At 57.4% G+C, this 230686-nt stretch carries 212 protein-coding genes, 2 tRNA genes, 1 pseudogene and 1 riboswitch (1 of these 216 cut by a window edge); of the genes and pseudogenes, 74 read left to right on the top strand and 141 right to left on the bottom strand.

Annotated elements, in window-relative coordinates; genetic code table 11:
- Window positions 1-234: 234 nt before the first annotated feature.
- From FHJ80_RS14345 to FHJ80_RS14370, 6 genes are all read right to left on the bottom strand, one after another.
- Window positions 235-1227, bottom strand: coding sequence for an adenosine deaminase (locus tag FHJ80_RS14345; RefSeq protein ID WP_139528014.1), 993 nt, complete (start codon window positions 1225-1227; stop codon window positions 235-237).
- Window positions 1220-2959, bottom strand: coding sequence for a thiol reductant ABC exporter subunit CydC (cydC, locus tag FHJ80_RS14350; protein WP_139528015.1), 1740 nt, complete (start codon window positions 2957-2959; stop codon window positions 1220-1222). The genes FHJ80_RS14345 and cydC overlap by 8 nt, the downstream gene beginning before the upstream one ends.
- The gene (cydD, locus tag FHJ80_RS14355) at window positions 2956-4641 is read right to left on the bottom strand and encodes a thiol reductant ABC exporter subunit CydD (protein WP_139528016.1); all 1686 of its coding nucleotides are present in this window, start codon (window positions 4639-4641) and stop codon (window positions 2956-2958) included. The genes cydC and cydD overlap by 4 nt, the downstream gene beginning before the upstream one ends.
- 4 nt (window positions 4642-4645) lie before the next feature.
- On the bottom strand, window positions 4646-5647 hold the full coding sequence (gene cydB, locus FHJ80_RS14360; protein WP_139528017.1) for a cytochrome d ubiquinol oxidase subunit II: 1002 nt from the start codon (window positions 5645-5647) through the stop codon (window positions 4646-4648).
- 2 nt (window positions 5648-5649) lie between these two features.
- Window positions 5650-7065 carry a cytochrome ubiquinol oxidase subunit I gene (locus FHJ80_RS14365; protein ID WP_139528018.1) on the bottom strand — a complete coding sequence of 472 codons (1416 nt, stop codon included), beginning with the start codon at window positions 7063-7065 and terminating at the stop codon, window positions 5650-5652.
- A 211-nt stretch (window positions 7066-7276) separates the two neighbouring features.
- Window positions 7277-8251 (bottom strand): calcium/sodium antiporter, encoded by a 975-nt coding sequence (locus tag FHJ80_RS14370; RefSeq protein ID WP_139528019.1) that lies wholly within the window; start codon window positions 8249-8251, stop codon window positions 7277-7279.
- Between the two features lie 167 nt (window positions 8252-8418).
- On the opposite strand from FHJ80_RS14370, the gene FHJ80_RS14375 reads away from it, so the two are divergent.
- From FHJ80_RS14375 to FHJ80_RS14410, 8 genes are all read left to right on the top strand, one after another.
- Window positions 8419-9780, top strand: a complete 1362-nt coding sequence (locus tag FHJ80_RS14375; protein ID WP_139528020.1) for a paraquat-inducible protein A — start codon at window positions 8419-8421, stop codon at window positions 9778-9780.
- The gene (gene pqiB / locus FHJ80_RS14380; protein ID WP_139528021.1) at window positions 9773-11455 is read left to right on the top strand and encodes an intermembrane transport protein PqiB; all 1683 of its coding nucleotides are present in this window, start codon (window positions 9773-9775) and stop codon (window positions 11453-11455) included. Before FHJ80_RS14375 ends, pqiB begins: the two co-directional genes overlap by 8 nt.
- A 15-nt stretch (window positions 11456-11470) precedes the next feature.
- Complete coding sequence (locus tag FHJ80_RS14385; RefSeq protein WP_255303966.1) at window positions 11471-12058, top strand: membrane integrity-associated transporter subunit PqiC; 588 nt, start codon at window positions 11471-11473, stop codon at window positions 12056-12058.
- A gap of 268 nt (window positions 12059-12326) precedes the next feature.
- The gene (locus tag FHJ80_RS14390; RefSeq protein ID WP_139528023.1) at window positions 12327-13580 is read left to right on the top strand and encodes a DEAD/DEAH box helicase; all 1254 of its coding nucleotides are present in this window, start codon (window positions 12327-12329) and stop codon (window positions 13578-13580) included.
- A gap of 76 nt (window positions 13581-13656) precedes the next feature.
- Complete coding sequence (locus FHJ80_RS14395; protein WP_139528024.1) at window positions 13657-14157, top strand: hypothetical protein; 501 nt, start codon at window positions 13657-13659, stop codon at window positions 14155-14157.
- A gap of 9 nt (window positions 14158-14166) precedes the next feature.
- Complete coding sequence (locus FHJ80_RS14400) at window positions 14167-15369, top strand: MFS transporter (protein WP_139528025.1); 1203 nt, start codon at window positions 14167-14169, stop codon at window positions 15367-15369.
- A 25-nt stretch (window positions 15370-15394) separates the two neighbouring features.
- Complete coding sequence (locus tag FHJ80_RS14405; protein WP_139528026.1) at window positions 15395-16465, top strand: asparaginase; 1071 nt, start codon at window positions 15395-15397, stop codon at window positions 16463-16465.
- 98 nt (window positions 16466-16563) lie between these two features.
- Window positions 16564-16803, top strand: coding sequence for a DUF2789 domain-containing protein (locus FHJ80_RS14410; RefSeq protein ID WP_139528027.1), 240 nt, complete (start codon window positions 16564-16566; stop codon window positions 16801-16803).
- A gap of 10 nt (window positions 16804-16813) precedes the next feature.
- Here the strand turns inward: FHJ80_RS14410 and FHJ80_RS14415 are convergent, their stop codons facing one another.
- On the bottom strand, window positions 16814-17485 hold the full coding sequence (locus FHJ80_RS14415; protein ID WP_139528028.1) for a TVP38/TMEM64 family protein: 672 nt from the start codon (window positions 17483-17485) through the stop codon (window positions 16814-16816).
- Window positions 17478-17894, bottom strand: coding sequence for an SRPBCC family protein (locus FHJ80_RS14420; RefSeq protein WP_139528029.1), 417 nt, complete (start codon window positions 17892-17894; stop codon window positions 17478-17480). Before FHJ80_RS14420 ends, FHJ80_RS14415 begins: the two co-directional genes overlap by 8 nt.
- A 191-nt stretch (window positions 17895-18085) precedes the next feature.
- Between FHJ80_RS14420 and queC the strand changes: the two genes are divergently transcribed.
- From queC to FHJ80_RS14440, 4 genes are read left to right on the top strand one after another with little or no spacing between them, the layout of a single operon-like run.
- Window positions 18086-18796: a 7-cyano-7-deazaguanine synthase QueC gene (queC, locus tag FHJ80_RS14425; protein ID WP_139528030.1), complete on the top strand. Its 711-nt coding sequence runs from the start codon at window positions 18086-18088 to the stop codon at window positions 18794-18796.
- Window positions 18796-19458: a 7-carboxy-7-deazaguanine synthase gene (gene queE / locus FHJ80_RS14430; RefSeq protein ID WP_139528031.1), complete on the top strand. Its 663-nt coding sequence runs from the start codon at window positions 18796-18798 to the stop codon at window positions 19456-19458. Before queC ends, queE begins: the two co-directional genes overlap by 1 nt.
- Window positions 19458-20291: a 6-carboxytetrahydropterin synthase gene (locus FHJ80_RS14435; RefSeq protein ID WP_139528032.1), complete on the top strand. Its 834-nt coding sequence runs from the start codon at window positions 19458-19460 to the stop codon at window positions 20289-20291. The genes queE and FHJ80_RS14435 overlap by 1 nt, the downstream gene beginning before the upstream one ends.
- Window positions 20288-20569, top strand: a complete 282-nt coding sequence (locus tag FHJ80_RS14440; RefSeq protein ID WP_139528033.1) for a YkgJ family cysteine cluster protein — start codon at window positions 20288-20290, stop codon at window positions 20567-20569. Before FHJ80_RS14435 ends, FHJ80_RS14440 begins: the two co-directional genes overlap by 4 nt.
- Window positions 20570-20574: 5 nt before the next feature.
- Here the strand turns inward: FHJ80_RS14440 and FHJ80_RS14445 are convergent, their stop codons facing one another.
- Together FHJ80_RS14445 and FHJ80_RS14450 are read right to left on the bottom strand one after the other, a co-directional pair.
- A complete protein-coding gene (locus FHJ80_RS14445; protein ID WP_139528034.1) occupies window positions 20575-24480 on the bottom strand; it encodes an AAA family ATPase in 3906 nt (1301 codons plus the stop codon).
- Between the two features lie 29 nt (window positions 24481-24509).
- Window positions 24510-25166 (bottom strand): tRNA-(ms[2]io[6]A)-hydroxylase, encoded by a 657-nt coding sequence (locus FHJ80_RS14450; RefSeq protein ID WP_139528035.1) that lies wholly within the window; start codon window positions 25164-25166, stop codon window positions 24510-24512.
- Window positions 25167-25682: 516 nt separating this feature from the next.
- On the opposite strand from FHJ80_RS14450, the gene acnB reads away from it, so the two are divergent.
- The 3 genes and pseudogenes from acnB (at window position 25683) to FHJ80_RS14465 (ending at window position 30868) form a co-directional block, all read left to right on the top strand.
- Window positions 25683-28286, top strand: coding sequence for a bifunctional aconitate hydratase 2/2-methylisocitrate dehydratase (gene acnB / locus FHJ80_RS14455; RefSeq protein ID WP_139528036.1), 2604 nt, complete (start codon window positions 25683-25685; stop codon window positions 28284-28286).
- A gap of 137 nt (window positions 28287-28423) precedes the next feature.
- Window positions 28424-28919, top strand: a pseudogene (gene rraA, locus FHJ80_RS14460) (ribonuclease E activity regulator RraA).
- 62 nt (window positions 28920-28981) lie between these two features.
- Window positions 28982-30868: a glycerophosphodiester phosphodiesterase family protein gene (locus tag FHJ80_RS14465; protein WP_255303973.1), complete on the top strand. Its 1887-nt coding sequence runs from the start codon at window positions 28982-28984 to the stop codon at window positions 30866-30868.
- Between the two features lie 7 nt (window positions 30869-30875).
- Here FHJ80_RS14465 and ggt read toward each other — a convergent pair whose 3' ends face one another.
- Together ggt and ppsA are read right to left on the bottom strand one after the other, a co-directional pair.
- The gene (ggt, locus tag FHJ80_RS14470; protein ID WP_139528038.1) at window positions 30876-32663 is read right to left on the bottom strand and encodes a gamma-glutamyltransferase; all 1788 of its coding nucleotides are present in this window, start codon (window positions 32661-32663) and stop codon (window positions 30876-30878) included.
- A gap of 152 nt (window positions 32664-32815) precedes the next feature.
- Entirely contained in the window at window positions 32816-35200 is a 2385-nt protein-coding gene (ppsA, locus tag FHJ80_RS14475; protein ID WP_139528039.1) for a phosphoenolpyruvate synthase, read from the bottom strand.
- Between the two features lie 233 nt (window positions 35201-35433).
- Here ppsA and FHJ80_RS14480 point away from each other — a divergent pair, with 233 nt between their 5' ends.
- Entirely contained in the window at window positions 35434-36267 is an 834-nt protein-coding gene (locus tag FHJ80_RS14480) for a pyruvate, water dikinase regulatory protein (RefSeq protein ID WP_139528040.1), read from the top strand.
- Between the two features lie 12 nt (window positions 36268-36279).
- Here the strand turns inward: FHJ80_RS14480 and FHJ80_RS14485 are convergent, their stop codons facing one another.
- The 4 genes from FHJ80_RS14485 to FHJ80_RS14500 all read right to left on the bottom strand — a co-directional run bounded on the left by FHJ80_RS14485 (window position 36280) and on the right by FHJ80_RS14500 (window position 39167).
- Entirely contained in the window at window positions 36280-36858 is a 579-nt protein-coding gene (locus tag FHJ80_RS14485; RefSeq protein WP_139528041.1) for a hypoxanthine-guanine phosphoribosyltransferase, read from the bottom strand.
- Window positions 36859-36901: 43 nt separating this feature from the next.
- The gene (gene nagZ, locus FHJ80_RS14490; protein WP_139528042.1) at window positions 36902-37912 is read right to left on the bottom strand and encodes a beta-N-acetylhexosaminidase; all 1011 of its coding nucleotides are present in this window, start codon (window positions 37910-37912) and stop codon (window positions 36902-36904) included.
- A gap of 84 nt (window positions 37913-37996) precedes the next feature.
- Window positions 37997-38512, bottom strand: a complete 516-nt coding sequence (locus tag FHJ80_RS14495) for a L,D-transpeptidase (protein WP_139528043.1) — start codon at window positions 38510-38512, stop codon at window positions 37997-37999.
- The gene (locus FHJ80_RS14500; RefSeq protein ID WP_139528044.1) at window positions 38490-39167 is read right to left on the bottom strand and encodes a TetR/AcrR family transcriptional regulator; all 678 of its coding nucleotides are present in this window, start codon (window positions 39165-39167) and stop codon (window positions 38490-38492) included. Before FHJ80_RS14500 ends, FHJ80_RS14495 begins: the two co-directional genes overlap by 23 nt.
- A 250-nt stretch (window positions 39168-39417) precedes the next feature.
- On the opposite strand from FHJ80_RS14500, the gene lexA reads away from it, so the two are divergent.
- Entirely contained in the window at window positions 39418-40092 is a 675-nt protein-coding gene (lexA, locus tag FHJ80_RS14505) for a transcriptional repressor LexA (protein ID WP_139528045.1), read from the top strand.
- 37 nt (window positions 40093-40129) lie between these two features.
- Here the strand turns inward: lexA and FHJ80_RS14510 are convergent, their stop codons facing one another.
- Window positions 40130-40801, bottom strand: coding sequence for an energy-coupling factor ABC transporter permease (locus FHJ80_RS14510; RefSeq protein ID WP_139528046.1), 672 nt, complete (start codon window positions 40799-40801; stop codon window positions 40130-40132).
- Window positions 40802-40816: 15 nt separating this feature from the next.
- The gene (gene purU / locus FHJ80_RS14515) at window positions 40817-41671 is read right to left on the bottom strand and encodes a formyltetrahydrofolate deformylase (protein ID WP_139528047.1); all 855 of its coding nucleotides are present in this window, start codon (window positions 41669-41671) and stop codon (window positions 40817-40819) included.
- Window positions 41672-41944: 273 nt separating this feature from the next.
- Here purU and FHJ80_RS14520 point away from each other — a divergent pair, with 273 nt between their 5' ends.
- On the top strand, window positions 41945-43546 hold the full coding sequence (locus FHJ80_RS14520) for a ribonuclease J (protein WP_139528216.1): 1602 nt from the start codon (window positions 41945-41947) through the stop codon (window positions 43544-43546).
- A 3-nt stretch (window positions 43547-43549) separates the two neighbouring features.
- On the opposite strand, the gene moaE is transcribed toward FHJ80_RS14520, so the two are convergent.
- From moaE to FHJ80_RS14570, 10 genes are all read right to left on the bottom strand, one after another.
- Entirely contained in the window at window positions 43550-44026 is a 477-nt protein-coding gene (gene moaE / locus FHJ80_RS14525; RefSeq protein ID WP_255303967.1) for a molybdopterin synthase catalytic subunit MoaE, read from the bottom strand.
- Window positions 44027-44029: 3 nt separating this feature from the next.
- On the bottom strand, window positions 44030-44824 hold the full coding sequence (moaC, locus tag FHJ80_RS14530) for a cyclic pyranopterin monophosphate synthase MoaC (protein ID WP_139528048.1): 795 nt from the start codon (window positions 44822-44824) through the stop codon (window positions 44030-44032).
- 17 nt (window positions 44825-44841) lie between these two features.
- Window positions 44842-45390, bottom strand: a complete 549-nt coding sequence (gene mobB, locus FHJ80_RS14535; protein WP_139528049.1) for a molybdopterin-guanine dinucleotide biosynthesis protein B — start codon at window positions 45388-45390, stop codon at window positions 44842-44844.
- 22 nt (window positions 45391-45412) lie between these two features.
- Window positions 45413-46642, bottom strand: coding sequence for a uracil-xanthine permease family protein (locus tag FHJ80_RS14540; RefSeq protein ID WP_176558252.1), 1230 nt, complete (start codon window positions 46640-46642; stop codon window positions 45413-45415).
- 137 nt (window positions 46643-46779) lie between these two features.
- Window positions 46780-47409, bottom strand: a complete 630-nt coding sequence (gene upp, locus FHJ80_RS14545; protein ID WP_044628300.1) for a uracil phosphoribosyltransferase — start codon at window positions 47407-47409, stop codon at window positions 46780-46782.
- Window positions 47410-47509: 100 nt separating this feature from the next.
- A complete protein-coding gene (gene ung, locus FHJ80_RS14550) occupies window positions 47510-48193 on the bottom strand; it encodes a uracil-DNA glycosylase (RefSeq protein WP_139528051.1) in 684 nt (227 codons plus the stop codon).
- 1 nt (window position 48194) lies between these two features.
- The gene (gene gpt, locus FHJ80_RS14555; RefSeq protein WP_139528052.1) at window positions 48195-48674 is read right to left on the bottom strand and encodes a xanthine phosphoribosyltransferase; all 480 of its coding nucleotides are present in this window, start codon (window positions 48672-48674) and stop codon (window positions 48195-48197) included.
- 6 nt (window positions 48675-48680) lie between these two features.
- Window positions 48681-49226: an adenine phosphoribosyltransferase gene (locus FHJ80_RS14560; protein ID WP_139528053.1), complete on the bottom strand. Its 546-nt coding sequence runs from the start codon at window positions 49224-49226 to the stop codon at window positions 48681-48683.
- A 34-nt stretch (window positions 49227-49260) separates the two neighbouring features.
- Window positions 49261-50559 (bottom strand): NCS2 family permease, encoded by a 1299-nt coding sequence (locus tag FHJ80_RS14565; RefSeq protein WP_139528054.1) that lies wholly within the window; start codon window positions 50557-50559, stop codon window positions 49261-49263.
- 204 nt (window positions 50560-50763) lie between these two features.
- On the bottom strand, window positions 50764-51393 hold the full coding sequence (locus FHJ80_RS14570; RefSeq protein ID WP_139528055.1) for a riboflavin synthase subunit alpha: 630 nt from the start codon (window positions 51391-51393) through the stop codon (window positions 50764-50766).
- A 460-nt stretch (window positions 51394-51853) separates the two neighbouring features.
- Here FHJ80_RS14570 and FHJ80_RS14575 point away from each other — a divergent pair, with 460 nt between their 5' ends.
- From FHJ80_RS14575 to FHJ80_RS14590, 4 genes are all read left to right on the top strand, one after another.
- Entirely contained in the window at window positions 51854-52897 is a 1044-nt protein-coding gene (locus tag FHJ80_RS14575; protein WP_139528056.1) for a methionine ABC transporter ATP-binding protein, read from the top strand.
- The gene (locus FHJ80_RS14580; RefSeq protein ID WP_139528057.1) at window positions 52878-53531 is read left to right on the top strand and encodes a methionine ABC transporter permease; all 654 of its coding nucleotides are present in this window, start codon (window positions 52878-52880) and stop codon (window positions 53529-53531) included. Before FHJ80_RS14575 ends, FHJ80_RS14580 begins: the two co-directional genes overlap by 20 nt.
- A gap of 113 nt (window positions 53532-53644) precedes the next feature.
- Window positions 53645-54439 carry a MetQ/NlpA family ABC transporter substrate-binding protein gene (locus tag FHJ80_RS14585; protein WP_139528058.1) on the top strand — a complete coding sequence of 265 codons (795 nt, stop codon included), beginning with the start codon at window positions 53645-53647 and terminating at the stop codon, window positions 54437-54439.
- A gap of 74 nt (window positions 54440-54513) precedes the next feature.
- Entirely contained in the window at window positions 54514-54984 is a 471-nt protein-coding gene (locus tag FHJ80_RS14590) for a GAF domain-containing protein (RefSeq protein WP_139528059.1), read from the top strand.
- A 75-nt stretch (window positions 54985-55059) separates the two neighbouring features.
- Here the strand turns inward: FHJ80_RS14590 and FHJ80_RS14595 are convergent.
- Together FHJ80_RS14595 and FHJ80_RS14600 are read right to left on the bottom strand one after the other, a co-directional pair.
- Window positions 55060-55136: transfer RNA gene (locus FHJ80_RS14595), tRNA-Val, on the bottom strand.
- Between the two features lie 24 nt (window positions 55137-55160).
- A tRNA-Val gene (locus tag FHJ80_RS14600) sits at window positions 55161-55237 on the bottom strand.
- A 179-nt stretch (window positions 55238-55416) separates the two neighbouring features.
- On the opposite strand from FHJ80_RS14600, the gene FHJ80_RS14605 reads away from it, so the two are divergent.
- Window positions 55417-56487: an endonuclease/exonuclease/phosphatase family protein gene (locus tag FHJ80_RS14605; RefSeq protein ID WP_139528060.1), complete on the top strand. Its 1071-nt coding sequence runs from the start codon at window positions 55417-55419 to the stop codon at window positions 56485-56487.
- 28 nt (window positions 56488-56515) lie between these two features.
- Here the strand turns inward: FHJ80_RS14605 and FHJ80_RS14610 are convergent, their stop codons facing one another.
- A complete protein-coding gene (locus FHJ80_RS14610; RefSeq protein WP_139528061.1) occupies window positions 56516-57892 on the bottom strand; it encodes a lyase family protein in 1377 nt (458 codons plus the stop codon).
- A 324-nt stretch (window positions 57893-58216) separates the two neighbouring features.
- Between FHJ80_RS14610 and FHJ80_RS14615 the strand changes: the two genes are divergently transcribed.
- Window positions 58217-58591 carry a phasin family protein gene (locus FHJ80_RS14615; protein ID WP_139528218.1) on the top strand — a complete coding sequence of 125 codons (375 nt, stop codon included), beginning with the start codon at window positions 58217-58219 and terminating at the stop codon, window positions 58589-58591.
- Window positions 58592-58656: 65 nt separating this feature from the next.
- Here FHJ80_RS14615 and hda read toward each other — a convergent pair whose 3' ends face one another.
- Both hda and FHJ80_RS14625 read right to left on the bottom strand, forming a co-directional pair.
- The gene (gene hda / locus FHJ80_RS14620; protein ID WP_139528062.1) at window positions 58657-59361 is read right to left on the bottom strand and encodes a DnaA regulatory inactivator Hda; all 705 of its coding nucleotides are present in this window, start codon (window positions 59359-59361) and stop codon (window positions 58657-58659) included.
- A complete protein-coding gene (locus FHJ80_RS14625; RefSeq protein WP_139528063.1) occupies window positions 59358-60470 on the bottom strand; it encodes an AI-2E family transporter in 1113 nt (370 codons plus the stop codon). Before FHJ80_RS14625 ends, hda begins: the two co-directional genes overlap by 4 nt.
- 199 nt (window positions 60471-60669) lie before the next feature.
- On the opposite strand from FHJ80_RS14625, the gene purM reads away from it, so the two are divergent.
- The gene (purM, locus tag FHJ80_RS14630) at window positions 60670-61749 is read left to right on the top strand and encodes a phosphoribosylformylglycinamidine cyclo-ligase (RefSeq protein WP_139528064.1); all 1080 of its coding nucleotides are present in this window, start codon (window positions 60670-60672) and stop codon (window positions 61747-61749) included.
- On the top strand, window positions 61746-62489 hold the full coding sequence (purN, locus tag FHJ80_RS14635; RefSeq protein WP_139528065.1) for a phosphoribosylglycinamide formyltransferase: 744 nt from the start codon (window positions 61746-61748) through the stop codon (window positions 62487-62489). The genes purM and purN overlap by 4 nt, the downstream gene beginning before the upstream one ends.
- Window positions 62490-62567: 78 nt before the next feature.
- Here purN and dcd read toward each other — a convergent pair whose 3' ends face one another.
- The 4 genes from dcd to cobA all read right to left on the bottom strand — a co-directional run bounded on the left by dcd (window position 62568) and on the right by cobA (window position 66195).
- A complete protein-coding gene (dcd, locus tag FHJ80_RS14640; RefSeq protein WP_139528066.1) occupies window positions 62568-63134 on the bottom strand; it encodes a dCTP deaminase in 567 nt (188 codons plus the stop codon).
- A gap of 11 nt (window positions 63135-63145) precedes the next feature.
- The gene (apbC, locus tag FHJ80_RS14645; protein ID WP_139528067.1) at window positions 63146-63946 is read right to left on the bottom strand and encodes an iron-sulfur cluster carrier protein ApbC; all 801 of its coding nucleotides are present in this window, start codon (window positions 63944-63946) and stop codon (window positions 63146-63148) included.
- A gap of 145 nt (window positions 63947-64091) precedes the next feature.
- Complete coding sequence (locus FHJ80_RS14650; protein WP_176558253.1) at window positions 64092-65228, bottom strand: kinesin; 1137 nt, start codon at window positions 65226-65228, stop codon at window positions 64092-64094.
- Between the two features lie 148 nt (window positions 65229-65376).
- The gene (gene cobA / locus FHJ80_RS14655; protein ID WP_239286152.1) at window positions 65377-66195 is read right to left on the bottom strand and encodes a uroporphyrinogen-III C-methyltransferase; all 819 of its coding nucleotides are present in this window, start codon (window positions 66193-66195) and stop codon (window positions 65377-65379) included.
- 283 nt (window positions 66196-66478) lie between these two features.
- Between cobA and FHJ80_RS14660 the strand changes: the two genes are divergently transcribed.
- The 4 genes from FHJ80_RS14660 (at window position 66479) to FHJ80_RS14675 (ending at window position 70672) form a co-directional block, all read left to right on the top strand.
- A complete protein-coding gene (locus FHJ80_RS14660; protein WP_139528069.1) occupies window positions 66479-67390 on the top strand; it encodes a GGDEF domain-containing protein in 912 nt (303 codons plus the stop codon).
- 28 nt (window positions 67391-67418) lie between these two features.
- Window positions 67419-67757, top strand: coding sequence for a 4a-hydroxytetrahydrobiopterin dehydratase (locus FHJ80_RS14665; RefSeq protein ID WP_139528070.1), 339 nt, complete (start codon window positions 67419-67421; stop codon window positions 67755-67757).
- Window positions 67758-68948, top strand: a complete 1191-nt coding sequence (locus FHJ80_RS14670; protein ID WP_139528071.1) for an amino acid aminotransferase — start codon at window positions 67758-67760, stop codon at window positions 68946-68948.
- A 239-nt stretch (window positions 68949-69187) separates the two neighbouring features.
- On the top strand, window positions 69188-70672 hold the full coding sequence (locus FHJ80_RS14675; protein ID WP_139528072.1) for an NCS2 family permease: 1485 nt from the start codon (window positions 69188-69190) through the stop codon (window positions 70670-70672).
- 1 nt (window position 70673) lies between these two features.
- Here the strand turns inward: FHJ80_RS14675 and FHJ80_RS14680 are convergent, their stop codons facing one another.
- The 3 genes from FHJ80_RS14680 to FHJ80_RS14690 form a co-directional block, all read right to left on the bottom strand.
- Window positions 70674-72008 (bottom strand): MATE family efflux transporter, encoded by a 1335-nt coding sequence (locus FHJ80_RS14680; RefSeq protein WP_139528073.1) that lies wholly within the window; start codon window positions 72006-72008, stop codon window positions 70674-70676.
- A gap of 102 nt (window positions 72009-72110) precedes the next feature.
- Complete coding sequence (locus tag FHJ80_RS14685) at window positions 72111-72695, bottom strand: YceI family protein (RefSeq protein ID WP_139528074.1); 585 nt, start codon at window positions 72693-72695, stop codon at window positions 72111-72113.
- A gap of 84 nt (window positions 72696-72779) precedes the next feature.
- Window positions 72780-73337, bottom strand: a complete 558-nt coding sequence (locus FHJ80_RS14690) for a cytochrome b (protein WP_139528075.1) — start codon at window positions 73335-73337, stop codon at window positions 72780-72782.
- A 331-nt stretch (window positions 73338-73668) separates the two neighbouring features.
- Between FHJ80_RS14690 and FHJ80_RS14695 the strand changes: the two genes are divergently transcribed.
- Window positions 73669-73947, top strand: coding sequence for a hypothetical protein (locus tag FHJ80_RS14695; RefSeq protein ID WP_139528076.1), 279 nt, complete (start codon window positions 73669-73671; stop codon window positions 73945-73947).
- A 79-nt stretch (window positions 73948-74026) separates the two neighbouring features.
- Here the strand turns inward: FHJ80_RS14695 and FHJ80_RS14700 are convergent, their stop codons facing one another.
- From FHJ80_RS14700 to leuC, 15 genes are all read right to left on the bottom strand, one after another.
- On the bottom strand, window positions 74027-75226 hold the full coding sequence (locus tag FHJ80_RS14700) for an O-succinylhomoserine sulfhydrylase (RefSeq protein ID WP_139528077.1): 1200 nt from the start codon (window positions 75224-75226) through the stop codon (window positions 74027-74029).
- A 106-nt stretch (window positions 75227-75332) separates the two neighbouring features.
- Window positions 75333-76853: an amidophosphoribosyltransferase gene (gene purF, locus FHJ80_RS14705; protein WP_139528078.1), complete on the bottom strand. Its 1521-nt coding sequence runs from the start codon at window positions 76851-76853 to the stop codon at window positions 75333-75335.
- Window positions 76854-76963: 110 nt separating this feature from the next.
- Window positions 76964-77554 carry a CvpA family protein gene (locus FHJ80_RS14710; RefSeq protein WP_139528079.1) on the bottom strand — a complete coding sequence of 197 codons (591 nt, stop codon included), beginning with the start codon at window positions 77552-77554 and terminating at the stop codon, window positions 76964-76966.
- A gap of 2 nt (window positions 77555-77556) precedes the next feature.
- The gene (locus FHJ80_RS14715; RefSeq protein WP_139528080.1) at window positions 77557-78252 is read right to left on the bottom strand and encodes an SPOR domain-containing protein; all 696 of its coding nucleotides are present in this window, start codon (window positions 78250-78252) and stop codon (window positions 77557-77559) included.
- Between the two features lie 17 nt (window positions 78253-78269).
- On the bottom strand, window positions 78270-79562 hold the full coding sequence (gene folC / locus FHJ80_RS14720) for a bifunctional tetrahydrofolate synthase/dihydrofolate synthase (protein ID WP_139528081.1): 1293 nt from the start codon (window positions 79560-79562) through the stop codon (window positions 78270-78272).
- The gene (gene accD / locus FHJ80_RS14725; protein WP_139528082.1) at window positions 79555-80565 is read right to left on the bottom strand and encodes an acetyl-CoA carboxylase, carboxyltransferase subunit beta; all 1011 of its coding nucleotides are present in this window, start codon (window positions 80563-80565) and stop codon (window positions 79555-79557) included. Before accD ends, folC begins: the two co-directional genes overlap by 8 nt.
- A 91-nt stretch (window positions 80566-80656) precedes the next feature.
- Window positions 80657-81460, bottom strand: a complete 804-nt coding sequence (trpA, locus tag FHJ80_RS14730) for a tryptophan synthase subunit alpha (protein ID WP_139528083.1) — start codon at window positions 81458-81460, stop codon at window positions 80657-80659.
- Between the two features lie 8 nt (window positions 81461-81468).
- Window positions 81469-82707 (bottom strand): tryptophan synthase subunit beta, encoded by a 1239-nt coding sequence (gene trpB, locus FHJ80_RS14735; protein WP_139528084.1) that lies wholly within the window; start codon window positions 82705-82707, stop codon window positions 81469-81471.
- A gap of 99 nt (window positions 82708-82806) precedes the next feature.
- The gene (locus FHJ80_RS14740; protein ID WP_139528085.1) at window positions 82807-83442 is read right to left on the bottom strand and encodes a phosphoribosylanthranilate isomerase; all 636 of its coding nucleotides are present in this window, start codon (window positions 83440-83442) and stop codon (window positions 82807-82809) included.
- Window positions 83439-84377, bottom strand: coding sequence for a tRNA pseudouridine(38-40) synthase TruA (gene truA / locus FHJ80_RS14745; protein WP_139528086.1), 939 nt, complete (start codon window positions 84375-84377; stop codon window positions 83439-83441). Before truA ends, FHJ80_RS14740 begins: the two co-directional genes overlap by 4 nt.
- Before the next feature lie 30 nt (window positions 84378-84407).
- Entirely contained in the window at window positions 84408-86444 is a 2037-nt protein-coding gene (locus FHJ80_RS14750; RefSeq protein WP_139528087.1) for a FimV family protein, read from the bottom strand.
- A 254-nt stretch (window positions 86445-86698) separates the two neighbouring features.
- Complete coding sequence (asd, locus tag FHJ80_RS14755) at window positions 86699-87811, bottom strand: aspartate-semialdehyde dehydrogenase (protein ID WP_139528088.1); 1113 nt, start codon at window positions 87809-87811, stop codon at window positions 86699-86701.
- Window positions 87812-87953: 142 nt separating this feature from the next.
- Window positions 87954-89030, bottom strand: a complete 1077-nt coding sequence (gene leuB / locus FHJ80_RS14760) for a 3-isopropylmalate dehydrogenase (RefSeq protein ID WP_139528089.1) — start codon at window positions 89028-89030, stop codon at window positions 87954-87956.
- Window positions 89031-89182: 152 nt separating this feature from the next.
- Complete coding sequence (gene leuD / locus FHJ80_RS14765) at window positions 89183-89830, bottom strand: 3-isopropylmalate dehydratase small subunit (RefSeq protein WP_139528090.1); 648 nt, start codon at window positions 89828-89830, stop codon at window positions 89183-89185.
- A gap of 3 nt (window positions 89831-89833) precedes the next feature.
- Window positions 89834-91285, bottom strand: a complete 1452-nt coding sequence (gene leuC / locus FHJ80_RS14770) for a 3-isopropylmalate dehydratase large subunit (protein ID WP_139528091.1) — start codon at window positions 91283-91285, stop codon at window positions 89834-89836.
- Between the two features lie 155 nt (window positions 91286-91440).
- On the opposite strand from leuC, the gene FHJ80_RS14775 reads away from it, so the two are divergent.
- Window positions 91441-92343, top strand: a complete 903-nt coding sequence (locus FHJ80_RS14775; protein WP_139528092.1) for a LysR family transcriptional regulator — start codon at window positions 91441-91443, stop codon at window positions 92341-92343.
- On the opposite strand, the gene FHJ80_RS14780 is transcribed toward FHJ80_RS14775, so the two are convergent.
- The 8 genes from FHJ80_RS14780 to FHJ80_RS17560 form a co-directional block, all read right to left on the bottom strand.
- Window positions 92340-93029 (bottom strand): NAD(P)H-binding protein, encoded by a 690-nt coding sequence (locus FHJ80_RS14780; RefSeq protein WP_139528093.1) that lies wholly within the window; start codon window positions 93027-93029, stop codon window positions 92340-92342. The two genes, FHJ80_RS14775 and FHJ80_RS14780, sit on opposite strands and share 4 nt — an antisense overlap.
- 148 nt (window positions 93030-93177) lie before the next feature.
- Window positions 93178-93450, bottom strand: coding sequence for a hypothetical protein (locus FHJ80_RS14785; RefSeq protein ID WP_139528094.1), 273 nt, complete (start codon window positions 93448-93450; stop codon window positions 93178-93180).
- A 76-nt stretch (window positions 93451-93526) separates the two neighbouring features.
- Window positions 93527-93937: a thiol-disulfide oxidoreductase DCC family protein gene (locus tag FHJ80_RS14790; protein ID WP_139528095.1), complete on the bottom strand. Its 411-nt coding sequence runs from the start codon at window positions 93935-93937 to the stop codon at window positions 93527-93529.
- A gap of 31 nt (window positions 93938-93968) precedes the next feature.
- A complete protein-coding gene (locus FHJ80_RS14795; protein WP_139528096.1) occupies window positions 93969-94385 on the bottom strand; it encodes a GFA family protein in 417 nt (138 codons plus the stop codon).
- A 200-nt stretch (window positions 94386-94585) separates the two neighbouring features.
- On the bottom strand, window positions 94586-96379 hold the full coding sequence (locus FHJ80_RS14800; RefSeq protein WP_139528097.1) for an AAA family ATPase: 1794 nt from the start codon (window positions 96377-96379) through the stop codon (window positions 94586-94588).
- The gene (locus FHJ80_RS14805; RefSeq protein ID WP_139528098.1) at window positions 96376-96855 is read right to left on the bottom strand and encodes a hypothetical protein; all 480 of its coding nucleotides are present in this window, start codon (window positions 96853-96855) and stop codon (window positions 96376-96378) included. Before FHJ80_RS14805 ends, FHJ80_RS14800 begins: the two co-directional genes overlap by 4 nt.
- Window positions 96855-98033 carry a dsDNA nuclease domain-containing protein gene (locus FHJ80_RS14810; RefSeq protein WP_176558254.1) on the bottom strand — a complete coding sequence of 393 codons (1179 nt, stop codon included), beginning with the start codon at window positions 98031-98033 and terminating at the stop codon, window positions 96855-96857. The genes FHJ80_RS14805 and FHJ80_RS14810 overlap by 1 nt, the downstream gene beginning before the upstream one ends.
- A 201-nt stretch (window positions 98034-98234) precedes the next feature.
- Complete coding sequence (locus tag FHJ80_RS17560; RefSeq protein ID WP_139528100.1) at window positions 98235-98630, bottom strand: GFA family protein; 396 nt, start codon at window positions 98628-98630, stop codon at window positions 98235-98237.
- Between the two features lie 204 nt (window positions 98631-98834).
- Here FHJ80_RS17560 and FHJ80_RS17565 point away from each other — a divergent pair, with 204 nt between their 5' ends.
- Together FHJ80_RS17565 and FHJ80_RS14825 are read left to right on the top strand one after the other, a co-directional pair.
- On the top strand, window positions 98835-98981 hold the full coding sequence (locus tag FHJ80_RS17565; protein ID WP_369692959.1) for an SWIM zinc finger family protein: 147 nt from the start codon (window positions 98835-98837) through the stop codon (window positions 98979-98981).
- 215 nt (window positions 98982-99196) lie between these two features.
- On the top strand, window positions 99197-100510 hold the full coding sequence (locus FHJ80_RS14825; RefSeq protein ID WP_139528101.1) for a hypothetical protein: 1314 nt from the start codon (window positions 99197-99199) through the stop codon (window positions 100508-100510).
- A 3-nt stretch (window positions 100511-100513) separates the two neighbouring features.
- Here FHJ80_RS14825 and FHJ80_RS14830 read toward each other — a convergent pair whose 3' ends face one another.
- Entirely contained in the window at window positions 100514-101032 is a 519-nt protein-coding gene (locus FHJ80_RS14830) for a zinc ribbon-containing protein (RefSeq protein ID WP_139528102.1), read from the bottom strand.
- Window positions 101033-101195: 163 nt separating this feature from the next.
- Between FHJ80_RS14830 and leuS the strand changes: the two genes are divergently transcribed.
- The 5 genes from leuS to FHJ80_RS14855 all read left to right on the top strand — a co-directional run bounded on the left by leuS (window position 101196) and on the right by FHJ80_RS14855 (window position 106782).
- Window positions 101196-103781, top strand: a complete 2586-nt coding sequence (leuS, locus tag FHJ80_RS14835) for a leucine--tRNA ligase (RefSeq protein WP_139528103.1) — start codon at window positions 101196-101198, stop codon at window positions 103779-103781.
- Window positions 103778-104272 carry a hypothetical protein gene (locus FHJ80_RS14840; RefSeq protein WP_139528104.1) on the top strand — a complete coding sequence of 165 codons (495 nt, stop codon included), beginning with the start codon at window positions 103778-103780 and terminating at the stop codon, window positions 104270-104272. Before leuS ends, FHJ80_RS14840 begins: the two co-directional genes overlap by 4 nt.
- Window positions 104269-105336, top strand: coding sequence for a DNA polymerase III subunit delta (gene holA, locus FHJ80_RS14845; RefSeq protein WP_139528105.1), 1068 nt, complete (start codon window positions 104269-104271; stop codon window positions 105334-105336). Before FHJ80_RS14840 ends, holA begins: the two co-directional genes overlap by 4 nt.
- A gap of 98 nt (window positions 105337-105434) precedes the next feature.
- A complete protein-coding gene (locus FHJ80_RS14850; protein WP_139528106.1) occupies window positions 105435-105833 on the top strand; it encodes a PA2779 family protein in 399 nt (132 codons plus the stop codon).
- A gap of 13 nt (window positions 105834-105846) precedes the next feature.
- Window positions 105847-106782, top strand: a complete 936-nt coding sequence (locus FHJ80_RS14855) for a PA2778 family cysteine peptidase (protein WP_255303970.1) — start codon at window positions 105847-105849, stop codon at window positions 106780-106782.
- A gap of 66 nt (window positions 106783-106848) precedes the next feature.
- Here FHJ80_RS14855 and sthA read toward each other — a convergent pair whose 3' ends face one another.
- From sthA to FHJ80_RS14900, 9 genes are all read right to left on the bottom strand, one after another.
- The gene (sthA, locus tag FHJ80_RS14860) at window positions 106849-108240 is read right to left on the bottom strand and encodes a Si-specific NAD(P)(+) transhydrogenase (protein WP_139528108.1); all 1392 of its coding nucleotides are present in this window, start codon (window positions 108238-108240) and stop codon (window positions 106849-106851) included.
- Between the two features lie 117 nt (window positions 108241-108357).
- Window positions 108358-108612 carry a (Na+)-NQR maturation NqrM gene (gene nqrM, locus FHJ80_RS14865; protein WP_139528109.1) on the bottom strand — a complete coding sequence of 85 codons (255 nt, stop codon included), beginning with the start codon at window positions 108610-108612 and terminating at the stop codon, window positions 108358-108360.
- A gap of 211 nt (window positions 108613-108823) precedes the next feature.
- Window positions 108824-110056, bottom strand: coding sequence for an NADH:ubiquinone reductase (Na(+)-transporting) subunit F (gene nqrF / locus FHJ80_RS14870; protein ID WP_139528110.1), 1233 nt, complete (start codon window positions 110054-110056; stop codon window positions 108824-108826).
- A 68-nt stretch (window positions 110057-110124) separates the two neighbouring features.
- On the bottom strand, window positions 110125-110742 hold the full coding sequence (gene nqrE / locus FHJ80_RS14875; protein ID WP_044628064.1) for an NADH:ubiquinone reductase (Na(+)-transporting) subunit E: 618 nt from the start codon (window positions 110740-110742) through the stop codon (window positions 110125-110127).
- Between the two features lies 1 nt (window position 110743).
- Window positions 110744-111412, bottom strand: coding sequence for an NADH:ubiquinone reductase (Na(+)-transporting) subunit D (locus FHJ80_RS14880; protein ID WP_139528111.1), 669 nt, complete (start codon window positions 111410-111412; stop codon window positions 110744-110746).
- Between the two features lie 2 nt (window positions 111413-111414).
- Window positions 111415-112236, bottom strand: coding sequence for a Na(+)-translocating NADH-quinone reductase subunit C (locus FHJ80_RS14885; protein ID WP_139528112.1), 822 nt, complete (start codon window positions 112234-112236; stop codon window positions 111415-111417).
- Window positions 112236-113462, bottom strand: coding sequence for an NADH:ubiquinone reductase (Na(+)-transporting) subunit B (locus FHJ80_RS14890; RefSeq protein WP_139528113.1), 1227 nt, complete (start codon window positions 113460-113462; stop codon window positions 112236-112238). Before FHJ80_RS14890 ends, FHJ80_RS14885 begins: the two co-directional genes overlap by 1 nt.
- The gene (locus tag FHJ80_RS14895) at window positions 113462-114811 is read right to left on the bottom strand and encodes a Na(+)-translocating NADH-quinone reductase subunit A (RefSeq protein WP_139528114.1); all 1350 of its coding nucleotides are present in this window, start codon (window positions 114809-114811) and stop codon (window positions 113462-113464) included. The genes FHJ80_RS14890 and FHJ80_RS14895 overlap by 1 nt, the downstream gene beginning before the upstream one ends.
- A 317-nt stretch (window positions 114812-115128) precedes the next feature.
- Window positions 115129-116583, bottom strand: a complete 1455-nt coding sequence (locus tag FHJ80_RS14900; RefSeq protein WP_139528115.1) for a glyceraldehyde-3-phosphate dehydrogenase — start codon at window positions 116581-116583, stop codon at window positions 115129-115131.
- A gap of 242 nt (window positions 116584-116825) precedes the next feature.
- Between FHJ80_RS14900 and mfd the strand changes: the two genes are divergently transcribed.
- Together mfd and FHJ80_RS14910 are read left to right on the top strand one after the other, a co-directional pair.
- On the top strand, window positions 116826-120275 hold the full coding sequence (gene mfd, locus FHJ80_RS14905) for a transcription-repair coupling factor (protein WP_176558255.1): 3450 nt from the start codon (window positions 116826-116828) through the stop codon (window positions 120273-120275).
- A 98-nt stretch (window positions 120276-120373) separates the two neighbouring features.
- On the top strand, window positions 120374-121507 hold the full coding sequence (locus FHJ80_RS14910) for a L,D-transpeptidase family protein (RefSeq protein ID WP_139528117.1): 1134 nt from the start codon (window positions 120374-120376) through the stop codon (window positions 121505-121507).
- Window positions 121508-121606: 99 nt separating this feature from the next.
- Here FHJ80_RS14910 and FHJ80_RS14915 read toward each other — a convergent pair whose 3' ends face one another.
- The 6 genes from FHJ80_RS14915 to FHJ80_RS14940 form a co-directional block, all read right to left on the bottom strand.
- On the bottom strand, window positions 121607-121870 hold the full coding sequence (locus FHJ80_RS14915) for an Lpp/OprI family alanine-zipper lipoprotein (RefSeq protein ID WP_016914087.1): 264 nt from the start codon (window positions 121868-121870) through the stop codon (window positions 121607-121609).
- Window positions 121871-122094: 224 nt separating this feature from the next.
- Complete coding sequence (locus FHJ80_RS14920) at window positions 122095-122727, bottom strand: murein L,D-transpeptidase family protein (protein WP_139528118.1); 633 nt, start codon at window positions 122725-122727, stop codon at window positions 122095-122097.
- A gap of 185 nt (window positions 122728-122912) precedes the next feature.
- Window positions 122913-123377 (bottom strand): 2-hydroxyacyl-CoA dehydratase, encoded by a 465-nt coding sequence (locus FHJ80_RS14925; protein WP_139528119.1) that lies wholly within the window; start codon window positions 123375-123377, stop codon window positions 122913-122915.
- 119 nt (window positions 123378-123496) lie between these two features.
- Window positions 123497-123958: a DUF6586 family protein gene (locus FHJ80_RS14930; protein ID WP_139528120.1), complete on the bottom strand. Its 462-nt coding sequence runs from the start codon at window positions 123956-123958 to the stop codon at window positions 123497-123499.
- Window positions 123955-126582 carry a type I DNA topoisomerase gene (topA, locus tag FHJ80_RS14935; RefSeq protein ID WP_139528121.1) on the bottom strand — a complete coding sequence of 876 codons (2628 nt, stop codon included), beginning with the start codon at window positions 126580-126582 and terminating at the stop codon, window positions 123955-123957. The genes FHJ80_RS14930 and topA overlap by 4 nt, the downstream gene beginning before the upstream one ends.
- A 322-nt stretch (window positions 126583-126904) precedes the next feature.
- On the bottom strand, window positions 126905-129289 hold the full coding sequence (locus tag FHJ80_RS14940; protein WP_139528122.1) for a DUF3141 domain-containing protein: 2385 nt from the start codon (window positions 129287-129289) through the stop codon (window positions 126905-126907).
- 278 nt (window positions 129290-129567) lie between these two features.
- Between FHJ80_RS14940 and FHJ80_RS14945 the strand changes: the two genes are divergently transcribed.
- Window positions 129568-130566 (top strand): LysR family transcriptional regulator, encoded by a 999-nt coding sequence (locus tag FHJ80_RS14945; RefSeq protein WP_139528123.1) that lies wholly within the window; start codon window positions 129568-129570, stop codon window positions 130564-130566.
- A 180-nt stretch (window positions 130567-130746) separates the two neighbouring features.
- Window positions 130747-131799 (top strand): lipoyl synthase, encoded by a 1053-nt coding sequence (lipA, locus tag FHJ80_RS14950; RefSeq protein WP_139528124.1) that lies wholly within the window; start codon window positions 130747-130749, stop codon window positions 131797-131799.
- Between the two features lie 45 nt (window positions 131800-131844).
- On the opposite strand, the gene lipB is transcribed toward lipA, so the two are convergent.
- The 11 genes from lipB to FHJ80_RS15005 form a co-directional block, all read right to left on the bottom strand.
- On the bottom strand, window positions 131845-132513 hold the full coding sequence (gene lipB, locus FHJ80_RS14955; RefSeq protein ID WP_139528125.1) for a lipoyl(octanoyl) transferase LipB: 669 nt from the start codon (window positions 132511-132513) through the stop codon (window positions 131845-131847).
- 2 nt (window positions 132514-132515) lie between these two features.
- Window positions 132516-132827 (bottom strand): YbeD family protein, encoded by a 312-nt coding sequence (locus FHJ80_RS14960; protein ID WP_139528126.1) that lies wholly within the window; start codon window positions 132825-132827, stop codon window positions 132516-132518.
- A gap of 106 nt (window positions 132828-132933) precedes the next feature.
- A complete protein-coding gene (locus tag FHJ80_RS14965) occupies window positions 132934-134133 on the bottom strand; it encodes a D-alanyl-D-alanine carboxypeptidase family protein (RefSeq protein WP_139528127.1) in 1200 nt (399 codons plus the stop codon).
- Between the two features lie 69 nt (window positions 134134-134202).
- Complete coding sequence (locus FHJ80_RS14970) at window positions 134203-135168, bottom strand: septal ring lytic transglycosylase RlpA family protein (protein WP_139528128.1); 966 nt, start codon at window positions 135166-135168, stop codon at window positions 134203-134205.
- Window positions 135161-136186: a lytic murein transglycosylase B gene (gene mltB / locus FHJ80_RS14975; protein ID WP_139528129.1), complete on the bottom strand. Its 1026-nt coding sequence runs from the start codon at window positions 136184-136186 to the stop codon at window positions 135161-135163. Before mltB ends, FHJ80_RS14970 begins: the two co-directional genes overlap by 8 nt.
- A gap of 44 nt (window positions 136187-136230) precedes the next feature.
- Window positions 136231-137391 carry a rod shape-determining protein RodA gene (gene rodA, locus FHJ80_RS14980; RefSeq protein WP_139528130.1) on the bottom strand — a complete coding sequence of 387 codons (1161 nt, stop codon included), beginning with the start codon at window positions 137389-137391 and terminating at the stop codon, window positions 136231-136233.
- 2 nt (window positions 137392-137393) lie between these two features.
- Window positions 137394-139301, bottom strand: a complete 1908-nt coding sequence (gene mrdA / locus FHJ80_RS14985; RefSeq protein WP_139528131.1) for a penicillin-binding protein 2 — start codon at window positions 139299-139301, stop codon at window positions 137394-137396.
- Between the two features lie 86 nt (window positions 139302-139387).
- The gene (rlmH, locus tag FHJ80_RS14990; protein WP_139528132.1) at window positions 139388-139855 is read right to left on the bottom strand and encodes a 23S rRNA (pseudouridine(1915)-N(3))-methyltransferase RlmH; all 468 of its coding nucleotides are present in this window, start codon (window positions 139853-139855) and stop codon (window positions 139388-139390) included.
- A complete protein-coding gene (rsfS, locus tag FHJ80_RS14995; protein ID WP_139528220.1) occupies window positions 139852-140238 on the bottom strand; it encodes a ribosome silencing factor in 387 nt (128 codons plus the stop codon). Before rsfS ends, rlmH begins: the two co-directional genes overlap by 4 nt.
- Window positions 140239-140378: 140 nt before the next feature.
- A complete protein-coding gene (nadD, locus tag FHJ80_RS15000; RefSeq protein WP_139528133.1) occupies window positions 140379-141053 on the bottom strand; it encodes a nicotinate-nucleotide adenylyltransferase in 675 nt (224 codons plus the stop codon).
- The gene (locus FHJ80_RS15005) at window positions 141050-142357 is read right to left on the bottom strand and encodes a glutamate-5-semialdehyde dehydrogenase (RefSeq protein ID WP_139528134.1); all 1308 of its coding nucleotides are present in this window, start codon (window positions 142355-142357) and stop codon (window positions 141050-141052) included. The genes nadD and FHJ80_RS15005 overlap by 4 nt, the downstream gene beginning before the upstream one ends.
- 245 nt (window positions 142358-142602) lie before the next feature.
- On the opposite strand from FHJ80_RS15005, the gene FHJ80_RS15010 reads away from it, so the two are divergent.
- The 3 genes from FHJ80_RS15010 to FHJ80_RS15020 are packed head-to-tail and all read left to right on the top strand — an operon-like array spanning window position 142603 to window position 145704.
- Window positions 142603-143355 carry a hypothetical protein gene (locus FHJ80_RS15010; protein ID WP_369692958.1) on the top strand — a complete coding sequence of 251 codons (753 nt, stop codon included), beginning with the start codon at window positions 142603-142605 and terminating at the stop codon, window positions 143353-143355.
- On the top strand, window positions 143352-144278 hold the full coding sequence (locus FHJ80_RS15015; protein WP_139528136.1) for a diguanylate cyclase domain-containing protein: 927 nt from the start codon (window positions 143352-143354) through the stop codon (window positions 144276-144278). Before FHJ80_RS15010 ends, FHJ80_RS15015 begins: the two co-directional genes overlap by 4 nt.
- A gap of 28 nt (window positions 144279-144306) precedes the next feature.
- Window positions 144307-145704 carry a bifunctional DedA family/phosphatase PAP2 family protein gene (locus tag FHJ80_RS15020; RefSeq protein ID WP_139528137.1) on the top strand — a complete coding sequence of 466 codons (1398 nt, stop codon included), beginning with the start codon at window positions 144307-144309 and terminating at the stop codon, window positions 145702-145704.
- A gap of 10 nt (window positions 145705-145714) precedes the next feature.
- On the opposite strand, the gene FHJ80_RS15025 is transcribed toward FHJ80_RS15020, so the two are convergent.
- Genes FHJ80_RS15025 through mpl form a run of 3 tightly spaced genes read right to left on the bottom strand, consistent with a single transcriptional unit; the run spans window position 145715 to window position 148385 of the window.
- Window positions 145715-146338 carry a LysE family translocator gene (locus FHJ80_RS15025; protein ID WP_174788519.1) on the bottom strand — a complete coding sequence of 208 codons (624 nt, stop codon included), beginning with the start codon at window positions 146336-146338 and terminating at the stop codon, window positions 145715-145717.
- Window positions 146335-147003, bottom strand: a complete 669-nt coding sequence (locus FHJ80_RS15030) for a flavin prenyltransferase UbiX (RefSeq protein ID WP_139528138.1) — start codon at window positions 147001-147003, stop codon at window positions 146335-146337. The genes FHJ80_RS15025 and FHJ80_RS15030 overlap by 4 nt, the downstream gene beginning before the upstream one ends.
- Window positions 147000-148385: a UDP-N-acetylmuramate:L-alanyl-gamma-D-glutamyl-meso-diaminopimelate ligase gene (gene mpl, locus FHJ80_RS15035; RefSeq protein WP_139528139.1), complete on the bottom strand. Its 1386-nt coding sequence runs from the start codon at window positions 148383-148385 to the stop codon at window positions 147000-147002. The genes FHJ80_RS15030 and mpl overlap by 4 nt, the downstream gene beginning before the upstream one ends.
- A 239-nt stretch (window positions 148386-148624) precedes the next feature.
- Between mpl and FHJ80_RS15040 the strand changes: the two genes are divergently transcribed.
- Window positions 148625-149017, top strand: coding sequence for a glutaredoxin (locus FHJ80_RS15040; protein WP_139528140.1), 393 nt, complete (start codon window positions 148625-148627; stop codon window positions 149015-149017).
- Window positions 149018-149023: 6 nt separating this feature from the next.
- On the opposite strand, the gene FHJ80_RS15045 is transcribed toward FHJ80_RS15040, so the two are convergent.
- Window positions 149024-149536 carry a hypothetical protein gene (locus FHJ80_RS15045; protein WP_255303972.1) on the bottom strand — a complete coding sequence of 171 codons (513 nt, stop codon included), beginning with the start codon at window positions 149534-149536 and terminating at the stop codon, window positions 149024-149026.
- 276 nt (window positions 149537-149812) lie between these two features.
- Here FHJ80_RS15045 and FHJ80_RS15050 point away from each other — a divergent pair, with 276 nt between their 5' ends.
- From FHJ80_RS15050 to pepQ, 7 genes are all read left to right on the top strand, one after another.
- Window positions 149813-151384 carry an ABC transporter substrate-binding protein gene (locus tag FHJ80_RS15050; protein WP_139528141.1) on the top strand — a complete coding sequence of 524 codons (1572 nt, stop codon included), beginning with the start codon at window positions 149813-149815 and terminating at the stop codon, window positions 151382-151384.
- Window positions 151385-151518: 134 nt separating this feature from the next.
- Complete coding sequence (locus FHJ80_RS15055) at window positions 151519-152568, top strand: ABC transporter permease (protein ID WP_139528142.1); 1050 nt, start codon at window positions 151519-151521, stop codon at window positions 152566-152568.
- Window positions 152565-153509, top strand: a complete 945-nt coding sequence (locus FHJ80_RS15060; RefSeq protein ID WP_139528143.1) for an ABC transporter permease — start codon at window positions 152565-152567, stop codon at window positions 153507-153509. Before FHJ80_RS15055 ends, FHJ80_RS15060 begins: the two co-directional genes overlap by 4 nt.
- A gap of 7 nt (window positions 153510-153516) precedes the next feature.
- Window positions 153517-154533 carry an ABC transporter ATP-binding protein gene (locus tag FHJ80_RS15065; protein ID WP_139528144.1) on the top strand — a complete coding sequence of 339 codons (1017 nt, stop codon included), beginning with the start codon at window positions 153517-153519 and terminating at the stop codon, window positions 154531-154533.
- Window positions 154530-155591 (top strand): ABC transporter ATP-binding protein, encoded by a 1062-nt coding sequence (locus FHJ80_RS15070; RefSeq protein ID WP_139528145.1) that lies wholly within the window; start codon window positions 154530-154532, stop codon window positions 155589-155591. Before FHJ80_RS15065 ends, FHJ80_RS15070 begins: the two co-directional genes overlap by 4 nt.
- A gap of 49 nt (window positions 155592-155640) precedes the next feature.
- The gene (locus FHJ80_RS15075; protein ID WP_139528146.1) at window positions 155641-156552 is read left to right on the top strand and encodes a LysR family transcriptional regulator; all 912 of its coding nucleotides are present in this window, start codon (window positions 155641-155643) and stop codon (window positions 156550-156552) included.
- 12 nt (window positions 156553-156564) lie between these two features.
- The gene (pepQ, locus tag FHJ80_RS15080) at window positions 156565-157863 is read left to right on the top strand and encodes a Xaa-Pro dipeptidase (protein ID WP_139528147.1); all 1299 of its coding nucleotides are present in this window, start codon (window positions 156565-156567) and stop codon (window positions 157861-157863) included.
- 69 nt (window positions 157864-157932) lie between these two features.
- On the opposite strand, the gene FHJ80_RS15085 is transcribed toward pepQ, so the two are convergent.
- From FHJ80_RS15085 to FHJ80_RS15105, 5 genes are all read right to left on the bottom strand, one after another.
- Complete coding sequence (locus FHJ80_RS15085; RefSeq protein ID WP_174788518.1) at window positions 157933-158541, bottom strand: OmpW family protein; 609 nt, start codon at window positions 158539-158541, stop codon at window positions 157933-157935.
- A 496-nt stretch (window positions 158542-159037) separates the two neighbouring features.
- Window positions 159038-160702 (bottom strand): diguanylate cyclase, encoded by a 1665-nt coding sequence (locus tag FHJ80_RS15090; RefSeq protein ID WP_139528149.1) that lies wholly within the window; start codon window positions 160700-160702, stop codon window positions 159038-159040.
- Window positions 160689-161081 carry a response regulator gene (locus FHJ80_RS15095; protein WP_139528150.1) on the bottom strand — a complete coding sequence of 131 codons (393 nt, stop codon included), beginning with the start codon at window positions 161079-161081 and terminating at the stop codon, window positions 160689-160691. Before FHJ80_RS15095 ends, FHJ80_RS15090 begins: the two co-directional genes overlap by 14 nt.
- The gene (locus tag FHJ80_RS15100) at window positions 161078-164260 is read right to left on the bottom strand and encodes a response regulator (protein WP_176558256.1); all 3183 of its coding nucleotides are present in this window, start codon (window positions 164258-164260) and stop codon (window positions 161078-161080) included. The genes FHJ80_RS15095 and FHJ80_RS15100 overlap by 4 nt, the downstream gene beginning before the upstream one ends.
- Window positions 164247-165980, bottom strand: coding sequence for a GAF domain-containing protein (locus FHJ80_RS15105; protein WP_218013986.1), 1734 nt, complete (start codon window positions 165978-165980; stop codon window positions 164247-164249). Before FHJ80_RS15105 ends, FHJ80_RS15100 begins: the two co-directional genes overlap by 14 nt.
- Before the next feature lie 177 nt (window positions 165981-166157).
- Between FHJ80_RS15105 and FHJ80_RS15110 the strand changes: the two genes are divergently transcribed.
- Window positions 166158-166922, top strand: a complete 765-nt coding sequence (locus FHJ80_RS15110; RefSeq protein ID WP_139528152.1) for an SDR family oxidoreductase — start codon at window positions 166158-166160, stop codon at window positions 166920-166922.
- Between the two features lie 74 nt (window positions 166923-166996).
- Here the strand turns inward: FHJ80_RS15110 and FHJ80_RS15115 are convergent, their stop codons facing one another.
- The gene (locus tag FHJ80_RS15115; RefSeq protein WP_275437549.1) at window positions 166997-168073 is read right to left on the bottom strand and encodes a 2,3-butanediol dehydrogenase; all 1077 of its coding nucleotides are present in this window, start codon (window positions 168071-168073) and stop codon (window positions 166997-166999) included.
- A 31-nt stretch (window positions 168074-168104) separates the two neighbouring features.
- A complete protein-coding gene (locus FHJ80_RS15120; protein ID WP_139528153.1) occupies window positions 168105-169919 on the bottom strand; it encodes an NAD(P)/FAD-dependent oxidoreductase in 1815 nt (604 codons plus the stop codon).
- 287 nt (window positions 169920-170206) lie between these two features.
- On the opposite strand from FHJ80_RS15120, the gene FHJ80_RS15125 reads away from it, so the two are divergent.
- From FHJ80_RS15125 to FHJ80_RS15135, 3 genes are all read left to right on the top strand, one after another.
- On the top strand, window positions 170207-172180 hold the full coding sequence (locus FHJ80_RS15125) for a sigma-54-dependent Fis family transcriptional regulator (RefSeq protein ID WP_139528154.1): 1974 nt from the start codon (window positions 170207-170209) through the stop codon (window positions 172178-172180).
- Window positions 172181-172270: 90 nt separating this feature from the next.
- Entirely contained in the window at window positions 172271-173125 is an 855-nt protein-coding gene (locus FHJ80_RS15130) for a MoxR family ATPase (protein WP_139528155.1), read from the top strand.
- A gap of 3 nt (window positions 173126-173128) precedes the next feature.
- Complete coding sequence (locus FHJ80_RS15135; RefSeq protein ID WP_139528156.1) at window positions 173129-174307, top strand: VWA domain-containing protein; 1179 nt, start codon at window positions 173129-173131, stop codon at window positions 174305-174307.
- Between the two features lie 89 nt (window positions 174308-174396).
- Here FHJ80_RS15135 and FHJ80_RS15140 read toward each other — a convergent pair whose 3' ends face one another.
- Window positions 174397-174924, bottom strand: coding sequence for a cytochrome b (locus tag FHJ80_RS15140; protein ID WP_139528157.1), 528 nt, complete (start codon window positions 174922-174924; stop codon window positions 174397-174399).
- A gap of 113 nt (window positions 174925-175037) precedes the next feature.
- The gene (locus FHJ80_RS15145; RefSeq protein ID WP_139528158.1) at window positions 175038-175598 is read right to left on the bottom strand and encodes a hypothetical protein; all 561 of its coding nucleotides are present in this window, start codon (window positions 175596-175598) and stop codon (window positions 175038-175040) included.
- 182 nt (window positions 175599-175780) lie between these two features.
- Here FHJ80_RS15145 and FHJ80_RS15150 point away from each other — a divergent pair, with 182 nt between their 5' ends.
- Window positions 175781-176167 (top strand): RidA family protein, encoded by a 387-nt coding sequence (locus FHJ80_RS15150; protein ID WP_139528159.1) that lies wholly within the window; start codon window positions 175781-175783, stop codon window positions 176165-176167.
- Window positions 176168-176250: 83 nt separating this feature from the next.
- Here FHJ80_RS15150 and FHJ80_RS15155 read toward each other — a convergent pair whose 3' ends face one another.
- The 3 genes from FHJ80_RS15155 to FHJ80_RS15165 form a co-directional block, all read right to left on the bottom strand.
- Window positions 176251-178194: a tripartite tricarboxylate transporter permease gene (locus FHJ80_RS15155; protein WP_139528160.1), complete on the bottom strand. Its 1944-nt coding sequence runs from the start codon at window positions 178192-178194 to the stop codon at window positions 176251-176253.
- Between the two features lie 77 nt (window positions 178195-178271).
- A complete protein-coding gene (locus FHJ80_RS15160) occupies window positions 178272-179378 on the bottom strand; it encodes a tripartite tricarboxylate transporter substrate binding protein (protein ID WP_239297233.1) in 1107 nt (368 codons plus the stop codon).
- 52 nt (window positions 179379-179430) lie between these two features.
- Window positions 179431-180555: a 4-oxalomesaconate tautomerase gene (locus FHJ80_RS15165; RefSeq protein WP_139528161.1), complete on the bottom strand. Its 1125-nt coding sequence runs from the start codon at window positions 180553-180555 to the stop codon at window positions 179431-179433.
- 148 nt (window positions 180556-180703) lie between these two features.
- Between FHJ80_RS15165 and FHJ80_RS15170 the strand changes: the two genes are divergently transcribed.
- Complete coding sequence (locus FHJ80_RS15170) at window positions 180704-181609, top strand: LysR family transcriptional regulator (RefSeq protein WP_139528162.1); 906 nt, start codon at window positions 180704-180706, stop codon at window positions 181607-181609.
- Here the strand turns inward: FHJ80_RS15170 and FHJ80_RS15175 are convergent.
- The 4 genes from FHJ80_RS15175 to FHJ80_RS15190 form a co-directional block, all read right to left on the bottom strand.
- Window positions 181606-183078 (bottom strand): cobyric acid synthase, encoded by a 1473-nt coding sequence (locus tag FHJ80_RS15175; protein ID WP_139528163.1) that lies wholly within the window; start codon window positions 183076-183078, stop codon window positions 181606-181608. The genes FHJ80_RS15170 and FHJ80_RS15175 overlap by 4 nt on opposite strands.
- Before the next feature lie 10 nt (window positions 183079-183088).
- Window positions 183089-185278, bottom strand: a complete 2190-nt coding sequence (locus tag FHJ80_RS15180) for a S8 family serine peptidase (protein WP_139528164.1) — start codon at window positions 185276-185278, stop codon at window positions 183089-183091.
- 133 nt (window positions 185279-185411) lie between these two features.
- Entirely contained in the window at window positions 185412-186365 is a 954-nt protein-coding gene (locus tag FHJ80_RS15185) for an alpha/beta hydrolase (protein WP_139528165.1), read from the bottom strand.
- A 14-nt stretch (window positions 186366-186379) separates the two neighbouring features.
- Complete coding sequence (locus tag FHJ80_RS15190; RefSeq protein WP_139528166.1) at window positions 186380-187750, bottom strand: cytochrome P450; 1371 nt, start codon at window positions 187748-187750, stop codon at window positions 186380-186382.
- 216 nt (window positions 187751-187966) lie between these two features.
- Between FHJ80_RS15190 and FHJ80_RS15195 the strand changes: the two genes are divergently transcribed.
- The gene (locus FHJ80_RS15195) at window positions 187967-188887 is read left to right on the top strand and encodes a glutaminase (RefSeq protein WP_139528167.1); all 921 of its coding nucleotides are present in this window, start codon (window positions 187967-187969) and stop codon (window positions 188885-188887) included.
- A 21-nt stretch (window positions 188888-188908) separates the two neighbouring features.
- Here the strand turns inward: FHJ80_RS15195 and FHJ80_RS15200 are convergent, their stop codons facing one another.
- On the bottom strand, window positions 188909-189763 hold the full coding sequence (locus FHJ80_RS15200; RefSeq protein WP_139528168.1) for a bifunctional transcriptional activator/DNA repair enzyme AdaA: 855 nt from the start codon (window positions 189761-189763) through the stop codon (window positions 188909-188911).
- Window positions 189764-189929: 166 nt separating this feature from the next.
- On the opposite strand from FHJ80_RS15200, the gene FHJ80_RS15205 reads away from it, so the two are divergent.
- Window positions 189930-190523: a LysE family translocator gene (locus FHJ80_RS15205; RefSeq protein ID WP_139528169.1), complete on the top strand. Its 594-nt coding sequence runs from the start codon at window positions 189930-189932 to the stop codon at window positions 190521-190523.
- Here FHJ80_RS15205 and FHJ80_RS15210 read toward each other — a convergent pair.
- Both FHJ80_RS15210 and FHJ80_RS15215 read right to left on the bottom strand, forming a co-directional pair.
- Entirely contained in the window at window positions 190509-191339 is an 831-nt protein-coding gene (locus FHJ80_RS15210; protein ID WP_218013987.1) for an AraC family transcriptional regulator, read from the bottom strand. The genes FHJ80_RS15205 and FHJ80_RS15210 overlap by 15 nt on opposite strands.
- Before the next feature lie 45 nt (window positions 191340-191384).
- Window positions 191385-191843 (bottom strand): hypothetical protein, encoded by a 459-nt coding sequence (locus FHJ80_RS15215; RefSeq protein WP_139528170.1) that lies wholly within the window; start codon window positions 191841-191843, stop codon window positions 191385-191387.
- 201 nt (window positions 191844-192044) lie between these two features.
- On the opposite strand from FHJ80_RS15215, the gene FHJ80_RS15220 reads away from it, so the two are divergent.
- Together FHJ80_RS15220 and FHJ80_RS15225 are read left to right on the top strand one after the other, a co-directional pair.
- Window positions 192045-192854, top strand: coding sequence for a DUF1206 domain-containing protein (locus tag FHJ80_RS15220; RefSeq protein WP_139528171.1), 810 nt, complete (start codon window positions 192045-192047; stop codon window positions 192852-192854).
- A gap of 11 nt (window positions 192855-192865) precedes the next feature.
- Window positions 192866-193468 (top strand): YqaA family protein, encoded by a 603-nt coding sequence (locus FHJ80_RS15225; RefSeq protein ID WP_139528172.1) that lies wholly within the window; start codon window positions 192866-192868, stop codon window positions 193466-193468.
- Window positions 193469-193520: 52 nt separating this feature from the next.
- On the opposite strand, the gene FHJ80_RS15230 is transcribed toward FHJ80_RS15225, so the two are convergent.
- Window positions 193521-193931 (bottom strand): DUF4019 domain-containing protein, encoded by a 411-nt coding sequence (locus FHJ80_RS15230; protein ID WP_139528173.1) that lies wholly within the window; start codon window positions 193929-193931, stop codon window positions 193521-193523.
- Window positions 193932-194151: 220 nt separating this feature from the next.
- Here FHJ80_RS15230 and FHJ80_RS15235 point away from each other — a divergent pair, with 220 nt between their 5' ends.
- Window positions 194152-194907, top strand: a complete 756-nt coding sequence (locus FHJ80_RS15235; protein ID WP_139528174.1) for a class I SAM-dependent methyltransferase — start codon at window positions 194152-194154, stop codon at window positions 194905-194907.
- Here the strand turns inward: FHJ80_RS15235 and FHJ80_RS15240 are convergent.
- Together FHJ80_RS15240 and FHJ80_RS15245 are read right to left on the bottom strand one after the other, a co-directional pair.
- Window positions 194904-195374 (bottom strand): DUF1456 family protein, encoded by a 471-nt coding sequence (locus tag FHJ80_RS15240; RefSeq protein WP_139528175.1) that lies wholly within the window; start codon window positions 195372-195374, stop codon window positions 194904-194906. The genes FHJ80_RS15235 and FHJ80_RS15240 overlap by 4 nt on opposite strands.
- A gap of 9 nt (window positions 195375-195383) precedes the next feature.
- Window positions 195384-195806, bottom strand: a complete 423-nt coding sequence (locus tag FHJ80_RS15245) for a tetratricopeptide repeat protein (RefSeq protein ID WP_139528176.1) — start codon at window positions 195804-195806, stop codon at window positions 195384-195386.
- Between the two features lie 213 nt (window positions 195807-196019).
- On the opposite strand from FHJ80_RS15245, the gene FHJ80_RS15250 reads away from it, so the two are divergent.
- On the top strand, window positions 196020-197219 hold the full coding sequence (locus tag FHJ80_RS15250; protein WP_139528177.1) for a DEAD/DEAH box helicase: 1200 nt from the start codon (window positions 196020-196022) through the stop codon (window positions 197217-197219).
- A 49-nt stretch (window positions 197220-197268) separates the two neighbouring features.
- Here the strand turns inward: FHJ80_RS15250 and rho are convergent, their stop codons facing one another.
- The 21 genes from rho to cobT all read right to left on the bottom strand — a co-directional run bounded on the left by rho (window position 197269) and on the right by cobT (window position 216809).
- Window positions 197269-198225: a transcription termination factor Rho gene (gene rho / locus FHJ80_RS15255; protein WP_139528178.1), complete on the bottom strand. Its 957-nt coding sequence runs from the start codon at window positions 198223-198225 to the stop codon at window positions 197269-197271.
- 235 nt (window positions 198226-198460) lie between these two features.
- Window positions 198461-198724, bottom strand: a complete 264-nt coding sequence (locus FHJ80_RS15260; RefSeq protein WP_139528179.1) for a Txe/YoeB family addiction module toxin — start codon at window positions 198722-198724, stop codon at window positions 198461-198463.
- Entirely contained in the window at window positions 198721-198963 is a 243-nt protein-coding gene (locus tag FHJ80_RS15265; RefSeq protein ID WP_139528180.1) for a type II toxin-antitoxin system Phd/YefM family antitoxin, read from the bottom strand. The genes FHJ80_RS15260 and FHJ80_RS15265 overlap by 4 nt, the downstream gene beginning before the upstream one ends.
- A 165-nt stretch (window positions 198964-199128) precedes the next feature.
- Window positions 199129-199920 (bottom strand): hypothetical protein, encoded by a 792-nt coding sequence (locus tag FHJ80_RS15270; RefSeq protein WP_139528181.1) that lies wholly within the window; start codon window positions 199918-199920, stop codon window positions 199129-199131.
- Between the two features lie 79 nt (window positions 199921-199999).
- The gene (locus FHJ80_RS15275; RefSeq protein WP_139528182.1) at window positions 200000-201676 is read right to left on the bottom strand and encodes a DUF262 domain-containing protein; all 1677 of its coding nucleotides are present in this window, start codon (window positions 201674-201676) and stop codon (window positions 200000-200002) included.
- Between the two features lie 115 nt (window positions 201677-201791).
- On the bottom strand, window positions 201792-202577 hold the full coding sequence (locus FHJ80_RS15280; RefSeq protein WP_139528183.1) for a hypothetical protein: 786 nt from the start codon (window positions 202575-202577) through the stop codon (window positions 201792-201794).
- Window positions 202574-203359: a nucleotidyltransferase gene (locus FHJ80_RS15285; protein WP_139528184.1), complete on the bottom strand. Its 786-nt coding sequence runs from the start codon at window positions 203357-203359 to the stop codon at window positions 202574-202576. The genes FHJ80_RS15280 and FHJ80_RS15285 overlap by 4 nt, the downstream gene beginning before the upstream one ends.
- A gap of 572 nt (window positions 203360-203931) precedes the next feature.
- Complete coding sequence (gene cobO, locus FHJ80_RS15290; protein ID WP_139528185.1) at window positions 203932-204543, bottom strand: cob(I)yrinic acid a,c-diamide adenosyltransferase; 612 nt, start codon at window positions 204541-204543, stop codon at window positions 203932-203934.
- A 33-nt stretch (window positions 204544-204576) separates the two neighbouring features.
- Complete coding sequence (locus FHJ80_RS15295) at window positions 204577-205017, bottom strand: YtoQ family protein (protein ID WP_139528186.1); 441 nt, start codon at window positions 205015-205017, stop codon at window positions 204577-204579.
- A 112-nt stretch (window positions 205018-205129) separates the two neighbouring features.
- A complete protein-coding gene (locus FHJ80_RS15300; protein WP_139528187.1) occupies window positions 205130-206440 on the bottom strand; it encodes a cobyrinate a,c-diamide synthase in 1311 nt (436 codons plus the stop codon).
- A gap of 14 nt (window positions 206441-206454) precedes the next feature.
- Window positions 206455-207243, bottom strand: coding sequence for an ABC transporter ATP-binding protein (locus FHJ80_RS15305; RefSeq protein WP_139528188.1), 789 nt, complete (start codon window positions 207241-207243; stop codon window positions 206455-206457).
- The gene (locus FHJ80_RS15310) at window positions 207243-208214 is read right to left on the bottom strand and encodes an iron ABC transporter permease (RefSeq protein ID WP_139528189.1); all 972 of its coding nucleotides are present in this window, start codon (window positions 208212-208214) and stop codon (window positions 207243-207245) included. The genes FHJ80_RS15305 and FHJ80_RS15310 overlap by 1 nt, the downstream gene beginning before the upstream one ends.
- On the bottom strand, window positions 208214-209122 hold the full coding sequence (locus FHJ80_RS15315; RefSeq protein ID WP_139528227.1) for a cobalamin-binding protein: 909 nt from the start codon (window positions 209120-209122) through the stop codon (window positions 208214-208216). The genes FHJ80_RS15310 and FHJ80_RS15315 overlap by 1 nt, the downstream gene beginning before the upstream one ends.
- A gap of 4 nt (window positions 209123-209126) precedes the next feature.
- Entirely contained in the window at window positions 209127-210935 is a 1809-nt protein-coding gene (locus FHJ80_RS15320; RefSeq protein ID WP_139528190.1) for a TonB-dependent receptor domain-containing protein, read from the bottom strand.
- 142 nt (window positions 210936-211077) lie between these two features.
- A riboswitch (cobalamin riboswitch) is annotated at window positions 211078-211327 on the bottom strand.
- Window positions 211328-211347: 20 nt separating this feature from the next.
- Window positions 211348-211791: a bifunctional adenosylcobinamide kinase/adenosylcobinamide-phosphate guanylyltransferase gene (locus FHJ80_RS15325; RefSeq protein WP_139528191.1), complete on the bottom strand. Its 444-nt coding sequence runs from the start codon at window positions 211789-211791 to the stop codon at window positions 211348-211350.
- A complete protein-coding gene (locus tag FHJ80_RS15330) occupies window positions 211743-212396 on the bottom strand; it encodes a histidine phosphatase family protein (RefSeq protein WP_139528192.1) in 654 nt (217 codons plus the stop codon). The genes FHJ80_RS15325 and FHJ80_RS15330 overlap by 49 nt, the downstream gene beginning before the upstream one ends.
- The gene (gene cobS, locus FHJ80_RS15335) at window positions 212333-213109 is read right to left on the bottom strand and encodes an adenosylcobinamide-GDP ribazoletransferase (RefSeq protein ID WP_139528193.1); all 777 of its coding nucleotides are present in this window, start codon (window positions 213107-213109) and stop codon (window positions 212333-212335) included. Before cobS ends, FHJ80_RS15330 begins: the two co-directional genes overlap by 64 nt.
- Complete coding sequence (locus FHJ80_RS15340) at window positions 213106-213669, bottom strand: bifunctional adenosylcobinamide kinase/adenosylcobinamide-phosphate guanylyltransferase (RefSeq protein ID WP_139528194.1); 564 nt, start codon at window positions 213667-213669, stop codon at window positions 213106-213108. The genes cobS and FHJ80_RS15340 overlap by 4 nt, the downstream gene beginning before the upstream one ends.
- Window positions 213653-214744 carry a threonine-phosphate decarboxylase CobD gene (gene cobD, locus FHJ80_RS15345; protein ID WP_139528195.1) on the bottom strand — a complete coding sequence of 364 codons (1092 nt, stop codon included), beginning with the start codon at window positions 214742-214744 and terminating at the stop codon, window positions 213653-213655. Before cobD ends, FHJ80_RS15340 begins: the two co-directional genes overlap by 17 nt.
- Window positions 214741-215736 carry an adenosylcobinamide-phosphate synthase CbiB gene (gene cbiB, locus FHJ80_RS15350; RefSeq protein ID WP_139528196.1) on the bottom strand — a complete coding sequence of 332 codons (996 nt, stop codon included), beginning with the start codon at window positions 215734-215736 and terminating at the stop codon, window positions 214741-214743. Before cbiB ends, cobD begins: the two co-directional genes overlap by 4 nt.
- Window positions 215733-216809, bottom strand: coding sequence for a nicotinate-nucleotide--dimethylbenzimidazole phosphoribosyltransferase (gene cobT / locus FHJ80_RS15355; protein WP_139528197.1), 1077 nt, complete (start codon window positions 216807-216809; stop codon window positions 215733-215735). The genes cbiB and cobT overlap by 4 nt, the downstream gene beginning before the upstream one ends.
- A 276-nt stretch (window positions 216810-217085) precedes the next feature.
- On the opposite strand from cobT, the gene edd reads away from it, so the two are divergent.
- From edd to FHJ80_RS15375, 4 genes are read left to right on the top strand one after another with little or no spacing between them, the layout of a single operon-like run.
- The gene (gene edd / locus FHJ80_RS15360; protein ID WP_139528198.1) at window positions 217086-218975 is read left to right on the top strand and encodes a phosphogluconate dehydratase; all 1890 of its coding nucleotides are present in this window, start codon (window positions 217086-217088) and stop codon (window positions 218973-218975) included.
- Window positions 218975-219940, top strand: coding sequence for a glucokinase (glk, locus tag FHJ80_RS15365; RefSeq protein WP_139528199.1), 966 nt, complete (start codon window positions 218975-218977; stop codon window positions 219938-219940). Before edd ends, glk begins: the two co-directional genes overlap by 1 nt.
- Window positions 219941-219955: 15 nt before the next feature.
- Window positions 219956-220825, top strand: a complete 870-nt coding sequence (locus FHJ80_RS15370; protein ID WP_139528200.1) for an aldo/keto reductase family oxidoreductase — start codon at window positions 219956-219958, stop codon at window positions 220823-220825.
- Between the two features lie 53 nt (window positions 220826-220878).
- Window positions 220879-221844, top strand: coding sequence for a carbohydrate kinase (locus FHJ80_RS15375; protein WP_139528201.1), 966 nt, complete (start codon window positions 220879-220881; stop codon window positions 221842-221844).
- Window positions 221845-221865: 21 nt separating this feature from the next.
- On the opposite strand, the gene FHJ80_RS15380 is transcribed toward FHJ80_RS15375, so the two are convergent.
- The 4 genes from FHJ80_RS15380 to zwf all read right to left on the bottom strand — a co-directional run bounded on the left by FHJ80_RS15380 (window position 221866) and on the right by zwf (window position 226423).
- Window positions 221866-223347 (bottom strand): glycoside hydrolase family 32 protein, encoded by a 1482-nt coding sequence (locus FHJ80_RS15380; RefSeq protein WP_139528202.1) that lies wholly within the window; start codon window positions 223345-223347, stop codon window positions 221866-221868.
- Between the two features lie 210 nt (window positions 223348-223557).
- A complete protein-coding gene (locus FHJ80_RS15385) occupies window positions 223558-224220 on the bottom strand; it encodes a bifunctional 4-hydroxy-2-oxoglutarate aldolase/2-dehydro-3-deoxy-phosphogluconate aldolase (protein WP_139528203.1) in 663 nt (220 codons plus the stop codon).
- 42 nt (window positions 224221-224262) lie between these two features.
- Window positions 224263-224928, bottom strand: coding sequence for a 6-phosphogluconolactonase (gene pgl, locus FHJ80_RS15390; protein ID WP_139528204.1), 666 nt, complete (start codon window positions 224926-224928; stop codon window positions 224263-224265).
- Between the two features lies 1 nt (window position 224929).
- Window positions 224930-226423: a glucose-6-phosphate dehydrogenase gene (zwf, locus tag FHJ80_RS15395; RefSeq protein WP_139528205.1), complete on the bottom strand. Its 1494-nt coding sequence runs from the start codon at window positions 226421-226423 to the stop codon at window positions 224930-224932.
- Window positions 226424-226747: 324 nt separating this feature from the next.
- On the opposite strand from zwf, the gene malE reads away from it, so the two are divergent.
- The 4 genes from malE to FHJ80_RS15415 all read left to right on the top strand — a co-directional run.
- On the top strand, window positions 226748-227935 hold the full coding sequence (gene malE, locus FHJ80_RS15400) for a maltose/maltodextrin ABC transporter substrate-binding protein MalE (protein WP_139528206.1): 1188 nt from the start codon (window positions 226748-226750) through the stop codon (window positions 227933-227935).
- A 63-nt stretch (window positions 227936-227998) separates the two neighbouring features.
- Window positions 227999-229558, top strand: a complete 1560-nt coding sequence (gene malF, locus FHJ80_RS15405; protein ID WP_139528207.1) for a maltose ABC transporter permease MalF — start codon at window positions 227999-228001, stop codon at window positions 229556-229558.
- A 10-nt stretch (window positions 229559-229568) separates the two neighbouring features.
- Window positions 229569-230459, top strand: coding sequence for a maltose ABC transporter permease MalG (malG, locus tag FHJ80_RS15410; RefSeq protein WP_139528208.1), 891 nt, complete (start codon window positions 229569-229571; stop codon window positions 230457-230459).
- A 182-nt stretch (window positions 230460-230641) separates the two neighbouring features.
- A protein-coding gene (locus FHJ80_RS15415; protein WP_139528209.1) for a TrkH family potassium uptake protein crosses the window boundary here: on the top strand, window positions 230642-230686 show its 5' portion. It continues 1443 nt past the right edge of the window; 45 of the gene's 1488 nt are visible here — the first part of the coding sequence; its start codon is at window positions 230642-230644; the stop codon falls past the right edge of the window.

Genomic DNA, 230686 nt, shown 5'->3' on the forward strand with positions numbered 1-230686 from the left:
GAAGCGAACCAAACTTGGCTCAAGGGTCAAACGAATTCATTCATTAGGCCGAAGCCTGTTTGACGAGTCGCTTGCCTTGATAATGGGTGATTTGTCACCCTCATCGGCAAGCGCCCACATGAATTACCTGATCAAATTGTTAAAGAGCTTTTCGAAGGGCGTTGCCGTTCGATGTGGGGCGTATTTTACGCATTTAACTCCGCGCGTCAACACCTTTTTTTGCCAAACACCTCATCAAGCAGCGGCTAAACGTTTGAGAAGTTCGTCGCGTCGCTGCTCGCTGACAAATGCCTCCTCGATAGCGTAACGATTGAGCATTCGAAAGGTATCTTCATCCCAGCCAAACGCATCGGCACACGCCAAATGGTTCTCCAGCAATCCACCGCCGAAATAGGCAGGGTCGTCGGAGCTAATGGTGACTTTGAGCCCCTCGGCCAACAGTTGGGGCAAAGCGTGGTCACTTAGCCGCTCGACAACTTTCAAGCTGACGTTTGACAGCGGACACACGGTCAGGACCGTTTGCTGATCACGCAAACGCTTGACCACGTCATCGCTTTCCAGACAGCGCACGCCGTGATCGATACGTTGCACTTCTAGGATATCGAGCGCTTGAGCAATGTATTCGGCAGGTCCCTCTTCTCCGGCGTGGGCAACACGGACCAGACCAAGTTCCTTGGCGCGAGCGAACAGCGCTTGAAACTTGACCGGAGGATGATCGCGCTCGGCGCTATCGAGTCCGATAGCATCCAGGAACTTCCAATAGGGAGAGGCCTGTTCAAGCACATGCAACGCTTCATCGGCGGGACGATCACGAAGAAAAGCCATGATCATGCCGATCGTCAAATCCAACGATGCTTCGGCCTCCTCTTTCGCCCGTAGAAGACCGGCCATGACGACTTCGAGCGGTACGCCGCGCTGTAGATGCGCCTGGGGGTCGAAGTGGATGTCGATATGCATCACCCCTTCGCTACGGGCACGCTTAAAATAGTCCATGGCAAGATCGTAAAAGTCTTGCTCATTGCGCAGTACGTTCATGCCTTGGTAATAAAGATCTAAAAACCCTTGAAGGTCTTTGAAATCGTAGGCCGCTTTCGTTTCGTCCACGGACGCATAGGGCAACTCGATCCCGTTACGGGCCGCCAGTGCGAACATGAGCTCAGGCTCCAAGGTGCCTTCAATATGCAAGTGGAGCTCGACTTTGGGAAGTTGACGTAAAAACTCATTCATACGGCGCGCCTGCTTGCGGTTGGGAGAAAGAAGTAGTATCGGTACATAAGCGCCCACCATCAAGGTGCCACCAAGCATCGATCCCAGCCAAAAGCGCCGCGTCCTCGGTTTGATGAACGAAGAAAATCACGGTTCGCCGTGCGAGCCAGCGATCTAGCGCCGCGGCCAAGTGCTTTGCCGTATCGGCGTCTACGCTAGCAAACGGTTCATCCAACAACACAACAGATGGATCGCGCAGCATCAATCTCGCGAAAGCAACCCTTCTTGCCTGACCTCCAGACAATTGCTGGCCTTTTTCGCCCACGTTCGTCGAGAGCCGCTTAGGCTGCTGTGCTACCCAGTCTTCCAAGCCCACCATGTTGAGTACCCGCCACAACTCGTCATCGGTAGCGCTCGGCTTGGCGATCCGTAAATTCGACTCAAGCGTTCCATCGAATAGATCCGTTTGCTGAGTGAGAAAGGCGAAATACTCGGCTCGACTCTCTGTGGAGAGACGATGTGGCGGCACTCCAGCGACACGAATCTCGCCCTGGGTCGGTGCCATACGTCCCATCAACACACTGGCCAACGTCGATTTACCAGATCCCGACACACCAGTAATCACGACTCGGGTATGTGGCAAGAGCGTCGCCTGTACATCGACCAGTGCTGGATACATCGTGTTGGGATAAGCGTAATGAACGGAAACAAGCTGGATGGCATGTTCATCGGCACGATAGGGAAGCCCTTGCATGTCGATTGCAGGCGCTAGGGGTTTGAGAGCATTCAAACGCTGCACGGCTGCGTAACTCGCGCCCAGTTTCAAGAACGCCGCGGGGAGCAACGCGAACACTTCGTTCATTCCCAGCACAGCAATCACGGCCATGACGAGCACCGGACCCACGACCTGCTCTGCCGAAAACGCCAAACTTCCCAGCCATAGCGTGGCGATGAGCATCAGCCCGGTCACCGCAGAAACGAAGGCGTTGCCCAAGGCCAATTTCAAAGCCAAACGACGCTGGTTCTCGGTGGATACTGCTTCGAGATTCTGGATTTTCTGGCGATGCCACCCGCTTGTTTGATAGCTACGCAGCTCCGCAGATGCCTGCACCTGATCCAATACCAATCGACGTAGCTCCTCTTGATCACTGACGTGCTGGTAGCTATTACCGAAGCCGATCCAACCAAAACCGACCGTCACCACTAGCCAAAGCAGCGTGAATACCAAAGCCATCACCACAGCAACCCAAGGTAGCCATATGGCGATGAACCCGGAGACCACGAGTACGGTCAGCAGCGCCGCTACCGGAGGGATCAGACAACGTAAGTAGAGGTTATTGAGTTGATCGATATCTGCCGTTAGACGGCTGAGCCATTCACTTGCACGTTGCCGTTTGAGAGTCGCATCATCCAGGCCTGTCAAATCACCGAACACTCGGTAGCGTAGATCGGCCAACAGGGTAAGCACGGTGCTATGGTTGTATAAACGCTCAACGTACCGCGCCAAAGTCCTCAGCAGGGCAAAAAAGCGGATGCCTCCACCGGGTACGTATACGTCCAACGTCGACGGAAGACCCGCCGCGAGCGCGATCCCCGCCAAGGCGCAGGACACGATGAACCATCCGGACAGTCCTAGTAGTGACAAACCCGCAAGCAAGGTCACCCAAACCAATAAGGCTCCCAACCAGAACTGTTGACGGCGGCGAAGCAGTAACTTAAGCCAAGGCGCAACGTCACGAAAAAGGGCCATCATTGCTTTACCTCCACCAACTGGCCTGAGCGGCATACAAAGTGGCGATTGGCTACCGTCATGACGGCCGGGTGATGCGTCGCCATGACTAGCGTACGCCCCTCACCTGCCCATTCGAGCAGCGCCTGGATGACCACGCTTTCCGTTTCTGCGTCTAAACTTGCCGTCGGTTCATCGAGCAAAATAAGCCGAGCCTGACTAAGATACACGCGCGCCAGCGCAAGCCGCTGCGCCTGTCCACCAGAAAGGCCAACACCACGTTCACCCACGGTCGTTTCCAATCCATGGGGCAAACTTGCCAATAGCTTGCCAAGCCCGGCTCGCTGCAAAGCTTTCACGAGCGCAGCGTCATCCGCCTTTGGAGAAGCAATGCGCAGATTATCAGCTAAAGAGCCCTGCAGTATGCACGGCGCTTGATCCAGCCAAGCAATAGGAATAGAAAGGTCGATGCGGCACACTCCACGAGTAGGCCTCATGAACCCCGCCATGAGTGCCAGCAGTGACGACTTACCGCTACCAGACTCACCGGTAAGCACGGCCACATCGCCCTGCCTTAGCGACATACTCACATCGCTGAGCACCGGCGTACGTTCAGCGTAGCGAATATCGACGCCATCAAGCTCGAGGAGCACGCCAGACGCCGAGGGCGGCAACGGAGAGGAAGCTACTTGGTTGGGTTCGTTGAGAATGGCCACGACGCTCTCAGCGGCGCCAAGGGCAGCAGCACGATCATGATAATGTTGCGACAACGTTCTAAGCGGCTGAAAAAATTCCGGCGCAAGGAGCAACACTGCCAACCCGCTAAACAGCGTCAACTGGGGCGAAGGACCGTAATCGATGTATCCTAGCAAGCCAAAACCAACATACATGGCCACGACAGCAATCGCGACGGAAGCAAAAAACTCCAAGACCGCCGACGATAAGAACGCTAAACGCAGCGTCCGCATACTCAGTCGACGATAGTGATCGGTGGCGTACCACACATCTTGCTGAGCCTCTTTGGTGTGACCAAACAGCTGCAGGGTGGTCATTCCGCGCACTCGGTCGATAAAGTTTGCGGAAAGACGAGAGACGGCCATGAACTGATCACGATTCAATCGCTCAGCCCCCATCCCTACCAATGCCATGAACAGCGGTATTAGTGGGGCGGATAAAAGCAGAAAAAAGGCAACCAGGTAGTCGAGCCAAACGACAATGCTCAGTATCAGCATCGGCAACGCCACGACGATTCTCAGCTGCGGATAAAAGCGAGCGAAGTAACCATCCAGCGCCTCGATGTGCTCCACCGACTGAGTGGCCAATGCCCCACTCTGCTGACGCGTCAACCATGTTGGCCCAAGCGCCGAGATTTTGTCGAGCAGGGTTTGCCTGGCATATTGGCGAATGCGAAGGCTTGCTTTAGCGCTACACGTCTCTTGCAGGGCCTGAAAAAGCGAACGCAGCAAGACAACCACCACGAGGCCAACGAACGGTAGCACGAGTGACCAGGGGGAACGCCCTGCAATGACCAACTGGTCGATCAGCCAAGCAAGCCCCACCACCAGCAGGACGGTTTGCATACCCGCCAGCACGCCCCAAACCGCCGCCCACATCAGCTGTTTCTGCTCGCGTTTGGCAAGCAAGTTAAGCCAATGGCGCGGCGTCATGGCCTCCACCGTATTCACTTCGGGAGGATGGTCTGCCATAGCGTTAGTGGTATCCCTCCCCTACACGCACCTTGCCGCGGAACACCCAGTAGGTCCAAGCGGTATAGGCCAGGATGATCGGGATAACGAACAGCACGCCAATCAGCAGGAACAATTGTGATTCGGGCGCTGACGCGGCGTCCCAAAGTGTGTAATTGGGCGGCACGATAACCGGCCATTTACTGACGATCAGCCCTAAGTAGGTAAAGACATAGATGCCTATCGTTGCTACGAACGGTATCCCTTCATCGCGACGCTTGACGGAGCGATACACCATGAAGGCCGAAAAAAGCGCCAACGCCGGGAAAATCCAGATCAGTTGCAGATGGCCGAACCAACGTTCCCATACCACCGGATTAACGAACGGCGTCCAAATACTGATAATGGCGAACACCCCGAGCACCAGCGCCAGCAACATGGGCGTGATCTTGTAGGCCCAGTCTTGGATATGACCTTCCGATTTGAGGATCAACCAGGTCGCACCAAGCAGAGCGTAGCCCGCCATCAAGCCTAGTCCCGTGAGCACTGAGAACGGCGTCAACCAGTCGAAAGCACCGCCCACGAAAGCAAAGTTTTCGACACGGAAGCCTTGAATGTACGCCCCGACCACGGCCCCTTGGGCAAACGCCGCCACACCGGAACCCCAGCTGAATGCACGGTTCCACCAGCGCCGATTACGACGCGACTTGAAGCGAAATTCAAACGCGACGCCGCGGAAAATCAGCCCGGCCAGCATCAAAAAGACCCCTATGTAAAGCGCTGGCAAAAAGACCGAATACACCAATGGGAAAGCACCGAGCAGGCCCGCGCCCCCCAAAACTAGCCAGGTCTCGTTGCCATCCCATACAGGGGCTACCGAGTTCATCATGACATCGCGGGAATCTTCATCTGGGGCGAAGGGAAACAGTATCCCCAAGCCCAGATCGAAACCATCCATTAATACGTACATCATGATGCCGAAGCCGATGATGCCCGCCCAAATTAGCGTTAAATCAAACATTTCCATGTTCAGCTCCTGACCGGATCGACGTCATCGTCAAAAGGGGTGTGTGCCGCAGAGAATGGGCGCATAGGCCGCTTGAAGTTCTCACTCGTCGTTTCCTGCTCGTCGTGAGGCAGCATGCCATTGCGTACCACGCGAGTGAGGTAGTAAATACCGGCGTAGAACACGACGGCATAGACTGCCACGTAGCCAATCAGAGTGAATAGCGCCATTGGCCCGGTCAGCGACGGCGTCAAGCCCTCGGCATGGGTCATCATGCCGTAAACCAGCCAAGGAGCGCGTCCGGATTCGGTGACGATCCAACCTGCCAACACCGCCGCGAAAGGCATGGGGATCATACAGACCAGCGCCTTTAAATAGCCCGAGTGTTCGTACACTCTGCCCTTGCGACGCATCAGCAGACCAATGAAGGCGGTTGCAATCATCAGCAGACCGATGCCGACCATGACACGGAAAGCCCAAAATACGATGATAACGGGTGGCTGCTCCTCAGGAGCAGCTTCGCTGATCCCAGGAATTACCCCATCGGGAGAGTGGGTCAAGATAATGCTAGCGAGGTTCGGAATGCCGATCTCAAGATGGTTGGTTTGCGCTTCCTGGTCCGGAATGGCAAACAGCAGCAGCGGTACGTTGCTAGACGTTTCCCAATGCCCTTCCATCGCCGCCACTTTAGTCGGCTGATGCTCGAGTGTGTTCAAACCATGAAAGTCCCCGACCACCGCTTGTGCAGGTGTGAGAAAAAGGAGTAGCCACAAGCACATGGAGAGCGCGCGGCGATTGGCCTCTGGATCGCGCCCACGAAGCAGGAACCAAGCGCTGACGCCCGCCACGACGAAACCACCCGTCAAGAAAGACGCCATGGCCATATGGGCAAAGCGATACGGGAAAGAGGGATTGAAGATAGCCTCGAACCAAGAGAGTACGTGGAAGCGGTTGTCGATCAGTTCCACACCGGCAGGCGTGTGCATCCAGCTATTGGCTGACAAAATCCAGAAGGAAGAAATGAACGTACCCACTGCCACCATAATGGCAGCAAACAGGTGCACCCCTTGCGGGACTTTTCCACGGCCAAACAAGAGCACACCGAGGAATGCCGCTTCCAAGAAGAACGCGGTGACGACTTCATAGCTCAGCACGGGCCCCAAGAAGTTGGAGGCGGCCTGGGAAAAGTTGCTCCAATTGGTGCCGAACTGGAAAGACATCACGATACCCGAGACGACGCCCATGCCAAAGACAACGGCAAATACCTTGGTCCAAAACAGCGAAAGGCGGTCCCACGCAGGATTGCCGGTCTTAAAGTACAGCCCATGGAGCAGCGCAATATAGGACGCTAGCCCAATGGTAAAGACTGGAAAGATCGCATGAAACGATACAACGAAGGCGAACTGTATTCGCGATAGTACTAGGGGGTCGAGTTCCATCACACTCTCCTAAGACCTGAGTTGGTATCCCGTCAATGGGTGTCACAAGCTTAGTTGAGCCTTAATGGCACTGCATTTTAGTTATAAGCACTAAGCTTATTCTTTACATGCGTTGTAGTTTACCGGTTCGACCATCGCTATACAGCGTTAGTTTGCCTGAAAAGCTGTGTCGCATTGACGCACACTCTCCAGGCAACACCACTTTGCCGTACTAGGCCATCACCACGATGCTGACCATATAGCCGGTGTAGGCAATAAACATGGTAAAGAGTGCACCACCCTCGATACGGTTGATACGCCGCGGACGCCCACGCCAAGAGAACGCAAACAGCACCATGACGAGCGTCATGAGCGTCATTACGCTCCAATCCCGCATCAGCACTTCACGCCCCGCCTCGATCGGCGCAATGACGCCCGCCAAGCCCACCACGGCCATGCTATTGAAGAGGTTCGAGCCGACAACGTTACCCAGCACCATGTCATGTTCATTGCGGCGCAAGGCGCTGATAGAGGACGCTAATTCAGGTAACGACGTGCCCACCGCCACCACCGTCAAACCGATGATCAAATCACTCACACCAAAACCCACGGCAATTTCAACGGCGCCCCATACCAGCAATCGAGAGCTGGCAATCAATAACACCAATCCAATCAGCGTCCACATGATGGACTTACCGCGAGACATCGGCTTGCTATCCAGGCTTTCGGTCACTTCTGCCATCAACGGATCGTCTTGCTGACCGCGAGCGTTGAAGATGCTCGCCGTAATGAACACGCCAAGCCCGATGAGCAACAGCGCCGCTTCAAGCCGCGATATCCATCCGTCCCATAGCATGTATCCCGTCACTAGCATCACCAAGACGAGTAGCGGCATCTCTTTACGAATTACCCCCGAATGGACGGCGAGAGGCGCCATCAGTGCGACAAAACCCAGCACCAACCCCATGTTGGCAATGTTAGAACCGTAAGCGTTACCCACCGCCAAACCAGGATTGCCTTGCATTGCCGCCAGTACCGAGACCATCATCTCCGGGGCGGATGTACCAAACCCAATCACCAGCATGCCGATCAAGAGCGGCGAAAGCCCTAACCAGCGCGACGTCGCCGCGGCACCGTCGATAAACTTCTCTGCACTCCATATCAGCAGGACCAAGCCCACTACCACAGCAAGAAAGGCGAGTAACATTTCAGTTCCTTAATGTCATAATGTTAGGCACTATCGCGGCTGCATCCTTGTCTAACGAGCCTGTTTGGTCAAGTGCCGTTTGCAAGCGTCGGTTCCGTTCCCTAAATTGACTGGCACCACGCTCCATCGTATTGGTTCTTACCGTCTCATGCACAGAGAGTTTGCTGTTGCCCCATTACTCTTTCATCAAACGGCCTTCTCTGCCGGTTAACTCTCCCGAGGTCGACTGTTTTCCACCTGAGACCCGCACTCAGCGGCGGCGCCTGCGCGCCTGCCATGAGTGTGACTGGGTTTCGGCCCTTCCGCCGCTCAAATCAGGTGAAAAAGCAACCTGCCCGCGCTGTTCACACGTACTGGTAAAGCGCCATCGCTATCCGGCTCAGCGCAGCATGGCGCTCGCACTGGCCTCACTAATAGCACTGTTGGTAGCGATCTCGTTTCCCTTCGTGAGCTTTAGCGTTAGCGGCGTCGGCAATCGCATCGAACTATCACAAACGGCGACGACGCTGATCGCGTTTCATCAGCCCATCGTTGCCATCGCCGTCATGATGACCATACTCGTGCTACCCGCCGTTTATTTAGTGGGTGTGGTATGGCTACAGTTTGGACTCTTGCGAGCGCGACCCATGCCGTTCAGCCGTGATATCGCCCGCTCGCTGGCCCATTTGACCCCATGGATGATGGCGGATGTCTTCATCATTGGCGCCCTGGTCAGCTTGATCAAAATAGCGGGTATGGCGCAAATCGAACTAGGCATCTCCTTTTGGGCGTTTTGCCTCTTCGGTATTTTGCTATTGATGACGGTGCAATCCATCGACGGCGACTGGATGTGGTTCTCGCTCGAAGGCGAGCCCCTTGCCCCTGAGGGCACATTGACCGGTACGACCGCTGCCAACCAAGGTGTCACTGGGTGCCCCACCTGCGGATTGGTCAATCGCATCGAACATGACCGACAGCGATGTTTGCGCTGCCATGAGAAACTGCATACTCGGCTGCCACACAGCCTGCAGCGTACATGGGCGCTGCTGTTTGCCGCCACCGTCATGTACCTTCCGGCCAACCTCTATCCCATCATGACCACCACGAGCTTGGGCAACGCTACGCCCTCCACCATCATTGGGGGAGTCGTTCAGCTCATCCAAATGGGATCATGGCCAGTAGCCGCCGTCATATTCGTAGCCAGTGTCATCGTGCCGGTCGGCAAACTGGTCGCTCTGGCCTGGCTTTGCTTGATGCTCAAACGCAGCAATGAACTCAATGCCCAGAGCCGCACCCGGCTCTATCGTTTGACCGAGTTCATTGGACGCTGGTCCATGGTCGACGTATTCGTGGTGGCCATTTTGGTTGCTCTCATCCGCGCGGGGTCGTTAATGTCGATTACGCCTGGACCAGCCGCCCTGGCGTTTGGCGCGGTGGTCGTGCTCACCATGCTCGCGGCTATGACCTTCGACCCCCGCTTGATATGGGATACTCAACCTTCACGCTCTCTTCGCCGTAAAACGGCCACCAAGGAACCTGTTGATGGCTAACGATTCCATGCCTCAGAACACACCCAACCCAGATCAAGGCGAGTTGCACAAAGCCAAGGCGTCGCCCCAAACACGCTTGTCCCCGATTTGGATCGTGCCGCTGGTTGCCGTGATCATCGGGCTATGGCTGGTTTACGACAACTACTCCAGTCGCGGCACCCTGGTCACGTTGACGATGGAAAGCGCGGAAGGAATCGAGGCGGGCAGTACGCTCATTCGCAGTCGCAACGTCGAGATTGGTCGGGTCCAGAGCGTACGTTTGTCCGATGACCTCTCCCATGCCGTCATGGTGGCACGCATTCAACCCGGGGCGGAAGCTATGCTAAGAGAAGATAGCCGCTTTTGGGTCGTCAAACCGCGTATTGGCCGCGAGGGCATCAGTGGGCTGGGTACCGTTCTTTCAGGTGCCTACATCCAGCTAGAACCGGGTCAGTCAGAAGAGCCACAGCGAGAATTCGAGGTTAGCGATGTACCTCCCGTGGCTCCCGCCGGCCAAGCTGGGTTGCAAATCAACTTGGTGAGCCAACTAGGCAACTCGCTGCGCATCGGCGACCCGGTCTCTTATCAGGGCTACACGGTAGGCCGCGTCGAAGACACGCGCTTTGAACCTGAAACGCGCACCATGCACCATCAAGTTTTCATCGAAGAGCCCTACGCCCAGCTCGTCACCGACAGCACGCGCTTCTGGACGGCCAGCGGGATCGACTTCCGCCTGGATGCCGATGGTGTGAGAGTCAATGTCGAATCCCTCGAAGCGCTATTGGGCGGTGGGGTGACCTTTGGCGTACCGGAAGACCTTCCCATGGGCAAACCTGTGGAGGCCAACACACGCTTTAATCTCTACGCGGACGAAGATACTGCCCGGGAAGGCACGTTCAACCGATACTTGGAGTATGTTTTGCTGGTTGACGACACGGTAAGAGGCTTGTCTCGGGGAGCACCGGTGGAGTTTCGTGGAGTGAGAATCGGCACCGTCGCCGCGGTCCCTTGGAACTTCACGGCGCCACAGCCTGATTCCCGGGCGCGATTCGCCATTCCGGTACTCATTCGCATCGAACCCCAACGCTTGGGTATCGAAAACACCGACATCGACCTAGAGGAGTGGGATGAACGCTTCAAGCGGATGTTTGGGCTAGGTCTGCGCGCCTCGCTTAAGAATGGCAGCCTGCTCACAGGGGCGCTGTTCGTCGACCTTAACTTTCAGCGCGACCTTGCCGATGAGTACGTCGCCGAGCGATTTGCCGAGCGAACCGTGTTCCCCACTGTGGCTGGCGGTTTTGCACAGATTCAGGCACAGGTCACCAGCCTGCTCGAAAAGCTCAACGCGCTGGAAGTCGAACCTCTTCTTGCGGGGCTAGAGCGTAATCTTCAAGCCTCGGAAAGCGTGCTAAACGAGGTTCGCGAGGTCAGTACATCGATCCATCAGTTATTGAACGACCCGGATACTCAGGCGATTGGCGGCAACTTGAACGGCACGTTGGAAGAACTGCGCCGCACACTGGAAGGCGTTTCGCCCTCCTCGCCAGCGTACCAAGAACTGACCGGCGCCATCGAGCGCCTAGATAGACTAATGCGCGATCTACAGCCGCTCACCCGGACGCTGAACGAGAACCCAAGGGCGCTGCTGTTCGATAACTTGGACACCCAGGACCCGATTCCTCGCGCTCCTCGCTAATTAAGGATGACCGTTATGTTACGTCGCTTATCTCTATTTTGGCTGGCGGCTTTTACGAGCCTACTCTTGTCCGCCTGTGCCAGCAGCGTATCTCCACCCACGCGCTATATGTTACCTACAAGCCCGGCGGTCAACGCACCGAGCCGTGCCGAAACAACGCTTCAAGTCAGCCCCCTCCGCCTAGCCCACTATTTGGATGTGGACGGCATCGTAATGCAGCTCGATGACATCACTTTGAATGAAGCGCGCGAGCATCAGTGGGCGGAGAGCATTGGCCGGCAATTAGAACGCGCGTTACGCGCCGAATTAGCCGACCAGCTTCCTAGCGTGCAGGTAGTGCGGGCGGAAGGCAGTCGTCCCAGTGCGCTGACGCTCTCATTGGAAGTGGATCAGTTCCAGGGCCGCTATGATGGCGTTGCAGTGACCAGCGGCCAATGGCAACTGCGCGATAGCGATGGCGAGATGCTCGCCCTAAAAAGCTTCACTGCTGAAACGGTCCTCGATCAGGACGGTTACCCAGCCCTGGTGCGCTCGTTGGGCGAGAGCTGGCAGGTAGTGGCCGAGCAAATCGCCGACCAGTTGAGTCAAGGCGGCTACTTATAACCCCAGGCGTGTTCGCTACGGGTAGCGCGTCGACGTGAGACTTTCGTGTTACACTCACGACCACGACGACGTCACTGTCAGCGCCACCCTGTCTCCCTCTTGTGAAACCCAGAGGTGTCACAAGACGTTTTAACGCCCGTCGCGGCACAGCGTGCTATCTGTCAAACTTCGCTGCCGCGACGGTGTACCATCCTCGCTTTTTTGAACATGACGCTTAGCAGCGCCGCCCATTAGGTGGTGCCGCCTGCTATGCGACTGCGGAGAACGCATGAGCTTTTCTGATCTTGGTCTGCACGACGATTTATTACGCGCGGTGAACGCGCAGGGCTATACACAGCCGACGCCGATTCAACAAAAGGCCATTCCCGTCGTTCTCGAAGGACGCGATCTCCTTGCCAGCGCACAAACCGGCACGGGTAAAACGGCAGGCTTCACACTGCCGATGCTACAGCGCTTGGCAAACGGCAAGCGTCCCGGGAAGCGCCAAGTGCGCGCGCTCGTCCTAACGCCGACCCGCGAGCTGGCGGCACAGGTGGGCGAAAGCGTAGCGGCCTATGGACAACACCTTTCGCTGCGCTCCCACATCATTTTTGGCGGCGTCGGTCAACAGCCCCAAGTCGATGCTTTAAGGCATGGTCTCGACGTGCTGGTCGCTACCCCTGGCCGCCTGCTCGACCTGCACCAGCAAGGGCACGTCGACCTGTCCGCCATTGAAATTCTGGTACTGGATGAGGCGGACCGCATGCTGGACATGGGCTTCATTCACGATATCAAGCGCCTACTGCGCCTGGTCCCCAAGCAACGCCAAAATCTCCTGTTTTCTGCCACATTCTCCAACGAAATCCAAACGTTGGCGCAGCAGCTACTCGATAATCCCGCTCTCATCGAGGTGGCGCCACGCAACACCACGGCAGAAAAAGTCGAGCAAGCGATCTACCGAGTGGATCGCGATAAAAAGCGCGACTTGTTGGCGCACTTGATCCAGCGTCACAACTGGTTTCAGGTACTAGTATTCACTCGCACCAAGCACGGCGCTAACCGGCTAGCCGAGCAACTCTCCAAGCAGGATATCCCTGCCATGGCGATCCACGGCAACAAAAGTCAGGGTGCACGCACGCGTGCGCTCGGTGCGTTCAAGAGCGGCGATTTACAGGTGCTCGTCGCCACTGATATTGCCGCCCGTGGCCTAGACATCAATGAACTTCCCCATGTGGTGAACTTCGATCTGCCCAATGTCGCGGAAGATTACGTTCACCGCATCGGTCGCACAGGGCGTGCGGGCAGCAATGGTGAAGCTGTCTCGTTGGTGTGCATCGACGAGCATGGTCTGCTCAAAAACATCGAGCGACTGATCAATCAAACGTTGCCGAAACACATCGAACCGGGCTTCGAGCCTGACCCCAACGCCAAGCCAGAACCCATCGAAAATGGTCGCCGGAGTCAGCGTCCACCTCGTCGGCGCAAGCAAGATGGGCCATCTACCAATACGGGTGGAGAGCGACGTCGCCGTAGCCGCCGCTAGCCCGCACGCCCGGAATGTGCGAAGGTATCGCCTCGCCTATTCGGGCGTTTTTGCTGAATTAATTCATGGAGTGACTATGGCGTCTTCACAACTCATGGCCGATTATCGCCAATGGCTGGTCTTTCAGCGTCAGGAGCAACTCAGCCGCGAACACCAGGGAATCGCGCAACGCTTGGAGGACGCCCGCGCCTCAGCGAATCAGGTCGTGCAAGCCTACCGCAGCATGGCTGAAAAAGCTGCTGCCGAAGGCGCCTGCTATCGCACGCTTTTCCTACGCGAGCGTGACAACGCGTCACTCCCCTGCGAAGGTTGGCTGTTCGTACGCCGCGTATTGAGTGAAGGGAACAGCACACGTGTTCGTGCCACTCTACTGGAAACCTTCACGCTGGAAGATGGTATCGTGGCACCAGGAGAGAAGCCCGCCAATAAGCTGACGCTCGAAATCTACGATAAACTGGAAATCGACAAAGGCATGCGAACGCAAGTACGCGTCGACTGCCTGGATAACCCGGAAGATTTTCACTTCATCACCCTGCTCGATGCGGTACGCGGCGACCTGCGCCCTCACTTGAAATAAGCCTGCGCCATGGTTTCACGCCACGCTTGCCGCTTCATTGTGTTGATGTTCTTGGTAGGGCTCAATTTGCGCCCTGCCATGTCATCGGTGGCACCGTTACTCAATCGTTTGCAAGAGAACGCAGGGCTCTCAGCCCCAGCAGCGGGCCTCCTGACCACCCTTCCCGTGCTGTTTCTTGGTTTGACGGCACCGCTTGCGCCTATCATCGGTCGTCGACTGGGGAGCGAACGTGCGCTAAGCAGTGCCCTACTTCTGCTGGCCAGCGGTTTATTGATCCGCGTACTACCACTGCCTGGGATGTTGTACGTGGGTACTGCCATGGCAGGAAGCGCTATTGGGCTTGCGGGGACGCTGTTACCCGCGCTGGTCAAACGCGAACTTCCCCAAAATGCGGACCTATTGACCGGACTCTACACTATGGCACTCTGCATGGGAGGCGCGCTAGGTGCCGGGCTCAGCGTCCCGCTGATGCAGTGGCTAGGCGGTTGGCAGGCCAGTTTGGTCAGTTGGGCGCTTTTAGCGCTCGCCACCCTTATCGTTTGGGTTCGCTATGCACCCACGCCTTACTCCTCGAAGGCCATTGGCTCCCCCTCCAGCCTTCCGCTCGTCACGTTACTTAGCAAGCCGCTTACCTGGCAGGTCATGCTGTTCATGGGCATCCAGTCCTCCATGGCCTATATCGTGTTCGGCTGGCTGCCAACACTGCTCATCGAGCGGGGTTACACAGAAGCTACTGCCGGGTGGACGATGGCCGTTTCCATCCTGTGTCAGCTGGCCTCGGCACTGAGCGCCCCATGGATTGCGCGCCTCCATCACGACCAACGCCCTGCCCTCCTGCTGGTATTGATCTGCACGGCGATGGGTCTCGCCTGCTTACTGGCAGCGCCTTTGACCTGGCGCTGGCCAGGCGCCGTATTGCTAGGACTTGGGCAAGGCGGAAGCTTTAGCCTTGCATTAAGCCTACTGGTGTTACGAACTGCCAACGAGCGCTTAGCAGGGCAGCTATCCGGCTTGGTACAGGGCGGCGGATACACATTGGCCGCCTTGGGGCCCTTTGGGGTAGGCTTGATGCTCCAAGCCGGTGCTACCACTGAACATATCGCCTGGCTACTCGTTGGCCTGATTGGCATTTGCGGCATTTTCGCGCTGTTTGCAGGCCGACAGCGGCAACTCGACGACCATAGCGGCCATCTTCAGGTCTATCACCGATAACGTTTAGCTCTCACAGGATACCGCGATGAGCCAAGCTCCTCTTCTAGCCGATACGCCCCACCGCCAAGAGCGGGTATTGGTCATTTACACCGGTGGCACGATTGGCATGCAGCCCCAGGCCAACGGCTTGTCGCCAGCGGGAAATTTTTCCGAGCGCTTAGACAAGGCACTGAGTCAACGGTCACTGCAGGATCAATCCCTGCTTCCCGCCTACGACGTGATGAGCTACTCGCCTTTGATCGACTCTAGCGCCGCAACGCCATTGACGTGGCAGCAGCTTGCCAACGATATCGCCGAACGCTTCGATCAATACCGTGGATTCGTGGTCATCCACGGCACCGACACGCTCAGCTGGACCGCCGCGAGCCTGGCCTATCAGCTCCAAGGCCTGGACCGGCCCGTCGTTTTAACAGGCGCGATGGCACCACTCGAAACCCCCAACGGCGATGGGTTAGGCAATGTGTATGGCGCTTTACGGTTCTCAGCCCATCCTCAATTGCAGGAAGTCGCGGTCTATTTCGCCGATCGTTTACTCAGAGGGGTTCGCGCCATCAAACAACACAGTGAAGCCTCCGATGCCTTCACTTCACCAAGTTACCCACCGCTAGGGGAGCGCGTAGGTGACGATTTCATCCTCTTCCCAAGCCGTGGCTTGGTTTACCAACAGCGCGGCGCACCGCGATTCGAACGATTGGATTATCAACCCGTGGCTCGGGGCGAAGTGGTCCGGATTACTCTTTGGCCAGGAATGGCTGCTTGGCAACTCGACGCATGGCTTGGCCACCCTAACGTCAAAGGGGCGCTGCTACAGCTCTGGGGAGCAGGTAATTTGCCTGATGACCCCGACCTTCTTGCTGTGATCGCCAAAGCCAGCGGCGAAGGCAAGTTGATCGCCGCCATCAGCCAATGCCCCCAGGGTCGCGTAAAGATGGGCGCTTATGCTGCAGGTAATGGCCTCGTGGATGCGGGCGTATTGTCTGGAGACGACATGACACCCGAAGCCGTCTATACCAAGCTGGTCCATCTAATTGCTCAACCGCTTTCACCAGAAGACCGGCGCGAGCGCTTCATGATGCCGCTCGTAGGCGAGCGTTAACGGCAAGACTCCGACTCATACTGGCGTAGCCGCTAATAAACGCTATGGTTAACTTATCTGTTTAACGTTTATTACCCCAATAGGATAGGAAGCGACTTATGGATCAGCCGGTGCATCACTTTAGTGAACTCTTCGAGCAGTTAGGCCTACGCTCGGATGCGGAATCCATCGAGCGCTTCATTCAGCGCCACTCACCTCTACCCAAAGAGATGCCGTTGGCGGATGCACCCTGCTGGAACGAGGGACAAGCCGACTTTCTTAGGGAAGCCGTAGAGGAAGACGCCGATTGGGCCGAGGTGGTCGACCACCTAGATGCGTCTATGCACAAGACCCACTAAGTTCTGGAACTCATGAAGACATTTGACGCGCCGCCTCCAGGCGGCGCCGATACCACGCCCCTAAAAGTAATAGGAGTGTCAATGCCAGCAGTGGCAGCATGACATCCCATTGCAGGGCATCCTCTTCTTCGATGGCTTCCAGCGCGCCATAGATGGCGCTGCTATACACTGCCCATTTGACCGATAACCCAAGACATGCGGCTAGCAGATAGCGACCAAGCGAAATTTTGCCCAACCCTGCTGCGAAATTGATAACCGAGTGGGGAAAACCCGGTAACACTCGTATGGCGCACTGCGTTAGAAGATCACTTCGTGCTTTGAGGTGCTCCATCACCTTTAGCGTCAAGCCTCTAGGCTGCCAGCGCTCACCCAGTCGGGCAGCCAATGCGTATGCCCCCCAGGCCCCCACCACGCTACTGACCGTTAACATCAGTGTGGCTACTAGAGGCGTATAAAACGGAGCAATCAGCCATAGGCCTATGCTACCGGGCAGACCTACGGCAAGTGTCAGCGCCATGGCCACCATCACAGATGCGATCACCGCGGGGTGATGAGACATCGTGGCGGCCCAGCGCCTCAGCGCGGACAAATCAGGGGAGTACCACAGCCAGAGATAAGCCAACATGGCAGCGGCCGCAAAGCTTACTACCCAGCGCCAAGAATGAAGCGACAATTTAGCCATTCAGCCGTGCTTCGACCCGATCGAGAATTTGTCGGCTGACCTTGCCCACCAACGGCTTTGCTGCTTTGTTGACGGCTTTTTCCATTAGGCGATTGCGAATCTCATAATGTAGCGTCAACGCCACCTCCGTGCCCTCGGGTACGGCCCGCAGCTGATACCGGCCTTGATTTTTGACACCCTCCAACGACTCCCAAGCCAGCACATGGGGCGGCTGAATGTCGGTGACGACAACATCGAACGACCAATCCATCCCTACTGCCCGCACGTGCCAGCGATAGCGGTTTTCGCCTAAGCTATCGATGGAGCGAATGAGGTCCGAGTAATCGGCAAAATCTTCGACACGGCGTAGCAGATCAAACACCCGCTCGGGGGGAGCCTTGACGATTTCGCTATGTTCTATCGTGGCCATAAGTGTCTTCCTAACGGCTTGGCCAATTAGCTTAACATGGCAAACCACTCACACACACCGACTGAGACGCACTAGCCCACTGGCTAGATGGTTCGCTATTGCGTAAACTGCCGCCTTTCCGGACCGGACCCCGGAACACTGCCTTGCACCGAGGCAAAGACACATAAATTCTCCGACGATGAGCATTTCGTATGTCCTCTACCGCTTCACCTGGCGCCAAGGCGTCAGCCACCGTCGTGATTTACTCCGGCGGCATGGACTCTTTCACTGTTTTACATCGCGCCATTCGGGAAGGACTCACTGTCCACGCGCTCTCTTTCGACTATGGCCAGCGCCACCGCCGGGAGCTCGACACCGCCCGCCAGGTGTGCGAATCCCTGGGCATTGCTCACCAAGTCGTCGATATTCGCGCCATCCATGGGCTGATCGATAACTCAGCGCTGACCAATAGCGCTATCGACATGCCCACCGGCAATTACGACGCAAACAACCTCAGCGCCACGGTAGTGCCTAATCGCAACATGATTTTGCTCTCCCTGGCCATTGCCAAGGCGGTCAACATTGGCGCGGGGCGGGTGGATTACGGCGCTCATGGGGGCGACCACGTACTCTACCCAGACTGTCGTCCCGAGTTTGTCGATGCCATGAATCACGTTGCAGGTATCGCCAACTTCGAACCCGTGTTACTTCATGCGCCTTATCTAAACGTTCGTAAAGAGGATATTCTGCGCGAAGGGTTAGCCATGGGGCTGGACTATCGCCAGACGTGGACCTGCTACGAAGGCCGCGAACTCGCCTGCGGCCAGTGCGGTAGTTGCCGTGAGCGGTTGGCCGCCTTTGCGGCCAACAATTGCGTCGATCCTCTTGCTTACGCTATCGACACGTCGCAGGGTGGCCGCTGATGTACCACGTCAAAGAGGCTTTCTACACCCTGCAGGGCGAAGGCGCCCAAGCGGGTCGCGCCAGCGTGTTTTGCCGCTTCACCGGCTGCAACCTCTGGTCAGGTAGAGAAGCGGATAGACCTAACGCCAAATGCACCTTTTGCGATACCGATTTCATCGGCACCGATGGGGTCAACGGCGGCCGATTCGAGACCGCAATGGCGCTAGCACTTCATATAAAAGCACTGTGGCCTCGAGAAGTGAGTCAAGCAGTGCCTTACGTGGTGTTCACTGGCGGCGAACCGTTGCTACAACTCGATAGCGCCCTGATCGCCACGTTACATAGCGAAGGCTTCGAAGTGGCCGTTGAGACCAACGGCACGATGCCTGCCCCTGCAGGCATCGACTGGCTCTGTGTGAGTCCCAAGGGCCGCAATCCATTAGCGATCACTCAGGGGGACGAGCTGAAGCTGGTCTACCCTCAGGCGGATGCGCTGCCCGAGCAGTTTACTCACCTCGCTTTCAAGCACTTCTTTTTACAGCCCATGGACCTCAGTGCTGTCGCCCATGCGCAGATAGCTACCGACAGGGCGGACATCGTGAAAGCTACCACTGCCTACTGCATGGCCAACCCCCAGTGGCGTCTGTCACTGCAAACGCACAAAATCGCAGGATTCGAGTAATGGCGCTATTCGTTAATCAACTAACCCACGTCGATGTTTCCCTTTGGTGCTCTGTGAGCGGGCTGGTTGGCTGTAGCTGGCAGGTAGATGCCCAGCTTGAGGGAGAGCTAGGCGAGGATGGCATGCTGTTCGACTTCGGCGAAGTCAAACCATGGATCAAGCGCACCCTGGATAGCGGATTGGATCACACCTTACTGGTTCCCACCCAAGCACCTGGGGTCGAGATCAGCGAGTGCGATGAAGGCGTTTGCCTCCGTACCACCCACCCCTACCCCATGGAAGTTCGTGGACCGGCAGAGGCGTTTACGCTGCTGCCTTGGGAATCGATCTCCCTAGCACGCGTCACCCGTTATCTCAGCGATCAACTCACCGAGCAGCGACCAGCCAACGTGGAACGTGTAATGCTGACGCTTAGTAATGAGCGTGTAGATGGCGCAGCCTATGGCTACAGTCATGGACTTAAGCGCCATTTGGGGAATTGCCAGCGCATCGCCCACGGCCACCGCTCTCGCTTACATATTTTCCAAGAGCAGCAGAGACAGCCGTCGCTGGAACGGCAGTGGGGCGCTTGGCTAGACAACCGGTATTTGCTGGAAGAAGCGGACATGACAGAGCATAGCGAAACGCAACTGACTTGCCGCTATGAGGCTGCTCAAGGCCGTTTCTCGATCACCTTGCCAACCGAGCGGTGTTGCGTGCTACCCAAACCCACCACCGTCGAAAACATCGCTCAATGGCTGGCCAATCAGATTGCCGAAAAGACGGGAATAGTGACCGAAGTTCATGCGTTCGAGGGCATAAACAAAGGTGCGACGGCACTGGCGACACCATGAGCGAGCTCATTGCCAGTGACAGCACCGTTGGTTGTCGTCCAGGCTGCGGTGCATGCTGCATCGCGCCGTCTATAACCTCCCCCATTCCGGGGATGCCCCATGGAAAACCGGCGGGCGTACGCTGCGTTCACCTAGACGACCACCATCTATGCATGCTGTTTGGCAGTCCGCAGCGACCGGACGTATGCGGTCAATTCGATTATGACCCTATGGTATGTGGCGAACACCGTAATGAGGCGCTCGCCACGCTATCATGGCTGGAGCAGAGCACGCGCTAAATGGCCTACGTCTCCTTTTCGACGCTTAGCGTGTGAGGCAAACGTCGATCCAACAAGCTTACCCAGCGCACCAGCACCGGCGCATCACTATGACTTACCTCCCCCAACAGGCGCCGGAACGCTTCTTTTGCCGCCTGGTCATGGGGAGCAATACGCGTCAACCAGAGCTCCAGGGCCGCTAGTTCCTGATGGCGATTGCCATGTTCTCGCGCCTGGTTGATTGCCATATCGGCCAAGGCTCTCACTTCACTGGCGGGATGACCCAGCAAATCACGCACCCTAGCCAGCTGTGTCGCCAGCTCGGGCAAAAATAGTGTGGTGCGCTCTCGGGCAATCACCAAGCACTGATCCAGGTACTCTTCGGCGGCCTTCAACTCACCAAGCTCGATACAGGCGTCCGAATACCATAAAACAGGACGTTGGAACCGGTCACGCCCGTTCAGCTCGGCCATCTGATCCAGACTGTCTCTCAGTTGCACCAACCCGGCATGATCTCCCGCCATGGCCTTCTGCCAGCCCAGCATGCCCTGAGCAGAAATCTGCCACAGCTGTAGATCAGGCGTTCCCGTCATCGCCGCCGCACGCTCAGCGTGACGGGCAGCGAGATGTACATGGCCCAGCTGGCGATACAAAGCGGCGGCGAACAACAGCGCCATGGCCAGTGTCCCTGGATGGCCGATTTTCTCGGCCAACCGAATGGCCGACGACACGTGTCGTTCGGCGCGCTGATAGTCACCGCGCAAACAGAGCGCCCACCCCTGAAAGCAGGCCGCCGTTACCTGCGGGTGATCCGAAAACGGCAGCCACTCGATCATCATGGGCGCATTGAGTGGATCGATTTCATCCAAGTGATCATGAGCCTGCTGAATGCGCCCTGCCCAATATTCACAGTGTGCCCGGGCGTAGTCGGCCAGACGCCGATAGCGGGGGTCCTCCAGGCGTTCGGCGATATCTGCTAGCGTCGAGGCGAGGGCAAACGCATCTGCATGGGCATAGCGCTGGCTGCGGCCCACCCATAGCCCCCACTTCACCAAGAAAATTTGCTCGAGATCCTCCGGGTCGTCCGGCGTATCGCCACCCGATTGACGCAGTAACTCCCGCGCGCGCACGAAACTCTCATGAGCCGTGGGCGAGCCGTGGCCCTCTAGCGCAAAGGCTGCTTGGCCACGAACGGTCAGCAGACTCACCTCGCGCTCCACCTCATGCTCGACATGGCGCAAGCTCGCCAAACCAAAGTCCGCCATCCGCAGCGCCGTTCGGTTGGCGCTTACTTTTAGCGCTTCACGGGCAGACAGCTCGAAATAGCGCGCACCCCGGGCATAGTGACCGCTACGCCGTAGGTGAGTCGCGAAATCTCCAGGATGGCGGCTGATCCATACTGGGAAACGCTCTTCGATCAAGGTAACGACCTGCTGGTGTAACTTGACCCGCACGTCGCGAGGACAGGAGAGGTACGCCGCCTCCTGCAGCAACTGATGGCTAAACTGGTATTCGTGCTCAGCGCTCTCTTTATCAACCGGCTCGATGACCTCCAGTTGACGCATGTGCTCCACCGCTTGCGAGAGCCGCGCCTTCTCCCATCCGCTGCATTCAGCCAAGAAATCCAAGCGAAAACGCTTGCCCAGAACGGCGGCAATATGAGCAATCTCTCGATCGCCTTCCAACTGGTCGATACGACTCGCCAACAGCCCCAGTAAACCCTTGGGCAACTCGTCGAACTGAACGCTGCGACCTTCGCGTCGATCCATATCGAGCCGTCGGCAAATCTCCTGCATATAGAGCGGGACGCCGTCACAGCGCTCAATGATCTGGTTGCGCAAACGGGGACTCAAATGCATACGGTAGCGACGCGACAACTGCGAGAGCAGCCGCGAGGATTGCAGTGCATCAAGCTTTCCGAGGCTGATCTGTTGATCCCAATGCAGCTTGACCGGCAGCGCCTCTCGACCGTGATGGCTAGCCACCAGCATGAAGGCCGTATTGATCGGCAGGCGGGCCTGTAAACCAGCAAGGACCTTGAAGGAGGGCTCGTCTAGCCACTGCAAGTCATCGACCATCAAGACGAGCGTCTGGGCACTAGCGCGCTGATCGATCAGACGATGCAGCAGCTTCACGACCAGCTCGACCGCTTCACCATTTTGTGTGAGCTGGGTAATTTCCTGAACGTCTCTCACCCCTAGCGCTTCTTCGAGCAATTGTTGACGCGCAGCGTCCAGCGGCGCGTCGCCTAGCGCTGCTTGCAACTGGTGCAACCCTGCTAACGTCGGCGTAGTATCCAGGTGCCACGCCAGCAGCGTTCGCGCCACCCCATAGGGCTCTAGTACGGACAAGCGCGTGGTAGGCTGCCAACAGATTGCAGCGTCGCGGCTTAGCTCTAGCTGACGAAACCCCACCATCAACGCCGATTTCCCCATTCCAGAGGCACCGCGTACGAGAACGCTTTGGCGTAAACCAATACCTGCGCGCGCCAGAGCATCGCGCAGGGTTCGCAGCGACGTCTCGCGGCCGACCAAGCTTGGCGGTAGCGCGTCGCGGCCACCCTCGTTCTGGCCCAACACCAGTGCGCGTAAGCGAACGCGTCCATCACTGGCCACCAGCCGCGAGACCAAACGCGGCTGTAGGTCTAGTGCCGGCGGCATGTGCTGACTGGCTTCTTGGGAAATCACCAGCTCACTGCCTTCGGCGGCACTCATCAACTCGAGCGATACCTGAGTGACCTGGCCCAGGGGATCGGCTAGCTGACGCTCGGGCAAATAGACTACCCGTCCACTATTGAGACCTGCCGCTAGCTCGAAGGTGGGGGCCTCGCCGTCACCACTCCAGTGGCGTTCGGTTTCTTGACTGAGCGCCTGCTGGCAATGCTCGTAAAGCGCCACTAGCTCGGCAAGCTGGTGCGCCGGACCATGAGTACCAAAGCACGCCAACCCCAATCCCCCTGTGGCTCCTGGCAACCAAAAACCACCCAAGTGATGGCACTGCTGTTCTAGCCAGCGCATCAGTTCCAGTTGAAGCGCCAGGCAGTTACGGGTGGCAGCGCGATCTTGCCAGTCCCCTTTCAAACGTAAACGAATCGCCATGACCGACAATTGGCGAAGTTCGATCTCATCTTCACGCAGCGGCTTGCTATCGGCGGCCAACGCACGAGAGAAAGCTCCCTGGGGAGACATCGCTCGTGGGTCATGGTGGCCGTCGGACCAATAGCTCGCCAATTGCAAAAAACTAGGCTCAGGTTGCTGGCCCGACAGCGCCAGCAACTGTAAGTAGCTATTGTATTGCTCATGAGCAGCCGCCATTTGATTCTGCTCCGCCAACTGGCGCACTAACCGCTCATGGAAAGGTCCATAGCCCGAAAAGCGGCTTACCAAGCCCTCCAGCATATCGTTAGGCGTCTCGTCATGGCTCTCCAACACCTGTTCGGCGAAGCGTATGACACGCTGGCGCCATTCGTTACGCACCTGCACCAGCCAGCGCTGAAACTCGCTACAGTTGGACAACTGCAGCTCCTCGATGAGGTCACCCTGGTAGCAGGCCATTACCTCTTCGAGCGTATCAAGATCCTTTGGGCCTTCCAGCAATTGCTGCAAATCGTGTAGATCGACTTGCCAATGGGCAGGTAGATGAAAAGCGATCGTCTGACGAGAAACGTTCAGCACTTGGTCAGCGCTTTCCCCCATCGACTGCCGCAGGCAGTGCAGCGCATGGCGTAAGTTGGTACGGCCAGACGATAATCCCTGATCTGGCCAGAGCAGCTCTGCCAGCGCTGCCCGATTGACCGGCTGGCGATGCAACAGCAGGTACACCAGCAGAGCTTTCACTTTGTCGTAACTAAAATGAGTGAGTACGTCCTCTCCCTGCGTCAAGGAGAAGTGACCAAACAAGGTCAGCTGATCTGTCTGTTGAGCATCGCGCATGGAATACTTCCTGCCTGGCTAGCGGCGGCTTAGGCGGGCACACCGCTATGAAAACGAAACGCCGTATCCGGAGCAGTGATCAACTCCGCTTCACGTGCGATAAAGAAGGCAATACGATCATCGATCGGCTCTGCAGTCTGTTGACGAGCCAACAGCAGATAATCTTCGAAATGGCGTCCTTCGGATTTCACAAGCGTGCGGTAAAACTTTGCCAGCTCTTCGTCGAGATAAGGGATGAGACGTGCGAACCGCTCACAGCTACGCGCTTCGATCAGGGCACCGATAATCAATACATCGATCAAGCGCTCTGGATCATGACTGCGCACATGCTGTCGCAGCCCTTCGGCATAGCGCGACGCAGTGAGGTGGTGGTACGTCACTCCGCGCTTCTCCATGAGACCGACTACCTGCTCGAAGTGGAGCAGCTCTTCACGGGCCAACTGAGACATTTTACTGAGCAAAAGCGGTTGATCGACGTAGCGATACAGTAGGCTCATGGCCGTAGAAGCCGCTTTCTTTTCGCACTGCGCATGATCGATCAGCAGTATGTCCGGATTGGTAAGCGCCCACTGAAGCCAGCTATCCGGTGTGGGGCAGGCCAGAAACGCATGCAGGCTTTCTGGCAGCAAATCTTCCGCCTGCATGGCGTGGTCTGCTGTTTTAAGTTCGACTAATTGTATAGACATATTACCGCTACCGAGCGTTTATCACACTATTGTACAACATATAAACGCCGTTGGCGTTTGTTCCCTAAAAACCGAAGGCCACTTATTACTATGGCGCTCCAATTTCCATATAGCATATCGCTAATATATAAGCTTGGTTTATTTGATGCTCCACACACCCCATAAACCTAGTGGTGACGCGCTAACCCTCGTCTATGGCCATGGTAACGCGGCATAACAATAATCACACCCGCGCTTACCGTAAAACAGCCCGATTGGTAAAAAACTTTCAGCTAGGGAGCACAGTAACGAAAAAAACGGCTTAGAAGGAGCCAAAAAACAGCACCTCAACATAAAGTACAAGCAAGCACTTAGCTTGGCTTCTTAACATTGTCGACAGTTTCCCGTAGAATCGCGCTCATCCACCAGGCGCTGTTTGTCAAGCGTCTGTCACGTGTCCGAACGCCTCACCCACCGTGCTAGCAGTCGTTCGGCACCACTGAGTCATCACTACCAAGAAGATGAGAGGGCCCCAACGTGCTTGAAGCTTACCGCCAACATGTCGAGGAACGCGCCGCAGAGGGCGTCCCCCCCAAGCCCCTGACCGCCGAGCAAGTCGCGGCCTTGATCGAATTACTCAAAGCGCCCCCGGCCGGTGAAGAGGAATTCATTCTCGACTTAATCACCAATCGCGTTCCTCCCGGTGTCGACGAAGCCGCCTACGTCAAAGCTGGCTTCTTGACGGCCATTGCCAAAGGGGAAGCGACCTCTCCGCTGATCGATAAAATTCACGCGGTCAAACTGCTCGGCACCATGCAAGGCGGCTACAACATCGTTTCGATGGTAGAGCTACTTGATAATGAAGAGCTAGCCCGTGAAGCAGGTGAACAGCTGAAGCACACCCTGCTGATGTTCGATGCCTTCCACGATGTGGAAGAGCGTGCCAAGAAAGGCAACGTCGTTGCCAAAGACGTGATTCAATCCTGGGCCGATGCCGAATGGTTCCTCTCCAAGCCCGCGCTGGAAGAGAAAATCACCCTGACCGTCTTCAAGGTGCCCGGTGAAACCAACACCGATGACCTCTCCCCCGCCCCGGATGCATGGTCACGCCCCGATATTCCGCTGCATGCCAACGCCATGCTCAAAAACGAGCGCGAAGGCATCGAGCCTGAAGTACCGGGCTCCACGGGCCCGCTCAAGCAGATCGAAGACGTCAAAGCCAAAGGTTTCCCAGTGGCCTATGTCGGCGACGTCGTCGGCACCGGCTCTTCGCGTAAGTCTGCTACCAACTCCGTGCTGTGGTTCTTCGGTGACGACATTCCTTATGTCCCGAACAAGCGCGCCGGTGGTTTCTGCTTCGGTGGCAAAATTGCGCCTATCTTCTTCAACACCATGGAAGACTCCGGTGCGCTGCCCGTAGAAATGGACGTTTCCAAACTAGAAATGGGCGACGTCATCGACGTTTACCCCTATGAAGGCAAGGTGTGCAAACACGGTACCGATGACGTGCTGACCACCTTCGAGCTGAAAACTCAGCTCATTCTCGACGAAGTTCGCGCAGGTGGCCGTATTCCACTGATCATCGGCCGGGGCCTGACCGGTAAAGCGCGCGAGTCGCTAGGCTTGGCGCCTTCAGACGTTTTCCGTCTGCCCGATCAGCCGGCCGATACTGGCAAAGGCTTTACGCTAGCGCAGAAGATGGTGGGTAAGGCTTGCGGCATGGACGGCGTTCGTCCCGGCATGTACTGCGAACCGAAGATGACCACCGTAGGCTCCCAGGACACCACGGGCCCAATGACCCGCGACGAGCTGAAAGATCTTGCTTGTCTTGGTTTCCAAGCCGATCTGGTCATGCAATCGTTCTGCCACACGGCGGCTTATCCGAAACCGGTTGACGTAGACACTCACCACACCCTGCCGGACTTCATCATGAACCGAGGCGGCGTTTCGCTGCGCCCAGGTGACGGCATTATCCACAGCTGGCTAAACCGCATGCTGCTGCCGGATACCGTGGGCACCGGCGGTGACTCGCACACCCGCTTCCCGCTGGGCATTTCCTTCCCCGCCGGTTCGGGCTTGGTCGCGTTTGCGGCGGCCACGGGCGTGATGCCGCTGGATATGCCGGAATCCGTTTTAGTGCGTTTCAAAGGCAAGCGCCAGCCGGGCGTCACGCTGCGCGACTTGGTTCACGCCATTCCGTTGTACGCCATCAAACAAGGCCTACTGACCGTCGAGAAATCCGGTAAGAAAAACGCCTTCTCGGGCCGCGTACTGGAAATCGAAGGCCTGGAAGACCTCACCGTCGAGCAGGCATTCGAACTCTCCGATGCCTCCGCCGAGCGCAGCGCCGCTGGCTGTACCATCACGCTGTCTGAAGAGAGCGTGACGGAGTACCTGAAATCCAACATCACGCTGCTCAAGTGGATGATTGCTAATGGCTACGGCGACGAGCGCACCATTAGCCGTCGTATCGAAGGCATGGAAGCGTGGCTGGCCAACCCGAGCCTAATGCGCGCCGACAAAGACGCCGAGTACGCCGAAGTCATCGAAATCGATCTCTCTGACATCAAAGAGCCGGTTTTATGTGCACCGAACGACCCGGATGACGCGCGTCTTCTGTCCGACGTGGCTGGTGAGAAAATCGACGAGGTGTTCATCGGTTCGTGCATGACCAATATCGGTCATTTCCGCGCGGCCGGTAAGCTACTCGAAAAACAGCCTGCGGGCAGCCTGAAAACCCGTCTTTGGCTCGCACCGCCGACCAAAATGGATCAGCATCAGCTGACCGAAGAGGGTTACTACGGCATCTATGGCCGTGCAGGCGCTCGCATGGAAATGCCGGGATGCTCTCTGTGTATGGGTAACCAGGCACGCGTTGCCGCGAAAAGCACCGTCGTGTCCACGTCTACACGTAACTTCCCGAACCGTCTAGGCGATGGTGCCAATGTCTACCTCGCCTCAGCAGAGCTGGCAGCGGTTGCCGCTGTAGAAGGTCGTCTGCCCACCGTTGATGAGTATCAGCGTTACATGGGCGAGTTTGACGCCCTGGCAGGCGAGATCTATCGTTACATGAACTTCCACGAAATCGAGGAGTATCAAAAGATTGCCTCGAACGTGATACCGGTCGCCCAAGAGGCCTGATAGCCCGTGGCACCGACCCATCGCCGATGCTCGCAACATCGCAGCCAGGCTAATCCCTCGCTGAGTCGATGACAGAACGCCCCTTCCTTCGATGGTAGGGGCGTTTTTTTATGGCACATTCAATCAAGGAGTTACCCATGACAACGACAAGCGCAGTGATCACCCCCGATCTATGCGATGCCTATCCCGAGGTAGAGGTACTAGAGCCTCTCTTCGCTAACTTTGGCGGTGTCGACAATTTTTATGGCCCCATTCGCACCCGTGAAATGCTTCGAAGATAATTCGCTGGTCAAACAAGCCGTGGCGGAACCAGGCGAAGGGGCCGTCCTGGTGGTCGATGCGGGTGGATCGCATCGCTGTGCCATGTTAGGCGATATGTTGGCAGAGAAAGCCGCACAAAACGGCTGGGCGGGAGTCGTCATGTACGGCTGTGTACGAGATGTCGATATTCTTGCAACACTGCCTTTAGGTATCCAAGCCCTCGGCAGTCATCCCCGCAAAAGTGACAAGCGCGGTGAGGGCCAGCGTGACCTTGCCGTGACCTTTGCAGGCGTTACGCTTAGGGTTGGTCAGTGGCTTTATGCTGACAACAACGGCATCATCATCGCCGAACAGCCGCTCAAACTCTCTTAGCATACTTGCCAGGGGTGGCAGAGAGTGCCACCCTGAAGCTTTACTTTGACACTTTCGTGACCATGCAGCCGCTCACTCTATTAGGCCACGCCCTTCTTCGTACCCTGCGAGACCACCTTCGACCACTGATTGCTTATCACCTACTGTTTACCTTACTGGCATCCGCTCTGCTGCTGCCTACGGTTGCCTGGCTGTCGCAGCGTTTTCTAGCACAGCTAAACCGCACGGTGGTGACCACAGACGCCCTACTCGCGCTGCTGTTCAGCCCCCTGGGGTTACTGGTCATGCTCGTCGGCTTCGGCCTGACGTTTTTACTTATCTACTGGCAGCAAGCGGGTATGTTACATGTCGCTGTCAGGCCGAAAGACCATCACTACCGACTGGCCCTGGAGGCACTGTGGTTAGGCACGCGACGTCTGCCGGCGCTAGCCGTGCTGGTCGTTTTACAAGTCGGAAGTCATCTCCTACTTCTGGCCCCCTTCATGGTAGCGCTCACATGGCTCTACGATCTTTGGCTAAGCGGCCTCGACCCTTATTACCTGCAGCGCATTCGCCCCCCCGTACTGTGGTATTTTCTGGCCTGTGCGCTACCCCTCGTTCTGCTATGGATGCTGCTAGCCGCTTGGCTTTACCTGCGCTGGCTACTGGCGCTGCCGCTCGTGGCATTAGAAGCCTACTCGCCTCTCCAGGCGCTAAAACACAGCGTGCATTTGACCCGCGGCTGGCATCGCTCGATTGGCGCAGCCGTCCTCATCCTGCTGGCCATCATCATTAGCTTGCCGATCCTCACTACTTGGCTATTCGACAGCGTGGTCACCCCGCTACTGTGGTGGCTGCCGGAACACAATGCCCTGTTGATACCGGCCATGCTGGTCTACTTGACCGGCTATGTGCTCATCACTCTGGCCATGACGTTTTTGGGGATTACCACCAATGCCTTGCTGTCGGCGTGTCTGTATATGCAACTCGCCCATCACAAAACACGTCCGGCACCGCCATCATCCAATGCACATACGGGTCGCATGGCCTGGGCGCTGGAGCTCTGTGTGCTGCTGCTCGCTGGCCTGCAGGCGTGGTGGATTCTCAACAGCTTTGACATTCGCGACAACGTCACCATCATCGCCCATCGGGGTAGCTCCATGGTAGCACCGGAAAACACCCTGGCCGCCGTATCACAAGCACTAGAAGATGGCGCCGACGCCGTTGAACTCGATGTACGTTTGAGCGCCGACCAGCAGGTCATGCTCTATCACGATCGAACGCTCGCCCGCCTCACTGGCGACCCAAGGGAATTCGGCGATCTGACTCGTCGTGAACTGAGCGAATTCGATGTCGGCAGTTGGTTTGGCGATGCTTTTCAAAACGAGCGCATCTCGGGGCTGGATGACGCTCTTGGCATCGTGCGCGGACGGGCGTCACTAATGATCGACATGAAAGCGTTACCGGGCCAAGAGCAGATGCTTGCTCAAGCCGTCATCGATGCTCTCCAAGAAGAGAGCGATCTGCGCTATCGCTGTTGGGCCACGCAGCAAAGCGCCCTGAGCGGCATGACCGCTTGTGGCTTTCCCAACGCGCTAATGGAGATGCGCATCGCGACCATGTCGCCTGATCTGGTGCGTTACATCAAAGCAAGGGCTCCCGAACTAAGGGTTACGCTGCTGGCGCAACTGATATTGCCAGGCACCCTGGATCGCCGCCAATTTGACGCCCTGGGCTTGCGCCATAATCGTATAACGGGTCAAGAGGTCAGCTTGGCGGCAAGCTTTGGGTATGAGATCCATGCTTGGACGGTCAATGATCGAGCGAGAATGTCGACACTCATCGATTTGGGTGTCGATGCGATCATTACCGACTACCCTGATCGGCTTCGTGAGCTAATAGAAGACCGCCGATCGCTGAGCGACGGCGGCCTCATGCTGGTCAAACTTCGCAACTGGCTACGCCAGTGAATCGGGTTCACTCGCCCATGACAACGCCTTCACGGCGAGGATCGGCTCCGCCAAATAGAGTGCCATCCTCCAAGCGCCGAATCGCTTGCAGGCCGCTTGTCAGCTCACGTTCGCTGACGGTGTGACCACGTTCGCGCAACGCTTCGATGGTCGAATCTGGAAAACGCCCCTCCTCTAGATAGACATCACCACCCAGCGTGATGGCATGAGGTAGATTGAGCGCTTCTTGAGCGTTCAGCCCCCAATCACGCATGGCCGCCAGGGTGCGCGCGGTATAATGAATGATGGCCGCGCCACCGGGAGACCCCAGGCTCGCCACTAACTCGCCGCTTTCTTGATCGAAAACCAGCGTAGGACTCATGCTTGAGCGAGGACGTTTACCTGGCTCGACACGGTTGGCCACCGGCTGACCATCGATTTCTGGGGTAAAAGAGAAATCCGTCAGCTCATTGTTGAGCAAGTAGCCGCCCGGCAAATCGGTGCCGCCGTCCGCTAACAGCCGCGATCCAAAGGCCTGCTCGATGGTGGTCGTCATTGCAATCGCATTGCCGTCGGCATCGACGATACTGATATGACTCGTACCGTACTCAGGCTGTTCCGGCTGGCTGGCAAAGCTGACGGCCAGTTCCCCTGGGTTGCCCGGCTCGGCGCTCTCACCCATGCTTTCGTCGCCAATCAATTGGCTGCGCTTGTCCAGATAATCGGGTGCCAACATCAGTGACCAGTCACCGCCCGGCGCGTCGACGAAATCAGGATCGGCGATGTAACGTCCACGGTCAGCAAAGGCGAGTCGAGAAGCTTCCAAGAACTGATGCAACCAACCACTGCTGGTCACGCCATCCTCCAACGGCGCTTCAAGCAGCGGCTGCTGATCCATCATGCCCAGAATCTGCATGACGGTAAGATGACCAGATGAGGGCGGAGGAAAACCACATACTTCCCACTGCTGCCAGGGCGTACACAGCGGCTCACGCGCTAACGACTGATAACCGCTGATATCCTCCAGCGTCATGGTACCGGGCCGCACCGGGTGTGACTGCACTTGCTCTACCAAATCCTCCGCGACCGCCCCCTCATAGAATGCGGCGCTTCCCTCATCCGCGATACGGCGCAAAATGGCCGCCAACGCAGGATTTTTCAGGGAGGTGCCGACTTCAAGCGGTTCGCCCTCGGCGGTGTAATAAAATGCCCGAGCACGCTCGTTCTGTCGCAAGGCCTCGTCGTTGGCAAGACTGGTATGCAGTCGCTGACTGACGGCAAACCCCTCTTCTGCCAACGTGATGGCGGGTGTAAAAAGCTCTCGCCAAGGGAGCTGACCATGCTCAGCGTGGGCCTGCTCCAGCATGCGGACGGTACCCGGCACTCCCACGGAGAGACCACTGGCAACGGCGCCCATGAAGGGTAACGGCTCACCATTTTCCATGAACAGTTCGCCTGTCACCGTGGCAGGGGCCGTTTCACGCCCGTCATAAGCTTGCACGTCCGCCCCGTCAAAGTGCATTAGAAACGCCCCGCCGCCGATACCGCTGGACTGCGGCTCGACCAGCGTCAGTACCATTTGCACGGCGACTGCCGCATCAATGGCATTTCCTCCCGCCTTGAGCACTTGGTAGCCTGCATCGGTGGCCAACGGGTTGGCAGCGGCCACGGCAAAGGTCTCGGCTGCCCAGCCAGGTTTCTCTTCGAAACCCGATCCAACTTCTGGGGTAATAGAAGGGGTTTCGTAGCTAAACCCCCAACTCACCATGGGCACCAGCAGTAAACCAGTGAGTGAGAGAGCCCTTGTTGGACGCATCGCTTTTCTCCTTGAACCTTAGCGCAGACGTTAGCCACCCAGACGAAAGCGCCCGGTTGACATTCAAACAACAGCTTAGCCTATAAAACGAGGACGCCCGGCACAATGGCCGGGCGTAAAATAGCAAGCAGGCTAATTTCAAGGTCGCAAGCTTAGGCGATGGTTTCCCCCGCTAGCATGAACCACGTTTCGAGCACGGCGTCAGGGTTGAGCGACACCGAATCGATCCCCTGCTCCATCAACCACTTGGCAAGATCTGGGTGGTCAGACGGCCCTTGGCCACAGATACCCACGTACTTACCTTTCTCCTTACAAGCTTTGATCGCCATGGCGAGCAGCTTTTTCACTGCAGGGTTACGCTCGTCGAACAAGTGCGCCACGATGCCTGAATCCCGATCCAAGCCCAGCGTTAACTGGGTAAGGTCATTCGAGCCAATGGAGAAGCCATCGAAATACTCGAGGAACTCGTCCGCCAATAGCGCGTTGGCGGGCAATTCACACATCATGATGACCTTCAAACCATCAGGGTGCTCATCACCGCCACGCTGCAAACCGTTAGCCGCTAGCAGATCGACCACTTCACGCGCTTCATCCGTGGTACGGACGAACGGCACCATGATTTCGACGTTGTTCAGCCCCATGTCGTCACGCACACGTTTCAGCGCGCGACATTCGAGCTCGAAACAAGGACGAAATGCCTCGGAGATATAGCGAGAAGCCCCACGGAAACCCAGCATGGGGTTCTCTTCACCAGGCTCGTAGAGCTTACCGCCTATCAGGTTTTCATACTCGTTGGACTTAAAATCCGACAACCGAACGATCACGCGCTGCGGATGAAAAGCGGCAGCTAGCGTGGAAATTCCCTCCACCAGCTTATCGACGTAGAAGCTCACCGGATCGGCATAGCCAGCAGTACGTAGATCGATGACCTGCTGAAGATCCGCAGGCAGCGTATCGTACTCGAGCAGCGCTTTCGGATGCACGCCAATCATGCGGTTGATGATGAACTCCAGACGCGCCAAGCCGACACCGGCATGAGGCAGACTGGCAAAGCCAAACGCACGATCCGGATTACCCACGTTCATCATGATTTTGAACGGGATTTCCGGCATCGAATCGACGCTGGACACATTACAATCAAAAGCCAATAGCCCTTCATAAACGTGGCCAGTATCACCCTCCGCACAGGAAACCGTCACGTCGATGCCTTCCTGCAGCTGCGTGGTAGCGTCGCCACAGCCCACCACGGCCGGAATGCCCAGCTCACGCGCGATGATCGCCGCGTGGCAGGTACGGCCGCCGCGGTTGGTCACGATGGCCGATGCGCGCTTCATGATCGGCTCCCAATCAGGGTCCGTCATGTCGGTCACTAGAATGTCGCCTTCCTGAATTTTGTCCATTTCGTCAGGGCTAAGAACGATCTTGACCGCCCCTCGCCCGATACGCTGACCGATGGCACGACCAGTAATCAGGGTGCGGCCTTTCTCACGCAGTTGAAAGCGCTCGAGCTTGCCACCCTCTTGCTGAGACACCACGGTTTCAGGACGTGCTTGCACGATGTAGAGCTTGCCGTCGTCACCGTCCAGTGCCCACTCGATATCCATGGGGCGTTGGTAGTGCTGCTCGATGATCACGGCCTGGCGCGCCAGATCCATGACCTGCTCATCATCAATACAAAAGCGACCGCGGTCTTTAAAGGGCACATCGACAGTTTCGACGGACTTACCGGCACTGGCATCTTGGCCGTAAACCATCTTGATCAACTTGGACCCTAACGTACGGCGCAACACCGCCGGACGGCCGGCAGCCAGGGTGGGCTTGTGAACATAGAACTCGTCAGGATTGACGGCTCCCTGCACCACGGTTTCGCCCAGCCCCCATGAGGCCGTGACGAACACGGCATCACGGTAGCCCGACTCCGTATCGAGCGTGAACATCACCCCGGAAGCACCCGTTTCGGAACGCACCATCTTTTGGACGCCCGCTGACAGGGCCACGTTTTCGTGGGCATAGCCACGGTGCACGCGGTAAGAGATTGCGCGATCATTGAAGAGCGAGGCAAACACTTCATGCACGGCGTGCTTGATGTTGGCAAAACCCTCGATGTTCAAGAAGGTTTCCTGCTGCCCTGCAAAGGAGGCATCGGGCAGATCTTCAGCCGTGGCAGAGCTGCGCACGGCCACTTTTAGGTTGGGATGCTGCGCCTGGAGTTGCTCATAGGCATCACGCAGGGATTTTTCGAAAGCGGGGGGCAGCGGTGTCTCGATGATCCATTGGCGGATCGTTTTACCAGCTTCAGCCAACGCTTTGACGTCGTCGACGTCTAGGCGAGCGAGCGTGTCATTGATGCGGTCGTTCAAGCCTTCATGGGACAGAAACTCACGATATGCGTGGGCCGTGGTCGCAAAACCGCCGGGCACCGTGACGCCAACACCCGACAAGTTGGAAATCATTTCGCCTAGCGAGGCATTTTTACCACCCACGCGTTCGACGTCTGCCATACCTAGCTGATCGAACCACAGAATGTACTCTTCCACGCAACCCCCTCGCTCTCAGACTCTGTTGCAACCCATCAGGGCGACACTGTTAGACGCTGACACCCTAGCATTGCGGGGCCCTATTCGCCATTGGTCTAACAGCGAAGGGAGTGGAGGATTTTTACAACAACGATCGAATATGGCTGTTTTATGTAGTGGCAAGAAGCATTGTGCTGATGGAAGAGGCAGCCCACAATAGACGCTTAACGCATCTCTAGCTGGCGGAACAGTTTATGAAACGAACGGCCTTTTTCATTTCCGATGGTACAGGCATTACCGCAGAGAGTTTGGGTCGCAGCTTGCTGGCCCAGTTCAGCGATGTCGAGATCAACATGCTGACTAAACCTTATATCGATACCGTGGAAAAAGCCCAAGCGCTGGCGGAGGTCATCGAGTCCACCGCTATCCGCGATGGTCATCGGCCAATCATCATCGATACCATCGTGGATCAAAACATCCGTAACGTCATTCGCCAGGCGTCGGGCTTCAAGGTCGATATTTTTTCGACGTTCCTGGAGCCGCTGGAGCAGGAGTTGGAAACCCACTCATCGTATAGCGTCGGGCGCACTCACTCCATTGGCAGCGACGACGTCTATATGGACCGTATCCACTCGGTACACTTTGCGCTCGATAACGATGATGGCGCACGCACCCATCAATACGACAAAGCCGACATCATTTTGGTCGGGGTGTCTCGCTGCGGCAAAACCCCGACGTCGCTATACCTAGCGCTTCAGTTCGGCATTCGCGCCGCCAACTATCCGCTGACCGAGGACGACCTCGACGAAGACGGTCACCTCAAGCTCCCCAAAGCCTTAGCTCCTCATCGACACAAACTGTTTGGTTTGACCATCGATGCCCGTCGGCTATCGGCCATTCGTAACGAGCGACGGCCCAACAGCCGCTACAGCTCAATGGATCAGTGTTTGCAGGAAGTAGAGCAGGCAGAATCGCTGTATCGAACCATGCACATTCCGTTCATCGATACGACGCGGTTTTCCGTGGAGGAGATTTCAACGCGAATGATTGCGGAGACCGGCCTAGCAAGGCGTTTCTCTCCTCGCTAGGCGCGGATGTGATTACATGCCCTTAGGCGCAAAAATCCCAGGGGCATTACGCCAATAGCCTTTGTAATCCATACCAAAACCGAAAACGTAGCGGTCGGCCACCTCCAAACTGCAGTAGTCGGCTTTCAGTCCCGGCACTGCTTTACGGTCATGCTGTTTATCGACTAATACCGCGGTCGTGACACTGGCGGCCTGTGCCTCTTTGCAGTATTCGAGAATAGCGGCCAGTGTCGCGCCTTCATCGAGAATATCATCGACGATGACGACGTGACGCCCCGCCATCGGCACCTCCGGAGAAACGCGCCAAAAAAGCTCACCGCCGCGCAACTCGTTGCGATAACGAGTGGCGTGTAGATAGTCCACTTCCAATGGAAAGCCTAGACGTGTCAACAAGTGGCCCGTGGTAATGAGACCACCGTTCATGACACAGTAAAACACCGGCAGCTTGTCGCCCAAGTCACGCGTGATCTCTTCGGCCATGCGATCCAACGCTCGCTCTACCTGCTCCTGTGATATCAGGCAATCCGCGTTATCCATCAACTCACGCATGGAATCCAACGATTCAAGCGCTTCTTTATCCAACTTGGACATGCTCCATCTCCATAAAGACGTCTTAACAGATAACGGTATAAAATTAATTCGCCAATGCTTCTAGCTTGGCATGAGTGCGCCGCCAGCGCCCAAGGGCAGCCAGGGCATCGATATCAGGTCTCGCACGGCCATAACGCAGTTTGGCAGGGCGTTTGTTCGATACCCCTTCACAGGCGTGGACGACCTCAAGAGCAGCGGCACGATCGTTACATATCAGCAGCATGTCGCAGCCAGCCGTCAAAGCTGCCTTGGCGCGCTCCGTGGGTCCACCGGCTTCATGCGCCCCGGTCATGCTCAAATCATCCGAGAAAATACACCCTTTGAAACCCAGCGATTCGCGTAGCATGCCCAGCCACGTCGGCGAAAACCCAGCGGGACGTTTATCGAACGCCGAATAAATGACATGGGCTGGCATGACGCCGTTTAAAACGCCCGCAAGTTCACGAAACGGCACAAGATCGCGCGCTTTCAATTCGGCTAGCGGCCGGTCATCGACGGGTAGCGCCACGTGGGAGTCTGCCGCCACGCCCCCATGCCCGGGAAAGTGTTTACCCACAGCGGCCATGCCAGCCTCGTGCAAGCCCTCGATAAACGCATGGCCAAGTTTGGCTACGTGAATAGGGTCACTGCTAAAGCTGCGCTCACCAATCACGCTGGACACGCCACTCTCAACGTCCAATACGGGGGCGAAGCTGATATCCAATCCGCAGGCGGCCATCTCCATGCCCAACAGCCAGCCGGTATCTTTGGCAAGACTCACACCCGCGACCGGGTCGCTGGCGAACAGCTCACCCAGACGCGCCATAGCGGGTAGCCGGGTAACGCCCTGCTTGATTCGCTGGACACGCCCCCCCTCTTGGTCGATCCCCAGTAGCAAATCGCCTCTCACACGACGAATACTGTCGCACAGCTTGCGAACCTGATACGCGTCTTCGACGTTACGAGCAAACAAAATCACACCGCCTACGGCAGGATCTTTTAGCAGGCGCTTGTCAGCGTTGGTTAACTGTGGCCCCTCAAGGTCGAGCATGACCGGGCCAATGGGTTGCGTCATGATGGTGAGTCCAACAAAAAGGGCGCCATTCTAGACTAACCGCTTGGCGTGTCAAAATTCTGGCGCGACGTCCTGTGGGTGGGCTTAATGCAGCCAAACCGGCGTACCGGGCTGGGCGTGATCGAATAGGAAATGTAAATCGTGATTGCGCACGCGTATACAACCGTGTGAGGCTGGCGTGCCCATGGGCTGATCCTCTGGGGTGCCATGCAAGTATATGTAGCGCCGCTGGGAATCGACGTTTCCCCCGCGATTCACGCCGCGCTCCAAACCGCATAGCCAAAGTATCCGCGTCAGGATCCAGTCACGCTTGGGGAAGCTGGCCGCGAGAGTTGGCGAATAGACTTCGCCCGTCCAACGGCGCCCCTGAAATACCGCGTTATCGGGGCAGCCTTGGCCAATCGATGCGCGAACGTAGTGCCAGCCAAGCGGCGTTTGACCGCTGCCCTCTTCCTGCCCAACGCCTGCCAGCCCCGTCGAAATCGTACACTCATGCTGAATATCGTTACCTTGCCACCAGCAGAGTCTCTGACGCTGGGTATCGATCTCTATCCAACCACCGTGTGTAGGCGGCAGCTCAGCTAGCTTGGGCGTTTCCATGGTGACCCTCTTCAACCGCGGCGGGCAACGGCGCATTCATGGCGGCGACCACGACGGGCCGCAGGCGTCGTACCAGATCTCGCACCGTGACCTGTTCTTGGTAATCCTTGGCGGCGATATCACGCAGCGCATCCAAGCCTGACAGCGTGAATATCACCGTTCCCAACATAAAGTGTAGCCGCCAGAAACGCTCAGCGTCCGGCAGGTCTGGGGTCGCTTGGCGCACCAGCTCGGTGAAGCGCGTAAACACGTCGCCATATTGCTGCTGAATATAACGCCTTAAATGCCCCTGAGCCTGGCTATACGCCAGACCCAGGAGCCTCATGAACACTTTCAGGCTATTGCGTTCTGCCGGGACGGCCAACACCGTGGTCGCCATGGTCTCAAGCAGCACTTCCAAAGGAATCGGTTGACCTTGATGGCGCGTCTCGAGTTCATCCAGTGCCGTATGAAAACGTGCCGAAAACGGATCGAGATAGCGAGCGAACACCGCTTGAATCAGTGCTTTTTTGGAACCAAAGTGGTAGTTGACGGCCGCCAAATTGACGCGTGCCTTGCTGGTGATATTGCGCAGCGACGTCTCGGCAAAGCCTCGCTCTGCAAATAGCACCTCTGCCGTGTCCAATATACGCGTTACCGTATCTGATTGGGCCATCTCGCCCTCCAAAAAACAGGTGTTTTAAACAACGCTGCATACTATGACATATGTTTGACAGGCTCAATCACTTATCCAGTTCGCCAACGGTCCATGGGCGGCGCCTTCTTTACCTAGCTTTCAAAGAGCTCGCTATGTACTGGCGTTTGTCATGGACCATGTACTGGACAGAGCAACATACTGTATACTTAAACACATACTGATTAAGCCGACATGTAGCTACTGTCTTTTCACTGTTTTGGAGTTTGGTATGTCTCGTCCACTCACAGCACGTCAGCAGCACGTATTTGATTTCATCGTCAAAACCATGGGTGACCTGGGGTACCCGCCAACGCGCGCTGAAATCGCCAAGGCGCTGGGGTTCCGCTCTCCAAATGCTGCCGAGGAGCATTTGCGTGCGCTCGAGCGTAAAGGCGCCATACGCATCATTCGAAATACGTCGCGGGGAATTCGGCTACCGAACCAGGAGGTGCTGGAACCTAGCGAAGTGCCAGCAACGACAACGGCCGCCTCCGAGCCTGTACCCAATGGGCTACCCGTGATTGGCGAAGTTGCCGCCGGTAGTCCAATCTTGGCTGCCGAACACATAGACCGCTACTGCCCGCTTCCAGCCGAGTATTTTACGCCCAAAGCCGATTACCTATTACGTGTACGCGGCCTCTCCATGAAAGATGTCGGCATTTTGGAAGGCGATCTTCTGGCCGTTCATCGCACTGATCGCGTACGCGATGGCCAGATCGTCGTAGCACGGTTAGAAGACGAAGTGACGGTCAAGCGTTTTAAACGCCAGGGCCATCAAGTCACGTTGATCGCCGAGAATGCCGACTTCCCACCGATCGAGATCGATCTGCGCACCCAACAACTGGATATCGAGGGTGTCGGCGTCGGCGTTATTCGGGGCGGAAACGGACAAGCGCTCGGCTGAGCTGAGGCCGTGGTCAGACCCGGCACACGAAGTGTATTTACTGTGAGTCGATGTAACGGTGGTCATTGAAGGTGGCCACCCAACTTGGGTGGTAGACTAGCAAGATGCTGAGCAGCATCCCGGTGATGAAGGCTTCCGACGGCATCAGCAGCGGTAAAAAGCGGGCATACTCTTGAGCGAGATATACGGCCTCAGGATCCGTGCCCGCCAATATGATGAGCGCCACCGCGACAAGCCCGCCACCTAACGTCGACAGCGCTGCGCCGAAAAATCCGCAGGCGAATAAGAACACCATCAAATTATCCGGCAGGCGGCGATCCACCAGACGCCACACGATGCCTGTCACCATAGCAGGCACGATGCCAGTCACCAGTACGTTCGCCCCAAGAAGGTTCCACTCGTTACGTCCAATCGCTACCATGGCAGCGTTGATCATTACGTTGCTCAGCAGCGCTAACGGCATTTTAAAGACCAGCGTCATTAACACCGTAAATACTAGGTGAAGCGTCAACCAATCCACTGCTTGAGCGCGAAGCTGCCAAAACAGCATGACGACAAGCGTCGCGGCCAACCATCGATGTTGGAGCGCGTTATCTTCGAGCAACGGTTGCCAAGGGCGCAGCCAAATGCACCAGCCCACCATGCCCAATGACAACAACCACGTCATCACCAGCGCCCATGGTGCCAATACGCTCTGTGCAAACGACATAGCGCCCCCGGTAGATTAACTAAAGACGACCGTTTTATTGCCGTGAATGAGCACACGATCTTCCAAGTGCCAGCGTAAACCACGCGCCAACACCGCTTTTTCAACGTCGCGACCGAAGCGAACGAGATCGGTCGGCGTGTGGCAATGGCTGACCCGATGTATGTCCTGCTCGATGATCGGGCCCGCGTCCAGCTCTTCGGTGACGTAATGGCAGGTCGCACCGATCAGCTTCACACCGCGCTCATAAGCTTGATGATACGGCTTGGCACCCGCGAACGACGGCAGGAAACTGTGGTGGATATTGATGACTCGGCCCGCATAGCGTTCGCAAAGGGAAGGCGGCAGTATTTGCATGTAGCGCGCCAGCACCACACAGTCGGCGCGGGCCGCATCTATCTGCTCTTGCACTTGATCGAATGCCCGCTGCTTGTTGGTAGGATCGACCGGTACGTGATGATAGGGAATACCGTACCACTCCGTGAGTGAACGCATATCGTCATGGTTAGAAATGACGCCCACGATATCGCAATCCAGCTCGCCTGCTTGCCAGCGATACAGCAAGTCGACCAAGCAGTGAGACTCTCTAGACACCATGAGCACCACACGGCGACGCTTTTGCGTATCTACCAACGACCACTGCATATCGAATTCGGCGGCGACGGGCTCGAACGCCGTGCGCAACGCTTCCGCCGACATACCCAGTGAGTCCGCCAGAATTTCATAGCGCATGAAAAAGCGACCAGTCTCTAAATCAGAGTGCTGGCTTGCTTCGGTAATGGAACCACCCTGCTGAGCAATAAAGCTTGAGACACGCGCCACAATGCCCACCTGATCGGGGCAGGAAACAACTAAACGGTAATAATGAGACATCACAGACACTCTTAACGTATTTAACGGCACGCTCGCCAAGCACCTGCCTAACGGCAGATAAACGCTTTAGCCGCATTAGTGTAACGTAAGCAAGATAAGGAAGCACCGCGGTCTGGTGCCGCGATGATTGTTACCCGCCCCCCGCATCCCGTATAGTTAAGACATTACTTTCTAGGCTTTTCATAACTGATGCATCCATCACGCGTTCAACTTCGTCCCCGTCGCCGCCCGCCCCTGCGCCTGCTACCGCTTGGTGGCTGTGGCGAAATTGGAATGAACCTCACGCTGTATGGGTATGACGATCAGTGGATCGCCGTTGATTGCGGCATGATGATTCGCCAAGACCTGCCGAATTCTCCGCTTCAAGTCCCCAACACGGAAACCCTGGAAGCGCTCAAGATCACCCCCAAAGCCCTGTTCATTACCCACGGCCATGAAGACCACATCGGCGCCGTGGCGTGGCTTTGGCCCAAATGGGGCTGCCCGATTTTTGCCACCCCACTCGCAGCGGGACTCTTGCGCTACAAGTTTGCCGAACATCAGCTCAGTAGCGCAGCGATCCAGACCATCGAACCGGGGGAGGCAGTAGAGAGTAGCCCCTTCACCCTTCGCTATCTCAGCGTTACCCACTCCATCCCCGAGAGCTGCGCCATCATGATGCAAGCGGGGGATTACCGCATTCTCCACACGGGTGATTGGAAACTGGACCCAACCCCGCTCATTGGCTCACCGGTCAATGCGGCTCAATTCAGAGCACTGGCACCGGTCGATTTGCTGGTAGGGGATTCAACCAACGCGCCCATGCCGGGACAGTCCGCCAGCGAAGGGGACGTTGCCAAGGCGTTGGCGAACACGCTGAGCGCTTGCACAGGCAGGGTGGTCGTGTCTTGCTTTGCCAGCAACCTAGCGCGGGTATTGGCCATTGGTTTGGCAGCCCAGGCGAGTGGACGCCGGGTTAGCCTGATGGGCCGCTCGATGGAGCGGATGGTGAGTGTGGCCAGAGGCCTGGGCTATTTGGACGACTTCCCGCCCCTGGTGCCCGCCCATGACCTGGGCTACCTCCCCCCTGAAGAGGTCGTGATCATTGCCACCGGTAGCCAGGGCGAGCCTCGCGCCGCCTTGCAACGATTGGCCCAGCGTCGCCACCCCTTTGTCGATTTAGAACCGGGCGATAGCGTGATTTTTTCTGCCAAAGCCATTCCAGGCAATGAGCGCCCCATCGAGCAGCTTAAAAAGCGTTTGTTGCAACTCGATGTCACGCTGTTCGATGAAACGAACCATCCCGAGCTTCACGCTACCGGACACCCTGCCCAGGAAGAGCTTAGAAAGCTCTATCAGTGGGTCAGACCCAAAATGCTGCTACCGGTGCATGGCGAGGCTCGCCATCAAGCGGCGCATCAAGCGCTTGCCGAAGAGCTGGGCATTCAAGCACCGCTGACGCCTGTGAATGGCGACATGCTAGTACTCGACCAGCAAGGGTTACGCTGCGAGACGCGCTATCCTCAGCCTCCCTGCATCGTCAATCAAAATAGCGTAGTCGCTCATCCTGGCTTGGATACGGGCCACTCCTCGGCACGTCGCGGCAGCCTTTTTTTGGCTTTGCCGGTAGCGGCCACCGAGACGGGCTGGTGCCGCATTGGACGCTTGATGCTGGATGCTAGCGGGGCCAGCCCCATGGATGAAGACAGCTTTAGCGAGTGGCTGGACGAGCAGCTCGATGAGATCACCGCAGATACGCTAGCCGATTTACGCCATGCGCTACAGCCTCGGTTGGTACACTGGTTGGCGAATCACTTGCAGCATATGCCCGAGGTGCACCTGCAGATCATGGCCGCCGAGATGCCAACCATCGAGGAATTGAACGACGAGCCTTGAGCACTACCACCGAGCAGCGTCTTGCTGATCGGTGTCGCGCTCTTTCACCCAGTATGCTCCCTGTCTAGAGTGCTCTTTTTTCCAGAAAGGTGCCTGGGTCTTCAAGTAGTCCATGATGAAATCGCAGGCCTCGAAGGCATCTCGGCGGTGTGCACTGGCAACCAGCACCCTGACAATGGGGTCCCCCGGCAACAAATCTCCCACGCGATGAATGACCCTCACCGCTTGCAATGACCACCGCTGACACGCTTGCTCTGCAATACGTGCCAAGGTGCGCTCGGTCATGCCTGGGTAGTGTTCCAGGGTCAAACCGATGACGTCGGGCGTTTCGTTGAAATCTCGCACCAGCCCCGTAAAGGTGACGATCGCGCCAATGTCGGTACGCTGGCGCAACGCGCTTTCATAACCGTAGGCCATGGAGAACGGAGCAGACTGCACGACTACCCCTATGTCGGGTGCTTTCTGTTCGTTAACGGACACGGCTCAGCCTCCGGTCACCGGGGGGAAAAAGGCCACTTCGTCTTCATCGGTAATGCGTGCGCTGTCGTTGGCCATCACCTGGTTAATCGCGCACAGCGTTCGACGGTCTGCCAGCACTGAGAAGCGCGCATCTTGAGCTTTGAGCGCGGCTTTTAGCCCAGCCACATCACGGCTTGGCAATTTGTCCAACCCAATGGCCAAATCACTCTCCCCAACGCGCTCGCGCAGCTCGGCCAAAAACTTGACCCGCACACAGGGTGAGACACAGCGCTCGCCGAGGCTCACCTCGCCCGCAGCACCTTCACCAGTGACGATGGGAGCCGTCATGTCGCGGCGGTAATCGCCGCGCTGTCCGCCCTGCTTGCTATCCAGCTGTACCGCTTCGATACGCATTGCCTTGTCGACCGCTTTACACATATCGTAAAGCGTCAGGCAGGCGACCGATACGGCAGTCAGCGCCTCCATCTCGACCCCGGTACGGCCATTCAAACGGCACATGGCCGACACATTCACACACCCTTGATCATGGTCAATGTCGAACTCTACCGCGACTTTAGAAAGTGCCAGCGAGTGGCACAGAGGAATGAGCTCGTGGGTGCGTTTAGCCGCTTGGATCCCTGCAATACGCGCCGTGGCCAGCACATCGCCTTTGGGCAACGCGCCGTCGCTCAGCAACTTCAAGGTAGCAGGCTGCATGACGATACGCCCCGAGGCGACGGCCTCTCGACGTGTCTCTTGCTTATCGCCGACGTCGACCATATTGGCTTCGCCGTGCGCGTTCAGGTGGGTTAACTGCATGGTGTCACCTTTTATCATCAAGCCAAGTTGCGCCGCTGCTGGTCGGCCCAGTCACTGACCCAGCGGGCGATCGCGTCACAGCGATTCAAATCCAAACGCGTGACCGAAGACGCAAGCTTCACAGGAGGCTCGCCGGTCAACGCTGCGGCCTGCACCCAAGGGTCGGAAAGAATCGCCGGGTCTCCAATTCCCTCTCGATAGAGCGCCAACTTAGGTATCGGCCAAGCTTTGAAGCCTTCCACAATTACCAAATCAGGCGAATGGGGAGCCATTAATGCCAGCAAATGGGCCAAGTCGGGCTCCTCTTGCCCCGGCGTCTCTTGCATCAGCGCATAGCGATGGCGCGACGCAATCAACATGGGCGCTGCCCCCGAGCTGCGTAACCTGTAGCTGTCCTTACCCGGCTGGTCCACGTCGAAATGATGGTGCGCATGTTTGATAACCGCCACCGACACTCCCATGCCGCGCAGAAGCGGCAACAATTGCTCTAACAGCGTGGTTTTACCGGTACCACTCCAGGCAGCCACCCCCAGAACCGGAAACGGGCAGCGTAGCGCCTCACTCATAACGCATCCTGTCTGTCACGACTCACTCACCCTCTTTTTCTGCTGGTAGCAACCAGTTTAACGCAATGCCGACCAGAGCGGCCAAACTTACGCCCTGTAGCGTGAACTGCCCGCCACCAAATTGCATACCGCCGATGCCAAACACCAAGATCAGCGACACCACCACCAAGTTACGCGCCGCCGTCAACGACTGCCCTGCGCGCACGAGAGTATTCATACCGACCACGGCAATCGAGCCAAACAGAAGCGTCATGATGCCCCCCATGACTGGCCCAGGGATGGTTTGCAGTAGCGCACCAAGCTTGCCGACAAAGGCCAAAACGATAGCGATGACCGCCGCCACCACCATGTACATCGGATTGAAGGCCTTGGTCAGCGTCACGGCACCGGTGACTTCTGAGTAAGTCGTGTTGGGCGGCCCACCAAACAGCGCAGCGACGGTGGTGGCCAAACCATCGCCCAGTAGCGTGCGATGCAAGCCAGGCTTTTCCAGATAGTTGGTACGCGTGACCGAACCAATCGCCACCATGTCACCAATATGCTCGACGGCAGGCGCAATCGCGACCGGAATCATGAACAGGATGGCCGCCCAATGGAAACTAGGCGCCGTAAAGTTGGGTAACGACAGCCAAGCCGCATCGCGCACCGGCGTAAAGTCAACCACTCCCATGATGAGCGCCAGCGCGTAGCCCGTTGCAATACCGCCCATGATGGGCACCAAACGCAACAGGCCGCGGCCAAATACTGCGAGCACCAGGGTCACCAACAGACTTGCCATGGAAAGAAATATCGCTTGGCCGTAGCCAATGGAGTCGCTGGTCTCGCCGGTTGCCATGCTGACGGCGACCGGGGCGAGCGCCAAACCAATCACCATGATGACGGGACCGACCACCACGGCGGGCAACAGCCGGTGCAGCCAAGCCGTCCCTTTCAGCCGTACCGCCTGAGAAATCACCACGTACACCAACCCGGCCGCCATCAACCCACCCAGCGTCGCCGACACGCCGAAGCTGGCGACAGAGCCCTGAATGGGCGCGATGAAGGCAAACGAGGAGGCCAGAAATACCGGCACGCTCTGCTTGGTGACGCCATGAAAGACCAGCGTACCGAGTCCGGCTGTAAACAGCGCCACGCTGGGATCTAACCCAGTCAATAGCGGAACCAGTACCAATGCACCAAAGGCCACGAACAGCATCTGCGCGCCGGTCAGTAACATTTTTGGCCAAGACTCTTGTCTCGCACTCGTTATCATCACACCACTCCTGGGGTCTGTTATTAGGTTTTGTACGAAATGGCGGCTAGCGCAGATAGTGTTCGTACATAGCCAAGTCACGGAGGCAAAAAAATGCCCCTAACGCAAAGCGTAAGGGGCGTTTCGAGACGGAGCGCTCAGCGCGTTCCGAAAATTTTGTCGCCGGCGTCTCCCAAGCCGGGGACGATGTAGCCATTCTCATCGAGTCGGTCATCCACCGAGGCAGTGTAAATTTCTACATCGGGATACGCATCTTGCACCCGTTTAATCCCTTCAGGGGCAGCCACCAATACGATGACTTTCATGTGTTCACAGCCACGCTCACGCAGCATGTCCAACGTAGCCACCATCGAACCACCGGTTGCCAGCATCGGGTCGATCACAATCGCCATACGCTCTTCGATGTCGTTGGCGAATTTTGCAAAATACGGCACCGGCTGCAGCGTCTCTTCATCGCGATACAGGCCAACGACACTGACCCGCGCGCTAGGAATAAGGTCTGTCACGCCTTCCAACATACCTAAGCCTGCCCGCAGAATCGGAACGATGGTCACCTTTTTGCCTTTCAAGCGACGTGTCGCTATAGGCTCACCGTTCCAGCCTTGAATCTCATGATCTTCGAGCTCCAGACCCTTGGTCGCTTCGTAGGTCAGGAGTTTAGCCACTTCACCTGCCAGTTCACGAAAGCTTTTAGTGCTCAAATCAGCTTCGCGCATTAGTCCCAGCTTATGTTGAACAAGCGGATGGTTAATGGCGTAGACACTCATGGGACTTCCTCACTGCAGGGGATTCAAGATGGCAGCCTGCTGAGCCACCATCGACATGCTTACAAATTGCGCGACATTCTACCCGCAACTGACCATGAGGTTAAGGGGTTTCCGGTAATTGCCAATCAATGGGCGAGCGCCCCTGCGCCTCCAAGAACTGGTTAGCTTTGGAAAAATGACGATTGCCAAAAAAGCCACGGTGCGCCGACAGCGGGGAAGGATGCGGTGATTCCAGCACCAAATGGCGAGAGGTATCGATCAGCGCCTTTTTCTGCCGCGCGTGACTCCCCCAAAGAAGAAATACGCTGGGCTCGGCATGACGACTGACGGTCTCAATAGCTTGATCGGTGAAGGGCTCCCACCCTTTACCACGATGCGACGCGGCATTGCCCTGCTCGACCGTCAGCGCCGTGTTCAATAGCAATACCCCCTGCTTGGCCCACGCCTCCAAAAAACCGTGCTGCACCGGCGTAAAGCCAACGTCACTCGCCAACTCCTTGTAGATGTTGACAAGCGATGGGGGCACCGGGACACCCGGCTGCACCGAAAAGCAAAGCCCGTGCGCTTGATTAGGCCCGTGGTAAGGGTCTTGACCCAAAATCACCACCTTTACCGACGCGAGAGGCGTTAATTCAAAGGCACGAAACCAATTCGACGAATGCGGATAGATAACTTTCTTGGCCGCCTTTTCGTCGGCCAAAAACGCCTTCAAAGCGGACATATATTCCGCCTGAAACTCCTGCCCTAGCCAATGGCTCCAATCATCGGGTAACGGGTTAGCCATATCACTTCTTCATTTGATCGGCGAGTGGCTCGACGTAGGCAATGCCCATATCCCAAGGGAATTGGATCCAGCACTGTTGAGCCACTTCTGTCAGATATTGATCCACCAAAGGGCGTCCCTCTGGTTTGGCGTAAATCGTGACAAAATGTGCTTTAGGCAACATTTCACGCACGGCACGGGCCGTTTTACCGGTATCGACGAGATCGTCGACCAACAGCCAGCCATCGCCATCATGGTCGACCCCTTTCATGATATCCAACCCGCCCTGCTCCATGTGATCGTAGCTCTTGATGCACACGGTATCGATCAGGCGAATGTTCAGCTCGCGGGCAATCAGCGCCGCCGGAATCAAGCCGCCACGGGTAATCGCTACGATGCCTTTGAAGTCTCGCTCGATGAGCAGATGGCAGAGCTGGCGCACGTCGCGATGAATTTGGTCCCAAGAGACGGTGAAGTGTTGATGATAGCGTTCGCTGCTCATGGGACGTTACTCGTCTTCGTTGAAGGAACAGACCGCGAAGACGCTGTAGCCCGCATCGCGAATCTTCTGAGAACCACCCAATTCGGGTAGATCGATAATCGTTGCCGTCTCCACGACGTGGCCACCGCAGCGCTGAATCAAGTTAGCCGCTGCCAGCATCGTTCCCCCCGTCGCGATCAGATCATCCATGAGCAAAATCCGATCCCCTTCCTGAAACGCATCGGCATGAAGCTCGACTTCCGAATGGCCATACTCCAGCGTGTAGGTTTCACTAATGGTTTTGAACGGCAGTTTGCCCTTCTTACGCACGGGAACGAAGCTGCAGCCCAGCTCGTACGCCAGCGGTGCACCAATAATGAAGCCACGGGCGTCGATGGCCGCGATGGCATCCAGATTCATTTCCTGGTAGCGGTGCACGAAACTGTCGATCAGCTTACGAAAAGCAGCGCTGTTTTGCAGCAAGGGGGTAATATCACGAAAATTCACCCCCTGCTCTGGCCAGTCAGGAACCGTGCGAATAACGGACTTAATGTAATCGCCGTAGATGCTCATCGCGTCTCTCATTGATTAGTCAAAGATTGGGCAGTTAGCCCATGAATAGAAACTTTGCTGCAAATAGCAGCGCTAACACCACCACCGCCGGGTTGAGATCCGCGAAGCGGCCCGACAGCGTTTTGATCGCCACGTAGCTGATGAAACCCAGGGCAATACCTTCGGCAATGGAGAAGGTCAGCGGCATGGCAATCGCCGCGATCAGGACCGGGGCCGCGTCGGTGGGATCTTCCCAATTCGCATGCGCCAAGCTTCCCGCCATCAGCACAGCGACATAAAGAAGCGCACCGGCTGTCGCATAGGCGGGAATAGAGCCAGCCAGCGGCGCGAAAAACAGGCTGATCAAAAACAGTAGGCCGACCACGACCGCCGTCAACCCAGTACGCCCACCGGAGACGATGCCCGCCGTGGATTCGATGTAGCTGGTGGTGGTGGAGGTACCCAGCGCGGCACCGGCCATCGACGCAGTACTATCGGCCATCATGGCACGCCCGATACGTGGCAGCTTACCGTTTTCATCCAGTAGCTTGCCACGGTGAGCAACCCCCACCAGCGTGCCGGACGTATCGAACAAATCGACGAATAGGAACGCAAAAATGACGCTGAGCATGGCGACATCCAGCGCTCCCATCAGGTCCATGGCCATGAACGTCGGCGCAATGGAAGGCGGCATGGACATGATGCCACCATACTGGTTATGCCCCAGCACCATGGCCAGCACGGTCACCCCGATGATCCCGATCATGACCGCGCCCGTGACGCGCAAATAGGCCAAGGCAGTAATCACGAAAAAGCCCAGCAAGGCATACAGCGGCGCTGGCTCTGACAAGTCGCCGAGCGACACGAACGTAGCCGGATTAGCGACCACGATACCCGCATTCTTGAGGGCAATCATCGCAAGGAACAGACCGATACCGGCGGCAATCCCCAGGCGCAACGAGAGCGGAATGGAGTTGATGATCCACTCGCGAATTTTGAAAATACTCAGCAGGAAGAACGTCAAACCCGAGAAGAAGACGGCCCCTAGCGCCGCTTCCCAGGTATACCCCATGCCCAGCACCACACCGTAGGTGAAGAAGGCGTTCAACCCCATGCCCGGCGCTTGAGCAATGGGGTAGTTAGCCCACAGGCCCATCACGAAACAGCCGATGGCCGCCGCTAGACAGGTTGCTACAAAGACAGCGCCGTAATCCATCCCCGCTTCCGACAGAATGCTCGGGTTGACGAAAATGATGTAGGCCATGGTTAAGAACGTCGTGACCCCTGCGATCACTTCCGTCTTGAGGTTGGTCTTCTGCTCTGTGAGCTTGAAGTAGTTGTCCAGAAGTTTCATGTAGTTTTTATCCTTCGCGCTTACGCCGAATGCGTCCCTTGGTGCGAGAAAAGCCGCACATACTACCGAAAGGCACCGCGTGATGCGAGTGCCGTACATGCAGCCGTTGATCGAGGGCACGTTCCCTCACTTACTGTTTAGCAAACTTTAGGCCATCAGCTAACCGATCGGTCAACAAAAGCCCAAAGCAATACCCTCAAATTGCTAAAAGGACCGGCTCGCCAATACCCGCTCCACCGTTTCCACGATGACCTGTGTTTGCGGATCGATCTCGATATTGACCCAATCGCCCATCGAGCGGCTGCCCAATACCGTACGGGATAGTGTCTCGGGGATGAGATTAACACTGAACTCGACCCCCGCCCCATCCGCCGATGGCCGCACGGCACCCACGGTGAGGCTGATGCCGTCAACGCCAATGTAGCCTTTCTCAAAAACGAATTTAGCGGCCTTTTCCGGTAGTGCGAACCAGATACGGCGATTATTGGGCGCCTCTTCGATGGCGACGATCTGCGCCATACAAATGATGTGTCCGGACATGGAGTGACCGCCAATCTCATCACCGAAGCGGGCCGCACGCTCTATGTTGACGCATTGCCCCGGGGTAATTGCACCAAGATTGGTCAGTCGCAGCGTTTCTCGCATCAGGTCGAAACTGACACGCTCGCCCTCGATGGCCGTCACCGTCAGGCACACACCGTTATGCGCGACGGACGCGCCAATTTCCAAACCGCTCCTAAGCTCTTCTGGCAAGGCAACCACATGGGTGCGGAACTCCTCTAGCTCGCGCACTTCGACAATCTCAGCAGTACCTTGAACGATACCCGTGAACATGATCCCTTCCTTTCTTTACAGGTGAGCAGGGTGGCATAGGCCATAAAAACTTGCGCAAGCTTACTACTAATGACCCAACCTTGTGCAGCCAGGCAGCACCCACGCTTGATCGATCATGTTTTTTTTGCTGCTAACACCCCGCCATACCTTTACTCAACAGCAATAAAAACCCAAAAAACAACCAAAAAAAGAAAATAGATCTGTTTAAAAACTTAAAAACATGAAATAGAACGCTTTCCGTTGACAACGCCCCCATCGCTCTTTAGACTTTCGCCGCAAATGTAATGACGCCGATTTGTACCCAGATTGCGGGCGTCCACCTGGCCTTTGGCGGGGTGAAGTGCAGCTAAAAGGGTGTGTCCAGCGTTGATGGCCACCCGCAAGGGTGGCCTTTTTTTGTTCCCCGCCCTACGCTTGCCCCCTCGCACTCCGTCTTCGGCCTACCATTAAGGCAGACGCTATGATTGAACTTAGCAACGTTAGTAAAACTTATGGCAGCGGCGATAGTGCCGTGCATGCCCTTCAAAACGTCGATTTAACGATCCCCAAAGGCACGATTCACGGTGTCATTGGCCTTTCCGGCGCTGGCAAATCCACCCTCATCCGCTGCGTCAATCTGCTCGAGCGCCCCACGAGCGGCAGCGTGGTCGTGGATGGGCAAGAGATGACCGGGCTGAGCCGTAGCGAACTCAATCATGCTCGTCATCGTATCGGCATGATTTTTCAACACTTCAACCTACTCACCACACGCACCGTTTTTGATAATGTCGCCCTCCCCTTGGAACTGATGGGTGAAAAGCGCAGCGCGATCAAAAACCGCGTTCTTCCACTGCTCGAGATGGTCGGCCTTGCCGATAAAGCGAAGCAGTACCCCGCCCAGCTCTCCGGCGGCCAGAAACAGCGTGTTGCCATTGCCCGCGCCCTTGCCAGCAAACCGCATGTGCTGCTGTGCGATGAAGCGACCTCGGCGCTGGACCCACAGACCACTAGCTCGATTCTCGAGCTGCTGCGCGACATCAATCACCAACTGGGCATCACCATCCTGCTCATTACCCACGAAATGGAAGTGGTGAAATCGATCTGCCACCGGGTCAGCCTGATCTCTGATGGCAAGCTGGTAGAGGACGCGGAAGTGGGCGACTTCTTTACCGCGCCCGCAACGCAGCTTGGTCGCGACTTTTTGAACGACTTCTTACAACTCAGCCCCCCGAAAGAGCTACTGGAGCGCCTGGAAGAGCGCCCTAATGAACACACGCACCCGGTGGTGCGGCTAACGTTCTCGGGTGACGCCGTTTCCACACCGCTCATTTCTCGTCTGGCGCGGGAGTGCAGCGTGGACGTCAGCATCCTGCAGGCCAAAGTCGAGTCCATACAAGACCGCACGCTGGGCCTAATGATTGCCGAGCTACTGGGCAGCCATGAGCAAACCCAGCAAGCCATGTCCTATTTAGAAGCGCATCAACTACAGGTGGAGGTACTTGGTCATGTCCAGCGCAATGTTTGATCTCATTTTACAGGCCACGCTGGATACCCTTTACATGGTGGCCGTATCGGGTGTGATTGCCACCCTATTGGGCCTGCCGTTGGGCGTCATGCTTTACGTGACCCGCCCGCGGCAAATCATGGCGATGCCTATTCTCAACCAGGTACTGGGCATCATCACCAACATCGGGCGTTCGATTCCGTTCATCATTTTGATGGTCGCCATCATTCCCTTCACTCGCATGTTGGTGGGCACTTCCATCGGCATCAATGCCGCGTCGGTACCGCTGACGATTGCCGCTATTCCCTTCGTGGCCCGCCTTATCGAGGGCGCGCTGAATGAGATCTCTCCGGGACTGATCGAGTCTGCGCAATCCATGGGGGCGACACCTTGGCAAATCATTACCAAGGTACTGATCCCTGAAGCGCGCGGCGGCATCATCACGGGCCTCACCATCACACTGGTCACCTTAGTGAGTTACTCGGCCATGGCGGGCGCCGTGGGCGGCGGCGGACTGGGCGACCTAGGCATTCGCTACGGCTACAACCGCTTCAACCCCACGATCATGCTGATCACCGTGATGATCCTAGTCGTACTGGTACAAGGGTTTCAAAGCCTGGGCGACTACTTGGTGCGCAAAAGCGACCGTAAATAGTCATAGCCAGCCTCTTTCATTGGCATAGCTAAATATAACAAAAACGCATTAGACTTGCGTTTCTTATTCCCGCATCATTGCAACACGATGCACAACGACACTGGAGTAATGCCATGCAAAAAGTCATTATCGGCAGCCTGACCGCACTGGCTCTGGCCATCAACGTGGCCAATGCGGAAACCCGTACCATCAAAATGGGCACCGTCGCCGGCCCCGAAACCGAAGTCATGGAAGTGGCCGCGCGCATTGCCAAAGAAGAGTACGACCTGAACGTCGAAATCATCGAGTTCACCGACTACGTCACACCGAACGCGGCGCTGGCCGATGGCAGCCTGGATGCCAACGCCTACCAGCACGAGCCCTACATGCAGGCGATGGTCAATGACCGTGGCTACGATTTTGCCATTGCTGGTTACACCTTCGTGTACCCCATCGGCGCGTATTCTGAAAAGTACGACAGCATCGATGAGCTGCCGGACGGTGCCCAAATCGCGCTACCCAACGACCCTTCCAACGAAGGGCGTGCGCTCATTTTGATGCATAACGAAGGTTTGATCACGCTCAACGATCCGACCTTCCTGGAAGCCACGCCGATCGATATCGCAGAAAATCCGCGCGGCTTCCGCTTCCGTGAAATCGAAGCAGCGCAGTTGCCCCGTGTCCTGCCGGATGTCGACATGGCTTTCATCAACAACACCTTCGCCCAGCCGGCTGGCCTGAGCCTGGACGATGCGCTGATCAAGGAAGGCCCTGAGTCTCCCTACGTCAACCTGATTGCGGTTCGCGGTGGCGATGAAGATCGCGAAGAAATTCGCCAGTTGGTCGACGCCTATCAGCGTGAGGAAGTGATCGAGAAAGCCGACGAGCTGTTCAAAGGTGCGGCGGTACCAGGCTGGACTGACGAGTAACTCTCACCCGTTCATGATTCATTATCAGGCCAGCCGAAAGGCTGGCCTGATGCGTTTTTCATCAAGGAAATGGTATGTCGACCACCGATTACACCCTACTCAACCGTCAGCTAGAAGCTTTGTTAGACACTCGCGACTGGCTGACCAACAGCGCCCAAACCTGCGCTTTCATTCAGCAAGCGCTAGAGACGCTAAACTGGGTTGGCTTTTATCTGCAGCGCGAACCGCAACTGCTGTGCCTCGGGCCGTTTCAGGGCAAACCCGCCTGCCACCCCATTCCATTTAGCAAAGGTGTTTGTGGAGCAGCGGCCCGTGAACAGGCAACGCAACGTGTCGATGACGTACACGCGGTGGCCGACCACATCGCCTGCGACGCCGATTCACGTTCCGAGCTGGTCGTTCCTATCGTGAGCGATGGTGTCGTATGGGGTGTACTGGATATCGACAGCCCGCAGCACGCGCGCTTTAGCCAAGAAGATCAGGCGGGCATCGAGGCGCTGGTGGCGACTTTCGTACGGCAAACAGACCTTCCTCGCTTCGTATGATGCAAGACGCCAAACGATAAAACAGGCGCACACAAAAAAGCCCCGCTCGATGAGCAGGGCTTTTTTGTGACTGTCTGGTAGGACCAGGCGGATTTGAACCGCCGACCTCCACGATGTCAACGTGGCGCTCTAACCAACTGAGCTATGGTCCTAGAAAAAAAGTGCACGGATAGATTTGGTAGGACCAGGCGGATTTGAACCGCCGACCTCCACGATGTCAACGTGGCGCTCTAACCAACTGAGCTATGGTCCTGCTGTGCAACGGATGCGTATTCTACGGCTTCATGGCTGAATTGCAAGTCATTTTTGCGCCTTTGCCTACTTTAGTGCCTTACCCTACCCGCTCCCGCAAATTACATCGACACTTATCAAACCTACCGGCTAAGCTGCACATAGATTAATCATGATCGCTTACGGATAAGGAGATAGGTTTTGTTAGGGCCTTTGCTAGGATGCATCGCCGGTTTACTACTATTATCCACCCTCATCGCGCGAATAAGGCTACGTTGGTGGTGGGTGCGAAGTTTCGAGTTTCCACGACTACAAATCGCGGTGCTCGCTGGGCTCTGCGCCGCCGTTGGCGCACTCCTCTTGCCCCCCAGCCGATGGCAGACTGCCACGATAGGGTTGTCGCTACTCACCTGCATGCTCCAACTGCGCTACATCTTTCCCTGGACACGACTTTGGCCCGTACAGGTTCAATCGACCCGCAAGGCGCCGGATGAGCAGAAAATCACGTTACTGATCGCTAACGTGCTCACACCAAACCGTCAAGCGGATAAGCTGATCAGCATGATAGAGCAGCACCAGCCCGATATGGTGTTGACGCTGGAATCCGACCAGTGGTGGCAGCGTCAGTTGGATACTGCTCTCTCAAAAGCCTGGCCAAACAGCGTAAAAATTCCCCTCGACAACCTTTACGGCATGCACTTGTACTCTCGACTGACGCTCAGCGAGACGGAAGTAAAATGGTTGATTCAGGATGACATCCCCTCTATCCATACCTATGTCACCCTAGCGAGCGGCGATCAGATCCGTTTCTATGCGCTGCATCCACGCCCTCCCGCCCCCAGCGAGAGTGAAAAATCGCTTTGGCGAGACGCCGAGCTACTCTTGGTAGGCAAGGAAATTCACCAGAACCCATCGCCTACGCTCGTTGCGGGCGATCTCAACGACGTCGCTTGGTCACGCACGACACGTCGGTTTTGCCGGATCAGTGGCATGCTCGACCCGCGCCGCGGGCGAGGAATGTTTAGCACGTTTCATGCAAACTATCCGTTTCTGCGCTGGCCACTAGATCACGTATTCGTCAGTGAGCACTTCACGCTAGACAGTATGCAGCGCTTGGACGCCTTCGGATCCGACCACTTCCCGATCCTCGCGACGCTCTGTTATCGCCCCTCACGGCAAGATGAGCATGACAATCCAGAAGCGAGTCAAGAGGAGCGCCAAGAAGCCAGCGAGACCATTCAAAAGGGCAAAACGGAACGCCAAAAGACGTAGCCGCCTTGCCCTGCGTCAAGGCGCTTCGCTACTCTGGCACCCCGCCCTTCGTCAGTACCGTAGGATCGAGCAGCCGCTCCAACGTAGCTCGATCCAACTCCGTCTCTTCTTCCGCCACATCGATGATGGGCCTCCCCGCTTGGTAAGCCTTTTTGGCAATCGCAGCGGCCGCGTTGTAGCCAATCACACTGTTGAGCGCGGTGACGAGGATGGGGTTACGCGCCAGCGGGCCTTGGAGATTGTCTTCACGGACTGTGAAGGTGGCGATGGCGCGCTCACCCAGCAAGGTGGCGGTACTGCTCATCAATGTAATCGAGGTCAACAGGTTCGAGGCCACGAGTGGCAACATGACGTTGAGCTGAAAATTGCCGCTTTGTCCGGCCACCGTAATAGCAGCATCCAATCCAATCACTTGAGCGGCCGCTTGCGCCGCCGACTCAGGGATGACGGGATTGACCTTGCCGGGCATGATCGAACTTCCCGGCTGCAATGCTTCCAATTCGATTTCACCCAGCCCCGCTAGCGGCCCAGAGTTCATCCAGCGCAGATCGTTGGCGATCTTCATTACGACGCATGCCAACCCCTTCAACTGACCGGAAAGCTCTACCGCGGCATCTTGCGATGCCAAGCTGGCAAAGAAACTATCGTTAGGTACAAATGAGAGACCTGTTTGCTGGCTTAGGTCTTTGGCCATCAAGTCAGCAAATCCCTCCGGCGCATTGATCCCCGTGCCCACAGCGGTGCCACCCTGGGCAAGGCGGCATAGTCGCGTCATGGCACTATCGAACCGCTCGATGGCTTGACCCACTTGGCTAGACCACGCGCCTAGCTCTTGATCCATGCGAAGCGGCATGGCGTCCATCAAGTGGGTACGGCCGGTTTTGACGATATGACTCAACTCATTGGCACGGCGGTCGATCGTTGCCTTGAGTTCGGTTAACGCAGGGCGCAGTGACTCGTTCACCGCGATAGCCGCTGACAGGTGGATCGCCGTGGGAATGACATCGTTACTGGATTGCCCCATATTGACGTGATCGTTAGGTGTGACGTCAACGCCCTCTCGGCTGGCCAGCGTCGCTAACACCTCGTTCACATTCATATTGGTCGACGTACCCGACCCCGTTTGGAAAACGTCGATAGGAAAATGCTCATCATGCTGGCCATCGATCACCGCTTGTGCGGCTTTTTCGATCGCCTGGGCACGCTCGGCATCCAATAACCCTAACTGATGATTACTGCGCGCCGCTGCCAGCTTAATACGAGCAACCGCATGAACGAAGGCCTCCGGCATCGGCGTGCCCGACACGGGAAAATTATTGATAGCACGCTGCGTTTGTGCCCCATAAAGCGCCGTGGCTGGAACCTTCAACTCGCCCATACTATCCCGCTCGATACGTGTTTCCATGTTGCACTCCTTGTGAGTCATCGGCGACACGGACTATCCACACCGCCATGTGATAACGATTCTCTGTAGCTTTTAGACTAGTGTTCGAGCCCCTCTTGGTAAACCCACTGTTCGTTCAACCGTTTGCCCATATCAGCGCGGCACGCGCGGTCAAAAATTCATTGCGCCTCTGATGTTGCACTGCACAAAAACACTTGCTATGCTGCAATGCAAGATAACCCATCAGTGACGGTGCGCGATCTAACCCGCCGACGCTGATCAATGAATCGTCCTGGGCTCAGCTTAGCAGCCCCAGACGCTCGTAATGGCATAGGAGAGTTAATGATGCGTACGTTCAATACCAACGAAATGACCCAGCAGTTCGACAACCTGTTCATGGCACCGGCACGTGCCTACATGAATCTGAGCATCGACTACTCTGAAAAGCTGATAAACGCTCAGCTAGACGCTAACAAAGCGTATGTCGACACCGGCGTCGCGCAGATGCGTCAGCTGCTGAGTGTCAAAGATGTCGACGGCCTGCGTAGCTACATGGAAGGTCAGCAGAAAGTGGCTAAAGAACTGGCCGAGCGTGTCAAAGGCGATACCGACAAGGTCGTATCATTACAGCAGGATTTCTTGCAGAAGAGTCAGAAATTGACAGAAGAGAATGTGAAGCAGGCACAAGCGGCCGCGACTAAAATGAGCAAGACCGCCTAACGCATTCAGCGTTGATCATTTGATCAGTCTCGTCACGCCCCTGCCAGCCCACTGGCAGGGGCGTTTTACCAATCGAGCGCCGACTTTACGAAAGGGATCGTTAATTTCCGCTTTGCTGATAATGATGCCTGATCCAAGGTGTCCAAAGCTCGACAGAGCTCGCCCAACTCCCTCGGCCCACGGTGCATGATGTAGCGCCCTACGTCATCGGGCAACTGCATGCCACGGACCTGGGCACGTAGCTTTAGCGCCGCCAAACGGTCATTATCGTCCAACGGGTGAAGATGGAAGGTGACTCCCCAAGCCAGTCGAGACGCCAAATCCGGCAGCACTACCTCCAAATGGCGCGGCGGCTTGTTGGCCGCGATCAACAGCGCTTTGCCCGCGTCCCGCAAACGATTGAACGCGTGAAATAACGCCTCTTCCCAGCGTTTGCGCCCAATGACGTATTCCAAATCATCGATGGCTACCAGATCGAGCCGCTCGATATCCTCCAACATGAGCGGTGGAAAATGGCCTAGGTCCGCAAGTGGCAAATAGAGGGCACGCTTGTCTTGGTCGGAAGCCGCATGGCAGGCGGCTTGCAGTAAGTGACTACGGCCGCTGCCTGGGGCACCCCACACATAGAGAAACGGCTCTGAGCCAGGCGTTAGCTGATGAGCAAGGTGGTCGACCAACGACGCATTGGCGCGAGAAGCATAATAGTTATCGAACGTCGCATCGTCGCGCAGCCCCACCCCAAGCGGCAGCTGTGCCGGTAATCGGCTCATGATGACTCCCTATTGTCGTCGCCCTGCAGCGCTTCATGCTGTTTGTGCTGTTCTGGAGCGTCTAGCTGTGCGTCATAGAGTGCACTGTTTTTATAGCGATCTTTCACCTCGCGCAGCAGCACCATGATCACCGCCGCTGCGGGTAGCGCCAATAGCACGCCCGTGAGTCCGAACAAATGCCCGCCCGCGAGCACCGCAAAAATGACCGCCACCGGGTGCAAACCAATCTTATCGCCTAATAGCTTTGGTTGCAGCACGACGCTTTCGGCGACTTGACCCAAACCAAAGACAACGATGACGCCGAGCACCGCCCACCAGGTATCGAACTGAAACAGCGCCACTACCAACGCGATCGCTAGACCGACGATGAAGCCCAAAAAGGGAACGATGCTAACGAGCCCAGAAAGCGCGCCAATCAGCAACCCGAAATTCAGCCCTAACAGCGTCAATCCAGCAGCGTAAATAATGCCCAAGCACAGCATGACGAGCAGCTGGCCGCGCAAAAACGAAGCCAACACCTCATCGCAGCGGCGCGCTAAACGAAACGTATCGTCTGCCCACTGCCTAGGCACCAAATTTCCCAGGTTGTCGAGCATTCGGTCCCAATCCAGCAGCAGGTAAAACGTCACCACCGGAATGAGCGCGACATACGTCACCCAAGAGACGAACGCCATGCCCGAACGACCGATATGGCCCAATGCTTGAGCCACGTAACTACCCGCATCCCGCCAGTTGTCGATGAGAGTCTCGCGCACATTGCTAAGCTCGGTGGCAAGATCGTACCCTGTCCACTCCTGAACTTGAGGCGCCAGCACGCCCTCTACCCAACTGAGTACGCCCGGCAACGCTTCCCCTAACTGCTTGATCTGCTGAACGACGAGTGGAATGAGGACCAGCAGGCTCACCGCCAGTACGAGCATCAGCACCAAAAAAACGCTGCTCACTGCCCAGACTCGCCGCATGCCCAAACGCTGAAAGAAATCCGTCAACGGGTCAGCCAAGTAGGCCAAAATCAACCCTGCGATAAAGGGCATCAGAACGGCATCGAGAAAATACACCGTTCCCACCAGCGCAACGACCAGCGCGATCCCCCACCATGAATGCCTCATTCCCTGCTCCTTCCTGGATATACGGTCAGCGGTAGTGCTCGAATAGTAACAAAAGTTGCTCGCGACGCACCTGATAACGCGCCACATCGATGCGACTTACGTCGCTGGGTGATACAATCGCCCACCGTTATTGCTCCGGCACTGGCTATTTGCCAGCACAATCGCACTGCAGCATTGCATAGGCTTCACAGGACCTGTCATGACCGAGACTTCTTCCTCCCAGGCTACGCCCTCTCTGAGCTACAAAGACGCAGGTGTCGATATCGATGCCGGCAACGCTCTTGTCGATCGCATCAAGCACGTTGCCAAGCGCACGTCACGCCCTGAAGTGATGGGTGGTCTTGGCGGTTTTGGTGCCCTGTGCGAGCTACCTGCTGGCTATCGGCAGCCGGTGCTCGTCTCCGGCACCGACGGTGTCGGCACCAAGCTGCGCCTGGCCATGGATCTTGGCAAGCATGACACCATTGGCATCGACCTGGTAGCCATGTGTGTCAATGACCTGATCGTCGCCGGTGCCGAGCCGCTGCTATTCCTCGATTACTATGCCACAGGCAAATTGGATGTCGACATCGCTGCCGATGTCGTGACCGGTATCGGCGCTGGCTGCGAGCTGGCCGGCTGCGCACTGGTCGGCGGTGAAACGGCTGAAATGCCGGGCATGTACGAAGGCAGCGATTACGATTTGGCCGGTTTCTGCGTGGGCGTCGTGGAGAAGTCCGAGATTCTCGACGGCAGCAACGTGGCTGAAGGTGATGTGCTGCTTGGCTTGGCGTCTTCTGGTCCACACTCCAACGGCTATTCGTTGATCCGCAAAATCCTAGAAGTCAGCAATGCTTCCTTGGAGGAGAGCATCGATGGCCAGCCGCTGGGCGATGCACTGATGGCACCCACGCGTATCTACGTGAAGTCACTGCTATCGATGATGCGGGGCACCGACATCCCGGTTCATGCGCTTTCTCATATCACTGGCGGCGGCCTGCTGGAGAACATTCCCCGTGTATTGCCAGACACCCTGGCCGCACGCATCGATCTCACTAGCTGGCAGCGGCCAGAGGTATTCAACTGGCTTCAGGCCAAGGGCAACGTCAACGAGACTGAAATGCACCGTGTCCTGAACTGCGGAATTGGTATGGTCGTGGTCGTTCCCGCCGAACAAGCTGCCAACGCCAAAGCGCATCTGGAAGCACAGGGCGAGACTGTCTACACGATCGGCCAGATCGTTCAGCGCCAGAAAGAGGCGGTAGTGCTCGAGCGCGGTCAAGCAGGTTCGCAGGAATGAATAGTACGGACGACAGCAGCGACACCCTCAACGGCATGACGCCTGAGCCCATGGGCGCTCGCCGAGTGGTAGTACTGATTTCTGGCAGTGGCAGCAATCTTCAGGCACTCATCGAGGCCCAGCAGCACGACAGGTTGGGCGGTGAAATTGTCGCCGTCATTTCCAATGAACCCGATGCCTACGGGTTGAAACGCGCCCATGAAGCCGGTATCGAAGCAGTCGCGCTACCGCATCGCGAGTACGATAGTCGTGATGCTTACGATGGCGCACTGATCAAAGTGATCGAACGCCATGAGCCGGATGTCATCGTCCTTGCTGGCTTCATGCGCATTCTCACGCCACGTTTCGTACAGCGTTTTCTCGGACGGATGCTCAACATCCATCCCTCCCTACTGCCCGCGTATCAGGGTTTGAATACCCACGCGCGCGCACTGGCTGACGGCGTTTCTCATCATGGCTGTAGCGTCCACTTCGTTACCGAAGAGCTGGATGGGGGGCCGGTCGTTCTACAAGCCGAGCTACAGGTAAGCGCCGACGACACCGTCGAGACCCTTAAGGAGAAGGTGCACGCCCGGGAGCATCTGATCTTCCCCATTGCGGTGCAGTGGTTTCTTGAGGGACGCCTACAGTACGCTGCCGACGGGGCCACGATGGACGGCCACCCGCTTCCGCCGTATGGCATGCGCCTCTCCCATGCCGATGCTGCCGAAGAGCTGGACGAAGAAAGCGGCAACGCCTAAGTTTCCATTGTCAGTGTAAAAAAAGCCTTGCCACAGGGATGCGGCAAGGCTTTTTTGTAGCAGAAGAAAAATGGTGTGTCAGGTACGCGGTAGTGTCACGCCACGCTGCCCCATGTACTTACCCCCCCGATCTTTATAAGAGATGTCGCACACCTCATCAGACTCCAGGAACAGCATCTGAGCGACCCCTTCATGGGCATAGATTTTTGCGGGTAGGTTCGTGGTGTTGGAGAACTCCAGCGTCACGTGCCCCTCCCACTCGGGCTCCAGCGGCGTCACATTGACGATGATGCCGCAACGTGCATAGGTGGATTTACCCAGACAAATGGTCAGCACATTGCGCGGAATGCGAAAGTACTCAACCGTCCGCGCTAGGGCGAACGAGTTCGGCGGGATGATGCAAACGTCGCCCTTCACGTCGACAAAGCTTTTGTCATCGAACGCTTTGGGGTCGACGATGGCCGAATGGATATTGGTAAACACCTTGAACTCATCGGCACAGCGCACGTCGTAACCGTAGCTGGAGGTACCATAGGAGATCACCCGCTGGTCGTTCACATAGCGCACCTGCTCTGCCTCGAACGGCTCGATCATGGCATCGCTTTGCGCCATTCGGCGAATCCATTTGTCTGATTTAATGCTCATCGGTTACTTCATCACTCGCTAAAAGAAATCGTAGGGCCGTCGCTTTGGCTAGCGCTGACGGACTGCGCCACTTGGCTGGCAATCTCGGCAAAGATGCGACTCACAGCGCCATCGGGCTCGGACACCACGCTGGGCCGCCCGGAATCTGCCAATTCGCGAATCGATAGCGTCAGCGGCAAACGGCCCAACACGGTCGTGTCGTATTCGTCAGCGATACGGTCACCGCCTCCAGTGCCGAAAATCGCCGCTTCATGGCCACACTTCTCGCAGTGGTAGAGGCTCATATTCTCCACCACGCCCAGCACCGGCACGTTGACTTTGCGGAACATCTCGATGCCTTTACGGGCATCCAGCAGCGCGATGTCCTGAGGCGTCGTGACGATGACGGCGCCGGATACCGGCACTTTCTGCGCCAATGTCAGTTGGATGTCTCCCGTGCCGGGCGGCATATCGATCAACAGGAAATCCAGGTTATCCCACTGGGTTTGGGTGAGCATTTGCTGAAACGCCCCCACCACCATCGGCCCGCGCCATACCATCGCGTCGCGGGTGTTGACCATGAACGCCATCGACATCGCTTGTATGCCGTGAGCCTCCAAGGGCAGAAACTTATTGTCTGCCGCCGCCTGGGGACGTACCCCCTCTTCCACGCCCAACATTTGCGCTTGGCTAGGGCCATAAATATCGGCATCCAATACGCCAACGCGGTAGCCCTGGGCAGATAGCGCCAGCGCTAAGTTGACCGTTACGGTGGACTTACCAACGCCACCTTTGCCGGATGCCACTGCCACAATATGCTTTACACCATCCATCAATGGCACTCCCAAGGGTTGTTGATTGTGAACATGGCGTGAATGATACTCCTCAGCGCCCTATTTCTAAACCAACAAACAGAAGCGGATGCGGGGAAACCCCGCATCCGCTTGCGTTAGAGGCATGATTTTTGTTTTAAACGACTTAGCTTCCGCTCTGCTGGCTCTCTGCTTCATCCGCCTGAACGTTTTCCCCTTCTGCCCCACTAGCGCCATCTTCCCCATCTTGCTGGGTTTGCTGCTCGCCCGTGAGGTTTGGCACGTCCCCCGAGGCTGGATCATCGACATGGAGACGCTCATCGAGCGTCGACAGCTCGTCTCGCCACTCGCTGAGCTGCGTTTCCAGACGCGCGAGCTGCTCTTGACGGGCTTCGATATCGTTTTCGACCTTCGCGACTTCATCGCGGCCGATGTCCAGGGCCACCATGAGATCATCCATTTCGGTGCGCACCTGTTCGAGGCTTTGTTGCTCTTCTTCACGCAGTTGAGAAAGTGAATCCACATCAGACTGCAGCGAATCCCGCTCGCGCATCACGCTATCGCGCTCTTCTTGGAGGGATTGCAGCTCGCTCTCCTGGGTGGCTATTTCCTCTTCGAGCGTAGCCAAACGGTCGTTGGCATCGCTTACCTGGCTGTCGAGTTCACTGAGTTCGCTCTCCGCGGCACTCAAGTCCTCCACGGCTTGTTGGCGCTGCTCTTCTGCTTGCTGACGGGCAGACTCTGCCTGCTGACGCGCCTCTTCCGCACTTTGTCGCGCTTCTTCTACCTGCTGCAGAGAAGACTGTGCTTCGTCACGCTCACTAACAACTTGATCACGCTCTTCTCGTAAGCTCTGCAGCTCGCTCTCGGCGCTAGCAAGCTGCTCCTCCAGTGCCGAGACTTCCTGTTGTAGCGTCTCGCGCTGGCTCTCTAACTCTTGCAAACGGGTCTCGACACCGCTGACATCTTCTTGAGCCGACTCAAGACTAGCCGCTGCGTCTGCCTGCTGCTGCTCCAACGACGCCATTTCATCGCGCATAGCGGTCAAGTCAGCTTCCGCCTGTTCGACTTCCGATAGGCGCTGGCTTAGCTCCGTATTTTCTTGCTCGACACTCGCCAGTTGACCTTCCAAGGTCTCGACGCGCTCTTGATGGGTGCCTGAATTGGATTGCGCCATGATGGCCCAAATCACGGCAATGGCAGCAATCCCAGCGATACCCTTCACACGGTTATCCTGGAAAAGCGTTTTCATATCCGGCTTGTGAGCAGGCGTGTTCGAATCGGAGTGATTGGCTTCTGACATGCTGCGTCCCTCTTTTCGCTTGGCTGCTGATATCAGCAGCGTTAGTGACAGGTAGCAAGATGGTGATCAGGTCGTGGCTTTATGAATCTATTCGTTACTAGCATACACAGCGCAGGTCATAACGCCACCCGACGAAGCGCTCAATCGTCTATCCCCTCGTCAAACGGCGATGCTTCCCCTGGGAAAACCCAGCCGATACACCATGGTGGCGCTCAAACCACGAAAGCGTCTGATGAAGAGAGACGACGCTACCAATGATCAGCAACGCCGGCGGTTGGATCTCCCCACGCTGAAAGCTATCTGGCAAAGACGTCAATGTTCCCACATGGGTTCGCTGCTGCTGGGTCGTGCCTTGTTCGATCAGCGCCAGGGGCGTGGTTGGGGGCAAGCCGTGAGCCGTCAGAGCGTTGCAAATGGAAGCTAGGTTGCTTAACCCCATGTAAAACACCAGCGTCTGGCCCGGCTGCGCCAGGGTCGCCCAATCCAACGAAAACTCTCCTTCCTGTAAATGCCCCGTCACGAAGCGGACAGACTGCGCATGATCTCGGTGGGTCAGCGGAATACCTGCATACGCAGCGCAGCCGGACGCCGCCGTGATACCTGGAACCACTTCCACAGGGATACCCGCTGCCACCAGTGTTTCAAGCTCCTCGCCCCCACGCCCAAAAATGAACGGATCCCCCCCTTTTAGGCGAATCACCTGATTGCCCTGCCGAGCCCAAGTCACCAACGATTGGTTGATCTCTCCCTGCGGTACGCTGTGGGAGGAGCGAGCCTTACCCACGTAATAACGCTCCGCCTCGGCGGGTAATAGCGCCAAAATTTCATCGCTCACCAAACGGTCATACAGCACTACTTGGGCGCTCAGTAGCCGCTTGTAGGCTTTCAACGTCAATAAATCTGGGTCGCCGGGCCCTGCGCCAATCAGACTGACGCGCCCAACCTGCCGTTGCGCGGACTCAAGCACGTCAGCCTCGGGAAGAACCCCATTTGATCGTTGCGTATTCAAAGCCATCACCCGTGAAATTTTGAATCTAATGATATTTTAGAAAAGAATGAACAAGACCACGCTTACGCAGAACCCTTATTTTCGCGTCACATCCATACAAATGGAATATAAATCTCAGTTTTAATGACCAAAAAGTATTAAAAACCGCTAAATTGTCAGCAATGGCTTACATATTGTTTACGTTTTTACCGCTAACCTTCACGGCTAACTTACAACAGGCATAAAAACCGGAGATTCACGCATGCCCGTGAATGACCTAGCCACATCGTCTATCGACATACCCGCCAGTGCCGATAGTCTCGTATCCCGTATTCCTGGGGTCATTTTTCAGTTCTACCGCTCCCATAGCGGCCATATGAACTTTCCCTATCTTGAGGGGGGTGGGATGGCGTTAGCCTATGTCGACAAACAGCAGCTCGCCGAAGATGCCAGCCTGCTGCTGGAGCAACTCACCGGCCACGACCATCCCAAAGTGATGTCGGCCATCGAGCGCTCCGCGCGCTGGATGCTCCCGCTCAATACGCGTTTTCGGCTTCCCTTCCCTGAAGAGAAGCCACACTGGATTGCGGTAAGTGCCAACCCTGAGCCCATCGCATCAGGAGTGCGATGGAATGGGCTAATGATGGACATCACCGACCAAGTCGTCGAAGAGCAGCGGCTACGTAAGCTCTGCGATACCGACCCACTCACCAACCTGCCCAATCGGCGTAAATTGATGGGACAGCTCACCCACTTAGCTTCGATGAGCGCCCGTCACGGCACGCCGCTATCGATCATGATGATCGATATCGACCATTTCAAACAGCTCAATGACCGCTGGGGGCATCTGCAGGGCGACAACGTCCTGAAACAGTTGGCGATGATGGCCCAGTCACTACTGCGCTGCGAAGACATGCTCGCCCGGCTAGGAGGAGAAGAGTTTATGGTAGTGCTGCCGCTCACCTCGCTGCAGCAATGCCATAAGCTTGCGGACCGCTTACGCCAAACCATCGCCGATCACGATTTTGGTATCGGGCAGGGCAGCGTCACATTGAGTATTGGCGTGGCGGAGTATCACTGCGGGGAGCCTTTGGTCACTTTGATCGATCGGGCCGACCGGGCTCTTTACAGCGCCAAAGAGGTTGGTCGCGACTGCGTATGCCTTCTACCCTGAAGAGACGACTTCAACAGGAGGCATTCCCATGACATCGCTAGCACAAACACAGTGCGAACCTTGCAGCGGCAACGCCATGCCACTCTCTCATGAGGCATGCCAAGCGCATCTCAAGGCACTTCCAGAGTGGCAGATTATCGAACACGATGGCATCATGAAGCTATCGAGACAATTCACGTTTCGTAACTTTGCCGACGCGCTAGCGTTTAGCCAACGTGTTGGCGATGTCGCAGAGCAGGCGGGTCACCACCCTGTTTTGATCACCGAATGGGGCAAAACCACTGTCACTTGGTGGTCCCATGAAATAAACGGCCTGCATCTTAACGACTTCATTCTTGCCGCCAGAACCGACGAGGTAGCCGAATAAATGTTTGAGCAAATTGAGCGAGTCCCTGGAGACGCCATTCTCGGGCTGATCGAAGCTTTCAAAAAAGATACCAACCCGCAGAAAGTCGATCTGGGTGTTGGCGTATATCGTGACGCCGCTGGCAACACGCCAGTCATGCGCGCCGTCAAGGAAGCGGAAGCTCGCCTGCTCAAGAATGAATCCACCAAGACCTACATTGGCTCGCACGGCGCTCCCGCTTATGGTGAAGCCGTGCTGCCGTTGGTGCTGGGCTCGGACTCACCGGTACTCAAAGCCAACCGTGCCAGCGCTACTCAGTCGCCAGGTGGTACCGGTGCGCTGCGTCTCGCGGCCGACTTCGTCGCCAGTCAACTGCCGGGCAAAGGCATCTGGGTAAGCGATCCGACTTGGCCGAATCACCACGGCATTTTTACGTCAGCGGGGATCGAGCTGCACAAATACCCTTATGTCGACGCGGATAACCGGCTGGATTTCAACGGCATGCTAGCCGCGCTTAAGAAAATCCCTGAGGGTGATGTCGTCGTACTGCACGCCTGCTGCCACAACCCCACCGGCTTCGACCTTTCCCAGTCGCAGTGGCAAGAGGTTCTGACCGTACTGAAGGAGCGCCAGCTGCTGCCGTTGATCGACTTCGCTTACCAAGGTTTCGGGGAAGGCTTGGACGAAGACGCTTACGGCGTTCGTCTGTTGGCCGAGCATCTGGATGAGGTGATCATCACCAGTTCCTGCTCCAAAAACTTCGGTATTTACTGCGAGCGTACCGGCTGCTTGATTCTAATCGCTAAAGACGCCGAGCAAATGGAAAACGTGCGTTCCCAGGTGGCTATCGTGGCGCGTGAGAACTACTCCAACCCGCCCGCTCACGGTGGCGCGATCGTCAGCGAGATTTTGCACGATACCGAGCTTTCCGCCCTGTGGCGTGAAGAGCTGACCGAAATGCGCGACCGCATCAACACACTGCGCCGCGACTTCGTCGAGGCTTTGAAGCCTTACGGCTTAGATGAAAAGTACGCCTGTGTGGCCGAGCAGCGCGGCATGTTCTCTTACACTGGCCTGACACCGGAACAGGTCGACCGTTTGCGTGACGAGTTCGGCATTTACATGGTTCGCTCTGGTCGTGCCAACGTCGCGGGATTCTCACACGAGAATCTACCCTACCTCGCCAAAGCGATCGCGGCAGTCAACGACTAATCCACCGCATACCACCACAACGCCCAGGCCATCGCCTGGGCGTTTTCGTTGGTCACTCACAAGAAAAGCCATAAGGTTATCAACCCCTTGGCCAAGATTGTGTACAATTGCGCCTTCGCCGCCAGAGCCTGGGGCGCCCGCGCGGCGTCCGATACAACGCAGCGCTTGACCGATCAGTCAAACTTTCGGCACACTCAGCGTAGCCTTGTATACAACACACCATAACCAAGAGGCATCACATGGCGGCTGCTGGCACTCATTACCCGTGGTACAAAAAGGAAGATACCGACGCATTCTTTGCGCTCTTTCAGAACAATATCGCTAACTTCGTCATCATCGCGATTACGATGTTAGGCATGGGGTTTCCCACGTCGATCGTGTATGGCCAGGTGCTACCCGGCGCCGCCGTCGCAGTCATGGTCGGTAACTTTTACTACGCCTGGAGCGCCGCCAGGCTCGCACGAAAAGAGAACCGTAGCGACGTTACTGCCCTCTCCTACGGCATTTCGACCCCCGTCATGTTCGTCTTCCTGTTTGGCGTTCTATTGCCTGCCAAACAGCTCACCGGCGATGCCGAACTGGCCTGGAAAGTAGCGGTTGCCGCGTGCTTCATCAGCGGCGCGATAGAAGCGGTGATTAGTATCATTGGCCGTTGGGCGCAGTACCACCTACCCCGAGCCGCCATGCTGGGGGCCGTAGCGGGCGTAGCGCTGACCTTCATCGCCGGTGAAATGCTGTTCAAAACCTTGGAGATGCCGGTCATTGGCCTGCTGGTGCTGGGGATCATCATCGTTGGCTTGGTGGCCCGCGTTAGCATGCCCTTCAAACTACCGACATCGCTGTTCGCTATCGTGGTGGGCACCGTCATGGCCTACCTGATTGGCGATGCGGGTAGCGAGCGCTTCAGCGATGCGTTCACGCATCTCGGCTTTTACCCGCTACTCCCCAACCTCGCTTGGTTCGAGGGGCTGGGCCTTCTGTTCACCGGCATGCTGGCCGTGCTGACCGTGGTACTGCCCATCACGCTCTATAACGCCATAGAGACGATGAACAATGTCGAAGCCATGGAGGCCGCTGGCGACAAGTATGACGTGCGCGAGTGCCAGGCAGTGGATGGTGCAGGTACCATGATCGGGGCACTATTTGGTGGCGTGTTCCCAACGACGGTTTATATTGCCACGGTAGGTGCGAAATGGATGGGCGCAGGGCGAGGCTACAGCCTGCTCAACGGGGCGGTTTACGCGCTGGCGACCATGTTCGGCCTCATCGCCGCGCTGGCTGCGATCATTCCCGTCTCTGTCGTTGCGCCGATTTTAGTGTTCGTCGGCATGTCGATGATCGCAACGGCGTTCCAAGCCAACGACACGCGCTACTACCCGGCCATTGCGCTGGCCATGCTGCCCTACTTTGCCAACTACGTCATGACCCGTTTCAACCGAGGGGCGGGCGAGGTGGTAAGCGACATTTCCAGTGCCATCGTCGTCATGGGCCAAGGTGCCATGTTCATGGCCATCTTCCTAGGTGCCATGACCGTCTCGGTGATCGACCATCAGTTTCGCCGAGCAGCAGCCTTTGCCGTCATTGCCGCAGGCTTCTCGTTCGTCGGTTTGATGCATGCGCCGAAGCTCGCCTTCAACGCCGCACCGGAGTTCGTCATGGGCTATTTGGCGATGGCCTTACTGTTCGTCTACTTCTCGTTCCAAGAAGCCTCTGATAAGCGTTGATTCATTGCGAGGCTCCCGCCTGCCGGTGCGGGCGGGAGAGAATACGTTTCAACACCACCCATGCCGTCAATCCAGCCAGCAAATTGCCGATGGCTGCCCCCGCGGCTAGGCCCGTCCAGCCAAATAGCTGTGCCCCCAACCATAAACAGGGCAAGTAGCAGATGAACAGCCGCGCGCTCGACAGCAGCATGGCCCGTAGCGGCCAACCCAGCGCGTTACCCGCCGACACCACCAGCATGCACACTCCCAGTGCCGCGTAGCTGGGCAGAAGAAAACGAATCAGTAGCGCCAGTTCGTTTTGTACCTCGGGCGTTCCCGCTAGGGCCATCGCTACCCATGGCGATGCCAGCGCGAGCAGTGTGCCCAGGCTCAATTGCCACACTACGGCCACTTTCAACGCCAAACGCAGCAGCCGCTGGATTTGCCCCCAGTCGCCTGCACCGTAGCAGCGCCCCAACCAAGGAGGCAGCGACATCGTCATGGCCAGTATGACCATCAGCGACAGCGTTTCCAGACGGCTCGCCAGCCCCCATGCCGCCACTTGGGTATCCCCTAGGCCCGCTACCGCGGCAATGGCCAGCATGGCGGCCAAAGGTGGCATCAACTGGCTGACCATGGCCGGTGCCGCAATGCCAATGAAAGGCCGCCAGGAGTGTGCCGCCTCCGTGCCAATGGCGTCGGTCGTGGCCCACTGGCGTCGATGCAATTTGCGTCCCGTCAGCAGCAGCCCAACCGAAAACGCCACGGCGGTCGCCCACGCTGCTCCTGGTAGTCCCCAGCCTTCCCAACGGCCCACCCCAAAAATGAACAGTGGGTCCAGTGCTAGATTGATGAGACTACTGATGACCATCATTTTCCCAGGCATTCGGGTATCGCCATGGGCGCGAAAGACGCTGTACATGAAGTAAAGCACGGCTCCTAACCAAGCCGCCAAAAGCTGAGGTCCCCAGTAGGCCCGAATGTAGACCAATGCCGTGTCATCTGCCCCCAGCATTCGAAACAGCGGCACTTCCAGCCACCACAGTATCAGAGCAAGTAGCGCAATCACGCCCCCTCCAGCCATCAGCACTAGGCAGGAGAGCCGCTTGGCTCTCGCCTGTTGCTCAGCACCCAATGCTCTAGAGATCAGCGCGGCAATGGCAATGCCCATGCCCACCTGAATACCAATGATCAGAAACGAAAGCGGAAAGGTAAACGATTGCGCCGCCAGCGGCGCAGTGCCCAGGCGTGCGATGAACGCACTGTCCACAAGCTGAAAACCCAATAGCGCCAGCACCCCAATGGCCATTGGCCAGGTCTGCCGCCATAGGGTTATCGCCAACTCGCGTTGTTGCATCACTGCTGCCAAAAACGGACTCCTAAATGTCAGAAAATGGAAAGGCTAAACGCAAAAAACGCCACCACCCGCAAGGGTGGCAGCGTTCTTGAACGGTATCGCTTACTGGCGAATACCTTCGAACGTTACATAAAGTTCGACGTCATGCATGGCTTCCGGGAAATCGCTCATGTCGATGCCGAAATCGCCCAGGGTCAGCATGGTGCTACCCTCGAAGCCTGCGCGGTAGTTACCCCAGGGGTCTTCACCTTCTCCCATCAGCGTGACCGGCATTTCGATCTCTTGCGTCTCGCCGTGCAGTGTCAGCTCACCGGTGACGACACCCTCGTTGTCACCGGTGGGTTCGAAGCCGGTCGATGTGAAGGTCGCCGTGGGGTATTCGCTGGCGTTGAGGAAGTCACCGCTCAGAATATGGCGGTCGCGTTCGGCATGGTTACTGTTCAGGCTGTTTACCTGCACTTCCATCTCGACGGAGGAGGATGCTAGATCGTCGGCGTCGTAGGAGAACTGACCATCGAACTCTTCAAAACTACCCAGAATGTAGGAGAAACCCAGGTGGTTGATTTTAAATTGTACAAAGGCGTGCTGGCCTTCGGTGTCAATTTGATAATCGGCGGCCTGCACTTGGCTCAGTGGAACCAGTGCTGCTGCCGCTACCGCTGCTGCCATTACGCTTTTCTTCATCATAACGTCCATCTCCTCTCTTTCCTTATGGGCACTATCGGAGCCACGTTCGAGAACTCCAACAGCGTTCAAAAAATGGTCATCCCATCACAAATTCGTCTTGCTGTAGCGCGGGCTCATCATTCGTTTTAGCGTTGCATGGCGATAGCGGTAGTGATGTATCAACGCTATCAGGGCGTGGCCGCCAGCCAACACCATTAATGCCAGCGCGCTGTACCAATGTACGTCTCCCGCCAGACTTGCTTGGTTGGGCAAGTCATACAGCACCGCAGGTACTTCAAACCAACCAAACACACTGATTCCACGGCCGTTAGCGGTGGAAATCAAATAGCCGCTAGTCAACACCAGTAATAACAGCACGTAGAGCGCTATATGGCCAAGGTGCGCAGCCATTCGCTCGAGGCGATTCCCTTCTGCTGCAGGGGTCGGCTGTATACAGCGCCATACCAGCCGTCCAGCGGTAGCCAGAAGTAGCAAAATACCTATCGAACGATGAATCCAGGGAGCTTGGTTATACCAGGGATCGTAGTAACCCAATCCCGTCATCCACCACCCTAAAATGAACAACCCTACGATCGCCAGGGCGCTCAACCAGTGAAAAAGAATACTAATGACACCCCAACCGCTGCGCGTGTTCCGCAACATCCTTGATTCCCCGTGTAAAACTGCTCGCATGTCGCTCTTATCTTATGTGTTAAGAGCATACCGTTTCACCGCTAAAAACTCTGCTGAAAAAAGCAGAATACTTCGTTCGTAAAAACCATTGCTTACGCCGCTAAGGATCTCGCCCTCTAGTCATGCGCAGCCAGCGACATACCCCAACCGAACACGTTAGACGAAAGTTTAAAAATTCGAACAAATCCTGCAATTTTAATCAATTTTACTATTTGTTTAGTGCGCTTATTATTAGTGCACGTCCTGACGCACAACGTCACAGCGACCAAAACGACTTTATTATCCATAGAGAGTATGACAGATGAAAAAATTGACCCTTATTTCCGCCATCGCCGTTGCATTGTCGTCCACCGCCGCGTTCGCCGAGCAAGGCTCCGCAGAGCTTAACGAAATCGTCCACGCCAGCTCTTCGGCTAATTACAGTGTCGAGAGCGTTAACATGACGCCTGCAGACTTGACGCTCGTGAACGGTGACGCTGCCAAGAATCGCGTGGCTGAGCCCAGCTCGGAAGCGCATGCCTCTAACGACCGCGACAGCCAAATCGCGCAATCTGACTTGCCGCACCGCAATGCCTCATAAGCCTGCGCGCAACGATCGTTAGAGCAACAAAAAACCCACCTTACGGTGGGTTTTTTTGTGAGCTTCCGAGGTAATGGACTTAGCGAGCTAATAGCGCATCCAAGCCACGCGCCAAATCGCGCTGTATGTCCTCTTGGCTTTCGAGCCCCACCGCGACACGAATCAGCCCAGGCGCGATGCCAGCGGCCTCTTTTTGTGCCTCGGAGAGACGGCCATGGGTCGTGGTCGCTGGGTGAGTGATAGTGGTTTTCACATCCCCCAGATTACCCGTGATGGAGAGCATACGCGTGGCATCGATGACCTGCCACGCCCCCTCTTGCCCTCCCTTCACTTCAAAGCCGAGCACTGCACCAAAACCTTGCTGCTGCTGTTTCGCCAGCGCATGCTGCGGGTGGGCTTCCAAACCGCTGTAATAAACGCGATTCACCGCCGGGTGCTGGTCGAGCCAACGCGCCAGCGTCAGGGCATTGTCGCAGTGTGCCTTCATGCGCAGCGAGAGTGTTTCCAATCCCTTTGTGAATATCCACGCGTTGAACGGGCTCATGCACGGCCCGCAGGTGCGCACGACGCCAAAGACCTCTTCCAATACGTCATGCTTCCCCACGACCGCACCACCGACTGCGCGGCCTTGTCCGTCCAAGTACTTGGTCGCGGAGTGAATGACCAAATCGGCGCCTAGCGCGATGGGCTTTTGCAACGCGGGCGTCAAAAAGCAGTTATCGATCGCCAACAGCGCACCGCTGCGCTTGGCAAGCGCTGCCAGGGCCGGAATATCGGCCACTTCGGAAAGTGGATTGGAGGGCGTTTCGGCAAACATCAGCTTGGTCGCGGGGCTGATCGCCGCTTCCCAAGCGGCCAAATTGGACAGCTCGACATAGCGGGTGGTGATACCGAACTTGCCCAAATATTTATCGAACAGACTGACCGTTGAGCCAAACAGCGAGCGGGATGCAACGATTTCATCCCCCGCCGATAGCAGCGCCAACGCCGTCGAGAGAATCGCCGACATTCCCGAGCTGGTGGCCACACAGCGCTCGCCGCCCTCGAGCGCCGCTAACCGGCGCTCGAAGGTGTGAACGGTCGGATTGGTGAAGCGCGAATACACATTACCGGGCTCTTTGCCACCAAACTTGCGTGCTGCCTCGGCCGCGCTCTCATACACGAAGCTCGACGTCGGGAATATCGGCTCAGCGTGTTCTTGCTCGAACGTACGGTGATGCCCCGCGCGAATAGCGAGCGTTTCGAGCGACCACTCATCTTGGTGGCTATCGTCGTGCATGGCAGAGCCCCTTATTCCAACCGCTGTATCGTAACGCTGCACACATCGTGTGCACATCAACCAAACCGAATGCCTACGATGACCTCGTCACCGCAGAGCATCACGCTCAATCGTCCAGATCATCGTCTTGATTATGCATATCGACCAGCGCGTGGTCACCCGCGCTCTGATCTTTCGCCGCATCATTCCGGCTCGCCTCCAAAACGGCCAGATAGGCATCGTCGATGTCGCCGGTCACGTAGTTACCATCGAACACCGAGCAGTCGAAGGCTTCCATATCAGGATTCACTTCACGGCAGGCGTCTTTCAAATCTTCCAGATCTTGATAGAAAATGCGGTCCGCACCAATCAACTGGCCGACTTCGTCCTCGGTACGCCCGTGGGCGATGAGCTCGGTGGCCGCCGGCATATCGATCCCATAGACGTTGGGGTAGCGCACGGGCGGCGCTGCCGAGGCAAAGTAGACCTTGCGGGCCCCGGCATCGCGAGCCATCTGAATGATCTGTTTACAGGTGGTGCCCCGAACGATGGAGTCGTCAACCAGCAGTACGTTCTTGCCTTTGAACTCTACATCGATCGCGTTCAATTTTTGGCGCACCGACTTCTTGCGCTGGGTCTGCCCCGGCATGATGAAGGTACGGCCAATATAGCGGTTTTTCATGAAACCTTCGCGGTAGGTCACGCCGAGATGCTGCGCCATTTCGAGTGCCGAGGTCCGCGAGGTATCGGGAATCGGGATGACCACGTCGATATCGTGGTCCGGCCATTCGTTCAGAATGCGGTCGCCCAGCTTGCGCCCCATCTGCATGCGTGTGCCATACACGTAGGCGCCGTCCAGAATCGAGTCGGGGCGCGCGAGGTAGACGTGTTCGAAAATGCACGAGCGAAGCTGAGGGCGATCCGCGCAAACCTGAGTGTGCACCTGGCCTTGCATATCGACGAAAATCGCCTCACCAGGAGCCAGATCGCGCTCGAGCTCGAAGCCGCCAACGTCCAACGCCACGGATTCAGAGGCAATCATGACCTCCTGGCCATCGGCATTTTGACGGGTACCGAAGACGACCGGACGGATGCCGTGGGGGTCGCGAAACGCCACCATGCCAAAGCCATTGATGATCGCGACCGCCGCGTAGCCGCCTTTGCAGCGCCGGTGCACTCTACGAACGGCATCGAAAATGTCTTCTGCTTCAAGATGCAGGCCCTGTTTGCCCAGCTCATGGGCAAACACGTTCAGCAGCACCTCGGAGTCGGAGCTGGTGTTGATGTGGCGAAGATCGGTCGAAAACAGCTCCTGCTTCAACTGCTCGGAGTTGGTCAGGTTACCGTTGTGCGCAAGCGCGATACCGTAGGGGGAGTTAACGTAGAAAGGCTGCGATTCGGCCTCGCTAGAAGAGCCAGCCGTGGGATAACGGACGTGCCCAATGCCCAGATTACCCTTCAGGCGTGCCATGTGGCGGGTATGGAAAACGTCACGAACTAAGCCGTTACTCTTGCGCAGTAAGAAGCGTCCCTCGCTCCAAGTCATCATGCCGGCAGCGTCCTGGCCCCGATGCTGAAGTACGGTCAGGGCATCGTAGATTCCCTGATTTACCGCCTGCTTGGCCAGAAGGCCCACTATACCGCACATTCCTGTTACCTCGCTTTGATACCATGGCTTACGGACGCAAGCCCGACGTTCATCTAACGGATAAACACTGGCACCGCCCAGGGCGCCAGTGAAGAGAATTCAAACACCCTTTATAGCGCGCCCGAGTCTTCGTCCGCCGATCCGGTTGACGGGAGCGTTGGCTGCGGGCGACGCAGCTCGGGTAGCGAAATATCGCGCAGCGACTCGGGAGGCGTGGGCAGTTCGCGCTCCCACTGGTCGAGCTGACTGACCGCCCAATCGCGCAGCTCGACGAACGTGGGCCTCAACGAAGCCTGCTGCCACGCTTGTAACTCTGCCAGGGGCGTCAACGTGATCAACACGGTGGCCACCAGCAGAATCACTGCCCCTCGGGCGACACCGAACGCGGCCCCTGCAAAACGATTCAGTAGGCCCATGCCTACCCACTCGACGGCCGCGTGCACCACGCGGATGACGATGCCACATAATAGGATGACGGCAAAAATCACCAGCACGAACGCCAACACTAAACGGGCATCGAAACTATCGATAAAGCCGCTCATTAGCTCGGCCACCGGCTCAGCCAGCACGCGCGCCACCATCAGCGCCACTACCCAGGCCGCCAAACCCAACGATTCACGTACGAAGCCACGCACGAACCCCGCCAGCATGGATAGCGCAAGAACCGCTAGAAACAGAGCATCGATCCAAGTCAAAGCCATGGTCAATCTCTTACTCGCACGAGCAGCCCTTGAACATTGATTCGTTGCTTGATCAGCGCCATGGCTTCTTCACCATCTTCGGAGGTGGCGTAAGGACCAACGAGAACCGTGGTCAGGTTATTGTCACGCGCGCGCTGAAAGACACGAAAGCCTTCCCCACTGAGCTGATCACTAATACGTTGCGCGTTCGCGGTATCACCAAAACTACCCACCTGAACGGCCCACTCACCCTGCTGCTGGGCAGCCGGGCCCGAAGAAGCGCTACGGGTGTTACCGTTGCTGCTATTTCGGCTCTCGTTGGCAGCCACCAAAGCGGCGATCGGATCCTCTTGCGGTGGAGAGGCTGGTTCTGGCGCTGATGAAGAGGACGCCGGTTCGGACGTCCCCGGATTCGTCGACGAGGTTTCGGCGCGAACGACTTGATCGGTTTGCGGTGCACGAGGCATCTCGTCAATGGGCTCTTCGAGCGCTTCATCCGTTTCAACGGGTTCGGAGGGAGCGGGCGTCGCGATGGATTCGGGCATTTGTGGTGCGGGTACCTCTTGGCGAGCGACGTCCACGGGCTGCTCGATGACGAAGGTCGGCTGAGGGCGCTCTTCCCGAGGGGCAGGGTCACTCATCAACCAAGGGACGACAATCGCCAGTAGCGCCAGCAGTATCACGATGCCACTAATGCGTTCCGTTTTACCGTATTTCATATCCCTCTCCATCGAGCTTAACGCGCTGACAGCATGGCTTGCGGCAGCGGCATGGCCAATAACTCAGCCACCGTGAAGAAAGAGCCAGTGGCTAGCACGCGGTCTTCTGGGGCGAGCTGCTTGGCAAGCTTGGCAGCTCCCGCCGCGGGGGAGTCGGCGCAATCATACACGTGTCCGCCCAGCGACGTAATACGTTCGGCTAACTCCGCCGCCGTGCGGCCACGCTCCCCGGCAAGAGTCACACACACCCAATCGGTCACTCGGGGTAACAGCGCTTGGATGACCCCGTCGGCATCCTTATCGTTCAGCATGCCAATCAGGGCCCACTGGCGGCCGCGCTTAGGGGGTGACGGTAAGCGGCGAGCAACGTACTGAGCGGCGTGAGGATTATGGCCCACATCCAAACACCACTGCCCTACCCACTGCATCCGCCCAGACAGCGTGACCGTCCGGAGCGCTTTGCGTACGGTATCGACGTGCAGCGTGACCCCCGCCAGTGTCAACGCCTGCAGTGCCGTGGCTGCATTGTCGATCGGAAGCCCAGGATCCGGCAGACCGTCCAACGAAAGCGTCCCACCATCGGTGGCCAAACCGTGCCAACACCAGGGCGCCCCAGCAACGTCACCTGCGCTATGGCTAAACGCCGCCCCTAATACGTAGCTTTGAGCAGCGATGGCAATCGCCGAGTCGAGCACGCTTGCGGGCAGAGACTGACTACCCAGCACTGCGGGTTTGAGCGGCCGAAAGATCCCGGCCTTTTCGCGGCCAATTTGCTCGATATCCGTGCCGAGAAAGTTGGCGTGATCCAGCGCAATGGTCGTAACGATTGCCACGTCTGCATCGATGATGTTCACCGCATCCAAACGTCCACCCAAGCCAACTTCCAGCACGGCCAAGTCCAAATCGGCCTGTGCCAAACACCATAGCGCGCAAAGCGTGCCAGCTTCGAAATAGGTCAGGCTGACGGCAGGCGCTTGAAGACGCGCGACTTCAACCTGCTGAAAACCTTCGACCAAGCGTTTATCGCTGGCTTCACGACCGTCGACGGTCACGCGCTCGTTGTAACGTAATAGATGGGGAGAGGTATAAGTCCCCGTACGCAAGCCGTGGCCACGTGCCAACGCATCGATCATGGCAAGCGTCGATCCCTTGCCGTTGGTGCCTGCCACGGTGATGGTTCGCTTGGCGATGGGGCGATCCAACAGCCCCATACGTTCGGCGACCAGCGACACCCGCTCAAGCCCCATATCGATCCCAACGGGATGCAGGGATTCCAGGTAATCAAGCCACTCCGCTAACGTATTAGGCATTGCGTGACGCGTCATCGCTCGATGCAGGACGCGCCTCTGCATTACCCGTGCTTTTGGCAGGTGCTTCAGCGGCATCGGCCAACTGCTCTTCATTCACGACCGGCTCTACCACCTCGGCGTCTGACGATTCATCGTTTACCGGGCGAGCGCTTTGATGCGTGAGCTTACGCAGTACGCCGCCTACCCGTGCGCGCATGTCGTGGCGGTGAACGATCATGTCGACCGTACCGTGCTCCAGCAAGAATTCGCTGCGCTGGAAGCCTTCCGGCAACGTCTCTCGTACGGTCTGTTCGATCACTCGGGGGCCCGCAAAACCGATCAGTGCATTCGGCTCGGCGATGTTCAAGTCGCCCAGCATCGCCAAAGAGGCCGATACGCCGCCAAATACAGGATCGGTCAATACCGAAATATAGGGAACGCCCGCCTGCTTGAGCTTCTCGAGGGCTGCCGACGTTTTTGCCATCTGCATCAGCGAGAACAACGCTTCTTGCATCCGTGCACCGCCCGATGCGGCAAAGCAGACCAGTGGAATGCCCTCTTCGAGGGCGATGGTCGCCGCGCGAACGAATTTCTCGCCCACTACGGCACCCATGGAGCCGCCCATGAAAGTGAACTCGAATGCCACGGCAACGATCGGCAAACCTTCCAGCTCGCCGCGCATCGCGACCAGCGCATCTTTCTCGCCGGTCTCTTTTTGCGCAGCGGTCAGACGGTCTTTGTACTTCTTGGAATCGCGGAATTTCAGGCGGTCGTTCGGCTCGATCTCTGCCGCGATCTCTTCGCGCCCCTGTTTATCCAGGAACCAGTCCAAGCGTTTGCGTGCCGTCAAGCGTAGGTGGTGCTCACACTTGGGGCAGACGCTGTGATGCTTCTCTAGCTCAGGTAGGTAGAGAACCGCTTCACACTTGGGACATTTACGCCAGAGGCCGTCGGGCACGCTGGCACGACGGTCTTTACGCTGGATACGCCCCATGGAGGGCACGATCTTGTCTAACCAGCTCATATCAAAAAGGCTTCCGTGTACGTCAAGGCTTGGCCACGCCAAGCCTGATGAGTGTCGTCAATCGATTCAGTGTAGACGATGAGGAACGCGCTTAGGCGTCCATAGCGGTGCGCATGTCTGCTAGCACGCTTTTCAATTGCCCGGCAATCGTTTCAGGCGCATCGACGCTATCGGCAATACGGTTCACCAATGCACTGCCTACGATGACGCCGTCGGCGACTTTTGCCACTTCGGCAGCCGTCACACCATCGCGAATACCAAACCCGACGCAAAGCGGTAGATCGGTCATATCGCGCAATGGTGCAAGGTGCTCGGCCACGTCTTCAGCGTTCAACGTAGCCGCACCGGTGACGCCTTTCAGCGAAACATAATAAAGGTAGCCCTCACCGTGGGCGCATATTGTAGCGGCACGGGCATGGGAAGTGGTAGGCGCAACCAAGAAAATCGCCGCCAAGTCACGTGCTTTCAACAGCGGGCCGAACTCGTCGGCCTCTTCGGGCGGCATATCCACCACCAGGACGCCATCCACGCCGACGCTTGCCGCTTTGTCGGCAAACACGTCATAACCGATGCGCTCGATGGGATTCAGATACCCCATCAAGACGATGGGGGTGGTGGTATCGGTTTGACGAAACTCGGCCACCATTTCCAGCAGGTCCACCAAACGAGTGCCCTGTTTGAGCGCCCGCTCGCAGGCTTTCTGAATCACCGGGCCATCGGCCATGGGGTCGGAAAACGGCACGCCCAGCTCGATCACATCGGCCCCTGCTTCCACCAGGGCATGCATGAAGCCCACGGTATACTGCGGTGCAGGGTCGCCTGCGGTGATGTAGGGAATGAGGGCTTTACGGCCCTGCTGTTTCAACTCTGCAAAACGCTGGTCAATACGATTCATGCTCGCCCTTAAAACTCGATGCCGTCGATTTTCGCCACGGTCATGATGTCTTTATCACCGCGACCCGAGAGATTCACCACGATATGCTGGTCTGGGCGCATGGTGGGCGCCAGCACCTTGGCATGGGCCAACGCATGGGCCGATTCCAGCGCGGGCATGATGCCCTCCATGTGGGTCAGCTCGCGGAACGCTTCCAGCACTTCTTTGTCGTTCGCAGCCACGTAGTTGACCCGGCCGACGTCTTTCCACAGCGAGTGCTCGGGGCCAACGCCGGGATAATCCAGGCCCGCCGAAATGGAGTGCGTGTCCGACACTTGCCCGCCCTCGTCGGACATCAGATAGGTTCGGTTACCGTGCAGCACGCCGCGTGGCGCATTCGAGGATAGCGGTGCAGCGTGACGGCCCGTCTCGACCCCATCGCCTCCGGCCTCCACGCCATACATCGCCACGGCGTCATCCTCGACGAACGGGTAGAACAGCCCCAGCGCGTTGGAACCACCCCCGACACAGGCGATCAGCGCATCCGGCAAACAGCCAATCTGTTCCAGCGACTGACGGCGAGCTTCGCGACCTACCACGGCATTGAAGTCGCGCACCAGCTGCGGGTATGGGTGCGGGCCCGCCACGGTGCCGATGATGTAGAAGGTGTTATCGACGTTGGTGACCCAGTCGCGCAGGGCTTCGTTCATGGCGTCTTTCAGCGTCCGCGTGCCCGACTCCACCGGAATGACCCGGGCACCCAGCAAGCGCATGCGGTAAACATTGAGCTTTTGACGCTGCACGTCTTCCGCCCCCATGTACACGTCACACTCCAACCCGAGTCGGGCGGCGACGGTGGCGGTCGCCACGCCGTGCTGGCCAGCGCCGGTTTCGGCAATCACCCGAGGCTTGCCGGTTTTTTTCGCCAGCAGCGCCTGACCGATGGTGTTGTTCACCTTGTGAGCACCGGTGTGATTGAGGTCTTCACGTTTCAACCAAATTTGTGCCCCGCCCAGCGAGTCAGACCAGCGCTTGGCATGATACAGCGGCGACGGACGGCCCACGTAGTAAGCTAAGTCACGATCGAATTCGGCTTGGAAATCCGGGTCGTCGCGCAGGCTGAGGTAGATTTGCTCCAGTTCTTCAAGAGCAAAGCTAAGGGTTTCTGACACGAACCGGCCGCCGTAGGGGCCAAAATGACCGCGGGCATCCGGCATTCGGGTCAGGTCGCTGAACTTGGTTTCTGTTGCTGAGACAGTCACAGGCATACCTCACGAGATCGCCAGAAAAGGCAAATGAATGAATAGTGTCTGGCTCGCCCACGACCGGTGGGAAGCGCATCGAAAAGTGCGTGCGCGCAAGCACGTTTAGCGGATGTCAGCCTGCGCCACGTGGCGAACGAAAGCGGCCATCGAGTCGGCCTCTTTCACGCCGGGAGATGCCTCGATACCGCCCGACACATCGACCGCATACGGCGCCACGTCGTTGACCGCCCTGGCAATGTTATCGGCGGTCAGTCCACCGGCGAGAATAACAGGTTTTGCCAGGGTTGCGGGGATTCTAGACCAATCGAAGGTCTCACCAGTTCCACCTGGTACACCGGGTCGATAGGCATCCAACAGCAGCGCTTGGGCACCGCCATAGATCGTCGCGGCGTCGTGTAAATCAAGCCCGTCGCGCATGCGTAACGCTTTGATCCAAGGCCGACCAAACTGCTCGCAGAACGCCGCCGACTCCTCCCCATGGAACTGGATCAAATCCAAGTGCGGCAGGCACTGCTCGATGAACTCTGCGGACTGATCGACAAAAAGCCCGACCCGCGTTACGAAGGCAGGCACCTGCGCCGCCAGCGTCGCCAGCGTTTCTGGCGTGATGCTCCGGCGGCTTTGCGGCCACATGACGAAGCCCAGCGCATCGACGCCAAGCGCCACCGCCCGGTCGATATCCGCCGGACGCGTCAACCCACAGAACTTGATGCGCGTGCGCGTTACGCTCAGCGTCATAAGGATGTCTCCTGATGCTGCGGATGGGCCTGTTTGGAGAACGTGAGCCGCCGACGTGCGGCAACACGAGGGCTGTCGGGCAGCACCCGCTCGCCGGTCCACTCGCCGGTGAAGGCCAACAGGTTCGGCCCAACCGGCTCTTTGGGCAGCTCGAAACGCTCGTCATAGATGGAGTCGACGAAATGCAGGCCGCAAGCAGGCGCCGTGACATCGCCCTGGCGGCGGTTTTTCAGCGCCAGTAGGCGCGCAATATGGCCTTCGTCCTGGGCGCCACGGCCTACGCTTGCCAGGGCACCGGCAATGTTGCGAATCATATGATGCAAAAAGGCATTGCCTTGAATGTCGATCACCACCAGCGGGCCGTAGCGCTTCACTTCCACAAAGTGCATCTGCCGCCAAGGGGTTTTCGATTGACACCCGGCGGCGCGAAAGCTGCTGAAGTCGTGTTCACCTACCAGCGCTTGGGCCGCACGGTGCATGGCATCGGCATCCAACGGGTCACGGCACCAGGTCACGTTGGCGCGCTCTAGCACGGGGCGACTGATTTGGTTCAAGAAAATATAGCGATAGCGACGCGCCAGCGCGCCCAGACGGGAGTGGAAGTCATCGGATACCGGCTTCACCCAGCGTACTGCCACATCCCTGGGCAAATTGGTGTTGGCGCCAAAAATCCACGCTTTCTCAGTGCGCTGGGCCGGGGGATCGAAGTGGATGACTTGCCGGGTGGCATGAACGCCGGAGTCGGTACGCCCACTGGCGTAAATATGCACCGGTGCACCGGCCACTTTGGCCAGCGCATCCTCGATGGCCTGCTGAACGGAGGCCGCGTGCTTGAGCCGCTGAAAGCCGCAAAAGCGAGAGCCATCGTACTCGACGCCCATCGCCAAGCGGCCCGCTAGCGGTTGTGTCTCATCAAAGTGGTAGAACAGCGTCATCGAGCCACGTCATTTGGAGAGTATTGAAGACTAGCTATTATCCCGACGTCGCGGCTCGAATGCCACCTCTTCGATGTCCCACTCCTCTTCCGGCACACGGGGGGGCTGCGCCACGCGGCTCTCTTGCGACGACCTCGCGCCTGCTTGGTCGTCTGCCCCTTCCTCGCCGCCTGATGCCTCGCGGGTCAGTGATGGCGGATGGTAATCGATGTAGTGCGCACGATCCTCGTCCTGTAACGGTGGCTCACCGGTCTCTTGCATGGACGCTTGCATGGACGCATCAGACGCCATCTGATCGACAGGCTCTGGGGTGTCTAGGAAAGCGGCTTCCAGCGCGGCCTCATCCTCCTCGGACACCGCCGTGAGAGGAGCGTCATCATACTGATCAGCCGCATATCGTAATTCGTCGCGCTCATCGCCCGTGATAGTCTCGTCATCAGTTGTCTCAGGGTAGGACGGTTCACGGTATAACGGCTCATGATCGCTCGGCTCACGAGGCTGAGGCTCAAAATCCCCATGCTCCAAATGGTCAGGCGCCCGTTCGCCAGTGTGATGGCCGGGGCCATCGTCATCGGTTGCGACGCGCTCGTCAGGCCCGCCCGTTTCCTCCGACGCTGCTGATCCAGCGTGGCTCGACGGCACGGCGGTGTCGGTGCGCGGCGGCGTATAGAGGGAAGCCTCGGGCGGCACTGACGACGCCATCGGGGCCGCGTTGGCCGAAGAAGCCCTCCCTGACTCGGTACGCTTGGAGGGCGTGACATCGGCGTTGATACCCATGGGAGCGGGCGCATCCTCCCACTGCCGCTCACGGCGCTTACGTGACCAAATCAGCGCGCCCAGCAGCAGGGCCAAGGCCACGCTGGCGAGTGGCCACTGATATTGCTCCATCCGCTCGATGATGCTGGGGCTGGCAGAAGCGCCCGCGGGCGTATCCGCAGCAACGGGAGACGAGACCGCTTGAATATCGGGCGAGCTAGGCTCCGCTCCACGTGCTTCGGCCGCCGCCAGCGCTCGACGAGTCTCTTGTTGAGAGGCACTCAGCGCCTCCGTCAACGAGGCAACCTCCTGGCGCAGCGCGGCCATCTCAGCACGCATGGCTTCACGCTCATCGAGCAGAGTTTGCAACATGGCCTGGCTTTCTAGCAGTTGTTCGGCTAGATCGTTAAGGGTCAAGCCCGCCAGCTCGCCCTCTTGCACGGTCGCCGCAGGTGCACTGTCGGGCGATTCAGTGTTGGGAGCGGATGAGGCCGCCACCTCACTTGCCGTCTCAGCCGACGGCTCGGAGGCCGGGGCATTGTTTGAGGGCGGCACGGTAGAGGGCTCGGAAGACGACTGACGCATCGATTGAATCGCTTGCGCGGCCTGGGCAGGCGAGCGAGCCATCAATTGCTCTCGACTCGGCACGTTGAGTGTCTGGCCTGCACGCATGTCGTCGACGTTGCCGGTGGGGAATGCCGTCGGATTCGCATCCACCAGCGCCACCATCATCTGTTGGACGCTAACGTCTGCAGGCTTGATACGGGCCGCCACGCCCCAAAGCGTGTCACCGCTGGCCACATAGGCGATGTCACGGGCGGCGCTGCTGGGTCGAGAAGCGGCTACGGATGGCGGCGCAGACGAAGGTGCCGATGAGACCGTCGGCGTAGCCCCCGCAGCGGACGCGGTGCTGGCAGCATAGTTAGGCGGATCGAAGAGAAGCGTCAGGGCTTCCGTGCGTCGCCCTTCGGGCGTAATGAGGGTGACCAGCAGATCCAACCACGGCTCATTCACCGCTTGATCGGAACGCAGTACCAGCCGAGCGCCTGAAGGCAGGCGCTGAAGCTCGGTGCGCACGCTGGCCGCAAGCGGGGACCACTCCAAACCTAGCGCGCGGAAAGCGGAAGCATCGGCTATCTCGACGCGTACGTCGTCCAATACCACATCGCTGGCGTTCACGAGCGGCACGCTGGCATCTAACGGCGCCTGCAGCGTTGAGTTTACGGTGGCTTGCCCCAGCCCTACGGCCAAAGCCAACGGACTCACGGCGCTCAGCGGCAGCCACAACAACCATGCCAGCTTTTTGTTCATCTCGGCCCCTACTGCCTTCCATTCCCTGGCTCCTGGCAAGCGTCATGCCTGTTCGCCACGAGCTATGTTAGTTCGTTCTTATCATAACGTATTTACCATGACGCTAGGTTCAACGCACCTTTTTGCATAAGCCGTTTTTATGAGCCCAGGAGTGAGAACGCGGCATACGACAAAAAAAGGGAAGCTGCGAACAGCTTCCCTCTTATGGTCTAGCGCTTTGTAGCGATGCAAGTGCAGCGCCCACGCGCGGACACTTACTGCTCGCGCAAAATTTTCAGCATGCGCTTGAGCGGTTCTGCAGCGCCCCACAGCAGCTGGTCACCCACACTGAAGGCAGAGAGGTATTCACCGCCCATTTTCAGCTTGCGTAGGCGACCAACCGGCACTTGCAGCGTACCCGTCGCCGCCGCAGGCGTCAGGCCCGCAATGGTGGCGTCTTTCTCGTTGGGGATGAGCTTGACCCACTCGTTATGCTTGGCGATGCGCTCTTCGATCTCATCCAGCGGAACGTCCTGCTTCAGCTTGATGGTGAACGCCTGGCTGTGGGAGCGCATGGCACCGATACGCACGCAAAGACCATCGATGGGGATCGGGTTATTGTCGAGACCCAGGATCTTGTTGGTCTCGACGCTACCCTTCCACTCTTCGCGGCTTTGGCCGCTATCCAACTTGGTATCGATCCACGGCAGCAGGCTGCCCGCCAGCGGCGCAGCAAAGTTGTCGGTGGGGAAGTCGCCACCGCGCATGGCAGCGGTCACTTTGCGGTCGATGTCCAGAATCGCGCTCGCCGGGTCGGCCAGCTCGCTGGAAACGCTGTCACGCAGTTGGCCCATCTGGTTGAGCAGCTCACGCATGTGCTTGGCGCCGGAGCCTGACGCCGCCTGATAGGTCATGGAGGTCATCCACTCGACCATATCGGCTTCGAACAGACCGCCCAAGCCCATGAGCATCAGGCTCACGGTGCAGTTACCACCAACGAAGGTTTTCGCACCTTTGGCAAGCTGGTCGTTGATGACGTTGCGGTTCACCGGATCGAGAACGATAGTAGCGTCATCGTCCATCCGCAGGGTGCTGGCGGCATCGATCCAGTAGCCTTTCCAGCCGTCGTTACGCAGGTCGCCGTAGACTTTCTTGGTGTAGTCACCGCCTTGGCAGGTCACGATGACGTCCAGAGCTTTCAAGTCGTCCAGCGCAAACGCATCTTTCAGCGGAGGCACGTCCACGCCGATATCGGGACCCGGCTGGCCGACTTGAGAAGTGGTGAAAAAGATCGGCTCGATGCCGTTGAAATCACCCTCTTCCTGCATGCGCTGCATCAGCACCGAGCCAACCATGCCACGCCATCCCACGAAACCGACTTTCAACATGTGAAGTCCTCCAACAAAGAATGAGACCTATATTATACACACATATCAGACACGACGTCGGCCACCCCTAAGGGCGGCCGACGCGGTCTGTTTACAAAGCAACGAGGTGAATCAATTAGTTAGCAAGCTCTCTTTATGCTTGTTAACGCTCGAACGCCGCGAGTACTGCGTCCCCCATCTCGATCGTCGAGACGCGCTTCATGCCTTCAGAGGCGATATCGGCAGTGCGCAAGCCGTCGTCCAACACGCTACCGACGGCGGCTTCGATCCGCTCGGCCATCGCCGTTTCATTGAGCGAGTAACGCAGCATCATCGCCACGGAGAGCATCATGGCCAGCGGGTTGGCGATGTTTTGGCCCGCGATATCCGGCGCGCTGCCATGGCACGGTTCGTACATGCCCTGCCCGCTCTCGTTGAGCGAGGCAGATGGCAACATGCCGATAGAACCTGTCAGCATGGCAGCGGCATCGGAGAGAATGTCGCCGAACATGTTGCCGGTCACCACCACATCGAACTGTTTCGGCGCGCGCACCAGCTGCATGGCAGCGTTGTCCACGTACATGTGGGACAGCTCGACATCCGGGTACTCCGGCGCCAGCCGCTCCATGACTTCACGCCACAGAATCGTCACTTCCAGAACGTTGGCCTTGTCCACCGAGCAGAGCTTCTTGCCGCGCTTCTGGGCCATCTCGAACGCGACGCGACCAATGCGCTCGATCTCGCTTTCGGAGTAGACGTAGGTGTTGAAGCCAACACGCTCACCGTTGCGCTCTTCGATACCGCGCGGCTGCCCGAAGTATATGCCGCCGGTCAGTTCCCGCACGATCATGATATCCAAGCCCGCCACCAGCTCCGGCTTCAAGCTGGAAGCGCTGGCTAGCTGCGGGTAGAGCATGGCCGGGCGAAGGTTGCCGAACAGACCGAGATTCTTACGCAGCCCCAGCAGGCCTTTTTCAGGGCGTTTGGAGAGGTCCTCGAGTTTATCCCACTTGGGGCCACCCACCGCACCCAGCAGAATGGCGCTGGCAGCTTTGGCTTTTTCCAGTGTTTCGGCGGGCAGCGGCTCGCCGTGGACATCGTAAGCGGAACCGCCCACCAAGCCCTCTTCTACCTCGATATCCAAGCCCACCTCTTGGCAGGCTTTCAACAACCGCGCCGCCTGGGCCGCGATTTCCGGGCCGATGCCGTCACCGGGCAGCAGTAACACTTTATGAGTCATGCTCTATCCTTAGCACTTATAATTTAGATATTCATAGCCCATGGCAACTCTCTGCGAGGGCGCTGTGAACCCCTCCCTGGGCGCTACTTTTGCCATCCATGGCAAAAGACCCTCGCATAGACTTGCCCTTGCCATTACTCGGTGAGTGGACGCTAGGCTGGCTGGCGGAACAGCCACGGGCGCTGCTGGCGGTGCTGAGCTTCGAAGCTGCGAATGGCGTCTTCGTCTTGCAGAGTGATGCCGATATCGTCCAAGCCGTTGAGCAAACAGTGCTTGCGGAACGCGTCTACCTCAAACTCCAGAATTTCGCCGCTGGGCGTGATCACCCGCTGATGCTCAAGGTCGATATCTAACTGATAGCCTTCGTTAGCCTCCACTTCAGCAAACAGGCGATCCACTTCTTCTTCCGCCAGGGTGATCAGCAAAATGCCGTTCTTGAAGGCGTTGTTGTAGAAGATATCGGCGAAGCTGGGGGCAATCACCACCTTGAAACCGAAATCTTCCAGCGCCCAAGGGGCGTGTTCGCGGGAGCTACCGCAACCAAAGTTACGGCGCGCCAGCAGTACCTCAGCGCCCTGGTAACGCGGCTGGTTCAAAACGAAATCCGGGTTCAGCGGGCGCTTCGAGCAGTCTTGCCCCGGCTGGCCTTCATCCAAATAGCGCAGCTCGTCAAACAGGTTGACGCCAAAGCCGGTGCGCTTGATGGACTTCAAAAACTGCTTGGGAATGATCAGGTCGGTATCGACATTAGCGCGATCCAACGGCGCGACCACGCCTTCAAAACGTTCGAACTTTTTCATGGCTTAGGCCTCCTGCGCGTGGGTGGCGTCGTTGGCGGGCAAGGTGCGTACGTCGACGAAGTGACCGGCAATGGCGGCAGCCGCTGCCATGGCAGGGCTGACCAAGTGAGTACGACCGCCGTACCCCTGGCGTCCCTCGAAGTTACGGTTGGAGGTGGACGCACAGTGCTCGCCCGCGCCCAGCTTATCGGCGTTCATGGCCAAGCACATGGAGCAGCCCGGCTCGCGCCACTCGAAGCCTGCGTCGATGAAGATCTTATCCAGACCTTCCGCTTCCGCTTGGCGCTTCACCAAGCCAGAGCCCGGCACCACCATGGCCAGCTTGATGGAATCGGCCACCTTGTTGCCCTTCGCCACTTTGGCGGCTTCGCGCAGGTCTTCGATGCGCGAGTTAGTGCAGGAGCCGATGAAGACTTTATCCAGTTTGATATCGGTGATCTTCTGGTTCGCCTGCAGGCCCATGTACTCCAACGCGCGGGCATGGCTGCGCTGAACGGTCTCATCCAGAGCGGCTTGCGGGTCGGGCACCTGTCCTGAGATTCCGGTGACCATTTCCGGGCTGGTGCCCCAGCTCACCTGCGGTTCGATCTCTTCGGCTTTCAGCGTCACCACTTTATCGAAATGGGCATCGGCATCCGACACCAGGTTGCGCCAATCGGCCACGGCGGCTTCCCACTGCTCGGCGGTGGGCGCGAAGGGGCGTTTGGCGAGATAGTCGATGGTGGTGTCGTCCACGGCGATCAGGCCGACGCGAGCACCTGCTTCAATCGCCATGTTGCACACCGTCATGCGGCCTTCCATGGAGAGCGACTCGATGGCGCTGCCCGCAAACTCGATAGCGTAGCCTGTGCCACCAGCAGTGCCGATCTTACCGATGATCGCCAACACCACGTCTTTTGCGGTCACACCCAGGCCCAGCTCGCCTTCGACGCGCACCTGCATGTTCTTCATTTTTTGCGCCAGCAGGCACTGGGTCGCCAAGACGTGCTCGACTTCCGAGGTGCCGATACCGTGGGCCAGCGCGCCAAAGGCACCGTGGGTGGCGGTGTGGGAGTCACCGCATACCACGGTCATGCCCGGCAGCGTGGCACCCTGCTCGGGGCCCACTACGTGCACGATACCCTGGCGCGGGTCGTTAATCTTGAACTCTTCGATGCCGTACTCGACGCAGTTATCGTCCAGGGTTTGCACCTGAATGAGCGAGACCGGATCTTTGATACCGCTGTTGCCTTCAGCGCGCTCTTTCACCGTGGTGGGCACGTTGTGGTCCGGCGTGGCCAGGTTGGCATCCAATCGCCAGGGCTTACGGTTGGCCAAACGCAGGCCTTCGAACGCTTGCGGCGAAGTCACTTCGTGGAGCAGTTGGCGGTCGATGTAGATCAGCGCCGTACCGTCGTCGCGCTGCTTCACCAAATGCTGGTTCCAGAGTTTGTCGTAAAGCGTTTGGCCTGACATGTGGCTCTCCTGGGCGGTGCCCTGCTAGTTCGTGTTGGCAGCCTCTGCGGGCTGCTTCTATGGCATGCCAGGAGTGTTACGCGACTCGCGCATAAAAGCAATTCATGTTATTCATACTTTAGATTCCAAATAGGAATAGTTAACCAGGAGCCGCCGTGGATACCCAAAGCCTGCAAGCCTTTCTCGCCGTGGCGGAAACCCAGAGCTTCTCCCGCGCTGCCGAGCAGCTCCATCTCACGCAGCCCGCCGTTAGTAAACGCATCGCCACGCTGGAAGACCTGCTCGGCACTCGGCTTTTCGACCGCATTGGACGGCGCATCGCGCTCACTGAAGCGGGCAACGTGCTGCTGCCCAAGGCCCAGCGCATCCTGTTTACCGTGGAAGATAGCCGCCGCGCGCTGGCGAATCTCTCTGGCCAAGTGGGCGGCAAACTGACGCTTGCCACCAGCCACCACATTGGCCTGCACCGCCTGCCGCCGTTGTTGAAGCAGTACACGCAGCATCACCCGGAAGTGGCGCTCGATTTACACTTCGTGGACTCCGAACTGGCCTATCAGGGCGTGCTGGACGGCACGCTGGAAATGGCCATCGTCACCCTCGCCCCCCATCCTGTCGAACAGCTTCACGTCGTGGAGCTATGGCGCGACCGCCTGTGCGTCGTGTGCGCCAGCGACCATCCGCTTGCCCAGCGCAGTCGCGTGAACGGTAAACCACTGAGCCTGGCCGAGCTATGTGAGGTGAACTGCGTATTGCCGGGGGCTAAAACCTTTACCCGCACGCTGATCGAACGGCGCTTCGAAGAAGCAGGCCTGACCCTGCCGGTGAGCATGTCCACCAACTATTTGGAAACGCTCAAGATGATGTGCAGCGTCGGGCTTGGCTGGAGCCTGCTGCCGGAAAACATGATCGACAGCGAGCTGGTGGCGCTACCGGTAGACACCGCGCCCATTCACCGCCCGCTCGGCTATTTGGTGCACACCAACCGCACCCTTTCCAACGCCGCGCGTAAAATGATCGAAGAGCTGGAGCACAGCCGCCAACCCGCCCACACGCATTAACGCTGGGCGCTTTCACCCTGGTGCATGGCCACATTCGAGAGCACGAACGACGCGCGGCCGTCGGTTGAGCCCAACGCCGCGTCCACCATCGCCGCCGCCACCACGCGCACCTCGATCGGCCGTACCGAGCGCGGCAACCAACGTGACGCTGGCGCTAACAGCGCGCTCGCCCACGTCTCCGCCAACCGCCCATCCTCTGGCCGCCCCAATAACAGTGAAGGCCGAGCAAAGAACACGCAGGGCAACCCCAGCGCCTGAATATCCCGCTCCACCTCGCCTTTCACACGGTTATAAAACACCGAAGAGCGCGCATTGGTCCCGTGCGCCGTCACCACGCCTAACTTACTCACCCCAGCCGTTTTACACGCCCGTGCAAACGCCAGCACCAATCCATGATCCACTCGGCGAAACGCCTCTTTACTCCCTGCCTGCTTTTTCGTGGTGCCTAGCGCTACAAACGCCACGGCCCCGGCGGGCAACAGCTCGGCAACCTCAGCTTCCAACCGTTCGAAATCCAGCAGCGCAGGCTGAAGCTTGGAGGCGGTCGCGTGGGGAAATTCACGGGCAACATCCAGCTCTCGGCGGGTAATGACGATGACGCTCTTTACCTCATTGCGCCGGGAAAGCTGAGTCACGAGGTGCTGACCAATGGCGCCGGTGGCACCAAGAACGATAGCGGTAGACATGGGTGACCGTTTCCTTATGGTGTGAGTGCCACAGACTCAGCCCCTTAATGACGCGAGTAGGCAACGAATGAAATGGTAGCGCGTGGTAACGAGCGATTAGTGAGGCACCCGCGAGGCCACGCCACCTCGATAAATAGCATGCAAGCGCTTACCACCCCCACCAACGCCGTAAGGCTCGCATCGCCCGCCAGACACTACCCAGCATAGAAGGAAACAGGTGAGGGAAAACCAACGCCAGCACCGAAAAGGTGACAATACAACCGAAGAAGTAGCGACTGCTCAAAAAGCCACCCACGTACATCAGTTGGCTGTTGGCCCACACCCACAGCAGAACAGCCGTGGGCACAGAAAAGAATAGCGACACGAACAGGCTGATGAGCCTAGATTCGATGGGGCCGCCTTGGTCGTGTTGTTTTGACATTGATCGCACACCGTCATGCACATCACAGCGCTTTCCTGATGGCCTGCTGGAAAATGTAATCGCGTGACGCGTTGGATTATATGTGGGTACCCAAAAACCGAGATTTCACTTCCTCCGACGGCACCATGCAAACATCTTTCTTACCAAAAAGCGTATAACGATTCCGAGCGAATAACTTATAAACCGCATCTCTGATCGGCCTTGGCACAATCTTGAATGCATAACAGAACCGCCACGGCCCTTTTAGCTCTTTGGCGATCTCAAGGGCAGCATCAGAAAGAACGTAACACTTACCCTCTTTGATCAGCACCAAAGTATCCGTTCCCACATCGGGCACGTTGTAGCGCTGCGTTAGCTCCTGCGCCACCTCGCTTTGCATTGGGGTGAATGCAAAAACACTCTCTGGATCTCTGTTGATGATGAAATGCACTGCGCCGTTACAGAAGTTGCACACACCATCGAATATGACGATATGAGGGTTGTTCATAGGCTCGTTTAGCGTCTCGTTAATCGCTTGGTCATGCACGCTTAGTTGGTTCTGGAAGCCCCTCAAACTCAGGAACGTCGCTTGTCGCGTCCTCCCAAGCTGCCCTTCGCGATGTGAAGATATGCGCGGTGGGTGACATAGAGACCTCCGCATCCAAACACCCAGCAGGAATGACGAGCAGACCTGCCTCATGAATGCTTGGCATTGCTGAACCACAGAGCTTACAGAAACTTTTCTTGTGGCGACTGCCAGGAAGCGTGAAGGTAGTCACAGATTTCGAGCCTGCCAACCAAGTTAATTTGGCTGACTTTGAGAATAAATTGGCCGCATGAGCGGACCCGGTGTCTTTTTGGCAATAGTGACAATGACACAGGTAAAAGCTGTCGAGGTCACCTTGCACTTCAAATTTTATATTGCCACACAGACAAGAACCAAGATAATAGGGCATCAGGTTTACCTTTATCACTTGCGGCTCGTAAGTGCATAACGCTCGCAACACCGGACAATTTGGAGCGAAGAGGAAAATTGTTCCGAGTGCTTGCGTTTGTTATACGTAATCTGAATCATCTGCACATCCGGCAAAAAGCGTACATACAATGTATTTGATTTTTCAAGGTATTCTCACCTTCAAAATTTCATACTTTGCCGTCATTGCGTCTGGCTAGGTAACTGATTATTGTCAATTACCCCTAAGTACATTGGCTGTTCAAAGCCAGAAAATTCCGGCTGCCACTCTACGTCACCCTCTGCTGCGTTGTAGTGATACTCTGTGGTAGAGAAGACGATCTGAGCTCGATTATCTTTACAGATATTTTTTAACTTAGCGATAAATGCTGCAAAATCTTTGGTTTCAATATCATGCTGCCGTGGCGTATCAAATATCAAGAATTCTATGGAGGCGCAACCCATGGAAATGAACAGTTCAAAGAAGGCAGCTCTGAGAGCAAGAACTGTACGCAAAAGTGTGCTACCACTGAATTGGGATAACTTTTCCGTTCCAAACTGAACATTAAAATCAGAGTCGACATTAACGTCCCTCGAAACGTTCTTCGTACTGAGAACATCAAGCCATTCAATAATCTTCTTGCGATAGGAATTTCTGAATTCGAGAATTCTGATATCATTCGAACCCGCACCTCCCTCAAAAGAGGAGATATCGCCTTGAAGGCCCCTGCGCCTATTCAATAGCTGAACGTAATCGCGTTTCTCGGACTCGGTCCTTTCCATTACTTCTTTTTTGCCTTGTCGATCAATAATCGATCGCGTTAAGGCACTTATTGCCGCTATCAAAGACGTTGTTTGGGAATCTCCCTCTTCTTTCGTCAAATTCGATTCGAGCGAAGCAATTTCTTCATCGAGCTTTTTTAAGCTAGATGAATATTCATCCACTCTGATTTCTTGAAATCTGGCATTTCTATCTAAGTCTTTGATTTGATCGCGGAGATACAGCAAATTTTTCCCGTAGGAGTCGGAGCTGGAGGTAAAAAGACCACACCCTGGCGTGGCACAAATATCCTTAAAAGAACTAAAAAGTCGCCGAGACTCTTCGTTAAGAGATAAGGTGTTGATCTCGATCTCAATTTCGCCCTTTATCTTATTGAACCCTGAAACCCGACTTTCTAAGTCCTTTATTGAAGCAGAAAGGTTAAGCCGCTCATTCTGCTTCTCGCGAATTAGTCTTTGTAGAACATAATCTGCATCGTTCGTCGCATCAAAACTATTACGGAGCTCTTCCAATTCGTCTCTCAATTGCTCCAATTCATCTTCGAGCTCTTCCACGGAAACGTTATCGACACCGGACTGTTCTTCGAGCTTTCGGATAAACTCTTCGGTGTTAACGATTTGAATATTTACTAAATCAAGTTCTTTTTTCTTTTCTATGAGAAAACGCTTTGCCTCGAACGAATGTTTTGGTGCTATGCCAATACCCAACCTGATCATCTCGGCGTATTGGTCTTTTATGAAACTACCTGGGGGCTTGTAAGCACTCGTGTAACCAGCGTCTTGGTCTATATAAAAGAGAGGCAAAAAAGTCGATATATACGGGTAAGTGGGCTCATTCTTATTGGTTGTCAGCGCGAGCGGTGTGAGTCCAAGCCTCGAAAACAGGTATTCGGAAATCTCTTGTTCGTTGTAGAATATATGTGTTTCGTTGGAACCTCGCTCCGACACTTGTATGTGAAACTTATCAGAAAATGACCTCTCGAAAGTGAATACATCCTCTTCATGCTCTACAGTGAGGCTGGCTGACGAACATTTCGCCATAATATCGTCCCTGTATCGAACAGGGTATCCAAGCGCGAAGGCGATAGAATGAATGACAGGCGTTTTTCCTGCGCCGTTCGGCCCAAATAGCTGGGTAATATCACTAGCAAATACGAGGTCTTTCGAACCCCAGCCGTCCTTCCCTGAAGGATGAATTTTTAATTTAACAAGTTTCATTCCAAATCCATTGCAATTTGCTTTTCTATTTGTAAGTCAAAATAATTTCGCTCAATTACCTGGAGTGTATAACCGAGGTCTGATTGAACACCTATTGCTTTTGATACGACCGTTTTCCCAAACTCAGTAGCTTTAATGCGCGAATCATGGCGGTCAACCTCAACAAGGCTTACTGTCTCAAGAAAGGTTAGCGCCTTGACTGTCCGCATCCTAAGATTTGCCGACCATCCCAAGTGTTGGGATGAACCTTTAAATCCTGAAAACGTTCGCTCAAAACACTCGCCAATTAACTGACCTAATTCGTCTGACTTTGGCTTACGGCGTGTTTTGGACAACAATAGAATAGTCATCGCAAGCAAGGGGAGATGAAAAAGCGCCTCATTACTAAGCCGATGAGTTGCTGAATCACTGAATTGATCTATAGATAATACAATTTCTTTTTCAGATGCTTCTTGAAAGAATTCTTCGTAGTCCATCACGCGCTTCCTCTAACTAAAAATGAGAAAACAGCGCCGAGAAGGAGTTCACGGTCAAGAGTGGTAGACAAGTCTTCGTTATCCAAAGCTGACAATATCTTTTCAATTCGACTTCGAAGAATTGGCAGGTTTTCTCCAGATTTAACCCACTCAGCAGCATTATTTTCTATTTCTTCAAGAATAAAATTCAGATCGAATTCTGGAATAGTATGACGTTTATCCCTAAACCATATATCCCATCGAACCTTACAGTCAGACACGAACTCTATCATTCGTTCTGACGCGCCCGCCTTACTCATCAACCTGTGAATAATTGAAGCATTCTTGATGGCTTGTGAGTCGCCGCTATCTCTTAAGCTCTGATATGCCGCTTTGGAGATACTCAAAATATCGAGCATTTCGGCAAGACTAACGCCTGCTATATCATCGAGGTCCTCTTCTCCGATTTCCTCTAATAGTTTCCCAAACGACTTCCGTTCAACAAGAGATATAAGACTATTAAGGATTTGCTCACATTCTGAACGCTGCAAATCTATTTCACTGTATTGATAAATGGTCTCTCTTGCCTCAGAGAAGAACTTATCATCGTGTGGATTCAAATAGGAAATATTCGATTTAAGCTGAAGCTTCTTAATGCGATCTATAATATCTTGATCTTCTATTGGCGCTTCTGGGCTTAAGGCGTCATTAAAATTCTCAAGCAATAATTTATAATAGTTGTTATCGCTATCGCCCTGTATTGCATCACGCAACCCCTCTAAATCATCATTCAGATGGACATTAGTGAGAAAAACGACGTTTCCACAGGAGTTCTCAAATCTGATAGTGTGGACAAGGAGCTTTCCAACGTAGCTTTCAGTAATCTTGGCTGGATCGCATGTCTTAGCGCGTTTCCTTAATCCCAAGACATCATTTACAGACCATTGGTAATTCAACTTACCTTTGGTTTTGACCTGAAAGAAATTATAAACATAGTTCCCGTCGACATTAAGGCGAGACACGAAATCGTCCTGGTAATCACAATAGACCCTATCTAGCGCATCATCCTCCAACAAAGACAAGCACTCGAAAGCCGCTCCGCGAAATTGAGCCTGATAACGGGCAATGGTTTCCCTTCCAACGTTCTCCCTCGGCTCAACTTCGTGAAGCTTTGGACCACCGCAATTTTCTCCTGTCACGCTCATCTTCCTTAAGGAAATATTTTTCGCTTGATTATACGCATTTCCCACTCCTCTTCTTGATTCTTGAGAGTATTCAGTACGACCACCGTATAACGTCGTTGTTCAGCGGCAGCCTTGGCAGAGCGAAGCGGCGACAAGGCTGTCCAGTGGAGGGCAGTCAGGCCCGGAACGGGCTGGAACACTTGGTTAGGCTCTATGCTACAGATCCGATTCATGATTTATACCGTCACTGAACGGAACATTGTCGATATCATGGGGGTTTACGCCCGCCAAACACCCAACATTGAATCCATACACATTTGGGTTAGAACGCGTTTGATGGTGCGTGTAGATACCACAGTTCGAGCAAAAATAGTGCTTTGCGACCCCTGTATTGAACTGATAAAGCTTAAGGTGCTCAGAACCTTTAACGACACGCAGACCACTCAATGGAACGTAGGCCATAACTGCCCCTTTGCGCGCGCAGATGGAGCAATTACACCGTTTCGGATCAACAAGCCCATCGGGCAGGTCAAGCTCGAGTTCCACCATGCCGCAGTGGCACGTAGCCCTGTGCTTGAGGTGAATCTCAACTTCACCCACTTTTTTGAGCATTGTGTTGACCTCCCTTTAGCCTAACAGTGGTTATATAGACCGCTACATAACCCCAATAACTGAGCGATCACAGTCATTGATGTTATACAGCCCCAAGAACAACCTAACCCATTGATTTTAAAATCCAGCTCTCTAGGTCAGGCTACATATCCTCTATTATCGTGCCCGCTCGTTTTGCCTGTTTAATCATACTCTATTCATAAAATTTGCTTAGGTCACCTATCTTGCGAAAATTTTTCGTGGCTTGGGCGGCTGTGTCGGCACCGCGTTGCGGTGCTTCGCGGGTGCCTCACTTCGTTCGTTACGCCGCGCTACTGGGTTGGTGGCTTTGTCGTAGGGATGGTGGCTTGATCGTCGCGCGCTGAAGCGCCCTCCCACTCCTGCCATCTCCAACTCCTTCCATCTCTCGCATCTGTCATCTCCCAAAACTTCCATCTTTCACCTCTATCACCTTCCACATATGGCATCCCCCACATCTGTTATCTCACCTTCCCCCATCACTTCTTGCTACTAGCCTTCTCCCGCAAACCAGCTTAGCCTGCTAACTCAGCCAGTAAGGGATCGAGATGCAAAAGACGACGAGGCGGCAGCGCTTGGCAGGGGTGTTGGTGCTGCTGGGGCTTTTGATGCAGATAGTGGGCTTTACCGGGGCGGTGCCGACCGCGCAGGCGGTGAGCTATTTGTTGTGGGCGGCGGTGGCGCTGCTGTGGCGGGATATTCCCAAGCGCTCGCGCCTTCAGGCGGGGGTGTTGATTGCCCTTGGCGTTGTAATGCTGGTGGTGGCGCAAACCGTGTATGGCGCGGCGGTGAACTGGCCTGCCATGCTGCAGGGGAACGTGTTCGTGGCTTCCATGCTGGTGGGCGTGAGTTTTATCTCGCTGATTGGCACCCAGGGCAACAAGCGTGCGCCGGGTAAGCGGGTAACGGGGGCGGACGGCGTGCTGCGCACCTGGCTGGGGGTGCATTTCCTCGGCACGATTTTGAATCTATCGACGGTATTCATGGTGGGCGACCGCTTGGCACGGCGCGCGCCGTTGACCACACCGCAGCTACTGGCGCTGAACCGGGGGCTTTCTAGCGCAGCCCTTTGGTCGCCCTTCTTTGCCTCCATGGCGGTGGTGATTGCCCTGGTGCCATCGGTGCAGTACGCCCAGATTGCCGTGGTGGGTTTTCCGATGGCCATGCTCTCGGGGCTATTGACCACATTAGAGCTGCGGCGGCGGTTCGATTTGGCCGAGGTGGATGGTTTTTCGCTATCGCCGCGTAGCCTGCTGATGCCGGCGGGCATGGCGGCGCTGGTGATGCTGTTTCACTTCTGGATCACGCCGTCGCTCACTATAGTCAGCATCATTACCTTTTTACTGCCGGGGGTGGCGCTTTTAAGCAACCTGCGGGAAGGGCCGCGCTTTACCCTGCGGCGTATTCGCCAGCATACCGTGACCCGCCTGCCCGCCATGCGTGGGGAGATTTCGCTGTTTCTAGCGGCGGGGTTACTTACTTTGGGGCTGTCGACGCTGGTGGCCGCCGCTGCGGGCGATGAGTGGACGCTGTTTGCCCGCTTTGGCACCTGGCAGGCCATGGCCAGCTTTGCCGCCATTACGCTGAGCGCGCTGGCGGGGCTGCACCCGATCATTGGCGTTTCGGTGCTGGCGTCTATTTTGGATTTGAGCGGCGGCGAGCAAACGCTGTTTGCCTTTGTAGCGCTGAGCGCCTGGGCGGTGGGCACCAGCGTGGGGCCGCTCTCCGGTATCAACCTTTCCCTGCAGGGGCGCTATGGGGTGAGCGGTTATCGAATGATGAAAGACAACCTGCCCTACGCGGCAATGATGAGCCTGCTCTCGCTGGGGGCGATCGCAGGCTTGGGCGCTTGGCTGGGTTAACAATCAGGTTTCGATAATTTTATTGGGGAAGCGGTAGAAGTAGCGGTGGCCGCACTGGTGGCAGGGTTCCAGCCGGGCGACTTCGTTGAGCATCACCTGGGCATCGCAGTGGGTGCAGGCCATCAAGCCAGGGGCGGCCATTTCGCCTTCGCAGTAGTCGGCGCGGGCGGCTTCCAGGTCATCCTCGAAGCGTTCGCGCTCGACGATGCTGCGGTCGGCAATCGAGAGCAGCGACTCTGCCACGCGGCGGGAGAGCTGATCGATATCGATTCCTAGCCAGCTTGCCACCTGCTTGCCGGTATCGGCCATGTAGTAGCGCATGTCTTTCAGGTCGCGCTCTACCCAGGCGCGTAGCAGGGCCAGCTCGTCTTTGGTGTACTCTTCCAGCTCGGCTTCGAAGGCAACGGCGTCGTCCAAATCCTTTTGCAGGTTGTCCCAAGTGAGCTCGTTGGCGCCATCTTGCATGCGCTCCAACAGGCGCTCGTAGCCTTCGCGAAGGCGGTGATCGTTCTGTTTTTCCATGGGTCCTCTCCTTTTGTTGCCACAGGTGATGCCTATCATCGGCTAGCCGTTCAAGGATACACCCGCATAGGATACAATCGACGCTACTTATCTGACAGTCGTCATCTATTATTCACTTTGCGCCCTTATCTGGGCGAATGACCCCAAGGCATTGAAAACACCGATGGACGCACATTACAGCCCCCGTGATATCGAACGTGATGCTCAGCAGTACTGGGACAAGCACCAGTGCTTCAAAGCCGTAGAAGACGCCAACCGCGAGAAGTTCTACTGCCTATCCATGTTCCCCTACCCCAGCGGCAAGCTGCACATGGGCCACGTGCGTAATTACACTATCGGCGACGTTGTCTCACGTTTCCAGCGCATGCAGGGTAAAAATGTCATGCAGCCCATGGGCTGGGACGCGTTCGGGATGCCGGCGGAAAATGCCGCGATCCAAAATCAGGTGCCGCCTGCCAAGTGGACCTATCAAAACATCGATTATATGCGCAACCAGTTGAAGGCACTGGGGTTTGCCTACGACTGGAGCCGCGAATTCGCCACCTGCGACACCAGCTACTACCGCTGGGAGCAGTGGTTCTTCACCAAGCTGGTGGAGAAGGGGCTGGTCTACAAGAAGATGTCCACGGTGAACTGGGACCCGGTCGACCAAACCGTGCTAGCCAACGAACAGGTCATCGACGGCTGCGGCTGGCGTTCCGGTGCGCCGGTGGAGCGCAAAGAGATCCCGTTGTGGTTCCTGAAGATCACCGACTACGCCGATGAACTGCTGGCGGATTTGGATAACGTCGAGTGGCCCGAGCAGGTCAAAACCATGCAGCGCAACTGGATTGGTAAATCCCGTGGCGTCGAGCTGAGCTTCGATATCAAAGCCGCCGATGGTAGCGCCTGCGAGCCGCTGGCGGTATACACCACCCGCCCGGACACGCTGATGGGCGTGACCTACGTGGCCGTGGCCGCCGGTCACCCGCTGGCCAAACAGGCCGCCGAGCAGAGCAGCGAGATCGCGGCGTTCTGTGAAGAGTGCGCCAAAGGCGGCACCTCCGAAGCGGAAATGGCCACCAAAGAGAAGCTGGGCATGGCCACGGGCCATAAAGCCATTCACCCGTTGAGTGGCGAAGAAGTGCCGGTATTCGTCGCCAACTTCGTGCTCATGGAGTTCGGCACCGGCGCGGTCATGGCCGTGCCCGCCCACGACCAGCGCGACTGGGAGTTCGCCACCAAGTACGGTGTCGAGCTGAAGCCGGTGGTCGCCGACGAGCACGGCAATACGCCGGATGTCTCCGAAGGCGCGTATGTCGAACACGGCACGCTGATCAATTCCGGCGAGTTCGACGGCCTGGAATTCCAAGCGGCGTTCGATGCCATTGCCGCCAAGCTGGCCGAACTGGGCCGTGGCGAAGTGAAAACCAACTACCGCCTGCGCGATTGGGGCATTGCCCGCCAGCGCTACTGGGGCGCGCCGATTCCGGTGAAGTACGGCCCGGAAGGCCAAACCGTACCGCTCTCCGATGACGAGCTGCCCGTCGCCCTGCCCATGGAAGTTACCGTAGATGCCTCCGGCTCTCCGCTGAAGAAGATGCCGGAGTTCTCCGAGCTGGGCGACGGCTGGGTGCGTGAAACCGACACCTTCGATACCTTCATGGAGTCCTCCTGGTACTTCGCCCGCTTCTGCTGTGCGGATAACCACGAAGCCATGCTGGACGAGCGCGCCAACTACTGGCTGCCGGTGGATCTCTACATTGGCGGTATCGAGCATGCCATTCTGCACCTGCTCTACGCCCGCTTCTTCCACAAGCTGCTGCGCGATTTCGGCATGGTCGATTCCGACGAGCCGTTCCAGCAGCTGCTCACTCAAGGCATGGTGATCGCCGAAACCTTCTACCGCATTAAAGAGAACGGCGGTAAAGAGTGGTTTAATCCCGCCGATGTGGAAGTGAAGCGCGACGAGAAAGGCCGCCCGCTGAGCGCCGTGCTGATGAGCGACGGCCAGCCGGTGGAGATGGGCGGCATCGAGAAGATGTCCAAGTCGAAGAACAACGGTGTCGATCCGCAATCGATGATCGACAAGTTCGGTGCCGACACCGTACGCCTGTTCATGATGTTCGCGGCACCGCCCGAGCAGTCGCTGGAGTGGTCGGATTCCGGTGTGGAAGGCGCGCATCGCTTCTTGAAGCGCATCTGGCGTCAAGTCAGCGAGCACTTGGAAGCAGGCACGCCGGGCACGCTGAACGTCGACGCACTCGACGACGACCAAAAAGCGCTGCGCCGCAAGACCCACGAAACCATCAAGAAAGCCAGCGACGACATTGGCCGCCGCACCACCTTCAACACCGCCATTGCGGCCGTGATGGAGCTTTCCAACGCGGTGGCCAAGTTCGAGGATACCTCCGAGTTGGGATTAGCGGTCAGCCGCGAAGCGCTAGAGGCCTGCGTCCTGCTGCTGGCCCCAATCACGCCGCACCTGTGCCACACGCTGTGGCAGCAGTTCGGCCACGAACAGCCGGCCATCGAAGCCCAGTGGCCGGACGTCGACGAAGCCGCCCTGACCCGCGACAGCATCGAGCTGGTGGTACAGGTGAACGGTAAGCTTCGCGCCCGCCTGGAAGCCCCGGCCAGCGCTGATAAAGCCGCCATCGAGCAACTGGCGATGGAAAACGATAACGTCCAGCGCCATTTGGAAGGCAAAACGGTTCGTAAGGTGATCGTGGTGCCCGGCAAGCTGGTTAACATTGTGGTGAGTGGATGAATCGCCGTCGCTTCTTGACCCTGAGCGCTGCCGCCTCGGTGGCGGTGCTGCTCAGCGGCTGTGGGTTCCGCCTGCGCGGTTCGGAATCCATGCCACGTCTTCCTGCGCTATCGTTAGAGGGCGATGACAATAGCGCTCTCGCTCAGCAGCTTCGCACACGTCTGCAGCAACTGGGCACCGAGGTGACAAGCGGGGCGCCCTGGCGCGTGACGCTGGGCACCCCCTCGCTACAGCAGCGCCCCATTGGCACCGAGGGTCGCGCGAGCCGAGAGCATGAACTAACGCTGAGCACGTCGCTGTCGGTGCAGCAGCGCGACACCGGCGCGTACGCGTTGAACGATGCTACGGTGGCGACCAGCACGCGCATCCGCGTTAGCGATGACGACCTGCTGAACCGGGAGACGCTCTTCCAGGAAGCCCGGCAAACGCTGACCCGCCAGCTCGCCCAGCGCATCATCGAACGGTTTGCCAATCTCGAGGCGCTGCGGTGAAGGTATTTGCCGATCAACTGCCCGCCGCTCTGGCCAAGAAGCTGCCGAAAGCGGTGATCGTGGCGGGTGACGAGCCGCTTCAGCATCGTGACGCCTGCGATGCCGTCCGCGCCGCCGCCCGCCAAGCGGGTATCGAAGAGCGCGAAGTGCTGGACGTGGAGCCCAACTTTGCCTGGGGACGGCTACTGGAAACCGCGAGCAACCTCTCGCTGTTTGCCTCCAACAAGCTGTTGGAGCTGCGTTTGGGCAATCAAAAGTTGGGGCAGGAAGGCACCAAAGCGCTGGCGCAGTACGCAGACATGATGGATGGCAGCGATGATTTACTGCTGGTCAGCATGGGCAAAGTCGATGCCAAGCAGCAGAAAAGCGCCTGGTTCAAAGCGCTGGACAAGCATGGCCTGTTCGTGCCCGTGTGGCCGGTCGATGCCTCGCGCCTTGGCTACTGGCTGCGCGATAGGGCCTCGCATCACGGCCTGCAGATCGACCTGGAAGCGGCTCGGCTTTTGGGGGAGCGCACCGAGGGCAATCTGCTGGCGGCGGATCAGGAACTACAGAAGCTGGCGCTGATCTACCCCGCCAACACTCGGCTCAACGTCGAACACATTGCTCAAGGCGTCGAAGACAGCACCCGCTTCGATGTCTTCAATCTGGCAGACGCCTGCTTGAAGGGCGAACCCAGCCGCGCCTCGCGGATCGTCCACGGCCTGAAGAGCGAAGGCGTGGAAGCGCCCATCGTCCTATGGGCGCTGACCCGCGAGCTGCGCACCCTGCTATCCCTGCATCAGCATCTCGACCAGGGCCAGAGTTTCGAACACGCCTGCAAAACCCAAAAGCCGATGATTTTCGATAAACGCCGCCCGGCCTATCAAAAAGCCATTGGCCGACTCTCCATGAAGCGCTTGCACAAGCTGCTGCTCATGGCGCAGCGCTTGGATTTGGCGGTCAAGGGGGCTTCTGTCGTACCGCTGTGGCCGGGGCTGCACGATCTGGCCATGACCATGGCGGGCGCCAAGGGCATTTTAGCGGAAACGCCCTGGACCTATCGCATTAGTGCAAATAATTAGTACTTTGCATTTTTATCTTAAAACCGCATCTGTTTGTTTCTATACTATTTAACGGGCCCTCGATGGCCTGCTCCCCGACCAGTCTAAGGATGAAGACGATGAAAACAGTGCGTGCTTACCTCTCGACCCTTTTGATTGCTGCGTTAGTGCTGACCAGCCTGCCCGTCGTGGCGGCCCCTACCGCTCCACAAGGTATGGATCTGGTCTCGACGCAGTCTGTTTTGGCAGGCGACCGTGCTGGCGCTGACCGCGAGCGTATCAACGAAATCCTCGCCCGTGCCGATGTGCAAGATCAACTGCTCAAACAGGGCGTCAATCCCGCCGATGTCGAGGCGCGTGTTGCAGCCCTTAGCGATGCCGAAGCTCAGCAAATGGCACAGCAGCTCGAACAACTGCCTGCCGGTGCCGGTGTGATCGGCGCGCTGTTCGCGGTATTCGTCATTCTGCTGGTAACGGACATCCTAGGGTTAACCGATGTTTATCCGTTCACTCGCTAACGTATTGGTGACCATGGACCGTTCCGTTAACGCCCGCTCTGCGGGCGTTTTGGTGTTGAGCCTGCTGATCCTGCTGCTAACTGGCTGTGCTCGCAGCCCCGTGCTGCTGGAAAGCACCAAAGCAAGCCTTACTCCGCAAACCGAGCTTACCGACGTGCCGTTTTACGCCCAAACCGAGTATCAGTGCGGCCCGGCAACCCTGGCGATGGTACTCAATCACGAAGGCGTGGACGTCGGCTTGGACGAGCTGATTCCTCAGGTCTTTTTACCGGGCCGAGATGGCAGCGTGCAGCCAGAGATGTTGGCCACGGTACGCCGCTACGAACGGCTGGCGATTCCCATTCGCGGCACCATGGATGCCCTGCTGACGCATCTGGAAGCTGGCGACCCGGTCGTCGTGATGCAGAACCTCGCCCTGCCCGCCTTTCCCATGTGGCACTATGCGGTGGCGATTGGTTTTGATTTGCCGAACGAAACGCTGGTTTTGCGCAGCGGTGAGATCGAGCGGCATACCCTATCGTTTAGCCGATTCGATGCGACCTGGGCTCGCTCTGAGCGCTGGGGCTTTGTGGTCAGCGAGCCGGGCAGCCTACCCGAGGGCGTAACCGCACGTAATGCTCTGGAAGCGATTAGCGCCTATGAAGAGCAGCATGGCGCCGAGAAGGCACTGAGTAGCTGGCAGGCGTTTGTCGAGCGCTTCCCGCAAAACCCGATGGGGCAGTTTGCGCTAGGGAATGCGCTGTATGCCGACCAGCAGGCGAGCGCGTCACTGAGCGCGTTCAAGTCTGCCACGGAGCTAGACCCCACGATGGGCGCAGCGTGGCTGAACCTCGCTATTTTGCAATACCAACAAGAGCGCATCGACGACGCACGAGCATCGCTTGAGCGTGCCGCTGCGCTCGAAGGCGAATGGCAGCCCCGTGCACGGCAGCTGCTGGAGTCGCTGTAAAGGCCTAACCGTGGGAAAGTGGTGTGGCAACAGGAAGGGGGGCATCAGCCCCCTTTTTATGGGCGCTTAAAAAACGCGATTCAAACCGTTTTGCGCGGCGACCCGGTAAGCTTCGGCCATGGTCGGGTAGTTGAAGGTAGTGTTAACGAAGTACTTGAGCGTATTCGCCTCGCCCTCTTGCTGCATGATCGCCTGGCCGATATGCAAAATCTCGGAGGCTTGGTCACCAAAGCAATGGATACCCAAAATTTCTAGCGTGTCCTGGTGGAACAGGATCTTGAGCATGCCCACGGTATCGCCGGTGATCTGAGCACGGGCGGTGTCCTTGAAGAAGGCCTTGCCCACTTCGTAGGGCACTTTGGCTTCGGTCAACTCACGCTCGTTGGGGCCAAAGGAGCTGATCTCGGGAATCGTATAGATACCGGTCGGTACATCGCTAACGAAGCGGTACTCTTTCTCCAAGAGCTCGTTACAGGAGTTCAAGCCCTGATCGTAGGCGGCGCTGGCCAGGCTTGGCCAACCGATCACGTCCCCTGCCGCATAAATATGCGGGATCGACGTTCGATAGTGTTCATCGACGCTAAGCTGGCCCCGACCGTTGGCCTCTAGGCCGATGTTCTCGAGCCCCAAACTGTCAGTGTTCCCCGTGCGGCCGTTGGCCCAAAGAAACGCATCGGCGCGGATTTTCTTGCCGGATTTCAAGCGGACCACCACGCCCGCCTCGTCACCCTCGACGCTCTCGTACTCTTCCTTATGACGAATTAGTACGCCATGTTTGCGTAGGTGGTACGAGAGCGCATCGCTGATCTCGTCGTCCAAGAACGACAGCAGGCTATCGCGGTTGTTGATCAGATCGACTTTGACGCCCAACCCCGAAAAGATGGAGGCGTACTCACAGCCAATGACACCGGCGCCAAAAATCACCAGCGTACGCGGGGTATGGGAAAGGCTTAGGATGGTATCGGAACAGTAGATGCGCGGATGACGGAAGTTGATATCCGCCGGGCGATAAGGGCGTGAGCCGGTGGCGATGACGATTTTCTTGGCCACTAACTCTTCCATCCCCTCTTGGCGGTCGCGAACGACGACAGTATGTTCGTCTTTGAAACGCGCGACGCCGTGAAAGAGGTCGATTCGATTGCGCGCGTAGAATGTCGTACGCATTTCGACCTGTTTGTCGATCGTGCCGCGCGAGCGCTCCATGACTTTGGGAAAAGAGAACCAGCGCGGTTCACCGATATCGCGGAACATCCGGTTGGTATTGAACGCCATGATCTGCTTGACCTGGTGGCGCAGCGCTTTGGAAGGAATGGTGCCCCAGTGGGTGCAATTACCACCGACCTGGGTCTGTTTCTCGATGATCGCCACCCGCATACCGTGTTTGGCAGCATTGATGGCAGCGCTTTCCCCGGCGGGACCGGTCCCGATAACCACGACATCGTAATTGTGAACCGCCATACGGTTTGGATCTCCTCATTCCTTTATATTTTCGCCAACACATACGTAAACGCCCGCGATTAAGCGAGCGTTGAACGTGTGTGCGTGTATATCATGAATCACTAGCCGTGATGCGGCTCAACGGCGTGTCGCATCATAGCCTAGGTCTGCTCCGCGGCTTTCGTCGCTGCGACGGCGCACGCTGCCGCGTTTGCGGTTCTCTTCTTCGCAAACCTCGTCTTTGCCACCGCAAATATCGCAACCCTCTTTCATGCCGATTTGGTTCAAGCCGCCGCAGGAGCCTGCAATGGGTTTACGGCCCATCAAAACACCGACGGCCATGGCCCCCATGATCAGCGCCATAAAACCGAATACCAGTAGCCAAATTGCCATGTGGTCCTCCCGACATTGCGTTGAGTGCCTTACCTGCCGACAGCCATCGCGCCGATAAGTGCCTTAAAAATTATTTTCTATTGTACCCCAGCCAATGCAAAATGATCAGGCATTCCGGGCAAATTCCCCACGATGTGCATGTCGATCACTCCATAAACGAACGGGGCTAGCCCTAAGGCTAGCCCCGTGTCTAACGTCTGCGGATGCGACATTAGCCGCCGAAATCATCCAACAGGATGTTTTCCGGTTCGACCCCCATATCAAGCAGCAGCTTAATAACGGAGGCGTTCATCATGGGCGGCCCACACATGTAGTACTCACAATCTTCAGGAGCCGGGTGGTCCTTCAGGTAGTTTTCGTAAAGCACGTTGTGAATGAAGCCCGTCGGGCCTTCCCAGTTGTCTTCCGGCTGCGGATCGGAGAGCGCCAGATGCCACTCGAAGTTGGGGAACTCTTCTGCCAGCTGATCGTACTCTTCGTTGTAGAAGGTTTCACGCCAGGAGCGCGCACCGTACCAGAACGAAATCTTACGATCGGACTTCAGACGCTTGAGCTGGTCGAAGATATGGCTACGCATCGGCGCCATGCCCGCACCACCACCGACGAAGATCATCTCGGCATCGGTGTCTTTGGCGAAGAACTCACCAAACGGCCCCATGACGGTCACCTTGTCACCCGGCTTCAGGCTGAAGACGTAGGTCGACATGAGACCCGGGGGATGGCTGGTGCCAGGAGGCGGCGTCGCGATACGAATGTTGAACTTGAGGAGACCTTTCTCTTCCGGGTAGTTCGCCATGGAGTAGGCGCGGATGATTTCCTCGTTGTTCTTGTGGGAAATGTCGAACAGACCAAACTTTTCCCAGTCGCCACGGTACTCTTCTTCGATATCGAAGTCCGAGAACTTGATGTCGTAAGGCGGAGCTACGAGCTGAACGTAACCACCTGCACGGAAAGCGACTTCTTCGCCTTCGGGCAGCTTCAAGTTGAGCTCTTTGATGAAGGTCGCGACGTTCGGGTTGGCCGTTACTTCGGTTTCCCACTTCTTCACGCCGAAGACTTCTTCCGGCACTTCTACTTTCATGTCCTGCTTCACAGGAACCTGACAAGAGAGGCGCCAGCCTTCTTTCTTCTCGCGCATGGTGAAGTGCGACTCTTCCGTCGGCAGGATAGAACCGCCGCCCTCTTCCACGCGGCACTTGCACTGGGCGCAGGAACCGCCGCCGCCACACGCAGAGGAAAGGAAGATACCGTTGGCCGCCAGGGTGTTCAGTAGCTTGCCGCCGGCTTGGGTCTTCAGGGTGTGCTCGGGGTCGCCGTTGACTTCGATCGTCACGTCCCCGCTACTCACTAGCTTGCTGCGCGCTGCCAGAATGATCGCCGTTAAGCTAATAACGATGACCGTGAACATGACAACACCGAGCAAGATGACAGATGTATCAACCATGTCGGTTTCCTATTGCTGAAGGTTTTCTGTACCTCGGCAGCCTAGGCTGCCGAGAAAACCGGCTCCGATTAAAGCTGAATGCCAGAGAAGGACATGAAGCCCAGCGACATCAAGCCAACGGTGATAAACGTAATGCCAAGACCCTGCAGACCGCCCGGCACGTCGCTGTACTTCAGCTTTTCACGAATGCCTGCCAGCGCAGCGATCGCTAGCGCCCAACCGGTACCCGCGCCGAAGCCATATACCACGGCCTCGCCAAAGTTGTAGCTACGCTCCACCATGAACAGTACGCCACCGAGGATGGCGCAGTTAACGGTAATCAGCGGCAGGAAGACACCCAGGGCGTTGTAAAGCGACGGTACGTACTTATCAAGGAACATTTCCATGATCTGTACCAGGGCCGCGATAACACCGATGTACGAGAGCAGACCCAGGAATGACAGGTCGATGTTTTCAGCACCGCTAATGCCGGTCCAGGTCAGCGCACCTTCTTGCAGCAGGTACGTGAATACCAGGTTATTGACCGGCACAGTGATCGTCAGTACGACGATGACGGCAATACCGAGACCGATGGCAGAAGACACCTTCTTGGATACCGCGAGGAACGTACACATGCCCAGGAAGAAGGCAAGTGCCATGTTCTCGACGAATACCGAAGCGACGAAAAGGCTCAGATAGTGTTCCATGTTACACGGCCTCCTTCGGCTTGGTGTTGTGCTTCATCTTGAACTCGTTCTCTTCGACTTGCTCCGGGTTGACAGAGCGCAGTACCCAGATCAACAGACCAATGATGAAGAAAGCAGACGGCGGCAGCAACAGCAGACCGTTCGGCACGTACCAGCCACCATTCTGAATGGTCGGCAGCACGGTGAAGCCGAAGACGCTGCCAGCACCCAGCAGTTCGCGGAAGAAACCTACCACCATCAGGACGAAACCGTAGCCCAGGCCGTTACCGATACCATCCAGGAACGACATGCCCGGCGTATTGGACATCGCGAAACCTTCCGCGCGGCCCATTACGATACAGTTGGTGATGATCAGACCGACGAACACCGACAGCTGCTTGGACATTTCGTAAGCATAGGCTTTGAGGATCTGGTCGACCACGATGACCAACGAGGCAATGATGGTCATCTGAACGATGATACGAATCGAAGACGGAATGTGATTCCGAATCAGCGATACGAACAGGTTCGAAAAAGAGGTTACGAAAATAACCGCCAGCGACATGACCAGCGACACGCTCATGCTGGTGGTCACCGCCAGTGCAGAACAGATCCCCAGAATCTGAAGCGCAATGGGGTTGTTCTTGAAAATAGGCGCCGTTAAAACGCCTTTTGCATTTACATCCGCCATGATCAGGCCCCCTCAACGTCGTCGAAGTCAGTCTCGGTGTCTTCGGCGTCTGATGGCTCGGTTCCGCTGCGGAATTTAGCCAAGTAAGGAGCAAAGCCCTCTTCACTCAGCCAAAACTGCAGCATGTTGGTCACGCCGTTACTGGTCAGCGTAGCACCGGAGAGCGCATCGACTTCGTGCTCGTTACTCGCACCGCCTTTGGTCAGGTGGATTTCAGGAGAGAGGTCGCCCTCTTCGCTGTAGATCTCTTTACCTTCCCACTGGGCTTGCCAACGCGGATTGTTGACTTCGGCACCCAGGCCCGGCGTTTCACTGTGGTCGTAGTAAGTGATACTAACGATGGTGTTGCCGTCACCTTCTACCGACAGGAATCCCATCATACGGCCCCACAGGCCCTGCCCACGAATAGGCAGAACGATCTGGTCAGGATTCTCAGGATCGCCTACTAGGTACACAGTCGCGAAATTTTCTACGCGCGAGAGTCCCGCGATGTCACGATCGCCAGACAGCGTACGGCCAGTGGCCGGATCGCGTGCAGCTTCGAAACCATCGAAGGTACTGGGGTCGAACTGTTCGGTGTAGTCACCGGTTTCCAGCTCGACGACGCGGGCAGTGATCTGATTGCTGAACGTCTCTTCCACATCCATTCCTGGCTCGTAAAGACGCGCCACGTTGAGGATGTTGGTTTTACGGTCCAGCTCCTGATTGAGCTGCTGCGCTGGGCGCAGTGCCACGGCCGCCGTCGAGACGATGACCGAGCACACGATACACAGCGAGAAAGCGACAATCAGAACTTTCTTGATGGAGTTGTTACCTTGTGCCATTAGGCAGTCTCCTCGGCCGGTACGCCAGTACGCTTGAGACGGCGCTTAACATTGGCCTGGACGAAGTAGTGGTCGATCAGCGGCGCAAACAGGTTGGCGAACAGAATGGCCAGCATGATGCCTTCCGGGAAAGCCGGGTTGACTACGCGGATCAAGACCGTCATCACACCGATCAGGGCACCGAACACCAAGCGACCTTGGTTGGTCATCGCGGCAGACACTGGGTCGGTCGCCATGAACACCATACCAAAGGCAAAACCACCAATGACGAGGTGCCAGTACCACGGCATCGCGAACATGGCATTGGTCTCGGAGCCGATCAGGTTGAACAGCGTGCTGGTGATCACCATGCCCAGGAAGACGCCCAGCATGATGCGCCAGTTGGCGATCTTGGTCCAAAGCAGTACGGCGGCACCGATCAGGATAGCCAGGGTCGAAACTTCACCCACGGAACCTGGCACGAAGCCCAGGAACGCATCCCACCAGCTATAGGTGTTGGTCAGCGCAGACATACCGTCTTGGAACGCCATGGAGAGCGCTGTCGCACCCGTGTAGCCATCGGCGGCGACCCACACTGCATCACCGGAAATTTGCGCCGGATAAGCAAAGTACAGGAACGCGCGACCCGTCAACGCGGGGTTCAGGAAGTTCTTACCCGTGCCGCCAAAGATCTCTTTGCCGATCACGACGCCAAAGGTAATCCCCAAAGCGACCTGCCAAAGCGGGATGGTGGCCGGCAGAATCAGCGCAAACAGCACGGAGGTCACGAAGAAACCTTCGTTGACTTCATGGCCACGCTTGATGGCAAACAGCACTTCCCAGAAACCACCTACGACGAACGTCACGAGGTAAATGGGCAGGAAGTAAGTCGCTCCAAGAACGAAGTTAGCCCACAGGCTGCTGGGATCATGACCGCCCGCGAGGGTCATCATGATGGCTTCGCGCCAGCCGTTCATGGAGGCATAACCCGCTTCGATGGCAGTGTTCGCCTGCCAGCCTGCGTTCCACATACCGAAGAACATGGCCGGGAAGGTACACATCCATACCGTGATCATGATGCGTTTCAGGTCGACGCCATCACGCACGTGAGCGGTGGTTTTTGCAACGCTGGGGGGCGAGTAGAAAATCGTATCTACCGCTTCATAGAGCGGGTAGAACTTTTCGTACTTACCACCTTTGTGAAAGTGCGGCTCGAGATTATCGAGTGTTTGTCGAATACCCATCATCAGGCCTCTTTCTCGATCATGGTGAGATTGTCACGCAGGATTGGGCCGTACTCGTATTTGCCGGGGCAAACGTAGGTACATAGCGCCAGATCCTCTTCGTCCAGCTCAAGACACCCAAGCTGCATGGCAACCTCAATGTCGCCCACAATCAGCGAACGCAGCAGTTGCGTTGGCATGACATCCAACGGCATGACGCGTTCGTAGTTACCCACCGGCACCATGGCTCGCTCGGAACCATTCGTCGAGGTGGTCGGCGCGTAATTGCTCAGGCCTTTGATTTTTGAAAGATAGATGCCCATCACCGAGTGGCGATTGGCACCGGGAGAGAGCCAACCCATGAACGTGCGCTTGTTGCCCTCTTCAAGCAAGCTGACTTGGTTGTGGAAACGCCCCAAGTAAGTCACCTTGCCTTCTGCGGCAGCGCCAGAGAAGACCGAGCCAGAAATCACACGGGTGTCTTCTGGTTGGATGATTTCACCTGCCAAGAGTTCCTCGGTGCTCGCCCCGATACGGGTGCGCAGCAGACGAGGCTTTTCAGCACGCGGGCCACCCACCGCAACGATGCGGCTCATGTCCAGCTTACCTTCGGTAAACAGCTTACCGAACGCAATCACGTCCTGATAACCGATGTGCCACACTTTTTTGTGCAGCGCGACGGGCGAAAGGTAATGAATATGCGTGCCTACCAAGCCTGCCGGGTGCGGCCCAGCGAAACTTTCTGTCTTGACGCCGCTAATATCGCCGCCGGGTACGGAAGCGTTTGCTCCGGTGCACAGAAAAACGTTGCCCTCGGTCAGGCGGGTTAGCACCTTGAGGCCGTCTTCGAATGCTTGAGCATTTTCGTTGATGATAAAGGCGGGGTCAGCGCTCAGCGGATGAGTATCCACGGCGGTGACGAAGATATCGGCAGGCACACTGTCGATAGCTGGCGTGCGTGAGAAAGGACGCGTACGTAGAGCGGTCCACATGCCAGACTCGACGAGCTGGTCGACAACGGTTTGACGATCGAGCTGTGCTAAAGCGCCACGATCATGAGAAGCAAATGTCATCGCTTCTTCATTTTCATCGACTTTAATGACCACAGACAGTAGACGTCGTTTTTCGCCACGGTTAATAGCGACCACTTCACCACCGGCAGGCGCCGTAAAACGAACGCCGTCGATTTTCTTGTCGGTGAAGAGAAGCTGGCCTAATTTGACCTTATCCCCTTCCTGAACTTCCATGGTTGGCTTCATGCCAACATAGTCAGTGCCCAGGATTGCCACGTGACGCACAGGCTGCGCATTGTCAATACGCTGCTCGGGCGCTCCCGTGATGGGGAGATCCAGGCCTTTTTTGACTTCGATCATAGTCTCGCCCAGTTGATGGATCGGATATACGAAGGTAAGGGGTTCGAATGCTTATTTTCTGTTCAGTGAATTCTTGTTTTGCTGTTCAGATCGTTACCAGTCAGGCTCAAGCACGCTTGAACCACCCCGAAAAATCTATCGCATTATAAAGATAAGCGCGGCCAATGACCACATCCCTGATGGCCTCCAAAAGTGCTATGTGCCGTTCTAGGCCATTTGTTTCTGGAACAAAAAAACGCCACCCGAGGGTGGCGTTGGTCAAACCGATGTCGCTGATACGCTAATTTAGCGCTTACCGCGTCTATAGCCGCATCGGCTTAGTGTGGCAGCTTCAAAAATTGCACGTTGGACATGTGCTGCAGAATGCGAATGACCTGGCAGCTATAGCCAAACTCATTGTCGTACCAAACGTACACGACCGCGTGGTTGCCGTTGGCAATGGTCGCTTTGGCATCAACGATGCCCGCATGGCGGTTGCCGACGAAATCCGACGAGACCACCTCGGCCGAGTCGACGAAATCGATCTGTTTTTGATAAGCGGAATCGATGGACATACGACGCAGATAGTCGTTGAGCGCTTCGGCGTCGGTGCCTTTCTCCAGGGTCAAATTTAGAATCGCCATGGAGACGTTCGGCGTGGGCACGCGGATGGCGTTACCGGTCAGCTTGCCTTCCAGCTCCGGCAGCGCCTTGGCAACGGCTTTGGCAGCACCGGTTTCGGTCAGCACCATGTTCAGTGCTGCGCTGCGGCCGCGACGATCGCCCTTGTGGTAGTTATCGATGAGGTTCTGATCGTTGGTGTAAGCATGGACGGTTTCCACGTGCCCCGTCACCACGCCAAACTCATCGTTGAGCACCTTGAGAACCGGCACGATGGCGTTGGTGGTGCACGATGCCGCCGAGACGATACGGTCGCTATCGCCGATCGACTCGTGGTTGATACCGAACACGATGTTTTTGATATCGCCTTTACCTGGAGCGGTCAGCAGCGCTTTTGCTGCTCCTTTACACTCCAAATGTTGCCCCAGGCCCGCTTCGTCGCGCCAGATACCGGTATTGTCGACGATGACCGCGTTGTGGATGTCATAGGCGGTGTAGTCGATGTCACTCGGAGAATCCGCATAGATCACTTGGACCACGTTGCCATTGATGGTCAGGGTACGCGCATCGGCATCGACAGTGATGGTACCATCGAACGGGCCGTGCACAGAATCACGGCGTAGCAGGCTAGCGCGCTTCTCTAGATCTTTAGCAACGTCCCCGCGACCACGCACCACAATGGCACGTAGACGCAATAGGTTACCGCCACCGGCTTTTTCGACCATGACCCGGGCCAGCAAGCGTCCAATGCGCCCAAAACCGTAAAGCACTACATCTTTTGGCTCACCCGTGCTGGCACCCGGCTGGTAGCCGTCGATGATCTCGTTCAGCTCCTTGTTCAAGAAGGCATTCAGGTCACCGCCACCTTGCCGCTTGAAGCTGACCGCCAGCTTGCCTACATCTACGTGGGCAGGCCCCAGGTTCATCTCGCTCATCGCCTTAACGATGGGAAAGGTATCCGCCACGGACAGCTCGGTCCCTTCGATCTTACGCACGAAACGGTGATCTTTGAGAATGCGAATGACCGACCGCTTAATCAGAGAGCGTCCGAACATCGTGGCCACAACGTTGTTCTGGCGATAGAGCTGCCCCACTAGTGGGATCATTTGCTCCGCCAGAGCTTCATTGTTTTGCCATTCTTGAAAAACGTTTTCGAGCGCTTGCTGACTCACGTGCGGCCTCATTGAGTTATGAACGGGGATGTCCCGAGTATTATCCGGAGCTTATTAAGGTGCCGCAATGAATGGATAGTCGCACAACATGTAGGGGTATTACAGAAAAAGGGTATTGACTACAAACGCCAATGATGCAGCGACCAAGCGATCTTAACGCCCCATGGCGCCAAAGCCTCTGCGCCAAAGGGCGGATCGTGTATGATCTTGGTTCCGTTTCTGCGCAAAACGATACCTTAATTATGTCTTCTTTCTCTCTGCTCGAACCGCCTCAGCCGCAAGGGATACGCGACACGCTTTACCTGAAAGCGCCGCCGGGCAGTGCGACTGCCTTGGCGCTCGCTCAGACAGCCTCCCATGCGCCACTGCTGGTGATCACCCCCAACACAGCCAGCGCGCAGCGTCTGGAGCAGGATCTGGCGTTTTACAGCAGCGTGCCCGTACTCCCCTTGCCCGATTGGGAAACGCTGCCCTACGACAGCTTTTCGCCGCACCAGGACATCATCTCTGCGCGGCTGAGAACGCTGCGCCAATTGCAAGATGGTGTGCGCGGCATCGTGCTCGTGCCGATCAATACGCTCATGCAGCGCCTGCCGCCGGTCTCCTATATCGCTGGCCGCGTAATGACGCTCAAGGCTGGCGCTACGTTAAACCGCGAGACGTTTCGTGAATCGCTCTCCCGGGCAGGCTATCGTGCGGTCGAAACGGTGTACGAGCCAGGCGAGTACGCCATGCGTGGCGCCATCATCGACCTGTTTGCCATGGGCATGGACGAACCGATCCGCATCGATCTCTTCGATGACGAGATCGATACACTGCGCCACTTCGATCCTGGCAGTCAGCGTTCTACGGACAAAGTCGACACCATCGAGCTGCTGCCCGCACATGAGTACTCGTTGAGTCGTAGCGCGATTGCCTGCTTCCGCGAACAGTTCGAAACGCTCTTCGACGTCGACCCGCGCCAGTGCCCACTCTACAACGACGCGCTGAAAGCGATCCCCTCTCCCGGGCTAGAGCAGTACTTACCGCTGTTCTTCGACGAAACCGCCTCCCTGTTCGAGCACGTCACCGACGACACCCGCGTCGCCCTTCTGCCAGGCGTATTTGAAGCTGCCGAGCAGCACTGGCAGGCCATCGAATCGCGTTATGTCAATCTTGGCGTCGACCCGACGCGCCCGCTCCTGCCGCCCCATCGCGCTTTTTTCCCGGTCAACGAGGTGTTTTCCGCCATCAAAGCGCGGCCGCGCCTGGAGCTCACCGAGGACGACACCCAGCGCCACGCGCTGAGCCCACTGGCACAAGCCCTACCTACCCTCTCGATCAACGCCCGCGCCAAGCAGCCGTTGAGCGAGCTGGCCAATTTTTTGGAACAGCACGCCGACACCCGTGTGCTGTTCGTCGCGGAATCCCGCGGACGTCGGGAAGCCCTGGAAGACGTCCTCGCTCCGCTGAAACTGTCGTTGCCTCATAGCGACAGTTTCCAAGCATTCTTGGCCGGCACCCAACGCATGGCGATTACCGAAAGTTTGGTCGGCAGCGGCCTCTGGCTCACCGAGCCGGATGTGGCGGTGATCAGCGAAACCGAGCTGTTTGGCGACGTGGTGCGCCAAAGCCGTCGGCGGGAAAAGGCCACCGACGACAATGAATTGGCGGTAAGACACCTCTCCGAATTGCGCGAGGGCGCGCCGGTGGTTCACCAGGCCCACGGCGTGGGTCGCTACCTGGGGTTGGAAACCCTAGAGGCAGGCGGTCAGGCCAATGAGTTTCTTGCCCTCTCCTACGCCGACGGCGCCAAGCTGTATGTGCCGGTGGACAGCTTACACCTCATCTCCCGCTACAGCGGCGCCGATGACGAGCTCGCCCCACTGCACAAACTGGGCTCCGATCAGTGGGAAAAAGCCCGTCGCAAAGCCGCCGAGAAAATCCGCGATACCGCTGCCGAGCTGCTCGACATCTATGCGCGCCGCGAAGCCCAGCAGGGCGTGATTTACGAAACGCCAGGGGAGGAGTACGTGCGCTTCGCGGCCAGCTTCCCCTTCGAAGAGACACCCGACCAGCAGGCGGCCATCGAGGCCGTCATCGGCGATATGGTGTCGCCCCAGCCGATGGACCGGGTGGTGTGCGGTGATGTGGGCTTCGGTAAAACCGAGGTCGCCATGCGGGCGGCATTCCTCGCCGTGCAGTCCGGCCGACAAGTTGTGGTACTGGTGCCCACCACCCTGCTAGCGCGCCAGCATTTCGAAAACTTCCGCGACCGCTTTGCCGATACCGCCGTCAATATCAGCTTGATCTCGCGTTTTACCGGCGGCAAAGAGATGACCCAAACGCTGGAGAGCATCAAAAGTGGCCAGACCGATATCGTCATCGGCACCCACAAATTGCTTTCAAAGAGCGTCGAACTACCCAAAATGGGCCTGTTGATCATCGACGAGGAGCACCGCTTCGGCGTCGCCCAGAAAGAGAAGCTCAAAACCCTGCGAGCTGAAATCGACATTCTCACGCTAACGGCCACGCCGATTCCTCGCACGCTCAACATGGCCATGAGCGGCATCCGCGATCTGTCCATCATCGCTACGCCTCCCGCTCGGCGCCTGTCGGTCAAAACCTTTGTGCAGCAGCGAGACAACAGCGTCATCAAAGAGGCGCTGCTGCGGGAGATTCTGCGCGGTGGCCAGGTGTACTTCTTACACAATGAAGTCAAAACCATCGAGAACGCGGCTGAACAGATTCGCGAACTGGTACCCGAGGCGCGCGTGGCCGTGGCCCATGGCCAGCTCCCTGAACGCAGTCTCGAGCGTGTCATGTCAGACTTCTATCATCGCCGTTTCAACGTGCTGGTTTGCTCGACCATCATCGAAACGGGGATCGACGTCCCCAGTGCCAATACCATTCTGATCGAGCGAGCCGACAAGTTTGGCTTGGCGCAACTTCACCAGCTGCGTGGCCGCGTGGGACGCAGCCATCATCAGGCTTATGCGTATCTACTGACGCCGCCCCCCAAAGCCATGACCCGCGATGCGGTCAAACGCCTCGAAGCCATCAGCGCGTCCGACGATCTCGGCGCAGGCTTCACACTGGCCAGCCACGATATGGAAATTCGCGGCGCCGGAGAGCTTTTGGGTGACGAGCAGAGCGGCCAAATGGAAACCATCGGTTACACTCTCTACATGGAGATGCTGGACCGAGCGGTGAAGGCCATTCGCGCGGGCAAAACGCCCAATATCGACGCCCCCTTCAATACCGGCGTCGAGATTAGCCTTAATCTGCCCGCCTTGATCCCAGATGACTACGTGCACGACGTACAGCAGCGTCTTGTCATGTACAAACGCATTGCCAACACTCAGTCGGATGCCGAGCTGAAAGAGCTCCAGGTGGAGCTAATCGACCGTTTCGGCCTACTCCCCCAGCCGTTGAAAAACCTGATACGCCAAACCAAGCTACGCCACCGAGCCGAGCAGCTCGGCGTGGCCCGCATTGAAGCGGGCGAACAGCGCGGGCGAGTGATCTTCAATAGCAGCACCGAGATCGACCCGCTAACGCTTGTCACCCTGATCCAGACATCCCCCCAGCACTACCGCCTGGACGGCTCAGACACCTTACGATTTGAATTTCCAATGGAATCGGCCGAACAGCGTTTCGAAAAGATCGAAACCCTGCTCACGACCCTCAATCAAAAAGTAGCGGCAGCGTGAACCTTGGGGCAAACTTATGTTTAAGCAGCACACATCGGTTACGCAACGCTGCCTGTTACCATGCGTACCAGCCGTGCATACATTGACTAGGATCGACCATGACCATTCGTAAGACTATCACCCGTTGGGGCCCCACCAGCCTAGCCGTATTGCTAGCAGCCAGCCTAGCAGGCCCCGCTCATGCACAACCGTCGGCCGAACAAGCCGAGACGGCGGTGGCCATCACCGGCGATGCCGCTACCAGTGCCGAGCAAGTTGCCGACGCCCGTGAATTGCCGCGTGGCCATTTCCGCTTACCCGAACATGGCGACATCATCGGTGAGTACTACACCGTTACCGTCGATAATCCGGAAGAGACGCTGATCGACATCGCACGTCGCCATAATATTGGCTACGAAGAGATTCGCATGGCGAATCCAGACGTTAGTCTATGGGTACCGGGTGAAGGTACCGAGGTAGTGATTCCGGCGCGCTACATTCTGCCGCCTGCGCCACGTGAGGGCGTGGTGGTCAATCTCTCCGAGCTGCGCCTTTACTACTACCCTGCCGACAATCCCGGCATTGTGGAAACCTACCCTGTCAGCGTTGGCCGCGAGGAGTTCGCAACTCCGGTAGGCATCACGCGGACCACGGTCAAAGTCAAAGACCCTGCCTGGGCACCGCCCGCCTCGATGCGTCGTGAAGCGGCTGCAAGGGGCGAGCCTGCACCTGCTATCGTTCCACCAGGGCCTGACAACCCGCTTGGCCGTCACGCCATCTTGCTGGCCATGCCGAGCTACTTGATCCATGGAACCAATAAGCCTGATGGCGTGGGTATGCGTGTCAGCCGCGGCTGTATTCGCATGTACCCGGAAGATATCGAATCACTCTACGAGCGTCTGCCTAGCGGCACTCAAGTCAACCTGATGGATGCACCGTTCAAAGCGGGTTGGGCAGCTGACGGTACGCTGTTCGTGCAGTCTTATCCGCAGCTGGAAGAGAACGTCGGTGACTTCGAGCCGTTGCTCAATGCCATCGAGCGCGTCAGCGAACTTGCTGAAGATCAAGCGGAGATAGACTACGAACAGGTCAAGCGTGCGGTAGAAGCGCCAAATGGCCGTTTCGTGGCGCTTTACGGCCCACAGGCACCTGCTCCTGAGCCGGAACCCGAACCGCAGCCCACACAACAACTGGAAGGGATTTTGGAGGGTGTCGAGCTCTCCACTACCGTCCGTGTGGAAGGCGATGCCTGATAAGGCAAACGCTAGACAACAAAAAACCCCGCCAAGGCGGGGTTTTTCACATCTACAGCAGCCACCGAACATGCATCATGTCCGGTGGCCCAAGCAGAATTACTTCTGCATGGAACGCTGGAACATGCGGTTCATTTCTTCACGGTTCTGCTCAGACATCTGCAGAGCAGCTTGCGCGTCGCGCTGAGCTTGGTTTGCAGTGTTCAGAGCTTGTGAAGCCATGCTGCGAGCTTCTGCAGCGTCAGCTTGTGCAGATTCAGCAGTCATGCGAACTTCTTCCAGAGCGCTGGTAGAAGCACAGCCAGCCAGGATTGCCAGAGAAGCGGCAGCGGCAGTCATCTTCAGAGCAGTCTTCAGAGTCATAGTGTTCTCCTTGAGTCTTCCTTGGGTACTACGTTAAGGGTATGACAAAAAATAAGGCTAAAACGTTAGCTTAAATTTGTCTACCTGCGGTGCAGGTTCGTTACAGCGACTTGTACCAGGGTTACGTACCAGGGTACGCAAGTCAAACGCTGTTTTATAATAGACCACAGCGGTTGTCTATAGCCACGTGTTCAAAACCTAGAACTTCCTTCAACAACACAAGCCTAGCGGATCACCACGCGAGTGCCAACATCTACTAGCTGGGCGACTCGCTCGATCTCTTCGTTGGTCACCGCCACACACCCTTGGGTCCAGTGGAAGTTACCGTGAATGTCTGGATCACCGCCGCCGATCCCGTGAATGCCAATAGCGCCTCCCAGCGCCGTATTTTGCGGGGGAGAGCCAAAACGCCGGTAGTGATCGAAGTAGGCCTCGTAATCCGCTTGGGAGTAGATACCTGCATCGAGCGCCATTCGGGCGTGAGGTGGCGTAGGATAATCGATACCGATGAAGATATGCCACTGACTTTCGTAATTAAATCGATTGATCCGAAACTCGCCCAGCGGCGTGACGTTATCACCGCGAACACGCTGGGTCTTGGCCCCACCACGGCCTAAAGAGATAGGCGCGAAGCGTTCGATCAATGCATTGCCACGGAAAATACTCAGCGTAGCGTCTTTGTCGTCGATCAGCACCCATAGCTCATTGCTATGGCGCGGCACTGGCGCACGAGTAAGCAACGTCGCCACTAGGTCGGGCGGCGCATAGTCGTCGACGGTGCTGGTCGTCGCAGCGGTGGCTACGGCGGGCCAGCTCAGGGCCATCGCTAAAAATCGGCGGCGGTTCACAGGCATCATTATGGCTCTCAAAAAAACGGGCCAGCGGTGCTGACCGACAATGCGTTAATGATGGCTGTTATACCTTAAAGATGCCGCCATTGTCAGCGTATTAGCAAGCAATATGCGTTGATAAGCATCGCTCGCTCTACACGATGCGCCAGCAAAACGGTGCAGTCGATGGCGCTACATCGAGCAGCCCGCACCTAGAGGTCGTCAAACTCTTGCATACTGACGACGAGCTTGCGAGCCTCTGCGTTGTGGCCTTGAGCAAGAGCATTGAAAAACGTTTCCTCTGGCTCGATTTTGGCTCGCGACGCCCGATGCTCATAGAGGCTCTGAAGCTTACGATGAGCCTCTACTGCCGTCTCGGTTAGCTCATCGATGGAGCCCGCCACACTCTGCTCGGCAAGCGCTTCCAGCTCAGGGGGCTGCGGGAAGTCGCTGGAATCATCGAACCAGGTCTCCAGTACTTCGCGGTGGTCTGAGCCATCATGAAACAGCGCTTCTAGCCCCGTTTTCATTTTCAACTCGCTGTCCGCTAAATAGCGTAGCGCCATGGCCAAACGTTCAAGCTCGGCTTGACTGGCAGCATCGCTATACTGACGCGCCATACGAGCATGATAGCCTGTCGCCCACTCGATGAGATCCTTGACTTGGTTGTAGCGCATCCGTGTCTCCTCTGTGGTTGTGTTAAGAACCTGAGGGCGAATCAGCCCATTTCAAGGCTAACGCACAGCGCCGATTTCCTCATCGCGCCTCCCTCGACCCTATGTCAGCGCAGTGCGATCTACCACTCCTCGCTGGTCTCTCTCAGCGAAGCGATCTCTCGTTTGGCAGCCGCTAGGTTGTCCAACAGTTGCTCTGCCAGCGAGCGCTGGCTGCCAACGGCGATCATGGCAGGGTTCTGCACGGTGCGCCGTGCGGCCCCTTCGTCACTGTGCAGCTTGTCTAGCTGCCCCACGAGCCAATGAAGCCAGTGGTCGGGTTGATGCATGGCGTCACGCAGACGCTGGAGCTCGGCCACATCGGGCCCGTCATTGGCGAGCAGCGCGCGCCAGTCATGGCTCGTCAACCGTGCGTGCTCGGTCACCTCTTTGAGCAGCGAGCCCAGTGCTAGCTCGAACAGCGCCAGCGCGCTCTCTTCGATGGCCATCCGACGGGCAGGGCTGTGCTCGTCATCGCCTACCGGTAGGCCTACCAGCAGTTCGGCCTGATACAATAACTGGTTAGTACGGGAACGCGGGCTCACTTGCGTTTATCCTCCACGTGCCATTTGCCGCCTTCGAAGGTTGCTTTCCACCCGGTCGCTTTACCCTCTTCGTCGGTCATCACGTACTGCTCTTTGTTTTTACGTGAGTAGCGAATTTGCGCAGGACGACCATCCGGGTCTTCACTCGGCGCTTTCAAGATGAAGTGGTACTTCTCCGGCAGCTCATCGGCATGCGCTTTGAGTTCCTTGACCAGCGGCGGGCGTGTTTCCCGGTTTTTAGGGAATTTACTCGCCGCCAAAAACAGTCCGCTTGCCCCATCACGCAGTACATAGTGGTCATCTACCTTTTGGCAGGCCAGCTCCGGCATGGGGATAGGGTCCATTTTGGGCGGCGCTACTTCGCCGCTGCGCAGCAGCTTACGGGTGTTTTTACACTCGCTGTTGGTGCAGCCAAAGTACTTGCCAAACCGCCCGGATTTGAGCTGCATGTCCGAGCCGCACTTATCGCACTCGATGAGCGGGCCGTCATAGCCTTTGATCTTGAACTTACCGCTTTCGACTTCGTAGCCTTCGCAGTCAGGGCTGTTACCGCAAATGTGCAGCTTGCGGGTTTCATCGATCAGGTAGTTATCCATGGCCGTGCCGCATTTCGGGCAGCGGCGCTTGGCGCGCAACGCATCGGTTTCCGCCTCTTCACCGGCATCTTCTGCCACCGCTTCCTCGCCAGGAATCAGGTCGATGGTCGTCTTGCAGCGCTCTTTGGGCGGTAAATTGTAGCCACTGCATCCCAGGAAGACGCCGGTCGAGGCCGTGCGAATCTGCATTTTCCGGCCGCAGCTCGGGCAGTCGATGTCGGTAGGCACCGGCTGGTTGGGGCGCATGCCCTCCTCGCTTTCGGCCTTCATCAACTCCATGCGGAATTCATCGTAGAACGCGTCGAGCAGCGCCTGCCAGTTACGCTCGCCTTCGGCCACCTCATCAAGGCTATCTTCCATGCGCGCCGTGAAGGAGTAGTCCATCAGATCCGGGAAGGATTCTTTCAGCCGCTCGGTGACGATGTCCCCTAGTTTTTCGGCATAGAAACGGCGGCTCTCCAGCTTCACATAGCCGCGGTCCTGAATGGTCGAGATGATCGACGCGTAGGTCGAAGGGCGCCCTATGCCCTGCTTCTCTAGCTCTTTGACCAAGCTGGCTTCGGTGTAGCGAGCAGGCGGCTTGGTGAAATGCTGCTGTGGATCGAGCGTCTCGAGACGCATGTTCGTGCCGGTCGGCAGGTCCGGCAAGCTTTGGTCTTCATTTTTGCCGGTGGGTTTCATCACCCGTGTGTAACCATCGAATTTCAGCACGCGGCCTTTGGCTCGCAGCTCATAGCCATCCACTTCCACACTCAGCGTACTGGAGAGGTATTCGGCAGGCGTCATCTGGCACGCCACGAATTGTCGCCAAATGAGCTCGTAGAGACGCTCGGCGTCGCGCTCCATGCCTGAGAGATCCGTTGCTTTACGCTCGACACTCGAGGGGCGGATGGCCTCGTGGGCCTCCTGGGCGCTCTCTTTGCTGCTGTAACGGTTGGGCGACTCGGGCAAATAGCGCGCCCCATACTCATCACCAATAAACGAACGAACGCTCTCAACCGCATCTTTCGAGAGGTTGGTGGAGTCAGTACGCATATAGGTGATGTAGCCCGCTTCATAGAGGCGCTGAGCCATGGTCATGGTTTTCTTGACCGAAAACCCTAATCGACCACTGGCGGCCTGCTGAAGTGTCGAGGTAATGAACGGTGCAGTGGGCTTGGAACTGGTCGGCTTATCCTCGCGAGAGGTGATCGACAGCTTGGCTTTACGCAGCTGAACGATGCGCTCCATCGTCTCTTGTTCGGACGTGGGGCGGAACGCCTTCCCATCTTGCCTCGCCAGAGCAAACCGCACCAGCTCGCCTTCTGGGGAGACGAGGTCCGCATGCACATCCCAAAACTCTTCGGGAATGAACGCACGGATCTCCCGCTCACGCTCGACGATCAGGCGCACCGCCACCGACTGCACGCGCCCAGCAGAAAGCCCCCGAGCAATTTTTGCCCACAGCAAAGGCGACAGCATGAAGCCCACGACACGATCGAGAAAACGACGTGCCTGCTGGGCTTCGACACGGGGCAAGTTCAGCGCGCCAGGCGCTTTAAAGGCATCTTGAATGGCGTTCTTGGTAATTTCGTTGAACACCACGCGCTTATAGCGGCTGTCGTCGCCCCCAATGGTCTCGCGAAGGTGCCACGCAATGGCTTCCCCTTCGCGGTCCAAATCCGTCGCGAGATAGACGGCATCGGCTTTCTCGGCGAGCTTTTTGAGTTCGGCGACGACCTTCTCTTTACCGGGCAGCACCTCATAGTGAGCTTCCCAGCCGTTATCGGGGTCGATACCCATACGCCGAATCAACTGATCGTGGGCCTTGCGCTTTTTATACTCAGCCTTCTCTTCCGCCGACATCTTACGCGTTGCCGCGGCTTGGCGAGCGCGCTCCTTCGGGTCGGAGGCTGCCTTGCCTGAGCCGCTGGTCGGCAGGTCACGTATGTGGCCCACGCTCGACTTGACGATGAAATCGTTGCCGAGATACTTATTGATCGTCTTCGCTTTCGCGGGCGATTCGACGATGACCAGTGACTTGCCCATAGTGCTCCACTTTCCTATTGCCCAGGCGCTGTCGCCCATGCTCTGAATACGTTGCCGCCACCACCTTGGCATGACGACCATGAAAAAATGCGCCTACCCTACCCCAGCCCTTGATGAAGCGCCAGTAGCAACCTAACCGGGAAATGCAGGGTTGACGCTTCGCATCGTCAGTGCGTCACACTCGAAAGGATAGGGGATGCCGTTTTATCAAGGGGTAGCTAGACACTAGACTGCCGCTTGCCGCTCGGCAACCCAAACAGTCGCCTTGCATAAAAAACGCCCCCACGAGTGAGTGGGGGCGCAGCGACGTCAGGCAAGCGTATTATTGCTTGCGCTGGGTTCCTTTTCGCTGGCTTGGCGCTCGACGTGAGGGCTTTTTAGCAGCCGTATCACTGGCCGTATCCGGCGCGGCGTTAGCAGGGGCCACCTCCTTTGTCTTGGCACTCTCGACAGAGGCGTTCTCAGCCTCGCCGGACGCCTTGGCTGCAGGTGCGCTCACGGCTTTGGGGCGCGCCTTGTCAAACAGAGCCTTAACCTGCTCGAAGCGTTCGGCCGCGTGCTCCGAGAGCTCACCGCTCGCCGCAAATACGTGTTCGAGGTGAGTAATATAGCCATCGATGCGCTCGTTGCTTTGACCCTTCAGCAGCGTAGGCAGCGATGCTAGCGCTTGCTCCCTATCGAGCTTCAGAATGAAGAATTGCTCGCGAACCAAACGCTTGAACTCACTAAGCGAAGTGCTCGGCTCGAGTTCTGCGCGTGATGCACGCAACCGCTTGAAGTTGCGCTCGTCGGTGGCCGGTGCACCGCCAAGCACGTAAATAACGGAGCGCATCACGGCCTCATGAGGCCCCCCCTGGGCAATTTTGTGACGCAGCTCGTTTTGACGATGCTCGATAAAACGGCGGTGCTCAGGCTCGGCGCCCGGACGGCGACGATGGACGTGGGCATCGCCGTACAAGCCGACGGCTGCTTGCAGAAGCGGCTGACCGTAAATATCCATGAACATCCGCTCAGTGCTGCTATCGCGCAGATCTCGCCAAGCATCCAAGCTCGCCACGATCTGATCGGACGCCATGCTTTCCAATGCTTTGAACATATTGTCCTGTTCGACCGGCTGACGATGACGACGAACGTACTCTGCCATGACGGGTAGCGGCACCGTCAGCGGATTGCGATCTGAGAGGAGCTTGTATCCTAAGCGGATGGGATGCATGCGCCGAATCCAGCGGGCAGCTTCAGGTGTCATGACAGCCTGTAGCCAGGGCTGCAGGTAAAGACGGTAAAGTCCCAAATTGATTTCGGAGATACGCGCGACCGTCGCAAAGCGCCGATCATCCTCGGGCTTGTGCATCACGTCTTGGTCGAGTTCTGCGAAATTACGCGGCGTGAACTCCAGCAGGTAGTCCCGCTCGATCAGTTCGGCATCCGTACGCTCACTGGCATGGGAGATGGTCGTCTCGTAGAGCCCCGGCGGCATGACGTCGATATAATCCATGTTCGCCGTGAACTCGGAGTGCTCTTTACGCGAGACGCTACCAGAAACGAAAATACCCAAATGGCCGGTGGTATCGTGCAGGCAGTAGATGATCGTTTGCTCGTTGGCGATGATATCTTCCTCGCCTTCGTAAAGATCACGAATCCAGCCCAACGCTTGGGGCGGCGGCGTAATGTCATCGCCACGCGAGCAGAACACCACGACCGGCGAACGCACGTTGCGCAAATCGATGCGGCGACCGTCGCGAGTGACCAGTTGCGCGGTCGAGAGACGATTGCCCACGAATAGGTTGTCGACGATGTACTGAATTTCGTCGCCGCCCAATACCACGTGGCCTCCCCACCAACGTTCGAACTCCAAGTAGCGCTTGGTTTCGGTATCCACGTTGGCGTAAAGGTGGTACTGCTTCTTCCAGTAGGTGTTGGCCGGATTGAGGCGCTCGAAGTTCTGTACCAACCAAGCGCCGTCGAACAGACCATTGCCGATATCGCTGGTTAGCGCCGTGATCCAGCTACCGCCCGTCATGCCACCGGTGTAGCGCATGGGCGCTTTACCGTGCTCGCCTGCCCAATAAGAGAGCGGTGCTCCGGCAATCAGGATCGGGCCGAAGACATCGGGCTCCAAAGCGGCCGCCATCATGATCTGCCAGCCTGCCTGACAGTTGCCGACCACCATGGGTTTTTCGGTGGTTTCTGGGTGCAGCTCGATGACGTGGCGTAAAAACGCCACTTCCGCCTCGACCACGTCCTCGACGGTTTGGCCCGGCTCAGGGAAAGGCAAGAAGCCAATGAAGTAGCAAGGATGTCCCGCTTTCAAGGCAACACCAAGCTCGCTGTCCGGCTTGAAACCGCCGATCCCAGGACCATGGCCCGCGCGGGGGTCGACCACCACGAAGGGACGTTTTTGTGGGTCGACCTGGACATTACTAGGCGGAAGAACGCGCAGCAGCTCATAGTTCGTCGGGTTGGGCAGCGTACGCCCATCCATCAAAATTTCTGTCTCGAACCCCAACACATTGGGCTTGGTCTGCTCCATGTGCGCTAGATATTGGTTACCGCGTTCGCGCATTACATCCCAGTAAAGAATGTTACGCTCGACGCTGTCTCGCCAGTAGTTCATGGCCGCACGTCCGAACCCAAAGGGGTCCATCATGCTTGCGAGCGCGTCACTGCTCGATGTCGACGCCAGTAGTGGGTTTGCGAGAAAGTTCATAGAGTCTCCCGTTGGGTTGATGCTGGGCACCCGTCCCGAAGCAATAATGCTGCAATGCAATATAGTTTAGGCCACTCCCTGCCTAACGTCGATGATTACCGCCCGCTTTTGTACTTTCCCCTCTTTAAGCCACCCGCACCAGAGTCGTAACCCCAGCTTTCAAAGCGGTAGCGCTCAATCAGTGGTAGCATTTCACCGATGACGCCGCGCTTATCGCTAGCAGTGGCACGCAAAGCGCCAGCGCATCTCACCTAGAGGAAGCTTACCCCGAGGTAATTATGTCATCCCCCACGCTGCTCAACCGCTTAACGTTCCGTCAGTTGCAGGTGTTTCAAGCGGTACATCGTCAACGCTCTTACTCCCGAGCGGCCGAGCAGCTAGGCTTGACCCAACCTGCCGTGAGTGCGCAGATGCGTCAGCTAGAGCAAGCCGTTGGGCAGCCGCTGTTCAAGTACGCGGGAAAAACACTTCACGCTCTCCCTGCTGCCGATACGTTGGCGCTCTCGACCCGGGAAATTTTTGGGCAGCTCTCTCGTCTACAAATGAGCCTGTCAGACATTAACGGCAAAATCAGCGGCAAGTTGAACGTCGCTGCCGTCTCCTCCGCGCAGTATGTCGTGCCCTATGTGCTGGCTAAATTTCGCGCACGCTATCCAGACGTGCAGCTACGGCTAAAGGTCTGCAATCGCAGTCAGGCACTCGAAAGGCTGGCCGAGCAGCAGGATGACGTCGTTATCATGGCCATGGTGCCCGAGGACGATGGCTTAGTGGTCATGCCGATCCTCGAAAACGAATTGGTAGCGGTGGTATGGCCAGAGCATCCACTGCTCAGCATGCCTCGCCCGACGCTGGTCGATTTCGCGCGGCATTTCGTGCTGATGCGCGAACCAGGATCGGGGGTGCGCAGTGCCTTCGAGCAGCTCGCCGTGGATCAGGAAGTGGGGCTGGCCCACCGTATCGAGCTGGGCACCAACGAAGCTATCAAACAGGGAGTCATGGCTCACCTGGGTGTCGCCGTGTTGCCCCGTTTAGCCGTACAGCGCGAGCTCGAACAGGGGTTGCTAGCCACCCTGGCACTGCCCAACTTCCCCATTCGCCGCGCTTGGTGCACGGTGTATCGCCGCGACCACTTCCCGACGCCAGCGGCCGAGCTTTTCTTACGCTTCGTCCGTGAGCATCTAGGCGAGTTCCAGCGCCACTTTCAGGCCCCGGCTAGCCCGCTACCCAGTCATGGCGTTTCCTGCCTGCCCCCTCTCTCATTGGCACACGATGAGTAGCGGTACACGGTGTCTTGTTGATGTTCAGATATGTTACATTATCTACAACCTACGTATCAGTTAGCGTTACTCAGGGCATGGCAGGCAGTCGCCGAGCGACTCCGTTAGACAAACGTGGTTTGCAGCGTACCTCGTGCGATCGTTCCCTTTGCCAGCCGCACAGTAGAGAGGCTCTCTCCTATGAGCAACACCCCTTCCCAGCGCGTGCCCAGCGGCGAAAAATTCCGTAACGAACACGGCATGACGGTGATCAAAGACGGCATGAAGCAGCGCAAAGCGCAGGTGGATGCCCCGTCACTCGAGCGCAAGCCTAAGTGGCTGCGCGCGCAAATTCCCGGCGGCGAGCGATTCGACGCCGTGAAGAAAAACGTGGCCACTCACCGCCTGAGTACCGTTTGCGCCGAGTCCCACTGCCCTAACATGGGCGAGTGCTGGAGCAACGGCACCGCGACCATCATGCTAATGGGTTCCGTATGCACGCGTGCCTGCCGATTCTGCGCGGTGGACACGGGCAACCCGAAAGGCTGGCTGGACCACGAAGAGCCCGACAACACCGCGAAGTCCGTCGAGCTGATGGGGCTGCGCTATATCGTGCTGACCTCCGTCGACCGCGACGACCTCGACGACGGTGGTGCCACTCACTACGCCAACTGCATCCGTGCCATCAAAGCGCGCACGCCCGATGTCGTCGTGGAAGCTCTCACACCCGATTTCGACGGCGACAAATCTGCCATCGAGCGCGTAGTAGACTCGGGATTGGAGGTGTTTGCCCAAAACGTCGAAACCGTCGAGCGGCTGACCAGCAAAGTGCGCGACCCTCGCGCTGGCTACCGCAAAACGCTCGACGTATTGGCCCACGCCAAGCAGTATCGCCCCGACATCATCACCAAAACCAGCTTGATGCTGGGTCTGGGAGAAACGGACGAAGAGATCCTGCAAACCTTCGACGATTTGCGTGAGATTGGTGTCGATATCGTGACGCTGGGGCAGTACCTGCGCCCGACGAAAAACCACCTAGCGGTGGAGCGCTGGGTCAGCCCCGACGAGTTCGAGCGCTATCGCGTACTGGGACTAGAGAAAGGCTTCATGGAAGTGCCTTCTGGCCCGCTGGTGCGCTCCAGCTACCGGGCAGACCGCGTGTTCGAAAAGAACAACTTGGGTCTTGCCGCTCCTGCGGCCATTCCAGGTCAAGAGCCGGACAGCAACCGCATCCCCGCCTTCAACGTCGGCTAACTCGCCGCGGACTGCCTGCATACAGCGCTCTGCAGGCAGTCTTCGTTACGCAGGCACTACCAGGCTACGCTTCAGTCGCGCGGCCAACGCCTGCGCAAGCCGTTCGCCAACGTCTTTAACATTAGCCCCGTCTTGTCCATGAGAGAGATCGACCAAATCGGCAAGACGAGTGACCTGCATACCCGCGTAGCCACAAGGATTGATACGCGCAAATGGAGACAGGTCGCCGTCGACGTTCAGCGCGACGCCATGGTAGCTGGCCCCACGACGAATACGCAGGCCGAGCGAGGCGATTTTGGCCTCCCCCATGGCCGTTTCTACGTAAACCCCCGGCGCATCGGGCTTGGCCCAGCCGCGCACTCCATACGCGTCTAGCACGTCGATCACGGCATTTTCGAGCGCCGTGACCAAGTCACGCACGCCAATCTTGCCCCGACGCACGTCCAGCAGCGGATAGAGGATCACCTGCCCCGGCCCGTGATAGGTGACCTGTCCGCCCCGGTCGGTATTGACCACGGGAATATCGCCCGGCATCAACAGGTGCTCTGGCTTGCCCGCCTGCCCTTGGGTAAATACAGGCTCATGCTCGACCAGCCAAAATTGATCCGCCGTGTTTTCATCGCGCGTGTCGGTAAGCTCACGCATGGCTTCCCATACTGGTAGATAGGGGCGATGACCGAGGCGATGCAGAGCAATCGGGGCGTCGTCGCTCATGGTCATACCACCATGTGCACGCGGCCAGTGGCCTTCAGCTCGTCGAACAGTTGGCTCAACTGCTGTTCCCCTGTGGCCACGATGGTGACTCGAACGGACTGGAAACGACCATTGCGACTATCCACGACTTCCAACGTGGTCTCATCGAAGTCAGGCGCGTGACGCACGATGACTTGGCACACGGTGGCCGGAAAATCGTCAGCCGCATCGCCCACGACCTTTAACGGGTAATCGCACGGGAAGGTAATTTTGGGTGGCTCTTTCGCCACGGGCTGGCGTAAATCACGCAGCCCTTGCTTGGCACCTTTTTTCATAACTCGCCTTTACATTAAGTGAATCGTTGGGCTAATCCCAATAAATAAGGCCCAGACTCTCACAATACAAGGCGTATGGTGAGAGGCTGGGCCCAACACTGGCCGTTTAGCTGGTGAAATTACTGATCAAGTTGCTGAAGAAACGCTGCACTTGATCGAACAGGCGCTTGAACAGCCCACCCTCTTCGATGTTTTCCAGCGCGACGAGCTGGCGTTCTCCCACCATCTCTTCGCCTAGATAGACTTCCAGCGTACCTACGTCGTCACCTACTGCCACGGGCGCTTGAATGTCAGCATCCAAATTTAGACGGGCGCGGAGCTCTTCATTGCGATTGCGGGGCAGCGTCATGAAAACTTCTTCATCCACCCCCACACGTAGCTCGTTGATGTCCCCGCCCCACACGCGCGGCGTTGCCAGCACGGCGCCGCGCTCATAGAGCTTCATGGTTTCATAGAAACGGAAGCCATAGCTCAGAAGCTTTTGCGATTCCTGGGCACGCGCCTCATCGGAACTCGTGCCCATCACCACGGAGATCAGACGCATGCCATCACGCTGCGCCGAAGAGACCAGGCAGTAACCTGCTTCGGTGGTCCAGCCGGTTTTCAGGCCGTCTACGGTCGGGTCGCGCCACAATAGGCGGTTACGGTTCGGCTGATCGATCCCCGCAAACGAGAAGTTACGCTGTGAATAGATGGCGTAGTGCTCGGGATAGTCGTTGATGATGTGACGAGACAGACGCGCCATATCATGGGCGGTCGAGTAGTGATTCTCATGGGGCAAGCCAGTGGCATTCATGAAGTGGGTATCGTTCATGCCCAAACGCGTGGCGTGCTGATTCATTAGGTCGGCAAACGGCGCTTCACCACCCGCCAGATGTTCTGCCATGGCCACGCTGGCATCGTTACCCGAGACGATGATGATGCCATGAAGCAGATTATCCACCGAAACACGATCGCCCACTTCGATGAACATCTTCGAGCCGCCGGTACGCCAAGCGTTTTCGCTGATATTGACCATATCGGTCAGGTTGATGGTGCCACGATCCAGCTCGCGTTCGACCAGGTACGCGGTCATCAGTTTGGTCAAACTTGCAGGCGGCAAACGCTCATCGGCGTTGTGCTCTGCAAGAATCCGCCCACTGTTGGCGTCCATCAAAATCCACGAACTCGCGGCAAGCTGTGGTGGTGCAGGGATGATCGTTTGGGGTTGAGGGATCACCTGAGCCATCGCCGGGGCGACGACGGCCGTCATCGCTGCGAAGAGGCAGAGCTTGGCGGTACGGCGGATTGACATCATTACATTCATCACATACTTCTCACTGACAAAGAAAAATGGCGGCGCATGATACGCCACTTGGGCACATATTGAGAGCGATTATCTCACGACAAATACTTGAGGAAAGCCTGCGCGACGAAGTTCTTCACGGGCCTGTGTCTCTTGGCTGGGACTGACGGGGCCGACCTGAACGCGGTGAACGTCGGCCTCACTTTGCACTCGAACGCCGTGGGGTAACTCATCCGACAGCCGCTGTTGTAGCTGCTGCGCTCCTTCGGCACTCCCCAGCGCGGCCACCTGCAAATAAACGGCATGACCACTGCTCGGCTCGGCTGATGCCGCCCTAACAGGCCGAGTCTCAGAAACAGGCGTGGAAGCCGCAACGGCGGGGGCCGCCGATGTGGCTTGGGGGGACGAAACGCTGCCCCCTCGACCACGCTCGGCTAACCACTGAGCAGGGTCGATCGCCTCGACGCGCACGGGCCCGGTTCCGTTATCGAGAATCCCCAAGCGTGCTGCCGCCGCATAAGAGAGGTCGATTTCACGATCGCTATGGAACGGGCCGCGGTCATTGACGCGAACGATCACCGAGCGTCCGTTGTTCAAACTGGTGACCCTGGCAAAGGTGGGCAGCGGGAGCGAGCGGTGAGCTGCCGACATTTTGTACATATCGTAAATCTCACCGTTGGACGTGGCGTAGCCGTGGAATTTTTCACCATACCAAGACGCCGTACCCTGGCGCGCATAGCCGCGCGAGTCGGGGAGCACGTGATAGGTTTCGCCCCACACTTCATAGGTGGAACGGTTGCCCGCCCGGGAAGGCGCTTCGATTCGCGGCTCGGCATCGGGTACGGTGCTGACATCCGGCGGCGCCACGGGGTAGGCATCCCCTGACATGGCGTAGCGCTCACCACTGGCGGCCGCCGGAGCATTGGGCGCTGGGCTGGCACCGCCTACGTCTCCCGCCACTCTTTGCGGTGAAGAAGAGCTGGCGCAGCCGCTGATCAAGGCCGCGAGTAACAGCGAGCCGCTTAACAGGCGCACATCGATCCGCAGTTTAGTCATTCTCGGCCTCGGCTTGCTGCTGGATAGCTTCTGCCAACTCGGCGACCGCCATGGCGTAGAGGTGGCTGTGGTTATAGCGCGTAATCACGTAGAAGTTGAACTCCCCCAGCCGATAGCGCTCTTGGCCGTCAGCGACCTCAAGCAGCAGTGGCACCACTGGCGTATCGGGCGTTAAGGAAGTTTCCGTCACCACACCCTGCTCAGCGGCTTCGGCAGCCGTCGTGCTTGGGCGCACCGTCTGATTGAAGCTCAGCGCTTCAGGGAGTTCTTCGGGGCCTTCGGCTTCATGGTAAATCGCGCCGCCTCGTTGCCAACCATGCTCGGCGAAGTAATTGGCAACGCTACCAATCGCATCGACTGGGTTATTCCACAGATCGCGCTTCGCGTCACCGTCAAAATCGACGGCGTAAGCTTGATAGCTGGTAGGTATGAATTGAGGGTAGCCCATGGCCCCTGCATAGGAGCCGTAGAGCGATTCGGGTGCCACCTCTTGCTGATAGGCGATGGTCAAAAAGGCCGCTAGCTCGCCGCGAAAGAAATCGCCGCGTACCGGGTGGTGAAATGCCAGCGTGGCGAGAGAGTCCAACACTTTATGACGCCCTTTGTGGCGACCGTAGTAGGTCTCTACACCCAAGATGGCGGTAATCACTTCCGGCGGAACGCCGTATTCCGACTCGGCACGCGCCAGCGCATCGGCATGGGCCTTCATGAACGCGGCCCCTTCGTCGATACGCTGCTCGGTTAGAAAAATATCGCGATACTCGAACCAGCGCAGCCGACGCTCGGCCGCGCCTGCCATGGCATCCAACACTTCCTGTCGATAGCTTGCCTGAGCCAGCGCTTGCTCCAGCCACGCATTTGGCACGCCCTGCTCGGCCAGCTCGTCAGCCAATTGCTGGGTTTTCGGATTATGCTGCGGATCGAAACTGATCGTTTCCTCAGCGACGACCGCCGGGGCCGAACACGCTACTAGCATGGCAATGGCATAGCCACCCGCTTGACTTCGCGCCCTGTTCATTTGCTCACCACTCCTGTGAATTCATACTGCCACGGCCTTGACCGTCAGCGTGGCAGTAACCGCCGATGGGCGTGTATGGACATGAGAATACCGAACCCCGCTAACAAGGTCACGCTAGAGGTGCCGCCATAACTGACCAGTGGCAGCGGCACGCCCACCACCGGCAAGATGCCACTCACCATGCCCACATTGACGAATACATAGATAAAAAACGTCAGAATGATACTGCCTGCGAACAGGCGACCAAAGGTATCTTGGGACGATGCCGCCAGCCACAGCCCGCGGCCCACGATCATCACATACAGCGTCAGTAGCACCATCATACCCACCAGGCCAAACTCCTCACCCAACACGGCGATGATGAAATCGGTATGCCGCTCGGGCAAGAACTCGAGTTGGGACTGGGTACCTTCTAACCACCCTTTGCCCCATAGCCCACCGCTGCCGATGGCCGTAGTGGATTGTATGATGTTCCACCCGGAACCCAGCGGGTCGCTATCGGGGTCTAGAAACGTCAGCACCCGCTGTCGCTGATAGTTGTGCATGTTCATCCATAGCACCGGTAGGCCCGCCGCGCCCAGCGCTGCGACCAAACCGATCAACTTCCAGGAAAGCCCTGCCAGCAGCACGACGATCACCGCCGCGCTGGCCACCAACAGCGAGGTACCAAGATCTGGCTGAATGGCCGTTAGTACGACCGGTACACCAATGATCACCGCGCAGACCACGATATCGCGAAGACGTGGCGGCAACTGGCAGCGGTTCAAATATGCGGCCACCATCAGCGGCACCGCCAATTTCATCATCTCCGAAGGCTGAAAACGGATGACGCCAGGAATCTCAAGCCAGCGCTTGGCCCCCATGCCGATATCGCCAGCAATTTCTACCGCAATCAGCATGGCAAGACCCACCCCGTAGGCCAGCGGTGCCCAGCGTAAAAACGTCGAGGGGGAGAACTGGGCGATGATCACCATACCCGCCAGCGCCACGCCAAACCGAATGGCCTGGGCGATGACGGTATCGAGCCGCTGCCCCGAAGCGCTGTAAAGCACCAATAGACCCGCGCTCATCAGCACCAGTAGCATGCCGAGCAGCCAGGGATCGAGGTGGATACGTTCCCACACACTTTTGCGCCGGGCGATACCGCTGTCCGGCGGACGCGTTGGATAACGCCGCAACGAACGGGTAATCAGTTGCCAAGGCATCGCTAGTTGCCCTCCACGTTGGCGGTATCTTCCTCTAACACCTCTTTGACTTCCTCGACCTCGGGGGCATCATCTTCGAGCAGCCAAGCATCCGTCATCGCCCGTGCCAAATGCGCGGCATGAGTGCTGCCGCCCCCCGCGTTTTCGACGATGACCGATACCGCAATTTGTGGGTCGTCGATGGGCGCAAACGCCATGAAAAGCGCGTGATCACGTAGGCGCTCTTCGAGCTCTTCCGCGTTATAGCGCTGATCTTGACCAAGCGAGAACACCTGGGCCGTGCCTGACTTGCCCCCCATGCGATACTCGAGCCCCACCCCAGTTCGACGTGCCGTGCCCTCGCTGCCGCTGAGCACTTTTTCCATACCGCTATATACCCGATCCCACCAGTTATCGTTGGCCAGTTCGATATCGGGCAGCGTATCGGGGAGCTCTTCGGGCACCGGCTGCTCGCCAATACGCAGGGCCAAGCGCGGCTTCACCCAATGGCCACGATTGGCCAAGGCAGCGGTAGCGCTGGCAAGCTGCAGCGGTGTGACCTGCCAATACCCTTGACCAATGCCTACCGAGAGCGTTTCGCCGGGATACCACGGCTGATTGAACCGCGCCCGCTTCCAGTCACGCGAGGGCATCAGCCCCGTGCTTTCTCCCTGAACGTCGTGCGCCACGCGTTGGCCAAAGCCGAAGTTGGTCATCTGTTCGTGGAGCTTGTCGATACCGAGGTCGTGGGCAAGAGAGTAGTAGTAGGTGTTATTCGATACGGCAATGGAGCGCTCCATATCGACACGCCCATGCCCCCAGCGCAGCCAATTACGATAGCGGCGAGAATCGTTGGGTAATTGATAGAAACCGGGATCGTTGATGGTGCTATCCGGGGTGATCACGCCCTCGACCAACCCTGCCAGCGCCAAGAAGGGCTTGATGGTCGACCCCGGCGGGTAGTGACCGCGAATGGCACGGTTGAACAGCGGCAGGTCGATATCTTCCTGCAGCGCTCGATAAGAAGCGACATCAATGCCGGTCACGAACTGGTTACTATCGAATCCAGGGGTCGACACCATCGCCAAAATTTCGCCAGTGCTGGGCACGATAGCCACGATGGAACCGCGTCGCCCATCAAGCAGCTCGTAAGCCAGCATTTGCAAGGAGCGGTCGAGAGTCAAGGTGAGGTTGGCACCGGGCACGGGGTCGGTACGGCCCAATTCGCGTAGAACGCGGCCCCGTGCGTTGGTTTCGACCTTACGTAGTCCGGCCTCGCCGTGGAGTTCAGTCTCGTAAAAACGCTCGACGCCGGTTTTGCCAATGAAATGGGTACCCGCATAGCGTCCTGGGTCGAGCTCCTGTAGCTCTTCTGCGTTGATACGCCCGACGTACCCCAGAGCGTGGGCCATGACGTCCGCATCGGGATAGTAGCGAAGCAGTTGAGCCTCGACTTCGACGCCGGGCAACCGGTGGCGATTGACGGCCAGCCGAGCGATCTGCTCTTCGCTCAGGTCGCTCATCAACAGCGCAGGCTGAAACGGTCGCTGGCGCTGGCGGGAACGCACTTGAAACGCCTCGATCTCCTCCTCAGGCAACTCCAGAAGATCGACCAGCAAAGAGAGCGTCTCATCGAGATCATCGACTCGCTCACGCACCAGGGTCAAATTGTAGGTAGGCCGGTTCTCCGCCAACAGCACACCGTTGCGGTCGTAGATCAACCCACGATTAGGCGGCAGAGGCTCGACCCGTACGCGGTTTTTTTCAGAGCGAGTGCTGTAGAGATCGTGCTGCACGATCTGTAGGTAGCCTAGTCGACTAACCAACAGGCTAGTCAGCACCACGACCACTAACACGGCGAGCAGTGCCCTGACACGGAAAATACGCAGTTCTTGCTCGGGAATTTTTAGCGTGTCACGGCGCTGAGGCATGGCAACAGAGGACTCTCACAAAACAATAAAAGCGGCGGCCCCAGTGGGGAGTAAACACAATTTAGCCGTAGATCGGCCTTTAACGCCTAGCGGTGATAGGGATGACCCACCAACAGTGTCCAGGCGCGGTAGAGCTGTTCTGCCAGCATGATTCTGACGAGTGGGTGGGGCAGCGTCAGCGGCGAGAGAGACCACGCTTTGTCCGCCGTGGCGGACAGAGAAGGCTCCAAACCGTCCGGACCGCCCACGAGCAGAACGACGTCCCGCCCCTCCATACGCCAAGCATCTGCTTCTCGGGCGAGCTGCTCGGTGGTCCAAGGCTTCCCTTTGACTTCGAGCGCGACCACGATCTCATCGCCGCGCAGTTTTTCGCGAATGCGCTGTGCTTCTTGCGCACGCGCTTTGGCGATATCGGCATTCTTACCGCGCTGACCAAGAGGAATTTCTTCGATTTCGAGCGTGAAATCCCGAGGGAGCCGCTTGCGGTAGGTCTCAACGCCCTGCTCTACCCACGCGGGCATTTTGGTTCCCACCGCCAACAGCCGAATCCTCATGACATCGTGGCTCGCTCTTCGAACTGCTTGAGCGATTCACTCACCGCGCCAGCATCGCTGGGCAAGTCTGCCCATAGCCGCTCGAGATCGTAAAGCGCACGCGCTTCGGGCAGCATGATGTGGACAACGATGTCACCCAGATCGACCAGTACCCAGTCTGCATTGTCGCCGCCTTCTACACCGCGGGGATGAAGTCCGGATGCTTTGGCTTTCTCGACGAGATTTTGGGCCAGCGCCGACACGTGACGAGTCGAGGTACCGCTGGCAATCAGCATCAGGTCGGTCACTTCGGTGAGTTTGGCAACGTCGAGTTGCGTGATATCACGTGCTTTGAGCTCTTCTAGCGCGTCGATCGCTAGGTTTTTCAGTGTATCGATGTGCATGACTCCTGAAGGCAACCCCTTGTGGTAGTGACGTATGGTGATGACGTGTCGATTGATAAAATGCGATGACGGCACCACCTGATCGGTGGCACCGAACTGCAAGCGGGCCATTGTAACGGCTTCTTTCGCGACTGCCAGCGCTATGCACCGGTTTGATAAAGCCGCTCACTGAAAATTGCTTGCTCCACCGCTTCAGGCACCAGATACCGCACGCTTTTCCCCTCTTTCAACCGTTGGCGTATGTACGTTGCCGATATCGCCATCCGTGATGGCAGCTCCAACTGTAAAACACCACCCCGCGTGCGCGTCATCAGTTCGCTGACACTACTGACTTCGCGATGGCCAACCAGTTCCTTCAGTGCGGACGGCCAAGGCGATGGATAGCCTGGACGCGCAATGACCACCACATGCGCCAGCCCAAACACCTGCTCGGCGCGGTCCCAGTTGGCCAAGCGCAAAAACGCATCCTGGCCGATGACCATGACCAGCGACACCTCGTCGCCGTAGTGCTGGCGAAGCTCCGCCAGCGTATCGACACTGTAGGAAGGGCCCTCCCGTCGAAGCTCACGATCATCGGCTACGAGACCACAGGCATCGCCAATGCCCGCTTGCAGGAGCGCAAAGCGTTGGGCGGCCGATACTTGGGGTGTATCGCGCAGGGGCGGCTTTGGCGCAGGCACCATGTGCAGCGTCGCAAGCCCCAGGGCTTCACGCACTTCCAATGCACTGCGCAGGTGACCATGATGAACCGGGTCGAAAGTGCCCCCCATCATGCCCACCCGCAATGGCGGCGGGCGTCTTGATGTCTCGCTCATTGGCGAACCTGACCGTCACCTAGCACGATGTATTTCTGGGTCGTCAATCCTTCAAGTCCCACCGGCCCACGGGCATGCAGCTTATCGGTAGAAATACCGATTTCAGCGCCTAAGCCGTACTCGAAGCCATCGGCAAAGCGAGTCGAGGCATTGACGACGACCGAACTCGAATCCACCTCTGCCATGAAGCGTCTCGCCAATGAGTAATCTTGTGTCACGATGGCATCGGTATGGTGGGAGCCATAGCGCTCGATGTGTTCGATGGCCTCGTCCACGCCGTCCACCACTTTGATGGCCAGGATGGGAGCCAGGTACTCTGCTTGCCAATCCTCCTCGCTGGCCTCGAGCGCCTGGGGCAATAGTGCTCGTGTACGCTCGCAGCCACGCAGCTCGACGTCGTGCTCGGCATATGCCCGGGCCAGCTCTGGCAGTAAGATATCCGCAACCGCAGCGTCCACTAACAAGGTTTCCATGGTGTTGCAGGTGCCATAGCGGTGAGTTTTAGCATTGACCGCTATGGACAGCGCTTTGGCAGGATCGGCCGTCGCATCGATATAGACATGACACACGCCGTCCAAATGCTTGATGACGGGCACTTTGGCATCGCGGGAGATGCGCTCGATCAACGATTTACCACCCCGTGGAATGATCACGTCGATATACGCTGGCATGGCGATCATCTCCCCTACGGCGGCACGGTCGGTCGTCGCCACGACTTGCACGGTGCCTGCTGGAAGCCCCACATCGGACAGCCCTGCCTGTAAACAGCGGCTCAGCGCCGCGTTGGAAGCGCTTGCCTCAGAGCCACCGCGCAACACGCAGGCGTTGCCCGACTTCAGGCACAGGCTAGCGGCTTCGATGGTCACGTTGGGACGCGACTCGTAAATGATGCCTATCACGCCCAGCGGCACACGCATTTTACCCACTTGAATACCGCTCGGGCGATAGCGCATACCGTCGATCTCGCCGACGGGGTCCGGCAAAGTAGCTACTTGACGAAGTCCCTCGATCATTGCGTCAATGCGCTGATCATTGAGCGACAAACGATCCAACAGCGCGCTATCCAGGCCGTTTTCTCGCCCTCGCTGCATGTCTTGCGCGTTGGCCTGTAAAATCTCGCTTCGCGCGGCATCGACGCGCGATGCCATGGCGATCAGCGCTTGGTTCTTGACATGCGTATCGGCGCGACGCAGAACGCTGGCAGCGGCTCGGGCACTTTTCCCTACCTGCTGCATGTACGCGGGCACATCCCCGGCAGCCAGATGGTGTTGGGCGTCTTGTTGGAATGTCTCAGAACCGCGCATGCGATCTCCCTGTGTCGTAAGCGTTACCGATGAAGTGCGGCGTATCGTATCGCCGAATGGCCTAATACTGAGTGATTCGAAGGACGAGGCCAAGCAATGCGTTATGCTAGGGACATTCGCCATCAGGTAAATAGTAAGCCACCATGCAAAGCAAATACAAAATCAGCCTATTGAGGGCTAATCTACTTGCCGCGGCCGTCGCTTTATCGCTCTGGATACCCAGCGCGGAACCTGCAGCGGCAGTCATGATGTGGCTTTCCATCGGCTGGCTCTTGATCACCGCCTTGATCCTGGATTTTAGCCATCGCCGCTCCCGAGGTTTGCCCTGGCAAATGCTCGCAGGCACACTTCTGTTGGGACTCATCGCCTCCGCACCAGACCGACATGCGCTACTCATTTGGGCTTGGGGGGCCGTGTTCATGCTACCCCAGGATCGTTGGGCGGCCATTTTCAACGGTGGCGCTGCGCTGGTCAGTTGCCTCGTGCTGATGCCTCATATCCCGCTCCCCGAATGGCTGTTGATGACACTCTCCTTGAGCATCCTACTGCTGCTGGCCATGTCGCGCACCCACCAACTGCTGACGATCAATGGCGTCATTCGTCAGCGGTTACGCCTCATACCCGGTTTGAATCTGTGGGCTGGCGAGCAGTTGTTGCGAGACTTGATACGCGAACAGACCCGCTCCGAGCGTGAAGCCATTCATGCCGACGTACTCATCGTTCGGGTAAGAAGACGCCAGCTTTGGCCGGTGGCACAAAAACTATGCGAACTTACCTACGATTTCGAGAACGTCTACCGTCTCAACAGCACGACGCTGGCTACCTTGATGCTCTCCAAAACCCCAGGAGAAGCTGACAGCCGCCGGACGCTATTAGTGGCCGCCCTGCCTGATAACGTGCTCACGCAACACACCCCCCTGATGGACATCGAGCTTGCCTCGTTGACGCTCGACGAGTTGAGCCACTTTCCAGCATCCCACCTACGTGAGGTGGCATGAATACCCTCTTTTCCCCAAAACGTCTCATGACCTTGGCTTACGGTACTAGCATTATCGCGATGGTCGCCTATACGCTATGGCTCTATGCCATGGGTAGCTACCGCGAGTTGCTGGTGCCTCTGTTCGTGTCACTCTTGCTATTAGCGTGCCTGTTAATGCACGTGGGCCAGGGCACTCAGTCGGCGCTGCCTCGCTTGGTACTGCTGATCAGCACCTACGTCGTCGTGCTGAGCGCGGTGAATGCCAACGTGGAAACGTCCTCCCTGTGGTGGGGATTACCGATGGCTGCGACGTTTTTGCTGCTTCCTTTATGGACTGCTCTGGCGGTCAACACGGCGAGCTTGATCGCCTGGTGGTGGCTGGCGCCGGTCGGCGTCATACCACTTTCGCTAGGTGTGGTCGTCTTGGCCCTGCTGCTTGCGCTGCCTCCTTGGGAACACGCCCGACGTCGCGCATTGCTTCGCGCCACGGACCCCAATGACAGTGACTGCAACGCCTACCATGTCGACACGTTAAAAGAGCGCTTGAACAACGAATTCCAGCGTGCTGCCATGTTGAACAAACGCTTGGCCGTCTTGGTGCTCCACCTCCCGCAATTGGACATGGCCGGAGAGCAGTTTGGCCAGCGGGCCCAAACGGCACTGTTAGCCGCGCTGTGTCAGGAGGTCAACAGTCGCTGCCGAGACCACGACATTCTGGGCCGCGCAGGCAGCGCTACGTTTTGGCTGGTGCTGCCAGATACCAGTGAGAGCGGCGCGCTGCTCGTGCGTGAACGGCTGCAGCGGTCGCTGTCACACTGCGTACTGGTCGAGACCGGACAGCTGGAAGTCCGCATCGCCACCTGCCTGCCGCTACGCAAAGAGAGCTTCGAGCGCTACATACAGCGACTGGAAGCACGCGCCGACGCGATGGCCAACGTCTAGTTTTCTTGTTTTGTGGATGGATTCACTCTTGCCGACTGCTGACACGCTCCTTTCTCTTTCGCTTTCGCCGACGGCGCTATTACTTCTGGTACTGGGCATTGCGCTGATTGAATCTCTCGCGCTGGTGGGATTACTCGTGCCAGGCGTCGTACTGATCACGGCGGCCGCGTCGATGGCAGGGCATCAGATGATTGCCCTCCCTTGGCTAATCGGCGCGGCTTTCATCGGGGCCGTACTTGGCGACGGCTTGAGCTACTTACTGGGCGCGCGTTACAGCGAGCGTGTGCTGACACGCTGGCCGCTATCGCAACATCCAGAGTGGCTGGGCCGAGGAGCGCGCTTCTTCGAGCATTACGGCGTTTACTCGGTGTTCATTGGCCGTTTCGTCGGCCCGGTGCGCCCTATCATTCCGCTTGTTGCTGGCATGATGCACATGCCAACGCGAACTTTTCTACTGGCCAACATCACGTCGGCTGCACTCTGGGCTCCGGCCTATCTGCTGCCAGGCTACTTGCTGGGCCACACCTGGCAGCAACGGCTCGACCTTCCTGCTAACGTGGAGATGGCCCTTTTTGTCATGGCCGCCAGCATCGTGGGGCTCGCTATCGTGTTCTCATGGGGGCGGGCTCAGGTGGGACGTGATGGCCGTGTGTATTTCTTCATCGCTCGGCTGGCTCGGCGCGTACCCGCCATACGGCGCCCCTGGCTAGCCATGAGCCGTAGTGGCGAGGTGCCCTTGGCGTCGCTGTTCTTATCGCTCCTCGCGCTCACCTTGGCATGCGCGTGGACACTGCTGGTGCTGAAGCACCCCGAGCCACTGATGATCGACCTTCAGGCACAGCGGCTCTTCGCTTGGCTCGACACCGACTGGCTGACGGCGACCAGCCTGGTGCTCGCCAAAATAGGTGACAAGGCTGGAATCGTCGCGCTGACGCTCCCTTGGTTCGGCTGGCTCGTCTGGATCAAACGGTGGGATTTACTGACCCATGGAGCGCTGGCATTGGGAGGCATCGGCGCGCTCAATACCTTGGGTAAGGCCGTTTTTGCAAGACCCAGGCCCGACACACCGGAGTATCTGACCGGGTCGTTCTCCTACCCCAGCGCGCATACATCGACCTGGGTCGTCGTCGTTGGCCTATTCGCCGCTTTCGCTGCATCGCGACTGCCTCGACAAAGGCGCATGTGGGTTTATTGGCTAGCCATGGTAACGGCGCTGCCGATGGCGCTGTCACGCTTGGTGCTGGGCGTTCACTGGCTGAGTGATCTCATCGGCGGTGCATTGCTGGGATTGGTCGTGTGCGCCGTGGTTCAAATCAACTGGCAGCGCCGCTATCGGCTACCGCTGCCAGCGCTGCCCTGGGCAGCGCTGTTGCTGGGGCCACTCGTGCTATTGAGCGTACGCGTAGCGTTCTTTCCGCCCGTCTGAGGCGTTACGCTCAACCAAGCGCTAGCCAAAGACCTACACCGATCATCAACGTACCCGCAATACGGTTTAATAGCCTGACATTACCACTTTTGCCTAGCACCTTACGTAGCGTTTTCCCACCAGTGGCATACACCAGCATGCTGGCAAATTCGATGGTCAGAATTACCGCGATCAACAGGCTCAACTGCGGAGCCAAAGGCCTGCTGCCGTCCAAAAAGGGGGGCAACAGCACCATGAAAAATGCCCACCCCTTGGGATTGGCCACCGCGGTGACCAGCCCCTGAGTCGCTAACTGAAGACGCCCCGCCGCGGGCCCCGTATCCAGCTCGCTAGGAATGGCCATCCGCCCACGTGAGCGCCACATCATGATGCCCAAATAAGCCAAATAGGCACCGCCCACCCACTTGAAGGCGATGAATAGTTCGGGCTGGCGCAGCATCAACGCAGCGACGCCCGCCCCCGCCGCCGCCGCTACGAAACCGACGCCGATAAGCTCCCCGATCATCATCCACAGAGTGCGCTTGACGCCTTGCGTCATGCCCAACACCATGGCCAGTGTCATGCACATGCCTGGTGTTAACGAGACGAAGAGAAACGTCGGTACGAAGACCGAGAGCGTCGCCCATGACATCATGACGAACCTTCCTTGTTTTGCGCATCGCGAGAGGTGGCCGCGGCGTGTTGCTCTTCGCCCCAGCGCGGCATCAGCGTATGCGCGATCCCCAACTGATTGAGAATGCGCGCCACGATGAAGTCGATCAAATCTTCCAGGTGCTGGGGACGATGATAGAACCCCGGTGCGGCGGGCAGAATTACTACCCCCAGGCGACTCAGCGCCAGCATGTGCTCTAAGTGAATCGGCGAAAAAGGGCTTTCGCGCGGCACCATGACCAGCGTGCGACGCTCTTTGATGGCGACGTCCGCCGCCCGCTCTATCAAGTTGTTACTCGCGCCGGTGGCCACTGCCGACAAAGTGCCCGTTGAGCAGGGGCAAACGACCATGGCCGACGGTGCGCCCGACCCAGATGCCACCGGTGCCATCCAATCCTCGCGACCGAAACAACGGATCTGCCCAGGCTGCGCACCGCTGCGTTCAGTCAGCGCCTCGACCAAACGCTGCGGCTGAGCCGGAAGGGACACATCGGTTTCCGTGGCGATCACCATATGGGCTGCTTTGGAAATCATGACCCATACTTCGTGCCCAGCCTTCACCAACACATCGATCAATCTCAGACCGTACTGAGCACCTGACGCCCCGGTAAGGGCAACGGTGACCGGTGGCTTGAACGTCGTCGTCACTGTTCTAGCTCCTTCTTGGTCAATGCGTTCAATAAACGCTCATGTACCCCTTCAAAGCCACCGTTGGACATCACCACGATACGATCTAGCGGTGACGCTTGTGTGACCACGGCCTCCACCAGCGCCTCGATATTGTCAAACAGTGCGGCGCGCTCCCCCTGGGCCTCGACGAGCGACTCCATTGACCAAGCCACGTTGCTGGGCTGAAACCAAAACACCGCATCTGCCTCGGCAACGCTATCAATCAATCGCTCACGCAGCGCGCCTAAGCGCATGGTGTTGGAACGCGGCTCGATCACCGCCAGTAGGCGGCCCTTGGTCGTGGCGGCGCGCAAGCCCTCCAGCGTGGCAGCAATCGCCGTGGGATGGTGAGCAAAATCATCGATGACCTGAATACCGTTGATCTCTCCTCGGAGCTCCTGGCGGCGACGGGGTGTTTGAAAACGTGCCAACGCGGCACAGGCGCGCGCTAACTGCACCCCGCACAGGCGCGCAGCGGCCAGCGCCGCCAAGGCGTTACGCGCGTTGTATTCACCAGTGAGCGTCCACTCGACGACACCATCCTCCTCGCCCTGGTCGCTGACATGCAGCACCTGGAAACGGCTGGCATCGGGACGCTCCAAGCGAAGCTGCCATTGGCTGCTGGCGTCGGTGCCAAAACGGGACACCGGCGACCAAGTGCCCATCGAGAGCACCCGTTCCAACGCAGGCTGTTGATCGGCGACCAGCAACTGCCCTTTGCGAGGTACGATGCGGACTAAATGATGAAACTGTCGCTCGATGGCGGCTAAGTCTGGAAAAATGTCGGCGTGATCGAACTCGAGATTGTTCATCACTGCGATATGCGGGCGGTAGTGCACGAATTTGGAGCGCTTGTCGAAAAAGGCCGTATCGTATTCGTCGGCCTCCACCACGAAGGGAGCATCAAAGGCGCCCAAACGAGCGGAAACACCAAAGTTGCGCGGCACGCCACCAATCAAAAAGCCAGGAGACAAACCGGCGCTCTCCAGCAGCCACGCCAGCAGGCTGGCGGTGGTTGTCTTGCCGTGGGTACCCGCCACGGCAAGCACTTGTCGCCCCGGGAGCACATACTCGGCCAACCACTGCGCACCGGAGGTGTAGCGCAGGCCACTATCGAGCAGCGCCTCGACCTCGGGGTTCCCTCGCGAAAGCGCATTACCCACCACCACCAAGTCGATGGCACCCGACAGATTCTCCTCACGATAGCCTTCCATCAGGGTGATGCCCGCCTCCGGGAGCTGCGTGCTCATCGGTGGATACACATTGGCATCGGAGCCGCTCACCTCATGGCCCAATTCCCGCGCGAGTAGTGCAAGGCTCCCCATAAAGGTGCCACAGATACCGATAATGTGCAGACGCATGGGCCAAGCGCTCCCTTCCTAACCATTTCAAACGATTGAACTTACCGAACCTACCAATCAGCGAGCGCTGAGATTAGCACGCCACGCGATGATGCTCACCTTGTTCGCAAGAAGAGAGGGGGCAGACGGCCGAGAAAGTGACAATGGAGACGATTTATTGCAGGATGCGCCCACCTATTGTTCGCCATTTACATTGACAGCCCTGCACCGTGACCCAAAGGGCAGAACAGGAGTCCATCATGCGTGTATTGATTCGCTACTTTTTTAGAGGTGTTCGCATCTTGCTGGCGCCGGTCATGCTGATCTCAGAGAAGCTATCGACCCCTTCCGCCGTGGAGCGCTCTCCAGAAGAGCAAGCACGCGTCGATGCCGAATGCCAGAAACTCGCGCTCTATCAGTTTCGAACGTGCCCATTTTGTATCAAAGTGCGTAAAGAGATGGCGCGCCTAGGGCTCAACATCGAGCTGCGGGATGCCCAACTGGACCCCGACCACAAACAGGCGCTGCTGGAAGGCGGCGGCAAAGTCAAAGTCCCCTGCCTGAAAATTGAGCATGATGACGGCCAGGCAACGTGGCTCTATGAATCGGATGAGATCAACCGCTGGCTGCATCAGCGCTTTGCGAGTCACTAACGACTTTTAGAACTCTACTCTTTGTGCGGCCAGCTCGAAGTTAACGCGAATATCGATGCCCTCCGATATGCTGGGGGGTGTCTCAGCGTCGTGTTGAAGCGCTAAAACGCCGTGAATCTCGCCTTGCAGGTGTAACTCGCGCCCTTGCTGCTCCACGTGGTTCAACGACACATCAATATCGCCTCCTTCCGAGGTGTAAAGGGGGGGTATGGCCGTGGGTCCAATGAGCTGCATGACCTTGGCCGAGACGAGTTCATCTCCCTCCAATACGAAACTCAGCACCAGCGCCTCTTGGGCATCCCACTCCAGCGGGTCGACGAAACCGGTGACCTCGACTTGTCGCTGGTCGCCGACATCCATGAACGTCGCATTGGAATCGTCACTTTGTCGTAATACGAACCAAGCACGCTCGTCACCGTCCAATGTCCCGACTATATTCGCCGACTCGTCAGCGCCTGCTAACAGCGCACCGCCCGTTAATGCACTGGCGAGTAGCCAGCCAACCCCTTGTTTGAACATCGCCTACGACACCTTCTGTGGTCTGTTCGAGGCTAGCCAGCCAAAGCACTGGCACGCATCGACTTTTGTCTAACACCCTGGTCTACAACGTGCGTCGTTAGCCTCATCATTTATCAGATGAATGAGGCCAGTCATTATTTCGATTGTATGACGCTATGACCTCTCTCTATGTTGTCAGCATAGCTTACGAGCTGACCGTGTCTGTTTTGCTGGTCATTGATGCGTCTGCGATATGTCCAGCAAAGCGAACAATAAACAACATACATGGGAACAAAGATGACGCTCAAGAAGACACTACTGGCCTCTGTGATTGGTGCAACCGTAGCAGCAACCGCCATGTTGCCGATGACGGCAAGCGCAGAAACCCTACGTATTGGTTACTCTGCCGACCCTGAAACCTTGGACCTGCACGAGCAGCTCTCCGGAGGCGTATTGCGTTTTTCGCACCTCGCTTTCGACCCGCTGGTACGCTGGACCAAAGACTTCCAATTCGAGCCGCGCCTGGCCACCGAATGGGAGCAGGTAGACGACACCACCATGCGCATGACCCTGCGCGAAGGCGTTACTTTCCATTCCGGTAACCCTTTCACAGCGAAAGACGTCGTATGGACCATTGAGCGTCTGAAAGAGAGCCCGGACTACCGCGCCATATTTGATCCGGTGGCTAGCGCAGAAGCCATCGACGACTACACCGTCGAAATCACCACGTCTGAGCCCTATCCGCTGCTGTTGAACCTTGCTACCTACATTTTCCCGATGGATAGCGAGTTCTACACGGGCGAAACCGAAGAGGGTAACGACAAAGGCGAGATCGTCAAAGCGGGGAACTCCTTCGCTTCACGTAACGTATCAGGCACCGGCCCGTTCATCGTCACCGACCGCCGCCAGGGTGTCCGCGTCGACTTCAAACGTTTTGAGGATTACTGGGATACCGAAAGCGAAGGCAACGTTTCTGAAATCATTTTGACGCCGATCGCTGAAAACGCCTCCCGCGTAGCGGCCCTCCTCTCCGGTGGCGTGGACTTCATCGATGCCGTTCCGCCCAACGACTTGGATCGTGTGCGTGAAGCCGACGGTGTCGAATTGGTCGAAGTGCCCGGCACCCGTATCATTGGCTTCCAGCTCAACGAAGAGCGAGTCGAGGCCTTTCAGGATGCTCGCGTTCGCCAAGCCGTCGACCTCGCCATCAATCAGGAAGGTATCGCCGACCGCCTGATGCGCGGCTTCGCCACACCGGCTGGCCAGTTCTCTCCTGAAGGTTACTCGGGCCACAATCCGGATCTCGTTCCGCGCTACGATCTAGAACGCGCCCAAGCGTTGATGGCCGAAGCGGGCTACGAAGAGGGTTTCAGCGTCGATATGATCGCGCCCAACAACCGCTACGTGAACGATGCGCAAATCGCTCAGGCGGTGGCCAACATGTTGGCACGTATCAACATTACGGTGAACCTGCGTACCATGCCGCTGGCCCAGTACTGGCCCGAGTACGACACCCGCCAGTCCGACATCGCCATGATCGGTTGGCACGCCGATACCGAAGATACTGCTAACTTCTTCCAGTATCTCTCGTTCTGTATCGATGAAGAGAGCGGTGCTGGCCAGTACAACTACGGCGGCTACTGCAATGAAGAGATCGACGCGCTGGTGACGGAAGCCGACGGCGAAACCGATCTCGAGAAACGCAACGATATGCTGCGTGAAGCCGAAGCCATGCTGTATGAAGACGTTGGTTTCGTCATGCTGCACTGGCAAAACTTGGCCTACGCGGCAGCGGAAGGCGTCGACGTTGAGCCGGTCGTTAGCGCACTGGACTTCCCCTACCTGGGTGACTTAGTGATCGAACGCTAAGCCCCACGCTGAACCGAACACCCGCGCAAGGATGCTTCGCTCTCCAGTCATGCTGGAGGGCGAAGCGTTTTCGTTGGGCCGCCCCGGCCCTGATGCGGCGCGTCTCTGATTAACCTACATAGGTGGCGTACGCCATGATTGCTTTTTTAATCAAGCGGCTGATGCACGCAATATTGGTGATGTTTGTCATCAGTGTACTGGCCTTCGCCATCCAGGATAACCTGGGTGACCCTGTACAGCAGATGGTCGGACAGTCGGTTCCCGAAAGTGAGCGCGAAGCCATTCGTGAACGGTTGGGGCTCAACGACCCCTTCCTGGTTCAGTACGTGCGCTTTGCCAAAAATGCCGTTCAAGGTGACTTTGGCGACTCCTATTTTTACCGCGAACCGGCGTTGGAAGTGATCGCTAGGCACTTGCCCGCCACCCTAGAGCTGGTCTTTGCCGCCACGCTGATCATCGTGCTACTGTCCGTGCCCATTGGCGTCTATAGCGCGATCAAACCGCGCTCGCCCGTTTCTCGATTCTTTATGGGCGCGTCGATTATCGGTATTTCGATCCCGGTCTTTTTGACCGCCATCGTGTTGATTCAAATTTTCTCGATTGGTATTACCGTCTCGCTCTTCCCGGAGAGCACGGCTTGGGGGGCTTGGCTAAATGGCTTGCTTTCTACCGAAGGCAATATGCCGTCGTTTGGCCGTGGCTATGACTTGGTGCACGTGGTGGGTCACTGGGATACCAACCTGGCAACCTGGAACGGCTTACAGCACCTGGTACTACCCGCTGTCTCGCTGGCCTCGATCATGCTGCCGCTGTTCATTCGTTTGATCCGCGCTGAAATGATGGAAGTGCTGCAGTCCGAGTACGTCAAGTACGCCCGCGCCAAAGGCATTTCCATGCGCCGGGTCTATTTCGTCCATGCGCTGAAAAACACCATGCTGCCGGTGATTACCGTGGGCGGCGTGCAAATCGGCACCATGGTGGCCTACACCATTTTGACCGAAACCGTTTTCCAATGGCCGGGCATGGGGCTGATGTTCCTCGACGCCATCAACCGTGCCGACATTCCGCTCATCGTGACCTACCTGATGATTGTCGGCGTCATTTTCGTGGTTACGAACACCATCGTGGACCTGATCTACGGCTTCGTGAACCCCACCGTAAAACTGACTGGTAAGCCCGCATGACAACGTCCACTTCTACCCCCGCACCAAGCCGCTGGGAGCGCCTGCGCGACTCCTTTTTGTGGTACAGCTTCAAGCGCGACCGCACGGCACAGCTCTGCCTTGCCGTGTTCATTTGCTTGGTCGTGACGGCGTTTTCGGCACCGTTACTGGCACCTACCGACCCTTATGACTTGGCACAGATAGACATTCTTGCCTCCGAGCTACCTCCCTTCTGGATCGATGGCGCCGACCCGATGTACACCCTGGGCACCGATGCTCAGGGCCGGGACCTGCTTTCGATCATCCTTTACGGCACGCGGGTATCGCTGCTGATCGGCTTTGGCGCCGTGGCGCTGCAAGCGCTGTTGGGGGTGACCTTCGGGCTGATGGCAGGCTATTTGGGCGGCCGCGTCGACGCCTTCCTGATGCGTCTGGCGGATATCCAGCTCTCGTTCTCGACACTGATGGTAGCCATCGTCGTGGGGGCCGTGGTGAAAGCCACCTTGGGCAGCGCTTTCTACAGCCAGTACGCCGTGCTGATGCTGATTCTGATCATCGGCTTGGCCGAGTGGCCCCAGTACGCGCGCACGGTGCGCGCCTCGGTACTCGCCGAGAAAAACAAAGAGTACGTCGACGCCGCCCGCGTCATGGGCCTGCGCAGCAAGCGCATCATGTTCCGTCACGTGCTGCCCAATACGCTGTCACCGATCTTCGTCATTTCGACGGTGCAAATTGCTAACGCCATCATTTCTGAAGCAGCGCTGTCGTTTTTAGGGCTGGGTATGCCGGAAACTCACCCTTCACTTGGGTCGCTGATCAAAGCAGGCTTTGACTACATTCAGTCAGGCTCTTGGTGGATCACGCTGATCCCCGGTGCGGTGCTGGTCGTGCTGGTGCTGTCGATCAATCTTCTGGGCGACTGGCTGCGCGATGTCATGAACCCACGACTCTACAAAGGCTGAGGACACCATGGCACTTCTTGAAGTCTCTCAACTCGACGTCCGCTTTGCCCTGCGCCAGGGCGAAGTACGCGCCCTGCGCGACGTCAACTTCACTCTCGAGCGCGGCGAGCGCCTGGGTATCGTCGGCGAATCTGGCGCGGGTAAATCCGTCGCCGCCTTCTCGTTGCTGAATTTGATCGCCAAACCCGGTTTCATTGCGGGCGGAAGCATCACGTTCGAAGGCAAAGAGCTCAACAGCATGTCGGAGCGAGGCCTGCGCAAAGTGCGCGGCAACCGCATTTCGATGATCTTCCAAGACCCGATGATGACATTGAATCCAGTGCTCTCCATCGGCGAACAGATGGTGGAGTGCTTGAAGGCCCACCGCCGCATCTCCACCAAAGAAGCCCGGGCCATCGCCCTGGACAAACTACGCCAGGTGCAGATCCCCTCTCCCGAAAAGCGCTTGGATCAGTACCCCCACGAGCTTTCCGGCGGGATGCGCCAGCGCATCATCATCGCCATTGCCCTGCTACTCGACCCTGACATCATCATTGCCGACGAACCCACCACGGCACTGGACGTGACGATTCAAGCCGAAATCATGGCGCTGCTGCTGGAGCTATGCGAACAGCACAACGTGGGCTTGATTTTGATCACTCACGATCTGGGCGTGGTAAGCCAAGTGACCCAGCGTATGCTGGTGATGTACGCTGGCCGCGTCATCGAGCAGGGCCCTACGCGGGAAATCATCAACGACCCGCAACATCCTTACACCCAAGGCTTGATCAATGCGCTGCCGCAAATGGCGACGCCGGGTGAAAAACTCAACCAGATTCGTGGCAGTATGCCGTCACTCTCTAATTTGCCCAGCGGCTGTGCGTTCCATCCCCGCTGTGACTTTATCAACCGAGCCGACGGGCTCCCCCGGCCGGCCTGCACCCAGCAAGTCCCCGATTTCGTCGAGTCTGGCAACTGTCGCGTGGCCTGCCACATGGTGGCGGAAATGTTGGAAGATCGCCGCTTGAAGGAGGAGAGCCTATGAATGCCCAGGCGGAAACGATCGCGACCATGCCGACTCAAAACGAAGCGAGCAACGACTCGCTACTGCAAATTCGCGGTCTTAAAAAGCGTTTCTCACTCTCCGGTGATTTTCTGGAGCAGCTACGCTTCAAAGGCGGCAAGCTGATTCGCCATCAGGAGTATGTCCACGCCATTAACGGCGTCAATCTGGACATCAAGCGCGGCGAAGCGCTCTGCGTGGTGGGTGAATCTGGCTGCGGTAAGTCCACCGTGGCGCGCACGGTCATGGGGCTGATTTCTCCGTCAGAGGGTGAAATTCGCTACGACGGCCAGCGCATCGACGATCTCAGCTCGAAGCAGCTCCTGCCCTACCGCAAGCGCATGCAGATGATCTTCCAGAACCCTTACGCGTCGCTGAACCCACGCATGACCATTCAGCAGACGCTGGAAGAGCCACTGCGGCTGCACCATCCCGACTGGAACCGCCAGCAGATCCTCGATAAAGTCGAGGAGGTGATGCGTTCGGTGGGTATCGACCCCGATTGGGGCAAGCGCTTTGGCCACGAGTTTTCTGGCGGTCAGCGTCAGCGAATTGCCATTGCCCGTGCGCTGGCCGTCGATCCCGAATTCATCGTCGCCGATGAGCCCATTTCAGCGCTAGACGTCTCTATCCAAGCACAGGTGCTCAACCTGCTGATGGATGCCCAGCGGGATCGCAACCTGACCTATCTGTTCATTACCCACGATCTGGCGGTGGTCGAGCACTTTGGGACACGGGTGGCCGTGATGTATCTGGGCACCGTATGTGAAGTCGCCACGACCGCCACGCTGTTTGCCAAGCCTCGCCACCCCTATACCCAGGCATTGCTGTCGGCCATTCCCCGCTTGGAGGACGACCGCCCTCAGCATATTCGCCTGTCGGGTGAAGTGCCGACACCGGTCAACTTACCCAGCGGCTGCGTTTTCCATGGTCGTTGTCCCCATGCTAACGCCCGCTGTAAGCAAGAAATACCTGCTTTGATAACCCAGGATGACGGCACCCGCGTAGCGTGTCACGCTGTTGAGGAAGGCCGCCTATGAGCGCGGCCCCTTCAAGCGCCATACGCTTGGTCGTTTTGCGAGGTAAGGCATGGAAATTCGCTGGCTAGAAGACTTCATTGCCCTGGCCAGAACGCGACACTTCTCCCGCGCCGCCGATGAACAACACGTCACGCAGCCTACCTTTTCAAGGCGGATCAAACTGCTCGAAGAGGAAATGGGCGTCACGTTGATCAACCGACAAACGTTACCGCTGTCGTTGACGCCTGCGGGTGAAGAGTTCTTGACGCTCTGCGAACAGGTCACCGACCGGGTGCGTTTGACGCGCGACCGCGTTCGTGAAATTAGCGCCGGCCAGCAGCGGCGAATCATGGTAGCCGCACCGCAAAGTCTGCTGGCGCATTTTCTACCGGAATGGTTAGCCAGCAGCGGCTGGCAGGAGCGCATTCAGCCCTACCTTCGCGCGACGGGCTGGGTGGCCAGCGACTACTTTCAGGCGCTGGCTCGGGCAGAGTGCGATCTAGCGATTTGCTATTGGCCCGTTGGACGCTGCGATCTGGATATCGACACTAGCGCCTGCGCCTATCGAGTCATTGGGCATGAACGGCTAATTCCCGTGACCGGGCGTAAAAACGACGGGGCGGCGTGTGCCCTACTACCTGGCGCTCGCCAGCAGCCAGTGCCCTGGCTGGCCTACCCCAAACGTGGGCTACTCGGCTCGGCGGTCAAAGCACATTTGGCACGATTGCCGCAAAGCACGTACTTAACGGCACAGAGCGAAAACCTCTATGCAGCGGGTATCAAAGAACTGGTGCTGCTGGGGTATGGCATGAGTTGGCTACCCGAGCGAAATGTGGCCGCAGAGCTGGCTGACGGCACCTTGGTCAGGGCGGGCGACAGCCGCTGGGACGTACCCATGGAGCTGCGGTTGTATCGTCACCAAAGCCAGCACCATGCCGAACTCGATAGTTTGTGGGGCCAGCTCTCACCGCCCCGACTTTGAAAGGACGTTTATATGTCAGCAACCCTCTATCAACTGCAGCGCGACCACATCCAAGCACTGAATCATGCTTATCAAGCGCGCATGGCGGCGCATAACCTGGATAGTTTGGCGATATACAGCGGCCATGCGAACAACCACTTCGCTGATGACCATGCCACCAGCTTTCAGTCCTACGGCCATTTCATTCATTGGGTGGGGATGGCTGATGTTCAGCACAGCTGGCTGGTGATTCAGCCCCATCAGCGCCCCCAGCTTTATCTGTACGCGCCTGCCGATTTTTGGCACTTACCGACTCAGCTGCCTGAAGAACCCTGGGTGGCGGAGTTCGACGTACATTTATGTAGCGATAAAATCACCCCGCCGCTCACAGGACACGCTGCCGTGATCGGCGATCTGAAGGAGCTCGCGAGCACGACACCCCTCGCCAATGTCGCCACACTTCATCCCGAAGGCTTGGTACGCGAACTCGATGAGTTGCGCATGGTCAAGTCCGCCTACGAAGTGGCTTGCCTGCGCGAAGCCAATCGACTAGCAATCGCGGGCCATCAAGCGGCTAATGCTGCTTTTATCGGTGCGTCGGCCGAACTGGATGTGCAGCTCGCCTATTTAGGGGCCAGCCGACAGCGAGAGTCGGACGTTCCCTATCAAAACATTATCGGTCTAAATGAGCATGCCGGGGTCTTACACTATCAGCGCTATGACCTGTCAGCCCCCAAACGACGTTATAGCCTGCTAGTCGATGCGGGCCGTCGTTTTCGCGGCTACTGTGCGGACATTACCCGTACCTATGCAGGCCCGGATGCACCCAGCGAATTTGGCGAGTTAATCAGCGCCATGCACGGTCTGAAAGATGAACTCATCACCCACATCGTTCCTGGCATCGAGTTTCTAACGCTACATGAGCAGATGCACCGAGGCCTAGCCGACATATTGATCTCGCACGGACTGTATCAGGGCAGCGCAGAGAGCGCCGTGGAAACCGGTGTTACCCGCGCCTTTTGCCCGCATGGACTGGGCCACTCATTAGGGATTCAGGTACACGATGTGGCCGGATTGAGGCAGCCAGACGGGAGCCCATCGCCAGCACCTGACACCCATCCAGCCCTGCGTCTCACCCGTACGCTGCAAGCCGGTATGGTCATCACCATCGAGCCAGGCCTCTATTTCATTCCCATGTTGCTGGCACCGCTGCGTAAAAAGCCCCACCCCATCGACTGGACGCTGGTCGACCGGCTCGCCGTGTGCGGAGGCATACGCATCGAGGATAATATCCTAGTGACAGAAGGCGGATCTGAGAACTTGACGTTATAGCCACTCCCTCGCCCAACAAAAAACGCCCGGCTTACGCGTGTAAGCCGGGCGTATATGTATCGGATTGGTTTAGAAACGGTAAGTAATACCGCCGCCGATCGTCACTGGCTCGATATCGACTTCGCCAACGGTGGCGCCAGCCGCATTGATGTCGGCGCTTACGTCCGCGTAGCTAACATAGCCGTTCAGCATGACGTTATCCGTCACTGCCAAATCCACACCCGCTTGGCCGATGGCGCCGTAGCTCTCGTCGATGCTCAAGCCAGATGGCTCGCTGGAAAAACTCGTGTAGTTCAAACCAAGACCTACGTAAGGCTGAACTTTCGAGTCCAAACCACCCATCGGGTAGTAGTTGACCAGCAGGTTCACCGGCAGACGGTCGACGCTACCTGCGCTGCCGCCCGGCGTCGTGTTCAGGTCATGTTCGAATTTTTCAGAGCTGTTGAGTTCGACGCCAAATTTGTCGCTGAACAGGTAGCCCGCACCATAAGTGAACCCACGTGCGCTTTGTACGTTGAGGTCCGCACCGCCAACATTGCCGTTACCTGAGCCCGTATCCGTTTGGGCAACACCGCCGCGAACAAACACATCGCCTGCTTCGTAGGCCATAACGGCTTGGCTCGCCATGACGGCACTGGCAGACACAATAGCGGCGGTGATCAATTTCATTTTGCTCATCAGGGTCATCCTCTTGCATCTTGCTTGGGATTGATGCTGGTCAACGCCAGCTAACCTATACAATATATAGTATAAGAACACCGTTTCCAAATTTCATGTGAAATTTTATTATAGGTTTTCTGGCTCTGATAGCTTTTGTTAACTATCGAGCTTGACAAACGAGCATAAAAAAAGTCCCCCGAAGGGGACCCAGGTGGAGCACGCCAGCTCACTCGGTGTATTGCCGGGCAGCGCCGCGGCAACGTTGCAAAGAAGGGAGAGCATTGAGTGCCGGTTGCATCGCGACCTTAATGACTCTATTCATTTGCGGGTTACCTTTTATATAGCGAGCTGCGTGCCAAAAAAATAATTTCTATTAAAAAACATAATCTTACTAAATAAATGAGTAAAGAAAGCGTTAGTTATCTCTTTACTACATGAAAAAGCGCACCAGCGGCGCGCATTTTTCGCTGCATTGCTTCATAACGAATCACTCAACCGCCACCAGCAACTAGCCTTACTGGCTTACTTGATTGCGGCCGCCGCGCTTGGCTCGATAAAGTGCCTCATCTGCTAAGACCAAGAGTCGGTCTCTGTTGTCCTCTGATACGTCGGTGCTACAGACCATACCCGCCGAGAGCGTGCACGCAAACTCCTGCTCCCCTTGGTTAAAGCGCAGGCGAGAAAAGTATTGGCGAATGTCTTCCAAGCGCTTCCGACCGTCCTCTGCGCTGCAGTGTGGCAGCACCACTAAAAACTCCTCGCCCCCATACCGGCCAATCATATCGGTTTGGCGTAGGCGCTGACGCAGCAGCGTCGCCACCGACGCAATCACGACGTCCCCTGTGGCATGGCCATAGGTATCATTCACCGATTTGAAATGGTCGATGTCCACCATGGCGACCACCACCGAATAGTGTTGTCGGAAGCCACGACATATCTCGTTGATCGCGGCACTTTTAATGCTGGCATGCTTGAGCAGCCCGGTCAGACTGTCTTTATTGAGCAGCGCCGACAGTGTGCGTGAGCGGGCCACGCGCACACGAATCGAGGCTACCAGCTGCGCAGCGAGAATGGGCTTGGTGAGGAAGTCATCGGCTCCGTGGCTGAGCGCATCTACCTGCTTACCTAAGTCCATCTCTGCCGACAAGAAGACGATGGGCAGACTACTCCACTCGTCATACTGCCGAACCACTGACGCTAAATCAGGGCCATCGTAATCCGGCATGTGCACATCCATCAGCAAGAGTTCGGGTCTAAACGAGGCGAGTTGATCGATGATATGGCGGGGATTGTCGAGGATGCGCACTTCCATCCCCGCGGCTTCTAGCACGAGCTGGTAATAAGCCGCCAGCTGTTGGTCGTCGTCCACGACGAGAATACGAGCGGGTGGCGATTGACGCTCTTGAAGAAGCTGCTCCAGACGGTTCACCAATTGCGGTATGTTCAGTGGCTTCAAAAAATAGCCATGCGCATTTAACTGTGCCGCTCGCATACGTGCATCGAAGGAGTCACAGTCGCTGATGAAAAGCAGGGGGCAAGAGAGCGCTTGCAACGGTGCAAGGTGTCCCACGCCTGCCATGGCGTCTACGATCAAAATATCGGGAGACTGATTGGCGATCGCTTGGCACGCCTCTGGCACAGAGTCGAAAAGGCGGACGTCATAACTGAAGTTCATCAACTGTTCACGGATATGCTTACCGAGCTCGTCATCTTCTTCGATCAGCCAAATCTTAGCGGATGTGCCGTTGATTTCTTGAGGCCCATCAACGCTAGGCGCCTGCTGCAAACTAGGCACGAGCTCGATTTGCATCGACTGTAATTGGCTACTCACCACGTTGACGAGCTGAAGATCGATGGCTTGATCGCTCTCCTCCAGCCAGCGCTTAAGGCCATTTTCCAACAGCCGTGCTTGGCTGCCGATCGTATCGAAACCAAACGTCCCTGCCGACCCTGCCAGTTTGTGTAGTCGATGGTAAACATCGGTCAACGTATCCCGAGGGGCTTGTGGGTCGCCACTGGACGGGGCTTCGGTGGTGACCATTAGCTGAGCACGTAACGTTTGCTGCAAACGCGTGAGCACACTGCACAACGATGCCAATTCGGCTTGCAGATTATGCTGATAGGTTTGTTTGAGCAGTGCCAGTTTGTGCTCTAGCGACTGTTGATCATGATTTGCCACACGCCTGCTCCCAAAGAGTGCGAACTTGATTAGCCAGGGTCATGGGATCGAACGGTTTGGCAATCACGCTTTCGGCACCGAGTGCGATGAGTTGATCCACCTCGTGGGGTTGTACTTTGGCGGTCATGAACGCGATGGGCACTTTCTCGAGACTCGAGCGTTGACGCAACGCCGCTAGAGTCGATGGCCCATCCATACCAGGCATCATGACATCGAGTAGAATCATGTCTGGGGCGAACGCTTCGGCTTCTTCCAATGCCTGCTCCCCTGAAGCACAGACTTTGACGTTAAAACCACCGACGACTTCGAGAGCAAGTGTCGCTACCGTTTGGATATCGGGATCATCTTCTACATACAAAATACGCTCTAAGCTGCTCATTCGTTATCCACCATCTGGACCAGTTGGGTTCGTTGTTGAATTGCCTCGAGCAACTCTGTCGGACTAATGCGCGATTTCAAGAACACCGTCTCGACACGATGTTGATCTGCTTCACTGATGGACTGCCCAGATAGGATAATGATTCGCGCGTGGGGCTGCTCTTCACGAATCTGCTCTAGTAAATCCCAACCTTCTCCGTCAGGCAGACCAATATCCAAAATAATGGCATCGTAGCGTCGATAGGCTAAGTGGCGACGTGCCATGGCCACGCTCACCGCGTGATCACACTCTGCATGCTCATCCAGCATGGCGCGTATGACCGCATGGAGGTCGGGGTCATCCTCGATATGCAGCAGCCTCAGGCGCTCTTGATGAGTCTGCATCTGCTCGCTGAGTAGTGCTAGCAGGTGTTCAGTCTGAATGGGTTTTGCCAACCAAGCGATGTCCTCTAAGTGACCTTCCAGAGCGACACCGCCTCGCTCCATGCTCCCCGTCACCACCATGACGGGGGTATGCTTCGACGCCCGCTGCTGTCGCAGCGCATGAATCACATCGAAACCGCTCATGTCGGGTAGTCCAATATCGACGGTGATGGCGTCATAGTGTTGGTTGGCCAGTTTCTCTAGCGCCATGGCACCGTCCAAGGCAGAGTCCACTTCGAAACCGGCTTGAGCCAATGTTTCAAAAAGAACACGCACGACGGAAGGATCATCCTCGATCACCAGCACTCGGCCCGCGTCAGCGCCCCGCGAATCACTAAGAGTATCCGAGGGATGAAGAGGCAGGGAGAACCAGAAACAGCTGCCCTTGCCCTCTTCTGAATCGAAGCCCATCTCACCTTCCATGTGCTCGATTAGCTCGCGCGTAATCGCCAAACCCAACCCTGTTCCCCCTTTCGCCCGCGAGTCGGAGGCATCGACTTGTGCGAACTTACTAAAAATATGGCCTTTGAAGTGGTCAGGAATTCCCGGCCCATCGTCTTTGACGGTCACCATCATCCTATGGTCTTGCTTATCGACACTGATTTGGACTTCCCCACCCTCCGGCGAAAACTTCACGGCATTGGAGAGCAGGTTCGCCATGACCTGACGAAGCCGCTGACCGTCGACACGCACCTGTGTATCCGGATGAGGATTATCCAGCGTCAACGTCACCTGCCGCTCATGGCGATAGTGGCGATTCTCTTCGATGGCACTTTCCAGTAAACGCTGCAGCGGCTGCCACTGCATATCGAACGCCAGTTTACCGGCGGCTATTTTTTCGATATCCAGCAGGTCGTTGATCAAGTGGGTGAGCCGCTGACTATTTTTATGCGCGATGTTGACCATACGCATGACGGTATCCGGCACGCTGCCAAGCGCCCCGGCAGCGACCATACCCAGCGCTCCCGAAATGGACGTAAGCGGCGTACGCAGCTCATGACTCACGGTCGAGACAAACTCGTTTTTCATTTGCTCGACGCGCTTCGATTCAGAAATATCTTCGGCGATGCCCAAGTAACCGGTAATCGTGCCTTGCTGATCTTTAATAGCGGTCACCACCAGCTTGATGGGCACACGATCGCCCGCGCGGGTCAGATAGGTCCACTCGTTGACATCGCGCTTTTCCAGGGCAGCCCGGTGGGTAAACACCTCCAAGGGCATCAAGGTATGGCCTGCACTCTGGCTCAGTTCGAGGAGCCGCTGTTCGACTTCATCGGCATCGTGAAACAGCATGGGAGTTTGCACTCCGATGACCTCGCTCGCCTGATATCCCAAAAGGTCTTCAGCACCTTTGTTGAACAGCTTGATCACTCCCTGGGTATCCATGGCGATAATGGCAAAATCCACGGCAGCATCGAGCACCGAGCTCAGCAAATCATTGCTACTGGCGAGTGCTCTGGTGCGTTGATCGACCTCGCGCTCTAAATTGCTCTGCGTATGGCGAAGGCGTTTGAACGCATCGCTGAGCTCCGCGCTCATCGCACCCAATAAATTAGAAAGCTGCTGGAACTCGACGATGCGACTGTCGGGAAGTTTGGGCGTTTTGCCTTTGGCAATCGAATCGCTCAGCGTCCGCCCTTTTTTGCCGAGACGGGTTAGCGGCTGAGTAATCATACGGCTCAAGAGTTCAGCCGCCACGATGCCAAAGATCAATACTGCCGCTAACATGGCAAACAAAACGGTCCGATAAGCTTCCATGGCACGCACGGTAGGCAGTGCCGGCGTCTCTAACAATACGTGATCGACACCTCCTACGCCGCGGGCAGGTAACTGTAGTGTATAAAACCCCTGAGAAAAGCGAACGGCCGGGTTATCCAAATTGCCTGGAAGCCACATACGCATGCGCTCGTCTAGATCGATGAGTTCATCTCCAGATGCCAGCGTTAGTGAGTTGAGATGACCTACCTGTGCCAGCAGCTCACCCTCTGCATCGAGTAGTCCAATATTGACGTTGCTATCTGCCCTTACTCGACCAATATGGTAAACGAAACGCTGATCGGCTCCGGGTTCCGACAAACGCCCCACCAGCTCGTTGCCCATGGCATTGAGCGTTTGGTTGACAAAGTTTTCTTGCCCCTGACGCATGGCATGGCCTTCGTACAGAATCAGCGGAATACCCGTCATCAATGTGACCGACAATAGGGCACAAAACAGCAGATGTTTGAGCCTTAATAAAGCCCCTGCCGTCGGCAGCCAAGACCGTTGAGATAGCCCACAAATAATAATGATCGCGCTAGCGATGACCGCGTTGAAAACACCGTTGATGGCTTGTTTTAAATACACCAGCAGCGTTAGCTCTTGGCTCCATCCTAACCACAAAGGCAATAATAGAAAGTCGATCGGGGCGGCGATCGCCGTCCAAAAGATCAGTGCAGCAATGATCAAGTTTTTGACTTTATGGTGGTAAAGCCAAGAGACCACGAGCGCCTCTAGGATGAACACCATGACGGTGACGGGATTTTCCCAAAAGGCGTAAGTATAAACGCCTGAGGCGACCCCAATCAGTACCGCTGGCCATGTCCCCAGCCAAGCAATGGCCAGCATGACAGCCACCGAGCCAAATACGAAATAAACGTTAAACAGTACCGAAAGCTGTAGCATATTACCCGCCACGCCAGCGACGAGCAGACACGCAAACAGAATACCTAGATACCAAGGAGCCCCATTGAAGCGTCCGATTCGTTCAGTGCCGAACACGCGTAGGCACCTCCGCATACGGGAAAGTTATGTAAAACGTACTGCCTTCTCCCTCTGTGGATTGAAAACCGATAGTGCCCCCCATTTGTTCGGTCATCGCCTTACTGATTGACAGTCCCAAACCCGTTCCTCCTTTAACGCGTCGATCACTCGCATCTGCTTGCGAAAATTTTTGGAAAATCCGTCCCCTAAACGCCTCAGGTATTCCGCACCCGCTATCCTTTACGTTGATGCGTATCTCTTTATCAAACTCGTCACAATATATAACGACGTCACTGTTAAGCCGAGAGAACTTTGCAGCATTAGAGAGTAAGTTGGCCATGACCTGCTGAAAGCGCAATACATCGACGTTAATAAAACGGTCTTTCGATAGCGTTTCCAACCGTAAAGCAACGCCATACTGGTCGGCATAAGGCTGGTTTTCAAGTAGCGCAGCCTTGAGCAGTTCTCCTAGTTCTCTTGGCTGGCAAATAATATTGATCTGCCCCGCCAAGAGTTTTTCGATATCCAAAAGATCATTGATCAATAGCGACAGCCGCTCGCCGTTTTTCAATGCCATGGAGAGCATCTTGTGGGTGCTCTCGGGTAGCTCTCCAGTGGCACCGCCCAGCACTAGCTTCAACCCGCCGGTCATGGCCGTGAGTGGGGTGCGAAGTTCATGGCTCACCGTGGAAACGAACTCGCTCTTCAGTGCATCGACTCGCTGCCGATCTAACGCCGAGCCAATCCAACGGCTCAATAGCTTGATGAAGAGTGTGTCGGTTTCAGCAAAACGATGCTGGCGAGGATCGGCGGAAGAGAAGCTCACCGTTCCAAAGAGCTGATCACCCAGTTGAATCGACGATCCCATATACGCTTTGAGGCCGAAGGTGTCGTAACACGGGTGATGCCTAAGATCGCTCTCGGTCGTATCGTGAACGGCTAATAGACCGCTGGTTTTTAGCGTCATGTCACAGTAGGTATTGGCCAAGGGCAAGCACTGGCCGGCCGCCAGCGTGACATCCTTCGGCGCCGTGACGGCGACGACTTCGAATACCCCTCTATGGATACGGCTAATGATGCCAATTTGAAGATTGAGATAGCGACAGCCCAACGCCAACGCTTCCTGAAATTGCCGATCGATACCTAAATGATTAGAGGTGCTGATATCGTTAAGTGCGGCCAATGCGTCCACCAGTGAACGCTGGCGAGATTCATCGTCAGCCAACTGTCGTTTAACGTCGTTGACCCTGGTAAGCTCATTTTCCAGCCCAATTCGATTGATTTCATCTTCTACGCACGCCGCCAAGTCGGTCAACACCTGACGCTGGGAAGGGCTCAAACGGCGCGGCTCGGGGTGGATGATACACAAGGTGCCTACTCGAAAGCCGTTGGCAGTGGTCAGCGGCACGCCTGCATAGAAGCGAATGCCGCGATGGGCGGTGACCAGCACGTTGTCAGCAAAGCGGGAATCTTGGCTGGCATCTTCTATCTCGAAGATGCTCTCTCCTTGAATGGCGTGCGCGCAAAAAGACTCCTTTCTGCAGGTCTGCGTCAGCGAAATGCCCTGGCGTGACTTGAACCACTGGCGCTCCTCATCGACCAATGACACTAACGCAATGTCCACGTCAAAAATGGAAGTAGCCAATCGGGTGATCCGATCGAAGCGCTCCTCTGGCGGAGTATCCAAAATGGCTAAACTATGTAACGCCAGCAGCCGCGCTCGTTCACTCTCCACCATGACAGAAACCTCAAAGGTGTCTAACCGCCAATATTATCCATCGGGCATAGCGCCGCTAAGATCGTTTAGTTACTGTCAATGTATGCCTTAATGTGGGTGCTGTCGCTGGCTGTATCGATATTTTACATTTGCACTACTCGCAGCCGATTACGACTCATTCACTTTGGAAACGCACTCATGACCTCACCCTGCACCTACTACGTTACCGGTGGCGCCCAAGGCATCGGTCTGGGCATTGCCCATACCCTCTTGGCCGAGGGACACCGTGTCGTCATTACCGATATTGATGGCGAAGCCCTCGACGCCGCTGCGCAAAGGCTGCCTCATCCGTCGCAACTGCTGACTCTCACAGCGGATGTCAGCGATGAAGCCCAGGTGATGGCTAGCCTCGAAAAAAGCGTCACCCACTTTGGCCGCCTGAACGGTATCGTACATAACGCCGGCATTGCCGACCCTTTTCATGGCCCGGTGGAGCAGCTTTCGCTAGAGACATGGCAGGCCTACTTGAACACCAATCTCACCGGTGCCTTTTTGTGTGCCAAACATGGTGCTGCCTACTTACGTCCTCACGGCGGCAGCATGGTGTTGATGGCCTCGTCACGCGCCATCCAATCCGAGCCGGACACTGAAGCCTACGCCGCCAGCAAAGGCGGCATCGTCGCCTTGACGCATGCGCTGGCGGTCAGCCTGGGGCCTGATATTCGCGTCAACGCTATCAGCCCCGGCTGGATCGAAGTGAGCGACTGGCAAAAGCCCAGCCGGCAGCAATTTGTGGAGCACCGGGATATCGATCGCGAACAACACCCGGCCGGCCGCGTGGGCACCCCCGAAGACATCGCTTCACTCACTCACTTTCTGCTCTCTAAAGAGTCTGGTTTTATTACCGGCCAGAATTTCGTCGTCGACGGCGGCATGACACGCAAAATGATCTATGCCGAATAGCGGCCTGCGCGCGACGTTACCGCATCAAAAAAGGCCATCGAAGGATGGCCTTTACATGGCAACTCCACGTTGGTTTATGGCGTGACGATGATTTTGACTTGCGCCTTATCGTTCAACAGCGCCTCGAAGCCCTCCTCCACGATATCCGCCAGCGGAATGCGTTGAGTGACCATATCCTCGGCGCGGAAGTAGCCCCGTTGCATCAGCGCCATCACCGCTGGGTACACATGGCGATAGGCAATGATGCCCTTCATGGTGCGCTCTTTGATCACCAAGTCATTAGGCTGAAAGCTGGCCTCTGACTCCCAAATACTCACCACCACCACTTCACCGCCCTCATGGGTGCTGTGCAGCGCTTGATTGAGCACGGCGGGAATGCCGGTCACTTCGAACGCCACGTCCACCCCGCCACTACTCAATGCTTGCAGCTTTTCCACCGCGTCGTCTTGCTGCGGGTCGATGACGATGGCGCCCAGCGCTTCGGCTTTGGCTTTACGCGAAGGCGCGACTTCGACCGCATAAATCTGTGCAGCCCCGGCGGCTTTGAGCGCTTCGATGGTCATCAAGCCAATCGGCCCAGCACCAAACACCACGGCACTATCCCCGGCTTTGAGGCTGCTCTGGCGTACTGCATGCAGCGCGACCGCCGCAGGCTCGACCAGCGCCCCCTGCTCGAAGCTAAGGTCATCCGGCAGTTTGTGCACCATATGCTCACCCATCACGGTGAACTCAGAGAATCCGCCGCCACCGCCGGAAAGGCCGTGAAAGCCGAGTAGCGGCGTCAGGTTGTAGCGCTCCATCTGATAAGCGCCATCTTTATTAGGCGAGAGGATCGGCTCAATGGCCACACGGTCGCCTACCTTCACCCGAGTCACTTTCTCACCAACCTCGACCACTTCGCCGGCAAACTCATGGCCCATGATGATCGGTGCCTGCTCGCCGCTGATCGGATGCGGTTTGCCTACCGGAATAAAAATCGGCCCGGCGGCGTATTCGTGTAAATCGCTGCCGCAAATACCGCAGGCGGCGACTTTCACTTTCACCGCATGGGGGTCATCGATGGTCGGCACCGGCACCTGTTCGACACGCAAATCTTTAGCCGCATACCACACCGCGGCCTGCATCTGTGATTGATCCGTTGACTGGCTCATAGGTTGCCCTTTCTGTTAAGACACATGGCTTTTAAGACACATGGTGAACCGGCTGCAGCCCATAGACGGGGGTATCTAGTCCTTCCATACGCGCCTTCAACTGCAGCGCCAAATAGTGAGAGTAGTGCCGGGACTGGTGCAGGTTGCCACCGTGGAACCACAGCGCCTCTTGTTGGGTGGGCTTCCACATATTGCGCAGCTCCCCTTCCCACGGGCCGGGGTCTTTGGTGGTGTCAGAGCCTAATCCCCAACATTTGCCCACCTTGTCCGCTACCTCTTGAGAAATCAGTCGAGCCGCCCACCCATTCATCGAGCCATAGCCGGTGGCGTAGACGATCAGATCAGCGTCCAATTCGCTGCCGTCGGTGAGCGTAATCGAGCGCGGATTGATCCGCTCGATACCCACACCGCTGCGCAGCTTGATATCGCCATTGGCGACCAGATCGCAGGCCCCCACATCGATGTAATAGCCCGAGCCACGACGCAGGTACTTCAAAAACAGGCCAGACTCATCGTCACCGAAGTCGAGCATGAAGCCCGCGTCTTCGAGCTTTTGGTAAAATTCAGCATCCCGCCGTTTGATGGCATCGAACGCCGGACGTTGAAAATCGGGCAACACCTTGTAAGGAATCGAGGCAAACAGTAGGTCTGCTTTTTCGTGGGTCAACCCGCCCGCGACGGCCTCCTCCGAGTAAAGCGGCCCCAGCACTTCTTCCATCAATGAGTCCGACTTGACGATATGGGTCGAGGAGCGCTGAAGCATGGTGACATCGGCATCATGCTCCCAGAGCGCGGCAGCAATATCGTGAGCCGAATTATTCGAGCCCACGATCACGCATTTTTTACCGGCGTAGGCATCCGGCCCTGGGTGCTGGCTGGAGTGCTGCTGCTCGCCCTCGAAGCTCTCCGCGCCTGCAAACTTGGGCACGTTGGGCATCCCCGACATCCCGGTAGCCATCACCAGCTGTTTCGGACGTAGCGTGATCTCTTCGCCATTGCGCTTCACGTTCACGATCCACTCACCTGCGGCGTCATCGAAGCGTGCATTCTGACACTCAGTGGAACTCCAATAATTGAGCTCCATCACTTTCGTGTACATTTCCAGCCAATCGCCCACTTTGTCTTTCGGGGCAAACACCGGCCAGTTTTCTGGGAAGGGGATGTAAGGCAGGTGGTCGTACCATACCGGATCGTGCAAGCAGAGAGATTTATAGCGCTTGCGCCAAGAGTCCCCCGCGCGCTCGTTGCGCTCGATGATGATCGTGGGCACGCCCATCTGTTTCAGCCGCGCCCCCAAGCCAATACCGCCCTGGCCACCACCAATGATCACGCAGTAGGGCTGGCGCGTGTAACCAAGCTCGGCTTCCTCACGTTCACGGGCTTCCAGCCAAGTTTCACGCTGTTTGTTGGCACCATGTTCGGCACCTTTAGGGCGATGGTGATTGCGCGGTTCGGGGAAGTCGTTCAACGCCTGCATGGTAGTGAGCAGTGTCCAACACTTGCCGTTCTTCAAACGCAGGTAGCCTTTGCCGCTGGCAATGGCCGTTTTGAACGTGAACCACGCCTCGATGGTATCGCCGTTTTCGCTGGCCTCCCCATCGAGCTGCCACTGAGAAGGCCGCGTGCGGGCCAGCGTGGCATCGAGCATGGCCTGGATTTCCTCCTTGCCTTCGCACGTTTTTAGATTCCAGGTAAACGCCAGAAAATCGCGCCAGTAGCACTCGTCGTTGAATAGCGTCAGCACGCGCTGACTATCGCCTGCCTGCAGCGCCTCATCAAACTCCTGTAGCCATGCGTTGACGGTGCTGGTGGCGTGGGATGGGGTTCTTACCTCTGTGTGAGTCATCGCGGGTACTCCAAGGTCGTTGTTATTGTTGAACTGTCGATAAGACACTCAACCCTAAGCATCCGCCGTGCCAAATGTGCAAAATAATCAATAAGCAATTGAAAAATTTAAACAAAAGACATTTTCGCATTGCTATCCAATAACGCACCGCCTGAACACTTGTCACACCTCGTGTACGGCTAACGTTACAGGTGTAACGCACGACTAACGGCGCAACACAGCCTCGTTGACACCCACGACAAAGCGCATAGTCTGGAGGTACAACAATAATTCTGTATGGATTCGCCATGCCGACGCCATCACTACCACCGACACGCTTGGCCTCCGTGCAGCGCCAGCATATCGAGCACATCTTCCAGCTCGGTGAAGGCGTGGACGCACCGCAGCTACCGGCGCAGGCCACCATCCGCCGCTCTTGGCTGCGCTGTCTGAACGAATACCGGCTCGACCCTACGAAACCACGCCCTGCCCGGGTGGTGCCCCAGCAAACCTTGATCGAACACCGGGAATCCGTCGATGAGCTGCTGCACGTTGCCCGCGCCGGGGTCGAGCAGCTATACGGGCAAATCGCCCAGCTCGGCTACGTGCTGCTGCTTACCGACCACCGCGGCATTACCGTGGAGTTTCGCGGCAACCCCCATCAAGACCAGCAGCTGCGCAAAGCGGGCCTCTATTTAGGGGCGGATTGGGACGAGCGCTTTGCGGGCACCTGCGCGGTCGGCACTTGCCTACACGACCGCCAAGCGATCATTTGCCACCGTCAGGAGCACTTCGACGCCACGCATATTTCGCTGACCTGCACCGCCGCCCCCATCGCCGACCCGCAAGGCAACGTCATGGCCGTGCTGGATATCTCCGCGCTGCAGTCGCCTGCCCAGCATGAGAGCCAGAACTTTAGCCTCTCGCTGGTGACGCTCTACGCCCGCATGATTGAAGACGCCTACTTCCTGCAGCGCTACCGCGACTGCTTGATGGTTCGCCTGGATACCTCGCGAGAGTTCGTGCACGTGAATGGGCGGGGGCTGATCGCGATAGAAGAGAACGGCCAAGTGATTGCCGCCAACGCCGTAGGCCGTGAACTGATGGAGGAACACCAACGCCGTTGGCCGCCGTGGTCTGCCCAACACGCCCCCATGCTTAGCGAGCTCTTCGAGTGCGAGATTGCCGATGTGCTCAGCATCAATAGCGCGACCAACGACCAGTTGCGGGCATTTCGCGCCCGCGCCAGCAATGCCATCTACTTTATTAGCCTGCTAGAGCCGCGTAGGCCGCGGATCGTATCCCGCGACCAGCCCGCATCGTCCCTGCCGACGCCGCTAGAACGACTGGGCGCCGACGACCCCGCGATACGTAAGCTACAAAAATTGGCTGAACGGCTGCGCAACGAGGCCAGTGTCAACGTGTTGATCAGCGGCGAAACCGGCACCGGCAAAGAGGTGGTTGCCCGCGCACTGCACGATAGCGGCAACCGCGCCAAAGGCCCGTTCATCGCGGTGAACTGTGCGGCGATTCCCGAAGCGCTGATCGAGAGCGAGCTATTCGGCTACGAGCCCGGCGCGTTTACCGGCGGGCGTGCAAAAGGTATGCGCGGGCTGATCCCTCAGGCCCATGGCGGCACGCTGTTTCTAGACGAGATCGGCGATATGCCACTGGCGCTACAAACCCGCCTGCTGCGCGTACTTGCCGAGCGTGAGGTCATGCCACTAGGCGCCAATAAACCGGAAAAAATCGACATCCGAGTGATTACCGCCACCCACCGCCATATCGATACCATGATCGCGCGGGGGGAGTTTCGGGAAGATCTCTACTACCGCTTGAACGGCGCCCAACTACGCCTACCACCGCTGCGTGAACGCGCCGACAAGCTCTATGTGATTCGCCAAGTTTTCAGCGATGTGGTCAAAGAGCGCGGCGCAAGCTCAGCGCCACGGCTGCGGGCCGATGCTATCAGCGCCCTGCTCGCCTACGCCTGGCCAGGCAATATACGCCAGTTGAAAAACGCCCTAGCGTTTGCCCTGGCCACCGCCGAGAGCAACGAAATCACCGTACACGACCTGCCCGAACAGTGCCTCAGCCAGCGCATTACCCAATCGCCAGCCATCACCGCGCCTGAAAACGAGGCCGCCGATAGCCAACTCCTCATTCAGCTGCAGCAACACCAATGGAACATTAGCGCCGTGGCCCGCGAGCTGGGGGTTTCACGGCCAACGGTATATCGGCAAATGCAGCGCCAGGGCATCGTGCCGCCGAACAAGGCCTGACAGCGGACGGCGCTTGGCCTGGGCAGCCAGCCTCACGTACACTTGTTTGAATCTGATGTTCACCACGCTTTCGACAAGCCGAGGCCCACTATGGCGTTTGACTCCACCTCTTCGTATATCGCAACCCATGCGCTCAAGCAGGCGGTGAATGCTGCCGTGATGCTCGAGCGCCCGCTGCTCATAAAAGGCGAACCCGGCACCGGCAAGACGCTTCTGGCCGAAGAGCTGGCAGACGCCCTCGGCACTCGGCTGATCACTTGGCACATCAAATCCAGCACCAAAGCCGCTCAGGGGCTTTACGAGTACGATGCAGTGAGCCGCCTGCGCGATTCCCAATTGGGCGTAGAGGGCGTCGAGAACGTCGCTAACTACATCAAGCCCGGCAAACTGTGGGAAGCTTTTAGCGCCGATGAGCGGGTAGTCCTGCTGATCGATGAGATCGACAAAGCAGACATCGAATTTCCCAACGACCTGCTCCAAGAGCTGGATCGCATGGAGTTTCACGTTTACGAAACCGGCGAAACCATCCGCGCCGAAAAGCGCCCCATCATCGTCATCACCTCCAACAATGAAAAAGAGCTGCCGGATGCCTTTTTGCGCCGCTGCTTTTTTCACTACATCGAGTTCCCCGATCGCGAAACCATGCAGGCCATCGTCGATGTTCACTTTCCCGACATTGCCCCAAAACTGGTCAGCGAGGCGCTGGAAGTCTTCTTTGACCTGCGCAGCGCACCTGGCCTCAAGAAGAAGCCCTCCACCTCAGAGCTGGTCGATTGGCTCAAACTGCTGATGGCCGACGAGCTAGCCCAGGAAGCGCTCTACCATCGTGACCCCGCCAAGGCACTACCGCCCATGGCTGGTGCGCTGGTCAAAAACGAGCAGGATACCCACCTGTTGGAACGCTTGGCGTTCATGATGCGTCGCCAAAAGAGCAGCGGGCGCTAAGCCATGTTCATAGGCTTGTTCGAAACCCTCAAACGCGCGGGTGTCCCCGTTTCACTGCGGGAGCTGTTGGACCTTCACGCCGTGGTCGAGCGCGGCGTGGTACTTGCCGATATGGAGGCGTTTTACCAGGTAGCGCGCACGGTCATGGTCAAAGACGAGCGCCACTTCGACCGTTTCGATCGTGCCTTTGCCGCCTGGTTTAAAGGCATCGAAGACATGGACGCCGCCATCGAAGCGCTGATCCCCGAGGAGTGGCTGCGCCGCGAATTCGAGAAACAGCTCACCGACGAGGAGAAGGCCAAGATCGAATCGCTAGGCGGGCTCGAAGAGCTCATCGAGACGTTCAAAAAACGTTTGGAGGAGCAGAAAGAGCGCCACGCAGGCGGCAATAAATGGATTGGTACCGGCGGCACCAGCCCATTTGGCGCATACGGCTACAACCCGGAAGGCATTCGCATCGGGCAAGACGGCTCCCGCCATCGCCGCGCCACCAAGGTGTGGGACGAACGGCGCTTTCGGGATTACGACGACTCGCTGGAGTTGGGCATCCGTAACATCAAAATGGCGCTTCGGCGACTGAGAAAGTTCGCCCGCCAAGGCGCGCGGGACGAGTTCGACGTCAGTGGCACCATCCGAGAAACCGCACGTGATGCCGGGCTACTCAATATTCAGATGCGACCAGAACGCCACAATGCGGTCAAGGTGCTGCTGTTTCTGGACGTCGGCGGCTCCATGGATGACCACATTCGCGTCTGCGAAGAGCTATTCTCGGCGGCACGCTCGGAGTTCAAGCACCTGGAGCACTACTATTTCCATAACTGCCTGTATGAAGGCGTATGGCGCAACAATCTGCGTCGGGGCAACGAGCGCATTCCGACCATGGACGTGCTGCATACCTACGGCGCGGACTATCAAGTCGTCATCGTCGGTGATGCGGCCATGTCGCCTTATGAGGTCACCCATCCTGGCGGTAGCGTCGAACATTTCAATGACGAAGCCGGCGGCGTGTGGCTCAAACGCTTGACCGAGAAATTCCCCCGTTTAGCCTGGCTTAACCCAATGCCTCCCCGCGCTTGGGAATACACCTACTCGACCACGCTCATTCGCGAGCTCATCGACGACCGTATGTATCCGATGACGCTGGAAGGGCTGGAAACTGCCATGCGCGAGCTCGCCAAATAGCCTCGCACTGCCTAGAACAGCAACGAAAACGGCGCACCCAATGGGTGCGCCGTTGGTGCGCCGTTGCGCATATTGAAACGCCTGAATGGCTAAGCCATACGCGTCATGATGCTGTGGTGGGTCAGTTTGCGGTGCAAAACCGCCATCGCTACATGGCCTACCACCAGGGCGAATAGCGCCCACCCCAGCTCGCCGTGTAACAAACCGCCTAAGTCAGTCATCCATTCGATGCGCTCACCGCCGCCCGACATGAGAGACAGCCCAAATACATCCAGCGCACGACCCGAGCCGTACTGGCGAATAAGCGCAATCGCTGGCACCACGATCATCAATCCATAAAGCGCCACGTGTCCAAGCTTCGCCATTACGCTCACCGCGGGCGGACGCCGTGACGCATTCATCACTGCCCAAACAGCGCGAATCACAACGAGCGCCATCAACACGACGCCCACTTGGCTATGGCCCCCCCACAGAAAGCCCTCAATTGCCGTATCTTCCAGCCATACCCTGGCAGCGGCACTGCTAAACTGCCACACGAACAGCAGCGCCATTCCCCAGTGCAATGCCCGACTCACCAACCCGTAACGCGAAGAGCTGTCCATCACTGCTAGCGCCATCTATTGTTCCTCTTAACAAACGTTGAACCATGGCACTATCTTACCCAGCACAGCTCACCAGATCATGACAACAGCATGGAAATTGGTTGCAAAAAAAGGAACACGACGTTGCCTTAGAGCGACACGGGAACGCGATTCAACCCAGCTAAAAAAGCCTCTTTGGCTTGGGCGAACGCCACGGGATCGTGTTTGAAGCGGCGCATAATCAGCGCCTCATCCAGGGCTAACGTAGGCGATAGCGTCTCAATGCTGTTAGCAGGATGGCGAGTCGACAGCCCGATATGCTGGCCATTTTCCGCTTCTAACCAGCGTTTGAAGCCGCACTGTTGAAAGAACGTTTTAGCTTTTTCATCCTGCGTATCGATGCGCAGCGGAGCCTTCAGACTGAGCTCGCTCAGCAAACGAGCTTTTGCACCTTTTGCAAACTCGCAGGCGTGAGTCACGGTCATGCCCTCGCCCGCTTCATCCAGCACCAATAGCGCCAGCGCTAAAGGGTGTCCTTCGCCATCAACCCCTGCCAACAACCGCGCGCCTTCTTGGGCAAACAGTACATTTTTGGTGCCGGTAAAGATCACCAACGGCGTCAAGCCTGCCTGCTGGCCATACACCTCGGCGCATAGCTTGGCCAAACACGCATCGCGCGGCTCACTCTGACTTACATGGACTACCTTCATGACGCTCTCTCGTTACGTTCGTTCACCCCGCCATGTTTCGTAGCGACAAGCGCTGACGGGTTATGAAAGCCCGCCAGCGTAGAGCAAAGCACGAGGAGACACCAGCCTGTTGTCGATGGAACCCTCTTGATCTAGGGGAGTCGCATTGAAGGCAAGGCGTTTTTTATTGCCAAGGAGAGCATATGACCCAGTTCATCAACGACCCGACCCTGCCAAAGCCGGATTTTCCTGGCAGCCACATGGTAGTTGACGACCACTACATGTTTATTTCTGGCCTCACGGTGGCCGATCTTTCTAACGGAGAGGCGGCGCGGGGCGATATCAAAGAGGAGGCTCGCCTAGTTCTGCGTGAACTCGCCCGCATGCTCGAACAAGAGGGTGGCAGCCTTGATGACGTAGTGCGCGCTGACGTGCACTTAGCGGATCTTAAGCAAATCAGCGCGTTTGACAGCATCTATGCGGATTTTTTCGAACCTGGTCGCTATCCAGCGCGGACCTGCACCGAATCCCCGCATATCTGCGGTGGCAGTTTGGTAGAAATCACGTTGATGGCCAAACGCCCCAACTAATATTCAGCACCACATTTTCATGTTTCCAACGCACAAAAAGCCAATTAAATGGCTTTTTGTGCGTCTACTTCTCAAGGGTGGTGTTACAGGCCCGCCAGCATGCCCGTTGGATAGTTAAGCGTCAGCATATGCGCCATTCCCATCAAGAAGAGCGTTACGCCTGCCGCTAACCCAACAGCAGCCACTGGCTTCATACGCGCGACGACCAATAAGAACCCAAGACAAAAGATCGCTGCAGCAAATAGAAAACCGAGCACCATCACGCCCCCAATCAACGCAAAGAAACCCGCGACCCAAAGCAGCTGTTGGCTCAGCGTTTGAGTTTGCCACTTCATTGGCTTAATGACCGTTCTCACGATCTCCAACACACAGGCCGCCACAATGATGGCGATCGCCAGTCGGGGCATAATGCCTCCCAGCATGGAAAGATCAGCGAACGTCGACCACATGTAGGCGGCACCGGCTAGTAGACTAGCCAGCAGCACCACGTCGATGGCGCCCAGCGACAGCGGCTCTGCTGACTCTAGAGGCGTATGCGGTGTGGTCGCCTTTCGTTGATGCTGGGCATGCAGGTAGCTGCGTAATGGGGGAATCACCAACGAGGCGGCAATCAGCGCGCCGATGATCAACACACCGGGCCGCATGAAGGCGTCAGCCCCCTGGAACTGGGCAGCCTGATAAAAGTACGCTTCGGCACCGGGCGCAAGCACGAAGCCAATCAGGAAGGCCGGGCGTGACCAGTTGGCCTGCTTGAACAGCACGCCAAACGCACCGATGACACCAAGTGCGAACAGGTCCCCCAGCGAGCGCGTGGCTTGATACGCTGCAAAGAGAATCAAGATAGTGATCAAGGGCGCTAAAATCACGAACGGCACCCGTGTCAGGCTGGCCACCGGACGCGCCAGTCCCAAGCAGAGCGCAGCGCCGAGGATGTTCGCCAGGGCCAACGACCAGATGATGGTGTACGTCAGGTCCAAATTGGTTTCCAGCATGCTCACACCGGGCTGCAGACCGAGTAGCAGCAAGCCGCCCAGGAACACCGCCGCCGTCCCCGAACCGGGAATACCAAACAGCAGAGTGGGCACCATCGCTCCACAGGCACAGGCGTTATTCGCCGATTCCGGCGCAATCACACCGCGAATGTCGCCTTTACCGAACTGTGTTTTATCCTTGGCGCTCTGCACCGCGTGGCCGTAGGTGAGCCAATCGACCACCGAGCCCGCCAAGCCGGGAATCGTGCCCATCAAACTGCCAATACCCGCACAGCGAGCGACGAGTCCAGGGCGTTTGGCGACGTCCCTGACGCCCTCTTTCCACCCCTTGCCCAGCTGGCACGGCTGCTCGGCAATCGCGCCGCGCTTCACCAGCAGATCAATGATTTCGGGCAGTGCGAAAATACCCAACCCCACGACGACGAGCGGCAGACCGTCGTAGAGGTAGTCGATCTCGAACGGCAAGCGGAACTCCCCCGTGGCGGGGGCCATGCCGATGGTGCCCACCAGCAACCCCACTCCGCAGGCCGCAATGCCCTTGAAGACATCCTTGCCAGACAGCACCGCGACCATCGAGAGCCCCAGCAGCGTCAACATGAACAGCTCAGAGGAGGAGAACGACAGCACGACCGGCCGAGCAATCAGGATAAAGGCCGTCAACACCACCGCGCCCAGCAGGCCACCAATCATCGACGAAAGAAACGCGCTGGAGAGCGCCCGCGCCGCCTGCCCTTTTTTAGCCAGGGCAAAGCCGTCCACCACGGTGGCCTGCGACGCGCTAGAGCCTGGTATGCCAAGCAGTACAGAGGCAAAGGTGTCGCCCGTGGGAATGACCGCCACCAGGCCCATGAGCATACCAAGAGCCACAGACGGCTCCATGCCATAGAGGAACGGCAATAGCAGCGACATTCCGGCAATGCCACCAAGCCCGGGAATGATGCCCACGATTAACCCAATCAGGACACCCACCACCATGTACAGCATATGGGGAACAGTAAACAACTGTCCCAAACTGGAGAATAAGACATCGAACATTGTCGTGGCTCTTGTGTTATTGAGTGTGAAGGAGCCGAAAGGCACTGCTTCGGCAGTGCCTTTGATGAACCAGCGTGTTAAATCCGGGCACCGTGCTGTTCGAGCAGCCACTCGACGAGCCACTGGCGCGTGTCGTCATCCAGCGACATGGCATCTTGCAAGTGCTGCTCGACGACCTCGCCGACCACCGGCGTATAGGGGCCTAGCTGAGCCATGGCGGCTTCTTTGAACGTTTCGGTGTCCACGAAGCGGCGCGCCGCGTCGCGATACTCTTGGATGAGCGCCTCAGGGGCGTCCTTGGGCAGTAGAATCAGCTTTTGCAGCGTGAATCCTGAAGCGAAGAACTTGCGATACGCCTCGGCGGCAGGGCCGTTTGGGGCTTCCCCATGCAGGTTTTCATACACCTCGTTGAAGGTCGGCAAATCAGGGAAGGCTGGATCACGAACGACCTGGCCACTGTCGTCGAGCACCCCAAGGGAAAACAGCGGAACCGCTCTTCCGCTCTCGACCAGCGGCGCTACGCTACTGAAATACGCCGAGGTGGTTTGAAAATCGATATCGGCTTCACCGCGCTCGAACGCTAGCCGCCCTTCGCCACGGCTGCGCATGCCCGACACGGCCTGCACGTCGACCCCTAACAAGTCCAGCGCAATCAAGACGGGCAGCTCCAATCCGGTATGGCTCTGCACGGCAAATTTGACGCGCTGCTCGGTTACGGCCTGGAGCACATCCTCGGCGGTATCACCGAGGTTAGGCTGGGCATACACTACGCCACCGGTGGGTGTGGCCAGAATCGGCGTCCAGTCGTCGTAGTCATAGCGCACACGGCGATCTTGCAGCATGGCCGGATACTGGGTGGACGCCGAGGTGCCTATCCATTGGCTGCCATCCGAATCGGCCCGCATCGCGAACAAGTTGCTACCATTGATAGAGCCGCCGCCGGGCACGTTATCAATCACCAGTGTCGGGTTGCCTTGAATATGGTCGCTCATCCAGGTGGTGAAAAAACGCGCCCATACGTCGGTTCCTCCGCCTACACCAAAGGGAATGGTCCAGTGGATGGTGTCAGGCACGTTCACATTGTCCGCTTGAGCACTCACACTGATAGCGCCAAGCGTGGAACAAGCAACGACCAGTAGCGCTTTCTTGAATGTCTTTAGCGGAGTGTTTTTCAGGGTGGTCATGGCGATACTCCTGTTATTGATTATTGTCGGTTCATTATAAAGGTCAGGTTATTCAATCAATGGTTTCGGTGGCGTAATGCCCCACTTCCTGGGGAGGGGTTGCGTAAAAAATTTGCCCGCTCATAATTTTGCGAGCCGTTCGAATGAGTGACACCCGCGCTAGGTCAAACGCATTCTGCTGGCGATACTCTGCCGTTAACTCAATAGCACCAGAAGGATGCTCCAATATTATGTGTGAGAGCAGTTGCCCAGCGGAAAGCTTCTCAGTGCCCAGAGCCATATGATGGGCCACCGAGCCGGGCACGTTAATCGCGGCCACCACCGCCATCGCCCCTGTCACGGCAATCGCCTTATGACAGCGGTGCGGTACGAAGTAGCGCACGTTCAGCGTATGCGAGGCTGCTTGTGCCGCTGAAATCAGCACCACCTTGGGCAGTACGCTCTGGCTCACATCCCCCATGCCCATCCGACGCCCTGCTTCACGGCGCAAGTGCTCTAAGCGACTTAATAAAGCAGCATTATTGTCCAGCTCCCCAGGTGACTCGTAGCCGGTCAATCCCACCGACTCAGCGCGCAGCAGCATAATGGGGGTCGCCGCATCAATACAGCTCACCTCCACCCCATCGATCTCATCGCAGGCGTTACCGGTGGGCAAAAGCTGGCCCGTTTTACTGCCCATGATGTCTAAAAAGCTGAGCTGGATACCCGCCGCACTGCCAGGAACGCCGCTGATAGTTACGCTGCCTTCGTACTGCACCTGCTTGCCCGGAGTGGGCACATGGCACTCGATCAGCCGCTGAGTGTTCAGGTTATGCACCCTCACCACGGTGGTACCGTCCTGGGGTTCCACCAGCCCGGTTTCGATAGCATAAGGCCCCACCGCAGAGAGCATGTTGCCGCAGTTCGGGTTGAAGTCGACACGCTTGTTGACTACGTCTACTTGAGCAAATAGATAGTCGACGTCGGCATCCGGGTGCGATGAGCGCTCCACAATGGCGACTTTGCTGGTGAGCGGGTCACCGCCCCCAATCCCATCGATCTGTAGCGCATGGCCGGAGCCCATCAAGCTAAGCAGAATATCGGCCTGCTGGGCCTGATCACTGGGCAGGTCTTTCATGCGAATAAAGGGACCTCGTGAGGTGCCGCCCCGCATAATGACACAAGGAATGCTGTTCATATCGCTCCGCCATAGTTCGCGATGACTGTATGAACGGAGCATGTCAGCCAATATTTAATGTCTCAAATGCAAATATAGATTGCTATAAATCCATTTTTTGCATTAATGTGTATTGGTTATCAAACCACCGCTTTAGCGCAAGAATCCCATGCTTCACAGACTCGAATTTCTTGACCTTCAGGCCTTCATTTTGGTCGCGGAATTGGGCACCTTTCATGAGGCGGCTCAGCGCCTGCATTTGTCGCAGCCTGCGCTGACGCGGCGTATCCAAAAACTCGAAGAACTCCTTGAAGTTGAACTACTTGAGCGAACCACACGGCGGACTCGGCTAACGCCCATTGGGGCCGATTTTCTCCCGCGCGCTAGGCGAATGTTAGAAGAGTATGAGTCGTCGATTTTAGGCATTCGTGAGCTCGTCACGCACCAAAAAGGCACGGTGACGATTGCCTGCCTGCCCACGGCGGCCTTCTACTTTTTGCCTAGTGTCATTCGCGTGTTTAGCGAGGCGTGGCCGGGCATTCGCATCCGGATTTTGGATGTCAGCGCCAACGAGGGGTTGGAAAAAGTCATTAATGGCGAGGCGGATTTCGGTATCAATATGATCAGCGCGCAAAGCTCGGAGGTGCGCTTTACGCCGCTGCTACGAGATCCGTTTGTACTGGCACTGCGCTCGGACCATCCGCTGGCCAGCAAAAAGCAGATTGAGTGGAGCGATTTAGAGGATGTGCGGCTCATCACCGTGAGCCGCGATAGTGGCAACCGCACGCTGCTGGATAACGCGCTGTCAGCAGAGGGCATCCACCTCAACAGCTTTTACGAGGTGCAGCACCTCTCTACTTCCTTGGGGCTGGTGGAATCAGGCCTTGGCGTGGCGATTTTGCCGCGCATGACCATGCCCGGCCCCGATCACGACACGCTCTGTTCTCGCGATTTACCCGAGCCACGCATTCAGCGCTCGATTGGCTTGGTGCGCAGCAACTCACACAGCTTATCCAGCACCGCGCAGCTCTTCATTGATCTTCTGTTAGAGCACTGGGGCAAAGAGGCTATTTAGCAGTGCTTGTTAGTAGTACTTGGCGATGCAATGAGTGCCAGGATCGCGTCGATATCCAAGTGCGCTTCCAACGTATCGGCCAAGCGCTCCAGGGCCTGTTCGCGATGGGCGCTATAATCGACGCGGCCTGCCTGGGCTAGACCAAGCATGGTCAGCAGCGCTTGGCAGGCTTCAGGATGATCGAATAAGCCGTGTAGGTAAGTGCCCATTACTTGGCCGTCTTCGCTGATGGCCCCATCCAAGTGGGTGCCTAGATCGAAGAGCGGGCTACTCAAAGCCGGACCTTCGCTCACACCATTATGAATCTCATACCCCTCGACCGTTGCTTCTTCGCCCATTAGCACGCCGCTCACGTTGTGAAGCTGCTTACCCGCCACCATGCGTGTCGTCAGCGGTAACAGACCCAACCCGGCGACTTTCCCGGGCGTGCCTTCTAGCCCGTCGGGGTCATCGACGCACTCCCCCAACATTTGAAAACCGCCGCAAATGCCCAGTACTTTGCCGCCATACCGCAGGTGACGAGTCATCGCGGCGTCCCAACCTTGGCGCTTTAACCAGGCTAAGTCGCTGGCGGTGCTTTTACTGCCGGGAAGAATGATCACATCAGCGGGGGGGATGGGCTGATCAGGGCCGATAAAGCTAAGCGATACCTGCGGATGCAGGCGAAGCGGATCGAAATCGGTGTGGTTACTGATACGCGGCAGCGCGGGTACGATCACCTCAAGCGTTTGGCTCGCTTTTTCAGCCTGCACGGTGCCAATGCTGTCTTCGGCATCCAGCAGCAGCCCTTGCAGATACGGCAACGTACCCATCACTGGCTTTTGGGTACGTGCTTCCAACCAGTCAAGCCCCGGCTCCAGCAGCGCAATATCACCGCGAAAACGGTTGATAATGAAGCCTTTGGTGCGAGCCTGCTCACTCTCACTCAACAGCGCCAGCGTGCCGACTAGCTGGGCAAACACGCCGCCACGGTCGATATCGCCCACTAGCAGCACCGGGCAGTCGGCGGCCTCGGCAAACCCCATGTTGGCTATATCGCCTTGGCGCAGGTTGATTTCCGCCGGGCTGCCGGCCCCTTCAGCAATGATCACATCAAAGCGGCTTTCCAGCGCCTGCCAGGCCGCCATCACGCTCTCTTTCGCGGTGCGTTTATAGGCATGGTAATCCAGCGCATCCATATGCCCATGTACCTTGCCGCGCAAAATTACCTGAGCGCCGCGGTCGGTTTCCGGCTTGAGCAGTACCGGGTTCATATCGCTATGGGGAAGGACACCCGCCGCTTGGGCCTGCAGTGCGGTGGAACGGCCTATCTCGCCGCCATCGCTGGTCACCGCGCTATTCAGCGCCATGTTTTGCGGCTTGAATGGGGCGACGGAAAAGCCGCACCGTTTAAGAACGCGGCAAAGCCCTGCCACCACGGTACTTTTGCCTGCATCCGAGGTGGTACCTTGAATCATTAAGGTGGTCATTGAGCGCCTATTACCACGCGTAGGAGTAGTTCACCATGGCCGCTGAATCGCTGGGCGCGTTCGCATCGTGGCCCGGCTCGCGGGTGTGCAGCAGGTTGAACTGCCACTGGCTGCGCTCGCTGGCGGCAAACCCATAGCCCAGTTCGATATCGAGCTGGCGGCCTGACGGTTCCAGTGAGGCGCTGCGCGTTTCACGCACCACGCTGCCATCCAAGCGACGTCCCACGGGCACATCGAAACTGGCCGTGGCGCTGTCGATGCGCAGCGGCTGGCGCAGCGTCAACGCCCAACGGTCGGCGCGCTCGCCTTCTCCCTGCCACTGTAGCCCCAGCGCCATTTGCTGAGCGCGCATGCCATCCACGCGAGTTAGCAGGCCAGTACCTGAGGCACTGCCCTCCCCCTGTTCGAATTCGGCAAAACCGCGAAAGCCATCCCTTTGGGCCTGCAGACTAATGCCCGCAAAGCGCATGCGGTTATCATCGCCCAAACCCAATGCACCGTTGCCATTAGCGCCCAGCAGGCCCTGCTGCTCGCTCAGTTGGCCGACATAGCTGTCGATACGCAGCCCTGGGGCAATTTGCCATGCCAAACCGACGTCGGAACGCTGCGCTTGATAGTCGCTGGCCGCATCGTTAGCCATATCGCCCACCCAATGGGAGGCCGTCATACTCAACCGTTCACCTATCTCATAGCGGGTTTCTACACCGTCCACCCGCTCGAAGGCTTGGGTCAACGCCGACCCCGTTTGAAACGAGATCATTGGCATCACGTCAAGTTCAGCGTAGTTGCCCATGGGGCTAGGCTGGTTTCCAGAGAAACGAAAGGCGCTGAGCCGGGCGTTACCAAAGGTGCCATCGAAACGGCTGGACAGCAGCTCACCGTAGGCCGTACTGCGGGTCGCGAAACGATAGTTGCCTTCGATCGCCGTCTGAGTGGTGGCGTGCGATGAGGAAGCACTTGCCATCTGTTGCATCTGATCGCGAAGCTGCGAAGCCCGCACGGTGCGGGAATGGGCATTGCGCCCTAAATCGATGACGTAATCTCGGCCCAACGCGTCGAAGGCCACCACATTCTCCAGCACACCAGACGCTGCGACCGCATCGCCATAAGCGTCTGAAAGCTGTAGATACGAGACATCGGCTAGCGCACCGCCATCGGCTACTCGCTGACTCTGGCTGACGATCAGATCGCCTTCCGGGGCCAGCGCTGCATCGATATCAGCAACACCTTGGCCCAAATAGAAAGCGCCACAGTTCAACGTGCCGCTCGTGCCACAGGTGTTCTGCTGGAACAGCGCGCTCTCCTGGCTGGCTGTGTCGAGTAGCCGCTGGCTGGCCTGCTGTGCCGTGAGGTGCGGCCACTGGCCTATGATTCCTGCGGCATATTCCGAAATCCGTGCGGCGGAAATCGAGGTGCCTTGGGCCCCTACATCGCGGTTTGCGAAGTCGGTGCCAATCGAGCGCGCCTGCAGCTGCGCATCGTCACCGGGATAGCTGCTCGATGGATGAATATCACCATCGGTCGTCGTGCCAACGGCGATTAGCATCATTTCGTACAGCCCAGGCTGGCTGGCATAGATCGGCGTGCCTTGCGTATCGATAGCGCTGCCCGTATTGCCAGCACTCACCACGTAGATCGCGCCTTTGCCGTCGTTGGCATCCACCACGCGCTGATATGACGTCGCCGAGGTCACTCCATTGAAGGTAAGACGAGGGTCGCTGGCTTCCAAACGGCGGGAAAAACTGGCGTTGATGACCCTCGCTCCCCGGTTAGCAGCTTCCCCAATGGCATAATCCAGGGCGTTGTTCAGCGTCGCGCCCTGGCTATCTTCTATTTTCAGAAGGTCCAGACGCGCATTGCCCAAAGTGCCGCCCGTGATGGTAGATGTCACGGCGTTGCCGTGCCACTCATCCACACCGCTGACGTCAGCCGTGCCGGTGTAGACGTCCAAACGGTCGATCACCCGCTCGCTGTTGGTGATGGTCGCGACATCGAACGCGCTATCCGTCACCGCCACCCTCACCAATCCCGGCTCGAGCGGTTCGGGGGTCTGGCTGGCCCCCACACCAGGGGAGGAGCCGCTAGGGGTGTACACGCCCTGGCTGCTATCTCCCCCGCCGCCACTGGACCCGCATCCTGATAATGACAGAGTGCCCAGCGCTATCCCTACCGCTAGGAAGAGCGGGCGCCGTTCAAACATCTCGGCTGCCCTGCGTATCGGTATGGCGTTGCATAGAGTGACTCGCTTGCACTAAAGGCGTTAGAAAACATAAGAAAGGCAACGGCATTAAATACTGAGAAAAGCCCTTATCGCAAGTCGTATAACGCTCATTTCATAGGCCGTGAGTTTCTGCCCAGAGGGCGATACGCTGAGCAGCGGTGGTATTGACGACGATATCTAAATGCGACACTCCCGCAATGAACTCAAACTCTGACTGCGGGGCGTGGGGGTGAATGGTAGGCTCGAATTGCTTAGCGTAAAACGCCTCGTCTCTATCACCAACTAGTACCAGAATGGGCGCGCGAATATTGGCAAGGTCGGCCTTGTAGTCCGCCGTTCCAAAGCTCTCCATCATGCGGTAGGTGTAGCGCAGGGTTTCCGACCCGGTGCGGTAGGCCAGCGGCAGGTTGAAGTGCAGTACCGGCCAGTGATTGAAACGAGTCACGTTCATTTGATTCAGCAACGCCAGCGGCAGAATGCGCCATAGATTCGGCTTTGCCCATCCCGCTTTTTTGCGCACGGTGGCCGCGTTGTAAGCTAAAAACGGGGCCAATAGCACGACCCCGGCTAAATGGCTTGCTTGCTTGCCCGCTGCAAAGCGCAGCGCTAACCCTCCGCCCGAAGAGTGCCCACCAATCACCACACGCTCATGGGGCGCATGCTCACGCTTAGCATGCTCGATCAGGTCGGCTACGTCGTCCTCTAATTGACCGATATAGTCCACATCGCCACGTTTGGCTGGGTTTGGTCCATGGCCACGTAAATCCGGCGTGATGACATCGAACCCGGCCGATGTCGCTAGGTACTCTGCCATGGGCGCCAAGTAATGGCTGCTGGCCGATGAGCCATGTAACAGTACCAACAGCGATGACGGCGCAGCCTGCTGAGTAGCGCGGTGGCTGGCATGGTTGTGGCTGGCATAGTGGTGGCAAGCATAGTAACGGTAACTCAATGTGCCACCATCTCGCGTGGTATAGCTTTGTAATGACGGAATATCGGCCTCAGCCGGCAAGACATTCACCAGCACATCGAAACGTAAGCCGGTAGTGGGCTGGGCATGTGGCATGGCAGGGTCTCCTGTTAGGCCGTGGTGGCGTCATCGGACGAAAAGCGCTCCAAGCGAAAGCGCAAGTGGAACGGGCTAAGCAACCCCGGCATAGGGGTTTCGCTGCTCAGCTTTCCTGGAGGATGCAGCTCCCAGCGCGCCCGCCGCAGAAGCGCAGCGAGCAAGCGGCTAGTCACCAGCAGTACGATATGTCGACCGGGGCAGATGCCAGGCCCGCCACTGAATGGCACCAGCGGCCAGCGCCTCTCGCCGTCCGGGCGAAGCCACATCTCAGGCGTAAACCGATGAGCCGCATGCAAATAGCGTTCATCACGATGAAAATAAGGCGTATGAATCAGTACAGAGGTATGAGCAGGCATCTCCCCAGGCGTCCACTGCGTGGATTGCGTCGACTGTCTCAAAATAAGTGGTGTGGTGGGCCACAAGCGCAGCGCCTCCAACACACTTGCCTTGAGGCAATCCATGTCAGGTGGCGGCGTGTCGTTTACGTCATCCAACGCTCTGGCCGCAAACTCTGGGTGCGCGCACAGCAGCGCCAACGCTCGAAACGCCGCCATGCCAGCGGGGTCAAAGGCAAACAACCACTGCGGCACTTGCTGAAGCGGTGCTTGGTCGCTGTCGGTCTCTTCGGTCGAATGGTGAAACAGCATCGCCATCAGGCTGTGGGGCTCGGCTTGCTGATAGTAAAACGCCAAATGCTGCTCGAACCGCTGCTGCAAGCGTTTGCGTTTGGGGTGCATGAAGCCCCAATTGGCGGCCTTACGAAGCCGCACTAATTCGCGAGTGACGGTGCGGTCATCTCGGGCGCTATCGCCGAGCACCACACGCCGTACGATACGCTCCCACGCCCGTTGAAAGGTCGGCCAGTCCAGCTCATCGAAGCGTGTGTTCGTGCGCGCCACCAATGCGTCGGCCTCTTCCTCCACCACCTGGGTAAATGCATCGGCAAAAAGGTGATGCGGGCAGCCACTCTGTAACACCCGCTCGTTCAGTTGGCGGCGCGTTTGGCGTGCTTCCCCGTGGGACACCAGCGCCATGTCAGGCTCGAAGTGACCGAGTGCGCTGCGCTTCAGCGCTTCGTCAGTCGCGAAAGGCTCCGGAGTGTGCTCCAGCACATGGTTGGCATCAGCGGGATCGAGCACCACTGCCATCTTTTTGCCCGGCACTTTCAGCATGAGTGGGCCACGGCCATACTTCTTGCTGAGCGCTTGCAACTGCCGAATGCCTTTCGCATCCAGGCCGAAACGCTCCACCATCCCAACGACGTTTGGACGACGACGAATGACCCCCTTTGCCACGTTGGGGGCCATGACTTGACTGATAATGGCGATGGTTTCCCTGAGCGTTGCAATCGGCAACCCATCAGGGGTGGATCTCCTATCCATTCCTGCTCCTTGAGTGATGCGGCTACCGTGACAGTCTAGAGCCACCTCGACCACACGCAAGGCATTCACCTATCCCCTCGCGCAACGAGCACTTAAATCAAGCCAAACATTAACTAAGTTAGCGTTATGGGCTATGCCATCAAGGCAATGCCCGCAGACAGCCTGGCCATTTTCCGCTAGGGTAGCGGCTCCCACCACCCAACGATTGCGCCCGATATGCAAGAGATACTCGACGAGATTGCCGCCGAGCTGGCCCTGGAAACCGAACGCGGCACCGTAGCCGATTACATTCCCCAGCTGGCCCATGTGGACCCCAGCCAGTTTGCGATCAGCTTGGCCACGGTCGAAGGCCAGCGTTTCTCGGCGGGCTGCGCGACGACGCCCTTCTCGATTCAGAGCATTTCGAAAGTGTTCACCCTGACCATTGCGCTAGGCAAATGGGGCGATGGGCTTTGGACTAAAGTGGGTCGCGAGCCTTCCGGCGACCCATTCAACTCCATCGTTCAGCTCGAGCATGAGAGCGGTAAACCGCGTAACCCGTTCATCAACGCCGGGGCCATTGCGGTAGTGGATGCCATCATGATGGGCCACGCGCCCAAAGAGACGCTGGCGGAGATATTGAGCTTCGTGCGCTATATCGCCGACGACAACAGCATCTGTTTCGATCATCAGGTCGCCGCGTCGGAAATGGAGCACAAAGATCGCAATGCGTCGCTGGCCCACTTCATGAAGGCCTTTGGGCGGCTGCGACACGATGTCGATAAAGTGCTCGGCACCTACTTTCACCAGTGCGCCATCGCCATGAGCTGCGACCAGCTAGCCCACGCTGGACTCTTCCTGGCCTCCGACGGGGTCAACCGGCCCAGCAATTTGCGGGTGGTGTCGCCCCAGCGTGCGAGGCGGATCAATTCGCTGATGATGATGTGCGGCCACTACGACGCCTCGGGGGAGTTTGCTTTCCGCGTAGGCTTACCGGGCAAGAGCGGCGTGGGCGGCGGCATTCTGGCCATTGCCCCAGGGCGTGGATCGCTGGCGGTGTGGTCGCCGGGGCTGGATCGCTTCGGTAACAGTCTGCTAGGCGCACGGGCGCTGGAGATGTTCGTACAACGCACCGGCTGGTCCGTGTTTGGCCACTAGATTTTAGCCACCAGGCGTGGGTTAGCTCTGAACGCTCTCTTGCGGCTCTAGCTGCCGAGCCGCTTCCCAGGCCTGCACGTTGCGTTTTACCTCCAGCCCCCAGCGGTAGCCACCCAGCGCGCCGCTTTGCTGAATCACCCGGTGGCAGGGAATCCACAGCGCCACCGGATTCGCGCCCACCGCATTCCCCACCGCCCGAGATGCTGTTGGCGCGCCTAGCGCCTGGGCAATGTGCGAATAGCTGGCGAGCCGTCCGTCGGGAATCATCAGCAGCGCGCGCCATACGTTGAGTTGGAAATTGGTGCCGCGTACGTGTAGCGACAGCGCCCCCGGCGCAGCCGTTTTCCCTGGCTCGAACAGCGCATCGACGGCATAGCGGGTCGCCTCTGGCTGGTGGCGCACCGTGCTGCACGGCCACTCGGCGGCGAGCTGAGCCAGCATCTCTGCCTCGGACGTGGCGGCTAGAAACCCCATTCGGCAAATACCCCTTGGCGTCGCTGCCACCAACGCCTCGCCAAACGGCGTGGGGTGAATGCCATAAACGATCTCCACACCCTCCCCTTGGCGCTTGAACTCGCCGGGTGTCACCGCTTCGAGCGTCACAAAATGGTCGTACAGCCGCGAGCCCCCACTCAGGCCCAGCGCATGAGCGGTGTCGCTAAGACTCTGGGCCGAAGCAATGAGCTGCTTTCCCCGCGCCAGCGTCAGCGCCTGCAAAAAGCGCTTGGGACTAACGCCTGCATAGCGGCAAAACAGCCGCTGAAAATGGAACGCGCTCAAATGCACCTGCGCCGCCACCGTCTCCAAACTCGGCTGCTGGGTGGCGTTGGCCACCATAAAGGCCATGGCTTTTTCTATTCGGGCATAGTCGTTCATCGCGTCGGTCTCTCAGGCATCGTTGCGAACCACCTATCGTGACCCAAGCATAACCGGCGAGCACGCCCAACCCCACCCGAATCTTGCGCACGTCACATATCAATTTTGTGCAATACCCAGATCGCGCCCCGCTTGCACACTATCACCTCCCTTCTGGAGGATCATCATGAGCACATCGCTACTGCTACCCATGTCGGCCTTTGCCCTGGCGGCGTCCATTTCACCGGGGCCGGTCAATATCGTTTGCTTGAGCAGCGGTACCCACTACCCCCTTCATAAAGGGCTCATCTTCGTGACCGGAGCGACGCTTGGGTTCCTTGCGCTGTTTCTGGGCATTGGCGTGGGGCTCTATTCGCTGCTGCATGTCACGCCCTGGCTAGAGGAGGCGCTACGGTGGGCCGGTATCGTGTTCTTACTCTACCTCAGCGTACGTTTATGTCAGCACGATGGACGAGTGAGCGAGCACGACCCCCACAAAGCCCCCGGCTTTATCACCGGCGCGGCCATGCAGTGGCTCAACCCCAAAGCGTGGCTAGCCTCGGCGGCAGGCATTGGCGCGTATACCAACGGCAACGATCCTTACTTGATTGGCCTATTCGCCGCGCTTTATCTACCGATCTGCTGGCTGTCGCTGGCCAGCTGGGTGTACGCGGGGGCGTTTCTCAAACGTTACCTGCAACGGCCTATCGTGCTCCTGACGATCAACCGCTGCTTGGCGGTCGGCTTGGCAGGGAGCGCGCTATTTCTACTTCTTGAATGACGGCGCACGGTATTGGTGGGGCGTCGCTGCGACCAGCCGCTTGAAGGTTCGCTGAAAATGAGGCTGATCGTTGAACCCTGCCGTGAGCGCCGCCTCGACGATGGGCTGACCCTGCCTCAGCACCGCCTGCCCTAACTGAATACGCTGATCGATCAAATAGGCATGGGGCGTCAGGCCGTAGTGCTGCTTGAACGCGCGAATCAAATGCCCCGTGCTGTACCCCGTTTGCTGGGATAACTCTTCCAGCGAAATATCGCGGGCGCAGTGCGTGCGCAAATAGTCTGCCACTTGGGCCAGCAGTTCAGGCGTCGGCGCGGGTGCCAGAGGTGGCTCCTCCGCCAGTTCGCTCATCAGCGTAGTGAGATAGGCGGTGACTGCCTGCCGCTTGCGCTCGATCGAGACGTGCTCATCCAACAAACCGCCGGCCATCTCGCAAAACGAGTGGAAGAGACTCGGCCGGCGGATGACCGCAGTCGCAATGTCTTGCCACTCTGGCGCAGGTAGTAGGCCAAGCCCATAGCGCAACTCGCTCATCCAGCGAGCATCCACATACAGCATGAGGTACGCCCAAGGCTGGTTGGCGATGGGGTTACAGGCATGCACCCAGTGAGGGTTCATCATGACCATGTCACCGGCGCGAATCTGATGTGAGGCATCGCGATATCGAAACGTACTGACCCCGGCGGTCACGGCCCCCAGCGACCAATGCGCATGGCTGTGAGGGGCATAACATACCTGCCGCGCATCCTGAATCTTGCGCAGTTCGACGTGGGGCATACGCTCGTCACGCCAGAAAATAGGCTGTGCTTTATTCATGTTCACCTATCCGTTCACCCTCGTATTGACCAATGCGCCGACACGCTACACATGGCGATAAATCACCAGAAGACGATGACCCAACCGTTGCCCTAATAGCTCCGCTTGCTGGGGGCTCACCGCGCCCGTTCTGGGGTTAATCGCCGTGAGAGAAAAGCGTGAAAACCCTTGCATAAAGGAGTAGTCGAGTTGGTTCACGCTGGCCACACTTCCACAGCATGGAAGCGTTTGCGGCATTAGCCCAAACCCGCGCACTAAATCGTAATCTTGATCCATCAGAAGATGCCACTGGGGAAGGGTCAGCTCCTGCCCACACAGGTGACAACGAACGTACTCGAAATTACTGCCGCAGTCATGAAACTGCACGTATTCAGACACGGCGGCGTCAAGCGATTCGGCTTCCGGCATCCATTGCCATAACGTCTCCTTAGCACGGGATACCTGCTCCTCCGCGGGCAGGTAATGCGGGTCTGCTGGAATAAAAACGATGTGGTGATCGCTCATAGGGTTCGATCCATGACACATGAAGACGCATACTCACTACTTTCCAGAACCACTATGGCACTTTTGAGCGGAGCTCTCTATAAAAGTACCGCCATGCCCTAACGCTGCCCGCCGCATGGTCTACGCTGGACAATACCCTTTTACATGCACAGTATGGGCCGCCTAAAGGATCGGCAATGCCATTCACGTCAGGAGGACACCATGGCCAGTCAACCCCCGACACATCGGGATGCGGTTAAACTGTTCGCCCGCTTGGGCTACGCCTCGCGGGGGGTCGTGTATTTACTGGTAGGCGGCTTAGCCGCGCTCGCCGCGTTAGGCCAGGGCGGCCAAACCGAAGGCAGTCGTGGCGCACTAGAGAGCGTATTGGCCGCCCCATTCGGCAAAGTAATGCTGGGTATCATTGCCCTTGGGCTAGTGGGCTACGCCACTTGGCGCACACTGCAAGCGCTTCAAGACACCGACGGCCATGGCAGTCAACTCAAAGGGTTGGCGATCCGCGCGGGCTTGTTGGTCAGTGCCGTGACGCACACGCTGCTGGCTTTTTTTGCGGCTCAGTTGATCGTCAGCTTGGGCGCATCCGGTGGCTCTGGCAGCGGCTCACAGGATGCCGCTGGCTGGCTGATGCAGCAGCCATTAGGTCGCTGGCTGGTCGCGGCGGTAGGCGCAGTTTTGATTGGCGCAGGCATTGCCCATGCCATTAAAGGGTGGAAAGCCAAATTCGACCGCCACTTCTCCATGCCCACTCACGTGCAGCGTTGGGCTTACCCCGTCTGTCGCTTTGGCTTGGCGGTGCGGGGTCTCGTCTTTGTGATCGTGGGCAGCCTATTTATCATCGCGGCGTACCAATACAATCCTAGCCAAGCAGGCGGCACGGCGGAAGCCTTGAGCACGCTGAGACACCAAGCCTTCGGCCAGTGGCTGCTTGCGTTCGTTGCCATCGGGCTGTTCGCATTCGGCGTGTATAGCCTCCTCACGGCGATTTATCGCCGCATCAACCCTTCCGTATAGCGACTCGACCCATGGCCTTCACTTCCACGCGAACCAAGCAGTGGTTCGAGCGTATCAACGGCTCGAAAAACATGCTGTGGCTGCTCGCCACGCTCTCTTTCCTAGAGACCATCATTTTGCCGATTCCCATCGAACTCGTGCTGATTCCGCTCATGGCGGTGAATCGTCAACGCATTTGGGCGATGGCCACCGCCACCACGCTGGGCTGTTTAGCGGCGTCCATCGTCGGTTACGGCGTGGGCATGGTGTTGTACCAGTCCGTCGGCACTTGGTTCATCGACTTCATGGGAATGCAGCAAAGCTATCAGGCGTTTCAGAGCTTTTTCGACCAATACGGCTTTGCCGCCATTTTAGCGATTGGCATTTTGCCGATTCCGTTCCAGGTGGCGATGATTACCGCTGGGCTCTCGGGCTACCCGATCGTGCTGTTCGCCCTGGCAGCACTGATGGCTCGCGGGCTGCGCTACTTCGGCCTGGCGTGGCTGGTACATCGTTTTGGGCACCGAGTGGAAAGCATGTGGAAACGCCACGCGCTGAAGACCAGCCTCGCGTTGGGAAGTGTGGTGCTTCTGTTGGTGCTGGGGATGCAGGCACTGGCGGGGCTGATCGTGTAGAAAACACAATAGCCGCCAACGTTGGCGGCTATTGATGGGCGCTCGAATCACGTTACTGCACGTAGTAGCCGCTCACCCGCCACGTGCCCTCTTCCAGATGTGGCGTGACGACTTCGACCACGCACTGGTTGTTCGTGAACCGGGTTTGAAAAGCGAACTCTTTGTAGTCGTTGCGCGGCGCCCCAGGCATCGAGGTGTACTGCGACATGCGGATGCGCCGCCGCGACTCGACGCTGCCCAAATCGTTGCGGGCCAGCGTCACCACGCGCTGCAGCATGGTGGGGGAAAGCGGCGTCTTCAACAGCGGCGACGACTTTTCCCAAGCCTGCTCATATTCACCTTGATCGATCGCTTCCAGCCAAGCGAGCGCGGCCGCTTCTGCCGCCTCGGCGGTAGACGCCTGCACATAAGAAGTCATCGCCAGGAGCAACGCAGAGAGAATGAGAGCAAAGGGTTTTGGCATGGCAGCCTCGTATGGCAATCGAATGTGTCGTGCGACTTTAGTAGTTATCGGACCATCACACGATTTCTTTAATCACATTAACCCTAAAGCGCTAGCCAAACTGTGAAAGAGTGCAAACTTGATCGCCGCTTGGCCAAGCCACTCCTACGCCTTCTCAAACCCCAATCGCTCGTTTACTATGCGCCACCCAATGTATTTCAGCCCTCACCATTAGGCCACTATGTCCGTCAACGCACTCTACACCGACCTTTCTGGCTACTACGATTTGATGTGCGTCGACATCGACTACCAGGCCCAGAGCAACGCCATTCGCCGCCTGCATCAGATTTTTGGCAACGAAGGCAAACGCCATCTGGATGTCGCCTGCGGTACCGGCCCCCACGTGCGCCACTTTCTTGATGATGGCTTTATCAGCAGCGGCTTGGATATCAACCAGCCCATGCTGGATATCGCCGCCCAACGCTGCCCAGAGGCAAGCTTCTCACGGCAAGACATGAGCAGTTTCGAAGTAAGTGAACCGCTGGACCTCATCACCTGCTTTCTCTACTCCATCCACTACAACGATGGCCTGGACAAGCTCGGCGACTGCATCGCCAGCGCACACCGCGCCTTGAACGAGGGCGGCGTGTTCTGCTTCAACGCGGTGGATAAGCAGCGGATCAATAACGAGCTGTTCGTAAAGCACATGGCCCAGCAGGCGGAGGAGACGTTCTCTTTCCGCTCCGGGTGGCACTACAGCGGCCAAGGGGAGCGGCAGTCGCTGCGGCTGAGCATCGAAAAGACCACGGCGGAGACAACGCAGGTGTGGCACGACGAGCACCCCATGGTGGCCGTCAGTTTTAGCGAACTCATCGCCCTGTTGGAGCCTACCTTCGAGGTGCACGTGTTCGAGCACGATTACCAGACCATCACGCCCTGGGATAACGTCTCGGGCAATGCGATCTTCGTATGTGTGAAACGCGAGCGCCTCGCTTAACCGTTATCGTTGGGGCGAAGCTGCCGCTGGACGCCCATCAAGAAATTACGCAGCATTTGGTCTTTGCATTCGCGGTAATTTTTGTGGCTGGGCTTGCGGAAAAACGCGCTGAGTTCGTGAGGGCTGAGCGGCAGGCCCATCTGATCGAACACCTCTAAAATATCCTCCGCCTTCATGTTCAGCGCGATGCGCAGTTTCTGGAACACCATGTTGTTGTTCAACTGCGCTTCCGGGGCAGGCGGTGGGCCTTCGCGCTTGCCCCGCTTGAAGCTGATGAAACCGTTCAAAAACGCCGCCAGCTCTTTGTTCTTCATGGTCACGAAGGCGTCGTCTTCGTCTTTTTTCAGCCATGCCGTCACCTGCTCCTGGGTCACGCTCACCTCCGCCAGGGCGAAGATCTTGACGATGGTGTTGTCTTTTAAGTCGAAGGTGTAGCGAATACGGCGAAAAATATCGTTATTGGTCAAAATGGGGTCCTAGGCGTGGGTTAGCGTGGCCAGCAGGTCATCGATTTCTGCTTTCAGCTCGTTATCTTCGATCGTTTGGGCGCTGGCCTGGGCCTGCTGCAAGCGTTCAATGGCCGCCTGGTTGTCGCCCAGCTCCACGTGCAGCGCCGCCATGGAAAACCCAATCGAAGCGATATGATCGTTCGACTGCTTCGCGACCGCTTTATCCAGCGCTTTTTGGTAGATGGGCAGCGCGTCCTCTAGCTCTTCGGTGAAGTCGGCCAGGGTTTCCCACTGCTCCGGGTGGTCTTTCTCGGTGTTCTCGTGCTCGGTGCAGATTGCCTGCAACTCAGCATACAGCGCTTCAAAGGTGGCGCGGTCATCTTTGGCAGCGGCCTTCATCAGCTTTTCGGCGAGCTCGTACACCGCCTTGTAAATTTTGGTGTTAATCATCGACCACGACTCTGTTCATTCGGAATGGATGCAAAACGCCCTACATGCATGTGCGTTTAGCGTCATGACAGGATTATACCTGGTTAGGATGGAGGCACGGGCAAAGGTGGAGTGGAAATAAACGCGTATTCGAGCGTCGAACGGCTGATTTTACGCTATGCTGCACCACTTTTTATTTTCGACGCCCCTTACGCCACTCTGTCAGAGCTTCTCATGCCCTTTGCAAAACTAGGCTTGTCCCGCCCGCTCGTTCAGGCGATTACTGAACTCGGTTACCAAACGCCAACACCCATCCAAGAACAAGCGATTCCTGCCATTCTGTCGGGCAAAGATTTAATCGCCACCGCACAAACCGGCACGGGCAAAACCGCTGCCTTTGTGCTGCCGCTACTGGAACGGTTCAGCAAAGCCGCAGAACCGCTGCGCGGTAAACGCATTCGCGCACTCATCCTTGTACCCACTCGCGAGCTGGCGGTTCAGGTGGACGCCAGCGTGGCGCAATACGCCAAGCATACCCCGCTCACCTCAATGGCCGCGTATGGCGGTGTAGATACCGCGCCGCAAAAAGAGCGCTTGATCGAAGGGGTGGATATTCTGGTCGCCACACCGGGCAGGCTGCTGGATTTAGCGCATCAGCGAGCGCTGCACTTCGATGAACTACAAGTCATGGTGCTGGACGAAGCGGACAGAATGGTGGATATGGGCTTTGTCGATGATATCCATAAAATCATCGTGCGCCTGCCGCAGAACCGACAGAACCTGCTGTTCACGGCTACCATGACCAACGACGTGCGCGCCATCGCCCACGCGTTTTCAGACAGCAAAATAACCGACATGGCGGCGAACATCTCCATTACGCCCAACGTGCGCGCCGCCGCCACCATCAAACAGTGGCTGATCACGGTCGACAAAGACACTAAATCTGCCCTGTTGAGCCACTTGATCAACGAGCAAGCGTGGGATCAGGCGCTGATCTTCGTCGAGAAAAAACACAGCGCGGCCAAGCTGGTGGCTCAGTTGGAAAAGCGCGGCATCCAAGCGGATTCCATCCATGGCGGCAGAAGCCAAGCCATGCGTGAAAAAGTGTTGGGTCAGTTCAAATCGGGCGAACTGAAGTACCTAGTAGCTACGGGCGTCGCCGCGCGGGGGTTGGATATTGGGGAACTCAGCCGCGTGGTGAATTACGATTTACCCTTCCAGCCAGAAGAGTACATCCACCGCATTGGCCGCACCGGCCGCGCGGGGGCCTCTGGTGAAGCGATCTCGCTGGTCGATATCAGCGACTTTAAAAACCTATGCGCGATTGAAAAGCGCTTGAAAAACACGATTGAGCGCAAAGAAGTGGAAGGCTTCCCGGTCAAAAAGGCCGTGCCCGCGTCTAACTTGAACCACGTTAAAAAAAGCAGTCGTTAAGCGTTCACCAAGAAGCTCACCTTTAAGAATACAAGGGTGAGCTTCACCGCTACTCAGCGCGTGAAAAAGCGTTCAGCAGCTCCGCATTCGTCGGGTATTTCTCCAGCAGCGTAAGCAGCTTCTGAGCGCTGGCAACAGGCTTAAGCGGTGTTAACGCTCTGCGCAGCGTGCGTACTTTTTCAAACTCCTTCACATCCATCAACAGCTCTTCTCGGCGGGTACTGCTTTTGGCAATATCAATCGCCGGGAAAATTCGCTGATTGGCCACGTCCCGTGATAGCACCAGCTCCATATTGCCCGTGCCCTTAAACTCCTCAAAAATCACCTGATCCATTCGGCTTCCCGTCTCCACCAGCGCGGTGGCTAGAATGGTGAGCGATCCGCCGTTTTCGATGTTTCGCGCCGCGCCAAACAGCTTGCGGGGAATTTCCATCGCCCGGGCATCCAACCCACCCGACATCGTGCGCCCGTTGCCACGCTGCTCGGCATTGTTAACCCGCGAAAGCCTGGTGAGTGAATCGATCACGATCATCACATCGTGCCCCTCGCCTGCCTGCTGACGCGCTTTATCCAGCAACTGATCAGCCATCCGCACATGGTGCGCGTAGCTTTCATCGGACGACGAGGCATGTACTTCTGCCGACACGCTGCGCTTAAAGTCGGTCACTTCTTCCGGGCGCTCATCGATCAGCAAGGCATAAAGCTTTATATCCAGGTAAGCCTCCGCCACGGCTTGGCAGATATGCTTTAACAGCGTCGTTTTGCCAGAACCGGGCGGTGCCACAATCAACCCCCGCTGCCCCATGCCAATGGGCGTAATCAAATCCATCGCCCGCACAGTGCTGGGCTGATCACTCGGCGCTAAATACAGGCGTGGGGAAGGATGAATGGCGGTGCCGTTGAGGAAGCGTGTTATGGGGTCGTTGGGGGTTGGGTCTTCGACTGCGTTGGTAGGTTTGGGCTGTGGAGGTCTTTTGGTTTTTAGGGTGAGGGTTTTGCGGGTCATGGGTTGGGGCCGTCTTGTCAAAGTGGGGATTCGTGGTTGGCCGTGTTCACGGTTACTCGACGGCGGATGTAAAACGTAGGCATGGCTTTCAACGACCTTTCCAACAGTACATAGCGCCTTTTCGAGCTGCTAAATATCTATCGACGCTAGCGCAATACGGATTGCATGGGGCACTGAGCTGCCGTCGAAAAGGGCCCAGCGGTAGACACACTGATGCGCTGTTGTTAGTTATGTATTATTCGTAGTGGCTCCAGAGCCTCAGAACTTTCACCACCCGTTTTTCTTCTAGTACTTGGTAAACCAGACGATGCTGAATATTGATGCGGCGTGAATAGGCCCCCGCGAGATCCCCTATGAGTTTCTCAAACGGAAGCGGCTTGCGGTAAGGGTCCTCTGCAATCAGCGCCAACAATTCATGGGCGTTTGGTTTGAGGCCGCTGGAGGCCAGTTTCTTTGCATCTTTCTGGGCGTGCTTGGTGTAAGCCAGCTTCCATGTCACCAGTCCAGCTCCTCATCGCATTCATCCACAGGGGCAGCCATCCCCTCACGAATAGACTCCCGCATACCCGGTACGGAGAGCAGATAAAGTGTTTCCTGAATGGCAGACCAGTCTTCCTCGGAAACCAGGACGGCTTTGTTCCGCTTACCCATGATAACGATGGGCTGGTGAGACTCAGCGGTCTCGTCGATCAACCGATATAGGTTGCTGCGCGCCTCAGTGGCTGTGATTCCGGTCATGACGCACCTCTTGTGAGTTCAGCTTTTCACCGAATGTACGCCTTTCGGTACGTACGTCAAGACGGACGCTTTGTATAACACCCGGAGCACGCGCGACTTAGTACTAGAAACGAAGCCGCAACGAAAAATCCGTCGCCGTGACTGCGCTTGTTAGGGCTTTTTTGATTAAGGTTCCGCCCTAATATAGCCATCTTTATATAGCTTCTCTTTGATCAGATTGTAATACACTTCCGGTGCTGCAGGTGAGACTTCATAAAGATCTTCGAGCCGCTCATTCCGGTACCAAAATGAGCCATCTGAGATATAGCACTGGAACCTTACGGTTGAAAATGAGTTAGATTTGACCGGCTTTTTTACTGAGTTAAAATGAGGTGTAACAGGCAAAAACATATAGCCTACGATTAAAGGTAGGTTTTTGCTTGTTTCTAGCAAAACCTTGAACGCCTTCTGAGAATGGAAGTGCGTATCAACAACCTCTATTGCTATGAAAGGCGACTTATCTGTTAAAGCCAAACTTTCTTCATTTCTTCCAAATATATCGAAAACAACATATTTTCCGTATATTAGTCCGAACCTTACCTCTTTATCCCAAGTATAATTCTTGACCTTTACCAGTGATTCATACCCCTTGTCTTGCTTATACCATGGACGCTCATAATAACCTAGATTATGTTTTTCATATTTGTTAAGAAAAGCGTATATCATTTTCTGCTGCTTATTATGCTCCTCACTCTCCTTGATACCTGGCTGCAAATCAGTCCTGATAGGTTTTTTCTCGAAGAAATGTGGCGTTTTAGGATGATTTCTGATCCCAAGCTGGAAAAGACCTTGAGGCTTTTCCCTGAGATCCCTTTCGCGCAAATCTGCTCTTCGCTCTTCCCTAGCCAGCTCTAAATAGGAGACAAGCTCCCATTCATTCTGATCATTTAAATAATAAGCTTCTTCGTACTTCGGCAATTTACTCTCCTTGCCCTAACGCTCGCATTTGCGGCTAGTTTGGAGCGCAGCGGAAACGCAGTCCGACAACATGCGCTTGTTAGCCTAGGCTCCAGTGTTTAACTGCGACTTCTGCCATCTTCTTCTGACGACTGTCAATAGCTTCTTTACTCCAGGTTTCTTCGGATGCAATTTCCTTAGTAAAGAGGAATGCCGAGTCTTTGTAGTACTCTTTTTTGTCTTCGAAGCAGCCATTACCAATAGTACTATTAAGCTTCGCAGACATTATAGCAAGGTTTCCAATGCGCTTTTGATAAGATCTCATTTCATCTTCAGAAAAAACATCCTGCCATACAGGGTCAGGAGTCGTTGGCAACACGTGCTCTAAGTTCACACTGTTGGTATCATAATTCGGTATTGTCTCTTTATTTTCGCCAGCAGAAGCAATCTCCAGCTCACGCAAATAATAACGGGCTATTTTTTGTTTCGAAACAGTTGCAATGGAAAAAGCAGACAAGAATGCTGCATCACTTGGAACACTTTTAAACGCTTGAATCACTTCGATTGGTGTTTTTATTTTTTCCTCTGTTACAGCTTTTGCTGTATCTGAATATACCCTTTCAAGAGTACCGCCCCCGATGCCACCAACCATCTGATATCTAACTGCTGCGGAAACAAGTTTTTTAAATGCCTCAGAGACTTTCTTGGCAGAAAATTTATTTAGTAAAGCTAATAACAATGGTCGTATCTGAGTCATGCCAAGAAGATTGAAGGTAGATACTGAATACGCCACATCGTTACTAAAATCATTCCAGTAATCATGATCTGTATTTAATAATGCTGTATAAATCCTTACAGTATCAGCCAGCTCAGTTGAAAACTTCAAAGAACCACGCTTACTAGTAATCTTTGTCTTTAGAAGGGAGAAGAGATCTTTTTCCCGAACCAAGCCATACCTTGCCATTGCAAAGTGTCTAATATAAGTGACCGTGAGTGGGTCGTCCGATGCGCTTTCCAGCGTCGATACCATAGACATCCAGCGATTCTTTGTTTCTTCAATTTTCTCGCCGGACTTATGGAATAAGTAATTCTTTACAAGGTCTGAAATTGCTAGCTCCAAGCCCCGGTCATTGAGGGTTTCAAATATTACGAAGGCGTTACTATCATCCGGAGCCGTTACTACAATAACTTTTAAGCTTGTTTCTATATAGTCTAGCCAAGAATGAAGCTCTTCCTCAGAGTCTTTCGATTTAACACAAACATCAGATAGGTATTTCTCACAATGTTTCGCGGCTGACACCAATCTCTTGTGTGATTGCCTCCGAACTTTTTTTGAATCAACGTCATCAAAGTTCTCAATTAGATCCTGATAAATTTCATTATCAATCTCATTTAGAATTAGTTTGGGCTCTCTTTCCTTTGTTCTCCTATCAGTATTAGCTAAAAAATCAGACTTTACTGATACAACCACTTCATGATCTTCATCGCGCTGAAAAATTTCTTTAATTGCGGCGATAACTAAGCTTATTGTGGTGAGCCTTTGCTGCCCATCTACCACTTCAAATCTTCCATTATCAGCACTAGTAACAACTACTGATCCTAAAAAATATTCACGCTCTTTGTTAACAATCGCCTCTTTAATATCATCTAGCAAAGCTTCGACATGATCGATTTCCCAAGCGTAAGATCGTTGGTATGCAGGAACGCTAAAGCGGCGACTTTTGAGTACACCACCAATCCCTTCAAGATTGATATTTAACTGTTGAATTTGACTCATGTATATTTCCTGTATTCGTCGATCACGTATCGAGGAAGGCTAACGCTTGCAGCACGCGCGCCCTTGAAATGGAGCCAGAAGCACAATGTAATGGGCGTCGCTATGACTGCGATTGTTAGAAATCCATACCCAGATCATTGCGGATTTGCTCCCATTTTTTTGTCAGTGATGGATTTAGTTTGTGAAATACTTTAGATGAAAGAAGACACGAAGACGACGATTTGGCGGTTTCATAAGCTACGAAAGCATCCAGAATTGTGGCAATCTCTTTCGCAGAGTCGCTACCGATCTTATGTAAAAAATAGTTATGCAGCCTCTCATATGTTCGCTCTTGGCGAGCTCTAAGGGCCTCAAGACTAAGCCACTGAGCAACAATCTCGCCCGAAAAAACAATTTGCGTTATCCATATCATAACATTTAAATCTGTATCACGGAGCGAAAACAGGAGAACCCAAAAAGCGCTATATACAAGAACTTTAGCACGTTTATTGACAAGCATTTTCCCAGCTACTTCAGAGCTGAAAAAGGCGTTTTCCATAGTATTTGCACCTAGACGCTTTATGGAAGGAGCATACATGTTGTTATAATATAGCGCCGTTTTATCATGAGATAGCGGAGTTCCAAAAGAATCTGAAAGCATTTGCTTTCTTCTCAATTGCTCCGCTCTCGGAATTAGATAAAATCTATTTACTTGCGAGGCGACGAACTGAAAAAGCACTGTCGAAATAAATAATATTGGCAATGATTCCTGCCATAGAACAGGAATATCCTCAGAGAATAAAATAATTAAAGAAAGCAGGGCATTAATCCAGAAAAGACATGCTACAATAAATTCTAGACTACCCGCCGAACGGTAGTAGCCAGATACCTCATCAATCCTTTCTTTTTTTTCGTAAGTCATAGTATTGGAACAATCTTTTTGATTTCTATCTCAGCCGATACCGGCATGTCATCGGCTTCATATTGCTTTGCTTTCGCCGCGTAATTTTTTGCACGCTCTACTTTATCTTTAATATATTGTGGAGTATCGTGGGTGCAACTAAACCCTTGCCAAAAATTGTAGAAATAATCTTTTAAAGATGTGCAGAACCAGAAACTCTGGTTTACGATGTATTTTTCTAAATCATAAGAAGCGAACGGGTACCCTTGCATAGAGTTCCAATATTTCACCAACCTAACCAAAGGTTTAATCTTATTATTCTCTGCGGTGTTTTTATCCGATATCTGCCGGTTCGCAGAAGTGGGGTCTGTTGACATCCACTCTTCCCAAGAAGATCTTGGCGATGGAATTAGGTATCCATAGCTATACACTGAAGGCACAAGCTCAAACCTTATATGATTCAGTAATAATACTATGGTGGGGCTAGATTGTGATATTTCTGATCGCGTATACTTATTCTCAGCAAACCGCCTGAGTCTATCTAGATACGTTTGTGGTTTTTTTTGACCCTCAGAAGTATCAAAAACAACCATATAATCTATATCCGACTTTTTATCAGCTTTTCTCGGCAGAATCGTACCTCGACAACTTGAACCAAATTGGAACTTTTCATTTATAGCACCGCCAAAATATGCATCAAGACGCGATGATAGCGTATTGATAGATGTTGTAATATTTGATTTTTCAGTGCTCGACAGCACCAGATCACTCGCTAAATTGACGAGGTGCGAGTTCACAGTCATAGATTACTCCCCAAGATTTCTAACAGTGATTATATAGCACTCCACACAACACAATTGAACGCGCCAGCACATTTACTGATGTTATATAGCCACTCTAAACCTCATAAATCACTGTTTCAATTAAGCTATTTCTGATGCATAGCAACATATCCACAATTCGCATGCCCACTACTTTTAACTATTTAATCATACTCTATTCATAAATTTGGCTTAGGTCACGCAGGTTTTTTGAAAAATTGTGCTGGGTCAAAGGATGGAGTGGTTTGAGGAGTGTGAGTGAGGGGATGTGGCGGGGCCGGGGCGGCTGGGGGCCGCCTTCGCGGGTGCCTTCCTCGCTCGTTGCACTCGCTCAGGCGTTACACCGCGCTACAAGGAATTTGGCTTTGTGGCTTCATCGGGAGGGTATATCAAGCAGGTGGGAGAATTCGGCATTGTGGCTTTATCGTCGCGAGATGAAGCTCCATCCAACAGCTTCAGGCCGCCACCAGCCGAAGCCTTAGGCATAGCACAGGGTAATGAGGGTTCGATTATCGTCCCCTCACCATTCACAATTCACTAACCGCCCCTCTCCTTTAAAGCTCAATCCCTTTCTGGGCTTTGATGCCTTGGTCTTTGAAGGCGTGTTTGACGACTTTCATTTCGGTGACGGTGTCGGCGAGGTCGATGAGTTGTTGGGGGGCGTAGCGGCCGGTGACGATGGCGTGCTGCATGGCGGGGCGGGCTTGAAGGTCGTCGAGCACTTGGTCTAGGTCTAGATACTCGTAGCGTAGGGCGATGTTGAGTTCGTCGAGCAGTACCATGTGATAGCTGTCGTCTTGGAGCATGCGCTTGGCTTGCTCCCAGGCGGCGTTGGCGGCGGCGACGTCGCGTTCGCGGTCTTGAGTGTCCCAGGTGTAGCCTTCGCCCATCACGTGGTAGTCCACGTTGGGCAGGTTGCGGAAGAAGGCTTCTTCGCCGGTGCTGAACGCGCCCTTGATGAACTGCACCACGCCGACCTTCATGCCGTGGCCAAGGGCGCGGGCGAGCATGCCAAAACCGGAGCTGCTTTTGCCTTTGCCGGGGCCGGTGAGCACCAGCAAGATGCCCTGCTCTTTGTCGGCGCGGGCAATGCGCTCGTTCATGATTTTTTGCTTGGCCGCCATGCGCTGGGCATGGCGTTCCGGGGTTTTGGCATTGTCGCGCATAGGGGTTCCTTGGGATGTTTTACGAACTACGTTTTAGGCTTTCAGTACGTAACGCAGGGTTTCCACGACCTGATCGGTGGTGGTGCACCAGGCTTGCGCTTGGGCGTCGACTTCTTTCAGCGGGTGAACGATATCTTCGCTGTGCAGGGTGATGTAGGGCTTGGCGAGCGCCGCGCAGTAGCCCGCATCGAAAGCGGCGTTCCACTGCTTGTACTTGTCGCCAAAGCGCACCACCACTAGATCCGCCTGCTCGATCATCGTGCGGGTGCGGATGGCGTTCACTTTCGACGACTGATGATCGCGCCAGAAGCCGTTTTCCGGTTTGCCCAGGTGGTCGCCAGCAGCATCGGAAGCGTCGTGGTCGGTCACCGGGGCGGTGAAGACGACGTCCAGGCCCGCCGCGTCTGCACCGCGCTGGATCTCTTCGCGCCAGTCGGTGTGAATCTCGCCGGAAAGATAGACGTAAAAGCTCATGGTCGCTCCTTTAGGGTTGGGGAGTGTCTCGCCGCTCTATGATAGCCCACTGCTGCTTTATGGAAAAAACTTCCATATTTTTGAGCTTGTGGCCGCGCTCTCCCCCTGCCCGTTACTCCGCTAGGTGAATCATTTGGCCAGTGAAAATATTCGCCACCAATTTAGGTGCTGAGGGGAAGTAGCCATGGAAGTAGCTGGCCACCAAGGCACCATCACGATAAATCGGTTCGGCTTCGCTGCCTGCCAGTTTGCGGGTGCGGGCCAGCGGCTGCATGACGGTTTCCAGCAGCGAGTGGTGGTAGGTGTGGCCGCGCAGTTCGCCGCGTTGGGTGTGCAGGCTTTGCAGCCCTAACGCAGTGAGCTTACCGGCCATTTTGGCGGTGCCGGGCAGCAGCCCCATCATTGTGTGGCTTATGCCTTCGCCGTCGACCAGCTGCTCAACGCAGCTCATTAGCCCGCCGCACTCGGCGAGAATGGGTTTGCCTGCCCGGTGGTGAGCGCTGATCGCCTCTAGCATGGGCTGGTTGGCGCTGAAGCGGGCGGCGTGCAGTTCTGGGTAGCCGCCGGGCAGCCAGAGGGCGTCGCATTCTGGCAGTGCTGCATCGTTGAGCGGTGAGAAGAAGTGCAGCGTCGCGCCCATCTCTTCTAATACTTCGAGATTCGCGCGGTAGATAAACGCAAAGGCGTCGTCTTTAGCAATGGCAATACGCACGCCGCGCAAATAGTCCGGTGCAGGCGTGGGGGCGTCAGCGCTTAGCGTTACCTCTTTAGGCAAGCGGCCTAACCCAGCTTCTTCTAACACCTTGGCGGCGGCGTCTAGCTGGGCATCCAGGCCGCTCAGCTCACTGGCTTGCACCAGGCCCAAGTGGCGGTCGGGGATTTTCATCGCGTCATGACGGGGAATTGCGCCTAGCAGCGCAATGCCTTCCGGCATGCTCTCATTCAGCAGCTTGCCGTGGCCGGGGCTGCCGATGCGGTTGGCGATCACTTCGTGAATGTCGAGGTCGGGGTGGTAGTTGGCCAGGCCTTGGGCCACCGCGCCAAAGGTTTGCGCCATGCCACAGGCATCGATCACCGGCAGCGCGGGGATGCCCGCCAGGATGGCCAAGTCCGCGCTGGAGGGCGAGCCATCGAATAGCCCCATGGAGCCCTCCACCAAAATCACGTCGGCTTCTTGGGCGGCTTTGGCTAAGCGCCAGCGGCACTCATGCTCGCCGGTCATCCAGGGGTGAAGCTGATACACTGGCTGGCCGGAAGCGACTTCTTGCACCATGGGGTCTAGGTAATCGGGGCCGTGTTTGAAGACCCGCACGGTGCGCCCGGCGTTGCGGTGCAGCCGTGCCAGCGCCGCCGTGACCATGGATTTGCCCTGGCCCGAACCGGGGGCGCTGATCAGCGCTGCGTGTGCTTTACCTTGCAACATGTCTCTTCCTTAAATCACTCATGGTCGGTAAGGGGTGCCTGGATGGGCACAAACACCGGCGCACCACCCACATCTACCGTGGCCAGCCGCTGTTGGTAGAGCCGTTCTAGGGCGCTGGGCACCAGCATGGTGTCTCGTGGGCCCCAGCAGGCTTCACCGCTGGGGTAAAGCAGCAGAATGTGGTCGCACCAGCGGGCGGCTAAATTCAAATCGTGCAGGCACATCATCACCGCGCTGCCTTGGGCGGCCTGCTCGGCCATCAGCGCCATCACCGCGCTTTGGTGGTGTAAATCCAGGTGGTTGGTGGGTTCGTCCGCCAGCCAGATGTTGGGCGCTTGCGTGAGTACCGTCGCCATGGCTACCCGCTGGCGTTCACCGCCGGAAAGCGTGCTGACCAAGCGGTGGCGAAGATGGGCCACATCCAGCGCTTCCAGGGCGGCCTCGGCGCGGGCGTAGTCGCCGGCCCCTTCCATCTGCCACAGGGAAAGGTAGGGGTGGCGGCCTATCAGCGCGGTCTCCAGCACCGTGGCGGGAAAGCCGTCTAGCCGCTCTTGAAACACCAGCCCTAACTGCTGCGCCACTTGCCGCCTGCGCAGTTGGCCAAGCGGTTTGTCGCCGATCAGCACCTGACCGGACCGGGGGGCGTTCAGCCCCGCCAGCGTATGCAACAGCGTGGTTTTACCCGCCCCGTTGGGGCCAAGCACGCCCCACACCTGCCCTGGCTCGATGGTGAGATTCAGCGCCGTGCCTGCGCTGCGCCCCGGCACGTTGATGATCAGGTCTTGGGTCGCCAAGCGGGTCATCAGCGGCTCCGGTAGAGCAAGAAAAGGAAGGTAGGCACGCCCAGCAGCGCGGTAATCACCCCGACGGGGAGCTGCTCGGGGGCAATCATCGTCCGCGCTAGGGTGTCGGCGAGTACCAGGAGCGTGCCGCCTGCCAGCGCGCAGGCGGGTAGAATCAAGCGCTGGTCGTTACCGAGCAGCAGGCGCAACATATGGGGCACTACCAACCCCACAAACCCAATGCTGCCTGCGGTGGTCACGGCGGCGGCGGTCAAGAGGCTGGCGGCAATGTAAATGCCCCACTCCAACGGGCGAACATCCACACCCAGAGCGGCGGCCTGCAGGGGGCCACGGGCCAGCACGTTAAGGCTGCGCCCCAGCGGTATCAGCAATACACAGGTGGCGATTAATAGCAGCAGCGGCGGCCACGGCGTGCGGGCGTAAGATAAATCTCCCATCAGCCAATAGAGCATGCCCGGCAGCCGCTCGGTGGGGCTTAGCGCGAGCATCAGGGTAATCACTGCGCCCCACCCCGCGGCCACGACCACGCCAGTGAGCAACAGCCTTGAGGGCGTCCAGCCGCCGCTGCCGTGGGCTAGGCCAAACACTAAAAACGTGGAGAACAGCGCGCCTAAAAACGCCGAACCCGAAATAATCACACCACCCATCCCGGCCAGCATGGCTGCCAGTGCCCCCATCGATGCCCCGCCGGATAGCCCCAGCACGTAGGGGTCGGCCAGCGGGTTACGTAGCAGCACCTGCATTAGCGCACCGGCCACCGCCAACAGCCCGCCCACCGCAAAGGCGGAAAGCGCCCGTGGCAAGCGAAGCTCGATCACCATGGTGCGCGCCAGCGCATCGCCCTGGCCCTGCACCACCGCCCAAAGCTGCGCTGCCGAAAGCTGCGCGCTGCCCACCGCCAGAGAAAACAGCATGGCGGCCACGGCGATCAGCGCCAGCAGGCCAAGGGGTTGCCACAGGCGCATTACCATCAAGATCCCCTGCGCTTTTGGCGGGTGTGTTCGAGCTTTTCACACAGAATCTGCGCGCCTTCCAGCAGGCGCGGCGTGGGCCGCTGAATTAAGGAAGGCGGCACGAAATAGAGGTTACCGGCGTCCACGGCGGCAAGGTTGGGGTACTGCTCCCAGTGGGTGAGCCAGTCGCGGTTCTCCTCCCCCATGCCTCCGGCAATGATGGCGTCGGGATTGGCCGCTAGCACGGCTTCATCGTCTAAACGCGGTACTAATCGGTGCTGATCGCCAAAGACGTTTTCGCCGCCGCACAATTGCACCACTTGCCCAATCAGGTGGTCGTCATTGACGCTCATCAACGGCTCGTCCCACACCTGATAAAACGTCGCCACAGGGTCACGCTCGCTATAGCGGGCGGTAAGCGCGGCCATGCCCTCTCTGAACTCATTGGCCGCCTGTTTGCCTACCGGTTCGGTACCGGCCAGGCGGGCAAGCCGCTCGATGGTGTCGGCCACCGCCTCGACGCTGCGCGGCTCGATATAAAATACCGGCATGCCCAGCGCTTCGAGGGTATCCATTTGCTCGGCGGGGTTCCCCGTTACCCAGCCGATGACTAAATCCGGGGCAAGCCCTACCAGGGCTTCCAAATCGATTCGGGTGTGGCTACCCACCGAGGCCACGTCCTTTGCTTCCGGCGGGTAGTCGCTATAACTCACCACGGCCACCACCTGATCCCCAGCGCCAGCGGCGTAGGTCAGTTCCGTGGCACCGGGTGAAAGCGTGGCGATGCGGTTGGCCGAGGCATGTAGGCACACTTCCCGGCCACGGTCATCGACCGCGCAGCGGCTGGGGTTATCAGCATGAAGCGGGGTGGCAATGCCGCTACCCAGCCATAGGAAAGCGGCGCCCAAGGCGCCGCCGAACTGCATGCATTTATTGGCCAAAGTGAACACTCAAGAATCCTGCTCGGCCCGCGTTGATATAGTCGGCACCGTCAAACGAGCGCGTGGTGACATAGTTTTGATCCAGCACGTTCTCTAACGTTACCCGAGCGCTCCACAGCGGCGCAAACTGCCAGCCTGCACGCAGGTTCACCAAACCGTACCCGCTCAGCCGGTCTTCATTGGCCGCATCACGGTAGCGATGGTTTTGCGCGACCCAAGAGCCGCCCAGAGACCAATCACCCAGCTCGCGGTCGACGTCCAGGCGCAGGCTTTGCGAGGCACGGTTTTGCAGGCGTTTGCCGGTCAAGCGGTTTTCGGGGTCGGTGTAGGTCAGCGCGGCGGCCAGCGTCCACTCGTTCACGTCGACACCCGCGCTAAGCTCTGCTCCACGAATGCGCGTTTCCGGCACGTTGAACTGTAACCCTTGGCCTGCAATCAAGTTGTCGATATCGGTTTGGTAAAGCGCCGCATCCCAGAACCAGCGGGCATACTGGCCACGCACGCCGACTTCGATCGACTCGGAGGTTTCCGACGCCAAGTCCGGGTTACCAAAACCAGGGAAATAAAGCTGGTTGTAGGTCGGTGCGTTGAACGCCGTGCCGTAGTTGGCGCGCAGCGTGTGGTGGCTATCCACGTCATACCCGATCCCCACGCTGCCCGTCACCTCGTCGCCGTAGGACTCGTTGTCATCAAAGCGAAGGCTGCCTTGAAGCGTGAAGGGAGAGAAATCCAGCAGCGCCTGGGTGAAGACGGCCGCGTTGCTGCGACTGGTTTCGTCGTAGGCGGTGGTGCTGTCTACCCGGTCTTCGCTGTACTCGGCCCCGGCGACCACTTCGTGGGCACCCACGGTTACGGTGTTCTCCCAGCGCGCCGTGCGTATTTTGGTATTGAACGAGGTATCGCCAAAATCAGCGACGTTATCGCTTTCGTCCCGCGATTCGCTGAGCGTCAAGCGGCTGCGCCAGCTGTCGGTCATCGGCAGCTCGCCATACACGCCCGCGACCTGCTGAACGAAGTCATTTTCCCCGCCATCATACTCGTTATGCCCACGGGCACGCAGCGCCAATACGCCTGCTTCGGCACCGTTCGCGAAGGTGTGCGACACGCGCGCCAGCGCGGAGGTGTTGTCGTAGCCTTTGTCGTCGCCATTACGACGCACTGGCTGGCCGTCGGTATTGAAGTGGCTGCCAGAAAAGCTGTAACGCGTGCCGCCCTCTTTACCGCTGACGCCTGCGCTCAGCCGCTGGGTGTTGAACGAGCCGCCGCCTACGGAAATACGCGACTGAGGGCCTTCGTCTTCACCCTGTGGGGTAAACAACTGTATGACGCCGCCCATGGCGTCGGCCCCGTAAAGGCTGCCGCGAGGACCGCGCACGATTTCGGCACGCTCGAACATGCGTGGCTCCAAATATTGCCAAGCGGCCCCGCCGCTAGTAGCCGAGCGCAAACGGATACCATCGATCATCAGGACATTCTGCGCGCTGCCCGTGCCGCGAATGAAGACGCTGCTATTCTTGCCGAAGCTACCATTACTGGAAACGTCCACGCCCGGCTGGCCACGCAGCAGGTCGGTAATACTGACGGGGTCTTGGCGGCGCAGCGCGGCCTCGTCGATTACCGTGACCGACGAGAGGCTTTCATTAGCGGTGCGCGGAGCGAGTGCGGCCGTGACCACGACGGGATTCAGCGTGTTGGAGGACGTCGCGGTGGCCGATGCGCTTTGCGCCTGAACGGCCAGCGGTAGCGCGGCCATGGTAAACGCCGCAAGCGTTGCGGGGGTATGAAAACGATTGAACATGGTGGGTCCCTTGCTCGCTGTGCTCACCCGCACAGCGTATTTTTTAGTGACCGGGCAGGGGCACACAAGGGAAATCCGTGGCAGAGCGCCACGTAACGTCACCCTGTACATGCCCTCCGCATGCCGGTAATCCGTGGCTTTCTTCAAGCCATCACTCTTAGGCCGGTCTCCGGGCTGACGAGCGAAAGAGGGGCGCTTTACCTAAGCGCCGACCCTTTTCCGAACGACCACCTTCCCATGCCAAGGCACAGTGGCGTCTCTAGCCGTTCTTGTCTCGATCACCGTTGCGGGGGCAGCGTTGGATTGACACAGCCATGACATGACCATGTTCACCAACTTCCCGTTTAACTGATGGCGGTTACGCCACCAGCACCTGAGAGTGTGCGTAAACTAGCAACTTGTTAGGGGGTGGTCAATTTGCTGACGCGCCTTTCAGCGCTTGTACCAAGCCGTGGCGCACGTACCACACCTGCTCGGCGTGAGCGGCGGCGTCCTGGGTGAACCAGCCGCTCAAATCCCGCAGGCGGCGCTGGTGGCGGGCCACTGGGACGAGGCCACGCCCCAACTCATTGGCAATGATCACCAGCGCGACGTTCTCTGCAGCGGCGGCTTGCTCGAGGCGCTGTAAATCTTCCCGCCACTGGGCGCGCCACTCGTCGCTGCTGATGTCGGAGTCCAGCACCGCGGTCAGCCATTCAAATAAGCCATGTAACACCAGTGGCGTGTTGGGCAACATGACGTGAGAGACCTCGTGAAGACGCTGGCCAGGCGCTAGGCGCCACCACACCGCGCCGGGAAAGCGTTGTTTTACTGCGTCGCGCTTACCTGCGCTGGCACCGCCAATGAACAGTTGCATTGCCATTCTCCTTTTCCGTCCTCACCTGCTTGATACGCGAGCTGCCAGCGCCGTCCCTGGGCTTGATGCACGATTCCCTGCCAAAAATCGAGGGTTTCGAAACGGCGGCGCAATTCACGAATCACGCCGCCGTGGGTCACTACCAACACTTTTCGATAGCCGTGTTGCCGAGTATGTTCCGCAACATCGTCGAGCCAGGCATCCAGCCGTTCGCGCAGTTGGCCAGAGGATTCGCCACCGGGAATTTGTAGCTCTCCGGCGCTATCGATCCAGGCACGATAGTGCGGTAGTTCTTTTAATTCATCGTAAACCTTGCCTTCGTACTCGCCAAAATCGAGTTCCCGTAAGCGCCGTTCGGCGTAGACGGGAACCCCCGGCTTGGCCGCCTGGGACCAGGCCAGGGTTTCTTGGCAGCGGCCTAGGTCGCTGGCGTAAATGGCGTCGAAACGCTCATCGGCCAGGGCCGCGCGCAACGCTAACAGCCCCTCCTCCGCCTCAGGAAACAGCAGCGGAATATCCCGCTGGCCCTGGTAACGGCGCTCTAGATTCCAGGCGGTGATACCGTGACGAACTGCCACCAGCTCCACATTAAGATCAGTAGCCAAAGCTCTCCTCCTTCGATGGTGGCGCCGACCATATCGCCGTTGATGCCGTTAAACGAGCGCAGCAGTGCTCTGCGCACCAGCGCTACCCAACACGCCAGCGCTGCCAGCCACAGCGCGGCTAACGGCCAGAGCATGGCGAGCGGGATCAGCGGCAGGAGCGCCACGCCTACATCGCGGCGTCCCAACGACTGCTGCCAGCTCCAAGCCAGGCCGCGCGAGTGGGCGCATGGGGTCAGCACGAGCAGCGCGACGCCCGCCCAGCGCCCCAGTGCGGGTACTACCGCAAGCCACCACAGCGGCGCGTGATACAGCAGCAGCGCCCAGAGCAGCACGCCCTTCCAGGCCAGCAAAAACAGCAGCGCCAGCATGCCGAAGCTGCCGATTTGCGGGTCTTTCATGATATCCCAGCGCCGCTGCAACGGCTGGTTGCTGCCCAGCGCATCGGCCAGGTCCATCACGCCATCCAGGTGTAGTCCACCCGTGAGCCCCACCCACACGCTGAGCAGTACCAGCGCACTGATGGGCGTGGGCGTTTGTGCGTGCTCTAACAGTAACGCGGCCAACGCGAGCAAACCGCCGATCAGCAGGCCAACGAGCGGATAGGCACGAATGGCCCAACGGCGGGTGGCGGGCGTCCAGGGGCACGCCACCGGAATGGGTAACCGTGTCAAAAATTGCAGGGCCAGCAGCCCACCATAAAGGACGTTGTTCACGTATTGGCGCCCGCTTTCCACTCGATGCCCTGGCCTGCGACCACCTCGATCACGCTATCGGACTCGACGGCTAGCCAGCGGTGCAGCATTTGTAAAAACTCGACATAACGCTGCGTATGGGTGTCGTTAGGCAATGGCGCTTCGTTGAGATCATTGGAGACGACGACGAGGGTAATGTGTCGCGCCCGGGCATCTTGCAAACAGCGCACCAACAGTGAAAACCCTTCGGTGGTAGAGAGCGGTGCGTGCGCGTCGTCGGCATCGAACATCACTTGGCTGGCCCAGAGTGTGAGACAATCGAGCAAGGCGGCATGCCCGTTGGGCACTCGAGCGATGGCTTGGTCGATGGCCAGCGGTGCCTCCAGCGTTACCCACGAATCAGGCACACCCTGGGCATCCCGATCGGCTCGATGGAGGGCGACCCGCTCAGCCATCTCGTCGTCGTATACGTTAGCGGTCGCCACGTAAAAACACGGTTGACCGTTGGCAGCTTGCAGCACGTACTGTTCAGCAACGTGACTCTTACCGGAGCGCGCGCCCCCACTAACGAACACAATCATGTAACACCTTTAACAATCGATCATTTGCCGAACCATCGCGCACTGCCAGCCGCAACCAATCACCGTCGAGCGCTGCAAAGCTGTAGGTATGTCGCGCCAGCATACCGTGATGCAGCAAGCGTTCAAGCAGCAGCGCGCTGGAAAGCCCGCGCTGGCACAACGCTGGTCCCGGCCGCACCAGATAAAAGCAGCTATGGCTGGGCACGACATCTAGCCCCGCGTGTGTCAGCGCTTGGCCCAAACGCGGCTGTTCCCGCGCCAACCACTGCCGCGTGCGCAGGGCAAAGGCCGTATCCGCCAACAGCGGTGCCACAAGCTCGGCGGCAAGATGATTGACGCTCCAGGGCGGCTGATGGCGTGCCAGAGCGGCAACGTGCTCGGCACTCGCCAGCACGTACCCCAGGCGCAGTCCGGGCAGGGTGTAAAACTTGGTCATGGAACGCAGCAGTATTAGCTGCGGGTAGCGCGCCAACAGCGGCGTGAGCGGCTCGGCATCGAGGGCGAGATCGATGAACGCTTCATCCACCACGAGCGTTGCCGTGGTGGGCATGCACGAGAGCAAACGCTCGATCTCTACGGCGCTGACCAGGGTGCCGGTAGGATTATTGGGGCGGCAGAGAAAGATCACATCCGCCTGTGTGACAGGCTCGTCCAACGCTGCCGTTTGTAGGCCGAAACGGGGGGCCTCTAGGGCATGCTCCGTTATCACTAACCGATGTGCTGCACAGGCTCTGGCATATTCGCCAAAGGTGGGCGTCACGATCAGCCCGCGTTGGCCTGTATGAAGGGCAGCGGCCAAAAAAATGGCGTCTGCTCCGCCGTTGGTGAGCAGTACTTGCTCCGGCGCCACGCCTTCGTGTTCGGCAATGGCACGCCGCGCGGCGCGGTAGCTGGGCTCCGGGTAGCGGCTTAACCCACTAATACATTCAACCAACCAATCCGCCACCCAGGGCGGCGGCCCCAGCGGGTTGAGGTTCGCGCTCACGTCCTCGAACGGGTGATCCGCAGGTAACCTAAAGCGTTTGAGCAGCGCCGCTGCGTCGCCGCCGTGGTCGGGCCAGGGAGCCGTGGTCATTGCAGCCCCCAGAGAAACGCTAAGAGCACGAGGAATGCGAAAAACAGCAGCCACCCGCCGTGCATCAGCCGTAACGTCAGGGAAATATGCGCCACGGAGAGCGGTATTTGCCCGCTCCCCAGCGTTGCCCGGTGGGAGACCACGCCCTGATACATATTCGTGCCGCCTAGCTGCACGCCCAGCAGATTCGCCACCATCGCTTCCGGCCACCCGGCGTTGGGGCTGGGGTGGCGCGGCGCTTCCCGGCAGGTGGCGGCCAGCGCACCCCGCCAATTTGACACGGTGACGCCTCGCCCTATCAATCCCCTGCCCGCTAGCCATAAACAGAGAGTCGTCAGCCGGGCAGGCAGCCAGTTGGCGAAATCGTCGAGTTTGGCGGACGCGTAGCCGAAATCCGCGTAGCGCTCGTTGCGATAGCCCACCATGGAATCGAGTGTGTTGATCGCTTTGTACGCCAACGCCAGGGGCGCGCCACCGATGACGGCAAACAGCAGCGGCGAGGTAATGCCATCCACGGTGTTCTCGGCAACGGTCTCGACCGCCCCCCGGGTAATCTCGGCTTCATCGAGCGAATCGGTATCGCGGCCGACCACCATCGAAAGCGCATAACGAGCGGTAGGCAGATCCCCTCGGGCGAGCGGTTGGGCAATGGCGTTTCCGGCCTCGGCGAGCCCTTTGATGGCCAGCGTGGTGGCGAGCAGCCAAAGCTCGGCGGCGAGGCCTAGCCAGGGGTGAAGCTGAGTCAGCAGTGCCAACACCAGCCAAGTGGCAGTGAACGTTCCCAGGACGATCACCGCCGTCAGTAAAAACCCCACGGCACGGCGACGCTGGGCACTGCCTCGGTTCCAGCGCCGTTCTAGCGCGCTGATGCCCCGACCGATGATCACCACCGGATGCGGCAGCACGCGCGGGTCGCCCACGATGAGATCGACGACGATGGCCAGCGCGACCAGCGCCACCGAGGCGGACAGCCAACTGCTAAGCGGGCTCATACTTCGCTGCTGCTCACGCCCGCCTTGTCAAAGGTGGCCATGTCGCTGAGCATCGAGGCAGCGGCTTGTATGAGCGGGAACGCCAGCGCAGCGCCGCTGCCTTCCCCCAAGCGCATACCCAGTGCCAGAAGCGGCTCGGCGTCGAGAGCCGCCAGCGCCGTGGCATGGCCCGGCTCTTCGGAACGATGACCAAAAATGAGATAGCCGCGCGCCTCGGGGCAAAGGCGACACGCCGTTAACGCAGCGACGGTGGCGATGAAACCATCGACGATGGCGGGAAGCCGGTGGGCGGCTGCGGCCAAATAGGCGCCCGTCATGGCGGCCATCTCCAGCCCGCCGAGTTTGCTGAGTACGTCTAACGGATCATCGGCGTGGGCTTGGCGGGCGCGTAGCGCCTGCTCGATCACCGCCACTTTATGCGCCTGCTGGGCGCTGCTTATCCCGGTCCCCGCGCCGACCACCGTCGCCACCGGCACCTGGGTGAGCGCCGCGAGCATGGCGCTGCTGGCGGTGGTGTTGGCAATGCCCATTTCACCGACGATGATGCTCTTCGCGCCCTGGCCCGCCAAGCGCTCTACCGTGTCGGCACCTACGCCGATGGCGCGCTGGGCTTCTCCCTGGCTCATCGCGTCTTCCCGCACCATGTTCGCCGTACCGGCGCGCACCTTGGCATCGACCACGCTGGGCAGGGCAAGCGGTGACGCCACCCCCACATCGACCACGTCGACCTGAGCGCCTATCTGACGCGCGAAGACATTGATGGCCGCGCCTCCCTGGGCGAAATTCGCCACCATTTGAGCGGTCACTTCCTGGGGAAACGCCGAGACGCCCTCGTCGGCCACGCCGTGGTCGGCGGCAAACACGGCAACACCAGGCGGAGAGACGAGCGGAGTGCGCTGTCCGGTAATGGCACTCAACTGAATGGCGAGCGTTTCGAGCCTGCCTAAACTGCCGGGAGGTTTAGTCAGCGTGTCGAGATACGCGCGGGTACGCTCACCCTCGGCGTTATCTACGGCGCGAATGCGCGCCAGAAGTGACTGAAGTCGCTGTTCAGCGGTCGGCTCGTTGTCCATCACAATTCTCCACAGGCAGGTGGCGCAAAATGGTAGCAAAACCAGGGCTGCTATACTTGCGCTTTAACCATGAAACAGGCGCTTGCAAGCCACTTTTATCCATCATTCATCAAAGCATCATCTTCAACGGTGATGGTCGTCACTCATCAGAGTAATAAAACTACAACTTAAGCTATAAATAGCGATTTTATTGCCGTAAAGTCTCTTATATCGACGCCATAAGATGTAAAATAACTACAAGTTCGACTCACCGTCTCGACACATGCAGAGGTCTCTATGCCTGGTTCAACATCCGCTACACTCCATCCTACGGTTGCCGAGGTGACCCAACGCATTCGTGAGCGCTCTGCCGAGCGACGTGCCCTGTACGAGCGCCGCATGGCCGACCAGCACAAACGCGGCGTGCACCGCGCCGAACTCTCCTGCGGCAACCTCGCCCACGGTTTCGCCGCCTGCAGCGTGCAGGAAAAAGACTCCCTGAAGCTGATGAACAGCGCCAACCTAGGGATCATTTCTGCCTACAACGATATGCTCTCCGCCCACCAGCCGTTCGAAACCTTCCCGGAAACCATCAAAGCGGCTGCCCGTGCGATGGGCTCTACTGCGCAGTTTGCCGGCGGCGTCCCCGCCATGTGCGATGGTGTGACCCAAGGCCAGCCGGGCATGGAGCTGTCGCTGTTCTCCCGCGATGTGATTGCCATGGCCACCGCCGTGGGCCTGTCCCACAACATGTTCGATGCCGCGCTATACCTCGGCGTGTGCGATAAAATCGTACCGGGCCTGTTTATCGGCGCGGCCCGTTTCGGTCACCTGCCCGCCATGTTCGTCCCCGCAGGCCCGATGCCCAGCGGCTTGCCGAACAAAGAGAAAGCGCGCATTCGCCAGCTCTACGCCGAAGGCAAAGTAGGCCGCGAAGAGCTGCTGCAAGCGGAGTCCGACTCCTACCACAGCCCCGGCACCTGCACCTTCTACGGCACCGCCAACTCCAATCAGCTGATGATGGAAGTGATGGGCCTGCACCTGCCGGGTACCTCGTTCGTCAACCCGGGCACCGAGATGCGCGAAGCGCTGACCCGTTACGCCACCGAGCAGGCCATTCGCAACACCGAACCCGGCGGCGAGTACCGCCCGTTCTACAAGCAGATCGACGAGCGCGCCATCGTCAACGCCGTGGTCGGCCTGCTGGCCTCCGGTGGTTCGACCAACCATACCATGCACCTGATTGCCATGGCGGCAGCGGCGGGCATTACGCTGAACTGGGATGACTTCACCGACCTGTCGGCGGTCACCCCCAGCCTGATGAAGGTGTACCCGAACGGCCAAGCAGACATCAACCACTTCCAGGCAGCGGGCGGCATGAGCTACCTGTTCCGCGAGCTGTTGGGCGCGGGCCTGCTCCACGGTGACATTCCCACCGTGTTTGGCACCGACCTGACCGCTTACACCCAAGAGCCCTTCCTGGAAGATGGCAAAGTGGTCTGGCGCGAAGGCCCGGAGAAGAGCCTGGACGAAGAAGTGCTGCGCCCTGTGGCCACGCCCTTCGCCCCCACCGGCGGCCTGACCGTGATGAAAGGCAACCTGGGCCGTGGCGTCATCAAAGTCTCGGCCGTTGCCGAGGAGCACCGCATCGTCGAAGCGCCGGTGAAGATCTTCGAAGACCAGAACGAGATGAAAGCGGCGTTCGAGTCGGGCGAGCTGGACCGCGACGTGATCGTCGTCGTGCGTTTCCAAGGCCCAAAAGCCAACGGCATGCCCGAGCTGCACAAACTGACACCGTTCCTGGGCGTACTCCAGGATCGCGGCTTCAAGGTGGCCCTCGTCACCGATGGCCGCATGTCCGGCGCCTCGGGCAAAGTGCCCGCCTCTATCCACATGAGCCCGGAAGCGCTCGACGGCGGCCCGCTGGCCAAGCTGCGCGATGGCGACGTGGTGCGCCTGGATGCCAACGCCGGTACGCTGGAAGCCAAGGTAGACGCCGCCACCTGGGCCGAGCGTGAGCTCGTCGTCGCCAATTTGGACCACTACCATGTGGGCCTGGGCCGCGAGCTGTTCTCGGGCTTCCGCCACCTCGCCATGCGCGGTGAAGAGGGTGCAGGCTCCCTGGGCGGCTTCGAAGCCGACGATCTCGCTCGTCAAGAAGGTCAGATTTTTCAAGAGGACGCCTGATGCGACCGGCACTCATCGGGGACATTGGCGGCACGAATGCTCGCCTGGCGCTGGTCACGCCGGGCGAGGTCACGCCCCACGACATTCTTAACCTGCCCTGCGCCGATTACCCCGGCGTGATCGAGGCGATTCAAGACTACCTCGCTCGGGTAGGCGCCACGGGCGAGAACGCGCCCAAAGAAGCCTGCCTGGCGTTCGCCTGCCCGGTACATGCCGAGCGGGTGAAAATGACCAACAACCATTGGGATTTCATGAAAAGCGACGTTCGGCAGGCGCTGAATTTGTCGCTGTTCAAGGTCATCAATGACTTCACCGCCCAGGCGCTGGGCGTGCCCCATGTGGGTAAAGACGATCTCGTCGAAGTTCAGTCGGGGACGGCGCAGTCGCACTCGACCCGCTTGGTCATCGGCCCCGGGACGGGGCTGGGCGTGGCCGGCGTGTTCCCCGGCCAGCACGCCTGGATTCCGCTACCCACCGAGGGCGGCCACGTCACCTTTGCCCCCACTGACGCCACCGAGCGCGCACTGCTGGATGTATTTTTAAAGCGCCACCAGCGGGTGAGCGTCGAACGCATTTTATGTGGTCAGGGGCTTCTTGAGCTGTACCAAGCGCACTGCACCCTGGAGTGCCAAGCACCGCGCTGCGAGACCCCCGCCGAGGTGACACAGGCGGCTAACCAGGGCGATGCCATCGCCACCGCCACCCTGCTGCGCTTTTTGAAAATTCTCGGCGACGTGTGCGGCGATGCCACCCTAACCATGGGTGCCCGAGGCGGCGTTTACCTCTGCGGCGGCATTCTCCCCCGTCTGTTGGACTGGCTGCCTAAGTGCGAGCTGCGCGCAAGCTTCGTCAATAAAGGGCGGATGGGCGGGTATAACGCCGATATTCCGGTGTGGATCGTGACCCACCCGTGGACTGGCCTGTTAGGGGCCGCCGAAGCGCTGCATAACGAAGAAGTCTTTTAACGAATGGAAAACGCCATGGCTGCCGTTACGTTTAACGTGCCTTTTGTACTCGGCATGATGCGCCTGCATGAAGCGCAAGAGATGCACCAAGCGAGCCAGTTGGCCGACTGGATCGAAGCTCGTCTAGAGCAAGGGTTACACTGGTTCGACCATGCCGACATCTACGGCAATGGCGCCTGCGAAATGCTGTTTGGCCAAGCCCTGCGTGCCCGCCCGGCGCTGGCCAAGCGGCTGAATGTGGTGACCAAGGCCAGCATCGCCAACGACAATCCGGCTCCAGGCTCCGGTAAGGTCAAGCACTACAATGCCAGCCCGGACTACCTTGGCCGCGCCATTGACGATGCGCTGGGCCGCTTGGGTGTCGAGCATCTGGATCACTTTCTGATTCACCGCCCGGACCTGCTGATGGACGCCGCCGCGACAGGCCGTGCGCTGGATGACGCCATCGAGGCGGGCAAAATCGGCGCGGCGGGGATTTCCAACCATCTGCCCAGTCAGTGGCGCCGACTGCAACGCCATATGCACCACCCGCTACGCGCCAATCAAATCGAGCTTTCGATTGCCCATAGCGCGACGCTGTTCGACGGCAGCTTCGACGACCTGAACGCCGATGGCCAGGCGCCCATGGCGTGGTCGCCGCTGGCGGGCGGCCAACTGATGCAGGGTGAAGTGAGCCGCGTGCTGAACCGTTTGGCAGGCGAGCTGAACGGTACGCCCGGCGCGTTGGCGCTGGCCTGGCTGCGCACCCTGCCCGGCCGCCCGGCACCGGTGGTAGGCAGCGTGAAACCGGAGCGTATTGCCGATATGCTGAACGGCCCGGAAACGCTGCCCAGAGACGCCTGGTATGAACTGCTGGAAGCAGCCCGCGGCCACTGCGTCGCTTAGGCTCGCTAGCGCGCCCACTCAACATCAATGCCAATAATGACAAGGAACGACCTATGACGCCGGTGATTGCTTTCGGTGAAGCCTTGATCGACATGCTCTCGAGCCGATTGGGCGATGACACGGGGCCGGAAACCTTTACCCCCTACGCGGGCGGCGCGCCCGCTAACGTCGCGGTGGCCTGCGCACGCCTCAACGTACCCAGCCAGTTTTTAGGGATGGTGGGTGACGATACCTTTGGGCACTTTCTCATCCGCGAGCTGAAAAGCCACGGCGTGGATACCCAGGGGGTCGTGCTCACCCAAGAGGCGCGCACGGCGCTAGCCTTCGTCTCTCGCGATAGCAGCGGCGAACGCACCTTCGACTTCTACCGCCCGCCAGCAGCGGACCTGCTCTACCGCCTGGAGCATCTGCCCCACGGCGTGTTCGAGCAGCCCGCCATCGTGCACCTATGCAGCAACAGCCTGACCGACCCCAACATTGCCGAGACCACCCTCGCGATTGCCGCCATGGCCAAGCGTGCAGGCTGTCTGGTAAGCGTGGATGCCAACCTGCGCCACAACCTGTGGGCAGAGGGTGCCGCCGATCCCTGGCTGGTCACCGAGCTGGTCGATAGCGCCGAGCTGGTCAAAGTCTCTCTCGAAGAGCTGGACTACCTGCGTGGCGACCATCCACCAGAGGCGTGGTTAGCCGAGCGCATGGCCGCTGGCGTCAAAGTGGTCGTCGTCACCGATGGCCCTAACGATGTCGTGCTCAAAGGCATCGGTATCGACCAGACCGTGATGCCGCCCAGCGTGACGGCCGTCGACACCACCGCCGGTGGCGATGCCTTCATTGGCGGCTTACTGGCCGAGCTTTCCCGCTACGGCATCAGTGAGAACTGGCATCAGGACAGCGCGTTTCTCACCCGCGCGGTGGACATTGCCTGCCGCTGCGGTGCCCACGCGGTCACCCGCCCCGGCGCGTATGCCGCCCTGCCCACCCACACCGATATCGAAGCCCTGCGCGGCTCGGCAGGCTAGCACTCAGCGTCGTCGAGGCCGCTACTCGACGACGCTTTGGATGACCCCTTCCGCCACTTCCACCCGCCCGCTGACGACGTCCAACGTCACCGGCTGACGGCGATGATCGACAAAGCTAACCTGAGTGATGCTGCGCTGTTCGGTGGCCCCGTCGACCAACATTTCCAGCGTGCCGTGATCGCACCACCACGTTACCGTCACCGTTAACCCATCGACGCTGCCCGCCGCGTGGTCACAGGCAAAGTGCTCGTCGAACGCGGCCTGCCCATTACGTCCCTGCCGCTCGTAGTGAAGTGACGTTGCCGCGTCGCCTGCGGTCAGCCACAGTCGCTGCTGATACCCCTGCTGCAGCGATAGCGCCAGCCTCGTGCCCGCTTCGAGCACCAGCGTCAGCTGACCGTGAATGACCTCCCCGTCGGGCAACGCAATACAGCGCTCCCCCGTCGTTTCAAGCGAGCGCGGCGATAGATGACAAGGGGCGCTCAGCACTTGCCCTGCTTCGCGAGCAAAATGCTGATGTAACCGCACCCCACGAGAAGTCGCGCGCAGCGTCAGCTCTCGCGGCAGGCTCATGGTGCCTCGCCAGCCCTTTTCGGGGGCATGATTGGCGTATTGCCAATTGTTCAACCACGCTAGCGCGAGCTGCCGCCCGGGGATATTCGACCAGCTCTGCACCGCGTAAAAATCCCGCCCTTCGTCCATCATCAGCACGACGTTGGCAGCGTTGTCATTGGTGAAACGCTGGCCGTCGAACGCGCCGATAAAGTACTGGGTCAACGAGCCAAATGGGTTATCCGGCGTGGCGCCAATCCCTACCACCAACACCCAGCGGGTGGCGGGCTCATTCGGTCCAGCACCTTCCACCGGCAGCTCGAACAGGTCTGGGCACTCCCAGGGGTGCTGGGTGTGAGCGCCCTCGCCTTCGCCAAAGGCGCTGGCGAACTGCCACACCAATAGGTTATGGGAGGTATAAAAGTGAATCTCCTGCCCACAGGCCAGCGCCATTACCCAGCGCTGGCTAGGTCCATGCCAAACGACTTTAGGGTCGCGGACGTCTTTAAACCCAGGCGGCGGCAGAACCGGATTACCCGCGTAGCGCTGCCAGGTACGGCCCTTGTCACGGCTGTACGCCAGGCACTGGGACTGCTGGTAATCCTCCGGGTCACCGGAGAGCACCTTATGGCAGGTGTAAAACGCCACGAGCCCCGGCTGGCCCTCGAACAGCCCCGTCACATCGTGCTCATCCACCACGGCGCTCCCCGAAAAGCAGGCGCCGTCTTCGTTGGGCGCCAGCGCGATGGGCAAATGCTGCCAGTGGCACAGATCACGACTGACCGCATGCCCCCAGTGCATTGGCCCCCAGACGGTGCTGAACGGGTGGTACTGATAAAACAGATGGTACTCGCCCTCGAAAAACACCAGCCCGTTGGGGTCATTCATCCACCCCATCGGCGGGGCAAAATGCATCACCGGTCGCTGGGGCTCGAAATCCGCTAACGTCATGCTTAAACCTTGAGTTAATCGGTCAACTTAATCGTTTAAGTTAGCGTATCACGCCTGTTAACTAACGGAAGCATCCCCTTTAGGTGTAGATGTAAAAAAGCCCGAGCATGTCGCCATGCTCGGGCAAACGTCTTGCTCACACGACCCGACATCAGTGAGGCAAGTGACGAGAGTGCTCGGTACTGTGTTTTACATAAGTGGTGGAACCGTCTAGTGGTGGAAACGCTCTGCAGCTTGGCGGGCCAGTTCGCGGATGCCGTCCCAATCTTCGGCATCGACCATTGCTTTCGGCGTCAGCCAAGAGCCGCCGACACACATCACGTTCGGCAGCGAGAGGTAGGAGTCGGCGTTGTCGACCGTGATACCGCCCGTGGGGCAGAAACGTGCTTCCGGGATCGGTGCGCCGAACGCTTTGATCGCTTTGGCACCGCCGCTGGATTCAGCGGGGAAGAACTTGAAACGGCGGTAGCCGTATTGCCAGCCAGTCATCAGCTCAGAAATGGTAGAAACGCCCGGCAGCATCGGCACGGGGCTCTCTACGCCGTAGCGGTAAAGCGCTTCGGTGGCTCCTGGCGTAACGACGAAATCAGCGCCGACCTGTTCTGCTTGGCGATACTGGGCAGGTGTGAGTACGGTGCCCACTCCAATGCTGGCCCCCGGCAGCGCCTCTTTCATGCGTTTGATGGCGTCTAAGGCGCAGTCGGTACGCAGGGTAATTTCCAGAACGGTCAGGCCACCTTCGACCAGCGCACGGCCCAGCGGCACGGCATCTTCCAGGCGCTCGATGGTGATCACAGGGATCACTTCGGCTTTCAAACAGATGCTGTCCAGCTCGGCGGTGCGCGTTGAGGGTAACTGTTTATCGATGGTCATCAGTGAGTCTCCAAGCAATTTGTTATTGGCGAAGGCGGTTTATTAGGGCGCCCAGTAAATCGCCAGCGGGCAAGATAGAAACGCGCGAATCGGCAGCGTGCGAACGTCGTCGCCGCCCATGGCGTTGGCCAGTACGGCGCGCTTGTCGTCACCCGTGATATGCAGAATGTGGCGTTTCGCCTGGTGCAGGCGGTCCGCAGAGAAAGTAATGCGCGGCTGCGGCTGGCTGGGCGTACGCACCGCGACTAGCGGCTCATCCGTAGAGAGCGCCAGCCCCAGCTCTTGGCTATCGGGGAACAGCGAGGCCGTATGACCATCGCCGCCCATGCCCAAAATCACCACGCTGGCAGGCCAGCTCAAAGCCGCGGTTTGCTGTACCACGGCGGCCACCCCTTCTTCCGGCGTACCATCGTTGCTAGTAAGCGGCACGAAGTTAGCGGCCGCCGCCGGGCCTTGCAGCAGGTTGTCGCGCACCAGTTTGGCGTTGCTATCGCTGCTCTGCTCGTCGACCCAGCGCTCGTCGGCCAGGGTGATATCCACCCGCGCCCACGCCAGTGGCTTTTGCGCCAGCGCTTTGAAGAACGGCACCGGCGTCGAGCCGCCCGATACCACCAGCAGCGCACGCTCCTGGTGTTCCAGGTCTGTCGCCAGGGCTTGATAAACGGCTTCGGCTAGCTGCTCGGCCAGCGCTTGTCGTGTATTGCTCATCTCAATAATCCTCGTACCAGCTGCGACCATCCTGGGTGATCATGGCAATGGAGGCGACCGGCCCCCAAGAGCCTGCCGGGTAGCGGCGAGGTGGGGTATCGCGTGATTTCCAACCATCGATGAGCTGATCACACCAGCGCCACGCATGCTCCACCTCGTCCCGACGGACGAACAGATACTGCTGGCCTTTCATGACTTCCAATAGCAGGCGCTCGTAAGCATCCGGGATACGCGATTTCGGGAACGCGCTGTTGAAATCCAGATGTAGTGGGCCAGGGCGCAGGCGCATGCCCTTGTCTAGACCGCTATCCTTGGTGAGCACCTGAAGGGCAATGCCCTCTTCTGGCTGTAGGCGAATGATCAGTTTGTTGGAGGCGATGCCGCGCTGGTCAGGATCGAAGATGTAGTGAGGCTGCTGACGAAAGTGAATGACGATTTGCGAGAGTTTTTCCGGCATCCGCTTACCGGTACGCAGGTAGAACGGCACGCCCGCCCAGCGCCAGTTGGACACTTCGGTTTTCATGGCCACGAAGGTTTCGGTCTGGCTCTGGGTATTGGCCCCCTCCTCTTCCAGGTAGCCCGGCACGGCTTGGCCGTCGCTGGTACCGGCAATGTACTGGCCGCGCACGACGTCACGCCCCAGCGATTCACCAGTAAACGGTTTCAGCGCCTTGAGCACCTTCACCTTCTCATCGCGGATGGCATCGGCATCCAGGTTCGAGGGCGGGTCCATGGCGATCAGGCATAGCAGCTGTAGAAGGTGGTTCTGGACCATATCGCGCAGTTGGCCCGCATCATCGAAATAGCCCCAGCGCCCTTCGATACCGACTTTTTCGGCGACGGTAATCTCGACATGGGAAATATGATTCTGATTCCACTGGGTGCCAAACAGCGGGTTGGCAAAGCGTAGAGCAATGAGATTCTGAACCGTCTCTTTACCCAAGTAGTGGTCGATGCGGTAGATGCGCGATTCGGGGAACACGGCACCGATGGCATCGTTGATCTCTTCGGAAGAGGCCAGGTCGTAGCCAATCGGTTTTTCCACCACGACGCGGGTATCGTCATCCAGACTGTTACTGGCCTGGAGGTTGCGGCAAATGTCGCCGTAGATGCGCGCCGCCACCGAGAGATACACCACCATCGGGCGCTTTGAGCCTTCGCGCCACTGGCGAATGGCGTCATAACCGTCAGCGGTAGCGAAGTCGAGCTTGAGATACTCCAAGCGATTTAAAAAGCGCTCCAGACTCGCCTTGTCCTGCTCCTCTTTCTTCAGACGCTTCTGCAGCGCGCCACTGACTAGCTGGCGGAACGCAGCAGTGTCATGCTCCTGACGCGCCAGCCCCATGATCCGCGTGCTTTCGGGCATCAAGCCTTCGCGGTCAAGATGATACAGCGCGGGAAACAGCTTGCGCATGGCAAGGTCGCCAAGCGCCCCGAATAGCGCCAGATCGATCGCGTGATTGGGATCGCCCAGCGGGGCATGTGACTGGCTCATCTCAGCTCCTGTTTATAATTAGGTCATCTGATGTAGTTAGATTACCTAAAATCTATCTGATGTGAGGCATTATACGCAATAATTCGTGTAATTTTACTACAAAATATTCTCGCCTGCTGCCCTTTCCGGTTGGTGTTACAGCGGTGATGCCGAGCCCTGGTCACCTATTCTTCTACCTTTACTCTACGCCCCTTGGATACGCCACCCCTCTTCCCCCCTAGGATGAGGTGACCTCGTGCGTAATTAGCGACGCTGACCGTGAACAAAGCACGTCGTATGAGAACGTGCACGACAACAACAACGTCATAACGAGGTACGCACATCATGGCAATGGTTCGTCCATTTTTCACGCCGCTGCTCGCCGCTACGCTAGCGGCCACTGCCACACTCCCCGCCCTGGCCTTCGAAGATGACCGTTTGACCATCTGGATGGGCGACAATAAAGGCCAGGAAGGCATCCGCGCAGTGGCCGATCAATTCCTGGAAGATACCGGCATCGAGGTGGACGTCGTGTTTCCCGACAACCTGACCGACCGTTTTCAGCAAGCGGCAGGCAGCGGGCAAGGGCCGGATATCGTCATTTGGGCCCATGATCGCATGGGGGAATGGGCGCAAAGCGGTCTGCTCAAACCGATTGCGCCCAGCGACAGCTTCCGCGAAGCGTTCTACGACTTCACCTGGGAGGCCGCACTATGGAATGGCGAGACCTACGGCTACCCCATTTCGGTGGAATCGCTGGGGCTGATTTACAACAAAGCGTTGGTAGAAACGCCGCCTGAAAGCTTTGCCGAGTTAATGGAGCTAGACGCCACGCTCTCCCAAGAAGGCAAAAAAGCCATTTTGTTCGATTACAGCGAACCCTACTACGGCTGGACGCTGCTGGCAGCCAACGGCGGCTACCCGTTCAAACAGACCGACAGCGGTTATGACGTCAGCGATATCGGCGTCAATAACGAGGGTGCCTTGCAAGGGGCTGAGCTGCTGGTCGAGTTGATCGAGAGCGGCGTACTGCCCCGCGGCACCGACTACAACCTGATGGATACTCGCTTCAACCAAGGCGAGGTAGCGACCATGATCAGCGGCCCTTGGGCGTGGCCTAACCTGGAGCGTAGCGGCATCGAATACGGCGTCGCCCTGCTACCCAACGTGGGTGACGAGCGAGCCAAGCCGATGTTCGGCGTGATGACCGCGATGATCAACTCCGCCACGCCCAACGACTTCCTGGCGGTAGAGTTCTTGGAAAACTATTTGCTGAGCGAAGAGGGTATGCGCACGTTCAATAGCGACGGTTCGCTCGGCGCGGTAGCGCATATCGATTACCAGGCAGAGCTGGCGGACAACCCCAACATTGCCGCGACGCTAGAGAACGCCGAAGTGGGCATGCCGATGCCCAACATTCCTGAAATGGGCGCCTTCTGGGCCGCTATGGAACCCGCGCTACAGAACATTGGCAGCGGTCACCAATCCCCCCAAGAAGCGCTGGATGCCGCTGCGCGCCGTATGCGCCAGTAGCCTCCTTTTTAGCCTCCATTGCCCGGCAGCGCCCGCTGCCGGGCAGCCTTTCAGGACGTCATCATGTACACCACTAACGCGTCTCGTGGCCTGCCCCGCCACCGCTCTCGCCATCTTACCGAACGCTATACCCGCTGGGCCATGCGCGGCGTCATTGCCGTGCTGGTGATCGCGCTACTGTGGCTGGTGCTGGCGTTTCATCTCAACGGCCAGTGGATGTTTGCTCTGCTGTTTCTGGTACTGGGCGGCTCGCTGGGCGTGGTCTTTACCAAGCGCACGCTGATGAGTCATCGCTACATCTTTCCTGCGATAGCCGGGCTTGGTGTGTTCGTCATTTTTCCGCTGCTGTACACCATCGGGATCAGCTTCAGTAACTACAGCTCTACCAATCTGCTTTCGGAAGAGCGGGTGCGCGACCAGCTCATGAGCCAAACCTATCAAGCGGAAGGCAATGCCTTTGACCTGGCCCTCTACCCCGACAGTGATTTGGTTCGGCTCTATTTGGAGAGCCAAGAGGGCCAGCGATTCGTTTCCTCCCCGCTCAATGTTGCCAATCAGGAGAATCGACAAATTGGCGTGCAGCCCGCCGATGCACCACCCGCGCAGGAAGCACTGGGCATGCGCGACATCATTCAAGCGCGCGAGGCCCTGCAAGGGCTGCGGCTAATCACCCCGGACGGCAACGAGCTGCGCATGGCGGGACTGCGCCAGTTCGCCCCCATGGTCAACCGCTACGAAGCCCGCGAGGATGGTGCGCTGTACGACCGTCGCGATGACAGGCTGCTCACCCCCGACCCAAGCATTGGTTTCTTCGTGGCTGACGACGGTGAACGGATCGCGCCCGGCTGGCCGGTCAACGTCGGCATGGCCAATTACACCCAGATTTTCACCGACCCGGACATTCGCGGTCCGTTCATGCAGATTTTCGTATGGACCTTCGTATTTGCCGCCCTCACCGTTGTGTTTACTCTGGCCGTCGGTTTCGTGCTGGCCTCTTTGCTGCAGTGGGATCAACTCAGGGGCAAGGCCGTATACCGCACGCTGCTGATTCTGCCCTATGCGGTGCCAGCGTTCATCTCGATCCTGATTTTCAAAGGGATGTTCAATCAGCACTTCGGTGAGATCAACCTGATCCTGGATACCCTGTTTGGGGTACGCCCGGAGTGGTTTACCGATCCTTGGATGGCGCGCAGCATGCTGCTGATCGTCAATACCTGGTTGGGCTACCCCTACATGCTGCTGCTCTGCATGGGCTTGATTCAGGCCATTCCGCAGGACTTGTACGAAGCCTCGGCCGTGGATGGCGGCGGCCCAATCACCAATCTGTTCAACATCACCCTGCCGCTGATCCTCAAGCCGCTCACGCCGCTGCTGATTGCTGCGTTTGCGTTCAACTTCAATAACTTCGTGCTGATTGCCCTGCTCACCGGCGGCAGCCCCGATATTTTGGGCGCCAGCACCCCGGCGGGCACCACCGACCTACTGGTGAGCTACACCTATCGCATCGCCTTTCAAGACGCAGGGCAGAACTTTGGCCTTGCGGCGGCCATCGCTACGCTGATCTTCCTGCTAGTCGCGGGTTTGTCGCTGCTCAATTTGCGCCTTTCCAAAGTAAAGGTATAGGAGGTTACCGATGCCCATGGTTCAACCCCGCTCCGTTGGCGCGCGTCGCTTGGGCGCGCACTTGGCGCTGATCTGCTTCGTATCGCTGATCGTCTTTCCGCTGCTCCTGGTGATCTCGATCTCGTTTCGAGAGGGTAACTTTGCCACCGGCAGCCTGATTCCGCATAACTTCTCGCTGGAGCACTGGTCCCTGGCGCTAGGGATCCCCTGGGAGCGGCCCGACGGCACCGTGGTCCAACCGCCCTTCCCGGTGCTGCTGTGGCTGTGGAACTCCATCAAGGTGGCGGTGATCTCCTCGGTGCTGATTCTCATGCTCGCTACCACCAGCGCCTACGCGTTTGCCCGCATGCGCTTCAAGGGCAAAGCGCCGCTGCTCAAAGGCATGCTGATTTTTCAGATGTTCCCAGCGGTGCTCTCGCTGGTGGCACTGTATGCCCTCTTTGACCGGCTGGGCCAGTTCGTCGGTTGGCTGGGCATCAATACGCACGGCGCGCTGATCGTCGCCTCGCTGGGGGCGGTAGCGCTGCATATCTGGACGATCAAAGGCTATTTCGAATCCATCGACGGTTCACTGGAAGAGGCCGCCATGGTCGATGGCGCCAGCACCTGGCAGGCGTTTCGCTATATTCTGCTGCCGCTTTCTGTCCCCATTCTGATGGTGGTCTTCATCCTGGCCTTCGTGATGAGCATCATGGAGTACCCGATGGCCTCGGTACTGTTGGTGGATGAGCACAAGCTGACGCTTGCCGTTGGCGCGCAGCAATACCTCGCCGACCATAACCAGCGTTGGGGTAACTTTGCCGCTGCCGCCGTGCTCTCTGGCCTGCCCATCACCGTGGCGTTTCTTATTTGCCAACGCTGGATTATTGGCGGTTTGACCGCCGGAGGCGTCAAGGGCTAGGCCGCCCACCGCTCGAGGGTTTCCTCGCTTGAGCATGTTGCTCATGACCGGCGCTCATCAGCGCCGGTTTTTTATGGGTTGGGTAATTTTTAGGGAAATTTTACGGACAATGTTTGATCGGCGTGGTGAGATAGCTCACCACCCTTAGGGTAATTTAGAGCGGACCCACTTAGAGCGGACTTATGGCCACGTTCCCTAGCGCACGTTACTACCAAGAGACTTACCGA

The organism is Halomonas sp. BL6, assembly GCF_006228115.1.
GTDB classification, from domain to species: Bacteria; Pseudomonadota; Gammaproteobacteria; order Pseudomonadales; family Halomonadaceae; genus Vreelandella; species Vreelandella piezotolerans.

Bases quoted from the DNA above. Each gene is read 5' to 3' on its own strand.
- FHJ80_RS14345 (WP_139528014.1), bottom strand. From the start codon at position 1,227: ATGAATGAGTTTTTACGTCAACTTCCCAAAGTCGAGCTCCACTTGCAT.
- cydC (WP_139528015.1), bottom strand. From the start codon at position 2,959: ATGATGGCCCTTTTTCGTGACGTTGCGCCTTGGCTTAAGTTACTGCTT.
- cydD (WP_139528016.1), bottom strand. From the start codon at position 4,641: ATGGCAGACCATCCTCCCGAAGTGAATACGGTGGAGGCCATGACGCCG.
- cydB (WP_139528017.1), bottom strand. From the start codon at position 5,647: ATGGAAATGTTTGATTTAACGCTAATTTGGGCGGGCATCATCGGCTTC.
- FHJ80_RS14365 (WP_139528018.1), bottom strand. From the start codon at position 7,065: ATGGAACTCGACCCCCTAGTACTATCGCGAATACAGTTCGCCTTCGTT.
- FHJ80_RS14370 (WP_139528019.1), bottom strand. From the start codon at position 8,251: ATGTTACTCGCCTTTCTTGCTGTGGTAGTGGGCTTGGTCCTGCTGATA.
- pqiB (WP_139528021.1), top strand. From the start codon at position 9,773: ATGGCTAACGATTCCATGCCTCAGAACACACCCAACCCAGATCAAGGC.
- FHJ80_RS14385 (WP_255303966.1), top strand. From the start codon at position 11,471: ATGTTACGTCGCTTATCTCTATTTTGGCTGGCGGCTTTTACGAGCCTA.
- FHJ80_RS14390 (WP_139528023.1), top strand. From the start codon at position 12,327: ATGAGCTTTTCTGATCTTGGTCTGCACGACGATTTATTACGCGCGGTG.
- FHJ80_RS14395 (WP_139528024.1), top strand. From the start codon at position 13,657: ATGGCGTCTTCACAACTCATGGCCGATTATCGCCAATGGCTGGTCTTT.
- FHJ80_RS14400 (WP_139528025.1), top strand. From the start codon at position 14,167: ATGGTTTCACGCCACGCTTGCCGCTTCATTGTGTTGATGTTCTTGGTA.
- FHJ80_RS14405 (WP_139528026.1), top strand. From the start codon at position 15,395: ATGAGCCAAGCTCCTCTTCTAGCCGATACGCCCCACCGCCAAGAGCGG.
- FHJ80_RS14410 (WP_139528027.1), top strand. From the start codon at position 16,564: ATGGATCAGCCGGTGCATCACTTTAGTGAACTCTTCGAGCAGTTAGGC.
- FHJ80_RS14415 (WP_139528028.1), bottom strand. From the start codon at position 17,485: ATGGCTAAATTGTCGCTTCATTCTTGGCGCTGGGTAGTAAGCTTTGCG.
- FHJ80_RS14420 (WP_139528029.1), bottom strand. From the start codon at position 17,894: ATGGCCACGATAGAACATAGCGAAATCGTCAAGGCTCCCCCCGAGCGG.
- queC (WP_139528030.1), top strand. From the start codon at position 18,086: ATGTCCTCTACCGCTTCACCTGGCGCCAAGGCGTCAGCCACCGTCGTG.
- queE (WP_139528031.1), top strand. From the start codon at position 18,796: ATGTACCACGTCAAAGAGGCTTTCTACACCCTGCAGGGCGAAGGCGCC.
- FHJ80_RS14435 (WP_139528032.1), top strand. From the start codon at position 19,458: ATGGCGCTATTCGTTAATCAACTAACCCACGTCGATGTTTCCCTTTGG.
- FHJ80_RS14440 (WP_139528033.1), top strand. From the start codon at position 20,288: ATGAGCGAGCTCATTGCCAGTGACAGCACCGTTGGTTGTCGTCCAGGC.
- FHJ80_RS14445 (WP_139528034.1), bottom strand. From the start codon at position 24,480: ATGCGCGATGCTCAACAGACAGATCAGCTGACCTTGTTTGGTCACTTC.
- FHJ80_RS14450 (WP_139528035.1), bottom strand. From the start codon at position 25,166: ATGTCTATACAATTAGTCGAACTTAAAACAGCAGACCACGCCATGCAG.
- FHJ80_RS14465 (WP_255303973.1), top strand. From the start codon at position 28,982: ATGCAGCCGCTCACTCTATTAGGCCACGCCCTTCTTCGTACCCTGCGA.
- ggt (WP_139528038.1), bottom strand. From the start codon at position 32,663: ATGCGTCCAACAAGGGCTCTCTCACTCACTGGTTTACTGCTGGTGCCC.
- FHJ80_RS14480 (WP_139528040.1), top strand. From the start codon at position 35,434: ATGAAACGAACGGCCTTTTTCATTTCCGATGGTACAGGCATTACCGCA.
- FHJ80_RS14485 (WP_139528041.1), bottom strand. From the start codon at position 36,858: ATGTCCAAGTTGGATAAAGAAGCGCTTGAATCGTTGGATTCCATGCGT.
- nagZ (WP_139528042.1), bottom strand. From the start codon at position 37,912: ATGACGCAACCCATTGGCCCGGTCATGCTCGACCTTGAGGGGCCACAG.
- FHJ80_RS14495 (WP_139528043.1), bottom strand. From the start codon at position 38,512: ATGGAAACGCCCAAGCTAGCTGAGCTGCCGCCTACACACGGTGGTTGG.
- FHJ80_RS14500 (WP_139528044.1), bottom strand. From the start codon at position 39,167: ATGGCCCAATCAGATACGGTAACGCGTATATTGGACACGGCAGAGGTG.
- lexA (WP_139528045.1), top strand. From the start codon at position 39,418: ATGTCTCGTCCACTCACAGCACGTCAGCAGCACGTATTTGATTTCATC.
- FHJ80_RS14510 (WP_139528046.1), bottom strand. From the start codon at position 40,801: ATGTCGTTTGCACAGAGCGTATTGGCACCATGGGCGCTGGTGATGACG.
- purU (WP_139528047.1), bottom strand. From the start codon at position 41,671: ATGTCTCATTATTACCGTTTAGTTGTTTCCTGCCCCGATCAGGTGGGC.
- FHJ80_RS14520 (WP_139528216.1), top strand. From the start codon at position 41,945: ATGAACCTCACGCTGTATGGGTATGACGATCAGTGGATCGCCGTTGAT.
- moaC (WP_139528048.1), bottom strand. From the start codon at position 44,824: ATGCAGTTAACCCACCTGAACGCGCACGGCGAAGCCAATATGGTCGAC.
- mobB (WP_139528049.1), bottom strand. From the start codon at position 45,390: ATGAGTGAGGCGCTACGCTGCCCGTTTCCGGTTCTGGGGGTGGCTGCC.
- FHJ80_RS14540 (WP_176558252.1), bottom strand. From the start codon at position 46,642: ATGATAACGAGTGCGAGACAAGAGTCTTGGCCAAAAATGTTACTGACC.
- upp (WP_044628300.1), bottom strand. From the start codon at position 47,409: ATGAGTGTCTACGCCATTAACCATCCGCTTGTTCAACATAAGCTGGGA.
- ung (WP_139528051.1), bottom strand. From the start codon at position 48,193: ATGGCTAACCCGTTACCCGATGATTGGAGCCATTGGCTAGGGCAGGAG.
- gpt (WP_139528052.1), bottom strand. From the start codon at position 48,674: ATGAGCAGCGAACGCTATCATCAACACTTCACCGTCTCTTGGGACCAA.
- FHJ80_RS14560 (WP_139528053.1), bottom strand. From the start codon at position 49,226: ATGAGCATCTACGGCGATTACATTAAGTCCGTTATTCGCACGGTTCCT.
- FHJ80_RS14565 (WP_139528054.1), bottom strand. From the start codon at position 50,559: ATGAAACTTCTGGACAACTACTTCAAGCTCACAGAGCAGAAGACCAAC.
- FHJ80_RS14570 (WP_139528055.1), bottom strand. From the start codon at position 51,393: ATGTTCACGGGTATCGTTCAAGGTACTGCTGAGATTGTCGAAGTGCGC.
- FHJ80_RS14575 (WP_139528056.1), top strand. From the start codon at position 51,854: ATGATTGAACTTAGCAACGTTAGTAAAACTTATGGCAGCGGCGATAGT.
- FHJ80_RS14580 (WP_139528057.1), top strand. From the start codon at position 52,878: ATGTCCAGCGCAATGTTTGATCTCATTTTACAGGCCACGCTGGATACC.
- FHJ80_RS14585 (WP_139528058.1), top strand. From the start codon at position 53,645: ATGCAAAAAGTCATTATCGGCAGCCTGACCGCACTGGCTCTGGCCATC.
- FHJ80_RS14590 (WP_139528059.1), top strand. From the start codon at position 54,514: ATGTCGACCACCGATTACACCCTACTCAACCGTCAGCTAGAAGCTTTG.
- FHJ80_RS14610 (WP_139528061.1), bottom strand. From the start codon at position 57,892: ATGGAAACACGTATCGAGCGGGATAGTATGGGCGAGTTGAAGGTTCCA.
- FHJ80_RS14615 (WP_139528218.1), top strand. From the start codon at position 58,217: ATGCGTACGTTCAATACCAACGAAATGACCCAGCAGTTCGACAACCTG.
- hda (WP_139528062.1), bottom strand. From the start codon at position 59,361: ATGAGCCGATTACCGGCACAGCTGCCGCTTGGGGTGGGGCTGCGCGAC.
- FHJ80_RS14625 (WP_139528063.1), bottom strand. From the start codon at position 60,470: ATGAGGCATTCATGGTGGGGGATCGCGCTGGTCGTTGCGCTGGTGGGA.
- purM (WP_139528064.1), top strand. From the start codon at position 60,670: ATGACCGAGACTTCTTCCTCCCAGGCTACGCCCTCTCTGAGCTACAAA.
- purN (WP_139528065.1), top strand. From the start codon at position 61,746: ATGAATAGTACGGACGACAGCAGCGACACCCTCAACGGCATGACGCCT.
- dcd (WP_139528066.1), bottom strand. From the start codon at position 63,134: ATGAGCATTAAATCAGACAAATGGATTCGCCGAATGGCGCAAAGCGAT.
- apbC (WP_139528067.1), bottom strand. From the start codon at position 63,946: ATGGATGGTGTAAAGCATATTGTGGCAGTGGCATCCGGCAAAGGTGGC.
- FHJ80_RS14650 (WP_176558253.1), bottom strand. From the start codon at position 65,228: ATGTCAGAAGCCAATCACTCCGATTCGAACACGCCTGCTCACAAGCCG.
- FHJ80_RS14660 (WP_139528069.1), top strand. From the start codon at position 66,479: ATGCCCGTGAATGACCTAGCCACATCGTCTATCGACATACCCGCCAGT.
- FHJ80_RS14665 (WP_139528070.1), top strand. From the start codon at position 67,419: ATGACATCGCTAGCACAAACACAGTGCGAACCTTGCAGCGGCAACGCC.
- FHJ80_RS14670 (WP_139528071.1), top strand. From the start codon at position 67,758: ATGTTTGAGCAAATTGAGCGAGTCCCTGGAGACGCCATTCTCGGGCTG.
- FHJ80_RS14675 (WP_139528072.1), top strand. From the start codon at position 69,188: ATGGCGGCTGCTGGCACTCATTACCCGTGGTACAAAAAGGAAGATACC.
- FHJ80_RS14680 (WP_139528073.1), bottom strand. From the start codon at position 72,008: ATGCAACAACGCGAGTTGGCGATAACCCTATGGCGGCAGACCTGGCCA.
- FHJ80_RS14685 (WP_139528074.1), bottom strand. From the start codon at position 72,695: ATGATGAAGAAAAGCGTAATGGCAGCAGCGGTAGCGGCAGCAGCACTG.
- FHJ80_RS14690 (WP_139528075.1), bottom strand. From the start codon at position 73,337: ATGTTGCGGAACACGCGCAGCGGTTGGGGTGTCATTAGTATTCTTTTT.
- FHJ80_RS14695 (WP_139528076.1), top strand. From the start codon at position 73,669: ATGAAAAAATTGACCCTTATTTCCGCCATCGCCGTTGCATTGTCGTCC.
- FHJ80_RS14700 (WP_139528077.1), bottom strand. From the start codon at position 75,226: ATGCACGACGATAGCCACCAAGATGAGTGGTCGCTCGAAACGCTCGCT.
- purF (WP_139528078.1), bottom strand. From the start codon at position 76,853: ATGTGCGGTATAGTGGGCCTTCTGGCCAAGCAGGCGGTAAATCAGGGA.
- FHJ80_RS14710 (WP_139528079.1), bottom strand. From the start codon at position 77,554: ATGGCTTTGACTTGGATCGATGCTCTGTTTCTAGCGGTTCTTGCGCTA.
- FHJ80_RS14715 (WP_139528080.1), bottom strand. From the start codon at position 78,252: ATGAAATACGGTAAAACGGAACGCATTAGTGGCATCGTGATACTGCTG.
- folC (WP_139528081.1), bottom strand. From the start codon at position 79,562: ATGCCTAATACGTTAGCGGAGTGGCTTGATTACCTGGAATCCCTGCAT.
- accD (WP_139528082.1), bottom strand. From the start codon at position 80,565: ATGAGCTGGTTAGACAAGATCGTGCCCTCCATGGGGCGTATCCAGCGT.
- trpA (WP_139528083.1), bottom strand. From the start codon at position 81,460: ATGAATCGTATTGACCAGCGTTTTGCAGAGTTGAAACAGCAGGGCCGT.
- trpB (WP_139528084.1), bottom strand. From the start codon at position 82,707: ATGCCTGTGACTGTCTCAGCAACAGAAACCAAGTTCAGCGACCTGACC.
- FHJ80_RS14740 (WP_139528085.1), bottom strand. From the start codon at position 83,442: ATGACGCTGAGCGTAACGCGCACGCGCATCAAGTTCTGTGGGTTGACG.
- truA (WP_139528086.1), bottom strand. From the start codon at position 84,377: ATGACGCTGTTCTACCACTTTGATGAGACACAACCGCTAGCGGGCCGC.
- FHJ80_RS14750 (WP_139528087.1), bottom strand. From the start codon at position 86,444: ATGAACAAAAAGCTGGCATGGTTGTTGTGGCTGCCGCTGAGCGCCGTG.
- asd (WP_139528088.1), bottom strand. From the start codon at position 87,811: ATGTTGAAAGTCGGTTTCGTGGGATGGCGTGGCATGGTTGGCTCGGTG.
- leuB (WP_139528089.1), bottom strand. From the start codon at position 89,030: ATGACTCATAAAGTGTTACTGCTGCCCGGTGACGGCATCGGCCCGGAA.
- leuD (WP_139528090.1), bottom strand. From the start codon at position 89,830: ATGAAAAAGTTCGAACGTTTTGAAGGCGTGGTCGCGCCGTTGGATCGC.
- leuC (WP_139528091.1), bottom strand. From the start codon at position 91,285: ATGTCAGGCCAAACGCTTTACGACAAACTCTGGAACCAGCATTTGGTG.
- FHJ80_RS14780 (WP_139528093.1), bottom strand. From the start codon at position 93,029: ATGTCTACCGCTATCGTTCTTGGTGCCACCGGCGCCATTGGTCAGCAC.
- FHJ80_RS14785 (WP_139528094.1), bottom strand. From the start codon at position 93,450: ATGTCAAAACAACACGACCAAGGCGGCCCCATCGAATCTAGGCTCATC.
- FHJ80_RS14790 (WP_139528095.1), bottom strand. From the start codon at position 93,937: ATGAACAACCCTCATATCGTCATATTCGATGGTGTGTGCAACTTCTGT.
- FHJ80_RS14795 (WP_139528096.1), bottom strand. From the start codon at position 94,385: ATGCCCTATTATCTTGGTTCTTGTCTGTGTGGCAATATAAAATTTGAA.
- FHJ80_RS14800 (WP_139528097.1), bottom strand. From the start codon at position 96,379: ATGAAACTTGTTAAATTAAAAATTCATCCTTCAGGGAAGGACGGCTGG.
- FHJ80_RS14805 (WP_139528098.1), bottom strand. From the start codon at position 96,855: ATGGACTACGAAGAATTCTTTCAAGAAGCATCTGAAAAAGAAATTGTA.
- FHJ80_RS17560 (WP_139528100.1), bottom strand. From the start codon at position 98,630: ATGCTCAAAAAAGTGGGTGAAGTTGAGATTCACCTCAAGCACAGGGCT.
- FHJ80_RS14825 (WP_139528101.1), top strand. From the start codon at position 99,197: ATGCAAAAGACGACGAGGCGGCAGCGCTTGGCAGGGGTGTTGGTGCTG.
- FHJ80_RS14830 (WP_139528102.1), bottom strand. From the start codon at position 101,032: ATGGAAAAACAGAACGATCACCGCCTTCGCGAAGGCTACGAGCGCCTG.
- leuS (WP_139528103.1), top strand. From the start codon at position 101,196: ATGGACGCACATTACAGCCCCCGTGATATCGAACGTGATGCTCAGCAG.
- FHJ80_RS14840 (WP_139528104.1), top strand. From the start codon at position 103,778: ATGAATCGCCGTCGCTTCTTGACCCTGAGCGCTGCCGCCTCGGTGGCG.
- FHJ80_RS14850 (WP_139528106.1), top strand. From the start codon at position 105,435: ATGAAAACAGTGCGTGCTTACCTCTCGACCCTTTTGATTGCTGCGTTA.
- FHJ80_RS14855 (WP_255303970.1), top strand. From the start codon at position 105,847: ATGGACCGTTCCGTTAACGCCCGCTCTGCGGGCGTTTTGGTGTTGAGC.
- sthA (WP_139528108.1), bottom strand. From the start codon at position 108,240: ATGGCGGTTCACAATTACGATGTCGTGGTTATCGGGACCGGTCCCGCC.
- nqrM (WP_139528109.1), bottom strand. From the start codon at position 108,612: ATGGCAATTTGGCTACTGGTATTCGGTTTTATGGCGCTGATCATGGGG.
- nqrF (WP_139528110.1), bottom strand. From the start codon at position 110,056: ATGGTTGATACATCTGTCATCTTGCTCGGTGTTGTCATGTTCACGGTC.
- nqrE (WP_044628064.1), bottom strand. From the start codon at position 110,742: ATGGAACACTATCTGAGCCTTTTCGTCGCTTCGGTATTCGTCGAGAAC.
- FHJ80_RS14880 (WP_139528111.1), bottom strand. From the start codon at position 111,412: ATGGCGGATGTAAATGCAAAAGGCGTTTTAACGGCGCCTATTTTCAAG.
- FHJ80_RS14885 (WP_139528112.1), bottom strand. From the start codon at position 112,236: ATGGCACAAGGTAACAACTCCATCAAGAAAGTTCTGATTGTCGCTTTC.
- FHJ80_RS14890 (WP_139528113.1), bottom strand. From the start codon at position 113,462: ATGATGGGTATTCGACAAACACTCGATAATCTCGAGCCGCACTTTCAC.
- FHJ80_RS14895 (WP_139528114.1), bottom strand. From the start codon at position 114,811: ATGATCGAAGTCAAAAAAGGCCTGGATCTCCCCATCACGGGAGCGCCC.
- mfd (WP_176558255.1), top strand. From the start codon at position 116,826: ATGTCTTCTTTCTCTCTGCTCGAACCGCCTCAGCCGCAAGGGATACGC.
- FHJ80_RS14910 (WP_139528117.1), top strand. From the start codon at position 120,374: ATGACCATTCGTAAGACTATCACCCGTTGGGGCCCCACCAGCCTAGCC.
- FHJ80_RS14915 (WP_016914087.1), bottom strand. From the start codon at position 121,870: ATGACTCTGAAGACTGCTCTGAAGATGACTGCCGCTGCCGCTTCTCTG.
- FHJ80_RS14920 (WP_139528118.1), bottom strand. From the start codon at position 122,727: ATGATGCCTGTGAACCGCCGCCGATTTTTAGCGATGGCCCTGAGCTGG.
- FHJ80_RS14925 (WP_139528119.1), bottom strand. From the start codon at position 123,377: ATGCGCTACAACCAAGTCAAGGATCTCATCGAGTGGGCGACAGGCTAT.
- topA (WP_139528121.1), bottom strand. From the start codon at position 126,582: ATGGGCAAGTCACTGGTCATCGTCGAATCGCCCGCGAAAGCGAAGACG.
- FHJ80_RS14940 (WP_139528122.1), bottom strand. From the start codon at position 129,289: ATGAACTTTCTCGCAAACCCACTACTGGCGTCGACATCGAGCAGTGAC.
- FHJ80_RS14945 (WP_139528123.1), top strand. From the start codon at position 129,568: ATGTCATCCCCCACGCTGCTCAACCGCTTAACGTTCCGTCAGTTGCAG.
- lipA (WP_139528124.1), top strand. From the start codon at position 130,747: ATGAGCAACACCCCTTCCCAGCGCGTGCCCAGCGGCGAAAAATTCCGT.
- lipB (WP_139528125.1), bottom strand. From the start codon at position 132,513: ATGAGCGACGACGCCCCGATTGCTCTGCATCGCCTCGGTCATCGCCCC.
- FHJ80_RS14960 (WP_139528126.1), bottom strand. From the start codon at position 132,827: ATGAAAAAAGGTGCCAAGCAAGGGCTGCGTGATTTACGCCAGCCCGTG.
- FHJ80_RS14965 (WP_139528127.1), bottom strand. From the start codon at position 134,133: ATGAATGTAATGATGTCAATCCGCCGTACCGCCAAGCTCTGCCTCTTC.
- FHJ80_RS14970 (WP_139528128.1), bottom strand. From the start codon at position 135,168: ATGACTAAACTGCGGATCGATGTGCGCCTGTTAAGCGGCTCGCTGTTA.
- mltB (WP_139528129.1), bottom strand. From the start codon at position 136,186: ATGAACAGGGCGCGAAGTCAAGCGGGTGGCTATGCCATTGCCATGCTA.
- rodA (WP_139528130.1), bottom strand. From the start codon at position 137,391: ATGCCTTGGCAACTGATTACCCGTTCGTTGCGGCGTTATCCAACGCGT.
- mrdA (WP_139528131.1), bottom strand. From the start codon at position 139,301: ATGCCTCAGCGCCGTGACACGCTAAAAATTCCCGAGCAAGAACTGCGT.
- rlmH (WP_139528132.1), bottom strand. From the start codon at position 139,855: ATGAGGATTCGGCTGTTGGCGGTGGGAACCAAAATGCCCGCGTGGGTA.
- rsfS (WP_139528220.1), bottom strand. From the start codon at position 140,238: ATGCACATCGATACACTGAAAAACCTAGCGATCGACGCGCTAGAAGAG.
- nadD (WP_139528133.1), bottom strand. From the start codon at position 141,053: ATGAGCGAGACATCAAGACGCCCGCCGCCATTGCGGGTGGGCATGATG.
- FHJ80_RS15005 (WP_139528134.1), bottom strand. From the start codon at position 142,357: ATGCGCGGTTCTGAGACATTCCAACAAGACGCCCAACACCATCTGGCT.
- FHJ80_RS15010 (WP_369692958.1), top strand. From the start codon at position 142,603: ATGATGTGGCTTTCCATCGGCTGGCTCTTGATCACCGCCTTGATCCTG.
- FHJ80_RS15015 (WP_139528136.1), top strand. From the start codon at position 143,352: ATGAATACCCTCTTTTCCCCAAAACGTCTCATGACCTTGGCTTACGGT.
- FHJ80_RS15025 (WP_174788519.1), bottom strand. From the start codon at position 146,338: ATGATGTCATGGGCGACGCTCTCGGTCTTCGTACCGACGTTTCTCTTC.
- mpl (WP_139528139.1), bottom strand. From the start codon at position 148,385: ATGCGTCTGCACATTATCGGTATCTGTGGCACCTTTATGGGGAGCCTT.
- FHJ80_RS15040 (WP_139528140.1), top strand. From the start codon at position 148,625: ATGCGTGTATTGATTCGCTACTTTTTTAGAGGTGTTCGCATCTTGCTG.
- FHJ80_RS15045 (WP_255303972.1), bottom strand. From the start codon at position 149,536: ATGTTCAAACAAGGGGTTGGCTGGCTACTCGCCAGTGCATTAACGGGC.
- FHJ80_RS15050 (WP_139528141.1), top strand. From the start codon at position 149,813: ATGACGCTCAAGAAGACACTACTGGCCTCTGTGATTGGTGCAACCGTA.
- FHJ80_RS15055 (WP_139528142.1), top strand. From the start codon at position 151,519: ATGATTGCTTTTTTAATCAAGCGGCTGATGCACGCAATATTGGTGATG.
- FHJ80_RS15060 (WP_139528143.1), top strand. From the start codon at position 152,565: ATGACAACGTCCACTTCTACCCCCGCACCAAGCCGCTGGGAGCGCCTG.
- FHJ80_RS15065 (WP_139528144.1), top strand. From the start codon at position 153,517: ATGGCACTTCTTGAAGTCTCTCAACTCGACGTCCGCTTTGCCCTGCGC.
- FHJ80_RS15070 (WP_139528145.1), top strand. From the start codon at position 154,530: ATGAATGCCCAGGCGGAAACGATCGCGACCATGCCGACTCAAAACGAA.
- FHJ80_RS15075 (WP_139528146.1), top strand. From the start codon at position 155,641: ATGGAAATTCGCTGGCTAGAAGACTTCATTGCCCTGGCCAGAACGCGA.
- pepQ (WP_139528147.1), top strand. From the start codon at position 156,565: ATGTCAGCAACCCTCTATCAACTGCAGCGCGACCACATCCAAGCACTG.
- FHJ80_RS15085 (WP_174788518.1), bottom strand. From the start codon at position 158,541: ATGAGCAAAATGAAATTGATCACCGCCGCTATTGTGTCTGCCAGTGCC.
- FHJ80_RS15095 (WP_139528150.1), bottom strand. From the start codon at position 161,081: ATGAGCAGCTTAGAGCGTATTTTGTATGTAGAAGATGATCCCGATATC.
- FHJ80_RS15105 (WP_218013986.1), bottom strand. From the start codon at position 165,980: ATGGTGGAGAGTGAACGAGCGCGGCTGCTGGCGTTACATAGTTTAGCC.
- FHJ80_RS15110 (WP_139528152.1), top strand. From the start codon at position 166,158: ATGACCTCACCCTGCACCTACTACGTTACCGGTGGCGCCCAAGGCATC.
- FHJ80_RS15115 (WP_275437549.1), bottom strand. From the start codon at position 168,073: ATGAGCCAGTCAACGGATCAATCACAGATGCAGGCCGCGGTGTGGTAT.
- FHJ80_RS15120 (WP_139528153.1), bottom strand. From the start codon at position 169,919: ATGACTCACACAGAGGTAAGAACCCCATCCCACGCCACCAGCACCGTC.
- FHJ80_RS15125 (WP_139528154.1), top strand. From the start codon at position 170,207: ATGCCGACGCCATCACTACCACCGACACGCTTGGCCTCCGTGCAGCGC.
- FHJ80_RS15130 (WP_139528155.1), top strand. From the start codon at position 172,271: ATGGCGTTTGACTCCACCTCTTCGTATATCGCAACCCATGCGCTCAAG.
- FHJ80_RS15135 (WP_139528156.1), top strand. From the start codon at position 173,129: ATGTTCATAGGCTTGTTCGAAACCCTCAAACGCGCGGGTGTCCCCGTT.
- FHJ80_RS15140 (WP_139528157.1), bottom strand. From the start codon at position 174,924: ATGGCGCTAGCAGTGATGGACAGCTCTTCGCGTTACGGGTTGGTGAGT.
- FHJ80_RS15145 (WP_139528158.1), bottom strand. From the start codon at position 175,598: ATGAAGGTAGTCCATGTAAGTCAGAGTGAGCCGCGCGATGCGTGTTTG.
- FHJ80_RS15150 (WP_139528159.1), top strand. From the start codon at position 175,781: ATGACCCAGTTCATCAACGACCCGACCCTGCCAAAGCCGGATTTTCCT.
- FHJ80_RS15155 (WP_139528160.1), bottom strand. From the start codon at position 178,194: ATGTTCGATGTCTTATTCTCCAGTTTGGGACAGTTGTTTACTGTTCCC.
- FHJ80_RS15160 (WP_239297233.1), bottom strand. From the start codon at position 179,378: ATGACCACCCTGAAAAACACTCCGCTAAAGACATTCAAGAAAGCGCTA.
- FHJ80_RS15165 (WP_139528161.1), bottom strand. From the start codon at position 180,555: ATGAACAGCATTCCTTGTGTCATTATGCGGGGCGGCACCTCACGAGGT.
- FHJ80_RS15170 (WP_139528162.1), top strand. From the start codon at position 180,704: ATGCTTCACAGACTCGAATTTCTTGACCTTCAGGCCTTCATTTTGGTC.
- FHJ80_RS15175 (WP_139528163.1), bottom strand. From the start codon at position 183,078: ATGACCACCTTAATGATTCAAGGTACCACCTCGGATGCAGGCAAAAGT.
- FHJ80_RS15180 (WP_139528164.1), bottom strand. From the start codon at position 185,278: ATGTTTGAACGGCGCCCGCTCTTCCTAGCGGTAGGGATAGCGCTGGGC.
- FHJ80_RS15185 (WP_139528165.1), bottom strand. From the start codon at position 186,365: ATGCCACATGCCCAGCCCACTACCGGCTTACGTTTCGATGTGCTGGTG.
- FHJ80_RS15190 (WP_139528166.1), bottom strand. From the start codon at position 187,750: ATGGATAGGAGATCCACCCCTGATGGGTTGCCGATTGCAACGCTCAGG.
- FHJ80_RS15195 (WP_139528167.1), top strand. From the start codon at position 187,967: ATGCAAGAGATACTCGACGAGATTGCCGCCGAGCTGGCCCTGGAAACC.
- FHJ80_RS15200 (WP_139528168.1), bottom strand. From the start codon at position 189,763: ATGAACGACTATGCCCGAATAGAAAAAGCCATGGCCTTTATGGTGGCC.
- FHJ80_RS15205 (WP_139528169.1), top strand. From the start codon at position 189,930: ATGAGCACATCGCTACTGCTACCCATGTCGGCCTTTGCCCTGGCGGCG.
- FHJ80_RS15210 (WP_218013987.1), bottom strand. From the start codon at position 191,339: ATGAATAAAGCACAGCCTATTTTCTGGCGTGACGAGCGTATGCCCCAC.
- FHJ80_RS15215 (WP_139528170.1), bottom strand. From the start codon at position 191,843: ATGAGCGATCACCACATCGTTTTTATTCCAGCAGACCCGCATTACCTG.
- FHJ80_RS15220 (WP_139528171.1), top strand. From the start codon at position 192,045: ATGGCCAGTCAACCCCCGACACATCGGGATGCGGTTAAACTGTTCGCC.
- FHJ80_RS15225 (WP_139528172.1), top strand. From the start codon at position 192,866: ATGGCCTTCACTTCCACGCGAACCAAGCAGTGGTTCGAGCGTATCAAC.
- FHJ80_RS15230 (WP_139528173.1), bottom strand. From the start codon at position 193,931: ATGCCAAAACCCTTTGCTCTCATTCTCTCTGCGTTGCTCCTGGCGATG.
- FHJ80_RS15235 (WP_139528174.1), top strand. From the start codon at position 194,152: ATGTCCGTCAACGCACTCTACACCGACCTTTCTGGCTACTACGATTTG.
- FHJ80_RS15245 (WP_139528176.1), bottom strand. From the start codon at position 195,806: ATGATTAACACCAAAATTTACAAGGCGGTGTACGAGCTCGCCGAAAAG.
- FHJ80_RS15250 (WP_139528177.1), top strand. From the start codon at position 196,020: ATGCCCTTTGCAAAACTAGGCTTGTCCCGCCCGCTCGTTCAGGCGATT.
- rho (WP_139528178.1), bottom strand. From the start codon at position 198,225: ATGACCCGCAAAACCCTCACCCTAAAAACCAAAAGACCTCCACAGCCC.
- FHJ80_RS15265 (WP_139528180.1), bottom strand. From the start codon at position 198,963: ATGACCGGAATCACAGCCACTGAGGCGCGCAGCAACCTATATCGGTTG.
- FHJ80_RS15275 (WP_139528182.1), bottom strand. From the start codon at position 201,676: ATGAGTCAAATTCAACAGTTAAATATCAATCTTGAAGGGATTGGTGGT.
- FHJ80_RS15280 (WP_139528183.1), bottom strand. From the start codon at position 202,577: ATGACTTACGAAAAAAAAGAAAGGATTGATGAGGTATCTGGCTACTAC.
- FHJ80_RS15285 (WP_139528184.1), bottom strand. From the start codon at position 203,359: ATGACTGTGAACTCGCACCTCGTCAATTTAGCGAGTGATCTGGTGCTG.
- cobO (WP_139528185.1), bottom strand. From the start codon at position 204,543: ATGCGCGACAATGCCAAAACCCCGGAACGCCATGCCCAGCGCATGGCG.
- FHJ80_RS15295 (WP_139528186.1), bottom strand. From the start codon at position 205,017: ATGAGCTTTTACGTCTATCTTTCCGGCGAGATTCACACCGACTGGCGC.
- FHJ80_RS15300 (WP_139528187.1), bottom strand. From the start codon at position 206,440: ATGTTGCAAGGTAAAGCACACGCAGCGCTGATCAGCGCCCCCGGTTCG.
- FHJ80_RS15305 (WP_139528188.1), bottom strand. From the start codon at position 207,243: ATGACCCGCTTGGCGACCCAAGACCTGATCATCAACGTGCCGGGGCGC.
- FHJ80_RS15310 (WP_139528189.1), bottom strand. From the start codon at position 208,214: ATGGTAATGCGCCTGTGGCAACCCCTTGGCCTGCTGGCGCTGATCGCC.
- FHJ80_RS15315 (WP_139528227.1), bottom strand. From the start codon at position 209,122: ATGCAGTTCGGCGGCGCCTTGGGCGCCGCTTTCCTATGGCTGGGTAGC.
- FHJ80_RS15320 (WP_139528190.1), bottom strand. From the start codon at position 210,935: ATGTTCAATCGTTTTCATACCCCCGCAACGCTTGCGGCGTTTACCATG.
- FHJ80_RS15325 (WP_139528191.1), bottom strand. From the start codon at position 211,791: ATGCAACTGTTCATTGGCGGTGCCAGCGCAGGTAAGCGCGACGCAGTA.
- FHJ80_RS15340 (WP_139528194.1), bottom strand. From the start codon at position 213,669: ATGATTGTGTTCGTTAGTGGGGGCGCGCGCTCCGGTAAGAGTCACGTT.
- cobD (WP_139528195.1), bottom strand. From the start codon at position 214,744: ATGACCACGGCTCCCTGGCCCGACCACGGCGGCGACGCAGCGGCGCTG.
- cbiB (WP_139528196.1), bottom strand. From the start codon at position 215,736: ATGAGCCCGCTTAGCAGTTGGCTGTCCGCCTCGGTGGCGCTGGTCGCG.
- cobT (WP_139528197.1), bottom strand. From the start codon at position 216,809: ATGGACAACGAGCCGACCGCTGAACAGCGACTTCAGTCACTTCTGGCG.
- edd (WP_139528198.1), top strand. From the start codon at position 217,086: ATGCCTGGTTCAACATCCGCTACACTCCATCCTACGGTTGCCGAGGTG.
- glk (WP_139528199.1), top strand. From the start codon at position 218,975: ATGCGACCGGCACTCATCGGGGACATTGGCGGCACGAATGCTCGCCTG.
- FHJ80_RS15370 (WP_139528200.1), top strand. From the start codon at position 219,956: ATGGCTGCCGTTACGTTTAACGTGCCTTTTGTACTCGGCATGATGCGC.
- FHJ80_RS15375 (WP_139528201.1), top strand. From the start codon at position 220,879: ATGACGCCGGTGATTGCTTTCGGTGAAGCCTTGATCGACATGCTCTCG.
- FHJ80_RS15380 (WP_139528202.1), bottom strand. From the start codon at position 223,347: ATGACGTTAGCGGATTTCGAGCCCCAGCGACCGGTGATGCATTTTGCC.
- FHJ80_RS15385 (WP_139528203.1), bottom strand. From the start codon at position 224,220: ATGACCATCGATAAACAGTTACCCTCAACGCGCACCGCCGAGCTGGAC.
- pgl (WP_139528204.1), bottom strand. From the start codon at position 224,928: ATGAGCAATACACGACAAGCGCTGGCCGAGCAGCTAGCCGAAGCCGTT.
- zwf (WP_139528205.1), bottom strand. From the start codon at position 226,423: ATGAGCCAGTCACATGCCCCGCTGGGCGATCCCAATCACGCGATCGAT.
- malE (WP_139528206.1), top strand. From the start codon at position 226,748: ATGGCAATGGTTCGTCCATTTTTCACGCCGCTGCTCGCCGCTACGCTA.
- malF (WP_139528207.1), top strand. From the start codon at position 227,999: ATGTACACCACTAACGCGTCTCGTGGCCTGCCCCGCCACCGCTCTCGC.
- malG (WP_139528208.1), top strand. From the start codon at position 229,569: ATGCCCATGGTTCAACCCCGCTCCGTTGGCGCGCGTCGCTTGGGCGCG.